Origin of the sequence: Conexibacter arvalis, assembly GCF_014199525.1 — a bacterium.
GTDB classification, from domain to species: domain Bacteria; phylum Actinomycetota; class Thermoleophilia; order Solirubrobacterales; family Solirubrobacteraceae; genus Conexibacter; species Conexibacter arvalis.
The window spans coordinates 1,515,415-1,742,091 of record NZ_JACHNU010000001.1; the positions used below are offsets into that span (position 1 = coordinate 1,515,415).

Here is a 226,677-nt window from a genome sequence, read left to right on the forward strand (position 1 = left end):
GATCGCGCGGGCGCTCGCCTACCAGCCGAAGGTGCTGCTGATGGACGAGCCGTTCGCCTCCGTCGACGCGCAGACGCGCGCCGAGCTGGAGGACCTCGTGCTGCGCGTCCGCGAGCAGTTCGGCGTCACGATCGTGCTCGTCACGCACGACATCGACGAGGCCGTCTACATGTCGGACCGCGTCGTGATCCTCAGCCGCCCGCCCTCGACCGTGCAGGAGATCCTGCCGATCGACCTGCCGCGTCCGCGCGACCAGGTCGATACGAAGGCGCTGCCCGAGTTCGCCTCGCTGCGCGCGCGCATCTACGAGGCGATCATGCAGCCGGCCGCGGCGGCGGGCGTGTGAGCGCGTTCGCGGAGTACCGCGCGGCGGTTCGCGGCGGCGCCTGGAGCGGGCCGACGCGCGACGCCGCGCCCGGCCACGTCCAGTGCAACCTGGTCGTGCTGCCGGGCGAGTGGGCCGAGGGGTTCGCCGCCTGGTGCGCGGCCAACCCCGCGGTCGCGCCGGTGCTGGCGCGCTCGGAGCCGGGCGACCCGCGGCTGCCGGCGCTCGGGGAGGGCGTCGACGTCCGCACCGACCTGCCGCGCTACCGCCTCTTCCGCGACGGCCGACCCGACGGCGAGGTCGGCGACCTGCTCGACCTGTGGGCCGACGACCTGGTCGCGTTCGCCTTCGGCTGCTCCTTCTCGCTGGAGGAGGCGCTGCGGCGGGACGGGATCTCGCTCGGCTACGAGGCGCGCGGCTTCGGCGGCGCGATCTACCGCACCGACCGCGAGACGGTCGCCGCGGGCGGCTTCGCCGCGCCGCTGGTCGTCTCGATGCGGCCGCTGGCGCCGGCCGAGGCGGAGCGCGCGGTGGAGGTCAGCCGGCGCTACCCGCAGCTGCACGGGGCGCCGGTCCACGTCGGCGACCCGGCGGAGCTCGGGATCGTGCTGGAGGAGCCGCTCGACGCGATCGGCGACGTCTCGGTCGCCGACGGCGAGGTGCCGGTCTTCTGGGCCTGCGGCGTGACCCCGCAGCTGTCGCTGGAGGCGGCTCGCCCGCCGCTGGCGATCACCCACCTGTCGGCGCACATGCTCGTCTCGGAGCTGCGGCTGGAGGAGCTGTGACCGTGGCGTGCGGGTCACGGGCTCGCGCGCTGCTGGTCGAGGTCGAGGGGTCGGCGCCGTTCGCGGCGGGAGCGGCGATGCTGGTCGGCGCCGACGGCTCGGTCGAGGGCTCGATCACCGCCGGCTGTGTCGAGAGCGCGGTCGTGCAGGAGGCCGAGCGCGTGCTCGCCGGCGCGCCGCCGCAGCTGCTCACCTACGGCGTCTCGGACGAGCTGGCCGGGACCGCCGGGCTGATGTGCGGCGGAACCGTCCACGTCTTCGTCCACGCGCTCGACGCCCGCTCGGCGGCCGCGCTCGACGCCGCCGAGGCGGCCGTCCGCGACGGCCGGCCCGCGGTCGTCGCGACCGTCCTCGACGGCCCCTGCGCCGGCTCGGTCGTGGCGCTCGCCGGCGGGGAGCCGACGGGCGACGGAGCGGTCGCCGGGGGTGGCGATGCGGCCGGCGAGGGCACGTCGATCGGCGACGCGCTCGTCGGCTCGCTCGGCGCCTCGACCGGGCTGGCGCGGGCGGTCGCGCGCGACGCCGCGGGGATGCTGGAGCAGGGCGCGAGCCGGATCCGCCGCTACGGCGACGACGGCGCGACGCTCGGCGCCGAGATCCGCGTCCACCTGCGCTCGTTCGCGACCGCGCCGACGATGCTGCTGTTCGGCGCCGTCGACTTCTCGGCCGCCCTTGCGCCGCTCGCGCGCCAGCTCGGCTACGCGGTGACGATCAGCGATCCGCGCGCCCGCTTCGCCGCCGCGCCGCGCTTCTCGCGCCACGCCGAGGTCCACGTCGGCTGGCCCGACGAGGCGTTCGCCGGCCGTCCGCTCGGCCCGCGCGACGCGGTGCTCGTCTTCAGCCACGACCCGCGCCTCGACGTGCCCGCGCTGCGCGGCGCACTCGCGACCGACGCCGGCTACATCGGCGCGCTCGGCAGCCGCCGCACGACCGTCGAGCGGGAGGAGCGCCTGCGCGCCGCCGGCGTCGGCGACGCGCAGCTCGCGCGCATCCACGCGCCGGCCGGACTCGACATCGGCGGCGGCACGCCGGAGGAGACCGCCGTCTCGATCCTCGCCGAGGCGATCGCCGTCCGCTCCGGCCGCGCCGGCGGCCCCCTCCGCCGCGCCGCAGGCCACATCCGCCCGCGCGGCTGACCCCGCGCGGGCGCGCCGCTCCCGCCCGGCCGCCGCAACGCTCCACGCCTGTCCGCGGGGACCTTTGTCATCCAGCTGCTGCTCAGCAACAGCTGGATGACAAAGGTCCCTTCGCGGCGCGTCACGGCGGGGCGCGGCGCGGCGCGGCGGCGCGGCGGCGCGGCGGCGCGGCGGCGCGGCGCGGCTCGGCGCGGCGCGGCCGTGGGCGGCGGGGCGGGTGGGCGGCTCAGCGGGCGCGGAGGCCGGCGAGCGCGGTCTCGACGACCGCGTCGGCGAAGGCGGGGGTCAGCTCGGCCCGCTCCAGCCAGCGACGCATCAGCGGGCTCCACAGCAGGTCGACCGCGAGGTCGAGGTCGGCCTCCGACGGCAGCTGGCCGGCCTCCTGCGCGCTGCGCAGCCGCGCCCGCTTGAGCGCGCGCATCGGCGCGTCGAGCCGCTGCTCGTACTCGGCCGCCAGCGCGGGGTCGTTGAGCATCGCGGCGGTCAGCGCGCGCATCGGCGCGTCGTAGCGCGGGTCGCTCAGCTCCGCGACCGTCGCGCGCAGGACCAGCTTCAGATCGGCCTCGAGGTCGCCGGTGTCCGGCAGCGCGGGGTCGCCCTGCGGATCCTCGGAGAGCGCGAGGAAGGCGTCGAACAGCACCGCCCCCTTCGACGGCCACCAGCGGTAGATCGTCTGCTTGCCGACGCCGGCCCGCGCCGCGATCCCCTCGATCGTCAGCTTCGCGTATCCGACCTCGCCGACCAGCTCGAAGGCGGCCAGCAGGATCGCTCTCCGCGACGCGTCGCTGCGCCGCACCGCCCTCCCGCCGCGCCCCGCGCCCGCGCTTGCGCCGTGCCCTGCGCCCGCGCTTGCGCCGCGCCCCGCGCCCGCGCTTGCGCCGCGCCCTGCGCCCGCGCCCGCGCCCGCGCCCGCGCTTGCGCCGCGCCCTGCGCCCGCGCTTGCGCCGCGCCCTGCGCCCGCGCTTGCGCCGCGCCCTGCGCCTGCGCCGCGCCCCGCGCCGGCCCTCCCGCCGCGCCCCGCGCCCGCGCTTGCGCCGCGCCCCGCGCCCTCTCGCGCCGCCGCGCCTCTTCTCATCCGCCCGTTCGCCACTTCCGCCATCTCCGCACCCTACCACCGAAGCGAGACGAGACGGTCCGTCTTGACAAGGAGCAGTGCGCGTGTCACGGTGCATGAGCGAGACGGTCCGTCTCGTCTCGTCAACCGAATGAATAGGACGCCATGACCCGCACATCCGACGACACGCCCGGCCGCGTCTGGCTGATCACCGGCGCCAGCCGCGGGCTCGGCCGCGCCTTCGCCGAGGCGGCGCTCGCCGCCGGCGACCGCGTCGTCGCGATCGCCCGCAGCGCCGAGCAGCTCGACCGGCTCGCCGCCGAGCACTGCGCCGATCGCGTCCTGCCGCTGCCCGCCGACGTCACCGACCGCGCCGCCGTCTTCGCCGCCGTCGAACGGGCGGTCGCGCGGTTCGGCCGGCTCGACGTCGTCGTCAACAACGCCGGCACGATGTGGCTCGGCGCCGTCGAGGAGTTCGGCGAGCAGGAGGCGCGCGCGGCGATGGAGGTCAACTTCTTCGGCGCGCTCTGGGTGACCCAGGCGGTCGCGCCGCACCTGCGGGCGCAGGGCGACGGGCGCCTGCTGCAGATCTCCAGCGTCGGCGGCGTCGCGAGCGGGCCGACCGCCGGCCTCTACAGCGCCGGCAAGTTCGCCCTCGAGGGGATGAGCGAGGCGCTCGCCCAGGAGCTGGCGCCGTTCGGCGTCCGCGTGACGATCGTCGAGCCGGGCGGCTACTGGACCGACCTCTACCGGAGCGGCCTCCGCTACGCCCGGCCGCTCGACGCGTACGCCCCGCTGCGCGAAGCGCCCGCGGACGGCGTCCCCGAGTCGAAGGACAGCGAGCCCGAGGTCGCGGCGGAGGCGGTGATGACGCTCGTCGACAGCGACGACCCGCCGCTCCGTCTCGTCCTCGGCAGCGCCGTGCTCGACGCGATGATCGACGTGACCCGCAGACGGATCGAGACGTGGGAGCGGTGGGAGGAGGTCAGCCGCGCAGCCGAGCGCGCGGTCCCGATGCCCGACGGCTACCTCGACGTCTGAGCGCGCCCGGCCGCCGCCGGATCGGCCGGATGGGGCCGCTCAGCCGCCCGCGCCCCGCTGAGCCGGTCGCCGCTGCCCGCTCAGCGGGCCGCCGCGGCGGCGTCCTGCTCGACCTGCGCCTTCCAGGCGGCCTTGTCCTCGCGCCACTCCTCGTCGGTGCGGGTCAGCTTCCAGTAGCCGGAGACGGACATCTGCTCGACCGGGACGCCGCGCTCGACGACGAGATGTCTGCGCACGTTGCGCACCGCGCTCGCCTCGCCGTGGACGAAGGCGTGGAGGCGGCCGGCGGGGAAGTCGAGCGCGCGGACGGCGTCGACCAGCACGCGGTCGTCGTGGGTCGGGTCGTGCAGCCAGGTGAGCCGGAGGTCGCCGGGGGTGGAGAGCGGCTGCTCCTCCTTGGGGCCGTCGACCTGGACGAGCACGTGGACGGGCACGCCGGCCGGGATCCGCTCCAGCGAGGCGGCGATCGCCGGCAGGACGCTCATGTCGCCGACCAGCAGGTGCCAGTCCGCCGTCGCGTCGGGCGCGTAGCCGCCGCCCGGGCCGAGCAGCTGGACGGGATCGCCCGGCCGCAGGCCCAGCGCCCATGGCCCCGCGATCCCCTCGTCGCCGTGGCAGACGAAGTCGAGCGTCAGCCGCCGCGCGGCCTCGTCCCACGCGCGCACGGTGTAGCTGCGCAGTCTCGGCCACTGCGCCCGCGGCAGCTCCGCCTTGACCGCCTCGGCGTCGAACGGGAGCGCGTACGGCGCGCCGGCCGGCGGCAGCTGGAGCTTGACGTAGTGGTCGGTGAACTCGCCCGCGCCGAAGCCTGCGAGCGCGTCGCCGCCGACGACGACCCGGATCATGCTCGGCGTGAGTCGTTCGACCGTCTCCACGTGCGCGAGCAGCGCGCGGCGGGCGGGGCGTGGGGCAGCGGGAGTGTCGGCCATGGAGATCCTTGGGCGGTCGGGGCGAAGCGGTGCCCGGTCAGGGATATCAGGTCACCCTAACGTCCACTGCGCGGAGCCGGCCGGCGCCCGCGCGATACCAGTTCATGCGAAACCCTGCTTGACCTGAGGTGTTCGCCTGCTAACGTCCGAGCACTCGATCGGGTCATGAGACCCGGTGAAAGCAGTGTCAGCGCTCGTAGTCGTTGCATCCCAGCACCTCCACGTTCGCAGCACACAACACCCCGTGGAGGACACGGACATGGCTACAGGAACCGTGAAGTGGTTCAGCGACGAGAAGGGCTTCGGCTTCATCACGCCCGATGACCAGTCGAAGGACCTCTTCGTCCATCACACCGGCATCGTCGCCGACGGCTACCGCTCGCTGGCGGAGGGCTCCAAGGTCGAGTACGAGTCGGAGCCCGGCCCGAAGGGCCCGAAGGCCGTCAACGTCCGGCAGATCTGAGCGCCGACCGCGCTTCCAGGCTTGTCACCGAGGCCCGCCGACCGGCGGGCCTCGGCCGTTCCAGGGGCGGTGAGCGGGCGCGCGATCCCGTCGCTGCGCATTTCTCACATCTCCCCGCGTGCGGCATCATGAGGGGATGACCACTCCTCCGCCCACGCGCAGCGTCAAGTTCTCCGACGACGAACGAGGCGGATGGTCCTCCGACCGGCCCCGCAGAGAGGGGGCGCCGCGTCCCGTCGACGTCTCCGTCCGCGGTCGGGTCCTGAGCCCGACCGATCGCCTGCGCTACTCGCCCGGCAGCCTCGTGATGATCGTCTCGCCCGCGAAGGCCGAGCGCGACCGCTTCACGAGACGGACGCTGATCGAAGACCAGGCGGCCGTGCTGTCGCTCGACAAGGTCCGCGCGCTGCTGAGAGGCCGCGTCCCGGACGAGCAGGCGGAGGAGCGGGCCGCGCAGCTGCTCGACGCCGCCGCGACGAAGCGCTTCGAGGCCGGCGAGTCGGTCGTGATCGCCGCCGACGGGCTCGGGCCCAATGAGCGCGACCACTGGGTCCGGCTCGCCCACCGCTTCCGCCGGCCGCGCCACCTGATCCTGATCGAGGTCGGCCGCGACCAGGTCGCCGACGACGACCGCGCGCCGCTGAACGAGCTCCGCAAGGCACTCGACGGCGGCGAGCTCGGAGAGGCTGGCTTCCACACGGCCCTGCGGCTCAGCGGCCCGACGGTCGCCGAGCTGAAGCGGATCGTCTTCCGCCAGGCGCCACGCGACGAGTAAGCCCAGCGCAGGGCGCCGCCGCGGGCGGCGGTGGGGACGGGCGCGTGCGGCGCACGCTTCGGCCGGTGACGATGCGGCGCTGTCGGCGGTCGCCTGGGCTCGCGCGCCGGGAGCGGATTGCGCGCTCAGACGGAGCGGGCGCGGGCTTGGAGGGCGGCGACGTGGGCTGTCGCCAGCTCGCGGCCGCGCGGCGTCAGCGACAGCCAGCGGCGGGGGCGCAGCCGGCCGCGGCGTTCGCGCTCGACGAGGCCGGCGCGGGTCAGCGCGGCGAGCCGGTCGGCGAGCACGACGCGGTCGAGCGGGATCGCGGCCGCGAGCATCTCCTCCCGCGCCGCGCGCGCCGGCAGCAGCAGCGCGGCGATCGAGAAGTCGGCCAGGTCGGCCAGCTGCGGCGCCGGCGACGGCGCGTCGACGGCGCGCAGCTCGGCGGCGGCGACCTCGCGCGCGGCGCGCTCCAGCGCGGCTTCCGAGGTGCGCCGCGCCCGCGCGGCCGCGAGGCGGGAGAGCAGCAGCACGAGGCAGTCGGCGATCCAGAGCATGCGGACGCCGCGGGCGCGGAGGCGGGCGATCGCGATCCGGCTGAGGGCGACGACCGCCAACAGCGCGCCGACCGACCCGCACGACGTGCGCATGAGGCCGAGCACCGGCGCCGCCTCGGCTCGCTTCCACGCCTGCTCGTCGCCGAAGGCCGCCGGGTCGCCGAGCCACAGGTCGGCGCCGGCGGCGCCGCTCCACGGCAGCCCCGCGACGACGCTCGCCCCGCCGATCGCGTACCGCAGCCGCCGCTGGTGGCGCCATCCGTCGAGGCTTCGCGCGCCGATGCTCGTGAGCGCGAGCGCCGTGCCGAGCGCGGTCGCCCAGCGCGGATCGCGCCGGCGCCGCTCGGCCAGCACCTGCGCCTGACGGAGGCGCAGCTCGCCGAGCGCGCGGCGCGCTTCGGCGGGGGAGGGAGCGGCGGATGCGGTCTCTGGCGCCATCGCGCCAGTATGCCGACCGACGCGGGCCGCGCGGTGCGGCTGGCACGAGCATGGCGCGGCGAGGCGGCGCGCGCGGGCAGAGTGGGCGGGCGGCGGGGGCGAGCGGCGGCGCCGGCCCGCGCGGCACACGGGCGCCGGCGGCGCCGAGCGCGCGCGTTCGCTCAGAGCGCGTGGCGCTCGCGCAGGGCGCGGGCGCGGGCGAGCGTCTCGGCGTCGAGCGGGACCTCGGCGACGACGCCGCGGGCGGCCAGCTCGTCGCGCAGCGCGGCGGCGACGTCGGCGACCTCGATCCCCGGGACGAGGTCGTCGAGCGCGCCGACGGTCGCCGGGTCGAGCGGCAGGCCGAGGTCGGCGTGGACGGCCTCCAGCACCCCGCGCGCGCGCCAGCCGTCGCGCACGATCAGCAGGCCCTCGGTCCAGGTCGCGTGGCGCTTGACGCGCTGGGAGAGCCCGGCCAGCTTCACGCCGCCGGCGTGCAGGCTCCAGTCGCCGGGGCAGTACTCGTCCGGCAGCTGGCCGCGCTCGGCGCGCACCCCGACGCGCGCGAAGGCGCCGAGCACCGCATCGGCCAGCGCCGCGAACCGCTCGCCGGTCGTCGAGTCGTCGGCCGGCTGCGCGATCCCGATCGACAGCGCCCCCTCGTGGATCGCCGCGGCGCGGCCGCCGCCGACCCGCAGCGTCGGCGTGAAGCCGCGGGCCCGCGCCGTCTCGACCGCGGCGTCGAAGCCGGGCAGGATCCGGTCGAGGCGGCCGAAGGAGAGCGTCGGCGCGGGGCGGCCGATGCGGAAGGCGGCGGGGGCGCCGTCGGCGACGCGGTCGAGCAGCGCCTCGCCGAGCGCGACGTCGAGGACCGGGTCGTCGGCGAGCGAGGCGGTGATCAGCCGCAACGGCTCGGCCGCGCCCGCTGCGATCGCGTCGCGGGGACGCGCGTCTGCCGCGGCCGCGCCCGCGATCGGCCGCGCGCCGGAACCGGTGGGCGCGTCGAGACGCGGGGCGCTCGGCTCAGGCGGCGCCACGCCGCGCGCGCACCGCGGCGGCGAAGCCGTCGAGGACGCCGACCGTCGTCTCCCAGTCCATGCACTTGTCCGTGATCGACTGGCCGTAGGTCAGGTTCGCGCCGTCGCCGAGGCTCTGGTTGCCGCCGACGAGGAACGACTCCAGCATCACGCCGACGATCGCGCGGTTGCCGGCGGCGACCTGGTCGGCGATCTCCTGCGAGACGACCGCCTGACGCTCGTGGTCCTTGGCGCTGTTGTCGTGGGAGGCGTCGACGATCACCCGCTCCTGCAGCCCGGCCTGCGCCATCTGCGCGAGCGCGGCGGCGACCTGCTCGGGACCGTGGTTCGGCATCCCGCGGCCGCCGCGGAGGATGATGTGACAGTCGGCGTTGCCGCGCGTGGTGAAGACGGCCGGCGTGCCCGACTCCTCGACGCCGGCGAAGGTGTGCGGCGCGGCGGCGGCGCGGACGGCGTCGACGGCGACGCCGACGTCGCCGTCGGTGCGGTTCTTGAAGCCGATCGGCATCGACAGGCCGGAGGCGAGCTGACGGTGGGTCTGGCTCTCGGTCGTGCGCGCGCCGATCGCGCCCCAGGCGACGGTGTCGGCGATGTACTGCGGGATGATCGGGTCGAGGAACTCGCAGCCGACCGGCAGCCCCAGCTCCAGCACCTCCAGCAGCAGTCTGCGCGCCACCCGCAGGCCGCTGTTGACGTCGAACGAGCCGTCGAGGTGGGGGTCGTTGATCAGCCCCTTCCAGCCGGTCGTCGTGCGCGGCTTCTCGAAGTAGACGCGCATCACGACCTGCAGCTCCTGCGCGTGCTCGGCGGCGACGGCGGCGAGCCGTCTGGCGTAGTCGAGCGCCGCGTCGGGGTCGTGGACGCTGCACGGGCCGACGACGACGAGCAGCCGGTCGTCGGCGCGGTCGAGGATGCGGGCCGCCTCGGCGCGCCCCTTGAGGACGACCTCGGCCTGGGCGTCGCTGAGCGGCAGCTGGTGCAGCATCAGCGCGGGGGTGACCAGCGGGACGATGCGGCCGATGCGCTGGTCGCGCAGCTCTTCGAGATGTCGCGTGATGCTCACGGGAGCCAGAATAGCCGCAGCGTGCCGGCCGATGCCGGCAGAACCCCTACGTGGCCGCGTGCGTGCGCGCGGGCGGGCGCCGCTTGGAGTCGAGCCGGTCGGGGTCGACGCGCACCACGTCCCACGCCAGGCCCGCCTGCTCCAGCAGCGCGATCACGCCCGCCGAGATGTCGAGCTGCCAGCGGTCGACGCCATGACGGGCCGAGGTGGGGAAGGCGTGGTGGGCGTTGTGCCACGCCTCGCCGAGCGAGAAGGGCGCCAGCCACGCGAGGTTGCGCGACTGGTCGCCGGTCTCGAACGGGCGCCGGCCGAAGAAGTGGCAGAGCGAGTTGATCGAGTAGGTGACGTGGTGCAGCAGCAGGATCCGCACCAGCCCGCCCCACAGCAGCGCGGTCAGCGCCGCCTCCCACGACAGCCCGCCGAGCAGGAAGCCGAGCGCGCCCGCGAGCAGGAAGCCGCCGACCGCCCAGAAGATGAACGTGCGGTCGAACCACGCGACGACCGGATCTCTCATCAGGTCGGGCGCGTAGCGGGTCTTGCGGCCGCGGTGGGTGTGGACGAACAGCCAGCCGACGTGCGCGTGGGCAAGGCCGCGCAGCGCGCCTCTCCAGCCGTGCCCGTGCTCGACGTGCGGGCTGTGCGGGTCGCCGAAGCGGTCGGAGAAGGCGTGGTGCTTGCGATGGTCGGCGACCCACGAGATCACCGGCCCCTCGATCGCGATCGACCCCCACGCCGCGAAGAAGGCGCGGACGGCCGGGGTCGTCTTGAAGGCGCGGTGGGTGAACAGCCGGTGGAAGCCGACGGTGATCCCGAGGCCGCTGAAGAAGTACATGATCGCCAGCACGGCGAGGTCGCTCCAGCCGAGCGCGACCGCCCACAACTGCCAGGCGACAAGGCCGAGCGCGAGCACCGGGACGATCGTCACCAGGCCGGTGATGATGCGGTCGCGCCGTTCGTTGGCGACCGGTTCGACGTCGTCCGGCGTCGGTCCGTCGGCCCGGCCCGTCCCGGCCTCGGTGCTGTCCACGGCAAGGTCTCCTGCGGCGGTCGTTCGGCGGAAAAGTCACGGCATCCTAGCGATGGCGCGGGCATGCCACGCCGCTTTCCGTGCCGCTGCCGCGCCAGGCGGCGGTGCGGTGCGCGCTCAGCCGCCGCGAGCGTCGTCGAGCTCGCGGGCGCTGACGCTGCGTGCGAGCTCGACGAAGGCGTCGACGAGCGGCTCTGCCGTCTCGCTGCGGCGGCGGACCACCGCGAGCGTCGCCGGCTCGGCCTCGGCGAGCGGGACGAAGCGGATCCCCGGCCACGGGTAGTAGCGGCTGATCAGCGTCGGCGCGGTGTCGATCCCCTTGCCCTGCGCGATCAGGTGGAGCCACTCCTCGAGCGTGTCGGCGGTGTGCGGGTGGACGCGCGGGCGGCGGCCCAGCTCCTCGGTCAGCAGCCAGAAGTCGCGCCACTGCTGCGGGACGGCGGTCGAGTGGCTGATGAAGGTCTCCTCGGCGAGGTCGGCCGGCGTCAGCCGCGCGCGGGCGGCGAGCGGATGGGTGCTCGCGAGCAGCACGACGCGCGGCTCCTCGACCAGCGAGATCACCTCGACCTCGCCGCGCCCGTCCTCCTCGTAGGGGAGGTAGAGGAAGGCGACGTCGGCGCGCGCCTCGGTGAGGCTGTCCTGGATCTGGGCGAAGTCGAAGGCGTGGACCTCGACCTGCGCGGTCGGGCGCTCCTGCTTCAGCTCGCCGAGCACCGCCGACAGCAGCTCGCCCGGCACCGCGCCGAGGCAGCCGACCGCGAGCGTGTCGGCCTCGCGCTGCGCGTGGGCGCGCGCCTCCGCGAGCACGCGGTCGGCGGCGGCGAGCAGCTCGCGCGCCTGCGGCAGCAGCGCCGCCCCGACCGCCGTCAGCGCGACGCGACGGTTGGAGCGGGTGAACAGCGGAGCGCCGATCTCGCGCTCGAGCGCGACGACCTGGGCGCTCAGAGCCGACTGCGCGAGATGCAGCCGCGACGCGGCGCGGGTGAAGTGCAGCTCCTCGGCGACGGCGACGAAATAGCGCAGCTGACGCAGATCCATCGCGCGTGATCATCGCATGAGGCGATCAGTCGATCGCAAAACCCTGTTGCCCGGTCGCGCCGCGCCCCCGAGCATGGCGGCTGTCCCGAGCCGCGGAGGTTGAGGAGCGTCCGCGGCGCCGATCGAGGAGTGGTGGATGCAGACCGGATTCGTGTGGCACGAGCGGTACATGTGGCACAACACCGGCCGCGCGAGCGGCCCGTTCCTGTCGGACGCCTCGGGCTGGCTGGAGCCCGACTGGCGCCACACGGAGAACTCCGACACGAAGCGCCGGCTGCGCAACCTGCTCGACGTCAGCGGCCTGCTCGACCGGCTGGTGCGGATCGACCCGCGCCCGGCGACGGTCGAGGAGCTCTGCCGCTTCCATGCTCCGGAGTACGTCGAGCGGGTCCGCGAGCTGTCGGCCGGCGCCGGCGGCGAGGGGGTCGACGGCACGACGGTGATCGGCAAGGGCTCCTACGAGGTCGCGCTGCTCGCGGCCGGCGGGGTGATCGCAGCCGTCGACGCCGTCCTCGACGGCACCGTCGACAACGCGTACGCGCTCGTGCGCCCGGCCGGCCACCACGCCCTCGCCGACGCGGCGATGGGCTTCTGCCTGTTCGGCAACGTCGCCGTCGCCGCGCACCACGCCCGTGTCGCGCGCGGGCTGGAGCGGGTCGCGGTCGTCGACTGGGACGTCCATCACGGCAACGGCACGCAGGCCGCCTTCTACGACGACCCGAGCGTGCTGACGATCTCGCTCCACCAGGACAACTGCTTCCCGCCCGGCTCGGGGCTGGTCGAGGAGACCGGCGCGGGCGCCGGCGAGGGCTTCAACATCAACGTCCCGCTGCCGCCCGGCTCCGGCGACGGCGCCTACGAGGCGGCGTTCGAGCGGATCGTCGTGCCCGCGCTGGAGCGGTTCGAGCCGCAGCTGATCCTCGTCGCCTCGGGGCTGGACGCGAGCGCGATGGACCCGCTCGGGCGGATGATGCTGTCGCCGAGGGGCTACGGGCGGATCGCCGAGCAGCTGCTCGACGCGGCCGCGCGCCTCTGCGACGGTCGCGTCGCGATGGCGCACGAGGGCGGCTACTCCGCCGAGCTGGTGCCGTTCTGCGGCCTCGCGGTGATCGAGAGAATGGCCGGGGTCGAGACCAAGGTGCGCGGAACGATCCTGCAGGAGTTCCCCGCGGGGATGGGGCAGCAGCAGCTGCAGCCGCACGAGGCGGCGCTGATCGACCGCGTCGCCGAGGCGGCGGGGCTGGCGGAGCGGGCGGTCGGGTGAGGACGGGGGTGCGCGTGACGGCCGCCGCCGACCGGCGCGGCTCAGGCGTCGGCCTTGGCGGCCCAGTGGTCGAGGGCGCTGGCGACGTGCTCGCGCATCAGCTGCTCGGCGAGGTCGCCCTGGCCGCCGGCGATCGCGGCGGCGATCGCCTTGTGCTCGGCGATGTCTCTGCCCTGCCAGTCGGGTCTGGCGGTGCGGCGCGCGAGCAGCCGGCGGCCGATCTCGACGATCCACTGCGCGGCGAGCGTCGCGACGATGTCGGGGTTGCCGGTCGCGCGGGCGACGGCGAGGTGGAAGTCGCGGCTGGCGTCATGGGTCTCGGCGGCGTCGCGCGCCCGCTCCTCGCGGGCGATCGTCGCGTCGATGGCGGCGAGGTGGTCGGCGGTGGCGCGCTCGGCGGCGAGGCGGGCGACGCCCGGCTCCAGCAGCAGGCGGATCTCCAGCCGCCGCATCACCTCCTCGATGCCGATCTCGGCGACGCGGAAGCCGTGGTTGGTGCGCGCGGTCACGAGGCCCTCGCCGGCGAGCCGGCGCAGCGCCTCGCGCACCGGCGTGCGCGAGATGCCGAGCTGCTCGGCCAGCTCGACCTGCCCGAGCCGCTCGCCCGGCGCGATCGCGCCGGTCAGGATCAGCTCGCGGATCTGCTCGTAGGCGAGGCCGACGACCGAGGAGGACTCGATCGGCCGCAGCGGTCTGGCGGCCGCGGCTCCCGCGAGCCCGGCCGGACGGCGCGTGGGCTTCGCGGCGGCGTCTGCGGGCGGATGGCCGCCGACGAGCCGGGGCGGGGTGATGTCGGAATCGCGTGCCACGGCGGGGAAGCGTACTCGTCGAAGGACTTGTGTCGGCAGTGGAACTTCGGATGTCGACATGCGCGATTCGCATGTCGACTTACGAATGGATACAATATGGCGAGACTGGAGAACGGCCGACGGTCGCGCGGGGCGCGGCGGCTCGGCCTGGAGGGCGTCGCCGCGCTGTCGGGCGAGGCGCGCTCGGCGTCGGTCGCTCGCGCGGTCGGCGCGACGAGATTCGAGAGGTGAGACGAGGCATGGCAAGAGTCCGGATCGCCGTCGGCCCGCGGAGCGCGGAGGCGGCTGACGGCGCGGAGGCGCGCTGGGGGAGAGTCGAGGGCGACGTCGTCGTGCTCGACGACGGCACGCGGCTGCCCGAGGCGGAGGTCGCCTACCTGGCTCCGGTGGAGCCGTCGAAGATCATCGCGGTGCATCTCACCTATCGCAGCCGGATCGAGGAGTACCAGGCGCGCACGCCCGCCTACCCCTCGTACTTCATGAAGCCGCCGACGGCGCTCAACGGCCATCGCGGCGTGCTGAGACGGCCGGCCGGCGCCCGCTTCCTCAACTACGAGGGCGAGCTGGCGGTCGTCGTCGGCAGACGGATGCACGGCGTCTCGGTCGACGACGCGCTCGCATACGTCGAGGGCTACGCCGTCGCCAACGACGTCGGGCTGCACGACTTCCGCCACGCCGACCGCGGCTCGATGCTGCGCGTCAAGGGCCAGGACGGCTTCCTGCCGATCTCCCCGACCGTCGTGCCGGCGAGCGAGTTCGACCCGACCAGCTACGAGCTGCGCACGCTGCTCAACGGCGAGGTCGTCCAGCGCGCGACGGCCGACGACCTGATCTGGGGCGTCGCGTACCAGCTCGCCGACCTCTCCCGCCTGATCACGCTGGAGCCGGGCGACGTGGTCCTCACCGGCACGCCCGCCAACTCCCGCCCGATGGAGGTCGGGGACGTCGTCGCCGTCGAGATCGACGGCCTCGGCCGCGTCGAGAGCACCGTCGTCGACTGGGAGGTCGACCTCGGCGAGGCCGGCGACCAGCTCGCGGTCTCGCCCAACACCCTGCACGTCGCGCTCGCCGTCCCCGAGGACGAGGCCGAGCGCATGGCCGCCGCCGAAGGGAGCGCGTCATGAAGGTCCACGTCGACATGAACCTCTGCCAGGCGCACGGCGAGTGCGTCTTCGCGGCGCCGGACGTCTTCGAGCTGCACGACGACGACTCGCTCACGTGGGTCGAGGAGGTCGGCGAGGACAGACGGGCCGCGGTCGAGCAGGCCGCGCAGGTCTGCCCGATGATGGCGATCAGGCTCGAGGGCTGAGGGCGCGACGATGCGGATCGTCGTCGTCGGCGCCTCGCTGGCCGGGCTGCGCGCCGCGCAGGCGCTGCGCTCGGCCGGCCACGCGGGCGAGCTGTTCGTCGTCGGCGACGAGCAGCGCCTCCCCTACACCCGCCCTCCGCTCTCCAAGGAGCTGCTGGCCGGCGCCCACACCGTCGAGCAGTGCGACTTCCCCTGCGACGAGCTGGACGTCACGTGGCGCCTCGGCGCCGCCGCGGCCGCGCTCGACCGCGACGCGAAGGCGGTCGTGCTGGCCGACGGCGAGCGGATCGCCTACGACCGCCTGATCGTCGCGACCGGCTGCCGCGCGCGCACGTGGACCGGCCCCGGCGCCGAGCTGGCCGGACTGCACACGCTGCGCGACATCGACGACACGCTGGCGCTGCGGCGCGAGCTGGAAGCGGGCAGCAGGAAGGTCGCCGTCGTCGGCGCCGGCTTCGTCGGCGCCGAGGTCGCCGCGACCGCGCGCGGGCTCGGCCTCGACGTCACGTTGATCGACGTCGCGCCGCACCCGCTGCTGCCGCTCGGCCCGCTGCTCGGCGAGCGCTGCGCGCAGCTGCACCGCGATCGCGGCGTCGAGCTGAAGCTCGCGACCGGGGTGAAGGGCTTCCGGGGGAAGGGCGCGCAGGGCGGGGCCGCGGGCGCGCGCGGCCCCGCCGGCGGCAGCGCTGCCGCGGCCGCCGGCGCTGCCTCCGCGACCGCAGACGGCGCGCCGGCCGCCGCGACGCCCGGCGCCGCGGACGCCGGATCTGGCGCGCGGCCGACCGCTGACCGCGTCGCCGCCGTCGTGCTCGACGACGGGAGCGAGGTGGCGGCCGACGTGGTCGTCGTCGCGCTCGGCGCGCTGCCGAACACCGAGTGGCTTGCCGGCTCCGGTCTGACGCTCGATCCCGGCCTCGTCTGCGACGCGACGCTGACCTCGGTCGACGACCCCGACGTCCTCTGCGCCGGCGACGCGACCAGCTGGCCGCATCCGCTCGCCGACGGCGCGACGATCCGGGTCGAGCACTGGACCAACGCCGCCGAGCAGGGCGCGGCGGCCGCGCGCAACGCGCTCGCGCCGGCCGCCGAGCGCACCCCGTACGCCGCCGCGCCGTACTTCTGGAGCGACCAGTACGACGTCAAGATCCAGGCCGTCGGGCTGCCGGGCAGAGCCGAGCGGATCGAGCTGCTGGAGGAGTCGCCGGAGGGCGACCGGCTCGTCGCGGTCGGCGTGCGCGACGGGAAGGTGATCGCCGCGGTCGCCTTCAACGCCGTGCGGCGGCTCGCCTGGTACCGGCGCCAGCTCGCCGACCCGCCGAGCTTCGAGCAGGTCGCGGCCGCCGTCGCCGCCGACGACAGAGCGCTGGGCGCGCCGAGCGGGGTGGGGCGATGAGCGAGCGGGCCGCGCATGGGAACGACGCGGCGCCGGCCGGGCGCGCCGCGGCGGTGAGCGAGCGGGCCGCGCATGGGAACGGCGCAGCGCCCGTCGAGCGCGACGCGCCCGCGCCCGCCGACCGCGCGGCGTGGAATGGCGCTCCCGCGCTGATCCTCCAGCACGGCGACTGGGGACCGCCCGGGCTGCTCGCCGACTGGCTGCGGCAGCGGGCGATCCCGTTCGAGATCCACAGGACGTGGCTCGGCAAGCCGTGGCCGGAGGTCGCGGGGCGTGCCTTCGTCGCCTCGCTCGGCTCGCCGCACAGCCCCGCCGACGCCGACGAGGAGCCCGAGGTCGCGCGGGAGCTGGAGCTGCTGCGCGCGGCGGTCGACGCCGACACGCCGGTGCTCGGCCTCTGCTTCGGCGGCCAGATGCTGGCGGCCGCGCTCGGCGGCGGGATCGAGGCGGCCGAAGCGCCGGAGCTGGGCTGGCACGTCGTCGATACGACCGTCCCCGACGAGATCCCGCCCGGCCCGTGGCTGCAGTGGCACTACCACCGCTTCACGGTGCCGCCGGGCGCGCAGCTGCTGGCGAGCAGTCCGACCGGGCCGCAGGCGTTCCGCCACGGCCGCCACCTCGGCGTCCAGTTCCATCCCGAGTCGACGATCGAGATCGTGCGCGACTGGGCGCACACCGACCAGCCGCGGCTCGACCGCCTCGGCCTCGGCGACGGCGACGCGCTGCTCGACGCGGGCAGCGGGTACGCCGCGGCCGCGGTCGACGCGGCCTTCCAGCTGTTCGACGCCTTCTGGCGCAACGCACACGACGACGACGCGATCCGCGAGCGCCCGGGCGATTCCGACCGACGGGCGCCGGCGTGGAACGCGCAAGGCGAAGCCCGAGACGTCCCATGACACAGGAGAGAGTGATGCAGACCGAGCAGCGCGCGGCGCCCTTCGCCGCGCCGAGCACCGGCGAGACGCCGATCACGACGATCCGCGTGCTCTACTCGGACCTCCACGGCGTCGCGCGCGGCAAGGACGTGCCCGTCTCGGAGTTCGAGCGCGTGCGCGAGAGCGGTCTGGGCTTCTGCGCCGCCGTGATGGGCACCGACCTGCGCCACACGCCGGTCGTCGGCGGCGAGGAGGGCTATCCCGACCTGATCGCAAAGCCCGACCTCGCGACGCTCGTCCCGCTGCCGTGGGAGCCCGGCGTCGCCTGCTGCCTGGCGAACCTCGAGCCGGTCCACGGCGGGCCGCCGCCGGCCGACCCGCGCGGCGCCGTCCGCCGCGCCGCCGCCGCGCTGGAGCAGCTCGGCTACGGCGCCGTCGTCGCACCGGAGCTGGAGTTCTTCCTCTGCGCCCGCGACGACAGCGCCCCCGGCGGGCTCAGACGGATCGTCGACCGCCTGTCGATGGTCTACACGGTCGGCCCGCAGGTCGACCCGGGCGGCGTCGTGCGCAGATTGACCGAGGACCTCGCGCAGATCGGGCTCGGGGCGTTCGCCTTCAACCACGAGTTCATGAACTCGCAGTACGAGATCAACCAGCACCACGCCGACGCGCTGACCGCCGCCGACAACGCCTTCCGGCTCAAGAGCGCGGTCAAGGACGTCGCGGCGCTGCACGGCCTCGTCGCGACCTTCATGGGTAGACCGTTCAACGACCAGGGCGGCTCGGGCACCCACGTCCACCTGTCGCTGGAGCGCGACGGCGCCAACGCCTTCGACGCGCCCGGCGCGCCGGACGAGGTCTCCGACGAGCTGCGCTGGTTCACCGCCGGCGTGCTCGCCCACGCGCCGGCGCTGATGGCCTTCCTCAACCCGACGATCAACGCCTACCGCCGGCTCGTCCCCGACTCGCTCGCGCCGACGCACGCCAACTGGGGCCACGACAACCGCTCGACCTTCGTCCGCATCCCGGCCGAGCGCGGCGCCGCGACCCGCGTCGAGGTGCGCGTCGGCGACGGCGCCGCCAACCCCTACCTCGCCGTCGCCGCGCTCCTGTTCGCCGGCGCCCACGGCCTGCGCGAGCGGATCGAGCCGCCGGCCGCCGTCGCCGGCGACGCCTACCACGCCGCCGAGGAGATCGCCGGCGCGCCGCTGCCGCGGACGCTGGAGGAGTCGCTCGACGCGCTGGAGGCCGACGCCGTCCTGCGCGAGGCGGTCGGCGAGCAGATCGTCACGACCTTCCTCGCGATGAAGCGCTTCGAGGTCGAGCGCCACCGGAGCCACGTCTCCGAGTGGGAGCTCGAGGAGTACGCGCACCACGTCTGACCGGGAGACCGAACCGATGCCGACCACCGAACGAATCGACCTCTCAAACCACGACCTGTTCGTCGACCGCGTCCCGTACGAGGCGTTCGCGGCGCTGCGCCGCCAGGAGGGGATCCACTGGAACCCGGAGGCGGAGGGGACCGGCTTCTGGGCCGTCACCCGCTACGACGACATCCGCGAGGTCCACCGCGATCCGGCGACCTACTCCTCGGAGATCGGCGGGACCTCGCTGGAGGATCTCGAGCCCGAGCACGTCGAGTCGCGCAAGTCGATGATCGACATGGACCCGCCGCGCCACGACGTGCTGCGCGGGCTGATCAACCGGCGCTTCACGCCGCGGGCGGTGCAGGTGTGGGCCGACCAGGTCCGGCGCGTCACCAACGAGGTGATAGACGCCGCCTTCGCGAAGGGCCCCGAGTTCGACTTCGTCAGAGAGATCTCCTCCGAGGTCCCGATGCAGGTCTTCGCCGAGATCCTCGGCGTGCCGCAGTCGGAGCGGCGCGAGATCATCGAGATCGGCGACCGCCTGCTCGGCAACGCCGACCCCGAGTACGCCGCCGAGGTCCCCGACGACGACTCCCACCGCCACCTGCCGTTCTCCTCGCCGGCGGCGCTGGAGATGTTCGCCTTCGGCCGGCGGCTGGCCGACGCGCGCCGCAGGGAGCCGCGCGACGACATCATCACCCAGCTGGTCGAGGCCGACCTGACCCAGCAGGAGTTCGACGTCTACTTCGTGCTGCTGGCGACGGCCGGCAACGAGACGACGCGCCACACGATCTCGCACGGCCTCGACGCGCTGCTCGCCAACCCCGAGCAGATGGAGCTGCTGAGACGCGAGCCGTCGCCGGAGCTGTTCAGATCGATGGCCGACGAGATGCTGCGGTGGGCGACGCCGGTCCACCACTTCCGCCGCACCGCGACGGTCGACGCCGAGCTGGCCGGCACCGAGATCAAGGCCGGCGACAAGGTCACGACCTGGTTCGTCTCCGGCAACCGCGACGAGGCGGTCTTCGACGACCCGGAGACCTTCGACGTCACGCGCACGCCCAACCGCCACATGGCGTTCGGTCCCGGCGGCGTCCACCACTGCCTCGGCTCGCACCTGGCGAAGATGGAGATCGGGATCGTCTACGAGCAGCTGCTGCCGCGCGTCGCCGAGATCGAGCTGGCCGGGCCGGTCGAGCGGCTGCGCTCGAACTTCTTCAACGGCATCAAGCGGATGCCGGTGCGGGTGACGCCGGCATGATCGCCCTGCACCGCATCGACCACGCCGCCCTGCGCGTCGCCGACCTCGACGAGGCCGCCCGCCGCTGGGCGCTCCAGTTCGGGCTGACCGAGCGGATGCGCGCCGACGGCCGCGTCGCGCTCTCCTGCGACGACGAGCCGCTGGCGCTCGAGCTGGTGGAATCGGCCGGCGGCGAGCCCGCGAACCGGGCCGCCTTCGACGCCGGCGGCCCCGGCTTCGACCACGTCGGCTGGGAGCTGGCGCGCGACTGCACGCTCGACGACGCCGCCGCCCACCTCGACGGGCTCGGGATCGCCTTCGAGCGCGTCGCGGGGATCGGCGACCGCGCCGGTGGCGAGGCGCTGCGGCTGCGCGACCTGGAGGGCAACGGCCACGAGCTGCTGCCCTACCGCGCGCCGGAGAGCCGGCTGACGCCGTACGCGCGTCCGGCCGGGACGCTGCCGGTCGGCCATCCGCGCAAGCTCGGCCACGTCAACTTCCTGACCGGGTCGATCAAGGCGCAGCTCGCCTTCTACGTCGACGCGCTCGGGATGCGGCTGACCGACTGGCTCGGCGACGGCGGCGCGTGGCTGCACGTCAACCCCGACCACCACGTGATGGCGCTGGTCGACAAGGGCTACAGCCACTTCCACCACCTCGCCCTCGACGTCGTCGACATCGGTCAGATGCGCGCCGCGCTCGACCACCTCGGCCGTCACGGCCGCTGGCTCGGCTGGGGGCCGACGCGCCACGGCGTCGGCGGCAACATCGCCTCCTACGTGCGGATCGTCGAGGAGGAGTGCTTCGTCGAGCTCTACTGCGACATGGAGATCCTGCGCGCCGACCACGAGCCGCGCGAGTGGCCCGACGACCGCTACTCCTCCAACACCTGGGGCCCGCTGCCGCCGCGCTCCTACTTCCGCTTCGACGCGGTCGCGATCGCCTCCGAGCGCGAGTCGCTGGAGTCGCTCGGCACGCCGCTGCCGCCGGCCGACGCCGCGCCGGTCCCGACCACCGCCACCGCACCCTCCTGACCCGAAGGACCGTCATGTCGCTGAACGGCTACTCACTGCCCCGCTCGCCGCTCGGCGAGGCCAACCTCGTCCCCGCGCCGCCGTGGCACTACGTCGGCGACTTCCTCGTGATCGACTACTGGGCCGATCCCGAGGCGGTCGCCGCGGTCCTGCCGCCCGGCCTGGAGCCGCTGCCCGACGACCCGGGCGCCTGCGCGGCGCTGTTCGTCGACTGGCAGTCGTGCAGCGACGGCGGCGAGGAGCTGACCGACCCGTCGCGCTCGCAGTACAAGGAGTTCTTCGTCGTCGTCAACGCGCTGCTCGACGGCGAGCAGGTGACGACCTGCCCCTACATCTGGGTCGACCAGGACTTCGCGCTCGCGCGCGGCTGGGTGCAGGGCTTCCCGAAGAAGCTCGGCGACATCTGGATCACGCGCGCCTTCGACCTGAACGTCACCGCCGCGCCGGGCCTCGCCGCCGGCTCGCGGATCGGCGGGACCTGCTCGGCCCGCGGCCGCCGGCTCGCGGAGGGCTGCGTCACGCTGACCGGGCCGAGCGACGGCGGGCCGGTCCACAACGACGCTCCGCTCGTCAACGTGCGCTACTTCCCGCGGCTGGCCGCCGGCCGGCACGAGAGCCCGGCCGTCCACGAGCTGGTGCGGGCAAAGTCGTACGACCGCTCGATCTCGCAGGTGTGGGAGGGCGACGCCGAGCTGGAGCTGTTCGCCGCGCCCGGCGAGGAGCACGCGGCGCTCGCGCCGACGCGCGTCGGGAAGGGCTATCGCTTCACCTTCGCGTACACGATCGACGACCTCGAATCGGTGCGTTCGTACGCCGCCGAGGAGGTGTCGTCGTGAGCGCGGCGGCGGAGCGGCAGGCGGGGGCCGGCCCGGCGGGCGGGACGGGCACGGGCGGGACCCGCGCCGTGGTCGCCGGCGTCGAGGTTCCGACCGACCACTTCATCGGCGGCGAGTGGGTCGCCAGCGCCGAGCGCTTCGACGACATCTCGCCGATCGACGAGACCGTGATCGCGCGGGTGTCGCGCGCCGGCGAGGCCGAGGTCGACCGCGCGGTCCGCGCCGCGCACGACGCCTTCCCGGCCTGGGCGGCGCTCGGCCCGGCCGGTCGCGCCGCGCACCTGCACCGGCTGGCCGACGCGATCGAGGCCAACGTCGGGCGGCTCGCCGCCGTCGAGTGCGCCGACATGGCGATGCTGCTGGAGTCGCTGCGGCTGCGCGTGATCGCGCGCGGGGCGGCCAACTACCGCTCCTACGCCGACCTCGCCGTCTCCTACGAGGAGCGCGACTGGCGCTCGAAGGGGACGTGGAACCGCGTCCAGCGGATGCCGGCCGGCCCGGCCGCGGTGATCACGCCGTGGAACGCGCCGTTCATGCTGTCGACCTGGAAGACCGCGCCGGCGCTGGCGGCCGGCTGCACGGTCGTGCTGAAGCCGGCCGAGTGGTCGCCGCTCGCCTGCGCGCTGCTGGCCGAGCTGGCCTCCGAGGCCGGCCTGCCGCCCGGCGTCTTCAACGTCGTGCAGGGGATCGGCGAGGAGGCCGGGGCGGCGCTCGTCCGCCACCCGCTGATCCGCCGCGTCTCCTTCACCGGCTCGCCCGACGCCGCCCGCCACATCGGCGTCTCCGCGGCCCGGAACCTCGTCCCGTTCACCGGCGAGCTGGGCGGCAAGGGGCCGCTGATCGTCTTCGACGACGCCGACCTCGACGCCGCCGCGAAGAAGGCCGCCGGCCAGTACGACGACTCCGGCCAGGTCTGCCTCGCCGGCACGCGGCTGCTCGTGCAGGCGTCGATCCGGGACGAGTTCCTGAAGCGCTTCCACGCGCACGCCGACGCGCACGTGCTCGGCGACCCGCGCGACCCCGCGACGACGATCTCGCCGCTGATCCACCCCGACCACCTCGCGCGCGTCGAGGCGTTCGTCGCGCGGGCGCGCGAGGCCGGCGACACGGTCGTGCGCGGCGGCAGATGGGTCGGCGACGGCCTCCACTACGAGCCGACGCTGATCGAGCCGAAGTCCAACGACTCCGAGATCGTCCAGCGCGAGGTCTTCGGGCCGGTGCTGACCTTCCAGACCTTCGCCGACGAGGAGGAGGCGGTCGCGCTCGCCAACAGCACCGAGTACGGGCTGAGCGGGATCGTCTACACCTCCTCGATGGGGCGCGCCGACCGGATCGGGCGGCGGATCCGCGCCGGGATCGTGTGGGTCAACACCTTCCTCGTGCGCGACCTGACGGCGCCGTTCGGCGGCGTCGGCATCTCCGGCATCGGCCGCGAGGGCGGCGACTACGCGCTCGACTTCTACAGCGACCTGAAGACGCTCCAGATCCTCGACGGAAGCGTGGGATGAGCCTGGGCGCGAGCGACATCCCACGCGGCGGCGCGGCACCTTCGCCGGCGCAGATCGACGCCGCCGTCGCGGCCGAGCGGGAGTGGATGGAGGCGCTGCTCGTGCGGCTGGTCGAGGCGCCCACGACCCTGGGCGCCGAGGAGGCCGGGCAGGCGGTCATGGAGGCCGCATTCGCCGACTGCGGCCTCACGCCCCGCTCGGTCGCGCTCGATGCCGACGCGCTGCGCGCCGACCCGCACTCCTCGCCGTTCTCGTGGAGCGTCGAGGGGAAGCGGAACGTGGTCGCGGCGTGGGACGGCGCGGGCGGCGCGCCGGTCGCGGGCGGCGCGCTTGCGGCCGACGGCACCCGCCGTGCCCGCTCGCTGATCCTCAACGGCCACGTCGACGTCGTCCCGCCGGCGAGCGCGAGCCTGTGGACCGGCGACCCGTTCAGAGCCCGCCGCGACGGCGACTGGCTCTACGGCCGCGGCGCCGGCGACATGAAGGCCGGGCTGGTCGCGATGACCGGCGCGATCCGCGCGCTGCGAAGACTCGGCGTCGAGCTGGCCGGGCGCGTCGAGCTGCAGTCGGTGGTGGAGGAGGAGTGCACCGGCAACGGCGCGCTCCAGTGCCTGCTCGACGGCTCTCGCGCCGACGCCTGCGTCATCACCGAGCCCCATCCCGACCACTTCACCGTCGCGCAGGTCGGCGTGCTGTGGTTCCACGTCGACGTCCGCGGCGTGCCGGCCCATGCCGCGCGCGCGTCGACCCTTGGCTTCAACGCGATCGAGGCCGCGTACGGGCTGCTCGGCGCGCTGCGCGAGCTGGAGGCCGAGCTGAACGCCGACCCGCCGGCCCCCTACGACGGCTTCGCGCACCCGATCAACCTCAACCCGGGGATCGTCGCCGGCGGCGACTGGACCTCCACCGTCGCCGCCGAGTGCACGCTGTCGTGCCGCCTTGGGCTCTACCCGGGCGAGACGCCCGAGCGGGCGAGAGCGCGGGTCGAGGAGACGATCGCCCGCGCGGCCGCCGCCGACCCGGTCCTGCGCGACCATCCGCCGATCGTCCGCTACGACGGCTTCGCCTGCGAGGGCGCGGTCGTCTCGCGCGAGGAGCCGGTCGTGCGCGAGCTGGCCGCCGCCTACGAGCGCGTCCGCGGCGCGCCGCCCCGCCTGGAGGCGACGACCGCGACGACCGACGCGCGGCACTTCGTCCGTCACGGCATCCCAGCCATCTGCTTCGGCCCCCGCGCGGAGGAGATCCACGGCATCGACGAGCGCGTCTCGCTCTCGTCGCTCGCCGAGGTCGCGCGGGTGCTGGCGTCATTCGTCCCGATGTGGTGCGGGACGGTCAACGAGGAGGTGCGGCCCGCGCTCGCGCGTGCCGCCCACGGAGAGGAGAGCGATGTCTGTCGCTGACACAGCCGCCGTCCCGACGGGGCCGGCGAGCGAGGGGCGCCTGCACCGGCGGGCCCTTGGCACGTGGGACCTGGTCTTCTTCATCGTCGCCGCGTCGGCGCCGCTGACCGCCGTCGCCGGCGGCCAGGCGGCGACCTACCTGGTGACCGGGAACATGGGCATCCCGTTCCTGTTCATCCCGCTCGCCGCCGTGCTCGGCGTCTTCGCCGTCGGCTACGCGGCGATGAGCCGCTACGTCGCCGACGCCGGCGCCTTCTACACCTACGTCGCGCGTGGTCTCGGCAAGATCCCGGCGGTCGGCGCGGCATTCGTCGCGCTGATCTCCTACAACGCGATGCAGATGGGGATCTACGGCCTCTTCGGCGTCGCGTTCGGCGCGTTCATGGCCGACAGAGTCGGGATCACGCTCGAGTGGTACTGGTGGTGCCTGATCGGCGGGGCGATCGTCGCCACGCTCGGCGTCCTGCAGGTCGACCTCAACGCGCGCGTGCTGGCGCTCGTGCTGATCCTCGAGGTCATCATCGTCGCGATCTTCGACTTCGCGGTGCTCGCCGATCCCGGCCCGGAGGGGATCACCTTCCTCGGCTTCGACCCGAGCGAGGCGACCGGCGCCGCGCTCGGCGCCGCGCTGACCTTCTGCGTCGCGTCGTTCGTCGGCTTCGAGTCGGCGGCGATCTACTCGGAGGAGTGCAAGGACCCGAAGCGGACGGTCGCGCGCGCGACGCTGATCGGCGTCGCGATCATCGGCGGCTTCTACGCGATCTCGTCGTGGCTGCTGGCCAACTCGGTCGGCCCGCACACGATGGTCGACCCCGAGGCGCTGATGAGAGCGGGCTTCACGACCCCCGACGGGGCCGCGCCCGACCCGACGACGGTGCTGATAGGCGCCGGCGGCGACCGGCTCGGCGCCTTCTGGGCCGACTCCGCCTCGCTGCTGTTCGCGACCTCGCTGTTCGCGGCGGTGCTCGCCTTCCACAACGCCGTCGCGCGCTACTTCTTCGCGCTCGGCCGCGAGGGCGTCTTCCCGTCGGCCTTCGCGAAGGTCAGCTCCCGCACCGGCTCGCCGTTCGTCGGCTCGATCGTCCAGTCGACGCTCGCGCTGATCGTCGTCGGCGCCTTCGCGATCGCCGGCAAGGACCCGGTCCTGCACCTGTTCACGTGGCTGACCAACCTCGGCGCGCTCGGCGTGCTGCTGCTGATGGCGATCACCTCGTTCGCGGTCGTCGCCTTCTTCCGCAAGCGGCCCGGGCTCGACGTCACGCCGTGGCGCGGCCGGATCGCGCCTGCGATCGCCGGCGTCTTCCTGACCGCGATCCTCGTGATCGGGCTGCTCAACTACAACGTCCTGATCACCAGCGCGATCGACGCGCCGATGGACGACATGACGATCATCCTGCCGCTGATCCTGTTCGGCGGCGGCATCCTTGGCCTCCTCGTCGGCGCCTGGACGAAGTCCGCGCGCCCGGCGGTCTACGCCCACATCGGCGAGGCGAGCCCCGAGGAGATCATCGAGGCGAAGGAGGGCTGACGGGATGGCGGTGACGGTGCGGGAGACGGCGGCGCGCGGTGACTCGGAGGGCGAGCGGCGGGCGCGGGCGTTCGCGGCGCGCGAGCACGGCGCGCTGATCGACGGCCGGCTCGACCCCCTGGAGGGAGCCGAGCGGCCGGCCGTCGAGGATCCGGCGACGGAGGCGGCGCTCGGCGCCGTCCCGCTCGCCGACGGCGCCGCCGTCGACCGCGCCGTCGCGGCGGCGCGGCGGGCGTGGGAGGACGGCCGCTGGTCGGGGCTCAACCCGGCCGAGCAGGAGACGGTCCTGCGCCGCGCCGCCGCGCTCGTGCGCGAGCACGGCGACGAGCTGGCGTGGCTGGAGACGCTCGACAACGGCAAGACGCTGACCGAGGCGCGCGGCGACGTCGGCGGCGTCGCCGCGGTGCTCGACTACTACGCCGGCTGGCCGTCGAAGCTGGCCGGCGCCGTCCACGCGACCGACCGCCGCTTCCTGGCGCTGTCGGTCGGCGAGCCGGTCGGCGTCTGCGCCCAGATCGTGCCGTGGAACTACCCGTTGCTGATGGCGTCGTGGAAGCTCGGACCGGCGCTGGCGGCCGGCTGTACGGTCGTGCTGAAGCCGGCCGAGCAGACGCCGCTGAGCGCGCTGCGGCTCGGCGAGCTGCTGCTCGAGGCCGGGCTGCCGGAGGGCGTCGTCAACGTGCTGCCCGGCGACGGGCGGGCCGGGGCGGCGCTGTCGGCCCATCCCGGCGTCCACAAGGTCGCGTTCACCGGCTCGACGGCGGTCGGTCGCGCGGTGATGGCCGCCGGCGCGCCGACCGTCAAGCGGGTGACGCTCGAGCTGGGCGGCAAGAACCCGAACGTCGTCTTCGCCGACGCCGACCTCGACGCGGCGCTGGAGGGCGCGCTCGGCGGCGCCTTCGAGAACCAGGGCCAGGCATGCATCGCCGGCTCGCGGCTGCTGGTCGAGCGCGCCGCGCACGACGAGCTGGTCGCGCGGCTGGCCGAGCGGGCGGCGGCGCTGAAGGTCGCGCCCGGCTGGGAGGAGGGCGCCGAGATGGGGCCGCTCGTCTCCGCCGGCCAGCTCTCGCGCGTGCTCGGCTACGTCCGCGGCGCGGCGGAGGAGGGGGCGCGGATCGCGACAGCGGCCGATCCGCGCGCGGCGTTCGCGGACGGCCCCGGCCACTTCATGGCGCCGACCGTCGTCGGCGGCGTGACGCCGGCGATGACGATCTTCCGCGAGGAGGTCTTCGGCCCGGTCGTGACGGTCACCCCGTTCGACTCCGAGGCCGAGGCGATCGCGCTCGCCAACGACACCGACTACGGCCTCTCGGCCGGCGTCTGGACCCGCGACGTCTCGCGCGCCGTGCGCGCCGCCAGAGCGATCCGCGCCGGCACCGTCTGGGTCAACGCCTACGGCTCGATCCGCCCCGAGGTCCCGTTCGGCGGCATCGGCCAGTCGGGCCTCGGCCGCGAGCTCGGCGCCGCCGCCCTCGGCGCCTACCGCGAGACGAAGTCGATCTTCATCGCGGAGTAGGGAGGGCCGCGCCGGGCCGCGCGCTGAGCTGCGTCGATCTGCACTCCTCAGAGGGGTACGGACCGACGCAGGTCGCGGCGCGGCGCCGCGTGAACGCGTCATTGGCAGTTAGGCTGCTCACGGCCATGGCCGTTCCCGATTTCCAAACGATCATGCGCCCACTGCTTGTCGCCTTGGATGATGGGGATGAGCATGCGGTCGCATCGATCCGCGCGCGGCTCGCGCGCGAGTTCAACCTCACGGAGCATGATCTTGCGGAAGAACTCCCGAGCGGTCGTGCCAAGACATTCGCGAATCGGGTCGGCTGGGCCACGACCTATCTTTATCGCTGCAGATTGATCGAACGACCGCGTCGCTCCGTGTATCGCATCGCCGATCGCGGGCGCGAGGTGCTGATCGCCGAACCCGTTCGAATCGACCTCAGAGTTCTCAGCCAGTTCCCTGAGTTTCACGACTTTCGACGACCGAGGACGGACTCGACCAAGCCGCTCGGTGATGGCAAGGTAGAGGCGGCGGATCTCGACGCGACTCCCGAGGAGCGGGTGTCAGGAGCGTATCGCGAGCTGCGTTCTGCGCTTGCCGAGGACCTTCTCGACCGGATTCTCGATCAAACGCCCGTCTTCTTCGAGCAGCTTGTCCTTGATGTCCTCCACGCGATGGGATACGGCGGCAGTCGCGCTGACGCTGCGGAACGACTCGGGGGAACCGGCGATGAGGGCGTCGACGGCGTGATCAGAGAGGACCGCCTCGGCCTCGACGTCATCTACGTGCAAGCCAAGCGGTGGTCCCGCGAGCGGACGGTGAAGCGGCCGGACATCCAGCAGTTCGTCGGAGCGCTGCATGGAAAACACGCGGCGAAGGGCGTCTTCATCACGACTTCTTCCTTTTCGAGAGGGGCGACGGATTACGCGGCAAGCGTCAATTCGCGCGTGATCCTCATTGACGGGAAGGAGCTGGCTCAGCTGATGATCGACTACGACGTTGGTGTCTTTGTCGCTGAGCGTTTCGAGTTGAAGAAGGTCGACTCCGACTACTTCTCGCCTGACGACGACGGCGCCGCCTGAGAACGACGAAGGGCCGGGAGCGGCGTCGCTCCCGGCCCTGTCCGGCGCGGCAGGGTCGCGGCCGGCGGATCGCCGCCGGCCGCGCGCTCGAGCCGTCCGTCTAGCCGACCTTCTCCTTCTCGGCCTCGCGGGCGATCTTCGCCTCCAGCTCGGCCTCGGTGCCGGCGTCGACCTCGTGGCCGTCGAGCGAGATGTTCGGGATCACCTTGTCGAGCCAGTCCGGCATCCACCAGGCCTTGTCGCCGAGCAGCTGGACGACCGCCGGGGCGATCACGAGCCGCACGACGAGCACGTCTATGAGGATCGCCAGGCCGAGGCCGAGGCCCATCATCTTCGCGATCACGTCGGGCTGCGAGACGAAGGCGAGGAAGACCGACGCCATGATCAGGCCGGCGAAGAGGATGACCTTGCCGATCCGCGAGACGCCGTGGACCACCGACTCGCGCGGGCCGTCGCCCTCGTGGTACGCCTCGCGGACCCGGGAGAGCAGGAAGACGTTGTAGTCCATGCTCAGGCCGAACAGGATCGCGAACAGCATCACGGGGATGAACGACACGATCGGGACGCCCGAGTCGGCGCCGATCAGGCTCGCGCCCCAACCCTGCTGGAAGACGAGCGTGATGATGCCGTAGGCCGCGCCGATCGACAGCAGGTTGAAGGCGGCCGAGACGAGCGGCACCCAGATCGAGCGGAAGGCCGCCATCAGCAGCAGGACCGAGAGGCCGATCACGACCGCGATGAAGACCGGCAGGCGCGAGGAGACCTTCGCGGAGAAGTCCTTGAAGCCCGGGGTCGCGCCGCCGACGAAGACCTCCAGGTCGCTGCCTGCGATCGCGCCGGGGATCACGTCCTCGCGCAGCGTGTCGACGAGCTCGTCGGTGCGCTCGTCCTGCGGCGCCGTTCTCGGGATCAGGAAGATCGTCGCCATCTCGCCGTCTCTCGACGGGGCCGCGGGCATCACGGCGGCGACGCCGTCGGTGCCTCTCAGCGCCTCCTCGAGTCTCGTCAGCTCCGCTCTCTGGTCGGTCCCTCTCTGGAGGTCGACCGCGATGAAGAACGGGCCGTTCGAGCCCGGCCCGAAGGCGGTCGCGAGCTGGTCGTAGGCCTTGCGCTGGGTCTTGGAGGTCGGCTGGTTGCCGTCGTCGGGCTGGCCGAGGCGCATGCTCGTGACCGGGATCGCGAGCGCGAGCAGCACGAGGCCGCCGAGCACGATCGAGAGCCACGGCCGCGCGGTGATGATCTCCGCCCAGCGGCTGAACGCCTTCGAGGGCAGCACGTGCTCGGCCTTCTTCGGTCTCAGCCGCTTCTTCAGCGCGCCGACCATGATCGGCAGGATCGTCAGCGACGAGACGACGACCGACGCGATGCCGATCGCCGAGCCGACGCCGAGCTTGCCGATCAGCGGGATGCCGATCACGAGCAGGCCGGCGATCGCGACCATCACGATCAGGCCGGCGGCGACGACGGAGGCGCCCGCTGTCGCGGCGGCCTTCGCCGACGCTCTCTCGGGCGAGTCGCCGGCGGCGACCTGCTCGCGGTAGCGGCCGATGATCAGGAGCGCGTAGTCGATGCCGGCGCCGAGGCCGAGCATCACGGCGATCGTCGTCGCGAACTCGGGCAGGCCGAGCGGCTTGGCGACGATCTGCAGCACGATCTGGCCGAACATGACGCCGAGCAGCGCGCCGACCAGCGTCGCGGCCATCGCGGCGCCGGAGCGGAAGAGGAGCGTCAGCAGCACGATCGCGATCGCGACGCCGATCAGCTCGCCGACCGGGACCTCCTGCTCGGAGGCGAGGTCGACGACGACGCCGCGCATCTCGACGTTGACGTCGCTGCCCTGGAGCGCCTCGTCGACCGTTCTCTCCAGCTCTCTGCCGTTCTCCGGCTCGACCTCGTCGAACCCAAGGTCGTAGCGGACGTCGGTCGACGCGATCGTCTCGTCTCTGGAGATCTGCCCGAACGGGTCGCCGACCTCGGCGACGCCGTGGAGCCCTCTCACCTCGGTCAGCGTTCTCTCGATCGCCGCTCTGTTCTCGGCGCTCGTGAGCGTCCCGTCTCTGACCGAGAAGACGAGCGTCGCGTCGACGCCCGCGAGCGCCGGGGCATGGGCTCTGAAGAGGTCGGTCGCCTGCTGGGACTCGGTGCCCGGGATCTCGAAGTCGTCGGCCGGCATGCCGCCGACCGAGCCGGCGATCCCCCCGAGCACGAAGACGGTCAGAAGCGCGAACGCGAGGCTGCGCTTCCAGTGGGCTGTCAAGGCGCGGGCTATTCGCGCGAGGAACGACGACATCCGGGCTCCTGATCGGTGTCGGGGGTGGAGAGGGCGCAAAAAGCGCCGGCGCACGGTATCACAGACGATGTAAACTTGCAGGAGATGCAACTTTGCGTCGGTGGAACGGATGCAGCCTGTGCGAAACGGCTAGGCTCCTGACATGAACGAGGCGACCGGTGGTGCGACGGGCAAGGAGGCGCTCTCGGCCGGCGCGCTGGGCGCCGCCGCCTACTCCGCCGGCGTGCGTCCCGGGCTGCGCGAGCGCAAGAAGCTGCGCACCTACGAGACGATCGCGGCCTGCGCGCTGGAGCTGTTCGACCGGCAGGGCTTCCGAGCGACCACGATCGCGCAGATCGCCGACGCCGCCGACGTCTCGCCCCGCACCGTCTCGGCCTACTTCCCGGCCAAGGAGGATCTGCTCTTCCCCCATCAGGAGCAGGCCTTCCGGCAGCTCGAGCAGCGCCTCGTCGACCGTCCTCCCGGGCAGTGGGCGACCGACGCGCTGCGCGCCTGGATCGAGGAGCTGTTCGAGGAGGTCGACGCCAAGCACGAGCACGAGCGCGAGCTGGCTCGCCGCCGCGTGATCGACGCCGACGAGTCGCTGCGCGCCTACGAGCGCCACCAGATGGAGCGCGCCGAGCAGGTCTTCGCGACGGCGGTCGCCAAGGACCTCGGCGCCGAGCCGGGCGACGTCGCCGCGCAGCTCGCCGCCGCGGCGGCCGTCGGTGCGCTGGCGGCGATCGGCAGGTTCCACGACGAGCACGAGATGGCCGACCCGGCCGCCCATCGCGACGCCGCGCTCGCGCTCGTCGACCAGGCGATCGTCTTCCTCAGCGGCGGCATCCGTGAGCTGCGCGCCCACCGCGGCGAGCCGCCGCTGACCGCGCAGGGGTAGAGCGGGCGCGCCGGACGGCGCGGCGGCGCGGGCCGTTCGGGGGCCGGCGGGCGATGTGGGCGCGGCGGCGCGGGCCGGTCAGGCGGAGCGGCGCACGGTCGGCGTGACGGTGTGGGCCGGTCAGGCGGAGCGGCGGCGCGCGGGCGGCTGCGCGGCGGCTTGCTCGGCGTCGGCGGCTCGGCGGGCGCGGCGGCCGCGGGCGACCTCGGTCTCCAGCGCGTCGAGCGGCTGGGCGAACGGCGCGAGCGGGTCGGCGAGCCGGGCGAGCCAGTCGCGCGCGGCGGCGAGGCCGGCCGCGTCGAGCGCGTAGATGCGCCGGGTTCCCTCGGCGCGCACGCGCACCAGCCCGGCGTCCCGCAGCGCCCTGAGGTGCTGCGAGACGGCCGGCTGCGAGATCGCCGTCCGCGCCTGCAGCTCCGCGACGACCTCGCCCGCCGTCCGCTCGCCGGCCGACAGCAGCTCGACGATCCGCCGCCGGTTCGGCTCGCCGAGCGCGTCGAAGAGCGCCTCCGGCGAGGGCTGCCCGGGCGCCGGGGCCGCCGCCGCGCTCATCGGCGCGCCCGCCGACCGCTTCGGCGCCTCCCTCGATCGCCTCGCCGCGTCTGGCGCGCTCATCACCGCGTCCGCCGGTCGGATCGCCGCGCCCGCCGTGCGCCGACAGCCTCCACCGCCGCGCTCCTACTCGGCGCCCGTGTAGAAGGCGACGGTGCGCTCGGCGGCCGCGTGCGCCGCGGTCGGGTCGTCGCCGTCGCCGATCGCGGCGTCGGCCCAGCCGGCGGCCGCCTCCTGGACGAACGCGACGCCCGCGGGCGTGGTGGGGAAGGCGAGGCCCGCCTCGCGGTCGACCGGCGCGCCGCTGTCGACGTGGAGACCGAGCCCCATCAGCCCGAGGTCCCAGCCGACGCCGACGGCGCCGGGGCCGAACTGGTCCCACATCTCGGGCGGGACGTGGGCCTCGTGGAGCAGCTCCAGCGTCGTGCCGTCGTCGGCCTCGGTCAGCCGGACCTCGAGCCACGACACCTGGCCGCCGTACTCCCATGTGACGGCGAACGACTCGGGCTCGTCGCAGCGCTCGACGACGCCGCCGGCGTTGCCCTCCAGCTGGTATCTGCCGCCGATCTCCAGCTCGCCGCTGATCGGCAGGAACCAGCGCGGGATCCGCTCGGCGTCGGTGATCGCGCTCCAGAGGTCGGCCTGGTCGGTGCGGTACGTGCGGCGGGCGATCGCGATGCGGGTCGGCGCGCCGTCGCGCGAGCCGGTGCGGACCTCGCGCGCCACCAGGCCCGCCGTCGCGACTGGGTCGTCGATCATCTCGCTCCTTCTATAAGCATGGACTTATATTAACGTAGCGTTCCGGGTCGGCGGGCGCAAGCGAGCGCTCACCGGCCGAGCGCCGCGGCGGTCTCGCGCGCGACCACCAGCTCCTCGCGCGCGCGGAGGACGAGCACGCGGATCCTCGCCCCCGCAGCGCCGATCTCGCCGTCGGCGCCGCGCGTCGCCGCGCGGTTGCGCGCGTCGTCGAGCGCGACGCCGAGGTGGGCGAGGCGGTCGGCGACGGCGGCGCGCAGCGGCGGCGAGTGCTCGCCGATCCCGGCGGTGAAGACGAGCGCGTCGAGCCCGCCGAGCGTCGTCGTCAGCGCCGCGACGGCGCCGGCGATGCCGCGCACGAATACGTCGACCGCCAGCCGCGCGTCGCGCGAGCCGCCGTCGGCCGCCGCCAGCAGCTCGCGCAGGTCGGCCGAGCCGGCGATGCCGAGCAGGCCGGAGCGGTGGTTGAGCGCGTCGTCGAGCTGCGCGGCGCCCAGCCCGGCGGCCTGTTGCAGGTACAGGAGGATGCCGGGATCCAGGGCGCCGGAGCGGGTCGCCATCGGCATCCCGTCGAGCGGCGTGAAGCCCATCGTCGTGTCGCACGAGCGGCCGTCGCGCACCGCCGTCGCCGAGCAGCCGCTGCCGAGGTGGCAGACGACCAGCCGCCGCGCCGCGGCCTCCCCGAGCAGCTCGCGCGCCCGCCCGGCGCACCACGCGACGCTCAATCCGTGGAAGCCGAACCGCCGGATCCCGTGGCGCTCGCGCCACTCGCGCGGAAGCGCGTAGGTCGCGGCGGCCGGGTCGAGCGTGCGATGGAAGGCGGTGTCGAAGCAGGCGACCTGCGGGACGTCCGGGAAGGCCTCGACCGCGGCGTCGATCCCCTCCAGCGCGGCGCGGTTGTGCAGCGGCGCCAGCCGCGCCGCCCGCTCGATCCCGGCGCGCACGTCGCCGTCGACGACGGCCGGCGCATCGAAGCGGCCGCCGCCGTGGACGACGCGATGGCCGACCGCGTCCGGCGCGCCGCCGGCGGCGTCGCGCAGCGCCCGTCGCAGCGCCTCGCCGTGGCGGCCGGGGCTGGCGCCGGGATCCCAGCGCTCCTCGCCGGCGTGCAGCAGCGCGCCGTCGGGGTCGTCGCCGATCCGCCGGCTGTCGACCAGCGCGTGCTTGAGGCTGCTCGACCCGGCGTTGACGACCAGCACGCGCATCGCAGCCCGCCGCGTCCGCGCCGCCGCCGGGCGGGCGGTCAGTCGCTCCAGACCCAGTCGCGGATCTCCGGCATGTCCTCGAGGTGCTCGCGCACGTAGGCGCGGTGCCGCGTCAGCTGCGTCGCGCACAGCCGCTCCAGCGCCGCGGCGCCGGCCGGCACCCGGCGGGCGCGGCGCAGCGCGTCGAGCACGAGGTGGTAGCGGCTCATCTCGTTCAGCACGACCATGTCGAACGGGGTCGTCGTCGTGCCCTGCTCGTTGAAGCCGTGGACGTGGAAGCGCGCCGCGTTCGGGCGCCCGTGGAGGACCTGGTGGAGCGCGCGGGCGTAGCCGTGGAAGGCGGTGACGACGTCGACCTCCGTGCCGAACAGCTCGACGAACCGCTCGTCGCTCATCGAGTGGGGGTGGAGCGGCGGGGGCGTCAGCGCCAGCAGATCGACGACGTTGACGACCCGCACGCGCAGCTCCGGCACGTGGCGCCGCAGCAGCCACGCCGCCGCGACGGTCTCCAGCGACGGCACGTCGCCGATGCAGGCGAGCACGACGTCGGGCTCGCGCGCGCCGTCGGCGGCGCCGCCTTCGGTCCCCGCCCAGCCCCAGGTCCCGGCGCCGGCGGCGCAGTGGGCGCGGGCGGCGTCGAGGCCGAGGTACTGCAGCTGCGGCTGCTTGTCGATCACGATCAGGTTGACGTAGTCGCGGCTGCGCAGGCAGTGGTCGGCGACCGACAGCAGGCAGTTGGCGTCGGGCGGCAGGTAGACGCGAACGACGTCGCCGCTCATCGAGATCATCGTGTCGATCAGGCCCGGCCCCTGGTGGCTGAAGCCGTTGTGGTCGTTGCGCCAGCAGGTCGAGGTCAGCAGCACGTTGAGCGAGGAGACCGGCGCGCGCCATGCCAGCCTGCGCGCCCCCTCGAGCCACTTCGTGTGCTGGATCGCCATCGAAGCCGAGACCATCGCGAACGCCTCGTAGGTCGCGAACATGCCGTGGCGGCCGGTCAGCAGGTAGCCCTCCAGCCAGCCCTGGCAGAGGTGCTCGGAGAGCACCTCCATCACGCGCCCGCCGGGACCGATCTTCTCGTCCTCGGGGCGGGCCTCCTCCAGCTCCCGCTCGGAGACCTCGAAGACGGCGCCGAGCCGGTTGGAGTTGGTCTCGTCGGGACAGAAGAGGCGGAAGTCGCGGGTCGTCTCGGTGCGGGCGTAGAGGTCGCGCAGCAGCTCGCCGAGCCGGCGCGTCGACTCCGCTCTCGTCGCCGCCGGCCCCGGCACGTCGACGGCGTAGCGGCCGTAGTCGGGCAGGTCGAGGTCGCGCAGCAGCCGGCCGCCGTTGGCGTACGGCGTCGAGCCGAGCCGTCTGTCGCCGCGCGGCGACAGCGCCGCCAGCTCCGGGATCAGCCGGCCGTGCTCGTCGAAGCGCGCCTGCGGGCGGTAGCCGCGCATCCACGCCTCCAGCTGGGCGAGGTGCTCGGGGTTCTCGCGCACGTTCGGGAGCGGGACCTGGTGGGCGCGGAAGGTCCCCTCGACCGGCTTGCCGTCGACGACCTTCGGGCCGCTCCAGCCCTTCGGCGTGCGCAGGACGATCGCCGGCCAGCGCGGCAGGCCCGAGCCGCTGCGGCCGCCGGCGTGCGCGCCGGCGCGGGCGACCTGCTGGATCGCGCGGATCTCGTCGTAGGCGGCGTCGAGCGCCGAGGCGAAGAGGGCGTGGACCTCGCGCGGGTCGTCGCCGGCGACCTCGGCCGGCGCCCAGCCGTGGGCGCGCAGCAGCGCGTGGACCTCCTCGTCGGGGACGCGGCCGAGCACGGTCGGGCCGGAGATCTTGTTCTCGTTGAGGTGGAGGATCGGCAGCACGGCGCCGTCGCGGCGCGGGTCGAGGAAGCGGACGCCCTTCCACGAGCCCTCCAGCGGGCCGGTCTCGGCCTCGCCGTCGCCGACGGTGCACGCGACGATCAGGTCGGGGTTGTCGAAGGCGGCGCCGAAGGCGTGGACGAGCGCGTAGCCGAGCTCGCCGCCCTCGTGGATCGAGCCGGGGACGGGGACGCTGACGTGGCTGGGGATCCCGCCGGGCGTCGAGAACTGCCGCACCAGGCGCCGCAGCCCGTCGAGGTCCCGGCCGACCTCCGGGTAGACCTCCGACCACGTCCCCTCCATGTAGGTGTTGGCGACGATCGCGGGGCCGCCGTGGCCCGGGCCGGTGATGTTGAGGACGGCGGCGTCGGTGCGGCGGATCAGCCGGTTGAGCTGCGCGTAGACGAGGTTGAGGCCCGGGGAGGTGCCCCAGTGGCCGAGCAGCCGCGGCTTGATGTGGGCCGGGGCGAGCGGCTCGCGCAGGAGCGGGTTCTCCTGCAGGTAGATCTGCGCGACCGTCAGGTAGTTCGCCGTCTCCCACCAGGCGACGAGGTCGTCCAGCTCGCTCGCGTCCACGCCCCCGAGCCTTCCCACCGCGCGCCCCCTTGACGCCCCGCCGCTCCGCGCCCCGCCCGCGCGAAGCCGGGACCTTTGTCATCCAATGCCTGCTCAGCATGCACTGGATGACAAAGGTCCCCGGGGATGGGGGATGGATGTGGGATCTCGGATGGGAACGAGTCCTGTTCTGCGCTTCTCCGTGACATCTTGAGATTTGCGCATATGTGCTTACAGTGGACCCATGAGCACCACGACGGTCGAGCTGGAGCTGGGGCGGGACGTCGCGCCGGAAGGCTGCGGCGATTGCGCGCAACGGCTGCGCGGCGCGCTCGGCGAGCACGACGGCGTGCGCGACGTCGCCGCCGTCGGCGACCGCCTCGTGGTCGAGCTCGACGCGGAGCGCTGCTCGCGCGACTGCCTGATGCGCGCGTGGGCCGACGCCCGCGGCGACCTCGGCGAGCGCTTCGACCACACGGTGCTCACCGTCGACGGGATGGACTGCGCCTCCTGCGCCCGGACCGTCACCGCCGCGATCGGACGGCTGCCGTCGGTCAGCGGCGTCGAGGTCAGCTTCACGACCGGCCGGATGCTGGTCGAGCACCCGCCCGCGGCGTTCGACCGCCCCGCCGTCGAGAAGCGCGTCGCCCAGCTGGGCTACCGGGTGCGCCGCGAGAGCGGCGCGCTCGGCGTCGCGGGGGCGGGCGGCATGGGCGCGCTCGGCGTCGGCGTCGGTGGCGCGGGCGCGGCCGGTGCGAACGCGGGCGCGGCTGGTGCGGATGCGAGCGGAGCGGGCGTGGCCGGTGCGAACGCGGGCGCGGCTGGTGCGGATGCGAGCGGAGCAGGCGTGGCCGGTGCGGGCGCTGGCGCGGATGCGAGCGGAGCGGACGCGATCGGCGCGGGTCGGCCGCTTGCGCGCCTCGCCGCCCGCCTGCGCGCGCTCCGCCTCCCCGACCTGCTGACCCTCACAGCGACCGCCCTGCTGCTCGTCGCGGTCGTGCTCGACCTCGCCACCACCTTCCCTGCGGCCTGGCTGTATGGCGCCGCCGTCGCGGTCGGGATCGGGCCGATCGCCCGCTCCGGCCTCGTCGCGCTGTGGACGACCCGGCGGCCCGAGATCAAGTTCCTGATGACGATCGCCGCCGTCGGCGCGATCGCGATCGGCGCGTGGATGGAGGCGGCGCTCGTCGTCGTCCTGTTCGCGATCGGCGAGTGGCTGGAGGGCCGCGCCGTCGCGCGCGCCCGTCGCGAGCTGGAGAGCCTCGTCACGCTCGCCCCGCAGACCGCCCGCCTGCGCGCGGCGGACGGCGAGGAGCGCGAGGTCGCGGTCGCGGCGCTGGCGATCGGCGACCTCGTCGTCGTGCGGCCCGGCGAGCGGCTGCCGGCCGACGGGACCGTAGCGGAGGGCCGCTCGGCGGTCGACCAGGCGGCGATCACCGGCGAGTCGGTGCCGGTCGACAAGGAGCCGGGCGACCACGTCTTCGCCGGCACGCTGAACGCGCAGGGTCTGCTGGTCGTGCGCGTCGAGTCGGCGCCGGGCGATACGACGCTGGCGCGGATCGGCCGGCTGGTCGCCGAGGCGCAGGCCCGCCGGGCGCCGTCGGAGCGGTGGGTCGACGCTTTCGCCCGCGTCTACACGCCGGCCGTGATCGCGGTCGCCGCGCTCGTCGCGGTCGTGCCGCCGCTGGCCTGGGGCGCGACCTGGGACGGCTCGTTCTACTCGGCGCTGGCGCTGCTGATCCTCGCCTGCCCGTGCGCGCTGGTGCTGTCGACCCCGGTCACGATCGTCTCCGCGCTCGGCCGCGCCTCGGCCGCCGGCGTGCTGGTGAAGGGCGGCGAGCACCTCGAGCGCGCCGCCGCGATCCGCACCGTCGCCTTCGACAAGACCGGCACGCTGACCGCCGGACGCCCGCGCGTGGTCGCGGTCGCGCCGGCGGCGGACGCCGGGCCGGCCGCCCGGGCCGACGGCGAGCCGTCCGGCGCGACCGACGGCGCGCACCGCTCCGCGAGCGCTGCCGCCGCGCTGCCGCTCGCCGCCGCCGAGCCGGCCTCGGCCTGCGCCGACGGCTGCTGCGCGAGCGAGTCGGCGGCCGGCGCCGAGCCGTCGACCGCAGCCGACGACCTGCTCGCGACCGCCGCGGCGCTGGAGCAGGGCTCCGAGCATCCGCTCGCGGCGGCGATCGTCGCGGCGGCGCGGGAGCGCGGGCTGGCGCTGGCGCCGGTCGAGGAGTTCACGGCGCGGCCGGGCTTCGGCGCGAGCGCGCGGGTCGGCGGCGCCGACGTCGTCGTCGGCAAGCCGGGGCTGTTCTCCGACACGGTCCGCGACGCGCTGGCGGCGCCGCTGGAGGCGGCCGCGGCCGCCGGGCAGACGGCCGTCGTCGTCACCCGCGACGGCGCGCCGCTCGGCGTGATCGGGCTTGCCGACCCGCCGCGGCCCGAGGCGGCCGAGGCGACCGCGCAGCTGGCGCGGCTCGGGGTCCGCACGGCGATGATCAGCGGCGACAACGCCGCCGCCGCGCGGACGGTCGCGGCGTCGGTCGGGATCGACGACGTGCGCGCCGACGCGCTGCCGGCCGACAAGGCGCGGGTCGTCGGCGAGCTGGGCGACGAGGTCGCGATGGTCGGCGACGGCGTCAACGACGCGCCCGCCTTGGCCGCCGCCGCGCTCGGCGTCGCGATGGGCAGCGCCGGCAGCGACACCGCGATCGAGGTCTCCGACGTCGCGCTGATGGGCGACGACCCCCGCAAGGTCGCCGGCCTGATCGGCCTCGCCCGCTGGACGCGCGCGACGGTCCGGGCCAACATCGCCTTCTCGCTCGGCACGAAGCTGATCGCGGCGCTCTTCCTCGCCGCCGGCATGCTGCCGCTGTGGGCGGCGGTCGCCAGCGACGTCGGCGCCTCGCTCGTCGTCGTCGCGTGGGGCCTGCGCGTGCTGGTCGCCTCGCCGCGCGGCCGGATGGCCGGTGCACCGCTGCTGGAGCGCCCGCGCCGGGCGGTCGCGGCGCGGACCGCCGTCGCGCCGGCCGCCGGCGCCGCTCACGCCCACGGCGACTCCGCCCACGACCTCTCGGCCACCGCCAGCCACCGTCACGACGACTCCTGCTGCGGGGCGTAGGATCGAGGCATGAGCGAGTCCGCCTCCACCGACCCGATCCCGCTCGACACGTGCGCGGTGCGGCTGGTCGATCCCGACCGGGTCGCCGCGGTGCGGGAGCGGATGCCCGGCGCCGAGGAGGCGCAGCGGCTGGCGCGCGTCTTCCACGTGCTCGGCGAGCCGGCGCGCGTGCGGATCGTTACGGCGCTGCTGGAGGCCGGCGAGCTGTGCGTCTGCGACCTCGCCGCGACCGTGGGGATGACCGAGGCGCAGACCTCGCAGCACCTGCGCGTGCTGCGCGCCGAGCGGACCGTCCGCAACCGGCGCGACGGCCGGATGGTCTACTACTCGCTCGACGACGCGCACGTGCGGCTGCTGATGGACCTCGCGCTCCAGCACGTCGCGCACGGGGAGGGGTGAGGCGATGGCGACCGCCGACCTGACCGTGATCGCGCTCGGCCGCCCCGACGCCAGCGCGAGCGCCTACGTCGCCGAGATCCAGCGCCGCCTCGCCGCACAGGACCGCGTCCGCTACAAGATGCACGCGATGGGCACGTCGCTGGAGGGCGAGACCGCCGACATCCTGGCGATCGTCGGCGAGCTGCACGCGGTCCCGTTCGAGCAGGGCGTCCCGCGCGTCTACACCGTCCTCAAGCTCGACGACCGCCGCGACAAGCCCGGCCAGACGCTCGACGACAAGGTCCGCTCGGTCGAGCAGCGCCTGAGCGGCGGCGCGGACGCCTGACACCGCCGCTGCGCCCGAGCCGACCCGCCGGCGCGCTAGCCTGGCGCGTCGATGTCGGGGAACGATGAGGGCCGGGTCCGTGCCGTCGGCGGCGCCGCCGTGCGCCGTCTCGCGCTCGGCTTCGCGCTGCTGGGGATCGCGGTCGGGGCGATCGTCGTCGTGCTGAGCGGAAGTCGCGACGGCGGCCCGCCGGCCGCGCGCGCCGCCGCGCCGTCACCGCCGAAGCCGCGGCCGGCGCCGCCCAACGACGCGGTCCGCACGCAGGGTGTCGCGGCGGTCGCCGCGAGCAGCGACGGCCACGTCTTCCCGATCCGCGGCAGGCACGACCGCGGCCGCTACGAGACCAACGACTTCGGCGGCGGGCGCGGCCATCGGGGGCAGGACCTGTTCGCCGACTGCGGGACGCCGCTCGTCGCCGCGCTCGGCGGAACGGTCCTGAGAGCCGGAACCGAGGGCGCCGGCGGCAACTACGTCGTGATCGCCGGCCGCGACCGGCGCCACTACGTCTACATGCACCTGCAGGCGCCGCCGCGGCTGCGCGCCGGCGACCGCGTCGAGACCGGCCAGCGGATCGGCCGCGTCGGCGACTCCGGCAACGCCGACGGCTGCCATCTGCACTTCGAGCTGTGGACGGCGCCGGGCTGGTACGCCGGCGGCCGCCCGCTCGACACGGCGAAGCTGCTCGCCGCCTGGGACGCGGCGACGTAGCCGCGCCCGGTCGCGTCGCCGGCCGGCGACGGCGCGCGCCCGTCCTTCCGGCGCGCGCCGCCCTCGCCCGCCGTCCGTCTAGGCCGCCGCGGCCGCCGGCATCCCGAGCATCGCGCGGAACGACGCGGTGTCGTTGAGGCGCGGGAAGGGCACGTCGGGGACCGGCACCTCGAGGAACTCGCAGAGCGGCTCCCAGCCCTGCTTGACCTCGAAGACGAGCAGCTGGTCGGCCGGGACCTTCTCCGTCACGTCGGCGACGTGCGCGTCGAAGACGGAGAAGGCGTACTCCTTGTCGAGGAATCTGCCGTGGAAGGTGCCGTTCCAGATGATGTCGTTGATCATCCGCATCACCTCCGGCTCGGGCGCGTTCTCGGTGTTGCCTCTCAGCTCGCCGCGGGCCGCCATCTCCTTCGCCTCGAAGATCGTCGTGAGGCAGGAGCGGTACCAGCCCTCCTTGTCGCGCACGTTCAGCAGCACCTTCGCGTCGGGCCACGTCTCGAAGTGCTGCTCCCAGTAGGTGCAGCCGGGCCAGTCGACCGACGAGCCCCAGCCCTCCAGGGCGCTCTGCCAGTCGATCCGCTCGCCGGCGGCGGCGCGCGCCCACGGCGGCAGCAGCGACGGGTCGCGCAGCAGGTCGATCATGTGGAAGCTCGGGCCGTAGCCGATCAGCTCCAGCGCCGCCTTCAGCGACATCGTCCCGGTGCGGCCGTAGCCGGCTCCGATCAATCTCATCGCGTCTCCTCTCTCACCATTCCAACAGCGCCAGGCCGACCGTCACGCCCGGCCCGATCGTCACCATCAGCCCGCGCTCGCCCGGCTGCGGGCGCCGACGCTCCACCAGCTCGCGCAGCACGAAGAAGGCCGACGGCGTGCCGACGTTGCCGTACTCGGCCAGGACCGCGGCGCTCGCGGCCGTCTCCTCCGGCGTGAGGCCGAGTCCCGCGTGGATCCCCTCGAGGATCCCGCGGCCGCCGGGATGGACCGGCCAGTGGTCGATCTCAGCTCGCGTCAGCCCGTGGCGGGCGAGGAAGTCGTCGACCAGCCCGCCGAGCCTCGTCGCCGCGTGGACGGGAAGCGCCTTGCTCATCTGGATCTGGCTGTCGAGCGCCGTCATCGCGCTGCGGACGTCGCCGAGCGTGCCGGGCAGCTGGTGGACGGCGCTGGCGGCGAAGGTCGGCAGCGTGGCCGGAGCGCCGCCCGTCTCGCCCTCCGCTTCGTCGCCGTCGAGCGCCAGCAGCGCGGCGGCGGCGCCGTCCCCGAACAGCGACGAGCCGATCGTCTTGACCTTCTCGTCGCCGGGGCCGACCGGGGTCAGGATCCCCGACATGCACTCGGCCGCGACGACGAGCGCCTGCTCGCCGGGGCGGTCGCGCAGCGCCTGGCCGGCGAGGCGCAGCAGCGGCACGGCGCTCGCGCAGCCGACGCCGAGCACGTGGTACTTGTCGACGTCGGAGGGCAGCCCGAGACGGTCGACGAGCCGGTGGGCGAGCGTCGGGGCGCCGAGCGAGACGATGCTCGCGGTCACGACGACGCCGATCCGGTCGGCGTCGAGGTCGAGCTGCGAGATCGCCTCCTCGGCCAGCTCCAGCAGCCGCAGCTCGCTCGCGGGGGAGCGCTCCTGCAGCGTCGTGGCGACGGTCTCGCGGGTCAGGTCGAGGTGGCGGCGCCTGACGCCGCAGCGGTCGAAGATCGCGGTCGCGAACGGGTCGCCGGCGAGGCCGAGCAGGTCGAGCATCTCGTCCTGGTCGAGCACGCGCGCCGGAGCGGCCGTCGCGAGGCCGGCGAGCCGCGGCGGCGCGGTCGCCGAGCGGTGGTCGGCGGGGGCGGGGGCGGAGAGGGTCATCGCCCGGAACGTTGAAGCGGCCCGGGGCGCCCCACAAGACGCACGAGACCGCACGTTTGCGTTGCGTTCGCGCTACGCAATCGCGTTCAGCGGAAACTACGGAACGCCGGTCGCCCGGCGCGGCTCTGGAAGACTGGGCGGGGTGGAGCCGACGCCGCCGTTCACCGTGGTGCTCGCCGACGACCACGTCGTCGTGCGCAGCGGCCTGCGGCTGCTGTTGGAGGCCGAGGAGGCGATCGAGGTCGTCGCCGAGGCCGGCGACGTGACCGCCGCGATCGAGGCGGTCGAGCGGCTGCGCCCCGACGTGCTCGTGCTCGACCTGCACATGCCGGGCGAGCCGAGCCTGCCGGCGATCCCGCGGCTGCGCGCGAGCTGCCCGCGGACCTCGGTCGTCGTCCTCACGGCGCAGCGCGACCCCAGCTACGCGGGCGAGGCGCTGCGGCTCGGCGCGACCGGCTACGTGCCGAAGGAGGCGGCCGGCGGCCACCTGCTGGCGGCGATCCTGACCGCGGTCAGAGGCGAGACCTACCTCGAGCCCCAGCTCGGCGCCCGCCTCGCCGCGACCGCCGCGGCCGCCGCCGGCGCCGCTCCGGAGCTGAGCGCCCGCGAGCTGGAGGTGCTGCGCCTGATCGCCCGCGGCCTGACCAACCGCGAGATCGCCGAGCGGCTCTACCTGAGCGTCCGCACCGTCGAATCCCACCGCGCCCGCATCCAGCGCAAGCTCGGCCGCTCCCGCCGCTCCGACCTCGTCGACTACGCGCTCGAGCGCGGGCTGATCGAGGCCTCCGACCTGTCGGGCTGAGCGGCCGGGGCGGGGGTCAGCGCTGGTCGCCGGCGCCGGCGACCGGGAGGGAGGCGGTGATCTCGGTGCCGGTGGGGGCGGAGCGGACGAGCAGCTCGCCCTCCAGCAGCTCGACGCGCTCGCGCATCGAGCGCAGCCCGTAGCCGGCGCTCTCGCCGGCGGCGTCGAAGCCGCAGCCGTCGTCGCGGACGCGCACGCGCAGCGCGCCGCCGGCGGCCTCGGGGTGGGTCAGCTCGACGGCGATGCGGGTCGCGCCGGCGTGGCGGGCGGCGTTGGAGAGGCCCTCCTGGACGATCCGGTAGGCGGCCGTCTCGACCTCGGACGGGAGCCGGCCGGCCGCGCCGTCGGCCGCGGGGGTGGCGCCCGCCGCGCCGCGGCTCGCGCCGTCGCCGGCCGCGGAGGTGCCGTCCGCCGCGCCGCGGCCCGCGCCGCCGCCGGCCGCACCGGTCTCGACCTCGACCGCGATGCCGTAGACGGTCTCCATCCGCTGTGCGAGGTCGCGCACCGACGCCTCCAGGCCGAGTTCGTCGAGCGCCGCGGGGCGCAGGTCGTTGATGAGGCCGCGCAGGCTCTCCATCGCCGTCTCGATCTGCTCCTGCGCCAGCTCGATCCGCTCGCGCATCGCCTCCACGCCGGGCGCGCGCAGGCCGGAGGAGAGCAGCACGTGGAGGCCCGCGAGCCCCTGCAGCGTCTCGTCGTGCAGCTCGCGCGCCCACCGCGCCCGCTCGGCCTCGGCCGCCTGCATGCGGGCGCGCGCGGCCCGCTCGCTCGCTCTCAGCATCACGCCGAGGCCGTGCAGCGGGCGGCCGTCCTCGTCGCGGATCAGCGAGACGGTCAGCTGGATCCAGATCGTCTCGCCGCTCTTGCGCACATAGCGCTTGTCGATCCCGAAGCCGGGGATCTCGCCGGCGAACATCCGGTTCACCAGCCGCTCGCCGACCGCGACGTCGTCGCGGTGGGTGATCTCGCTGAAGGTCCGCTCGCGCAGCTCCTCGGCGGCGTAGCCGGTCAGGCGGCAGTAGGCGTCGTTGACCTCCGAGAGCCGCATGTCCTCGCCGATCAGCGCCATCGCGACCGGCCCGTCCTCGAACAGCCGCCGGAAGCGCTCGCCGGCCTCGCGCAGCGCCGCCGCTCTGCGCCGCCGCAGCGTCACGTCGCGCAGCGCGACCGCGAGCGCCGGACCGGCGATGCCCTCGAGCCCCTCGACGACCCGCACCGAGATCTCGACCGGCAGCTCGCGCCCGTCTGGCCGCCGCAGCGACAGTCTCATGTCGGGGTCGAGCACGCCCTGGGGGATCAGCGCGTCGAACCGCTCGCCGACCAGCTCGGCCGCCGGGCGTCCCGCCAGCTCCTCCAACCGCGGATCGGCCGCCGCGACGACGCCGTCGCGGTCGAGCACGAGCAGCGGGTCGGGCGCGAGCGCCATCAGCGCGTCGAGCGAGGGGGCGACCATCGCGCGTCAGTCTACGGAGAGTCGCCGCAGGGCCGACGAGCTGCTCGGGCTGCGCTGACCGCTCCCTACCGCGGCCCCGTCCACGAGCCGGTCAGCACCGGGCGGACGCCGTCGATGCGGGCGCGCTGGAAGCGGGTGCGCTCGACGCCGCGTGCGGAGAGGTCGAGATGGAGGATGCCGGTGCGGACCGTGCTCGCGCGGAACGAGGCGAAGACGAAGTTGCCGAGGCTCCACGCGACGACGCGGTTCCCGCTCACCCTCCGCAGCGGCTGCAGCACGTGCGGGTGGCCGCCGATCACGGCGGTCGCGCCGGCGTCGAAGGCGGCCGCGGCGAAGGCCTGCTGGTCGCCGTTCTCGGAGAGGTCGAGCTCGACGCCCCAGTGGAAGGTGGCGATCACGACGTCGGCGACCCGCTTGGCGGCGCCGACGCTCGCGCGGATCTGGGCGATCGTCGCCGGCTGCGTGCCAGGCCGCGAGGCGGTCGCGAAGAACTCGCTCGGGAGGATGTTGGAGAAGCCGACGAAGGCGATCTTCAGCCCCAGCCGCTCGACGACCTGCGGTCTCGCGGCGGCGGCCAGCGAGCCGCCGGCGCCGACCGTCGTCAGCCCCAGCCTGCGCGACCACGCGATCGTGTCGAGCATCGCCGCCGTGCCGTAGTCGCCGACGTGGTTGTTGGCGAGGTTGACGACGTCGATCCCGGCCGTGTCGCGCATCGCCTTCAGCGCCGCCGGGCTGCCGCGGAACGTGTACTGCTTGGAGACCGGGGCGCCGCGCGTCGAGATCGCGCACTCGAGGTTGACGAAGGCGACGTCGGCGCCGCGCAGCGCCGGCCCGACGCTCGTCCACGGGTACGACAGCCCGCGACTCGCCATCGCGGAGGCGGTCGCGTCGCCGAGGTTGACGTCGCCGGCGGCGGCGAGCGTCACGTGGCGGCTCCTGACCACCACCGCCCGTGACGCGCGGCCGTCGCGCGTCGTCACGCGCAGCCGGTAGCCGCGGCGCGGCGTCCGCGGCCGCAGCTCGCGCTCGAAGCGGCCGTCGGCGCCGGCGCGCACGGCGGCCAGCTCGCGCCAGCGGCCGTCGCGCCCGAGCTCGATCGCGACCCGGCCGCGGGCAGGCGCGCCGCGGCCGCTGACGGTGAAGCCGACGCCGGTCGCGACGAGCTTCGGCGCGCGCACGACGAGGGCGGGCGGCGGCGCCGGCTGCGGCGGCTCGACCGGCGGCGGGGGAGGGATGGCCATGCCTCAAGCCTCTCATGCCGGGTCCGATCACCGTGGGCGATACCACCGAGGAGCCAGCTTGCCGATCCGCCCGCCACACCCCGCCCGCCGTTCCCCCGCCGCCCGCCGTCCGGCCGCGGCCGTCCGCGCGGCGTGCATCGCCGCCGTCGCGGCGGCGGCGCTCGGCGCCGGCGCCGCACCGGCGGGCGCGCTGAACGTCGTCGACGACGACCAGGCGGTGATCGGCCGTCAGTGCGTCGGCACCGCCTGCTCGAGAACCGGGCTTCCGGCGCTGGAGCTCCAGGTGCACGACGACGACACGCCCGCGATGCGGCTGCAGCAGACCGGCACGGTGTTCGGCGACTACACCTGGGACGTCGGCGGCAACGAGGCGAACTTCTTCGTTCGCGACATCACCGGCGGCGGCACCCTGCCGTTCCGGATCTTCCCGGGCGCCGCCGGGAATGCGCTGACGGTCAAACCGGCCGGGATCGGGATCGGGACCGACGCGCCGGCAAGCGCGCTCGACCTGCGCAGGGACGGCGCTCGGATCTCCGTCAGGGACACGACGGCCGAGCGCGGCGCTCGCGTGCTGGCCGAGCTGGTCGCCAGCGGCGCGCCGCTGCTGCGCTTCGACGACGCCGCGGAAGGTGGGCAGGACTGGATCGTCGGTGCCGGCAGCGGCGGCGCCTTCGCCCTCCGCGACGGCGCCGACGGCGCGCCGGAGGCCTTCCTCGTGACTCCGGCCGGCACGGCGACCGCGCGCGGCGTCCTGCAGCAGAGCGCCGACCCGGAGTTGCGGGTCGATGAGCGACCGGTCGACGGCGGCGCGCTGCTGGCGAGCCTGCGGGCGCTGGAGCTGAACAGCTGGCAGACGCGCGGCGACGCGAGCGGCGGCCGCCATCTCGGCCCGAGCGGCGCCACCTTCCGCGCCGCCTTCGGGATCGGCGGCAGCGACGCGACGATCGCGCCGGCCGACCTCGCCGGCGTCGCGCTCGTAGCCGCCCAGCAGCTGGCCGGCGAGAGCGACGCGCTCGCCGGCCGCGCCGACGCGCTCGCGCGGCGGCTCGACGCGATCGAGGCGGCACTCGGCGCACCCCCGGCCGACGGCGACCTGCAGCGCGCCGTCGCGCGGCTGGTCGGCGAGAACGCGGCGCTGCGCAGACGGGTCGCCGCGCTGGAGCGGGCGCGCCGCGCTCAGAGCCGCAGACTGCGCTCGGTCGCCAAGCGCGAGCGCGCCACCGCCCGCCGGGTGGCGCGGCTGGGCAAGGCGGTCGACCGCCTCGCCGGCGCCCGCTGAGCCCGCGGCATGCTGAGCCGGCGCGGCGCTCGGCCACCGCCGGCCGCGTCGCGCTGAGCCGGCGCGGCGCTCAGCCGCCGCCGGCCGGGTCGTCGACGCGGCGAACCGTGACGCCGGTCGCGCGCAGCGCGTCGATCTCGCTGTCGCCGAGACCTTCGGCGAGCACGCAGCCGAGCTCGTTGACGCTGGCGATCGCGTTCTGACCGCGGGCGCTCAGCTTCGAGCCGTCGACCAGCAGCACCGACTCCTGCGACTGGGCGAGCATCGTCCGCTTCAGCTCGGCCTCCAGCTCGTCGGCGTCGGTCATGATCCCGTTCGGCGTCAGCCCCTTGACGCTCATGAACATGCGGTCGGCGAAGTGGCCGCGGACCGTCTCGACGGCGTACGGGCCGACGAACGAGCCGGTCAGCCGGCGCAGCGTCCCGCCGACCGCGACGAGGTTGATCGGCGGGCTCTCGACCCCCGCGATCAGGTCCATGATCGGCAGGCTGTTGGTGATGATCGTGACGGCGAGGCCGCGGTCGACGATCCGCTGTGCGAGGAAGTAGGTGGTCGAGGAGGAGTCGAGCACGATCGTCTCCTCCGGCGCGATCATCGCGACGGCGGCGTCGGCGAGCCTGCCCTTCGCCTCGGCGGCGAGGTTGACCCGCTTGGCGAACGAGTCCTCCTTCGCCGACATCGACGGCAGCACGGCGCCGCCGTGGGTGCGCCGCGCGACACCCTGCTTCTCGAGCGCCATCAGGTCGCGTCGCGCCGTCATCGGGGAGACGCCGAAGCGGTTCTCGACCTCGGTGACGCTCACGGCGCCGGCGGCGCGCAGCAGCTCGGCGATCGCGAAGCGGCGCGCTTCGGCGAGCAGCGGACGACCGGACGACCCTTCAGCAGCGATGACGCACCGTCCCTCCAAGGGAGCGAACACGAACGAACGAATCCGACCGGTCACGCTATCAAGCGCGCCAGGGCGCATGCTGCGCACCGCCGGCGACCGCGCGACAGGCGGAGTGCGCCGCCTCGCCGCCCCGAAACCCCGCCGCCGGCGGCGGGATCGACTACGGTTGCGGCGCCCATGACCGGACAACGCTCCGACTTCGCGCGCAACGAGCGGCGGATCGTCGACGCCGCGGCGAGACTGCTGGCCGACTCGCCCGGCGCGGGGATGAGCGAGATAGCAGCCGCCGCCGGCCTCGGCCGCGCCACGCTCTACCGCCACTTTCCGACGCGCGAGGCGCTGATCGCCGGCATGCGCGAGGAGGCATACGACGGCGTCGCCGCGGTGATCGAGCGCCACCGCGCCGCCGGCCCGGCCGAGGGCGGATTCGCGCGGCTCGTGGAGGAGCTGGTCGACGTCGGCGAGCGCTACAGGATCGTGCTCGCGGGCACCTTCGACCAGCAGCGCCGCGACGAGACGCGCCGCCGCTTCGAGCTGCCGCTGCGCGAGCTGATCGAGCGCGCCCAGGAGGCCGGCGAGCTCGACCGCGACGTGCCGGCGCAGTGGATCGGGATCGCGCTCGGCGGGCTGCTCGAAGCCGCCTTCAGAGCCCACGCCGAGGGGCGCGTGACGGTGTCGGAGGCGAAGCTGATCGCGGTCCGCGGGCTGCGCTCCGGCTTCGGCGCCGGACGCTCCTGACGAGCGCCGCGCGCGCCCGTCCGCCGCCGCCGTCCGCCGCGCCCCGCCGGGCGCCGGTTCACGCCCTGACAGCGCCGCCGCGCGCCTCCCACCGAGGCGTACCATCGGAGGGAGAGGTAGCTCACGGTGGTGCTCATCGGCCTGGTGTCGATCGTCTGCGGAGTCGCCCTGCTGGTCGCGGAGGCGCACCTCCCCGCTGGCGCGCTCGGCGTCGCCGGCGCCGTCGCGCTCGCCGTCGGCGCGGGCCTCGCGATCGGCGGGGCGGGCGGCGGACTGGCGCTCGCGCTCGCCGGCGTCGCGGCCGCCGGACTCGTCGCGGCCGCGTGGGGCGGGGTGATCGCGCGCACGGCGCTGGTCACGCGCCGCCGCCGCGTCGTCTCCGGCCGCGAGGCGCTCAGCGGCCGGCTCGGCGAGGTGCGCGCGTGGAACGGCGACCGGCGCGGCCAGGTGCTCGTCGACGGCGCGCTGTGGCAGGCGCGCGCGAGCGTGCTGGAGGCGGCGCCGGCCGAGATCCACCGCGGCGACCTCGTCGTCGTCGAGCGGGTGAGCGGCCTGACGCTGACCGTGCGCCGGGCCGAGGAGTGGGAGGAGGAGCCATGATCGCCGCGGTGCTGGTGGGAGTGGCGGTGCTGCTCTGCGCGGCGCTCGCGCTGGCGGCGGCGTCGGTGCGGGTCCTGCGCGAGTACGAGCGCGGGGTCGTCTTCCGGCTCGGCCGCGTGATCGACCAGCAGGGCCCCGGGGTCGTGCTGCTGATCCCGGCCGTCGACCGGCTCGTGCGCACGACGCTGCGGACCGTGACGATGAAGGTGCCGGCGCAGGAGGTGATCACGCGCGACAACGTCCCGGTGCGCGTCACCGCGGTCACCTGGTTCCGTGTGATCGACCCGATCCGCTCGGTCGTCGAGGTCGAGGACGTCTTCGCCGCCACCTCGCAGGTCGCCCAGACGACGCTGCGCTCGGTGCTCGGCAAGGCCGACCTCGACGCGCTGCTGTCCGAGCGCGAGCGGCTCAACGAGAGCCTCCAGCAGATCATCGACGAGCAGACCGAGCCGTGGGGCGTGAAGGTGACGATCGTCGAGATCAAGGACGTCGAGATCCCAGAGCGGATGCAGCACGCGCTCGCGCGCCAGGCCGAGGCCGAGCGCACCCGCCGCGCGAAGGTGATCAACGCCGAGGGCGAGTTCCAGGCCGCCGCGCGGCTGGCCGACGCGGCCGAGGTGATCGAGTCCAACCCGGTGACGATCCAGCTGCGCACGCTCCAGGCGCTGACCGAGATGAGCGGCAACCAGGGCTCGACGATCGTCTTCCCGCTGCCGCTGGAGCTGCTGCAGGGGCTCAGATCGCCGGCGGTCCCCGCCACTTCCGCTCGAACGGAAGCCGCCACCGATGCGGCGCGATCAGCTGGTGCTGGGTCTCGGGTCCCCACGATCCCGGCTGGTAGATCTGGAGGGGCGGTGGCAGCTCCAGCAGCGGCGCCGAGACCTCCCACAGCCGCTCGATCCCGTCGGCGGTCGTGAAGAGCGTGTGGTCGCCCATCAGGGCGTCGTGGATCAGGCGCTCGTAGGCCTCCAGCACGTCGCGGCCGTAGGCGGTCTCGTCGAGCGAGAACTGCATGCTCGCCTTCTCCAGCCGCATGCCTGGCCCCGGCCGCTTGCCGTAGAAGGAGAGCGACAGGCGTGAGGCCTCGTCGAGGTCGAAGGTCATGTGGTCGGGGCCGTACGCGCCGACGCCGGAGCCGCGCGGGAACATCCCCTGCGGCGGCTCGTGGTACGCGATCGAGATGATCCGGCCGCTCTCCGCCAGCCGCTTGCCGGTGCGCAGGTAGAACGGAACGCCCGACCAGCGCCAGTTGTCGACCTCGGCCTTCAGCGCGACGAAGGTCTCGGTCTCGGAGTCCGGCGCGACGCCCGGCTCGTCGCGGTAGCCGGCGTACTGGCCGCGCACGACCTCGCGCGGGTCGAGCGGCTTCATCGAGCGGAAGACCTTGTTCTTCTCCTCGGTGATCGCGCGCGGCTCCAGCGACGTCGGCGGCTCCATCGCGACGAAGGCGAGCACCTGCATCAGGTGGGTGACGACCATGTCGCGGAAGGCGCCGGTCGCCTCGTAGAAGCTGCCGCGCATCCCGATCGAGAGCGTCTCGGGGACCTCGATCAGCACATGGTCGATGTGCAGCCGGTTCCAGATCGGCTCGAACAGGCCGTTGGCGAAGCGCAGCGCGAGGATGTTCTGCGCCGCCTCCTTGCCGAGGAAGTGGTCGATGCGGAAGACCTGCGGCTCCTCGAAGACTTCGTGGACCGCGGCGTTCAGCTCCCGCGCGCTCGCGAGGTCGGTGCCGAACGGCTTCTCCATCACGATCCGGGCGCCTTCGGCGAGGCCGGCCTCGCCGAGCTCGGCGACGACCGACTGCGCCGCCCGCGGCGGCACGCTCAGATAGTGGAGCACGCGCGCCCCGGGCGGCAGCTCCGCGCGCGCGGACCGCACCCGCTCGGCGAGCGCCCGCGGCCCGCCGCTTCCCGGCACGAACGACAGCCGTCTCGCGAACGCCTCCCACGAGCGCTCGTAGACGTGCGAGCGCGAGAACTCGGCGACCGCGTCGCGCGCCAGCCTGCGGAAGCGCTCGTCGTCGAGCTCGTCGAGCGAGGTGCCGACGATGCGGAAGTCGATCGGCAGCAGGCCGGCCTGGAACAGCCGCAGCAGGCCCGGCAGCAGCTTGCGTCTGGCGAGATCCCCGGAGGCACCGAAGAGGACGATGACGTGGGGATCGGGGTTCACGAGGACGAAGTGTGCACGGCTGGCCGGTCGTCTGGCGTGCGCCTCCGCGGCCGAGCCTCCCCCGATCGCGGCGCGCGCAAGCGTGGTCCGGGCCCTGACCTTCGTGAGAGCGCGAACTCACGTCCGGGCGATGCCGCACGCCCGGCCGCGACCTAGTTTCGGCCGATGTCCGCGACGGCCGCGAGCCCGCCGCCGGCCGCGCCGTGAGCGGCAGGCTCTCCCCGGCCCGCCGGATCGATCTCGCGATCGCCGGCGGGCTGCTCCTGGTCGGGCAGCTCGAGAACGGCCTGCGCGGGGCGATCGGCCCGCAGGCGGCCTCCCACGCGCTGTGGGCGCTCGCCGCGGTCGCGGTGCTGTGGCGGCGCCGGCCGCTGCTGTTCTTCGCGTGGGCGATGGTCGTCCACGTGCTGACGGTGACGTGGGACCTGCTGCCCGAGGGCGGGGCCGCCTACGCGCTCTACACGCCGCTGGCGCTGTTCGGGCTCGGCGCCTACGCCCGCGATCCGCGCCGCGCCGTCGCGGCCGCCGCCGCCGGCCTCGTGACGGTCATGGTCGTGCGTGTCGGGCTCGACCTCGCCGGCGTGCTGTCGAACCGCAGCGACGACCAGTGGCTGCGCGAGCTCGGGATCTTCGCGCCGGCCGCCGCCGGCGGGCTGCTGCTGCGCGACCGGGCCGAGGCGCTGCAGCGCGCCCGCCGCCGCGCGGCCGCCGCCGGCGACGACGACGCCGTCGACCTCGCGCTGGTCGCCGAGCGGACGCGGATCGCGCGCGAGCTCCACGCCGTCGTGCGCGGCTGCGTGCGCGCGGTGCTCGACGAGGTCGCCGCCGCCCGCTCGACGCTCGCGGCCCGCACCGGCGTTTCGCGCGCGGCGCTGCGGCGGGCGCGCGACGCCAGCCAGCAGGCGATGGGCGAGATGCGGCGGATGCTCCTGCTGCTGCGCAGCGAGGCCGGCGACGGCGCCGCGCCGGCGGCCGCGCTCGCCGGCGGCGAGGTCGGCGGCGTCGGCACCGGCCGGCCCGACGCCGCCGACGTGCCGGCGACGCTCGACGACCTCGCCGCGCGGCTCGCGGACGGGCCGATCGCGGTGCGGCGCGCCCGCGCCGCGACCTCCGCTCCCGAGGCGCCGCTGCCGGCGGTCGCGATGCGCGTGCTCGTCGCGCTCGCCGAGCTGCCCGGCTGCACGCGGATCGCGATCGAGCGCGGCGACGGGGTGGTGCGCGCGGCGGCGCGCCTGACCGGCGCCGCCGACCCGCTCCGCGTCGAGGCGCTGGCGGAGCGGGCCCGGCTCGCGGGCGGGCGGCTGCGGCGCGGCTGGCCGCGCCGCAGCCGGATCGTGCTGCTGCTGCCGGCGGCACCGCACGCCGCGCCGCATCCGGTCGACCGCAACCCGTGGCTGCGCCTGCCCGCCTGCGTGCGCGCGCAGGGGGTCCCGCTGCTGTTGTGCGCGCTGGAGGTGTGCGAGGCGCTGATGGCCGCCGACGGCGACGCCGCCTCCTACGGCCCGGCGTCGACGCCGGTGCGCGTCGCGGGCGCGGTCGTGCTCGCGGCCGCCTTCCTGCCGCGGCGGCGGTGGCCGCTGCTGACGGTCGCGCTCGTCGTCGCGATCGCCTGGCTGCGGACCGACCTGCTCGGCGACTGGTTCGGCCTCAACCCGCCGCTCTACCTCGCGGCCTTCGTCGCCGCGGCGTACGCGAAGTCGCTGTGGGCGGCGGCGCTGGGCGGGCTGCTGGCGGCCGGCGGCGGCGTCGCCGTCGTCGTCTCGGCCTTCGGCTGGGCCGGCTATCCGTCGAGCGTCTTCCTCTTCTTCGTGACGATGGTCGGCGCGGTCTGGGTGACCGGCGTCGGCGGCCGGCGCCGGCTCGCGCAGGCGGAGGAGCTGCGCGTGCTGTCGGCCGCCGAGGAGCGCCGCCAGGCGCGCGCGATCGCCCGCGCCGTCAACGCCGAGCGTCTGCGCGTCGCACGCGAGCTGCACGACCTCGTCGGACACGGCCTCACCTCGATCACGCTCCAGTGCGCCGTCGCCGACCAGCTGCTCGACGCCCGCCCGGCCGCCGCCGCGTCTGCGATCGGCGCCGTCGAGGAGGTCGGCGAGGAGGTGCTGCGGGAGCTGCACCAGCTGCTCGCCGCGCTCGACGGCGGCGACGAGCACGAGGCGCCCGAGCTGGCGCGGCTGCCGGAGCTTGCGCGGCGCGCCGAGGCGCAGGGGCTGCGCGTGCGGCTGGAGCTGGTGGGGGACGTCGCGACGGTCGCCGCGGGCCCGGCCGGCGCCGCCTACCGGATCGTCCAGGAGGCGCTCACGAACGCCCGCAAGCACGGCGGGCCGGTGCCGGTGCGGGCGCGCGTCGCGGTCGACCGCGGCCGGCTGACGGTCGCGGTCCGCAACCCGCTCGCGGCCGCGCCGGCGACCGTCGGAGCCATGCCGGCCGCGCCCGCCTCGGCGCCGGCCCCCGACCGGCCGCTCGGCAGCGGTCTCGGCCTCGCCGGGATGCGTGAGCGGGTGCGCGTCTACGACGGCTGGCTGCTGGCCGGCCGCGAGCCGGACGGCGACTGGGTCGTGCGCGCGGAGCTGCCGCTGGCGCGGTGAGGCGGGTGGCGGGGCCGCGGTCAGCTGCCGCGCAGCTCGCCGCTGCCGAGCTCGACGAGGCCGCTCTCGTAGGCGGCGACGACGATCTGGGTCCGGTTGCGCAGGCCGAGCTTCGACAAGATGCTCGTGACGTGGGTCTTGACCGTGCCCTCGCCGAGGAACAGCTCGCCGGCGATCTCGGCGTTGGTCATCCCGCGCGCGACGAGGCGGGCGACGTCGAGCTCGCGCGGGGTCAGCTCGGCGAGGCGGCCGGTCAGCTGCTCGTCGGGGGTCGGGCGGCGCACGTAGTGCTCGATCAGCTGGCGGGTGACGGCAGGGGAGAGGAGCGCGTCGCCGGCCGCGACGGTGCGGACGGCGCCGACGAGCGAGTCGGGCGCGGTGTCCTTCAGCAGGAAGCCGGCCGCGCCCGCGCGCAGCGCGGCGAGCACGTACTCGTCGAGGTGGAAGGTCGTCACGACCAGCACCCGCACGCCCGGCATCCGCTGCTGCAGGCGGCGGGTCGCCTCGATCCCGTCGACGCCCGGCATGCGGATGTCCATCACGGCGACGTCGGGGCTCGATCTGATGATCTCCTCGACCGCGGCGGCGCCGTCGGCGGCCTCGCCGACGACGCGGATCCCCGGGTCGGCCTCGAGGATCATCTTCATGCCGCCGCGGACGAGGGCCATGTCGTCGGCGACCACCACGCGGATCATCCCCGCATCCTCGCCGCTGCGCGAGCGGCGCGCAACGCCGCATCCGCGAGGCCTCCTCCGACGAAGGTCGCGGCGCGCCTCTGCCGATCGGCAGAGGCGTGGCCGGTCAGGCGGCGACCGGGTGGCGCAGGTCGCGCAGCGTCGCCTCGACGCGGACCAGCTCGTCGAGCAGACCGTCCGCGGCATCGGTCATCGTCTCGTTCGCCTGCACGACGCCGTCGTCGCCGACGAATCTGGCGACGAACGGGATCGGCAGCTCGCCGGCGACGGTCAGCTTCAGCGCCGCGAGCACCGGCTTGATCGCGGTGGCCGCGCGCGTGCCGGCCGACACGCCGCCGTAGCTCACTATGCCGATCGGCTTGTGCTGCCACTCGTGGTGGAGGTAGTCGAGCGCGTTCTTGACCGGCGCGGTGAAGGTGTGGTTGTACTCGGGCATGACGAGCACGACGGCGTCGGCGGCGGCGACCCGCGCGCTCCATGCCTTCGTGTGGTCGTGCTCGTAGCGCTGCAGGCGGGGGTGGTTGGGCTCGTCCATCAGCGGCAGGTCGAGCTCGGCGAGGTCGGCGACGTCGACGTCGAAGCCGCCGTGCGCCTCGGCCCGGGCGCCGAACCAGCGCGCGACCGGAAGGCCGACGCGGCCGGGACGGGTCGAGCCGACGATGATCAGGAGTCGTGGCATCGTTCGAATGTAGTCAAACGATGTTTCGCGGGCGGCGCGCCCCCTCGCTTGGCCGACCGTCGAAGGCTCCGCGGCGCCGGGCGGGAAGCGAGGCGGTGGCGCCTATGCGCTCGGCGCGGCGCGCAGCGCCCTTGGCGGGCGCTCGCCGTCCTCGGGCGCGGCGGCCGCCTCGACGCGGTCGCGGCCGGCCCGCTTGGCGGCGTAGAGCGCGCGGTCGGCGGCGCGCATCAGGCCGTCGGCCTCGAGCGCATGCAGCGGCAGCACCGCGACGCCGAACGAGGCGGTCAGCGTCACGCCGGGGAAGGGGAGGTCGATCGCGGCGATCGCTCTGCGCAGCTGCTCGGCGACGGCGAGCGCGCCCTCCAGCGGCGTGTCGGGGAGCAGCACCGCGAACTCCTCGCCGCCGCTGCGGGCCGGCAGGTCCGACTCGCGCAGCTCGCTCAGCAGCGCGTGGCCGACCGCGGCGAGCGCCTGGTCGCCGGCGTCGTGGCCGTGCGTGTCGTTGAGCTGCTTGAAGTGGTCGAGGTCGAGCAGCACGAGCCCGAGCGAGCTGCGCGAGCGCGCGGTCTGGGCGAGCATCCGCTTGAGCGCGTCCTGCAGCGCCCAGCGGTTCGGCAGGCCGGTGAGCGCGTCGGTCATCGCGCGTGACTGGGCGAGCGCGAGCGTCCGCAGGCCCGACAGGATCGGCGCGGCCTGCGCGAGGCTGTCGGCGATCACCCGCTCGTCGCGTTCGCGCACGCGCGGCACCTCGGCGTCGTCGTGCTCGACGAGCACGGAGCCGATCACGCGGTCGGCGACCAGCAGCGGACGGCAGCTGGTCGCGCGGCAGTCGCCGCAGACGGCGCAGGCGACGAGCGGCTCGCCGGCTCTGCGGACGTGGGTGCTGCCGCGGCGGATCGCGAGGCAGTCGCGCGGTCTCGCGTCGACGATCCCAGGCGCCAGCGGCGAGTCGGGCGGCAGCGGCGTGCCGGCCTCGAGCCTGTCGTCGGCGTCGCTGCGGCGCAGCACCGTGACGGTCGTGCCCGCGAGCGAACGCTCGAGGTGGCGCTTCAGCAGCGCGTCGGCCTCGCTGGAGTCGACCGCGGACTGCATCGCGCTCGCGAACTCGGCCTGGGCCTCGGCGTAGCGGCGGCGGCGGTTGGCGCGGCGGCGGGTGATCGCGAGCCCGGTGCCGCCGAGCGCGACGGTGAGGACCAGCAGGGCGGCGAGCACGCGGAGCAGGATCGCCTCGTCGCGCGCGGCGCGGGCGTCGTCGAGCGCCTCGCGGTAGGCGGCGTTCTGCGCGCGGAAGCGGTCGACCTGGGCGGTGCGCGCTCTCAGCGTGCGCCGGTAGACCGCCGGGTCGACGGTGAAGGTGCTGGCGTCGCGCTCGGCCAGCCGCCGCCAGGCGAGCGCCGTCGTCTGCTGGGCGAGCAGCGCGGCGCGCAGCTCCTCGTCGTCGGTCTGGGACAGCTCGGCCTCGATCAGCGTGTCGAAGCGCGAGCGGGTCGCGCTGTACGCCTGCAGCAGGTCCTCGTCGGCGGTGCTGAGGTACGCCCGCAGACCGGCCTCCTGGTCGAGCATCCCGGTCAGCAGCCGCTGAGAGGCGTCGACCCGCGCGAGCTGCCGGGCGGTCGAGCCGTCGAGTGCCGAGAACAGCACCAGCAGCGCGGCGATCGCGCCGCCGAGCAAGGCGGCGAAAACGGCGTACGGCACGAGGCGACGGACCGACATCCTCCCTGCCATCGGCCAAGATCGCGGGCGGCTTGAGCGGGTTGGCGGCTCGGCGTCGCACGCTGACCGCGGCGGGGCGGGCGGGCGGCGCGGGTGCGGTGGCGGGCACGGGCGCGGCGGGAGGAGCGGGCGGCACGGAGCGCGGCGGGGCCCCGGGCGGCACGGGGCGCGGCGGGGCCCCGGGCGGCACGGGGCGCGCCGGGGCAGGGGCGGCGGGTGGTGCGGGCAATGCGGGGCCGGCCCGCGCCGCCTACCATGGTCGGCCGTGACCGAGCCGACGCGCACCGTCGAGCAGTTCATGGCCGCGCTGGCGCCCGAGCGGCGGGCGGCGGCCGAGGCGCTGCGCGCGACGGTCCTCGCCAACCTTCCCGCCGGGTTCGACGAGACGCTCGACTACGGGATGCTCGCCTACGGCACCGCGCGCGAGCCGGGCGGGGGCGGCGGCCGCCTGTCGCTGCTGTCGATCGCCGACCACGCGCCGTACATGGCGCTCTACGTCAACTGCGTCGAGCCCGGCGGGGAGGAGGCGCTCTACGCCCGCTGGCGCGCGACCGGCACGCCGCTGGAGACGGGCAGCCGCGCGATCCGCTTCCGCCGCCTCGACGAGCTCGCGCTGGGGGTCGTCGCCGAATGGATCGCCGCCCAGTCGCCCGACGCCCTCCGCGCCGCCTTCGCCCGCGCCCGCCGCTGACGCGCGCCGCCCGACCCCTCCGCCGCCCCAGCGCCCCGAGCCCGGACCTCTGTCATCCAGCTGTTGCTCACCAACAGCTCGATGACAGAGGTCCGTCGCTGCCGCGCTAGGGTCGGGGTGATGATCTGGCTTCTGCGTCATGGGGACGCGGCGGCGGCCGCGGAGGGGCAGACCGACGCCGAGCGGCCGCTGACCGAGAAGGGGCGGCGCCAGTCGCGGGCGGCCGGCGCGGCGCTGGCGCGGCTCGGCGTGACGTTCGACGCCTGCCTCGCGAGCCCGCGGGTGCGCGCCGCGGACACGGCGAAGCTGGCGTGCGACGCGCTCGGTGTGACGGTCGAGCTGGAGCCGGCGTTGAGCGGCGGCCGCTTCGACGCCGCGGCGCTGGCGGCGGGACGGGGCGAGCAGGTGCTGCTCGTCGGCCACGAGCCCGACTTCTCGGAGGCGGTCCGAGAGCTGACCGGCGCGGTCGTGAAGCTGCGCAAGGGCGGCCTCGCCGCCGCCGAGCCGGGGACGCTGCACCTGCTGCTGCGCCCCGCCGAGCTGCGCGCGATTGCCGGCGGTTGAGCGGGCGCTGTCGGCCGTCCTCCCGCGCTGTCCGATCGCGGGACGGCGCTCCCCGCCTGCCGGCGCCGATCGCCGGCGTGGGCTACTGCGCCGGGCGATCGCCGGGGCGGCTACTCCGCGGGGCGACGGTCGCTGCGGACGATCCTGCCGGCGAGCGGCCGGTGGCCGGGGTCGGCGGTGCGCAGCGGCGTCATGCTCCGCGGCGTCGGCAGCTCGGTGCCGCAGTTGCCGCAATGCTCGCGGTTCGACCAGTACGCGGCGGTGAAGGTGCGCACGCCGCAACGTGGGCACGCGATGTAGGGCATGACGCCCTCCTCTCGTCCTGAGTCCCCGCTCCCTGGGCGGAGGTGGACGTTATGTACCCGGTCGGAAAATGGGAGGAAACCACCACGGGCGCACACGCGCTCGCGCGCGGAACGGTGCGTTCGCGCTCGGGACCGCAGCCGTCCGGTGGCACGTCCACGCTCGGAAACCCCGGACCGGGTGGCACGTCCGCGCTCCGCAGGCGACGCGGTCGCGCGGCGGCCGCCGGTGTCCTGACTCCGTTCTCTGCCCAACCCTCACCATCACCACCGACGGCGTTGACGGTGCGTCGAGGCGGCTGGTAGACCTGGCATTCAGTCTGATTGCTTCCGGTTGTCTATGTGCGTTTGTGCGCCAGGACTGATGGGTAGCGACCAGCAATGACCGCCGTGGGTCTGCGCGGCGGCGGGGATACGAGCAGGAGGAGAGATGGCGAGGAGCCTTCGCGGCGCCGCGGTCACCGCTGCGCTGATGGGCGCCGCCGCGCTCGCGGCACCGGCCGCGGCGACGGCGCATGGGCAGGGCGACGGCGGCCGATCCCACCACGGCCCGCCGGGACACGACCGCGACCACGTCCGCGGCGGCGCGCATGGCGCCGGCGGCGACCATGGGCGCGGCGGGCCCGGCATCCGTCCCGAGCGGCTCGAGGCCGAGCACGCCCGCGAGCCGCTGGGGCTCGGCAGCGCGCGGCCGCGACTGGGCTGGCAGCTCGACGCCGGCGGCCGGCGCGGCGCCGCGCAGAGCGGCTTCCGGATCGTCGTCGAGCGCGTCGACGCGCGCGGCGGTCGCGCGGCCGCCGCCGGGACCCGCGCGCCCGAGGCGAGCGGTGCGGCGCAGCGGCTCGGCGCCGACGCGCGCGGCGGTCACCGCGTCGTGTGGGACAGCGGGATCGTGCGGTCGCGGGCGCAGGAGGTTCGCTACGGCGGACCGGCGCTCGACTCGCGAACCCGCTACCGCTGGCGCGTCCAGGCGCTCGACGAGCGCGGGCGCCGCGGGCCGTGGAGCCGCGCGGCGACGTTCGAGACCGGGCTGCTCTCGGCCGCCGACTGGCGCGGCAGCTGGATCGGGGCGCCGGGCGCCGACGAGGACCCGGCGGCCGTCGACCTCGCCGGCACGAACTGGATCTGGGAGGACGCCGGCGACCCGCTCTCCGAGGCGCCCGCCGGCAGCCGCTGGTTCCGCCGCGAGCTGACGCTTCCCGCCGGCGCGCGGGTCGCGAGCGCGAAGCTGGTCGTCGACGCCGACGACGGCTTCACCGCCTGGGTCAACGGCAGCGAGGTCTCCGCGACCGATCCCGACCCGGCGAAGGAGAGCTGGCGCAATCCGCAGCTCGCCGACGTGACCGCGCTGCTGCGCGCGGGCGCCAACGCGATCGCGGTCAGAGCGACCAACGGCAGGCCGAGCCCGGCCGGGATGTTCGCCCGCCTCGTCGTCGAGACGGTTGACGGGCAGCGGACGACGGTCGACTCCGACAGCGCGTGGAAGGTCGCCGCGACCGCGCCGGCCGACGGCGACGCCTGGACCCGGCCCGGGTACGACGACACCGCTTGGAGATCGGCGCGCGAGCTGGTCGCCTGGGGCGGCGCGCCGTGGGGCGAGGTCCGCCCGCAGGTCCGCGCTCGCCCCGAGCCGCTGCTGCGCCGGAGCTTCACGCTCGGCGGCGGCCGCGGGAGAGGCGCGAATGCGGCCGCCGGCAAGCGCAGTGCCGCGAGCGCGACCCGCGGCGCCGATCCGGTCGGCCGCGGCCGGCTGCCGGTACGCGCCCGCCTCTACGCCAGCGGCGTCGCGTACGCCGACTTCACGCTGAACGGCCGGCGCGTCACCGACGCCGTGCTCGACCCGGCCTTCGCCCGCTACGACAGACGGGTCTTCGCCGTCACCCACGACGTCACGAAGCTCCTGCGCAGGGGCGAGAACGTGCTCGGTGCGCGGCTCGGGCGCGGCTTCTTCGGCATGCGCCAGGGCAACGCGTGGAACTGGGACAGAGCGCCGTGGACGAGCGAGCCGCGCGTGCGCGCGCAGCTGGAGCTGACCTGGCCCGACGGCCGCGTCGAGACGATCGCGACCGACGGCGCCTGGAAGACCCACGACGGCCCGACCCGCACCGACTCGCTCTACGCCGGCGAGCACTACGACGCCCGCGAGCAGCGGCCCGGCTGGGACGAGCCGGGCTTCGACGACCGCGCGTGGGCGAGCGCCGCCGAGGTGAGAGCGCCGGCCGGCAGGGTCGAGCCGCAGGCGATCGAGCCGATCGTCGTCTCCGGCACGCTCTCGCCGACGGACGTCACCAACCCGAGAGCCGGCACCTACGTCTTCGAGCTGCCGCGCGTGATGGCCGGCTGGGCGCGGATCCACGTCCGCGGCGAGGCCGGCAGAACGGTGACGCTGCGCTACGGCGAGAAGCTGAAGGCCGACGGCACGGTGCAGCACGAGAGCGGCTTCGTGACCGGCGAGTCGCAGGTCGACCGCTACACGCTGAACGGCGATCGACGGGGCGAGAGCTGGGAGCCCCGCTACAGCTACAAGGGGTTCAGATACGTCCAGCTCGACGGCTGGCCGGGGAGCGAGCCGCCGACCGTCGACAACCTCGACGGCCGCGTCGTCCACACCGACCTGACCAGCGTCGGCGATTTCGACAGCGACGATCCGCTGCTGAACCGGATGCGCGAGATCACGCGCACGACCGTGGTCAACAACTACCACGGCATCCCCACCGACACCCCGATGTACGAGAAGAACGGCTGGACCGGCGACGCGATGCTGATGGCCGAGACGCTGCAGCTCGAGTACGACATGCGGCGGCTGCTGCCGAAGTGGGTCGACGACATCGCCGACAGCCAGGGGCCGCAGGGCAACCTGCCGGGGCTCGCGCCCGACAACGGCTGGGGCCTTGGCCCCTACGGCCAGGCGCCGCCGTGGAACGCGGCCTTCCTGCACGTGCCGTGGATCCTCTACGAGCGCTACGGCGACCGTGACGTGCTGGTCGAGCACTACGACGCGATGAAGCGCTACGTCGAGCACGAGCTGACCCGCGCCCGTCCCGACGGCACCCATCCGTCGTTCCTGAACGACTACCTCGCGCCGAGATACGGCAGCGGCAACAGCCCGGAGGACCCGGCGCTCGCCGGCACCGCGTACGCCTTCCGCAACGTCGCGCAGTTCGCGCGGATCGCGAAGGTGCTCGGCAGGGACGACGACGCGGCCCGCTACGAGGCGGCGGCCGCCCGCATCAGGGAGGCGTTCAACGGCGCGTTCCTGAACGGCGCGCGCGACGCCTACGTGACCGCGAGCGATCCCGGCTACCGCCAGACCTCCAACCTGCTGGCGCTCGCCTTCGGGCTCGTGCCGGCCGACGCGGAGCAGGCGGTCGAGCGGCGGCTGCTCGACGAGATCGCCGCGAAGGGCGACCACCTCGACACCGGCGCGCTCGGCACGCGCGAGCTGCTGAGCGAGCTGACCAGACGCGGCCACGGCGAGCTGGCGTACAAGCTCGTCGCGCAGCCGACCTATCCCAGCTTCCGCTTCATCGTCGACCAGGGCGCGACCGCCTGGTGGGAGGGGTGGGAGCCGACCGTCCGCTCCTACGACCACACCTTCGTGCAGGGGACGGTCAACCAGTGGCTGATCGAGCGGGTCGCCGGCATCCGGCCGCTCGCGCCCGGCTACGAGCGGGTCCTGCTGCAGCCCGGCCCGGTCGGCGAGGTCGATCGCGCCCGCGCCGCGACCGCGACGCCGCGCGGAGAGGTCGCGCTCGACTGGAAGCGCTCGCGCGGCGGCCGCTTCGAGCTGCGCGCCGAGGTGCCGGTCGGCGCGACCGCGGTCGTCGACGTGCCGGCCGCCCGCGCGGCCGACGTGCGCGAGAGCGGGCGGCCGGCGGCGCGCGCCGACGGCGTGCGGCAGATCGCGGGAGCCCCGAGCGGCTCCGTCCGATTCGAGGTCGTGAGCGGCTCCTACCGCTTCACGACGGGGAGATGACCATGTCACGCACGATCACGTGCGGCGGCCGCGCGGGCGCGGGTGCGCTCGCGCTGGCCGCCGCGGCGGCGCTCGCGACCGCGGGCGCCGCCGCCCCGGTCGCGCTCGCGGCCGGAAAGCAGGGTGGGGGCGCGGCCGGGAAGCAGGGCGCGGCCGGGAAGCAGGGCGCGGCCGGGAAGCAGGGCGCGGCCGGGAAGCAGGGCGCGGCAGGGAGGTCCGGCAAGCAGCCGCGCGGCGGCCCGGCGCCGTCCGACCCGGCCCGCGCGCTCGGGCTGCCGCCGCTCGACCGCGCCCAGCGCTACAACCTCTCGCCGCCGTCGCGGACGGTGCGGCCGGTCGAGCTGGAGGACGCGACCCCGCTCAACGCCGACTTCGTCACCGCCGCCTCGCCGGCCTCCGAGGAGGCCGGCCACGACCTCGACGCCGACCCGACCAGCAGACGGGCGAAGGTCGGTGGCTCGTGGGTCCGGATCGCCGGCGCCGAGGAGCCGCAGGCCGAGTTCTCCTACCGTCTGCTGCGACCGCAGGGCGGCGGCGACCTGCGGCTGCGGATCGAGGAGGCCGGCGCGGAGCGAGCGCAGTACGACGTGCTCGTCAACGGCGTGAAGGTCCACCGCCGCGGGATCACCCCACGCGAGCGCGGCGTCTACGGCGGCCAGGTCGGGCTCGTCCACTACGAGATCGACGTGCCGCGCAGCGCGCTGCGCCGCAGCGGCGGACGAGACACCTTCAAGCTGACCTTCCGCAACGCCGACGACCCCGGACCGGGCGCGCGGATCGCGCAGGTGTGGGCGATCGCCCGCGGCGGCCGCGACGCGCCGGCGCCGTACGGCGGCACCGTCAAGAACCCGCGCGCGCTGGTCGACGGCCGCGGCAGCGCGACGCTGCGCGGCGACGTGCTGAGCCGCCCGTACGTGCTGCTCGACTTCGGCCGCGAGGTCGGCGGCGACGTGACCGTCCGCGCCAAGAAGCTCTCCGGCTCGCCGAAGGTCTCCTTCGCGTTCTCCGAGTCGAAGCAGTTCATGACGAGCGCCTCCGACTACTCGGCCGACCCGGTCGGGGTGATCACGGAGACGGAGACGGTCAAGGTCCCGAACGGCACGAGCACGATCTCGCCGCCCGACGGCCGCGGCGGCTTCCGCTACCTGATGGTGTGGCTGAGCGGCCCGGGCGCCGTCGAGCTGTCGGACCTGAAGCTGAGCTTCGACGCGGCGCCGCTGCAGAGAGACCTGCGCGACTACGCCGGCGCCTTCCTCTCCTCCGACGACCAGCTCAACCGCTTCTGGTACTCGGGCGCATACACCGTCCAGCTGTCGACGATCGACCCGCAGACCGGCCGCCGCTACCCGGCCGAGCCCGGCCCGCCGCGCAACGACGCGAGAGTCGGCGACGGCCCGTCTGTGATCGTCGACGCCCCCAAGCGCGACCGCTTCATCTGGGGCGGCGACCTCGTGATCGCCAACCCGGTCGCCTACCTCACCACCCACGACACGACGAGCGCCCGGCTCGCCTTCGACTGGCTGGCGCAGAAGCCGCGCGGCAACGGCCAGCCGTCGGGCGTCTACCTCCCGCTGCCCGGCGATCAGGGCTGGTCGTACAACTGGGGCGAGTACGCGCTCTGGTGGATCGTCAACTACGAGACCCACTGGCGCTACAGCGGCGACCGCGCGTTCCTCGACCGATGGTTCGACCAGCTCGTCGGCGCGGTCGGCTGGGCGCAGGCGAACGTCGATCCCGCCGACGGCCTGCTGGTCACGCCCGGCGACGCGGCCGGCCACTGGGGCTACAGCCTTGGCGGCAAGGAGGCCTACAACAACGCGCTGCTCGTCCACGCGCTGAGAGCCGGCGCGCGCACCGCCGAGGCGAAGGGCCGCGGCGACCTCGCGCAGCAGTGGCTGGCGCTCGCCGACAGGACGGCCGCGGCCGTCAACGGGAAGCTGTGGGACGAGGCGGCCGGCGCCTACGTCGTCCAGCCCGGCTCGACCGCCCATCCGCAGGACGCCAACGCGATGACGGTGCTCGCCGGCGTCGCGACGGGCGACAGGGCGCAGCGGGTGCTGTCGCACCTGAAGTCCGGCTGGACGGCGATCGGCTCGCCGAGCGTCGACCGGGAGGGGACCGCGGTGCCGCGCTACGTCAGCCCGTTCGTCTCCTCGTTCGAGCTCGACGCGCTCGCCGGCAACGGCCGGATCGACGACGCCGTCGAGCTGCTGCGGCGCACGTGGGGCCACATGCTGCGCGGCGACCAGACCGGCACCTTCTGGGAGAACATCTCGCTGACGGGCGGACCGCAGCTCGGCTCGTACACGTCGTACGCGCACGGCTGGGGCGCCCACCCGACGGCCTTCCTGACCGGCACCGTGCTCGGCGTGCAGCCCAGCGGGCCCGGCTACTCGTCGTTCACCGTCGCGCCGAACCCGCCGCGCGGACTGAGCTGGGCCCAGGGCCGCGTCCCGACGCCGCGAGGCGACATCGACGTCGCCTGGAAGCGCGGGCGCGACGGGCGGCTGGCGCTCGTCGTCGAGGCGCCGGCCGGCACGACCTACGACGTGCGGCTGCCGGGCGGCGAGCGCCGCACCGGCCTGAGCGGCACGACCACGACCAAGGAGGCGACGCGATGAGCGCCCGCAGCAGGACGGCCGCCGCGGCGGCCGGGACGATCGCACTCGCGCTCGGCGTGGGCGCGGTGGCCGTGGCCGGCGCCGGCGTCGCGGGCGCGGCGCCGGGCGGTTCCGGCAAGCCCGGCAGCGACGCCGCTGCGGTGGGCGGCAAGAGCGCCGGCGGCAAGGCGGCTCAGGCGCAGGGCGTCGTGGCGACGCCGGGCGGCGGAAGATCCGCCCAGGGCGGCAACGGCCGCGGGCCGGGCAGAGGCGCCGCCGCCCGCACCGCCCCCGCCGCCGACCCGCGCGGACCGTGGCGCGACGCCGACCACCGGCCGCGCAGAGGCCGCTGGCGCGACTATGTGCTCGCGCCGTCGAGCCGCCTGCTCGCGCCCGAGTCGGTGATCCAGGCGGCGCCGCGGGCCGGCGCGATCGACGGCGACCCGGACGCGGCGCTGCGCGCCGACGGCCGCGCGGTGACGCTGACGAACGTCGGCGACCGCACCGGATCGCCGCTGCTGGCGGTCGACTTCGGGCAGGAGGTCGGCGGCCACCTGCGCGTGACGGTGACCGGCGCGACCGGGGAGACGAGACTGCGCGCGTGCTTCAGCGAGTCGCGCCGGTACCGCGCGCTCGGCAGCCGCAACGACGGTCAGGCGAGATTCGCGCCGGGCTGCGACACCGCGAACATCTGGGTCGGCTTCCCCGGCCAGGCCTACACCTACGACGTCGACAGCCATGGGCTCGAGCTGCCGTCCTCCCTGCCGGGCGAGGCGCGCGACGGGATCCTGCGCGGCGGCTTCCGCTACGCGACGCTGTTCCTCGACGGCCCCGGCTCGGTCTCGGTCGACGCGATCTCGCTCGACTACACGCCCGAGCCGTCGCGCAGGGACCCGTCGAGGCTGGCCGGCTGGTTCAACAGCTCCGACGCGCAGCTGAACAAGATCTGGCATGCCGGCGTCTACACGGTGCAGACGAACACCGACCGTGCGGACACCGCCAAGTCGTGGCCGTACAGAGCGGGGGAGACCGACCACGCCGACGGGCAGCTCGCGGGCCTCAGACCCGACGACGAGGTGATCTACGACGGCGCCAAGCGCGACCGGCTCGTCTGGCAGGGCGACCTCGCCGTCCAGAACCCGGTCGCGTACGTGTCGACGTGGAACGTGCGGGCGGCCGAGAACTCGCTGACCCACCTCGCCGGCCAGCAGCTGGAGGACGGCTTCGTGCCGGGCTCGTCGCAGATGGGCCAGCACAACGCCAACGAGCGGCGCACCTACGGCGAGTACGTCACCTGGTTCGTCTTCAACATGCACGAGCACTGGCGCTACACCGCCGACCGCGCCTACCTGCGACGGGTCTGGCCGGCGCTGGAGCGGGCGACCGCGTGGCTGGAGAGCGTCCGCAGACAGGACGACGGCGGCCTGATCGGCTTCGGCCGCGTCGGCTCCTGCGGCCACTACGGCTACTCCGACTGCGGCCACGAGACCTACGTCAACGCGCTCTACGCCCGCAACCTCGACCAGATGGCGGCGATGGCGAGGGCGCTCGGCGACGGCGCGGCGGCGAGAGCGTACGCCGCTCGCGCCGGAGTCGTGCGCAGAGCGATCGAGTCGCAGCTGTGGGACGAGCAGGCCGGCGCCTACCGGCTCAGCCGCGAGCTGCCGGACGTCCATCCGCAGGACGGCAACGCGATCGCGATCCTCGCCGGCGTCGCGCGCGGCGACAGAGCGAGCCGGGCGCTCGCCTTCCTGCGCGCGAGCTCGTGGGGTCGCTACGGCGCGCTGACGGTCGGCCCGGACGAGCCGAACCCGTCGCTGCCGCCGTTCTACGCGCCGCTGCCGAGCGGCTTCGAGGCGGAGGCGCGCTTCGGCGTCGCGGGCGACGCCCGCGGCCTGGAGGACGCGACGGCGCTGCAGCTGATCCGCCGCTTCTGGGGCCACCAGCTGCGGCAGGACCCGGGCAGCACCTTCTGGGAGCACATGCAGCCGAGCGGCTATCCGAACCTGTCGCAGTTCTCGAGCCTCGCGCACGGCTGGGCGAGCGCGCCGACCGTCGTGCTGACGCAGAGAGTGCTCGGCGTGACGCCGACGGCGGCCGGCTACGAGCGGTTCGACGTCGCGCCCTACCCGGCCGACGTCGACTGGGCCGAGGGCAGCGTGCCGACCCCGCACGGGGCGATCGCGGCCGACTGGCGCCGCAGCGGCGACGGGCTCACGCTGTCGCTGCGCGTGCCGGGCGGCACGACCGGCCGCGCCTCGCTGCCGACCTTCGGCCGCACGATCGAGGTGCGGCTCGGCGGGCGGCTCGTGTGGGACGGCAGACGGGCGCGGGTGCCCGGCGTCGCGCGGGAGGGCGACCGGATCGTCGTCGCCGGCCTGGAGCGCGGCTCGCACACGCTGCGCAGCCGCGCGATCGGCGCGCCCGCGCGCGACGAGGTCCGCCTCGTCGTCACGCCGCGGGCCAAGACGGTCGAGCCGGGCGACCTCGTCGCGGTCAGAGTCGGCTTCTCCGGCATCGCCTCCGGCAGGCTCGCCGGCGAGCTGACGACCTCGGTCTCCGACCCCGAATGGGAGGTCAGCCCGCGCAGCACGAGCTTCGCGGTCAAGAGCGACGGCCGCCCGGTCGTGACCGAGAAGACGGTCTGGGTCGTCGTCCCCGACGATGCCGGCTCCGGCAGACGAACGGTGACGGTGCGGGTTCGCACGCGCGGCGGCGCGACCGCGACCGGCACCGTCGCGCTGTCGCTGACGGAGTCGAGAACGCTCTACGGCTTCGAGGAGGGGACCGACGGCTGGGCGCCCGGCGAGAACGTCGCCAGGGTCGCGCGCGTCGCGTCGTTCCCGAACGGTCCGGGCCGGCCGTTCGAGGGCGGCGGCGCGCTGGAGGCGGCGTCGAGAACGGTCGCCGCCTCGGAGTGGAAGCGCGTCTTCGTCACGCCGGAGAGACCGCTCGACCTGACCGCGGCGAGCGAGCTGCACGCGATGGTGAACGGCTACGGCGGCGCGCCGGGCGCGAGCGGCTACGAGGCGGTCGTGACGGTGACCGGCGCCGGCGGCGAGACGAGGACGACGACCGCCGACGTCCAGGCCGACGCCTGGAACCGCGTCGCCGTCGACCTCACCGGCTGGGCCGGCCGCTCCGCCGTCTCGCGCATCGAGGTCGGCTTCCGCGCGAAGGGCTCGACGACCGGCTGGTCGATGAGCTTCCAGGTCGACGCCGTGGGGGTGACGAGCGGGTAGCGCGCGGCGCGCCCTTCGCTCGCGCCGCGCGCTGGCGCGGGCGGTGCGCGGTGCGGGCGCCGGGCGGTGCGGGCGGTGCGCGGCGCGGGCGGTGCGCGGCGGTGCGTGGTGCGGGCGGTGCGCGGCGGTGCGCGGTGCGGGCGGTGCGCGGCGGTGCGCGGTGCGGGCGGTGCGCGGCGGTGCGCGGTGCGGGCGGCGAGGCCGCCGCGCGGCCTGTCCGTCCGCGGGGTGGGGCGCGCGGCGCGCCCGTCGCGCAGCGCGGCGCGGCGCGGTGGCGCCGGCAGGGCGCTGCGCCGTCGCGCCCGCCGTGCCGACTGCGGTGGCGCCGGCACGGCTCGCGCCGGCGACGTACGATGCGCGCGTGAGCGCCACCGACCCGCAGCCGACGTCCGTCGCCACCGCGGTCGGCGCGGCGCTCGCCGCCGCCGGCGTGCGGGTCGTCTTCGGGGTGCTCGGCAGCGGCAACCTCGTCGCGACCAACGCGCTGGTCGACGGCGGGGCCCGCTTCGTCGCCGCCCGCCACGAGGGCGGCGCCGCGACGATGGCCGACGGCTACGCGCGCGTCAGCGGCGAGGTCGGCGTCGTCTCGGTCCACCAGGGACCGGGCCTGACGAACGCAATGACAGGGATCGCCGAGGCGGTCAAGAGCCGCACGCCGCTGCTCGTCCTCGCCGCCGACACCCCGGCCGCCGCGCTCACCTCCAACTTCCGCATCGACCAGGGCGGGATGGTCGCGGCCGTCGGCGCGGTCGCCGAGCGCGTCCATGGCCCGGCGGCCGCGGTCGCCGACGCCCTCCGCGCGCTGGGCCGCGCCGCCGCCGAGCGCCGCCCGGTCGTCCTCAACCTCCCCCTCGACGTCCAGGCCGCCCCGCTGCCCGAGCCCCCACCCGCCCCCGCGGGGAGGAGTGGCGTTCTGGGGGGCCATATCACCCCCAGAACGCCACTGGTCGGCGCGGGCGCGAGCGGCGCGGCACTGGTGGGCGGGAGCGGCTCGGCGCGGGCGGGCGCGAGGGGCGCGGCGCGGGCGGTGGCCGGGGCGGCCGCGCGCGGGGCGGCGCCGGTCGCGGTGCCGTCGGCCGACGCGGTCGCGCGGGCGGCGGCGCTGCTGGCGGGTGCGGAGCGGCCGGTCGTCGTCGCCGGGCGCGGCGCGGTGCTGGCCGACGCGGGCCCGGCGCTGCAGGCGCTCGCCGAGCGGGCCGGCGCGCTGCTGGCGACCTCGGCGCCGGCGAACGGGCTGTTCGCGGGCGATCCGTTCGCGCTCGGGATCGCGGGCGGCTTCGCCTCGCCGCTGGCGCAGGAGCTGCTGCCGCAGTGCGACCTCGTGCTCGCGGTCGGCGCGACGCTCAACCACTGGACGACCCGTCACGGCACCCTCTTCGGCGACGCGCCGGTCGTCCAGGTCGACGTCGATCCGGCTGCCGGCCAAGAGCCCCACGGCCCCCGCGCGCTCGTCCTCCCCGGCGACGCCCGCGCCACCGCCGAGCTGCTCGCCGCGGCGCTCCCGCACGCGGAGCCGCCTGCGCCGCGCGTGGCCGCGCCCACCCCGGCCGCGCACGCCGAGCCGCCCGGGTCCGCGCCGCCCGTGCACGCCGCACCGTCCTCCTCGCCCGCGCCCGCGCCGCCCGCCGGCCCCGCCACCGGCTGGCGCACGCCGGAGACCGCCGCGCTGATCGCCTCGCGCCGCTGGCGCGACGAGCCGGCGGAGACCGCGATCGCGGCCGAGGCGACCGCCGTCGCGCGGGCGGCCCGCGACGCCGCGCTCGCGACCACCGGGGGCGGCGCCGCGCTCGATCCCGGCCCCTTCGCCGACCCGGCCGCGCTCACGAAGCGGCTCGACGAGCTGCTCCCGGCCGACCGCGTCGTCGCCGTCGACTCCGGGCACTTCCTCGGCTGGCCGGCGATGTTCCTCGGCGTCGCGGAGGCGCGCGCGTGGGTCTTCCCGAACGGCTTCCAGGCGGTCGGCCTCGGCCTCGGCTGCGCGATCGGCGCGGCGCTCGCGCGGCCGGAGCGCGTCACGGTCGCCGCGCTCGGCGACGGCGGCTGCTTCATGGCGCTGCCGGAGCTGGAGACGGCCGCCCGCCTGCGCCTCAAGCTGCTGGTCGTCGTCTACGACGACGCCGCGTACGGCGCCGAGGTCCACCACTTCGGGCCGTCCGGCCACGCGGTCGCGGGTGCGCAGTTCCCGGCTGCCGACCTCGCCGCGCTCGGCCGTGCCGCCGGGGCCGAGGCGGTCACGGTCCGCGACGCCGCCGACCTCGTCGCCGTCGAGCGGTGGCTCGCCGCCGGCGCCGACGGCCCGCTCGTCGTCGACGCGAAGGTCGACCCGACGCTCTGCGCCGCCTGGCTCGAGGACGCCTTCAAGGGCGGCGGATGAGCGGCGCACCACCGACCGCAACCAGGAGAGAGAAAGCGATGTCCCATCCCGTCACCGCGCTGATCGACGCCCTTGGGGACGCCTCGGCGCAGGTCGTCGACCTGACGCAGCCGCTGAGCGAGCGGACGCCCGTGATCCAGCTGCCGCCGCCGTTCGAGAACACGCCGCCGCTGCGCCGCCGCGAGCTGAGCAGATACGACGACAGAGGCCCGATGTGGGCGTGGTCGGTGCTGGAGATCGGCGAGCACACCGGCACCCACTTCGACGCCCCGATCCACTGGGTCAGCGGCAGGGAGGGCGAGGACGTCGCGTCGGTTGCGCCGAGCAGGCTGATCGCCCCGGCGGTCGTCGTCGACCGCCGCGCCGAGGTCGAGCGCGACCCCGGCTATCTCCTGACCGTCGACGAGCTGCAGCGCCACGAGCGCGAGCACGGCCGCATCCCCGACGGCTCGTGGCTGCTGTTCCGCACCGGCTGGGAGTCGCGCGCGCAGGACGCCGAGGCGTTCCTCAACGCCGGCCCCGACGGCCCGGTCACGCCCGGCCCCGACGCGGCCGCGGCCCGCTGGCTCGCCGAGGAGCGGGCGATCGTCGGCTTCGGCGTCGAGACCGTCGGCACCGACGCGGGCGCCGCCGGCGGCTTCGACCCGCCCTTCCCGGCCCACAACTACCTGCTCGGCGCGGGGATCTACGGCCTCACGCAGCTCGCCAACCTCGGCGAGCTGCCGGTGACCGGCGCGCTGCTCGTCGTCGCGCCGCTGAAGCTCGTCGACGGCACCGGCAGTCCCGCGCGCGTGCTTGCGATCGTGCCGTCGTAGCGGGCGACCCAGCGGCTCGCGGCAGCCCGCGCGGCCGGCTCGGTCAGCCGCGCGCGGCGCGCTCGGAACGTCCGCGCATCCCGTTCGGGAGGCCGCGCGCGGCGCGCTCGGAAAGCCCGCGCATCCCGCTCGGCTGGTCGCGTTCGGCGCCCGGCCCCCCGCTCCGTCCGCCCGCTGACCCGGCGGTGGTCGCGCCGACCGCCGCCGGGCATCCATCCGGTGGCGCCTCGGGCGCCCCACCCGCCACGCGACTCCACCGGAGCGAAAGAGATGTACGCCACGACCGACCACCTGCCGCCGTTCTGGGGCGGCCCGGGGACTTCGAGCTTCGCGCGCCCGCGCGACGCGCGCGTGCTGGCGTTCACGCGCGAGCAGGCCGCCGACGCGCTCGCGGGCCGCACCGTCTGGTGCATCGCGGCGCTGCCGTCGGGGATCGCCGCCGCCGAGGCGGTCGAGGCATGCCTCTGCCGACCGCAGGAGGAGCGGGTGACGACGGGCTGGCGCGGGGTGGAGGCGGGCGCCGAGCTGCGGCGGCTCGCTGGACGCATCGACGCGATGCTCGCCGGCGCCGTCTCCGCAGCCGCCGAGCTCGGCGAGCGCGAGCGGGCAGAGTACGCCGAGGCGGTCGCCGACGGCGAGGAGCTGCTCGGCGACGAGGTCGCCGCCGACGACGTCGTCGTCCTCCACGACGCGCTCGCCGCGGTCGTCGCCGAGGCGGCGCGTGCCCGCGGCGCCCACGTCGTCCGCCATCTGCACGGCCACGGACCGCATCGCGCCGGCGCCGCCGCCGCGCGCGGCTTCCTCGGCGGCTTCGACCGCGGCGTCGACGCGTGGGTGGCGACCGGCCGCGAGGAGGTCGTCGCCGCGATGCCGTCGCCCGGCCACGTCGATCGCAAGCACGCGGCCGAGCGCGGGGAGGAGGCGCCCGGCCTCTGCTGGCGCGCCGTCCTCGGCGACGTCGTCTCCGAGGACCGCGAGGAGCACGTCGGCGGCACGATCGGCGTCCGCCCGCGCGTCGCCGCCCGCTGAGCAGGGGAGCATTGGCTTTCCGCACGTGCTGAGCACGTGCGGAAAGCCAATGCTCGGCCGGGACCGGCGTCACAACCGCGTGGGGCTGCTCGTATTGGGGATGTGGACACGGGGCGACAGGGGGTCGAGGAGAGCGACGGCGAGCTGCTGCGCGACTGCGCCGAGCGGCCCGAGGCGTTCGCGCGCCTCTACCGCCGCCATGTCGACGCGCTGCTGCGCTATCTCGTCGCACGGACCGGTCGGCCGGAGCTGGCCGCCGACGTCTGCGCCGAGACCTTCGCCCGCGCGCTGGAGCGGGCCGACCGCTACGACCCGGCGCGCGGGCCGGGTCGCGCGTGGCTGTTCACGATCGCCGGCTCGGTGCTGGTCGACGGCGCGCGGCGCGGCCGGGTCGAGGCCCGCGCCCGCCGGCGGCTCGGGATGCCGCCGCGCGAGCTGACCGACGCCGACATCGAGCGGATCGAGGAGCTGGTCGACGCCGGCCGCGGCCTCGACCCGGCGGCGCTCGTCGCCGACCTGCCGGCCGACCAGCGCGACGCGGTGCTGGCGCGGATCGTCGAGGAGCGCCCGTACGCGGAGATCGCCGCCGATCTGGAGGTCTCCGAGGCGGTCGTGCGCCAGCGCGTGAGCCGCGGACTCGCGACGCTGCGCGCGCGGATCGGGGAGGGACGATGAGCTTCCTCGACGAGCTGGAGCGCGACCTGCTCGACGCGGCCGAGCGCCGCCGCCGCGCGCGGCGGGCCGCCGCCGGCGTGCGCGCGCGGCGCCGCTTCGGCCTCCACGCCCTGCGCCGCGTCGCCCTCGCGACGGCGCTGTTCGCGCTGATCGGCGCCGCGACGGCCGGCGCCGGGCTGCTGCTCCTGCGCGGCTCGGTGATCCCCGGCCCCGCGACGCGCGACGTGCCGCCTGATCAGCTGCCGCTGCCGGGCACGGCGAGAGCGACCGGCCTGACCGCCGACGATCCGGAGCCGGGCCGGCCGCCGTGGACGCTGCGGCTGGCGCGCTCCTCGACCGGCCTTCTCTGCTCGACGGTCGGTCAGCTCGACGACGGCCGCTTCGGCCTCGTCGGGCTGGACGGTCGCTTCCGCGCCTACTCCGAGCGGATCGTCGACAGCTGCGGCGAGCAGCTCAGCGGCGAGCGCGCCTCGCTCGTCGGCGCCCGCGTCTTCGACGCCGACGACCCGCAAGAGGTCCGCACGGTCGTCAACGGCGTCGCCGGCCCGGCGCTCAGAGCGGTGTCGCTCGAGGCCCGCGGCAGAGCCCGTGAGCTCCCGATCGGCCCCGGCGGCACCTTCCTCGCCGCCCTCGCCGGCTATCCGGAGGACAGCGGCGTCGAGGTCGAGCTGCGCTTTGCGAGCGGCCACGTCGAGCGTCATGCGTTCGGGCGCTCGGATCGAGTCGTGCTCGACCCGGACGGCGGCCAGGCGTGGAAGACGTGGGCGCTCGGGATCGGCAACGACCGGCGCACCTGCGTCAGCTTCTCGCTCGCCCGGATCAGCGACGAGAACATCATCAGTCCGCGCGCCTGCGGGGTGCTGCGGCGCGAGGGCCGCGAGCGCCGCGGCCATTTCTTCGCCGTCCGCCGGCTGGTTCCCGGAACGCCGGCGGAGCCGCCCGGTCAGGGCTGGCGCGACCATCCGCCGCGGACGGCCGTCTGGGGAGCGGTCGGCGATGAGGTCGACGCCGTCGAGGTCTCCGGCCCCGGCGGGCTCGAAGCGCGACCGGCGATCGGCGACTCGCGCGCCTTCCTCGCCGTCTTCGGCGGCGACGTCGACCCGGCGTCGCTGGCCGTCACGCTCCGCTACGACGACGGGCGCGTCGTCCGCAGCAGAGGGAGCGTCAACCTCGTCGACAGAAGGATGCCGTTGAGATGACCCGCCGCCCGCTGCTCGTGCTGTCGTTCGTCGCCGCGCTCGCCGGCCTGCTCGTCGCGATCGCGCTGGCGCTGGCGATCCCGTCGACGCGCGACGCCGCCGCGGTCGCGGCCGGGCAAGGCGATCCGCTGGCGCCCATTCCCCCGCGGTCCGTCGCCGCGGCCGACCCGGCCGACCCTGTCGTCGCGCCGGCGTTGCGCGAGCCGCCCGAGCTCGACCTCGTGGTCCTGAGACCGGTCGCGCCGCCGCGCGTCGAGGCGACAGCGGCCGATCCGCTCGGCGGGCCGCGCTGGGCGGTGCGGACCTTCACCGCCGACCGCTTCTCGCGGCGGCCGAACGGGCGCGGGCTGTATCGGATCGGCAAGCCGACGCTGTGTGCGCAGCTCGGCCGCGTGCTCGGCGGCAGATTCGGCTGGGTCGACGCCGCCAACCGCTGGCGGCCGGTCGCCTTCAGCTTCATCGCGGCTCCGATCGCCTGCATGCGCAGGGGCCAGGATCCGAGAGTCGAGCTGACGACCCGCATCAGCGATCCTGCCGCGGGCTCCGCACGTCCGCTCAACACGGTCGTCTGGGGGATGGCGGGCGAGCCGGCGCGCGCCGTCGCGACGATCGGCGGCCGCCGTCTCCAGGCGGCCGAGACGGCGCACGGCGTCGTGCTGGCGGTCTCGCCGGCGAGCGAGCGCCATCCGGAAGGAGAGATCGAGCTGCGCTACCGCGACGGCCGCCGCAAGCTCGTCGGCGTCTCGCCGTTCGCGGAGGCCGTGCGGCACTACCGCCGCTCGACCGGCCGCGACGACGGCGGCGCGCGGCTGCTCGCCGATCCGAGCGACCCGTTCGCGGTCGACTACCGCATGCCCGACCCCGACGGCGGGCTGCCGTGGGGGATCGCCGTCGCGCGCAGACGCGACGGCGGCTGGTGCCGCGTCGGGATGGGCCGGATCGTCGGCGGCCGCGTCGGCGTCGTCGACCTGCGGCTCGGCACCTTCGGCGACACCTGGCCGGAGGCCGACTGCATCCGCTACCCGCACCCGCTGCCGGTTCCGACGGAGCGCAGGCCGCTGCGGGTCATGTACGGCGCCGGCTGGGGCGGCGGCCCTGCCGAGCCGGTGGAGGAGCGCATGTCGGCGTCGGAGGATCCGGCGCGGGTCGCGCGCCGGACGCTCGAGGGCCGCACGGTCGTCTCCGGCGTCGCCCATCCCGACGTCGTCTCGGTGACGATCGCGACGCCGCGCGACGTCCGCACGATCACGCCGTCGAGACGGGCGCGCCTCTTCGCCGTGATCTACGACGGCGACTTCCCGACCGGCGAGATAGCGGTCAGCGCGCGGATGCGCGACGGCAGCGTCCACAGAGAGCCGCCGCTCCGAAGCTGGTTCTGAGCGAGCGTTCCGGCCGCGCCGAAGCGCGCGCCTCACCGCCGCCCCGGCGGATGCCCGACCGGCGCGCGGGGTAGCGTCGGCGACATGGGAGCGTTCAGGAGAGTGGTGCGCGCTCGCGCCGGGGCGCCGCGGCCGCCTCACGCCGGCGGGACGGCCGGAGTCGAGGCGGAGGTGCAGCAGCGCAGAGAGGCCGGGCTGAAGAAGGCGATCGGCCGCAACATGCTGCTGTTCTTCGTCGTCGGCGACGTGCTCGGCGCCGGCATCTACGCGCTGGTCGGCGAGGTCGGCGGCCGCGTCGGCGGCGCGATCTGGACCGCCTTCGGCGTCGCGCTCCTGCTCGCCTTCCTGACCGCCTTCGCCTACGCGGAGCTGGTGACGAAGTACCCGCGCGCGGCCGGCGCGGCGCTGTACGTCAACAAGGCCTTCCGGATGCCGTTCCTGACCTTCCTCGTCGCCTTCGCGGTGATGGCGTCGGGGATCACCTCGGCGGCGACGCTGTCGACCGCGTTCGGCGGCGACTACCTGAAGGAGTTCGTCTCGCTGCCCGGGGTGCTCGCCTCGCTGATCTTCATCGTCGTCGTCGCGCTCGTGAACTTCCGCGGCATCTCGGAGTCGGTCAAGGTCAACATCGCGCTGACGTGCATCGAGCTGGCCGGCCTGCTGCTGATCGCCGTGATCGCCGCCGCGGCGGTCTTCAACGGCGACGGCGACACCGGGCGCGCGTTCGAGTTCAAGTCGGGCGAGACGGTCCCGATCGCGATCCTCGCCGGCGCCGCGCTCGCCTTCTACGCGCTGATCGGCTTCGAGGACTCGGTCAACGTCGCCGAGGAGACCGAGCATCCGCAGCGCGACTACCCGCGCGCGCTGTTCGGCGGCCTGCTCGCGGCCGGCGCGATCTACCTCGTCGTGACGGTGCTCGCCTCGATGGCGGTGCCGACCGACCGGCTCGCCGGCTCCAGCGGCCCGCTGCTGGAGGTGGCGCAGGTCGGGCCGCTGTCGATCGACACGAAGATCTTCGCGCTGATCGCGCTGTTCGCGGTCGCCAACGGCGCGCTGATCAACATGATCATGGCCTCGCGGCTCGTCTATGGGATGAGCCGGGAGGGGATCGTGCCGCGCTTCTTCGGCGGGGTCCACAGCGAGCGCCGGACGCCCCTGGCGGCAATCGTCTTCACGACCGCGCTCTGCATGGTCCTGATCGCGATCGGGACGCTCGAGAAGCTCGCCGACACGACCGTGACGCTCCTGCTGTGCGTCTTCATCCTCGTCAACGTCTCCGTGCTCGTCCTGCGCAGAGACCGCGTCGAGCACGACCACTTCCACGCGCCCGCCGTCATCCCGGTGGTCGGCGCGATCATCTGCGCGACGCTGCTGACCCAGCAGCCGACCTCGACCTTCCCCTTCGCCGGCGGGCTGATGCTGCTCGGCGTCGTCCTCTACTTCGTCAGCCGCGCCGCGACCGGCCCGGTCTCCGTCGACACCGCAGTGCTGGAGAAGGTCGAGGCGCCGGGGGAGGAGCGGTAGCGGGGGCGCCGCCGCTCAGCGTCCCCGCGCCAGCTCCCCGCGCCGCGCGGCGAGATGGGCGCGCACCGCCTCGTTGCGGGAGAGCGCGAGCGCGCGGTCGTAGGCGGCGAGCGCCTCCTCCTCGCGCGCCAGCGCGCGCAGCAGCTCGGCGCGCGCGAGGTGAGGCTGAGGGCTGTGCGGCAGCGCCTGCTCGACCCCGTCGAGCAGCGGCAGCGCGGCGGCGGGCCCGTCGGCCTCGCTGACCGCGACCGCGCGCGCCAGCCGCACCGCCGGCGTCGGCTTGACCGCCTCCAGCTGCCCGTACAGCGCCGCGATCGCCGGCCAGTCGGTCGCCGCCGCGGTCGCGGCGCGGTCGTGCTCGGCCGCGATCCGCGCCTCCAGCAGGTAGGGGCCGGGAGCGGCCGCATCCGCCGCCGCGCCGGCGCCGCGTGCCGCCGCACGCGCGCCGCGTGCCGCCGCGCCCGCGCCGCGTGCCGCCGCGCCCGCGCCGCGTGCCGCCGCGCCCGCGCCGCGTGCCGCCGCGCCCGCGATGCTCGCTGCCGCGACCGCTTCCAGCTCCGCCGCGCGCAGCAGCGCGAGGCCCTCCGCGATCTCGTCGCGCCGCCACCGCGTCCGGTCCTGGTCGGGCAGGCGCACGAGCCGGCCGCGGGCGTCGACGCGGGCGTCGCGGCGGGCGTGCTGGAGGACGGTCAGCGCGAGCAGCGCGGTCGCCTCCGGCTCGCCGGGGAGCAGCTCGCGCAGCAGCCGCGCCAGTCCGATCGCCTCGGCGCACAGCTCCGCCCGCACGACGCGCGGACCGCTCGACGGCAGATGCCCCTCGGTGAACAGCAGGTAGACGACGGCGAGGACGCTGCCGAGGCGCGCCGGCAGCTCGTCGCCGACCGGGACGCGGTAGGGGATCCCGCTGGCGGCGATCTTGCGCTTGGCGCGCGTGAGGCGGGCGGCCATCGTCGCCTCGGAGACGAGCAGCAGCCGGGCGACGGCGCGTGTCGGCAGGCCGGCGACGTAGCGCAGTGTCAGCGCGAGGCGGGCCTCCGGGGCGAGCGCCGGGTGGCAGCTGGTGAAGATCAGCCGCAGCCGCTCGTCGGGAATCGCCTCCTGCTCCTCCTCGACCTGTTCGCCGAGCCCGCTCACGCCAGGTGGCGGCGCGCCGGCGGCGCCCGCGACACCTGGCGCGGAGCCGGCAGCCGCTGCGGCCGCCGCGCCGCCGTCCTCGTCGACGATCAGCAACGGCAGCGTCCGCGCCTCGGTCCCGGCCCGCCGCAGCCGGTCGCGCGCACGCCGGCGCGCGACCGTCAGCAGCCAGCCGGCCGGGTTGGCCGGGCGGCCGTCGCGCGGCCACTGCCGCAACGCCGCCTCCCACGCCTCCTGCAGCGCCTCCTCGGCGAGCCCGAAGTCGCGCAGCTCGCGCACGAGCAGCGCCAGCAGCCGCGCCGCGTGCTCGCGGTAGAGCGCGTCGAGCGGCGGCGACGGAGCCGCGCCCGCGCCACCGCCCGCGCTCGCGCCGCGGCCCGCGCTCGCGCCGCGGCCCGCGCCCGCGCCGCGGCCCGCGCCCGCGCCCGCGCCGCCGCCGGCGCCCGCGCTCGCGCCGCCCCCGCGCTCGCGGCCGTCACCGGAGCCGCGGCTGCCGGTGTCGGCCGCCGGGCTCACTCCGCGCGCTGGTCGTCGGTGATGATCGCCCGCACCTCGACCGTTCTCACCGGCAGCGCCTTGGCGTACTCGAGCGCCTCGTCGAGGTCGCGCGCCTCGACGATGTAGAAGCCGCCGAGATGCTCGGCCAGCTCGGCGAACGGCCCGTCGGTGACGACCCCGTCGGCGGCGGTGTCGTCGGCCTTGCGCACGGTCGTCGCGGTCGCCGCCAGCGCGAGCTCGTGCCCGCCGCGCTCGGCACCGCGCGACTCGAGCAGCGTGCTGAAGTCGCCGTGCTGGCGGTAGACCGCGGCTCTCTCGGCGTCGCTCGCCCGCTCCCACTGCGTGTCGAAGTCGGCGTCCTGGTACATCAGCAGCGCGTACAGCATGGTGCTCCTCTCGAACCGTCTCGTCGTCGCTCGTGCGACGACCGTACGCGATGGTGTCGCGCGAGCGGGCGGGAAATCGACAGCGCGACCGAGCGCAGACGCGCCAGGTTCGCACCGTGGCCCCTGCGCCGGCCGGCCCCGTCGCCTACGCGTAGACGTCGGGCAGGTCGTTCTCGAACAGGATCACGTCGCCGGCGCGGGTCAGCTCGGCGAGCTTCGCGTGGGCGGCGGGGCCGTCGGGGAGGGTGAGGATCCGCTCGTCGGGGGCGCCGGCGGCGCGCATCCCGGCGGCGACGTCGGCGCCGCGCGGGCCGATCAGGATCGCGACGTCGGCGACCTCGGCGGCGAGCGCGCCGAGTCGGCGGTTCTCCTCCTGCTCGCGCTCGCCCAGCTCGACCATGCCCGGGGTGACGAGCAGCCGCCGCGCGGCGGGGTGGTCGCGCAGGACGCCGAGCGCGGCGGCGGCGCCCTCGGGGTTGGCGTTGTAGGAGTCGTCGATCACGACGACGCCGGCCGCTCTGTTGACGATCGGCGCGAGGCGGTGGTCGGGCGGCGCGACGCGGCCGAGCGCGCGGGCGACGTCGTTCAGCGCCAGCCCCTCGCCGACGCCGACCGCCGCGGCCGCGAGCAGGTTGGCGACGTTGTGCTCGCCGAGCAGTCTCGCGCGCACCTCGGCGCGCCCCTCCTCCGAGCCGGCGACGCCCGCTCTGACGACGAGCGCAAAGCGGGTGCGGCCCTCCTCCATCCGCACGTCCTCGGCCCACAGGTCGGCCTCGGGGTGGGGGGCGGGGGCGAACAGCAGCACGCGGCCGGCGGCGCGGGTGCGGGCGACCCGCAGCGTCCGCTCGTCGTCGGCGCGCGTGACGAACAGCCCGCCGTCGGCGGGGATCGCGTCGGCCAGCTCGCCCTTCGCCTGCTCGGTCACGTCGAGCGAGCCGAACCGCTCCAGGTGGGCGGGGCCGATCGCCGTCAGCACGCCGACGCGCGGGTGGACCAGCTCGCACAGCTCGCGCACGTCGCCGGTGCGGTAGGCGCCCATCTCGACGACGAACGACTGGTGCTGCGGCAGCAGCCCCTCGTTGATCGCGCGGACGACGCCGAGCGTGCTGTTGAACGACGCCGGCGTCGGGTACGACGGGCCGAGCAGGTCGAGCACGGCCGTGACGCACGCCTTCGTCGTCGTCTTGCCGTAGGAGCCGGTGATGCCGACGACCAGCGGTCTGACGTCGCGCAGCCGCTGCTGCGCTCTGTTGAGGAAGCGCTGGTTGTCGGCCTTCTGGACCGGTCTCAGCAGCGTGTTCGCGACGCCGGCGAGCAGCCACGGCGCCAGCAGCAGCTCGAGCGCCCCGACCGCGCCGACGACGCCCGGCGCCCAGATCCCGTCGCCGCCGAGCGCGACGACGAGCGCGAGCGGGATCGCGGCGAGCGCCAGCTGCAGGCCGAACAGCCGTCTCGCGCGCGGCGTGAAGACGAGCGGCTTGATCTGCTCGCGGCTCCACACCATCCGCGCGGCGCGGGCGGCGAGCGCGAGCAGCGTGACGGCGAGCACGACGCCGAGCGCGCCGTTGGCGTCGGCGGCCAGCGCGCTCGCGATGCTGGCGACGAGCACGAGGCCGGCCTCCGGCAGCGCGAGCCGCACGCCGTATGCCTGCGACACCCACAGGTAGAGCCGTCTCGGCTCGTAGTGCTCCTGCTGGAAGACGTGCAGCAGCACGTGGCTGGCGCCGGCCATCGCGACGAGCGCCGCGACCGCGACGATCGCGGAGGTGAGCACGGTCACGGCCGCGCGCCCGCTCTCGCGTCCGCGTCAGCGCCGCCGACGGCTGCGCCGCCGCGTCTGCCGCCCTGCGTCAGGAAGTGCGCCGCGACGACGTTGAACTGGCCGGCCTGCTCGGCGTAGGCGTAGTGGCCGCCGCCTCTCAGCACGACGAGGCCGGCGCCCGGGATCTCGCGCTCCATCTTCTCCGCCATCCACATCGGCGTGTCGTCGTCTCTGTCGCCCCACATCAGCAGCGTCGGCGCCGAGACCTGCGGCAGGCGGGGCGAGAGGTCCTCGGCGAGCACGTTGCGCAGCGTGCCGCGCAGCGCCTCGGGGGCGGCGAGCCAGTCGGCCGAGGCGACTCTGCCGCGGATGCTCTCCTGCAGCTTCCTGCCGGGCGCGCCGCCGACCTTGGCCGCGGCCTTGCCGACCTTCGCCATCCCGACCTTGCCGTAGTAGGCGGCTCTCCGTCTCGGCTTGATGCCGGCGGCGCCGGTGAAGACCATCCGCTCGACGCGGTCGCGGCTGTCGGGCTCGGTCGCGAGCACGAGCGCGATCGCGGCGCCGCGCGAATGGCCGATCAGCGCGAAGCGGCCGATCCCCAGCGCGTCGGCCAGCTTGACGACGAAGCGGGCGTAGTCGGCGTTGGTCCACGCGCCCGGGACCATGTCCGATCTGCCGTGGCCGGGGAGATCGGGCGCGATCAGCTCGACCTGGTCGCGGAGGCCGGCGAGGATCGAACCGAGCGCCTCGATGTGCGCGCCCCAGCCGTGCAGCACGATCACGACCGGGGGATCGGCGATCCCGGCCGGTCTGGTGCGCGCGACGCGCACGCGGAGGCCGTCGACGGTGACGGTGGAGGTCGTCTCGGAGGGTGCCGGCACGACGGCCAAATGTAACCAACCCAACTGGTAGGCAACATTTTCCGACGCGACGGCGCAGCCGACGGGCCGCGTGCCGGCGGGGCCACCGACTACCCTTCCGCCCCATGCCACTCCCCTCCGGACAGACCGTCGGCGTCGTCTTCGGCGGCCCCTCGGTCGAGCACGACGTCTCGATCATCACCGCGCAGCAGGCGATGGCGGTGCTCTCCGAGCGCCACGCCGTGATCCCGCTGTACGTCGGCAAGGACGGCCGCTGGTGGACGGGGGCGGAGCTGCGCGAGGTGTCGGCGTTCACCCAGTCGCCGCCGCGCGGTGGCCGTCCGGTCCAGCTGCGGCTCGGCTCCCCGGACGCTCCGTTCGTCGAGCCGTCGACGTCGCGCCTGCGCGGCGACAGAGCGCTGCCGATCGGCGTCGTGCTGAACGCGATCCACGGCACCGGCGGCGAGGACGGCGCGCTGCTCGGCGCGCTGGAGCTGTCGGGGCTCCCGCACGCCGGGCGCGGCGTCGCGGCGTTCGCGGTCGGGATGGACAAGCACCTCGCCAAGACGGTGCTGAAGGAGGCCGGGATCGACGTGCTGCCGCACCGCCGCGTCGAGCGCGGCGAGTGGGAGGGCGACCGCGCCGCCGTGCTGAGCGCGCTCGCGAGCGACTTCCCGCCGCCGGTCGTCGTCAAGCCGGCGACGCTCGGCTCGTCGATCGGCGTCGCCCGCTGCGACAGCGCCGCCGAGGTCGAGGAGGCGCTGGAGCTGGCCTTCGAGCTCGACCGCCAGGCGGTCGTCGAGCCGTTCGCGACCGGCGCGATCGAGCTCAACTGCGCCGTGCTGGGCCGCCCCGGCGGCGAGCTGCGGGTCTCGGAGGTCGAGCGGCCGCTCGGCAGCGCCGACGGGCTGACCTTCGAGGACAAGTACCTCAGCGCCGGCGGCGCGAAGGGCGGCTCCGGCGGGGCGAAGGGCGTCGAGGGCGCCGCGTCCGGCACGAAGGGCACGACCGCCGGCGGGACGAAGGGCGGCGGCGCCGGCTCGGGCATGGCCTCGGCAGACCGGATCATCCCCGCCGACGTCGCGCCGGAGCTGCGCGAGCGGGTGCGCGAGGAGGCCGCGAAGGCCCACCGCGCGCTGCGGGTCGCGGGCGTCGTCCGCTACGACTTCTTCGTGATGGGCGCCGACGACCCGGCCAGCGCGCGGATCGTCGTCAACGAGCCGAACACCGTTCCCGGCTCGTTCGCCTTCTACCTGTTCGAGCCGACCGGCCTGCCGTTCGCCGACCTGCTCGACGAGCTGCTCGCGATCGGGCTGGCGGAGGCGCGCGAGGAGCGCTCGACGACGCGCACCTTCGCCTCCGCGCTGATCGACCGCCACGCGAGATCGGCGGCCTGATGGGCGGCCTGCGCCCAGAGGGCTTGGTCGCCTTGCGAGCGCTCGCCAGAGGCTCGCTCTCGCGCGGGCTGGAGGGATCGCGGTGAGCAAGGCGCTCGTCGCCTACGGCGGACGGTCGCTGGAGCGCGAGGTCAGCACCCGCTCCGGCCAGCAGGCGGCGAAGGCGCTCAAGCAGCTGGGGCACGCGGTCGAGCTGGTCGACGTCGGCGCCGACTTCGTCGACGTCGTGCAGCGGGCCGAGCCCGACTTCGTCTTCATCGCCCTGCACGGCGTCGGCGGCGAGGACGGCACCGTCCAGGACCTGCTGGAGATCCTCCGGGTCCCGTACACCGGCTCCGACGCGCTCGCCTCGGCGATCTGCCTCGACAAGCACACCTTCAAGAGCCTCTGCGAGCTGCGCGGCGTGCCGACGCCGCCGTGGCACTCGTTCACGAAGCAGGCGTTCGCCGACTACGGCGCCGGCAAGACGCTCGACGCGCTGTGGGAGCAGTTCGACGGCCGCATGGTCGTCAAGCCGGCGCGTCAGGGCTCGTCGTTCGGGTTGAGCGTCGTGCAGGAGCGCGCCCAGCTCGGCGGTGCGGTGCTCGGCGCGATGAGCTACGACGACCGCGTCCTGCTGGAGCGGTTCGTCCCCGGCCGCGAGCTGGCGGTGACGGTGCTCGGCCCGGCCGCCGCGCCCGAGCCGCTGCCGGTCGTCGAGATCGTGATGCACGAGGAGTACTACTCCTTCCAGGCCCACTACGAGATCGGCCAGTCGACCGTTCGGCTCGCCGGCCTGCCAGATGAGGTCGACGCCCGCGTCAGACGGGTCGCCGCCGACGCCTACGCGGCCGCCGGCTGCCGCGACTTCGCGCGCGTCGACATCCGCCTGGAGGATGACACCCCCTACGTGCTGGAGATCAACACGATCCCCGGCCTGACCGAGACCGGCCCGACCCCGCTCGCCGCCGAGCACGCCGGCCTCACCTTCGCCCAGCTGATCGAGCGCATCGCCAGCCGCGTCGCGAACGGCGGCTGAGCTCGTCGGGCAGCGCGTCCGGTGCCGACGATCAGTCGGCCGGCGGCTGCGTGGGGTCGGGGTGCTCCGCGGCCTTCTCGGCGGCCTTCTCCTCCGGCGTGAGGGGCCGGTGGATCGACAGCACGGGGACGTGGCTGCAGCGCAGCAGCCGGCGCTGGACGCTCTCGATCGCGGCGGCGATCGGCCCGTGCTCGTGGGCGGCGAGCACGACCAGGTCGTGGTTGCCCTCGTCGGCCCGTCTCGCGATCAGGTGGGCGGCGTCGCCGTGCAGCAGCTGCGTCGTGACCGGGATGTCGGGCGGGATCGCGTCGGCCAGCTCGCGCAGCCACTCCTCGGCGACGCGCTCCGCGCTGCCGTCGACGGGCGTCGCGAACAAACCGACCTGCGTCCACGCCGGGGCGGGCACGACGACCGTCAGCAGCGTGAGCCGACCCCTCGTCTGCTGGACGATCTGGACCGCCATCCCGACCGCGTCCCACGCCTCCGGCGTCCCGTCGACGGCGACGAGCACGTTGCGGGCGGAGAAGGTCCGCAGCCGCGGACGCGGGTCCTCGGCCTCGGCGGCCGTACGGGCCGCGTCGCTGCGCGCGAGCTGCTCGTCTGCTGCTCCTCGCTCCACGTCAACACCCTCCATCTCCACATTCTGCCGCGGTGAAGGGCGGCTCAATCGGCACGATCGGCGACAGACAGGAAACGCCGGTCGCGGGACCATGGACGGGTCGGGTTCATCGCCTTCCGGGAGTCGTGAGCACGGGGTCGACTGGCGACTCCCATACGAGGAAGGGGGTGGGATGAGCCGAGAGATCGGAATCATCCTGGCGTTCGCGCTGCTGCTGATGGTCATCGACCGGACGCGCAGCTCATAGCCAACCCAGTAGCACCCCTGGCGGGGGTCGACCCCGATACCCGCCAGGGGCTGGCCAGGTGGACCAGATCTCTCGGCTCGCTGCCGAGGCTAGCCGCCTCCCCGCCACCGCGCAACCGCACGGATGTGGCGTGCGTGCGGTGGCACCGCATCGGCCGGCTGCGGCGCATAGGGTCCAGGCTGATGCCGCACCGCCGCCGCTCCACCCACGGGCCGACCGCGATCCGCCGGAGGCAGATCGCGCTGGTGCTCGTCGCGCTGCTCGCGCTCGCCGCCGGCATCGCGATCGGAGCCGGCTCGGGCGGAGACGGCGACGGCCGCGCCGGCGGCTCCGCGGCGACGAGCGCGGGCGCGCCGGGCGCCTCCGGCGGCGGCCAAGGCGCAGGCGGCAGCCGCGACGAGGGCGCTCCGACCGGCGGCGACGACGCCGCGGGGACCGGCGAAGGCGGCGCGCCTGCCGACGACGAATCGGCCGGCGGCGGCGAAGGCGGCGCGCCGGCCGGCGAGGACGCTGCCGGCGGCGACGCAGCCGCCGCGGAGCGCGCGCGGGGGCGGGTCGAGCGGATGTCGCTCGAGCGCCAGGTCGGCGAGCTGCTGGTGATCTCCTTCTCGGGCACGACCCCGCCGCAGTACGTGCTCGACGCGCTGCGCGGGAGACGGGCCGCCGGCGTGATCCTGTTCGGCCCCAACGCACCCTCCGCGGCGAGCGTCCGCGCGCTCAGCGCCCGCGTCCAGCGTGCGGCCGGCGGCGACGCGATCGTCTCGCTCGACCAGGAGGGCGGCGACATCCGCACGCTGAAGTTCGCCCCGCCGCAGCGGGGCCAGGCGTCGCAGCCGGGGCCCGCCGCCGCGGCGGCCTCCGCCCGCGCCGCCGCCCGGGCGCTGCGCCAGGTCGGCGTCAACGTGACGCTCGGGCCGGTCGCCGACGTCGCGCTCGCCCCCGGCTCGTTCATGGCGTCGCGCGTCTACCGGGGCGGTCCCGAGGAGGTCGGGAGATCGGTCGCCGCGGCGGTCGGCGCCTATCGCCGGGCGGGGATCGAGACGACGCCAAAGCACTTCCCCGGCGTCGGCGCCGCCACGCAGAACACCGACTTCGGCAGCGCGGCGATCGACCGCACGCGCGCCCAGCTCCTCGCCGAGGAGCTGGTCCCGTTCCGCGCCGCGATCGACGCCGGCGCGCGGCTGGTGATGGTCGGACACGCGCGGATGACGGGGATCGACCCCGGCCGCATCGCGTCGCAGTCGCGCGCCGTCGTGCGCGGGCTGCTGCGCGACGAGCTCGGCTTCGACGGCGTCGTGATGACCGACTCGCTCGAGGCCGAGGCGGTCGACGCGGCGACGCCCGGAGACCGCGACGTCGGCGCCGCCGCCGTCCGCTCGCTCGCCGCCGGCTGCGACCTCCTGCTGCTGACCGGCGCCGGCTCCTTCCCGCTCGCGCGCGAGGCGCTGATCGCGGCCGCCCGCGCCGATCGCCGCATCCGCGCCCGCGTCGCCGAGTCGGCCGCGCGCGTCCTGCTGCTGCGCGAACGGCTCGCGCAGCGCGAAGGCTGATCGCCCGCCGGCCGCCACCAGCTGCGCGGCGCGGCTGAGCGTTCGCCGTCGCCGGCCGTTCGCTGCCGCCGGCCGAACGGCGCGGCCGACCGCCGGTCGCGCCGGCCAGCCGCCGCCAGCCCCGCCGGCCCGCTCGCCCCGCACCTCCACGCGCCCGACCCGGTGCGTCGACACCGCATCGATTCCGCATCAAACTTGTTATGCCGACCAGAATGGTGCGGAATGTGTAATATGCCGAATCCCTATCCGATTTCGTCCTTTTCTGGGAGGAAACCTGTGACATCACGCACGTCCGTCGTCCTCGCATTGGCCGCCGCGATCGTCGCCCTCGTGGTCGCCGGCTGCGGCGGATCGAGCGATGAAGCGGGTGGCGGCGACTCCGCCAACGACGACGCCGGCACGAAGCTGTCGCTCGTCGCGTACGCGGTTCCGAAGGTCGGCTTCGACAAGGTGATCCCGGCGTTCCAGGCGACGCCCAAGGGCAGAGGGATCGGCTTCAGCCAGTCCTACGGCGCCTCCGGCGATCAGTCGCGCAAGGTCGAGGCGGGCCTCTCGACCGACGTCGTCAACTTCTCGGTCGAGCCCGACATCACCCGCCTCGTCGACGCCGGGCTCGTCGACGACGACTGGAACGCCGGCGAGCACAGAGGGATCCCGTTCGGCTCGGTCGTCACGATCGTCGTTCGCAGAGGCAACCCGCTCGGCATCAGAGACTGGGACGACCTGTTGAGAGACGGCGTCGAGGTCGTCACTCCGAACCCGTTCAGCTCCGGCTCGGCGAAGTGGAACCTGCTCGCGCCGTACGCCGACAAGAGCGAGGGCGGCAGAGACCCGCAGGCCGGCCTCGACTACCTGCAGAAGCTGATCGGCGAGCACATCAGAGTCCAGCCGAGATCGGGCCGCGAGGCGACCGAGACCTTCCTCCAGGGCACCGGCGACGTCCTGCTCAGCTACGAGAACGAGGCCTACTTCATCGAGGAGCAGGGCGAGGAGGTCGAGCACATAAACCCGGCCGTCACGTTCAAGATCGAGAACCCGGTCGCGGTCGTCAACAGAACGAAGTTCCCCGACGAGACGCAGGCGTTCGTCGACTACCTCTACACGCCCGAGGCGCAGAGACTGTGGGCCGAGGCCGGCTTCCGCCCCGTCGACGCGACCGTCGCCGCCGAGTTCAGAGACAAGTTCCCGGAGCCTGCGACGCTGTGGACGATCGCCGACCTCGGCGGCTGGGGCAGAGTGAACGACGAGCTGTTCGACGAGGAGAACGGCTCGGTCGCGAAGATCTACGACGAGGCGACCAGCTAGGCGCATGTCGACCGTCGTGCAGGCAAGACCGGAGGGCGGCGCTCGCAGGCGCGGGCGCCGCTCCCGTTCCTACGGCGGCGGCGTCGGTCCCCTCGGGATCGGCGTCGCCACGCTGTGGCTGAGCATCATCGTCCTGCTGCCGCTCGCGGCCGTCCTCGCGAAGTCGCTCGAGGGCGGCCCGGCCGGCCTGTGGGACGCGATCAACGCCCCGTCGGCGCGCGCCGCGCTGATCCTGACCGTCGCGATCTCCGCGGTCGTCGCGTTGATCAACGTCGTCGTCGGCACCCTGATCGCGTGGGTGCTGGTGCGCGACGAGTTCCCCGGCAAGGGCTTCGTCAACGCGCTGATCGACCTCCCGTTCGCGCTGCCGACGATCGTCGCCTCGATCGTGCTGCTGTCGCTCTACGGGCCCAACAGCCCGATCGACCTCGACCTCTACGCGACCAAGCCGGCGGTCGCGATCGCGCTGCTGTTCGTCACGCTTCCGTTCGTCGTCCGCTCGGTCCAGCCGGTGCTGATGGAGGTCGACAGAGAGGCCGAGCAGGCCGCGGCGTCGCTCGGCGCCGGCAACCTCACGATCTTCCGCCGCATCGTGCTGCCGGCGCTCGTGCCGGCGCTGCTCGGCGGCGCCGGCCTCGCCTTCGCCCGCGCGATCGGCGAGTTCGGCTCGGTCGTGCTGATCGGCGGCGGCATCCCGCGCGAGACCGAGGTCGCCTCGCAGTACATCGCCAAGCAGATCGAGATCGACCGGCCCGAGAGCGCCGCGGCCGTCTCGGTCGCGCTGCTCGTGATCGCGTTCCTCGTCCTGTTCGTCCTGCGGCTCGCCGCGGCGCGGACCCAACGCCACGAGAGAGGCTGACGATGGTGATCTCACGCGCAACGCGCCTGTCGCTGCGGACGCTCGCGCTCGGCTACCTGTTCGTGCTCGTGATGGTGCCGCTGGGGCTGATCCTCTTCCGCACCTTCGAGAACGGCCTCGGCGCCTTCTGGGACCAGGTCACGACGCCGGCGTCGATCTCGGCGATCCAGATGTCGCTGCTGATCGTCGCGATCGTCGTGCCGCTCAACGTCGTCTTCGGCCTCGTCACGGCGATCGCGCTCGCGCGCGGGCGGTTCCCGGGGCGCGGCCTGCTGCAGGCGGTCGTCGACCTGCCGTTCGCGGTCTCGCCGGTCGTCGTCGGCGTCTCGCTGATCCTCCTGTGGGGCGTCAGAGGGTGGTTCGGCGGCCTCGCCGAGGCCGGCATCCAGATCATCTTCTCGCTGCCGGGGATGGTGCTGGCGACGATCTTCGTGACGCTGCCGTTCGTCGTGCGCGAGGTCGAGCCGGTCCTGCACGAGATCGGCGACGACCAGGAGGAGGCGGCCGCGACGCTCGGCGCGAAGCGGTGGCAGACCTTCTGGCGCATCACGCTCCCGTCGATCCGCTGGGGGCTCGCGTACGGCGTCGTGCTGACGGTGGCGCGCGCGCTCGGCGAGTTCGGCGCCGTGCTGGTCGTCTCCGGCAACGTGCCGGGCGAGTCGCAGACGCTGACGCTGCTCGTCCACGCGCGCTACATCGACGACCACAACGTCTTCGGCGCCTACGCGGCCTCGACCGTCCTGATGTTCCTGGCGCTCGTGGCGCTGTTCCTGATGACCATCCTCAACCGCAAGCGGGAGGACGCATGATCTCCGTGCAGGGCGTGTCCAAGCAGTTCGGCGACTACGTCGCGCTCGACGACGTCTCGCTGGAGATCAGGGACGGCTCGCTGACCGCGCTGCTGGGCCCGAGCGGCTCCGGCAAGTCGACGCTGCTGCGCATCATCGGCGGGCTCGAGACGCCCGACAGCGGCCGCATCGTGATCCACGGCGACGACGCGACGAACGTCCCGCCGCAGAAGCGCGAGATCGGCTTCGTCTTCCAGCACTACGCGGCGTTCAAGCACATGACGGTGCGCGACAACGTGGCGTTCGGCCTGACGATCCGCAGACAGCCGAAGGAGAAGGTCGCCGAGCGGGTCGACGAGCTGCTGAAGATCGTCGGCCTCGCCGGCTACCAGAAGCGCTACCCGAGCCAGCTCTCCGGCGGCCAGCGCCAGCGGATGGCGCTCGCCCGCGCGCTCGCGGTCGAGCCAAGGGTGCTGCTGCTCGACGAGCCGTTCGGCGCGCTCGACGCGAAGGTCCGCACCGAGCTGCGCGAGTGGCTGCGGCGGCTCCACGACGAGGTCCACGTGACGACCCTGCTCGTCACGCACGACCAGGAGGAGGCGATGTCGATCGCCGACGACATCGCCGTGATGGACAACGCGAGGATCGAGCAGGTCGGCCACCCGCGCGAGCTGTACGACAACCCGTCGAACCCGTTCGTGATGGGCTTCCTGGGAGAGGTCTCGCAGCTCGCCGGCAGGCTCGTGCGCCCGCACGACATCGCGATCGCCGCCGAGTCGGTCGCGGGCGCGCACGAGGCGATGGTCTCGCGCGTGATCCACCTCGGCTTCGAGGTCCGCGTCGAGCTGATGCTGACCAGCGGCGAGGCGGTCTCGGCGCAGATCACCCGGACCGAGGCCGACGAGCTGGAGATCGGCTCGGGCGACATCGTCTGGCTGCGCGCCGCGGGCAACAGCACGCTGGAGGCGATCTGACGTAGCGTTCGCCGCATGCCCGAGACGCTCTTCCTGCTGCACTACGACTACGTGCCCGACATCCTCGAGAAGCGGGGGCCGCACCGCGAGGGCCACCTCGCCGCGATCGCCCGCTTCCACGAGGCCGGCAAGATCGTGCTCGCCGGCGCCGCCGGCGATCCCGTCCACGGCGGCCTGCTCGTCTTCCGCGACGCGGCCGACATCGAGGGCTACCTCGCCGAGGACCCCTACGTCGACGCCGGCCTCGTCACCGCCCACCGCGTCGAGCCGTGGACGGTCGTGACGCCGCTGCCGGGCGGCTAGAGGTCGTCGTCGGGTCGCTCGACGAGCAGCCGCTCGAGCGCGGCCCGCATCCGCTGCGGGATCTCGGTCGGGCGGCGCTGCTCGCGGTCGACGAAGACGTGGACGAACTCGCCGAGCGCGGCCGGGTGGTCCATCCCCGCCTTGAACAGCCCGATCTCGTAGCGGACGCTCGATCTGCCGAGATGGCCGACCCGCAGCGCCCCTTCGACGACCTCCGGGAAGGAGAAGGAGGCGTAGTAGCGGCAGCTCGACTCGGCGCAGACGCCGATCGTCTCCCCGCCGTGGATGTCGAGCCCGCCCTCGGCGATCAGCCACGTGTTGATGAGCGTGTCGAAGTAGGCGTAGTACTCGACGTTGTTGACGTGGCCGTAGATGTCGTTGTCGGCCCAGCGCGTCGGGATCGGCAGCAGCTGGGCGTAGTCGCCGCGGCGTTCGTCGCTCATCGCGCGGCACGCTAGCAGCGGGCTGCGGTGATCGAGCCGTCACCGGGGGGACGCCGCTCTCATCCGACGAGCCGCGTGGCGCGAAGCATGACCGCGTGCGGCGCGCGGAGCGGCTGGCCGGCCGCCTACGGCAGCCGGCCGCTGGTGCGGACGGAGGCGGCGCCGGCGGCGAGCAGCAGCAGGAGGCCGCCGACGGCGAAGGCGGCGGTCACCTCGCGCTGCTCGTCTCTCGTGCCCAGGCGCGAGCCGAGCGCCTCGTAGATCTCCGACAGCTGCTGGTCGTCCTGCGCCTGGAAGGCGCGGCCGCCGGAGGCGTCGGCGATCGCCTGGAGCGTCTCCGGGTCGGGCGCGACCGACAGCAGCGGCGGGCCGAAGCCCGGGTTCGGCACGGTCGCGTCTCTCGTCCCGAGCGCGACGGTGTAGACCGGGACTCTCGCCTCGCCGGCGGCATGGGCGACGCCGACGGGATCGCGGCCCGTCGTCGTCGCGCCGTCGGAGAGCAGCACGATCGCGGCGGGGATCCGCAGGCCGTCCTGCTGCTCGCGCTGGAGCGTGTCGAGCGCGACCTGCAGCGCGTCGCCGGTCGCCGTGCCGCCGTCGGCGACCTGGCGCTCGATCGTCCGCCGCACCAGCTCGTGGTCGGTGCTCGGGGTCTGCGTCCCGTCGGGCACGTCGGAGTAGGTCGTGACGCCGACGCGGATGGTCCTCGGCAGCCTGTCGAGGAAGCGGCCGGCCGCTCTCTTCGCCGCCGTCAGCCGATCGGGCTCGACGTCCTCGGCCATCATCGAGCGCGAGTGGTCGGTGACGAGCATGATCGACGCCCGCTCGATCGGCACCGCGACCGTCCGCTGCGGCTTGGCGAGCGCCAGCGCGAGCGCGGCCAGCGCCGCCAGCAGCAGCGCCGCCGGCAGATGGCGCCGCCACGCCGGCACGGTCGCGGCCGCCTCCTTCAGCGCCGCGACGCCGGTGAAGCGGACGGCGTATCTGCGCCCGCGCCGCCGGCTCGCCGCCATCACGGCGATCATCGCCGGGACGGCCAGCAGCGCCAAAAGCCAGATCGGCGACGCGAAGCTGAGCGCAAGGACCGTCATGACAGCCGCCGTCCGAGGTCGGCGAGCCAGTCGCCGTCGGTGCTCAGCACGACGTGCTCGACCGCCAGCCGGCGCAGCTCGCGCCCGACTCTCTCGCGCCGCTCGCGCTCGATCTGCGCGAAGCGCTCGCGGACCGACGCGCGCGAGGTGTCGACCTCGATCCGCTCGCCGGTCTCGGGGTCGACCAGCGCCAGCCGGCCGACCGCCGGCACCTCGGCCTCGCGCGGGTCGCGGATCTCGATCGCGAGCACCGAGTGGCGCTGGGCGAGCGCGCCGAGCGCACGCGTCCAGTCGTCCTCGTCGCGCCAGTCGGAGATCACGACGACGAGGCCGGGCTGCGTCGCGACGCGGCCGATCCGCCGCAGCGCGTTGCGCAGCGCGCCGGGCTCGTGGTGGCCGTCGGGCGCGACGCCCTCCGCCAGCGCCCGCTGGAGCGCGACGACGCCGGGCTTGGAGGCGCGCGGCGGCAGCAGCCGCGGGGTCCCGGCGCCGAAGGTCATCAGCGCGACGCGCCCGGCGCGCCGCACCGCGAGGCGGCCGATCACCATCGTCGCGCCCTCGGCGACGTCGGACTTCAGCCGCCGCGTCGTGCCGAACGCCATCGACGGCGACAGGTCGAGCGCGATCCAGGTCGTCAGCGTCCGCTCCGGCACGTGCAGCCGCACGTGCGGCGTGCCGGTGCGGGCGGTCGCGGCGGCGTCGATCTGGCGTACGTCGTCGCCGACCTCGTACGGCCGCAGCTGCGCCAGCTCGGTGCCGGAGCCGAGGCCGGCGGCGCGGCGGTCGCCCGGCAGCGCGCCGGAGGCCCTGCGCGCGACGATCAGGTCGAGCGACTCCAGCAGCCCGTGCGGTATGCGGCCCGGGCCCTGGCGTCCGACCGGTCGTGTGAGGCGCGGCGGGGTCATCGAAGCGACCTCGGGAGGAGGCCCGCGAGTTCCCGCTGACGCGGAGAGTGGCTGCGCGCCGCCGTGGAACTCGCAAGCGTAGGCACTACGCCGCCGCCTCCGGGCGGCGGAGGTGGTCGGCCGGCGGCTCGTCGACGACGGTGAAGACGCGCGCGAGCACGTCGTCGGCGGAGACGTTCTCGGTCAGCGCGTCGTAGGAGAGGACGATCCGGTGGCGCAGCACGTCGGGCGCCAGGTCGCGCACGTCGGCGACGGCGACGTAGCCGCGGCCGCGCAGCATCGCCAGCGCCCGCGCCGCCTGCACCAGCCCGATCGGCCCGCGCGGCGAGGCGCCGTACTCGATGAACGGGGCGACGTCGTCGAGGCCGTACCTCTCCGGCCGGCGGGTCGCGTCGGCGAGCGTGACGGCGTACTGGATCACCTCGCGGTCGACGAGCACTCTCTCCTTCGCCGCCGCGAAGCGGTCGAGCGCCTCGATCGTCAGTCGCTCGCGCGGCTGCGCGGGGGCGCCGAGCGAGCGGTCGACGACCGCCGCCTCCTCGCCGAGCGTCGGGTAGTCGACCAGCACCTTCATCAGGAAGCGGTCGACCTGCGCCTCGGGGAGGGGATAGGTGCCCTCCGACTCGATCGGGTTCTGCGTCGCGAGGACGAGGAACGGCCGCGGCATCTGGAAGCTCTCGCCGCCGATCGTCACCTGCTGCTCCTGCATGACCTCCAGCAGCGCCGACTGGACCTTCGCGGGGGCGCGGTTGATCTCGTCGGCGAGCAGGAAGTTGCCGAAGACGGGGCCGAGCTCGGTCTCGAATCTGCCGGTGTCGGGCCTGTAGACGCGCGTGCCGACGAGGTCGGCCGGCACGAGGTCGGGCGTGAACTGGATGCGGCTGAAGGAGCCGCCGAGCACCTGGGCGAGCGTCTTGACCGTGAGCGTCTTCGCGAGGCCGGGGACGCCCTCCAGCAGCACGTGGCCGCCGGCGAGCAGGGCGACGAGCAGCCGCTCCAGCATCGCGTCCTGCCCGACGATCACGCGCTTGATCTCGTGCAGCGCCTCCTCGAGCGCGTCGCGCGGCTCATCCCTGCGCGGGAAGCGGTCCTCTGGCGGTTGGGGATGGTCGAACGTCACGGTCGGGTTGCTCCTTGGTGTCGGGGTGGGAAGCGGGTCAGACGGGGCGGCCGAACCAGCGCAGCGAGAGCCCGGCGCCGAGCAGCAGCAGCACGATCCCGCCGGCCGCGAAGGCGGAGGTGATCTGGCGCTCCTCGTCTCTGCTGCCGAGCTGCGAGCCGAGTCTCTCGTAGACGGACTTGAGCCCTTCGGCGGTCTCGGCGGTGAACGACTCGCCGCCGGTCGCTCTGGCGATCTGCTGCAGGGAGGCGGCGTCGGGCGGCACGCGCTCGACTCTCGACTCGCCGGTTCTGGGGTCGGGGGTGGTGATCGTCCCGTGGTCGGTGCCGAACGCGACCGTGTAGATCGGGATCTCGGCTCTCGCCGCCTCGGCGGCGGCGGCGAGCGGGTCGCGGCCGTTGGTCGAGGCGCCGTCGGAGATCAGCACGATCGCCGAGGGCGGCCGTCTGCCGCCCTCGCCCGGCTGCGCCTTCAGCGCGTCGACGGCGGTCGCGATCGCCTCGCCGGTGGCGGTGCCGCCGCTGACCGAGAGGCGGTCGATCGCGAGGTAGGCGGCGTCGCGGTCGCGGGTCGGGCTCTGCAGGACGGTCGCGGTGTTGTTGAACGCCATCACGCCGACGTTGACGCCTCTGGGCACCTCCTCGACGAAGCGGCGGGCGGCGCGCTTGATCGCGATCATGCGGTTGGGCTGCACGTCGGTCGCGAGCATCGAGCCGGAGACGTCGGTCGCGAGCATGATCGAGGCGCGCTCGACGGGGACGGCGACCGTCCGCTGCGGCCGCGCCGCCGCCAGCACGAGCGCCGCGAGCGCCAGCAGGAAGACGAGCATCGGGACGTGGCGGCGCCAGCCCGGCCGCCGCGGCGCGACCGCCGGCTGCATGACGGGTGCCGCGAAGGCGGTGGCGGCGGCTCGCCGCTGGCGCTGCTGGAGCAGGTACCAGACGGCCAGCAGCGGCAGCGCGAGCAGCGCCAGCAGGACGAGCGGCGCCGCGAAGCTCACGGCATTCTGGCCGGGCGCGTGCCCAGCTCGACGGTGATGGTCCGCTCTCTGCCGCCGCGCTCGACCTCCACCTCCACCTCGTCGCCCGGCTGGCGTCTGGAGACCGCCTCGACGACGTCCTCGGGGGTGTCGACGGTGCGCCCGTCGATCGCGGTGATGACGTCGTCGACGCGCAGGCCGGCTCGCGCGGCCGGGCCGCCGTCGTACAGTCTCGTGACTCTCGCGCCGGTCGACGAGGTGACGGCGGTCGGCGAGGTCTGCACGCCGAGATAGGGTCGCGCGATCGTTCTGCCCTGCGCCAGCTGCGGCACGATCTCGCGCGCGGTGTTGGAGGGGACGGCGAAGCCGATGCCGACGTTGCCCTGCGACAGGCCGCCGGTCACGATCTGCGAGTTGACGCCGATCACGCGGCCGCCGCTGTCGAGCAGCGGCCCGCCGGAGTTGCCCGGGTTGATCGGCGCGTCGGTCTGGATCACCTCGTCGATCTGGAAGCCGTTGGGGGCGCTGATCGAGCGGCCGAGGCCGGAGACGATGCCCTCGGTGGCGGTGCGGTCGAGGCCGAACGGGTTGCCGATCGCGATCGCGAAGTCGCCGACCTGGACGTTGCGCGAGTCGGCGAATCTGAGCGGTCTGACCCCTCTCGGGATGCGGTCGGGCTCGATGCTGACGACGGCGAGGTCGGTCGACTCGTCGGTGCCGAGCACGTCGCCGTCGATCGAGACGCCGTCCTGCCCGAACTTCACGACCACGTGCGAGGAGCTGCCGACGACGTGCTGGTTGGAGACGATCGTGCCGTCGTCGTCGATCAGGAAGCCGGTGCCCTGGCCGGTGCTCGTGCGGACCGAGACGACCGCGGGGCTCGCGGCGGCGTAGATCGCGCCGGCGCGCGTCTGTCCCGCGGACGGTCTGATCGGTCTGCTGGAGACGGCCGGCAGCGGGTCGGTGCCGCCGCCGTCGCCGCCGTCGAGCAGCATGCCCGCGGCGAAGGCGCCGGCCGCGATCGCGAGCGCCACGACGAGGAGGCCGACGACCAGCCCGGCGCGGCGGCGCGGTGGGCCGGAGGGCGGGGGAGGCGCCTGCGCGTCGTCGGCAGGGCGCGGAGGTGGCGTGCGGTCGAAGGCGCTGGCGCCCTCGTCACGTGCCTGGTCGGACTCGGCGCGCCACTCGCCGGTCCACAGATGTCTCGGTGACCCCATCGGTAGAGACGAGGCTACCCAGCGACCCAAAGGGCTGATTAAGAGTTTCCGAGCGGACGCTGAGGGCGTTTTCGGGCGCTGCGGCGGCGTCCGGAGCCGAGCGCGGCCGAGGCGTCGCGACCGCTGCGGGTACGATCGCCGCATGTCCTGGCATGTCTACCTCTCCGGCGAGATCCACACCGGTTGGCGCGCGCGCATCGCCAACGGCCTGATGGAGGAGGAGCTCGACGTCGAGCTCAGCGCCCCCGTCATCGACCACGGCGCCAGCGACGACGTCGGCGTCGCGATCCTTGGCGCCGAGCAGCGCGACTTCTGGAAGGACCACAAGGGCGCGGGGATCAACGCGATCCGCACGCGCACGCTGATCGAGCAGTCCGACGTGGTCGTCGTGCGCTTCGGCGACGAGTACCGGCAGTGGAACGCCGCCTTCGACGCCGGCTACGCCGCCGCGCTCGGAAAGCCGCTGATCACGCTCCATCCCGAGCAGCACGATCACGCGCTGAAGGAGGTCGATCGCGCCGCACTCGCCGTCGCGCGCGAGCCCGAGCAGGTGGTCGACATCCTCCGCTACGTGCTCAACGGGCGCCTGCCCCGTCGCTGAGGGGGAATCGGGGCCGGCCGGACCGCCGGCCCCGCCGACGCGCCACTCTGTGACGGTGCGCACATGTCTCCGCAATTGAGAGTTTTTTCAGGTTACGTCCGGCCGCTCGACGGCTAGGCCGCAGGCTTCACCCCGATACGAGGGTCGCGCCGCTTGCGCCTGCCGGAGCGCGCCGCGGCCCGCTTCGCCGCCGCCCGCCGCCGTCGCCGTCGTGCCCCTCGCGACGACGGCACCCGGGCGCGCCGGCGTCGCGGATGCGCCTCGTCCGCATCCGACTGTCCCGACGCATCGCCTGCGAAGGAGGTCCCGTTGCGGCTCGACATCGTCATCCCCGCGTACAACGAGGAGCGCCGGATCGAACGGACGCTGAGGAGCTATCGCCGCGTCCTCGACGATCCGGGCGTGCGCTTCCTCGTCGCGCTCGACCAGTGCACGGACCGCACGTGCGAGATCGTCGCCCGGCATGCCCGGCGCGACGGGCGGGTGCGGTTGTTCGAGTATCCGAAGCTGGGCAAGGGCGGCGTCATCATCGAGACGTTCGACCGCTCCGACGCCGAGCTGGTCGGCTTCGTCGACGCCGACTGCGCGACGCCGCCGCGCGAGCTGCTGCGGCTGGCGGAGGTCGCCCGCCGTACCGGCGGGGCGATCGCGACCCGCCGCCACGCCGCCTCGGTGCTGCCGGTGCGGCGGCCGCTGCGCCGCCGGATCGCGAGCGCCGGCTTCTCCGGCGGCGTGCGGACGCTGATGCGGCTGCCGTACGCCGACACGCAGTGCGGCGCGAAGGTGCTGCGCGGCGAGCTCGCGCGCGCCGCGCTGCCGCGCCTGACCGCCCGCGGCCTGCTGTTCGACGTCGACCTGCTGCTGGCCGTCCGGGACCTCGGCGTCGAGCTGACCGAGGTGCCGACCGTCTGGGTCGACCGCGACGGATCGCGCGTCGACGCGGTCGCCGACAGCCGCCGCATGGGCGGCGCGCTGCTGGCCCTGTGGCTGCGGCGGCGTCGTGGGGGCGGGGCGGCGGCCGACGCCGCCGTGGAGGTCGCGGCCGCGCCGTCGGCGCGTGGCGCGTCCACGCGTGCGGCTCGCGGCGCTCGGGCCGGCGGTGCGGCGAGCGACGCGTCCCCCGGCGCCGCGCCCGGCGGTCGCGGCGGAGCGGGCGCGCTCGTGCTGCGGCCGCTGACCGGCGTCGGCGGACGCGGTCGCGCGCCCGACCCGCTCACGCTCGCCGGCGCCCGCAAGTCGGCGCGCACCGGGGCGGTGCTGCATGCCTGACGTCGCGCTGATCAGCCCGTACCCGTCGCCGCGCGAGCGGCACGGCGGCCGCAGCGGCGTCGCCGCCTACGGCGCCGCGCTCGCGCAGGCGCTCAGCCGCCGCGGCGCGGAGGTGACCGTGATCGCGCCGCAGGAGACGGACGCGCCCGAGCGCGCTCGCGACGGCGCCGTGACGGTCGTGCGCCCGTATCGGCGCGGGCCCGGCGCGCTGCTGCGTGCGGCGCGGGCGGCGCGCGCGACCGGGGCGCCGGTCACCCATGTCCAGCACGAGCTGTTCCTCTACGGCGGCCCGTCGTCGGTGCCGGCGCTGCCGGCCGCGCTGCACGCGCTCGGCGACCCCGTCGTGACGATGCACCACGTCGTCGACCCCGCGTCGGTCGACGACGACTTCGTCCGCCTCCACCGTGTGCGCGCACCGCGGCTGGTCGCGCGCGGCGGGCTCGCGGCCGTCCAGCGCGCGATCCGCCGGCGCGCCGGCGCGGTGATCGTCCACGAGCCGGCCTTCGCCGAGATCGTCCCCGACGCCGCCGTGGTGCCGCACGGGATGCCGCCGCAGCGCCCGGCGACCGGGACCGAGCGGGCCGCCGCGCGCGCCGAGCTGAGCCTCGACGACCGCCTCGTCGTGCTCTGCTTCGGCTTCCTCGCGCCGTACAAGGGGCTCGAGCTGGCGCTGGAGGCGGCGGCGCTCGCCGGCCCGGAGGTGCAGCTGGTCGTCGCCGGCGGCGAGCATCCGCGCCTCGCCGAGGCCGGCGACGGCTACGCCCGCGAGCTGCGCGCCCGCGGCCCGCACGCCCGCTTCACCGGCCGCGTGCCGGAGGCGCAGGTGGCGAGCTGGTTCGCCGCCGCCGACGTGGCGATGTTCCCCTATCCGCGCCCGTTCGCCTCCAGCGGGCCGCTCGCGCTGGCGCTCGGCCACGGGACGCCGGTGCTGCTGTCGCAGGCGCTCGCGCGCTGCACGGCCGCGCCGCTGGCGCTGACCGCCCCGCCGACCGCGCCGGAGCTGGCCGAGCGGCTGCGCGCGCTCGCCGCCGACCGCGACGGGCTCGAGCCGCTGCGCGCGCGGGCCGCCGACTTCGCCGCCGGCCGCGCCTGGCCGGCGGTCGCCGACCGACATCTCGAGCTCTACGAGGAGGTGCGACGTGCCGAGCGTCCTGCTCGCCGGCGCCTTCGGGCAGCGTAATCCGGGCGACGACGCCCTGCTCGACGCCTTCGTGCGCGAGCTGAGCGGCTGGCGCTGCGTCGCGACCAGCCGCGAGCCGGCCCGGACGGCGGCGCGCCACGGCGTCGCGGCCGTCCAGGCGCGCGACCCCCGTCGGGTCGCCGGCGCGCTGCGCGGTGCCGACGCGCTCGTCCTCGCCGGCGGGACCGTCTTCAAGACGCTCGGGGGCGGAGCACCCGCCGAGCCGCCCGGCGGGCGCCATCCGCACGCCCTGCTGCGCAACGCGCTCGTGCTGGCCGCGACGGCGCGGCTGCTCGGCCGCCGCGTCGCGCTGCTCGGCGTCGGCGCCGGGCGGTTGGACGACCCGATCGCGCGGCGGCTGGCGCGCCTGCTCGTGCGGACCGCCGACCTGCTCGTGCTGCGCGACGAGGAGTCGGCGGCGACGCTCGCCGAGATCGGCGCGCCGACGCCGTTCCGCATCGGCGCCGACGCCGCCTGGCCGCTGCTCGGCGCGCCGCTGACGCCGATCCCCGCCGCCGCCCGCCGCGACGGCGCGATCGTCGTCGCGCTCGGTCGGCACGGGGGCGAGGCGGCGCTCGCCGGCCGGCTGGCCGAGGCGATCGCGGGCGCCGTCGGCGGCGGTGACGCCGGGGCCGCGCCCCGTCCTGGCGCGCTCGGGCCGTCGGCGGGTGGCGATGCCGGCGCGGTTGGCGCTGCCGGGGCCGGAGCGGCGAGGGGTGCGCCGACGCTCGTGCGCATTCAGCCGTGGCAGGTCGGCGACACGCTCGAGGATGCCGCCGGGCTCGACGACGAGAGCCACGCCCACCTGCTCGCGACGGCGCTGCGACGCCGCGGCGTCGGGGCGGAGGTCGTCCCGCCGCCGGCGACGCTGCGCGACGCGCGCGATCTCGTCGCGGGCGCGCGGCTGGTCGTCGCGACCCGCTTCCACGCGACGGTCGCGGCGGCCGCCGCCGGGACGCCGTTCCTCGCGATCGCCCACGAGCAGAAGCTGGCGGGACTGGCGCGGCGGCTCGGGCAGCCGTCGGTCGCCGCCGACGCGCCGGCGCCCACGCTCGCCGCGGCGCTCGCCGGCGCGCTTGCGCATCCGCCGGCGCCGCGGGCGGCGGTCGAGGAGCAGGTCGCCGCCGCGCGCGACGGCTTCCGCCTGCTGCGGCTGCTGCTGACCGGCGGGGCCGCCGACGAGGGCGACGACATCGGCGCCCTCCCGCTCGCGCCCGCGAGGTGGGCGGCATGAGCGCCACGACGACGCGCGCCCCGGCCGAAGAGAGCAGGTCTCGGGGCGCTGAGCGACCTCAGACCTGCACAGCTGCCGGCGCACGCCGCTCGGCGGTCCGCGCGCTGGCGGGCGAGCAGCTCGGCGTCGCCGCCGGGCAGCTCGCCGCGGGCGCGGGCAACCTCGCCTTCTCGCTGCTTGCTGCGCGGCTGCTGGCGCCCGGCGCCTTCGCGGAGCTGGCCGCCTTCCTCGCGCTCTATCTGCTGCTGCACATGCCGCTCGCGAGCCTCAGCGCCGGCGGCGCGCTCGCACCCGACGCCGCGGCCGCCGCACGCCGGCGGCTGTGGAGGATCGGCGCGCTCGCCGGGCTGGCGATCGCGATTGCGTCGCCGCTGCTGAGCGCGGCGCTGAAGCTGCCGCCAGCGATCGTGCTCGCGCTCGCCGCCGCGGCGCCGGCCGCAGGCCCGATCGCGCTCGAGCGCGGCCGGCTGTACGGGCTGGGTCGCGGCCGCGGCGTCGTCGCGAGCCTGCTCGCCGAGCCGGCGGTGCGGCTGACGCTCGGCGTCGTCCTCGCCGCCCCGCTCGGCGCGACCGGCGGCGCCCTCGGCGTCGCCGCCGCCGGCTGGGCCGGCCTGCTCGTCGCGTGGTGGACCGGCCGCGCCGGCAGCGCGCCGAGCGCTCCAGCCCCCGCGCCGCCTGCCGCCGCGCCGCACGCCGGGGCCGCGCCGGCCACGCGCGCGTCGGGGGCGGGGGCGCCGGCCGACGCGCGGCGGGCGTGGTCGGCCGTCTCCGCGTTTCTGCTGCTCGCCGTGGTGCAGAGCCAGGACGTGCTGTTCGCGCAGGCGCTGCTGCCAGGTGGGGAGGCCGGACGGTTCGCGGTCGTCTCCGCGCTCGGCGGGATCGCGGCGTTCGCGACGACGACCGTGCCGCTGATGCTGCTGCCACGCGCCGCCGCCGGCGACCGCCGGGCGCTGCCGGTCGCGCTCGGAGTCGCAGCGCTGCTCGGCGCCGGCGCGACCGCAGTCGCCGCGCTCGCGCCGCCAGCTCTGCTCGACGCCGCCTTCGGCGACGACTACATCGGCATCGACGCGCTCGTCGGCCCGTACGTCGGGGCGATGGCGCTGCTGGGCGTCGCGCGCGTGCTCGTCGCCGACGCCTGCGCGCGCGGCCGCGGCCGAACGCTGCTCGCGCCGATCGGCGCTGCGGTCGCGCTGCAGGCGCTGCTGCTGGCGACGACCGCCGACGACGCCGCCGGGATCGCGCGGGCGACCGTCACGACCGCCGCGCTGCTGACCGCCGCCCTGGCCGCCTCCGCGCTGCCGGGAGCCCGCCGCCGCACGCCCGCGACGGCGGCGGCCGCCGGGCCCACGGCGACGGTGGCGGCCGCCGCCGCGGGCGCGGTCACGCGGCTGCCGGGCGTCGCGGGCGCCGGCGCGGCCGCGGGCGCGCGCGGCGCCGGTCGCCGTGTCGCCTCCCGCGCCCGCGATCCGATCGTGCTGGCGCTTGCGACCGCGACGGCGGTCGCGCTGGGGCTGCGGCTGCTGGCGCTGCGCGGCATCTGGCTCGACGAGGCGACCTCGATCCATCAGGCCCAGATGGGCCTCGGCGAGATGCTCGCCCAGCTCCGCGCGACCGACGTCCACCCGCCGCTGCACCACGTCACGCTGTGGGCGACGGTGCGCGTGATCGGCACCGGCGAGCTGGCGGTGCGGGTCCCGTCGCTGCTCGCCGGCACCGCGCTCGTGCCGCTGCTCTACCTGACCGCGCGCGACCTCTGGGATCGCCGCGCCGGCCTCGCCGCCGCGGCGCTGGGCGCGGTCGCGCCGTTCGCCGTCTGGTACTCGGCCGAGGCGCGGATGTACGCCTTCTTCATGCTGCTCGCGCTGCTCGCCGTGTGGGCGCAGGCGCGAATCCTGCGCGACCGCGACGCTCACGCTGCAGCCGCGGGCGACCGCGATGCACACGCCGCAGCCCGGGGCGACCGCGACCGCGGCGACGCCGCCGGCGCGCCCGGCCGCCTGCGCGACTGGGCGCTCTACGCGCTCGCGACGATCCTGCTCCTGTACGACCAGTACTTCGCGGCGCTCGTCGTCGGCGTCCAGCAGGCCGCCTTCGCGCTCGCGCTGTGGAGCCGGCGCCGCGATCGCGCCGCCGCGCGCGCCTTCGCGATCCGCTGGCTCGGCAGCGCCGCGCTGATCGTCGTCGCGCTGATCCCGCTGATCGGCTTCGCCCACGCCCAGTTCGCCGCCAACGAGGCGGCCGGCCGCGGCTTCGACTCGCCGGCGCAGGCCGGCGCCGGGGTCGCGCAGGGCGGGGCGGCGCAGCAGCCGTCGGTCTACGGCGCGATCACGAACCTGGTGTGGGCGATCTGGGGCTACCACTCCGACTCGGCGATGGCCGCGCTGTCGGCGCTGTGGCCGTTCGGGATGCTGCTGGCGCTGCTGCTGCTCGGTCGCGGCCGCGCGCCGCGCACGCTGCTGATCGCCGCGGTCGCGGTCGTCCCGGCCGCCGCGCTGTTCGCGATCGGCATGCTGAAGCCGGCGCTGTTCGAGGTGCGCTACTTCATCGCCGCCGTCCCGATGCTGCTGCTGCTCGTCGCGCGTGCGCTGACGAGCTGGGCGACCGGCCGCGCCGCGACCGTCCTGCTCGTCGGCGCCTTCGCGGCGACGCTCGGCGCCGGCCTGCTCGACCAGCAGGTCAACGGCGCCAACCCGCGCCTCTACGACTTCCGCGGCGCGCTCGAAGCGGTCGAGCGCCGCGCGGGGCCGCACGACGTGTTGATCTACAACCCCGACTACCTGACGGACGTGATCGGCTACTACGCGCCCGAGCTGAACGCGCAGCCGATGGGTCGCGACCTGCCGCAGCGCAGGGACGCGACCGTCTTCGTCCTCGGCAGCTTCCTCGACAAGCCGACGTTCGCCGCCTCCACCGGCGGCCTCGTCGCGAGCTTGAGACGGACGCGCAGACTGGTGCGCACGTGGGAGCTGGCGCAGGTGCGGGTGTGGGAGTTCCGCCGCAGATGACGAGCAAGCCGACGAGACCCGCCGCGCCCGCCGGTCGCGCGGCGCCGCCCGCGGCGCCCGCCGCCGACCCGCGCCTGAACCCGCCGCCGTGGGAGGCCGCGCCGCCGCGCGCCCGCCATCGCCTGCGCGTGCGGCTGCTGATCGCGCTCGCGATCCCGCTGACGCTCTTCTACTTCACGTGGCTGCTGGCGCCGGAGCGGATCGGCAGCCCCGTGCTGTACGCGATCCTCGTCGCCGCGGAGCTGTTCAACGTCGCGCAGGCGGTCGGCTTCTGGTGGACCTGCTCGCGTGAGCGAGACCGGCAGCCGTGCGCCTGGAGCGGCCCGGCGAGACCGCAGGTCGACCTGCTCGTGCCGGTCTACGGCGAGCCGGTCGCGGTCGTCGAGCCGACGATCGCCGCCGCGGTCTCCCTGCCCGGCGCCGAGGTGCGCGTCCACCTGCTCGACGACGGCGGCGACGACGAGATGCGCGCGCTGGCGCAGCGCCACGGCGCCCGCTACGTGCGCCGCCCCCGCTCGACCGGCGCGAAGGCCGGCAACGTCAACGACGCGCTGCGCGACCTCGACGCGCCGTTCGTCGTCGTGCTCGACTGCGACCACGTTCCGCGGCGCGACTTCCTGACCGCGACGCTCGGCCACCTCCAGCGCGACCGACGCCTGGCCTTCGTGCAGACGCCGCAGCACTACGCCAACGCCGGCCGCGGCGGCGTCGCGGCCGCGGCGTGGAGCCAGCAGGCGCTCTTCTTCGGCGCGATCGCGCGCGGCAAGGACGGCCACGACGCGATGTTCTGCTGCGGCACCAACGTCGTCTTCCGCCGCGCCGCGCTCGACGACGCCGGCGGCTTCCCCGAGGAGTCGCTGACGGAGGACTTCGAGCTGTCGGTCCACCTGCACGAGCGCGGGTGGAGAACGGCCTACCTGCCGCGCGTGCTCGCCGACGGCCTCGGCCCCGAGGACATGGCCGCCTACGTCGGCCAGCAGTACCGCTGGGCGCGCGGCTGCCTCGGCGGGATCGCGACGGCGCTGCGGGCGAAGCTGCCGTGGCGACAGCGCGCCCACTACCTGCTGTCGGGGATGTACTTCCTGTCGGGCTGGACGCTGCTGGCGTACATGGCCTTCCCGGTCGTGCGGATCGCGACCGGCGCGCAGCCGCTCGCCGGCGCGACCGCCGACCTCTTCCTGCTCCACTTCGGCCCGTACTTCGGCCTGGCGCTGTGGATGGTCGCGCTCGCCGGCGGCGGCTCGTACCGCTTCTCGGCGTATGCGCTGCAGGCGGCGAGCGCGTGGATCCACGTCCACGCCTCGCTGGCCGCGCTGACGCGCCGGCGCGGCAGCTTCAAGGTGACGCCGAAGGAGGGCGACGGCGGCCGCCAGCCGCGCGCGGTCGCGATCCCGCTCGCGGTCGTCGCCGTCCTGCTCGGCGCCGCGCTGCTCGGCCTCGCGCGCGACCAGGGCCCGGCGACGCTCAACAACGTCGCGTTCGCGCTGCTGCACGTCTGCGTGCTGATGAGCGGCGTCTGGCCGGCGCTGCGCGGCAGCGCCGCCGTCGCAGCGCGCGACGAGCGGCGCTCCGCCCCCGTCGCCGGCCACGCCGAGGAGGAAGCGAGGGCGGCGGCGTGAGGCGCGCGCTGCTCGCGATCGTCGCCGGGCTCGCCTTCGCGGCCGGCGTCGACGTCGGCGCCGGCGGCGGCCGTGAGCCGGGCGCGACGGGACCGCCTGTCCCGCCGCAGGTCCGCACCGCGGTCGAGCGCTTCTTCGACGGCTACGTGCGCGACGACGGCCGGGTCGTCCGCCGCGACCAGGGCGGCGACACCGTCAGCGAGGGGCAGGCGTACGCGCTGCTGCTCGCCGTCGCGGTCGGCGACGAGGAGCGTTTCGCGCGCGTCTGGCGCTGGACCCGCGACCACCTCCAGCGCTCCGACGGCACGCTCGCGTGGCGCTGGGAGCCGCCCGCGCGGCGGAGCGGCGCGGACGGCAGGAGAGACGCGGCCGGCGGGAGCGGCGCGGCGGGCGGGAGCGGCGCGGCCGACGGGAGCGGTGCCGCCGGCAGGAGCGGCGCGGCCGGCGGGAGCGGCGTGGCCGGCGAGAGCGGTGCCGCCGGCAGGAGCGGCGCGGCGGGCGGGAGCAGCGCGGCCGCCGCGCAGCGGGACCGCGAGCTGCCCGGCCCGGCCGCCGACGCCGACCTCGACGCGGCGCGGGCGCTCGCGCTCGCCGCGCGGCGCTTCGACGAGCCCGCGTACGGCCGCGCCGCCCGCGCGATCGGCCGGGCCGTGCTCACGCGCCAGACGGCGCGCGCGGTCGGCACGCGCGTGCTGGTCGCCGGCCCGTGGGCGCGGCGCGACGTCGTCGTCAACCCCTCCTACTTCTCCCCGCGCGCCTACTCCGCGCTCTTCGCGCTCGACGGCGACCGGCGCTGGAAGGCGCTGCGCGACTCCAGCGCGCGGATCGCTCGGCGCGTCCTCGACGGCCCCGCCGGCCTGCCGCCCGACTGGGCGAAGGTGCTGCCGTGGGGCGTCGTCCCGGTCGCTGCGCCGGCGACCGCCGCGGCCGCCGGCGCCGACTCCGCCGCCGCCGTGCCCTCCTACGGCTACGACGCGGTCCGCCTCCCGGTCCGCTACGCCGAGGCGTGCACCCCCGACCAGCGCGCGCTCGCGGCGCGGCCGTGGCCGGCGCTGCACGCCCACGCGGTCGCGACCGGCGGCGCCGTCCCTGCCGTCCAGGGCCTGGACGCGACGCCGCGCGCCGCCGGCTCCCACCCGGCCGCGCTCGTCGGCGCCGCGGCCGCCGCGCGCGCCGCCGGCGACGTCGGCGCCGGCGACCGCCTGCTCGACCGCGCCGACGCCGTCGCCGCCCGCGAGCCGACCTACTACGGCGCCGCGTGGGCGGCGCTCGGCCGCGTGATGCTCGCGACGAGACTGCTCGGCCGCTGCGCCGGCTCCGGCTGACGCGCCGCCGTCGCGGCGCGCCCGCCCGCGGCCGCCCTCCGCGACTGCGCCGTCCCGACTCGCCCGCCCGCGGCCGCCCTCCGCGACTGCGCCGTCCCGACTCGCCCGCCCGCGGCCGCCCGCCGCGGCAGCGCCGCCCCGCCGCCGCCCGGCCGGCTCCGGCGCTGGGTTGACCGCTCGGCTCGCGGGTACACCTCGCATGAACGAGGAGGAGGTCCCCATGTACGCAGGAACGCGGAGCCGGTGGCTGCTGGCCGTCGGCGTGAGCGCGGTCGTCCTCGGCGTCGCCGGCTGCGGCAGCGACGACGATGAGGGGGGAGGGGGCGGGACCGCGACGACGGGCACGGGCGCCGCGGCCGAGGCACCGGCCGACACGTCTTTCGACCAGACGATCGGCGTGCTGCTCCCGCTCACCGGCGACCTGTCGCCGTTCGGCGCGCCCGGCAGAAAGGCGGCCGATCTCGCGGTCGCGCAGGTCGAGCAGGCGACGAGAGCCGGCGGTGTCGAGACGACCGTCTCGACCACGTCGGCCGACACCGAGTCGAGCCCGCAGGCGGCGGTCCAGGCGGCGCGGCAGCTGATCTCCGGCGGCGCGACCTGCCTCGCCGGCCCGTGGGCGTCGTCGGAGACGCTCGCGGTCGCCGAGTCGGTCGCCTCGCGGCAGAGAACGCCGATCGTGTCGCCGTCGTCGACCGACGCGGCGATCACCGACCTCGACGACGACGGCTTCGTCTGGCGCACGGCCCCGTCGGACAACCTGCAGTCGAGAGCGCTCGCCGACACGGTCGAGCAGGAGCTGGGCGGCACCGACTTCACGATCTCGCTCGCCGCCCGCAACGACGCCTACGGCCAGGGCTTCATCGAGAAGTTCAGAGAGGCGTGGGAGGCGAAGGGCGGCAGAACGACCGGCCCGGTCCTCTACGACCCGGAGCAGCCGAACTACAACTCCGAGGCGGCCGAGATCGTCCAGGGCAGACCGGACGCCTACGTCATCATCGACTTCTTCGAGACGTACGGGAAGATGGGAGCCTCGCTGGTCCGCACCGGCGAGTTCGACGCCGGCAGACTGTTCACCGCCGACGGCCTGGCGTCGGACAGAATCCCCGACACGATCCCGGCGAGAGCGCTGATCGGCGCCCGCGGCACGCGGCCGGGCACGCCCGAGTCCGGCGCCGTCGTCGAGGAGTTCGCGCGGATCTACAGAGAGGCCGGCGGCGCGCCACGCCAGACCTTCGACGCGCAGAACTTCGACGCGACGATGCTCTGCTACCTGGCGGCGCTGGCGGCCGGCTCGACCGACGGCACCGACATCTCCGAGCAGCTGCAGGCGGTCTCCGCGCCGCCCGGCAGAAAGTTCACCTTCATGGAGCTGGCCGACGGGATCAGAATGATCGCCGCCGGCGAGGAGGTCGACTTCGACGGCGTCACCGGCCCGATCGACTTCGACGCGAACGGCGACCCGACCGCCGCGACCTACGAGGTCTACAGATACGGCCCCGACGGCGTCCTCAGAGTCGAGCGCCAGTTCGAGGCGAGAGCGGCGGAGTAGCGGCGGTGGCCGGAGCGGCCGACACCGCGGTCGAGCCGGCGCCCCGGGACGAGCCCCGGGGCGCCGCGCCGGCCCTCGCCGGCCTCTCCGGCGGGCGCGGCCCGCTGCTGGTGACGGTCGCGATCGTCGCGGCGATCGCGCTCGTCCTGATCGTCGCCTACGGCATCCACGACGTCGCCCAGCGCGGCGTCAACGGGCTGGTCTCCGGCAGCTACTTCGCGCTCGGGGCGGTCGGGCTGACGCTCGTCTACGGGACGCTGCGGCTCGTCAACTTCGCCCACGGCGACCTGCTCACCTTCGGCGCCTACATGGCGTTCCTCGCGAACGTCACGTGGGGCGTGCCGATCGTGCTCGCCACGCTGTTCGCGGTCGTCGCGACGGCCGCGCTCGGCGTCCTGAGCGAGCGCGTGATGTGGCGGCCGATGCGCGGCAGAGGCGCCGGGATGCTGCAGCTGCTGCTGATGACGCTCGGGCTGGCGTTCGTGATCCGCTACGGGATCCAGATGATCTGGGGGACCTTCCCCCGCCGGCTCGAGGTCGACGTGACCGATTCGATCTCGTTCCTCGGCCTGCGGATCGGCCGCACCGAGCTGATCGTCGTGATCGTCGGCTTCGTCGTGCTGCTGGCGGTCGGGCTGATGCTCCGGCGCACCTCGCTGGGCCGCCAGATGCGCGCGCTCTCCGACGACATGGGCCTGGCCGAGGTGACCGGGATCGACACCGACCGCGTCGTGATCGCGACGTGGATCTTCGCCGCCGGGCTGGCCGGCCTCGCCGGCGTCCTCTACACCGCGGCGATCGGCACGATGACGCCCAACCTCGGCTTCTTCCTGCTGCTGAGCCTGTTCGCGGCGGTGATCCTTGGCGGCATCGGCAACGCCTTCGGCGCACTCGCCGGCGGGCTGCTGCTCGGCCTCGCGCAGGAGTGGTCGACGTTGGTGATCGACCCGCGCTGGAAGGTCGCGGTCGGCTTCGGGATCCTGATCCTGGTGCTGTTCGTGCGGCCGCAGGGACTGTTCGGACGCAAGGAGCGCACGCTGTGACCCCCGTCTTCGCCGTCAGCCTCGACGCGCTCACCTCGGCCGACTTCTGGATCGGCGTCGGCGTGCTCGCCGGCACGTACACGATCTTCACGCTCGGCCTCCAGCTGAACGTCGGCTTCACCGGCATCATCAACTTCGGCCAGGCCGGCTTCATGGCGATCGGCGCCTACTCGATGGGCATCCTCGTGGTCAGAGCCGGGTGGTCGCTGTGGGCGGCGCTGCCGGCGGCGACCGCGATCGCGATGGCAGCCGGCGTGCTGATCGGGCTGCCGTCGCTGCGATTGCGCGCCGACTACTTCGCGATCGTGACGATCGCCTTCGCCGAGATCGTCCGCTACGTGGCGCAGAACGCGCGCGGGCTGACCGGCGGCAACCAGGGCCTGCTCGGCTTCGACGACCAGTGGCTCGACGTCTCCGACACGATCCTTGGCTGGCTGCCGGCGTCGATGCAGGACCAGTTCCTGCTGCCGCTGCTGATCGTCGTGTGGGTCACCGTCGCGATCCTCACCGGCCTGCTCATGCTGCTGCAGCGCAGCCCGTGGGGCCGGGTCCTGCGCGCGATCCGCGAGGACGAGGACGCCGCCCGCGCGCTCGGCAAGAACGTGCTCGCGTACAAGCTCCAGTCGATCGCGCTGGCGGCGGCGCTGGGCGCGATCGCCGGCTACTTCCTCGCGCTCAACCTCAGCTTCCTCAGCCCCGAGTCGTTCGAGCCGCAGTTCACCTTCATCGGCTTCACGATCCTGATCCTTGGCGGCCTGGCCAACTACGTCGGCGTCGCGCTCGGCTCGCTGATCATGTGGACCCTGCTGGAGGCGACCCGCTTCATCGACCTGCCGCTGGCGGCGGAGAAGGTCGCGGCGCTGCGGTTCGTGATCGTCGGCGTGGCGTTGATCCTGCTGGTCGCCTTCCGGCCGCAGGGACTGCTCGGCAAGCGACAGGAGATGGTGCTGCGTGACTGACGAGCTGCTGCGCGTCGAGGAGGTCGTCAAGCGCTTCGGCGGCGTCCACGCCGTCGACGGCGCGACCTTCGCGGTCAGAGGCGGGTCGATCACGGCGCTGATCGGCCCCAACGGCGCCGGCAAGACGACGCTCTTCAACGTCGTCACGGGCTTCCAGCGGGCCGACCGCGGCGAGGTCGTCTACGACGGCCGCACCGTCGGCGGCAGACCGGCCCACGCGATCGCGCGCTGCGGGATGGTGCGGACCTTCCAGATCACGAAGGCGCTCGCGGCGATGCCGGTGATCGACAACATGACGCTCGCCGCCCCGCGCCAGCCGGGCGAGCACCTCGCCGGCGTGATCGCGCGCCCGTACGCCGCGCGCAAGCGCGAGAAGGCGGTGCGCGAGCGGGCGCGGGAGCTGCTGGCGAGATACGGCCTGGAGCAGAAGGCCGACGACTACGCCGGGACGCTGTCGGGCGGCCAGCGCAAGCTGCTGGAGCTGGCGCGCGTGCTGATGGTCGAGCCGCGGATGGTGCTGCTCGACGAGCCGATGGCCGGCGTCAACCCGACGCTCGGCGGCAAGCTGCTCGAGCACGTCCACGCGCTGCGCGAGCAGGAGGGGACGACCTTCCTGCTGATCGAGCACGACATGGAGGTCGTGATGGGCCACTCCGACCGCGTCATCTGCATGGCGCAGGGGCGGGTGATCGCCGACGGCGAGCCGGAGGCGGTCCGCAGCGATCCGCGCGTGATCGACGCCTACCTCGGCGGGGCGGCGAGATGAGCGCCGCGGGCTCGCCCGGCGGCTCGCCGGCGGTCGGGAGAGCCCGACCGGGGGAAGGCGCTCCCGGCGGCGGGGCAGCGCCCGCCGAGATCCTGCTGCGGACCGAGGGGCTGGTCGCCGGCTACGTGCCGGAGGTCGACATCCTTGGCGGCGTCGACGTCGAGCTGCGCGCGGGGGAGGTGGTGACGATCGTCGGCCCCAACGGCGCCGGCAAGTCGACGCTGCTGAAGGCCGTGTTCGGGCTGTTGAAGCCGCGCGGCGGCCGCGTCCTGCTGCGCGGGGAGGACATCGCCGGCCGGCGCACGCACGACGTCTCGCGCGCGGGCGTCAGCTACGTGCCGCAGCTCGGCAACGTCTTCCCGAGCCTGACGGTCGAGGAGAACCTCGAGCTCGGCGCGCTCGCCCGCAAGGGCGCCGACGTCGGCGAGCGGACCGCGGCGATGTACGCGATGTTCCCGCGCCTCGGCGAGCGCCGCCGCCAGATCGCCGGGACGATGTCCGGCGGCGAGCGGCAGATGGTCGCGATGGCGCGTGCGCTGATGCCGAGCCCGCAGATCCTGCTGCTCGACGAGCCCTCCGCCGGCCTCTCGCCGACGATGGTCGCGGTGATCTTCGAGAAGGTCGCGGAGATCAACGGCCACGGCGTGACGGTCCTGATGGTCGAGCAGAACGCCCGCCGCGCGCTCGCGATGTCGACGCGCGGGTACGTGCTCGACCTCGGCCGCAACCGCTTCGAGGGGCCGGGCGACGCGCTGCTCGACGACCCGAGAGTCGCCGAGCTGTACCTTGGCGGCGGGCGGACCGGCGGCGGCCCCGGGCGGCCGGGGAAACGGGTGACGTAGCATCGGGCGATGGCGTTGCGACGTGTCTGCGTCTACTCCGGGTCGAGCCCCGGCGGCGACCCCGCCTACGCGGCGGCGGCCGCCCGGCTGGGGAGCGAGCTGGCCGAACGCGGCATCGGGATCGTCTACGGCGGCGGCCGCGCCGGGCTGATGGGCGCCGTCGCCGACGCGGCGCTGGCCGCCGGCGGCGAGGTGATCGGCGTGCTGCCGCGACTGCTGGAGGAGCGCGAGATCGGCCATCGCGGCCTGACGGAGCTGCGGGTCGTCGACTCGATGCACGCGCGCAAGGCCGAGATGGCGACGCTCGCCGACGCCTTCGTCGCGCTCCCCGGCGGCCTCGGCACGCTCGAGGAGCTGGTCGAGGCGGCGACGTGGACGCAGCTGCGGATCCACGCCAAGCCGGTCGGCCTGCTCGACGTCGCGCGCTACTGGCAGGAGCTGGAGGCGCTGCTCGACCACGCCGTTCGCGAAGGCTTCCTGCGGCCGCAGAACCGCGGCCTGATCGTCCGCAGCGGCGACCCCGGACTGCTGCTCGACGAGCTGGCGACGTGGCGGCCGCCCCCGCCGGCGCCGCTGTCCGATCGCGCCGACGCCGCCGTCGGCCCCGCCGCGACGCTCGGCGCCGACGCGCCGGCGGTCGCCGCGCCGAGCGCCGGGGACGCCGCCTTGGGCGCCGCGGAGCCGCGCGCCGGCGACCGGCTGAGCGACGGCCGCCGGCTGCGCGCCGTCGAGGAGTCCGTCGACCCACCGGCCGAGCGGCGGACGGCCGACATCGGCGACCCGGCGAGCGCGGCGGCGGCCGGGCCGCCCCATCCGCCGGCGCGGCCGCTCGCGCGCGGGGCGCCTGCCGCGGCGGGCGGCGCCCCGATCCCGACGATCCGCCCGCCCGCGGTCGGCGTCAGCGCGCTCGTCGTGCGCGACGGCACGATCCTGCTCGGCCTCCGCCAAGGCGCCCACGGCGCCGGCACCTGGGCGCCGCCGGGCGGCGCCGTCGACGGCGGCGAGGAGCCGGCCGCGACGGCGCTGCGCGAGCTGGAGGAGGAGACCGGCCTGCGCGGCGCCGCCGCCCGTCCGCTGGTTTTCACCAGCGACCTCTTCCCGGCCGACCGCCAGCAGTGGGTGACGCTCCACCACCTCGTCGACGGCGCGGCCGGCGAGCCCGAGCTGCGCGAGCCGCGCAGCTGCGCGCGGTGGGAGTGGTTCCCGCTCGACGCGCTCCCGTCGCCGCTGTTCGGCCCGATGGCCTCCCTCGTCGCCTCCGACGCCTGGCCGCCCCGCGCCTGAGCGGCCTGAGCGGTGGGCCCCGGACATGCCCGGGGGAGGCCCGGACCGCCGCTGGTCACCCGCTCGACGCCGCGCTGCCGAGGTAGGCCTCCAGCAGCGCGACCGTCTCGGCGGCCCAGCGGTCGGGGGAGCGGTCGGGGTCGGCGTGGATGACGAGGTTGTGGGTGACCGACTCGGTCACCTGCACGACCAGCCGGGCGGCCAGCTTGGGATCGGCGACGCGGACCTCCGGCACGGCGCGCAGCCAGTCGGCGACCGCGGCCGTCGCGGCCGTCGCCAGCGCGTCGAGCCTGCGGCGCAGCGCCGGCGGCCGCGGCGCCTCCTCGAACAGCACGCGGTGGAGCGCCGGGCGCTCGGCGTGGAGCGCGACCATCGCGGCGACGATCCGCTCCAGCCCCGCGCGCAGCGGCGGCCGCTCGTCGCGCAGCGCGGCGAGGAGCGGCCCCAGCCGCTCCGCTCCCTCGGCGACGTGACGCTCGACGATCGCGAGCAGCAGCGCGTCCTTGTTCGGGAAGTACTGGTAGAGCGAGCCGATCGAGACGCCGGCGCGCTCGGCGATGCGGTTGGTCGTGCCGGCGGCGTAGCCGTGGCGCTCGAAGACCTGAGCAGCGGCCTCGAGCAGCGCCTCGACCGTCTCGCGCGAACGCGCCTGGCGCGGGTGCTTGCGGGCTCTCAGGCTGGTTCTCGGCACGGAAGCGAAATGCGAGTGGCAGAACGCGAGTGATTGCTCACAATACTCCCCATGCCCGTCGTCAGCGTCTCGACCGACCTCCCGCTCCCCGCCGAGCGGGCCTGCGAGCTGGCCGCCAGGCCGGCGCTGTTCGCCTTCGTCGTCCGCCCGTTCCTGCGCGTCGGCGGCCTGCCGGAGCGGTTCCCCGAACCGCCGGCCGCCGCGCCCGACGCGCCTGCCGCCGCCGAGGCCGCCGCGCCGCCCGCCGCCGCCGCGCTGGCGCGCAGCGGCGAGGCGGTCGGCGGCCGGCTGTGGTGGTTGGGCGTCGTGCCGGCGTGGACCCACCGGCTCCGCGTCGTCTCCGCGACGGCGACCGAGCTGCGCACCGAGGAGGGCGGCGGGCCGGTGCGCCGCTGGGCTCACACGCTCGTCTTCGAGCCCCGCGGCGCGTCAGCCTGCCGCTACACCGACCGGGTCGAGCTCGACGCCGGCCTGCTGACGCCGCTGGTCTGGTGCTTCGCGCAGCTGCTGTTCCGCTGGCGCCAGGCGCGCTGGCGGGCGCTCGCGCGCGTCATCGCCTGATCTCCTCGCGCTCGATCGCGACGTGCGGCAGCAGGCGGTCGAGCCAGCGCGGCAACCACCACGCGGCGCGGCCGAGCAGCGACATGATCGCCGGCACGAGCAGGCAGCGGATCACGACCGCGTCGATCAGGATCGCGACCGCCAGGCCGAGGCCGAACGTCTTGATCATGCGGTCGTCCATCGCGATGAACGAGGCGAAGACGACGACCATGATCGCCGCCGCGGCGGTGATGACGCGGCCGGTGCTCGCCAGCCCGCGCCGCACCGCCGCCTGCTCGTCGCCGCTGCGCGTCCACTCCTCGTGCACGCGCGAGAGCAGGAAGACCTCGTAGTCCATCGAGAGCCCGAAGACGATCGCGAACATCATCACCGGGATGAACGCCTCGATCGGGCCCTCGCCGGCGCCGATCAGGTCGCCGCCGACGCCCTCCTGGATCACGAGTGTGACGATCCCGAGCGCGGCGCCGATGCTGAGCAGGTTGAGCGCCGCGGCCTTCAGCGGGATCAGCACCGAGCGGAAGACCGTCATCAGCAGCAGCGCCGACAGCCCGACGACGATCGCGACGAACAGCGGCATCTTCGCCGCGATCTCGTCGGCGAAGTCGGCGCCGGCCGCCTCGCGACCGCCGACGTCGACGCGCGTGCCGGCCTCGGCGGCCAGCGGCGGCACGACCTCCTCCCGCACCCGCTCCAGCAGCTCGGCGGTCTCGGCGTCCTGCGGCGCCGATCTGGGGATCACGATCAGCGTCGCGACCGCGCCGTCGTCGGAGACGGTCGCCGGCGCGACGGTCGCCACGCCCTCCGTCCCCGCGAGCCGGTCGGCGAGCCCGTCGGTCAGCTCGCGCGCGGCGGCCTCCCCGGAGGGCAGCTCGGCGACGACGAGCAGCGGCCCCGCCGTGCCCGGGCCGAAGCCCTTGGCGAGCAGGTCGTACGCCTGGCGCGTCGTCTTGCCCTCCGACTGCGTGCCGGCGTCGGCGCAGCCGAGCCGCATGTCGAGCGCGGGCACGGCCAGCGCGAGCAGCAGCGCGACGGTCGCGATCGCGACCGGCCACGGCCGGCGCTGGACGAAGGCGGCCCATGCCTCCCAGCGGTGGCCCTCGTGCCGCACGGGGGCGGCTGACCCGGCGCCGTCGCCGGCCGCCGCGGCGCGCCGGGCGCGGCGCGGTTCGATCCGTCTGCCGGCCCACGCCAGCAGCGACGGCAGCAGCGTGAGGCTGGCGACCATCGTGACGAGCACCGCCGCGGCCGAGGCGACCGCCGGGCCGGTCATCGAGCCCATGTCGAGCGCGAGCAGGCCGAGCAGCGCGATGATCACGGTGCAGCCGGCGAAGAAGACGGTGCGGCCGGCGGTGTCGAGCGCCGTCTCGACCGCATCCTCGCGCGCGGCGCCGGCGTGCAGCTCGGAGCGGTAGCGCGACAGCACGAGCAGCGCGTAGTCGATCCCGACGCCGAGGCCGATCAGCGTCGCGATGATCGGCGAATAGTCGGCGACGTCGAGCACGTGCGAGAGCAGCGTCACGATCCCGGTCGAGATCCCGATCGCGAGCACGGCGGTGACGATCGGCGTCGCGGCGGCGAGCAGCGAGCCGAAGACCGCGAACAGCACGATCAGTGCCATCAGCACGCCGATGCCCTCGGCGAAGCCGCCCTCCGACTCGGTCACGAGATCGGCCGGCGCGCCGCCGGCCTCGACGCGCAGCCCGTCGCCGTCGGCGTCGAGCGCGGTGTCGACGATCGTCTCGATCTGCTCGCGCGGCATGTCCTCGGCGGTGCCGTCGAGCGCGACGGTCGCGTACGCGATCGTGCCCTCCTCCGAGACCGCTTCGGCGTGGTCGTAGGGCGAGCGCACGTCGGCGACGCCGTCGAGCCCGGAGAGCTCCTCCAGCAGCCCGTCGACGCGTGCGCGGACCGGCGGCGACTCGACGCCGTCAGGTGCCTCGAAGACGACCTGGACGGTGTCGCCGGCCTGCTGCGGGAAGTGCCGCTCGAGCGTGTCTGCGGCGCGCTGGGACTCGGTGCCCGGCAGCGCGAAGTCGTTGACCCAGCCGGAGCCGGCGGCGCTCGACAGCGCCGTCACGGCGACGAGCGCGACGACCCACAGGGCGAGCGCGCGGCCGCGGTGGCGAAACGACCAGCGCGCGACCCGTGCGAACGGGCCGCGGCGTCGCGGTGGGCTTGCGGTCGATGGGTTCATGGCGGGTCCTCTCGGAGCGTGGATCGGTCGCTCCCAAGCCTCCGGCGGGCGCGTGCTCGCGACAACGCCCGCTGGTGGTGTCGGGCGGTCCTCCGCCGGCGGGAGAGCTCCTCCCCCCGCGGGAGGAGGCCGAGCGGGCGCCCCGTACGGGGCGCCCCCGAGGTCCCCCCGCGGGAGGATGCGGCGCTCCGGTGCGGTCGCTACGTTCAGGCGCATGCCGTCCGCCGCCGCTCAGCTCTCCGCCTGGCTGCGCGCCCGTCCGCTGCTCGTCGACGTCGCGCTCGCGCTGCTCTCGTTCGGCGTCACGGTCGGGCTGATGGCCTCCGACGGCCTCGGAGCGCCCGACCCCGACAGCCGCTCGCTCGACGCGCTCGGCGTGCTGCTCGCGGCGCTCTCGTCGCTGCCGCTGCTCGCCCGCCGGCGCGCGCCGTACGCGGTCGTCGCGGTGACGGCCGCGGCGACGCTGGCGGCGTACGGGTTCGGCTACACCGCCGACGTCCAGATCGGCACGATGATCGCCCTCTACGGCATCGGCGTCTCGGCGCGCGACGCGACCGCGGTGCGCCACGGGCAGATCGCGCTCGCGCTCGTGATCGTGCTCGGCCTCGTCGGCGGGACGATCGCGCTCCACGGGATGGCGGTGCCCGAGCTCTCCGCGCTCGCCGTCTTCTGGGGCGGCGCGTGGCTGCTCGGCGACCGCTCGCGCTTGCGGCGCGTCCAGATCGCCGAGCTGCGCGAGCGCGCGCAGCGGGCCGAGCGCGAGGCCGAGCGCGAGCGGCGGCTGGCGGCGGCCGAGGAGCGCACGCGGATCGCACGCGAGCTGCACGACTCGGCCGGGCACGCGATCAACGTGATCCTCGTGCAGGCCGGCGCGGCGCGGCTGCTGCGCGAGCGCGATCCGGAGGGCGCGGCGGCGGCGCTCGACACGGTCGAGCAGGTCGCGCGCACGACGATCGGCGAGATCGACCGGCTCGTCCACGCGCTGCGCGAGGGCGAGGGGGAGGCGCCGCTCGTCGTCGCCGGCCGCGGCCTCGACGCGCTCGAACGGCTCGCCGCCCACCACCGCGACGGCGGCCTCCCCGTCGCACTCGACGCGTGCGGCGAGCCGCGGGCGCTGCCGGGCGAGGTCGACCGCGCGCTCTACCGGATCGTGCAGGAGGCGCTGACGAACGCCGCCCGTCACGGCGCCGGTCCCGCGACGGTCGCGCTCGACTACGCGCCCGACGCGCTGCGGGTGACGGTCGAGAACCCCGTCGCGCCGGAGGCGGACGGCGGCGGCGCCGACGGGCGCGGCGCGGACGGATCGGCGCCGGCGCGCCACGGCGGCGGCCACGGCCTCGTCGGGATGCGCGAGCGCGCCGCGCTGCTCGGCGGCGAGCTGGACGTCGAGCGCGCCGGCGGCGCGTTCCGGGTGCGGGCGCGGCTGCCGCTGTGATCACCGTCCTGCTGGTCGACGACGACGCGCTGATGCGCGCCGGGCTGCGGGCGGTGATCTCCAGCGACGACGGGCTGGAGGTCGTCGGCGAGGCGGCGGACGGGCGCGAGGCGGTGGCGCGCGCGCCGAGGCTGGCGCCCGACGTCGTGCTGATGGACGTGCGGATGCCCGAGCTCGACGGGATCGCCGCGACACGCGAGCTGCTCGCGGTCGCCCCCCACGCGAAGGTGCTGGTGCTGACGACCTTCGAGGAGGACGAGTACGTCTTCGGCGCGCTCGCCGCCGGCGCCGCCGGCTTCGTGCTGAAGCGGACGCGGCCGGAGGACCTGCTCGCCGCGATCCGCACGGTCGCCGACGGCGACGCGCTGCTGTCGCCGGCGGTGACGCGGCGGGTCGTCGAGCGCGTCGTCGACCGCTCCGCCGGCGCGCCGCGCGACGACGGCGAGCGGCTCGCGCAGCTGACCCCGCGCGAGCGCGACGTGCTCGACCTCGTCGCCCGCGGCCTCACCAACAGGGAGGTCGCCGCCGCGCTCGTCGTCGAGGAGTCGACCGTCAAGACCCACGTCAAGCGCGTCCTCGCCAAGCTCGGCCTGCGCGACCGCGTGCAGGCGGTGATCTACGCCTACGAGCACGGCCTGGTGCGGCCGGGGGAGTAGCGGTGCCGACGAACGACAGACAGACCGCCGCCGTCTTCGCCGCAGGGTCCGAGATCCTCCGCGACGCGACGAGCGAGATGCGGGCGATCGAGCCGCCAGCCGACGTGGCGGAGTCCTACGACCGCTTCGTCGTGCTGCTCGATCGGCAGGGCGACGGCATGGTCGCCATCCGCAGAACGACGCTGGCGGGCGATCAAGCCGGCGTGAGAGCCGCGCATGCGCGCATCGCCAGAGCCAACGAGGAGCAGGACCGGATCGCGCTCGACATCGGGCTCGAGGGATGCGCGGCGAGCGCGGAGGAGGAAGCGGAGGAGGCGCCGCCGCCGAGCGTCGCACCCGGTGGCGAGGCGCCCTTCGACATCGGCTGAGGGAACCGGGGCGCCGTCGCGGCCGACGCCCCGGGCGGCGAGCGCGAGATCCGCCGAGCCGCGGCCCCTACCGCTCCAGCTCCCGCTGGCGCAGCTCGATGCGGCGGATCTTGCCGGTGAGGGTCTTCGGCAGGTCGGCGACGAACTCGAGCTTGCGCGGGTAGGCGTAGGCGGAGAGGCGGCCGCGGACGTGGGCTCTGATCGACGCCGCCAGCTCGTCGCTCGGCTCGTGGCCGTCGGCGAGCACGACGAACGCCTTCACGACGTTGCCCTTGACCGGGTCCGGCGAGGCGACCGCGGCGGCCTCGCGCACGGCCGGGTGCTCGAGGCAGACCGATTCGACCTCGAACGGGCCGATGCGGTAGCCGGCGGCGATGATGACGTCGTCGGCGCGGCCCTCGTACCAGTAGTAGCCGTCTTCGTCCTGGGAGGCGGCGTCCTTGGTGTGGAACCACTCGCCGCCGAACGCCTCTTCGCTCTCGCCAGGCCGGCGCCAGTAGCCGAGCGGGTAGTGCGGGTTGGAACGGGCGCGCAGGCAGATTTCGCCGCGCTCGCCCTGCGCCACCGGCCGCTCGTCCTCGTCGAGGATCGCGACCTCCCAGCCGGGCATCGGCTTGCCCATCGACCCCTCGCGGACCTCCATCCACGGGAAGTTGCCGACGAGCGGATACGACTCGGTGAGGCCGTAGTAGTCGAGCACGGTGACGCCGTACTGCTCGCGGAACCAGCGGATCGCCTCCGGGTTGAGCGGCTCGCCGGCGCTGCAGACCCGCCGGAACCGCTGCGGGAAGCGACGGCCGGCGTCGCGCAGCGTCATCATCGCCCGCATCGCCGTCGGCGTCGTGAAGACGTTCGTGACCTCGTGGCGGGAGAGGAAGTCGAGCTGCTCGGCCGGGTCGAAGCCGCCGGCGCGCTGGTAGACGCACTGGGTCGCCCCGAGCCGCCATGGCCCGAGCAGCGGCGCGATCCCGGCCGCCCAGGCCCACTCGCCCATGCCGTGGAAGCGCTCGCCGGGCTGGACCTCGTGGCAGTAGCGGAACTCCTCGTGGCCGAGGATGTAGCGGTGGGCGTGGACGATCCCCTTCGCCAGCCCGGTCGTGCCGGAGGTGTAGTAGAGCTGCGCCGGGTCATCGCACGAGGTGTCGGCGAGGACGGGAGCGGTCGGAGCGCCGGCGAGCAGGCCGTCGCCCTCGTCGACCACCAGCACCCGCCCGACGAGGCCGGCGTCGAAGCGGCCGACGTTGGCGGCGTCGGTGACGAGCACCGCCGGCTCGCTGTCGGCGAGGCGGTGGCGGATCCCCTCGTCGCCGTAGAGGACCGACATCGACAGCAGCACCGCGCCGAGCTTCCAGGTGCCGAGGAAGATCGCCGCGGTCTCCGGCGTCGGCGGCAGCACGACGGCGACGCGGTCGCCGCGGCCGACGCCGGCCGCGCGCAGCACGTGCGCCGCCTGGTTGGCGAGGTCCTGCAGCTCCCCCCAGGTCAAGTTGCGGCGCGCGCCGTCGTGGCGCTCCCAGAGCATCGCGAGGCCGTCGCGCGGATGCTTGTCGCAGACGTCCCAGGCGATGTTGTAGCGCTCCGGCACCTCCCAGCGGTGCTCGGCGCGGACCTGCTCGTACGTCGGTGCGGCGGTGGTGGCCATCGTCACTCCTTCGGCGGCGCTCGCGCGGATCACAGCGCCAGGTCGGTCAGCACGATCGCGGTCGTCATCAGCGCGATCGCGATCGCGGGCGGGTCGATGTGCGTGTCGCCGTGGATCAGGAAGACCCGCGCGCAGGCCTCGCCCAGCAGCGCGCCGAGCACGCCGCACAGCGCCCCGACGGCGATCGCCGCCAGCGCGGTGCCGCCGGCCGCGATCACGAAGCCGGCGGCGACGGCGGCCGGCAGCGTCATGTGGTGGGTGACCGGCACGCTCGCGCCGACGACCAGCAGCGCGAGCAGGCTGGCCGAGACGCCGAAGCCGACGAGCGTGCCGGCGCCGGCGTACGCCGCGTCGACCTCGGCGACCGTCGCCAGCGCCCACGCGGCGGCGACGCCGGAGACCAGGCCGAGCAGCGCCGCCTGGCTCCACGCTCTCTGCCACGGCACCCACTCTGCTGGTGCCTCGGCGCGACCGCGGACTCCGTCCACGGCGCCCCCGGCGTCGTCGATCGCTCGCGGGCTGGCGCCCGCCACGCGCTCTGCCTCCTCGGCAGCCACCCCGCTGCTCTCGTCAGCGAACGCGAGGTCGGCCTCCTGCGAGCCGCCGGCCATCGGCGGCCGCGCGCGGCGGGTTGGGCGGGCCCCGAGCAGGCCGGTCGAGCCGAACGCGAAGCGGGCGGCGAGCGCCGAGACGACGACCGCCAGCGCGACCGTGTCGGTGTAGGCGCCGGTGCCGTCGCTCTTGGCGAGCAGCTCGGCGAGCAGCTGCTGCACGGCGTAGCCGCCGACGCCGAAGAGGCCGCCGACGACGATCGGGTCGGGACGGCCGAGGCTCGCCAGCGGCGTCGCGATGTCGCGTCCGCTCTCGACGTATCCGCGGCGGGCGGCGTAGGCGACCGCGGCCACCGCGCCGGCGAAGGCGACGTGCGGCCCGAAGACCGGCCCGAACGCGACCGTCCCGAGCACGTCGACGTCGCCGCCCGCGAGCGCCACCCCGACGCCGAGCAGGACGATCGCGCCGGTCAGCGCGAAGGCGATCAGCGCGCCGCAGAGCGCGCCCAGGCAGCCGCCCGCGAACGCGGCGAGCAGCACGGCAAGGCTGAAGTCCATCGTTCACTCTCCTCTTTGACGGTGAGACCGCCTCTCCGGAAAGCGACGCTACGACGCGCTGCGTTGCAGGACGGCTGCCCCGCCGAAACGTTGCGGCTTCGTTGCAATGACGCTTGCCGCCCGCAGATTCCTCGGCAAGGATCGCAGCCAGTCGGTTTGGAGTGAATTTTCCAGGCGGCCGAGGAGAGAGAGTGAGATGAGCCTGATCGTCGGTGTCGACATCGGGAACTCGACGACGGAGGCGTGCGTCGCGGAGGTGGAGGGAAGCGGGCGCGCCTACCTTGGGTCCGGGCTGGCCGCGACCACCGGCGTCAAGGGGACGGTCCCGAACGTGACCGGCGCCGCGCGGGCGATCGAGCGCGCGCTGCTGCGGGCCGGGCGGGCGCTCGAGGAGGTCGACGCGATCCTCCTCAACGAGGCGACCCCGGTGATCAGCGGCCTCGCGATGGAGACGATCACCGAGACGATCATCACCGAGTCGACGATGATCGGCCACAACCCGCAGACCCCCGGCGGCGAGGGGCTCGGGGTCGGCGTGACGGTCGCGTTCGAGCGGCTCGCCGCGCGGGCGCCCGGCGACGGGCCGGCGATCGTCGTGATCGCGGCGAGCGTCGACTTCGAGGAGGCCGCGGCGGCGCTGAACGCGGCCGCCGCGCGCGGCGTCGAGGTCGCCGGCGCGGTCGTCCAGCGCGACGACGCGCGGCTGATCGCCAACCGCCTCGACCGCCCGGTCCCGATCGTCGACGAGGTCACGCACGTCGAGCGCGTCCCGCTCGGGATGGCGGCCGCCGTCGAGGTCGCCGGCCCCGGCCGCGCCGTCCGCACGCTGTCGAACTCCTACGGCCTGGCGACCGTCTTCGACCTCACTCCGGAGGAGACGCGCGTCGTCGCGCCGGTCGCCCGCGCGCTGACCGGGACCCGCTCGGCGGTCGTCGTGCGCACCCCCGGCGGCGACGTGACCGACCGCCGCATCCCGGCCGGCACGCTCGAGCTGCACGGCGAGCGCGCCAAGCGGACGGTCGACGTCAACGGCGGCGCGGAGGAGATCATGGCGGCGCTGCGGCGCGTCCAGCCGCTGGCCGACGTCGTCGGCGAGGCCGGCTCGCACGTCGGCGGCATGCTCGCCGGGGTGCGAGAGACGATGGCCGACCTCACCGGCGACGCGATCGGCGACGTGCGGATCCGCGACGTGCTCGCCGCCGACACGTTCGTCCCGCGCGAGGTGCGCGGCGGCCTCGCCGGCGAGTTCGCGCTCGAGAACGCGGTCGCGCTGGCGGCGATGGTGCGCACCAGCCGCGGTCCGATCGAGCAGGTCGCGCGAGCGCTGGCGCAGGAGTCCGGCGTCGAGGTCGTCGTCGGCGGGGTCGAGGCCGAGATGGCCGTCCGCGGCGCGCTCACGACGCCCGGCACCGCGGCGCCCGTCGCCGTGCTCGACCTCGGCGGCGGCTCGACCGACGCCGCGCTCGCGCGCGGCGAGGAGCAGGTCGCGACCTACCACGCCGCCGGCGCCGGAGACCTCGTCACCAAGCTGATCGGCTCCGAGCTGGGGATCGACGACCGCGAGCTGGCCGAGCACGTCAAGACCTGCCCGCTGGCGAAGGTCGAATCGCTCTTCCACGTGCGGCTGGAGGACGGCACCGTCCAGTACTTCGACGCGCCGCTGCCGGCCGAGACGTTCGCCCGCGTCGTCGCGCTGACCGAGGAGGGCGGGATGGTGCCGATCCCGACCCGCCACGGGCTCGACCGGATCCGCCGCGTCCGCCGCGACGCGAAGCGGCGGGTCTTCGCCGTCAACGCCCTGCGCGCGCTGCGCGAGGTCGCCGAGCACGGCACCGTGCGGGGGATCGACTTCGTCGTGCTGATCGGCGGCTCGGCGCTCGACTTCGAGATCCCCGAGCTGGTCGCCGAGGCGCTCGCCGACCACGGCGTCGTCTGCGGCACCGGCAACGTCCGCGCCGTCGAGGGGCCGCGCAACGCGGTCGCGACCGGCCTGGTGGAGGCGTGGGGCCGCGAGCGCGGTCCCGCCGCCGCCGGCCGCTCGGCCGCGCCGGCCGCGGAGGCGCGCTCGTGAGCGGCCCCGCCGTCTTCCTGCGCCTCGCCCCCGGCGAGGTCCCCGCCGCCGCCCTGCGCGAGCTGCGCGCCGGCCTGGAGGAGGAGGGCGTGCCCTGCCGCGTGCTCCCCTCCGGACCACCAGCGCCGGTCGCGGCGCCCGGCGCCGCCTCGCCCGTCTGCGAGGCGCCGGCGTCCGCACCGGCCGACGCCGCCCTGCTCGCCCACGCCGCCGCGTGCGCCTCGCCGGTCTCAGTCGGCCTCGGCCTCTCCGCCGACGGCGCCTGCCTGCACCTCCCGCAGCTGCCGCCGGGCGCGCCGCTGCTGTCCGTCTCCCTCCACGACCCCGACCCGGAGCGCCTCCGCGCGCTCGGCCACAACGCCGCCCGCCTCGTCGCGGGCGTGCCGCTGAAGGAGCTGCCATGAGCGCCACACGATCCCGCACGAAGCCGACCACGGTCTCGCTCGCCGCCGCCGAGGCGGTGATCGCCGCCGCGAAGGAGAAGGCCGAGGAGATCGGCCAGCCGATGAACATCGCCGTCGTCGACGCCGGCGCCCGCCTCGTCGCCTTCGCCCGCATGGACGGCGCGATCATGGCCTCGATCGACATCAGCCAGCGCAAGGCGTTCACGGCGATGATGCTGAAGCTGCCGACCCACGCGCTCGCCGAGGTCACCCAGCCGGGCCAGCCGCTCTACGGCCTGGAGCACACCAACGGCGGCCTCGTCACCTTCGCCGGCGGCGTGCCGCTGATCGGGCGCGGCGGCGAGCCGGTCGGCGCGATCGGCGTCTCCGCCGGCAGCGTCGAGCAGGACCAGGAGGTCGCGGAGGCCGGCGCGGCCGCCTTCGGCTGATCCCGAGGCCGCCTGACCCGCTCCCGCGAACGCACGAGAGGAACGATCCCGATGAGCCCCACGCACGACGGCGCCGCGACGGTCGCGGTCGCCGACTATCCGCTCTCCAGCCGCCGGCCGGAGCTGCTGCGGACCCCGAGCGGCAAGACGCTCGACGACATCACCCTGGAGGCGGTGCTGGAGAAGCGCGTCACCGCCGAGGACCTGCGCATCACACCCGAGACGCTGGAGCTGCAGGCGCAGATCGCCGAGCAGACCGAGCGGCCGCAGATGGCGGCCAACCTCCGCCGCGCCGGCGAGCTGACGCGGGTGCCCGACGAGCGGCTGCTGGAGATCTACGCCGCGCTGCGGCCGGGCGCCTCGACCAAGGACCAGCTGCTGGCGATCGCGCGCGAGCTGGAGGAACGGCACGCCGCGCCGGTCAACGCCGCGCTCGTGCGCGAGGCCGCCGACGTCTACGAGCGCCGCGACTGCCTCGCGGCCGACGACTGACCACCGGGAGAAGATGCGATGACCGCCCTGCGAGCACCCGATCCGCAGACCAAGGCCTCCAAGCGCACCGAGGCGCTGGAGGCGCGCCCGGTCAACCTCGACGGCTTCGTCGACGAGTGGCCCGAGGTCGGCCTCGTCGCGATGGACAGCCCCAACGACCCGGAGCCGAGCATCGGCGTCGAGGACGGCCGCGTCGTCGAGATGGACGGCCGCACGCGCGACCAGTTCGACTTCCTCGACCAGTTCATCGCCGACACCGCGATCGACGCCGCGACCGCCGAGGCCTCGATGGCGATCGACGCCGGCGAGATCGCCCACATGCTGGTCGACCCGCGCACCCCGCGCACCGACGTGCTGCGGGTCGTCCGCGGCCTCACGCCGGCGAAGATCCTCGCCGTCGTCAAGACGATGAACGTCGTCGAGATGATGATGGCGATGCAGAAGATGCGGGCCCGGCGCACCCCCTCCAACCAGGCCCACTGCACGAGCGCGCGCGACAACCCGCTGCAGGTCGCCGCCGACGCCGCCGAGGGCGCGCTGCGCGGCTTCGACGAGGTCGAGACGACGCTCGGCATCGTCCGCTATGCGCCGCTGGTCGCGCTCGGCCTCCAGGTCGGCGCCCAGGTCGGCCGCGGCGGCGTGCTGACGCAGTGCGCGCTGGAGGAGGCGACCGAGCTGCGGCTCGGCCTGCGCGGCCTCACCACCTACGCCGAGACGATCTCCGTCTACGGCACCGAGAAGGTCTTCATCGACGGCGACGACACGCCCTGGTCGAAGGCGTTCCTCGCCTCCGCCTACGCCAGCCGCGGCATCAAGATGCGCTTCACCTCGGGCACCGGCTCGGAGGTGCAGATGGGCAACGCCGAGGGCAAGTCGATGCTGTACCTGGAGATCCGCTGCATCCTGATGGCGAAGGGCGCCGGGGTGCAGGGGCTGCAGAACGGCTCGATCTCCTGCATCGGCGTGCCGGGCGCGGTGCCGGCCGGGATCCGCGCGGTGCTGGCCGAGAACCTCGTCGCGAGCATGGTCGACCTGGAGGTCGCCTCCGGCAACGACCAGACCTTCTCGCACTCCGACATGCGCCGGACGGCGCGGCTGCTGATGCAGTTCCTGCCGGGCACCGACCTGATCTGCTCCGGCTACTCGGCCTGCCCCAACTACGACAACATGTTCGCCGGCTCCAACGTCGACTGCGAGGACTACGACGACTGGAACACGATCCAGCGCGACCTCCAGGTCGACGGCGGCCTGCGCCACGTCGACGAGCGCGAGATCCTCGCCGTCCGCGACAAGGCCGCCCGCGCGATGCAGGCCGTCTTCGAGCAGCTCGGGCTGCCGGCGATCACCGACGCCGAGGTCGAGGCCGTCACCTACGCCCACGGCTCCAACGACCTGCCGCCGCGCGACGTGCTGGAGGACCTCAAGGGCGCGCAGATGCTGATGGACGAGGGGATCACCGGCCTCGACGTCGTGCGCGCGCTGGAGGCCGGCGGCTTCCGCGACGTCGCCGAGTCGCTGCTGGCGCTGCTGCGCCAGCGGGTCGGCGGCGACCTGCTGCACACGGCCGCGATCGTCGGCCACGACGGCGAGGCGGTCAGCGCCGTCAACGCGCCCAACGACTACGCCGGGCCGGGGACGGGCTACCGCCCCGAGGGCGCGCGCTGGGAAGAGATGAAGCGGCTGCGGCACACCGTCAGCCCGAGCAACCCCGAAGCCTGACCCGGGTCCAGGAGGAGATCGATGACGATGACGACCACCGCACCGCCGCCGGCGCACGCGCTCGACGTGAGCGAGCGCGGTCCGGCCGCGCAGGGCTCGCGCCACGACGAGGTCGTCGTGGCGCTGTCGCCGGCCTTCGGCGGCTTCTTCACGAGAACGATCGTCGACGTGCCGCACGGCAGCGTGCTGCGCGAGCTGTTCGCCGGGATCGAGGAGGAGGGCGCGTCGCTGCGCGTGATCCGCGTGACGCACAGCGCCGATCTCGCGATCGTCGCGTTCGCCGGCGCCAAGCTGAGCGGCTCCGGGATCGGCGTCGGCGTGCTGTCGCGCGGCACGACGGTGATCCACCAGCGCGACCTGCCGCGGCTGTCGAACCTCGAGCTGTTCCCGCAGGCGCCGCTGCTCGACCTGGAGACCTTCCGGGCGATCGGGCGCAACGCGGCGCGCTACGCGAAGGGCGAGACGCCGCAGCCGGTCCCGGTCCGCAACGACTTCATGGCACGGCCCCGCTGGCAGGCGAAGGCGGCGTTGCTGCACAATAAGGAGATGGAGTTCGTACGGAGCGGGAAGCCCGTCGAGCTCGAGGTGGCGATCGGCCGGTAGGAGGATCCTGCCGGCCGTGCACGAGTCGAGGAGAGAGACGAGCCCATCCCGATGCGGAACCCCTGGGTCGCGATCGAGTCGTCGGTCGAGCCGCACTCGCAGGCGCGCCTGATCGCCCGTGCGCGCGAGCACGTGCTGGAGGGCAACCCGCCGCCGCGGGTGCTGCGCCCGGTCGTGCTGGAGTCGTGGCAGCGCTCGGCGAAGGCCGGTGTCTACGCCGAGCGCGACGAGCTCCCGCCGCTGCTGACCACGGAGGAGCTGGAGGACCGCCGGGCGCGCCACCCGCTCGCGGCGGCGATGCCGCTGATCCGCTCGCTGCTCGTCGACGTCGCCGAGGACGCCCGCCACGTCGTCGCCGTCTGCGACGTCACCGGCCACCTGCTGTGGGTCGAGGGCAGCCGCGCGACGCAGCGGGCGGCCGAGGGGATCGGCTTCGTGCCCGGCTCGGACTGGAGCGAGGGGACGACCGGGACCAACGCCCCCGGCACGTCGCTGGAAGCCGACCACCCGATCCAGGTCTTCGCCGCCGAGCACTACAGCGCGACGCACGCGACGTGGATGTGCGCGGCGGCGCCGATCCACGACCCCGAGGACGGCTCGCTGCTGGGCGCCGTCGACCTGACCGGCTCGTTCGACACGGCGCATCCGTCGACGCTCGCGCTCGCGAACGCGACCGCCAGAGCGGTCGAGGCCCATCTCGCGGCGCTGTCGGCGTGGAGAGACGCGGCGGCGCTGGAGGCGGCGCGCGGGCACGTCGGCTCGGGCGCCGCCGTGACGGTCGTCTCGCCGGGCGGGCGGCTGCTCGGCGACGACCTCGGCCGCCGCCGCGTGCCGCCGCCGACCGAGGCCGGCCGCCTGCGGATCGGCCGGACGGTCGTCGAGGCCGAGCGGCTGCCGGGCGCGCCGGGCTACTGGGTGCTGCACCCGCACAGCCGCCGGCGGGCGGCGCCGTCGATGCTGGAGGCCGGCGCGGGCGGCCGGCCGCAGGCGGCGAGCGCGACGCTCGACCTGCGCCTGCTCGGCACCCCCGCCGACGCGCTCGTCGCCGACGGCCGGCGGATGGCGGTGACGCCGCGCCAGCTGGAGATCTGCGCGCTGCTCGCGCTCCATCCGGACGGGCTCGGCAGCGGCGAGCTGCGCGAGCTGCTCTACGGCGAGCAGGACGTCGCCGACGTCACGATCCGCTCGGAGCTGTCGCGCCTGCGCCGCACGCTCGGCCCGGCGCTCGCCGCCCGCCCGTACCGCTTCGCCGCCCCGGTCTCGACCGACGTCGAGCACGTCGAGCGGCTGCTGCACGACGGCGACCTGCGCGCCGCCGTCCAGGCCTATGCCGGCCCGGTCCTGCCGGCCTCCCAGTCGCCCCGGATCGTCGACCTGCGCGACCAGCTCCACTACGAGCTGCGCGCCGCCCTGCTCGCCAGCGACGACGCCGACGCCCTCTTCCAGTGGATCCGCGCCCCCCACGGCGCCCGCGACGCCGCCGTCGCCCGCCGCCTCACCACCCTCATCTCCGCCCGCGACCCCCGCCGCGCGACCGCCGTCGCGGTCGTCGAGGCCGAGCTGTTCGCGCGGCGCTGAGCGTGGCTGGTCGGGCGTCACCGCGCGAGAAGACGCGTGACCGGGATGGCGTCCGGCGTGGCGAGGCGTTCGAGCTGCAGCTCCGCTCGAGCGGCGAGGCGGAGCGGGCGATCGCCGTCGACGAACCATGCGTGGGCGATGCGGTCCATCCCAGCGCCGACGAGCGGCGCAGCCGTTCGCAACGTGCTGCGAAGCGCGACGGCCTCCGTGCGTCCCGAGTGGAGCACCAGATTGCGCTGACGGTACAGACGGCGAAGCGCGTCATCCGCACCGGCGCGCACCGTTTCGAGGCTTCGCGACGGATCTTCGAGGATCTTGCGCATCCGCTCGGCACCGGCGACATCCCGCGGATCGGTCACACCGCTCTGACCGGCCTGCACGAGACATGCCATGCGCTCGGTGCGCTCGAAGTTGGTTCGGAGGGCCTTCAGTTCAGCCGAGATCTCGTCTCTCACACCGCGGATCCGCCGCCACGTGAGGTCCGTGAGCTCGGAACGGCAGAACGAACCGGCGACGATCCGTGAGAGGCGCGGTGCGACATGATGGGCTCCGCCATCTCCAGGCGCTTTGAGCATGCTCTCGAGACCGGCCCATGCTCCGGCGGCTGCCGCTGCCGGGGTGCCGGCATCGAGCAAGGACACGAGTTGAAGGCCTGAGTCGACTTGCTCGTCGCGCTCGTCGGCGAACAGTTGCTGCTCGCGCGCGAGCACAGGGACGTCGACTCGTCGGCTGCTCGGCATCCGGATGGGACGGGTGGTGCCGCCGACCCATGCCTGGTCCATCGGGCTCCACGCTGAGGCGCGGTTGGCGACCGCGAGCCGCGCCGCATAGATGTCGAGCAAATCGAGCGCGCGCTGCGCGGCGGCCCCCGCGTCACGCGCGCGAAACGACAGGCGCAGACCGCCGTCATATTGAGGCGGTGGCCGAAACCTGTGCGAATCGAACCATGCGCTGACGCCCTCGGCATCGAGCCAGCCGGGTGGACGGGAATCGAGCGCCGGAGACTCGTTGAACAGGATGACGACGTCGAAGTCGTCGTCGCGCGAGACGATGCTGGCTTCGGCCAGCTCGAGGAGGTCTGCCAAGGTGTGCGTCTCGTCCTCGTTGTACCTCGTGTGTCGCTCCCACCAGCGATACAAGTGCCCAGGGCTGCTGCCGCTGTCGAGCAGGTGAGACGCGATCAGACGGGCGATGCTCTCGGCGCCGAGACCGGTCTGCTCGCTGCGAAGCGCGACGCTCCACCGTGTCAGGTATCCGTCGTCGGACAACTTCACGAGCTCCTGGAGCTGCTCGTGCGCTGAGCCGTGAGCCGTGAGCGGAGCCGAGAGCAGTCCCGCGATGCGGCCGCGCTCCGGCGCCGCCGCGATGCCGGGATCCACCTTCGCGAGGTCACGTGCCGAGGCCTTGCACTCCTCCAGGCTGTGCTGGGCTGCGGGGACGGGGTCGAGCAGCTCGATCGCCTCGGCGGTCTCCTTGAGCCGCATCACCGTTCCCACGCTCCAGAGCCGCCGCTGCCAGGAGGTACGATCGCCGAAGAAGTCGAGCAGCCGGGCGGTCACGGCCTCGCCGAGGCAGTCGTTGTGATCGAGCATCGCGCTCGCTAAGCTACTTGCAGGCCGGTTCGCCGGTCGCGATCTAACAGAGGGGAGTTGTCCTCACGGACACTCCCCTCTTTCATTTGGGCCTCGGGTGGAGCCTCACGCCGGTTCGTGATCGATGCGCTCACGTCCTCGGTCGTCCTTCGATCACCGGTTGTCGCAGCGTCGCACCGCAACGTTGCGACGCAACGGTTCTGCAACCTGGCGCTGCGTATCGTCGCCTGCATGTCCGGGGGAGCGCTTCGCGCGGCTCGGCCGGACGCGAGGAGACCATCGTCGAAGGAGGCCGTCATGGCTGTTGCCGTCCCCATGGGAGAGGCGACCCGTCGTTTCACGTCCGCTCCGCGGAAGCTGCTCATCGACGGCGAGTGGCGCGAGTCCGCGAGCGGGAAGACGTTCGACACCTACGACCCGGCGACCGGCACCGTGCTGGCGAGCGTCGCGGAGGGCGACGCGCAGGACGTCGACCTGGCGGTCGGGGCGGCGCGCCGCGCGCTGGAGGACGGACCGTGGGCGCGGCTGACGCCGTCGGAGCGCGGCCGGATCGTCCATCGGGTCGGCGACCTGATCATGGAGCACGCCGACGAGCTGGCCGAGCTGGAGACGCTCGACAACGGCAAGCCGAAGGCCGTCGCGCTCGCCGCCGACGTGCCGCTCGCCGCCGACCTCTTCTGGTACATGGCCGGCTGGGCGACGAAGCTCAACGGCGGCACGATCAGCCCGTCGGTGCCGTACATGCCGGGCGCCGAGTTCCACGCCTACACGCTGCGCGAGCCGGTCGGCGTCGTCGGCCAGATCATCCCGTGGAACTTCCCGCTGCTGATGGCGGCGTGGAAGCTCGGGCCGGCGCTCGCGACCGGCTGCACGGTCGTGCTGAAGCCGGCCGAGCAGACGCCGCTCTCCGCGCTCCGCCTCGGCGAGCTGCTGCTGGAGGCCGGCGTCCCGGCCGGCGTCGTCAACATCGTCCCCGGCTTCGGCGAGACGGCCGGCGCCGCGCTCGCCGGCCACGAGCGCGTCGACAAGGTCGCCTTCACCGGCTCGACCGAGGTCGGCAAGCTGATCGCCCGCACCGCGACCGGGAACCTCAAGCGCGTCAGCCTCGAGCTCGGCGGCAAGTCGCCGAACATCGTCTTCTCCGACGCCGACGTCGACGCGGCGATCGCCGGCGCGGCGCAGGGGATCTTCTTCAACCAGGGCGAGGTCTGCTCGGCCGGCTCGCGCCTGTACGTGCAGGAGGACCAGTTCGACCGGGTGGTCGAAGGTCTCTCGGACGCGGCGAAGTCGATCAGGGTCGGCCACGGCCTCGATCCCGAGACCGAGATGGGACCGCTCGTCTCCCAGGAGCAGTTCGACCGCGTCACGAGATACCTCGCGATCGGCGAGCAGGAGGGCAACCGCGCGACCGTCGGCGGCGCGGCGGTCGACGGCGACGGCTGGTTCGTCCAGCCGACCGTGCTCGTCGACGCCGAGCCCGACCACACGATCGTGCGCGAGGAGATCTTCGGCCCGGTGATCGCGGCGATGCCGTTCAGCGACCTCGACGACCTCGCCCGTCAGGCCAACGACTCCCACTACGGCCTCGCCGCCGGCGTCTGGACGCGCGACATCTCCAAGGCGCACAAGCTCGCGAAGAAGATCAAGGCCGGCACCGTCCACGTCAACGCCTACCACGTCTTCAGCGCCGAGCTGCCGTTCGGCGGCTACAAGCAGTCCGGCTGGGGCCGCGAGATGGGCGAGGAGGTGCTCAGCAACTACCTCGAGACGAAGTCGGTGATCGTGGGGCTGTAGCCGCGCCCGCGGCCGCCGGCGCCGAGCCGCGTTCCTCCTCCTCCGCCCGCTCGCCGAGCCAGCGCCAGAAGCGCTCGGCGGGGCGGGGGAGGCGGCGGCGCGGGTCGCGGACGGCGCGCAGCGCGCGCCGCAGCGGCAGGTCGCGCAGCGGGACGGTGCGCAGCGTGCCGCCGCGCTCCTCGGTCTCGACGGCGAGTCTCGACAGCAGGCCGAAGCCGCCGGAGCCGAGCGCGCGCTTGACGCTCTCGGTGCTGGCCAGCTCCAGCCCCGGCCTCACCTCGACGCCGACGGCGGCGAGCGCCGCCGCCGCGACGATCCGCGTGCCCGAGCCGGCCTCGCGCGCGACGTACGGCTCGCGCAGCAGCTCCGCGGCGCGCAGCGAGCGCCGTCTCGCCCAGCGGTGGCCGGCGGCGACGACGACGGCGACCTCGTCGTGGCGGACGGTGACGACGTCGAGCCCGTCGAGCGGGTCGAGCCCCTCGACGAAGCCGATCTCGGCTCTGCGCGCCCGCAGCGCCGCCAGCACCCCGGCCGAGTTGACGATCGCGACCTGCGCGTGGACGGTCGGCGCGGTCGCGCGGAAGCCGGCGAGCCAGCCGGGCAGCAGGTACTCGCCGATCGTGTGGCTCGCCGCCAGCGCCAGCGACTCGCCGGCGTGGAGGCGATGGTCGGCGAGCGCCTCCTCGGCCTCGCGCAGCGCGGCGAGCGCCTGCTTCGCCTCCGGGTAGAGGACCCGGCCGGCCTCGGTCGGGCGCACGCCGAAGCGGCCGCGCTCGAGCAGCGCCACGCCCAGCCGCCGCTCCAGCGCCAGCACCCGCTTGGTGACCGCCGACTGCGTCAGGTCGAGCACGTCGGCGGCGCCGCGCATGCTCGACGCCTCGAAGGCCGCGACGAAGGCCGCGAGGTCGGAGCCGGAGAGGGGATTGGACTGCTGCACCCGCACATCCTCGCGGATCGCGCGCCAGATCGATTCCAGACCGGAATCGATCACGGCCGGATCCGACTGGTTCGGGCGCCCATGAGGGGTGACGCTTTCCGGCGATGCGGGTCGCGCCGAACTGGTTCACCGTCACGATGGGGACGGGCATCGTCGCCAACGCGGCGGCGCTGCTGCCGGTCGACCTCCCCGGCCTGCGGGCGCTCGCGCTCGCGGCATGGGTCGCCGCGGCGCTGCTGCTCGTGAGACTGGCGGCGGCGGCCGCGGAGCAGTGGCGGCGCGACCGCCGCGACGGCCGCGTCCGCGTGCCGCACGGCCTCGCGATGGTCCCCTTCTGGGGTGCGCCGCCGGCGGCGGTGCTGACGGTCGGCGCCGGCGCGCTGCTGGCCGGCAGGCACCTGCTCGGCGAGACGCCGGCGCTCGTCGTGGCGCTGACGCTGTGGGCGGTCGGGACGGCCGGCGGCCTCGCGTCGCTGGCAGCGATCCCGCTGCGGCTGATCTTCCATCCCGAGCGGCGGCTGGAGGCGATATTCGCCACCTGGCTGCTGCCGGTGATCCCGCCGATGGTGTCGGCGATGACCGGCGCGGCGATGCTGCTGGAGATGCCGGCCGGGGCGCCGCGGGTCGCGCTGCTGATCGCCTGCTGCGCGCAGTTCGCGCTCAGCCTCGCCGCCGTCATAGCGACGAAGGTCGCGCTCGGCCGCCGGCTGCTGGCGCACGGCGCCGGCCCGTCCCGGATGCTGCCGACGCTGTTCATCGTGCTCGGCCCGCTCGGCACCTCGATCGGCGCCGCTTGCCTGCTCGCCGCCGCCGCGCCGACGACCGTCGGCGGCCCGTTCGCGCACGGGCTGGAGACGCTGTCGCTCGCCTACGGGCTGCCGGTGTGGACGGCGGCGATGGCGTGGCTGGCGGTCGCCGCGACGCTCGTGCTGCGCGCCGCCGCCCGCGGCGAGCTGCCGTTCGCGGCGACATGGTGGAGCTTCATCTTCCCGATCGGCACCTGCGTGATCGGGACCTCCGAGCTGGCGCTGCGGACCGGCGCCGCGCCGTTCCAGTGGGCCTCGGTCGCGCTGTTCGCGCTGCTGCTGACCGCCTTCGCGATCGTCTCGGGCGCGACCGCCCGCCACGCCGTCTGGCCGCGCGTGAGCGCCCGCCGCGCGCAGCGGGCGCTCGCCTGAGCCGCGGTCAGACCGCCTCTGAGGCGGCGGTCAGCTTCGCCAGCTCGTCCTCGGCCAGCCTCAGGCTGGCGACCGGCAGCAGGTCGGCGAGCTGCTCGGGCGTGCGCGCGCTGGCGATCGGCGCGGCGATGCCGGGCTGCGCCAGCGTCCAGGCGAGCGCGACGGCGGCGACGGTCGTGTCGTGGGCGGCGGCGACCTCGTCGAGCGCGGCGAGGACGGCCTGGCCTCTCGCTGTCTGGAGGTAGGCGCCGGCGCTCTGGGCCCGCTGGCTCTCGACCTGCGCGCCGGGCCGGTACTTGCCGGCGAGGAAGCCCATCGCGAGGCTGAAGAAGGGGAAGACGGCGATCCCGCGCTCGACCGCGACCCGCTGCAGCGCGCCCTCGTACGGGATGTCGCCGTCGGTCGCCTTCGCCCGCTCCAGCAGGTTGTAGTAGGGCTGCAGCGCGACGTACGGAGCGAAGCCCTCGCGCTCCTGGATCGCGAGCGCCTCGGTCAGCCGCTCGGCGCCGTAGTTGGAGGCGGCGAGCGCGCGCACCTTGCCGGCGCGGACGAGCGCGTCGAGCGCCTCCAGTTGCTCCTCCAGCGGCACGTCGGGGTCGTCGTGGTGAGCGTAGTAGAGGTCGATGCGGTCGACCTGGAGGCGCCGCAGCGAGTCGTCCGCCCACTTCGCGATGTTGGCGGCGGTCAGTCTCCCGAATCTGCCGGCCTTCGTCGCGACGAGGATCCGGTCGCGGTTGCCGCGCGCCTTCATCCAGTCGCCGATGATCGTCTCCGACTCGCCGCCGCTGTTGCCCGGCACCCACGCCGAGTAGGAGTCGGCGGTGTCGACGTGGTTGCCGCCGGCCTCCGCGTAGGCGTCGAGCACGGCGAACGACTGCGCCGCGTCAGCCGTCCAGCCGAAGACGTTGCCGCCGAGCGCGAGCGGGAAGAGGTCCAGGTTCGTCCAAGGTGTGTTCGCCATCGATCGAACCTAGCATCGGTGGCGGGCGCGGCAGGGCGCGGCAGCGGCAGGCGCGGCTGCGTCGCGTCCTGACGGCCGCGCCGCACGGCCGCCGCGCCCTCAGCGGGACCGCAGCGCCGCGATCGCCCACTCGAACGCGGGCACCGTCGCGGGGACCGGCGGCCAGCCGTTGACGATCGCGAGCAGCTGCCAATAGCGCTCCGCGCGGCGGTCGGTCCCGACCGCGAGGCGGTCGGCGAGGAGCGCGCCGACGGCGCCGTCGCCGACCTGCGACCAGGCCGCCTCGATCGCCGCCACGTGCGCGGCCGCCTCTGGCGCGTCGGGGGCGACGCCGGCCGCGAGCGCCTTGCCGCCCTCCGTCGCGACGACCTCCGCGGCGACGCGCATCGCCGCCGCGTCGGGCGCCGGCACCGCCCTCGCCGCCGCGCGCTGGGCGGCGCCGGCCTCGGCCATCTCGCGCGTGCGGCGGCGGAAGCCGTCGTCGCGCACGAGCTGCGCCAACTCGATCCAGGCGTCGACCTGCTCGGGGCTCGGGTCGTCGGGGAGGTCGGGGCGGGCGGCGCGCATCCGCTGCTCGATCGCCGGGTCGGCGTCGAGGTCGGCGAAGGTCGCGTCGAGGAAGTCGTCGATGATGCGGCGGCGCTCCTCGGCGCTCAGCGTGGCCAGCTCGTGCATGGTGCGGATCTCCTTCTCGTCGGGGTCGCGTCTCGCCGCCATCCGCATCACCGTGCGCTGCAGCCGCAGCGCGCGGATCTGCGCGTCGAGCGCGTCGGCGTGGGCGGCCGCGACCTCGGCCAGCGTCAGCTCGCGCGCCAGCACGCGCGCGATCGTGGCGAGGTCGACGTCCAGCTCGCGCAGCGTGCGCACGAGCTGGAGCCGCGCCAGCGCCGTCTCGTCGTAGAGGCGATAGCCGGCGGACGTGCGGTCGGTCGGCGGCACGATCCCGCGGTCGGAGTAGAAGCGGATCGCCTTGACCGTCAGGCCGGTACGGCGGGCGAGCTCGCCGATCGTGAGGAGGGTGTCGCCGTCCATGCGCTCCATGCTGCGGTCTCCCGTCGGGGGAGAGTCAAGCGCACTTCGATGCGCTCGCGACGCTCGCGCGCGCGACCGGCGGCGCCCCGCTCGGCGGCCCCCGGCCGCTGCCGAGGCGGCCGAGGGGCCGAGCGCGGCGACGCGCTACGCCTGCGCGACGAGCGCCAGCTCGTTGCCGAACGGGTCGGTCGCGACGAGCGCGCCGTCGCGCTCGACGGCCGGCCTCTCGTCGGCGGCGAGCCGCTCGGCGACGGCGCGCACGGCGGCGGCGTCCGGGAGCGCGATCGTGTACCGGGCGAGGCCGCGGGTGCCGGGCGCGTTGTCGACGCCGCCGAGGCTCGCCCACGTGTTGAGGCCGAGGTGGTGGTGGTAGCCGCCGGCCGAGACGAACAGCGCGCCCGGATAGCCGCGCACGACCACGTCGAACCCGAGCACGCCGTGGTAGAAGGCCTCCGCCGCGTCGAGGTCGGAGACCTGCAGGTGGACGTGGCCCATCGCCGTGTCGTCGGGGATGCCGGGGTCGGGCGCGTCGTCGGCGAGGTCGCGCGGCAGCTCGGCGACGATCGCGTCGAGGTCGAGTGGGAGCGTCGCCATTCTGATCTGGCCGTCGGGCTCGAAGCCCCACTCCGAGCGCGGGCGGTCGCGGTAGAGCTCGATCCCGTTGCCCTCCGGGTCGGCGAGGTAGAGCGCCTCGGAGACGAGGTGGTCGGAGGCGCCCTGGAGCGGATGGCGGGCGAGCGCGATCCGCCGCAGCGCGAGCGCCAGGTCGGTCCGCGTCGGCAGCAGCAGCGCGAGGTGGAAGAGGCCGCTGGAGCGGCGCGGCCGCGGCGCGGCGTCGGCCCGCTCGACCAGCTCGACGAGCGGCCGGCCGGCGGCGGTCCCGAGCGTCGCCGTGTCGCCGTCGCGCACGAGCGGACGCAGGCCGAGGACGCGCTCGTAGAAGGCGGCGGTCGTCGCGAGGTCGGCGACCGTCAGCCGGACCGGCCCGAGCGACGTCGCGGCGGGGAGGGAGGGGGCGGAGGGGGAGGGTGTCATCGGCTGCGGCTCATCGGTTGATTGCGCACACAACAGTAGCAGCGCTCCGTCTCCCAGGGCCGGCGTCGGCGAGGCCATCTCCCCCTCTGTGTGCCAGCTCACACCGAAAACAGCCCTCCATGGGCGGACGCTCGGATTGCGTTAAGCCCCCTCTAATCGAGCCCGGGAACGGTCGAATACATGGCTTTCCCGTCGAGCCCGCCACACCGGTCGCGATGAGCAGCGAGTTCATCGCCGCCTACGCCGGCAGCTCCGTCGCGCAGGCGGCGCTGGTCGCCGGCGCGACCGCGACGGCGGCGCCGATGTGGACGCGCGCGCTGCGTCATCGCGCCTTCGCGCTGATCCCGCCGTTCTCGCTGATCGGCGTCGTCGTGCTGCTGCGCCTCTACCCCGACGGCGCGTCGGCCTTCGCGAAGGCGGCGCTCGTGCTCGTGCCGCTGCTCGCGCTCCTCTCCGCGGCGCGCCTCGGGCCGGCCGCGGTGCTGCTGACGCTCGCGGCGATCGGCGCCGTCCTGCACGACGGCCACTCGCTCGTCGGCCAGCTCGCGGCGCTGCTCCTGATCGGCGGCTCGTGCCTGCTGCTCGGCGCCCTGCTGGTCGAGCTGACCCCGACGCGCTGGCTCGGCGCCGGGATAGCCGCGATGGCCGCCGCCGATCTCGTGCTGGTCGCCAGCGGTGTGCTCGGCCCGGCCAGCGACGTGCTCAACGCCGCCGGCGTCGGCGAGCACCTGCCGCAGCTCCAGCGCGTCGAGCTGGGCCCGCTGGAGATGGGCTACGGCGACGTCTTCCTGCCGGCGCTCGTCGGCGCGCTGCTCGCCTCGCGCGCCCGTCCGCGCACGTGGGCGGCCGGTCTGACGCTGCTGTTCGCGCTCGCCGCGGGGCTCGTCTTCCTCGCCTTCGACCGGCTGCCGGCGACCGTCCCGGTCGCGCTCGCGCTGCTCGTCGTCGAGGCGGCCGGCGCGGGTCGGGTCTGGTGGCGTCGGCGCGCTAGCCTCGGTGCATGGCTCTCGACATCGCGATCGCGGGCGGACACGGGCAGATCGCCCTCCGCCTCGGCAAGCTGCTCGCCGCGCGCGGAGACCGCGTCCGCGGCCTGATCCGCAACCCCGACCACGCCGAGGACCTGCGCGCCGCCGGCGTCGAGCCGGTCGTCTGCGACCTCGAGCAGGCCGCCGCCGAGCAGGTCGCCGACGCGATCGCGGGCGCCGACGCGGTCGTCTTCGCCGCCGGCGCCGGTCCCGGCAGCGGCGAGGCGCGCAAGGCGACGATGGACCGCGGCGGCGCGGTGCTGCTGATCGAGGCGGCGAAGCGCGCAGGCGTCGACCGCTACGTGATCGTCTCCTCGCGCGGCGCCGACGCGAACGCCGAGGGCGACGGCTTCGCCGCCTACCTGCGCGCGAAGGGCGAGGCCGACGAGGCGCTGAGAGCGAGCGGGCTCGCGTACACGATCGTGCGCCCCGGGGCGCTCACGAACGAGCCCGGCACCGGCCGCGTCACGACCGCCACCGGCGACGGCGCGATCCCGCGCGACGACGTCGCCGCGACGCTGGCCGCCGTGCTCGACCGCCCGGAGACGGCCGGCAAGGCCTTCCTGCTCGTCTCCGGCGAGACGCCGATCGCCGAGGCGCTCGCCGCGCTGCCCTCCGACTGACGCGCGCCGGTCGTCCCGCGCGCGGCGGTCGCTTCCCCGCCTTCGCGCTCGCGATCGCCTTCGTCGGCCGCGTCGCGGAGGTCGCCGCGGCGGCCCCTCGGCTTCACGTGCCCGCGCTTCGGCGGGCGCACCGTCTCGCGGTAGATTGGCGCGGTGACCGAACCGCCGCGCAGCCCCGGCGTCCCGCCGGGGCTCCTGTTCGTCGTCGCCGGCCTGATCGCGGTGGCGATCGGCGTCGCGCTGCCGATGGGCATCCCCGAGGACCCGGCCTTCACGCTGTCGGGCAACACGCTGCTCGCCGACTTCGGCGACGGCTGGATCTTCCTCTGCGGCGTGCTCGCGGTCGCCGTCTGCCTCTGGTGCTGGTGGCGGCTCGGCGCGTCGTGGCTGTGGATAGCGCTGCCCGGCGTCGTCGGCCTGCTGGCGGCCGGGGTGGAGGCCGCCGCCGTCGCCGCCGACGAGGTGTGGGCCGACGAGCACGGCCTCCCGCTCGCGACGCGCCCGGGCGCCGGCATCTGGACGGTCGCGATCGGCTCGCTGCTCGTCGCCGTCGGCGGCAGCGCGCTGCGCGGCGCCGAGCGTCCCGCGCGCGCCCCCGCCTCCCCGTCTCCGGGCGACGGCGCTTCCGCAGGCGACCGCGCCCCCGCGGGCGACCGCGCACCCGCGGGCGGCCGCGCCTCTCCCGCGCGCGACCGTCCCGCCGCCGGCCGGCCCGCGCCGCCGCCCGCCGTGCGCCCCCGCTCGCGCGACGACGACACGCCGGCGCCGCCGCTGTGGCGGCGCCCGGAGAAAGACCCGCCGCTCGACGACCGCTGACGAGCTTCCGCTTCGGGCGCCGAGCGGCGGCTGCCCGTCGCGGACCTCGCTGGCCCTACGTGCCGTCGGCGCTCGGTCCGACGAGGTCGCCGCTGGCGCCGCGATCGTCCAGCACCAGCTTCGACCGCCCGGCGACGGCGTAGCGGATGTGGGTGACCGTGGGCGCCTCGACGACCCGCGTCGGGACCAGCTCGATGCCGTCGTCGGCGCCGAGGCCGAGGCTCGGGCCGAACAGGCGCTGACCGTCGCCGAGCAGCACCGGGGCGATGTGCAGCTCGAGCTGGTCGAGCAGCCCGGCGGCCAGCACCTGGCGCAGGAGCTCCCCGCCGCCGGCCATCGCCACGTCCTTGCCGGCGGCGGCCTCCCGGGCCAGCTCGATCGCCCGCTCGACTCCCTCGGTGACGAAGGTGAAGGAGGTGCCGCCCTGGCGTTCGAGCACCTCCCGGGAACGGTGGGTGACGACGAACACCGGCGCGCGGAACGGCGGCTCCTCGCCCCAGGGGACCTCGCCGGCGTCGAACATGCGGCGGCCCATGACGTAGGCGCCGGCCGCCGCGAACGTCTCCTCGATGATCTCCGAGTCGATCGACTGCTCGCCGCCGGCGTAGCCCTGCCGCTCGCGCCAGGCCATCGCGTCGACCGCCCAGCGGGTGATCCGGAAGAAACCGGGCGCTTCCGGACCCCGCATCCAGCCGCTCATGTCGTTGGGGTCCCGGGTGTCCCGCGGCCCGGTGTAGAAGCCGTCGAGGGAGATCGACATCTGGGCGGTCACCTTGGTCATCGTTCGTTCCTCTCGTGTCGGGCGGCCCCGTTCGGCCGCCGGTGCCCATGAGTCGGGGCCGGTCGCCGGTCCTCGACATGCGCCGGCGCGAAGACCGCTGAGCGGGACCGGTCTCCCCGCGCCGCTCAGCCCGACCGTCTGCGCGCGCGATAGGACCTGGCGCGGTTGCGGTCGCCGCAGCGCTCGGTGCTGCACCATCTGCGCCGGCCCGGCCGGGAGGCGTCGTAGAAGACGATCCCGCAGTCGTCGCTGGCGCAGATCCGCAGCCGCTCCCACTGCGCGCGGTCGGCGATCAGCTCGAGCGCGTCGCGCGCGACGTCGGAGAGGGCGGCGCGCGCGGTCGGCCGCGCCCAGCCGCGCGCGCCGGTGCGCGGGTCGACGTGGGGGACGAGTGGCGCGACCGCGGCGGCGGCGTCGATCGCCTCGATCGCGCCGCGCTGCGGCAGGCGCTCGCCGAGCAGCGCGTCGACGGCGGCGGTCACCGCCCGCCGCAGCGCTCTCGCCGCGCGCAGGTCGTCGGCGTCGGCGCGCGTTCCGGGGACCGCGAGCGCCCCCTCGGCCAGCCAGCGGTCGAGGTCGGCCGGCGCGTGCAGCACCTCCCAGACCGACAGCCAGTCGTCGCCGCCGGTCATCGCGAGGTCGACGGCGGGCCGCCCGGTGAAGACGAAGGCCGTCCGTCTCGGCAGCGCGGCGCGCTGCTCGGCCGTCATCGCGATGACGGCGCGGGCGGGCTTCGAGTCGGCGAGCGAGCGCGTCATGGGTATGACCCATGATATCGGGTAGGGTGGCGGACATGACCACATCGGCAATCGAGAACTGGGACTGGTCACGGCCGGTCTTCGACCATCTCCACCTGCGCGTCGCCGACCTCGCGGCGAGCCGCGCCTTCTACCTCGCTGCGCTGAGACCGCTCGGCATCCCGCTGCTGATCGACACGCCCGAGACGGTCCAGTTCCCCAACCTCGCTCTCAGCGCCGACGGGGAGCCGAGCGCGCGCGTCCACGTCGCGTTCGTCGCCGCCGACGAGGACGCGGTCGCGGCCTTCCACGCCGCCGGCGTCGCGGCCGGCGGGCGCGACAACGGCGCGCCCGGCCCGCGCAGATACGGCCCGCCCGGAAGCACCTACCACGCCGCCTACGTGCTCGACCCGGACGGCAACAACGTCGAGGCGGTCTTTCGCTCCTTCGGCGGCTGAGCGGCGGCGGCCGGTCGCGGCGCCGCTGCGGCGGGTAGGTTCCCGTGCGAGATGGGGCGCCTCGACGACGTCGACCTGAGCCGGTCGCTCGACAAGGACGAAGGTGCGCGGCTGCTGGCCGAGCAGCAGCGGCGCCTGCTCGCGCTGCGGCTGCAGCTCGGCGGCCTGCTCGGCGACCACGACCGCCTTGGGCCGCCGCTGTGCGTCCTGTTCGAGGGCTGGGACGCCTCCGGCAAGGGCGGCGCGATCAGACGCCTCGTCGCCCCGCTCGACCCGCGGCACGTGCGCGTCGTGCAGTTCGCGGCGCCGACCCCCGACGAGAAGCGCCACCACTTCCTCCAGCGCTTCTGGCCCGTGCTGCCCGGCTGGGGCGGCATGGCCGTGCTCGACCGCTCCTGGTACGGCCGCGTGCTGGTCGAGCGCGTCGAGGGCTTCGCGACCGAGGGGGAGTGGCGGCGCGCCCATGACGAGATCGCCGGTTTCGAGCAGTCGCTCCACGGCGAGGGGATGGTGCTGGTGAAGATCTTCCTGCACCTCTCCGACGCGGAGCAGAAGAAGCGGTTCGAGCAGCGTGCGAAGGACCCGCTCAAGCAGTGGAAGCTGACCGACGAGGACTGGCGCAACCGGGAGAAGCGCCCGGCCTATCTGGAGGCGCTGGAGGAGATGTTCGCCCGCACCGACCGTCCCGCCGCGCCGTGGACCGTGATCTCCGCCGAGTCGAAGCCGTTCGCGCGCGTGCGCGTGCTCGAGGCCGTCTGCGAGGCGATCGAGGAGGGCATGCGCGCCAACGGAATGGAGCCGATATCTTTCCCGCCACGAGAAGGGAAGTAGCCCTGCGACACGGCGCGTTCGTCAGTACGGCTCCGAGCACGGAGCCCGGCGCGTCGGCCGCACCATCGCGGCGGGCCAAACCTTCGAGACCACCGACAGATCTCGAAGGAGCCCCCAAGACATGACGTTCGCCTGGATCGGCCTTGCCGTCTTCATCGTCGCAGCGCTCGCGCTCGACCTCCGAGGGCACGGCGGCAGAGCGATGAGACCCAAGCAGGCGCTGTTCTGGTCGATCACGTGGACGGTGATCGGCGTCGCCTTCGCCGCCGTCGTGGTCGTGATCGAGGACGGCACCGCCGCGAGCGAGTACCTCGCCGGCTTCCTGATCGAGAAGTCGCTGTCGCTCGACAACCTGTTCGTCTTCGCGATCCTCTTCTCGTTCTTCCAGGTGCCCGACGAGCAGCGCCTGAAGGTGCTGATCTTCGGCATCGCCGGCGCGATCGTCCTGCGCACGATCTTCATCCTCGTCGGCGCGGCCGCGCTCGACGCCTTCCACGCGACGACCTACGTGCTCGGCGCGCTGCTGCTCTTCACCGCGATCAGAATCGCCAGATCGGGCGGGGAGGAGATGGACCCGGAGAGAACGCTGCTGATGCGCTGGATGCGCAAGCTGCTGCCGATCTCCAAGGAGTACGACGGCGACAAGCTGTTCACCGTCGAGAACGGCCGCAGACTGGCCACCCCGCTGTTCGCCGCGCTGGCGCTCGTCGCGGCCTTCGACGTGATGTTCGCGATCGACTCGATCCCGGCGATCTTCGCGATCACGCGTGACACGTTCGTCGTCTTCGCCGCGAACGCCTTCTCGCTGCTGGGCATGGTCTCGCTCTACTTCCTGCTCGACGGCCTGCTCGACCGCTTCCGCTTCCTCCACTACGGCCTCGCGGTGATCCTCGCCTTCGTCGCGGCGAAGCTGCTGCTGGTCGACACCTCGTTCCACCCGTCGATCGGCGTCTCGATGGCGGTGATCGTCGTCTCGCTCGCCGGCGCCGCGCTCGCCTCGGTGATCGTCGAGCGCAGAGAGGCGCGCCTCGCCGCCGAGCGCGCCGCCGCCGGCCACGGCCCGCTGCCGGCCGAGCCGCCGGCGGAGGAGAAGGACGAGACCCCCGCGCCGCGCGCGTAGCGCCCGCTTCCGGCCCGCGCGACCCCGCGTCGGGCGGGCCGCTCTCGACGCTCGCTGCCGCCCCGCGCGACTGCGCGCCGGGCGGGCGGCCCGCTCCGGCGCTCGCGCCCGCCCCGCGCCGTCCCCACCGCTCAGTAGCGGCCGAACGCCAGCGCGCGGTGGATCTGCTCGATCTGCGGCGCCAGCTCCATCAGGCCCTCGACGCCGCGGGTGCGGACGTGCTCGGCGGTCAGCTCCCAGACGGCGGCGGCGGCCGCCTGGGGGATGTGGTCGGGCAGCGGCCCGAGCGCCGGATCCTCGGCGCGGGCGGCGCGGTAGCCGTCGGCTATGACGGCCGCGAAGCGGCCGTGGAGGACGGCGCGGCGCGCGAGCGCGTCCTCGCCGGCGCCGAGCACCTCGATCAGGAACGAGCGCGCGAAGGCCGGCTCGGCCGCGAGCACCTCGAGGTAGACGCGCGCGCCGACGCGCAGCTGCTCCTCCCAGCCGTCGGCCTCCGCGACCGCCTGCACGACGAGCCCGAGCAGCAGCTCGAAGCCCGACTCCCACGCCGCCAGGAAGCAGGCGTGCTTGTCGGCGAAGTGCTCGTAGAAGGTCTTGCGCGAGACGCCGGCGCGGGCGATCACGTCGGCGACCGTCGTCGCGGCGTAGCCCTGCTCGGCGACGCAGGCGGCCATCGCCTCCAGCAGCCGGCCGCGCTGCGAGGCGAGCACGACGTCGCGCGCCGCCGCGTGGCGCCCGCGCGGCAGCGACCGCGGGATCGCCGGTTCGCCGCTCACGCCGCCGCCCGCCCGCGCCGCTCCGCCCGCCCGCGCCGCTCCGCCCGCCCGCCCGCGATGAGGTGCGAGTTCTGGTCGCTGTGCGACCGCAGATCGCACCTCATCGGCGGCGCGCCAGACTCGCCTCCGGCGTATGTGCCATCGATCGGTGTAGTATGCGCTTGCATCGTGGAAACACGATGGTACAGTAGGAAACAGGCTGTTTCTACGAGGCGGCGCACGGCCGCGCACCACTCGACCGGAAGCGAGACGCAGCGATGAGCGAGCAGACCGAGATCCCCGCGCACGTCGACGTCGCGATCGTCGGCACCGGCTTCGCCGGGCTCGGGATGGCGATCAAGCTCAAGCAGGCCGGGCGCGACGACTTCGTGCTGCTGGAGCGCGCCGGGGACGTCGGCGGCACTTGGCGCGACAACACCTACCCGGGCTGCCAGTGCGACGTGCCGTCCAACGTCTACTCGTTCTCCTTCGCCCCCAACCCCGGCTGGACGCGCACCTTCGCGCCCCAGCAGGAGATCTGGGCGTACCTCAGGGACGTCACCGAGCGCTACGGCCTGCGCCCGCACATCCGCTTCGGCGCCGAGCTGACGGGCGCCGAGTGGGACGAGGCGGCGCAGCGGTGGACGGTGGAGACCGCGCGCGGGACGTTGACCGCGCGCGTGCTCGTCGGCGCGATGGGGCCGCTCAGCGAGCCGGCGATCCCGCGCATCCCCGGCCTCGACCGCTTCGAGGGGACGAGCTTCCATTCCGCCACGTGGGACCACGGCCACGACCTGCGCGGCCGCAGGGTCGCCGTCATCGGCACCGGCGCCTCGGCGATCCAGTTCGTGCCGGCGATCCAGCCGCAGGTCGGTCGGCTGACCGTCTTCCAGCGCACGCCGCCGTGGATCATGCCGCGCCGCGACCGCCGCGTCCGCCCGCGCGAGCGCGCCCTCTTCAGGCTGCTGCCGGCGGCGCAGAAGCTCGTGCGCGACACCGTCTACGTCGGCCGCGAGCTGACCGTCCTCCCGTTCATGAAGCCGGGGCTGCTCGGCAAGGTCCCGGAGCGGATGGCGCGCGCCCACCTCGCCCGCTCGGTGCGGGACCCGGAGCTGCGCGCGAAGCTGACGCCCAGCTACGGCGTCGGCTGCAAGCGGATCCTGCTGTCGAACGAGTGGTATCCGGCGCTCCAGCAGCCCAACGTCGACGTCGTCACCGACGGCATCGCGGAGATCCGGCCGAACGCGGTCGTGACCGCCGACGGCCGCGAGCACGAGGTCGACACGATCATCTTCGGCACCGGCTTCCACGTCACCGACATGCCGTTCGTCGACAAGCTGCGCGGACGCGGCGGGAAGCTGCTCGGCGACCTCTGGCGCGAGCAGGGGATGCAGGCGCTGCGCGGCACGACCGTCCACGGCTTCCCGAACCTCTTCCTGATGGTCGGGCCGAACACCGGCCTCGGCCACAACTCGATCGTCTACATGATCGAGTCCCAGCTCGCCTACGCGATCGACGCGCTGGAGACGACGGCGCGCGAGGGCGCGGCCGTCTTCGATCCGACCGCCGCGGCGCAGACCGCCTTCAACGAGCTGGTCGCGAAGCGGATGAAGGGGACGGTCTGGACCTCGGGCGGCTGCGCCAGCTGGTATCTCGACGCCCACGGCCGCAACACGACGCTGTGGCCGGGCGCCTCGTGGCGCTTCCGGCTCCAGACGCGGCGGTTCGATCCGGCCGAGTACCGCCTCGACGCGCCGGTGCCCCAGCCGCGGCCCGAGCCGGTCGCCGTCGCCTGAACCGCGCGGCGCTCCCCCGAAGCGAGACGCGCGTGACGCGGAACTGCGTCACGCGCCCCCTCAGGGGGGAGAGAATGGCTCGCGAGGGCGACATCGCCGCTTGACGCGGACGGAGCGCCCGGCATATAACAGGCTCTGGCGCCGCGCACTGCGGCGTCGGGGGAACGAAAACGAGGAGCAGCTCGTGGTAGGCGTTCACCGAGTCCGCACGCATCTGGGGCCGGTCGTCGCGGGCTGCGATGAACTGATGTCGAGGGGACCGCGCGGTTGCGGGCGCTCTGCGCCGCCGCTCCGCGCTGCCCGAAGGGCGAGGTGAGGAGCCGATGGCCGACGTCGAACCGTTGCTGCGGACCGAATCCGGGGATGCGATAGGCGGCGACGCGGCCGCGCGACGTCCGGTCTTCGAGCTGTTCGAGGGGTTCGCGCTCACGAGCGTGCTCGCCTCGCTCGAGCGCGCCGGCCTGCTCGCCCGCCTCGAGGGCGGCAGCGTGCCCGCCGACCCGAGCGAGGGCAGAGACGGCTTGCCGCTCGCGACGCTCCGCTATCTTGCTCAACGAGGAGTGGTCGAAGAGGTCAACGGGATGTTCACCCTTTCCCAGCGCGGTCGCGAAATCTGCAAGGACAAGGGCTACCTGGTCTGGCTCCAGGGCGGCTACGGCCACGTCCTCGCGTCGCTCGGCGACTTCTCGACCGGCGCGCGGCGCTACGGCGACGACGTCATACGCGACGGCCGCTGGGTCGCCGACGGCTCGGCGCTGATCGGCCGCGACGACGTCTCGCCGCACGCGACCGAGGTCCTCACCGGGATCGACTTCAGCCACGTCGTCGACCTCGGCTGCGGCAACGCCCGCTTCCTGATCGCGGCCGCCAACCGCTTCGGCGTCACCGGCGTCGGCGTCGACCTCGCGCCCGAGGCGTGCGAGGACGCCGGGCACGCGATCGCCGCCGCGGGGCTCGAGGACAAGATCAAGGTCCGCTGCGGCGACGCCGGCGACCTCGACGCGATCCCGGAGCTGGCCGAGGCCGACCTCGCGGTCGCCTTCTTCCTGCTGCACGAGATCTTCGAGCACGGGCGCGAGGCGCTGATGGCCTACCTGCGCAAGCTCGGCTCGATCATGCCGAGAGGGGCGTACATGCTCGTCGCGGAGGTGCAGCCGGCCAGCGGCGCGCCGGACGAGAAGTGGCGGCCGGAGTTCACGCTGCTGCACGCGATCATGCGCCAGCAGCTGCTGACCGCCGAGGGCTGGCACGACGCCTTCGTCGAGGCCGGCTGGTCGCGCCACGAGGTGCGCGACCTCGGCCTCCCGGGCGCCGTCCTGCTGCTGTACCAGAACACCGCGCCCGCGGGCGCCGAGGGAGGTGAGTGACCGATGCAGATCGCGCAACGGTCGGGCGTGACGATCACCGACGGGCTGCCGGTCTTCGTCGAGGTCGAGGGCCATCACGCGCCGACGCCGTTCATGGTCACTCCGGAGACGCTGCCGGGCACGCCGTTCAGCATCGCCGTCGTCGACGCGGCGAGACTGGTCGGCGCCCCGCACGCCGACCTCCACGTCCACGACGACCATGACGAGCTCTACCTCGTCGCGACGCCGGGACTGCGGTTCACCGTCGAGACCGAGGACGACGCGATCGAGCTGCGCTCGCCGGCGACGATCTCGATCCCGGCAGGGGTCAAGCACCGGCTGATCTGCCACGAGGTCGAGGGCGACCACTGCCCGTTCCTCGGGATCCTGGTGGAGAAGGGGACGCTGCCCGCCTAAGGGCGGTGAGAGGGGGAGACAGGAAAGCGATGGAAGCGTCAGCCGCAACGAGAACGAGCCCGCCGCCGCGACCGCATCTGCGGCTCGCCGCGCAGGGCGGTGGCGGCGCCCTGCGCGTCGGCATCATCGGCACCGGCAACATCGGCACCGACCTGCTGCTCAAGGTGCAGCGGTCGCCGCTGCTCGAATGCGAGCTGTTCGCCGGCCGCAACAGCAGATCGGCCGGCATAGGCAAGGCCCGCGAGCTGGGCGTCGAGACCTCCGATCGCAGCATCGCGCCGTTCGTCGAGGAGCCCGGCCGCTTCGACCTGATCTTCGACGCGACCTCGGCGGCCGACGCCGCGCGCCACTACGAGCTGCTGAAGCCGCTCGGGATACCGGTGATCGACCTGACCCCGGCGAAGCTCGGCAAGCTCTGCATCCCGGCGCTCAACCTCGCCGACTGCGTCGGCCAGCCCAACCTCTGCATGGTCACGTGCGGCGGCCAGGCGGCGGTGCCGCTGGCGCGCTGCGTGATCGAGACCCAGCCGGAGGTCGAGTACGTCGAGATCGTCTCGACGAGCGCGTCGGCGAGCGTCGGGCCCGCGACGCGGATCAACATAGACGAGTACCTGGCGACGACCGAGGCGGCGCTGCGCCACTTCAGCAAGGCCGAGCGGGTCAAGTCGATCCTGCTCGTCAACCCGTCGAAGCCGCCGATCATGATGCAGAACACGGTCTTCGCGAAGGCCGACGAGGCCGACCTGCCGGCGCTGACGGCGGCGGTCGAGCAGATGGTCGAGCGGATACGGGCCTACGTCCCCGGCTACCGGCTGGTCGTCGCGCCGCTGCACGAGAACGGGCGCATCGCGATGACCGTCCAGGTCGCGGGCGCCGGCGACTACCTGCCGGCCTACGCCGGCAACCTGGACATCATCACCTGCGCCGCGGTCGCCGCGGCGGAGGAGAACGCGCGAGTCCTCCTTGGGGGCTCCGCCGCGACGGGACACTGAGGCGTGAGATGACTGAGGGGGAACCAGTCGCATGGCACAGATCCTGATCAGCGATCCGACGCTGCGGGACGGCAACCACGCCGTGCAGCACCGACTCAACGAGGAGCAGATCCGCCGCTACGCCGCCGCGGCCAACGCCGCGAGAGTCGCGATAGTCGAGGTCGGGCACGGCAACGGCCTCGGCGCCTCCTCGCTGCAGGTCGGCGAGGCGCTGCTGAGCGACGCCGACATGCTGCGGATCGCCCGCGAGGAGCTCTCCGACGTGAAGCTGGGCGTCTTCGGCATCCCCGGCTTCGCGACGATGACGCGCGACCTCGACGTCGCGATCGACGCCGGCGCCGACGTCTTCCGCGTCGGCGCCCATTGCACCGAGGCCGACCTGACAGAGCGCCACATCACCTACCTGCGCGAGCAGGAGAAGGACGTCTACGGCGTCCTGATGATGTGCCACATGGCCACGCCCGAGCGGCTCTGCGAGGAGGCGCTCAAGATGAAGGCATACGGGGCGAGAGGCGTGATCGTGATGGACTCGGCCGGCGCCTTCCTGACCGCCGACCTGCAGGACCGCATAGCCCGGCTGGTCGACGCGACCTCGTTCGCGATCGGCTTCCACGGCCACAACAACCTCTGCCTCGCGGTCGCCAACTCGGTCGCGGCGGTCGACGCCGGCGCGACGATCGTCGACGGCACGGCGCGTGGCTTCGGGGCCGGCGCCGGCAACACCGAGCTGGAGGTGCTCGTCGCGGTGCTGGCCGAGCTCGGCCACGACACCGGCATAGACCTCTACAAGGTGCTCGACGCCGCCGACCTCGCCGAGCGCGAGCTGGTGCAGCAGCTGCCGAGCACCGACTCGGTCGGCATCGTCAGCGGCCTCGCCGGCGTCTTCTCCGGCTACTCGAAGCCGGTCCGCCGGATCGCCAGAGACTTCGGCGTCGACCCGCGCGACGTCTTCTTCGCGCTCGGCAGACGCGAGGTGATCGCCGGCCAGGAGGACGTGATCCTCGAGGTCGCGATGGCGCTGCGCGACGCGGTCGAGGAGCAGAGGCTGGAGCAGCAGGACGAAGAGATACGCACGACCGAGGGGGAACGGTCATGACGCCGCGCACGATCACGGGGACCTTCGACGGCGCCCGCCCGGCGATGCTGGAGGCGAGCGAGCTGACGCCGCACCACGAGGCGCTCGCGCGCCTGCTCTGGCACGCCGAGCTGCAGGGCGAGCCGATCGAGCCGCTGAGCGGCACCTTCCCGGACCTGACGCTGTGGGACGCCTACCGGATACAGGCGATCGGGCGCGGCCTGCGCAGCGCCGAGGGGGAGGAGCTGCGCGGCTGGAAGGTCGGGCTCACCTCCCGCGCGATGCAGGAGATGATGAACGTCGACCAGCCCGACTCCGGCTACCTGCTCGAGTCGATGGTCGTCCACAGCGGCGCGCAGCTGCGCGCCTCGCGCTTCATCCAGCCGCGCGTCGAGGCCGAGATCGCCTTCCTGCTGAAGTCGCCGCTGGAGGGGCCGGGCGTCACCCGCGAGGAGGTGCTGGAGGCGACCCACGCCTTCGCGCCGGCGCTCGAGGTGATCGACAGCCGCATCACCGACTGGCGGATCGGGATCGTCGACACGGTCGCCGACAACGCCTCCTCGGGCATGTGCGTGATCGGCGACTGGGAGTCGGCCGAGGACATCCGCTCCGAGCAGATCGGCGTCAGCCTCGCGGTCGGCCCCGAGCTGGTCCGCGGCCGCGGCGACGCCGTCCTCGGCCACCCCGCCGAGCCGGTCGCGTGGCTGGCGCGGACGCTCGCCGAGCAGGGCCTGCGGCTGGAGCCGGGCGACATCGTGATGCCGGGCTCGGTCGCGCGCGCCGTGCCGATCGCCGCCGGCCAGACGGCCTACGCGACCTACGACCGCCTCGGCGAGGTGAGCGTCAGCCTTGTCTGAGACCAGCGGCCGCTCAGGAGCCGAACGCGAGTTCCCGGCTGATCCCGCGGCACGGGCGCCGGCCGACGCGCCGCCCTACCAGGTCGACGCCTACCAGCGCACCTTCTCCGCGCGCGTCGTGCGCGCGGAGGGGACCGCCGTCCAGCTCGAGGGCAGCGCGCTCTACCCGGGCGGCGGCGGCCAGCCGGCCGACCACGGGACGCTGAGCGCGGGCGACCGCAGCTGGCGGGTCACCGGCGCCAAGCTGGCGCGCGACGACAGCGATCCCGCCTTCCCGGCGCCGGGGTGCTGGCATCTGCTCGACGGCGAGGCGCCCGAGGCGGGGACCGAGCTGGCCGGCGAGCTCGACTGGGAGCGCCGCTACGCGCTGATGCGCACCCACACCGCGCTCCACGTCCTCTGCGCCGTCGTCTGGCGCGACTACGGGGCGAAGGTCACCGGTGCCAACATGGAGCCGCTGCGCGGGCGGATGGACTTCGAGTTCGAGCACCTCTCGGGCGAGTTCGTGCGCGAGCTGGAGGAGAAGGTCAACGCCGAGGTCGCCGCCGCGCGTCCGACCCGCGTCGACTTCCTGCCGCGCGCCGAGGCCGACGCCGACCCCGAGCTGATCCGCAACAAGGTCAGCCTGCTGCCGCCGTCGATCACGGTCGTGCGCGTGGTGGGGATCGAAGGGCTGGACCTGCAGGCCGACGGCGGCACCCACGTCGCCAACACGAGCGAGGTCGGGACGATCTCGCTCCCGTCGTACAAGAGCAAGGGCAAGATCAACAAGCGAGTTGAACTCACGCTGACGGGAGGCTGAGCATGCGCGAGCCGCATCGACCGGTGGACAAGCGACCGGACTTCCCGCAGATAGAGGAGCGGGTGCTGGAGCGCTGGCGCGAGGAGCGGACCTTCGAGCAGGCGCTCGCGCAGCGGGAGGACGGGCCGGTCTTCAGCTTCATCGAAGGGCCGCCGACGGCGAACGGGAACCCGGGCTCGCACCACGTCCTGCTGCGGTCGTTCAAGGACTTCTACATGCGCTACCGCACGATGTGCGGCTACCGCGTGCCACGCAAGGCCGGCTGGGACTGCCACGGCCTGCCGGTCGAGCTCGAGGTCGAGAAGCAGCTCGGGCTCAACTCCAAGCGCGAGATCGAGGACTACGGCGTCGGCGAGTTCAACGAGCGCTGCCGCGCCTCCAACCAGCACTACATCAGAGCGTGGGAGCGGCTGACCGAGCGGGTCGGCTTCTGGATCGACCTCGAGAACGCCTTCCAGACCGGCACGCCGGAGTACATCGAGTCGGTCTGGTGGTCGTTGCATGAGCTGTGGGACAGAGGCCTGATCTACGAAGGCCACAAGGTCGTGCCGTACTGCCCGCGCTGCGGCACCGCGCTCTCCTCGCACGAGGTCGCGATGGGCTACGCCGAGGCCGAGGACCTGACCGCGACGGTCAAGTTGCCCGTCGTCGAGCGGCGCGGGCCGCTGCAGGTCGGCGACGCGCTGCTGATCTGGACGACGCAGCCGTGGACGCTGTTCGCCAACTGCGCCGTCGCGATCGACCCCGACGTCCGCTACGTGCGCGCGCGCCGCGACGGCGAGGTGCTCGTGCTGGCCGAGGAGCGGATCGCCGACGTGCTCGGCGAGGAGGGCGTCGAGGTGCTCGACCGCTTCCCCGGCCGCACGATCGTCGACGCCCGCTACGAGCCGCCGTTCGACCACCTGCCCGACCACGGGCCGAAGGGCCACACGGTGCTCGCCGCCGACCACGTCACGCTCGACAAGGGCACCGGCCTCGTCCACACCGCGATGGCGTTCGGCGAGGAGGACTTCGTCCTCTGCGAGCGCCACGCGATCCCGCTCGTCAACCCGGTCCGCGAGGACGGCACCTACGACGCCCGGATCGACGGCTGGGAGGGGATCTTCGTCGGCGACGCGACGCCGAGAGTGATCGAGGAGCTGCGCGCCGCCGGCAAGCTGCTGGAGGCGGCGCCGTACTCGCACTCCTATCCGCACTGCTGGCGCTGCGACTCGAAGCTCCTCTACTACGCGAAGGAGAGCTGGTACATCGCGACGCGCGACCAGCGCCACGCGATGCTGAGACAGAACCAGCGGATCGACTGGCGGCCCGAGCACGTCCGCGACGGCCGCTTCGGCAACTGGCTCCAGGGCAACGTCGACTGGGCGCTGTCGCGCGACCGCTACTGGGGGACGCCGCTGCCGATCTGGCTGTGCGACGACCCGGGCTGCGACGCGCGCCACTGCGTCGGCTCGATGGAGGAGCTGAGAGCGCTCGCCGGCGAACTGCCGAGAGACCTCCACCGGCCCTACATCGACGAGGTCACGTGGGCCTGCTCGGTCGAGGGCTGCGGCGGGACGATGAGACGGGTCAGAGCGACGATCGACACCTGGTACGACTCGGCCTGCATGCCGTTCGCGCAGTTCCACTACCCGTTCGAGGGTGTGGAGGAGTTCAGAGCGCAGTTCCCGCCGTCGTTCATATGCGAGGGGATCGACCAGACGCGCGGCTGGTTCTACACCTCGCTGGCGGTCTCGACGCTGCTGTTCGACGACATCCCGTTCCAGACGGCCGTCTGCGTCGGCCACGTGCAGGACAGAAACGGCCACAAGATGTCGAAGAGCCGCGGCAACGCGGTCGACCCGTGGGACGTGCTGGAGCGCCACGGCGCCGACGCCTTCCGCTGGTACTACCTCGCCTCCCAGCAGCCGTGGGCCGGCTACCGCTTCTCCAGAGAGGCGGTGCAGGAGGCGGTCAAGCAGGTGCTGATGCCGCTGTGGTCGGTCTACTCGTTCTACGTGATGTACGCGAACATCGAGCGCTTCGACGCGCGCGCCGCGGCCGCCGCGCCGAAGCCGGCGCGCCGCTCCGAGCTCGACCGCTGGGCGCTGTCGCGGCTGCAGGGCGTGACCGCGCGGATGCGCGAGCGGGTCGACGCCTTCGACGCCCACGGCGCGACGCAGGTCGTGCTCGAGTGGCTCGACGACCTCTCCAACTGGTACGTGCGGCTGTCGCGCCGCCAGTTCTGGAACGGCGACGCCGGCTCGCTCGCGACGCTGCGCGAGTGCCTGCTGACGACCGTCAAGCTGATCGCGCCGGCGCTGCCGTTCGTCGCCGAGGAGCTGTACGAGAACCTCGTCGGCGGCACGACCGGCGTCTTCCGCGCGGAGCCGCGCTCGGTCCACCTCTGCGACTACCCGGTCGCCGACGGGGCGCTGGTCGACGAGCGGCTGGAGCGCGACATGCGCTTCGCGCGCGAGACGATCGAGCTCGGCCGCGACGCGCGCGACAAGGCGAAGGTGAAGGTCCGCCAGCCGCTCGGCCGCGTGATCGTCTGCACCTCCGCGAGAGACGGCCGCGAGGCGGTCGCGCGGATGGGCGAGCTGATCTGCCGCGAGCTGAACGTCAAGCGGGTCGAGGTCGTCGCCGACGAGCTGGCGCTGGAGCGGCCGCTGGTGCTGCCCAACCTGCAGCGGCTCGGCCCGCGCGTCGGCCGCGACATGCCGGCGATCGTCGCCTCGCTGCGGGCGCGCGACGGCGACGAGGCGCTGCAGGCGCTGCGCGAGCATGGCGTGCTGACCGTCCACGTCGGCGACCCCGGCGACCTGTTCGACCCGCCGCGCACCTATGCGCTGGCCGAGAACGACCTGGTCGTCCGCCGCGAGCCGCGCGACGGGCTCGTGCTGTCGTCGCGGCCGGGCGCCGCCGGGCTCGGCCTCGTCGTCGCGATCGACACGACGATCGACCCCGCGCTGAGGCGCGAGGGGCTCGCGCGCGAGATCGTGCGAGCGGTGCAGGCGGCGCGCAGAGAGGCCGGCGTCGCCGTCACCGACCGGATCGAGCTGCGGCTCGGCGGCAGCGACGAGCTGCTTGGCGCCGCGCGCGAGCACGAGGGCTACGTCGCGCAGGAGACGCTCGCGACCTCGGTCCTGTACGTCGGCGCCGTCGTCGAGGGCGCCGTCGACGTCGACGGCCACCCGCTCTCGGTCGCCGTCGCCGTCCAGGTCCCGACGCCGGCGTAGGCGGGGCGGGGCGGCGGGCGCGGCGGCGGCGCGGCGGCGCTCGGCGCGGCCGCCCCGCCGCCCGCCGCGCCGGCGCCCCGGCGGCGCCCCCCCCGGAGGAGTGGCGTTCTGGGGGTCGATATCACCCCCAAGCCGCCACTCCTCGCGCCGCAGGAGGCGAAGTCAGCACGGACATGGCGTGGTGTAACACTGATCGATGTAGCATGTACATCAGTCATGTTCGCCGCGATCGATGAACCCGCCGGCGGCGCCGCGATCGGCGAGGTGATCCTCGCCTCCTCCGCCGCGCTCACGCTGACCGTCGCCCTGCTCGTCCTCGGGCTCGGCCACCGTGCCGGCCGCGTCAAGCTGCTCGGCCGCGTCTCGGACTTCGCCGAGCGCCGCACGGGCCTGCCGGGCTGGGTCGGCTTTCCCGCCGCGATCGCCGCCGGCTCGCTGCTGTGCGCCGTGGTCGGCATGTACTGGGACATCGCGCTCCACATCGACGTGGGACGCGACGAGGGGCCGCTTGCCAACCCGGCCCACTACTTCATCCTGATCGGGCTGTTCGGCATCTTCACGGCGGGCTTCGTCGCGATGGTGCTGCCGTTCGGCAAGCCGAGCCGCTCGGCGGTCCGCCTCGGCGTCGAGTGGTACGCGCCGCTCGGCGGCCTGCTCGTCTGCTCGAGCGCCGCCTTCGCGCTGCTCGGCTTCCCGCTCGACGACGTCTGGCACCGGCTCTTCGGCCAGGACGTCACACTCTGGGGCCCGACGCACCTGATGCTGATCGGCGGCGCCTCGATGACGGTGCTCGGCCTCGCGGTGCTGCTCGTCGAGGGCCAGCGGGCCAAGGAGGCCGCCGCCGACGGCGCGGGCGGGCCGGGCGCCTCGGCTCCGGCGGGCACGGGCGGGACGCGCGCGGCCTCGGGACGACGCGGCGCGGTCGACGAGCCGGGCTGGGTCGGGCTGACCCGGCGCGTCGCGCTCTGCGGCGCCTTCCTGCTCGGCCTCTCGACCTTCCAGGCCGAGTTCGACTTCGGCGTCCCGCAGTTCCGCTTCGTCTTCCAGCCGCTGCTGATCATGCTCGCCGCCGGCGTCGGCCTCGTCGCCGTGCGCGTCTGGGCCGGGCGCGGCGCGGCGATCGGCGCGGTCCTCTTCTTCCTGCTGATCCGCGGGCTGCTGGCGCTGCTCGTCGGCCCCGTGATCGGCGAGACGACGCCGCACTTCCCGCTCTACGTCGTGCCGGCGCTGATCGTCGAGGCGATCGCGCTGAAGCCCGGGATCGTGCGCAGGCCGTTCCGGTTCGGGCTGCTGACCGGCATCGGGATCGGCACGCTCGGGCTCGCGGCCGAGTGGGGCTGGACCCACCTGTGGATGCCGATCCCGTGGCCGTCGACGCTGCTGCCGGAGGCGATCGTCTTCGGGCTGCCGACCGCGCTCGGCGCCGCCTTCGTCGGCGCCTGGATCGGCGACCGGCTGGCGCTCGGCGCCAAGGACCACGACCGGCGGCTCGACGTCGCCGCGCTGGCCGGCTCGCTCGCGATCTTCGCGCTGATCGGCGTCGCGCTCTACAAGCCGGCGGTCGAGGACGTCCGCGCGACGGTGACGCTCGCCGACGTCCAGGGCCCGCCGAACCGCGAGGTCGAGGCCGTCGTCAGGTTCGACCCGGTCGACGCCGCCGAGGGCAGCGAGTGGCTGACCGCGACCGCGTGGCAGGGCGACGGCTTCGTCGTCGACCGGCTCGAGCGGGTCGCGGACGGCGTCTACCGCACCACCCAGCCGATCCCCGTCCACGGCAACTGGAAGGCGCTGGTGCGGATGCAGCGCGGCAACACGCTCAGCGGCATCCCGATCTTCATGCCCAAGGACCGTGCGATCCCGGCGCCCGAGGTGCCGGCGCCCGCGAGCTTCACGCGCACCTTCGAGGCCGACCACAGAATCCTCCAGCGCGAGCAGAAGGCGGCCGCGGGCTGGCTGTGGGCGGTCGCCTACACGGTCGTCGGCCTGATCGCGCTGTCGCTGCTGGCGCTGATGGCGTGGGCGCTGCGACGGCTGTCGACGGCCGCCGAGGGCACGCCGCCGTCGACGCCGTCGGCGCGGGCGACCGCTGCCCCGACACCGTCGCCGCCGCTGAGCGGCGCCGCGAGCGGGGCGGGCGCGTGAACGAGTTGAAGGCTGCCGCGGTCCCTGGCCGCGAGCGGAGCGCCGGTCGCGCCGCGGCCGCGAGCGCCACGAGCGCTCGCAGCCGCGGCGGCGCGCGGCGCTGGGTGGAGGCCGGCGCGCTGCTCGGCGTCGGCGCGGCCGCCGCGGCGTGGGAGTCGGCGCGGCGCCGCGACCTGCGGCGGATCGAGGCCGACCCGGCCGGCGTCGCCCTCTTCGAGCGCCCGCGCGGCGAGGAGCGCGACGTCGTCGCCCCCGACGGGACGCGGCTGCGGGCCGAGCTGTTCGGCCCCGACGACGCGCCGCCGCTCGTCCTCGTCCACGGCTGGACCTGCGCGCGGCGGTTCTGGGCCGAGCAGCTGCACGCGCTCGCCGACCGCTACCGGATCGTCACGTTCGACCTGCGCGGCCACGGCGACAGCGAGGCGCCGGCCGGCGGCGACTTCTCGATCGACGCGCTCGCCGACGACCTGCAGGCGGTGCTCGACGCGACCGTCCCCGACGGGCGCCGCGCGCTGCTCGTCGGCCACTCGCTCGGCGCGATGTCGATCGTCGCCTGGGCCGGACGCTTCCCGGACGAGGTCGAGCGGCGGGCGGCCGGCGCGGCGCTGCTCAACACCGGCGTCGGCGACCTGATCGACCAGTCGCTGATCGTGAAGCTGCCGCGTGGGATGAGAGTGGCGAAGGCGGTCGTCGGCGGGATCTTCCTCAGCGCCAGCGGACCGTTGCCGCCGGCCTCGCCGATCAGCCTGCGGGCGGTCCGGTACGTCGCGCTGGCGCCGTCGGCGACGCCGGCGCAGATCGCCTTCTGCCAGGAGATGGTGCTCGCCTGCCGCCGCGACGTTCGCGCCGGCTGCGGCCGCACGCTGTCGCGGCTCGACCTCGCCGACGCGATCGCGTCGCTGACGGTGCCGACGACGGTGCTCGGCGGCGGCCGCGACCGTCTCACGCCGCCGCCGCACGTCGAGCGGATGGCAGCCGCGCTTCCCCGACTGGCCGAGCGGGTCGAGCTGCCCCGCTCGGGCCACATGGGTCCGATCGAGGACCCGCATGCAGTGAACGCCGCGCTCGAGCGGCTCGCCGTGACGGCAGGGGTCGCGCCCGCCGTCGCGGTCGTCTCGTAGTGCCCGCGTCCCCGCGGCCGGCCGCCGCGCCCGCGGCGGCCGGAGCCGCACGGGACACAAGCCGAACCGGATCGATCTGGTTCTATGTTCTGCGATTCTCCTGAGTAATGGCGACGAAAGCTGCCGGACGAGCAAGATCTTCCACGAGCGGTAAAGGGCTTTTCGATGGGTTCGAGGGGTACCGCACCCCAAGCCAGGACGCCTATAGACGCGTTCTGACACAAGGCATCGTCGCGGTCGACGCCAACGTTCTCCTGAACCTCTATCGCTACACAGAGCAGGCCAAGAACGACCTGCTCGCAGTCCTGGCGAGTCTGGGTTCCCAGCTCTGGGTTCCAAATCAGGTTGTTGTCGAGTTCTGGAGGAACCGCGAGGGTGTCCTGCGCGATCCACGAGGCACCGAGAGAGCCGCCCGGGAGTTGGTCGATGCTCGTGATCGAGCAACCGCGACAATCCGGGCATGGGCGAACCGAGTCTCGCTTCCGCCGGCGGAGGAGAGAAGACTCATAGACACCCTTCTCGGCGCGTACTCCACGGTCATTGATGGCGTGGACGCGTTCAGTGACAGATCAGGCGAGAGAGCCGCACGCGACACTGGTTCAGACGTCGTTTTGGGACGGCTCGAAGCCGTACTCGACAGCCGGGTCGGTCCGCCGTTGGAGTCGGACGCTCACGCCGTCGCCGTTGCGGAAGCGCGCCGTCGCATCGAGGAGCTGGTTCCGCCCGGCTTCAAGGACAAATCAAAGGACGGCGACGGTGCTGCCGGTGACTACCTCGTATGGGAGCAGTTGCTGATCGAAGCGAGTCGTCGCAGAAGCGATGTCCTCTTTGTCACGGGCGATGTCAAAGAGGACTGGTGGCGTCGAGAGCGTGGTGAACTGCGAGGGCCTCGGCTCGAACTGGTCGCAGAGATGCGCTCCCGCTCGGAAGGGAATTTGCTCATGCTGACTCCTTCGATGCTTCTCAGCATCGCCCGGTCAGTCCTTGACGTCGAGGTGCATGAGGAATCGGTCGAGAACGCTGAACGTGTTGACCGCCTTCTGGCAGGGGAAGAACGCGCTTCATCTGGTGACGGGTGGACCATCGATGCACTGGATGAGCTCTTCGACCGGCTCGCTGCCGAAGGTGGACCGCACGTCGAAGTGGTCGCCCGTGCCGCGGCTTCTGACGGGTTCGTTTCCCGAGACGAGGTGTACGAGATTGCGGGATTCGACCGGAGCCGTAGCCTCCGAGGCTTTACGCGCCCCTTGAATCGCTTGCGTCAATGTTTGGTTGAAGAGCGCGCGATTCCCGCGAGCAGCTGCGATCTGTTGCGCGCCGAGTATGACCCACTGTCGAACAATCCGAGCTTGGCGACTGGTTTTCGCGTTGCTGAGGCGGTGCTGCCGCTCGTCGTCGAGATACTCGATGACGGCTCCTAGCTGACGTTCCGGCTCGGGAGAGGGACCGTTCAGGTCCCCGCCGCCGGCTCCGTCACCGACTTCAGGTGGCGGAAGGGGCGGCCGTCGCGGAGCTCGCGGACGACCTCCTCGACGAGGGTGTCGCCGTCGAGGCGGCGGCCGTCGGTGACGGCGGCGACGATGCCGCGCTTGCGCTGGATCAGGCGGGCCATCGTCTCGTCGATCGTTCTGGCCGCCAGCAGGTACCAGGCGGTGACGGCGTCGCGCTGGCCGATGCGGTGGCAGCGGTCCTCGGCCTGGTCGTGCATCGCCGGGGTCCACTCGAGCTCGAGGAAGGCGACGTTGGAGGCGCGCGTGAGCGTGATGCCCTGGGCGGCGACGCGGGTGGCGCAGACGATCAGCGGCGGGCCGTTCGGGTCCTGGAACTCGGCGACGGCGATCTCGCGGGCCTCGACCGAGTCGCTGCCGAGCAGGTGGAGCGCGTCGGGGAAGCGCTCCAGCAGCGCCTCCTGCACCTCGCGGTGGTGGGCGAAGACGACGAGCGGCTCGCCGGAGGCGAGGAAGTCGTCGATCCAGGCCAGCGCCGCCTTCAGCTTCCCGCGCGCCGCGATCCGCTGCAGCGCGCCGAGCTGCGCCAGGCGCTTCGCCCGCAGCGTCGCGGCGATTCTCGCTCTCAGCTCCCTGAGGTCGAGCGGCTGCTCGCGCAGCCATGCGATCACGTCTCTCTCGGCCAGCGCGTACTCGCGCTTGTTGTCGAGCGCGACCGGGACGACGACCTGGCGCTTGGCCGGCAGCTGCGGCAGCACCTCCGCCTTCAGCCGCCGCACGAAGCAGCGGCGCCGCAGATGCCAGTGGAGCCGCTCCTCGGTCAGCGGGCCGCGGAACTGCTGTCTGAAGCGCGCGCCCGAGCCGAAGTCCTCCAGCCGGCCGAGCACGCGCAGCTGGCTGATCAGCTCGTCGGGGTGGTTCAGCACCGGCGTGCCGGTCAGCGCCAGCCGCAGCTTCTCGCGCGGCATCGACTCGGCCAGGCGGCGCACCGCGCGCGTGCGCTTCGCCGCCGGGTTCTTGCAGTAGTGGGCCTCGTCGAGCACGAGCGCGCCCGGTCGCAGCCGCGTCAGCGCCTCGCGGTGGTGGTCGACGATCTCGTAGTTGAGGATCGTGATCTCCGCCACCCTTGGCACCACCTGGCGGCCGTCGACGACCGACACCGTACGGTGCGGCAGCCATCTCATCGCCTCGCGCTCCCAGTTCAGCTTCAGCGACGCCGGGCAGACGACGACCGCCGGATAGGCGCCGTCGGCCTCGATCGCGGCCAGCGCCTCGACCGTCTTGCCGAGCCCCTGCTCGTCGGCGACGAAGGCGCGGCGGGCGTCGAGCACGTAGCGCACGCCGGCCCACTGGAACGGCTCCAGCTCGCCGCCGAGCCGCTCGGCGACCGCGGCGATCGGCTCGGCCTCCGTCGCCCGCGAGGCGCGGATCGCCGCCGCGGCCGCCGCCGCCTCCTCGCGCAGCCTGCCCAGCACGACGCTCGCGCTGTAGGTCACCTCGACCTCGTGCAGCGCGACGAAGCGGTCGAGCGGCTCCAGCAGCCACGGGTCGACCGGGACGGTCCGCTCGCCCTCGCAGCCCGGCAGGTCGTCGAAGGCGGCGCCGGCGGCCGGGTCCCACAGCACCTCCAGCCGCAGGCGGGCGCCCTCGACGCCGTGGGTCGCGACCAGGCGGGCCGGCGGCGGCCGGTCGCCCAGCTCCAGCGAGCTGACGCAGCGGTCGGCGGCGGCGTCGAGCTTCGCCGACTCCTGCTCGCGCAGCAGATGGGCGTTCGCCTCCGTCAGCGGCACCAGCAGCGCGCCATCCTCCTCGCGCCTGACCGACCCCTCCAGCAGCGGCTCCGGCACCTGGCCGGCGAGCGTCTGCAGCGCCCACCAGCCGCGGCCATCGTGGCGGGCCGTGCGGACGTGCCCGATCCAGCGCTTCTCGATGCTCTCGATCCAGGCGCCGACCTGCTCGGACGGGGTCAGCTCCGGGAACCGTCTGAGGATGTCGGCGACGTGGAGCGCGACCCAGTCGTCGGCCGGCGCCCACCACTCGTAGGTGTCCCAATCGAAGCGCCGGTGGGGGATCGCGCGGACCGCCTCGACGAGGTGGCGGTCGTAGGGGAAGGCGAGCGCGACGATCCTGCCCCGCTCCTCCTCGGTGCGCAGCTCGACGTTCGGTCGGTCGGGGACGAGCTGCACCACGACCCCTTACGGTAGCGGCGCGACGGCTCTGCGACACTGTCTCGATGACAGACGGCTACGCCATCACCCAACAGGGCCTCGATGCGCTGCGCGCCGAGCTGCGCCACCTCGAGACGGTCGCCCGTCGCGAGGTGGCGGAGCGGATTCGGACCGCGCGCGAGTGGGGCGACCTCAAGGAGAACGCCGAGTATCACGCGGCGAAGGAAGACCAGGCTCACCTGGAGACGCGCATCCTCAAGCTGCAGGATCGGGAGCGCAACGCGACCGTCGTCTCCAGCCCATCGGCCGCGCACGGCGTCGTCGCGTTCGGCTCGACCGTCGAGGTGCGCGACGAGAAGAGCGGCAAGGTCGCGACGTACACGCTCGTCGGCGCCGCCGAGGCGAGCGCCAGGGACGGCAAGCTCTCGATCGAGTCGCCGGTCGCCAGAGCGCTGATCGGGGCGACCGCGGGCGAGGAGGTCCAGGTCGACACGCCGGCCGGTCCACGCCAGATGCACGTCCTCAGAGTCGGCGGCTGACGCCCGCGTCGCGATGCCGAAGGCCGACCTGACGCTCTCGCCGGGCGCCCTGCCCGCCGACGCGATCGGCCCGCTGACCGACGCGCTGACCGGCCTGCTGCTGCGCCACCGCGGCGTCGAGGACACGCCGCGGGCGCGCGCCAACGTCTGGTGGTTCGTCGACGAGCGGCAGGCATTCGTCGCCGGCGCCGCGCCGGCGCTGCCGCTCGTCGTCGTCAGATTCGCCGTGATCGCGGGCGGGATCGACGACGCCGCGGTCGCGGCGCTCGTCGCCGACGGCACCGCCGCCGTCAAGGCGATCAACCCCGACGCGCGCGTCTGGCTGATCGTCGACGAGGTCGCCGACGGCCGCTGGGGCGTCGAGGGCAGGCTCGCGAAGCCGACCCCGAAGGCGCCGGCGGCCACCTAGCGCCACCAGCTGCGTCGATCTGCCTACCGCTCCGGTAGGCAGATCGACGCAGATCGCGAACGAGCGGCGTCAGCCGACGACGAGGACGTCAAGGGTGCGGGGGCCGTGGACGCCCTCGACGCGGTTGAACTCGATGTCGGAGGTCGCGGAGGGGCCGGCGATCCACGTCATCGGCCGGCCCTCGACCGCTGCCGCGTGGAGGGCGGCGACCGCCTCGGGGACGAGCTCGACGATCCGCTCGCGCGCGACGACGCAGAGGTGGTAGTCGGGCAGCAGCGTCAGCGAGCGGCGACCCTGCGCCGGGCCGCCGTCGAGCACGATCACGCCGGTCTCGGCGATCGCGACCGCGCAGCCGGTCAGCACGCCGTCGGTCGCGCTGATCTGCGCGTGGGAGAGCTGCGCCGCGCCGGCCTGCGCGCCCGCGCCGGCCCGCGCACCCGCGCCGGCCTGCGCGCCGGCGGACGCCGCGCCGTCGCCGGGGATCGCGTCCTCGACCCACTCGACGCCGTCGACGCGCCATTCGGCCGGCAGGTCGGCGGGGATCGCCAGCCGTCTGGCGCCGCGACGCTCCAGCGCGGCGGCGATCGCCGCGGGCAGCTCGTCGGCGGCGACGAGGCGGACGTCGGCGCGGTAGTCGGCGCAGCGCTCGGCGAACAGCTCGGCGAGCGCGTCGCCGGCCAGCGAGCCGCTGACGCGGTAGTCGCGCGCGACGGCGACGTCCGCGGCCGTCTCGGCCTCCGGCACGTCCTTCAGCGCGCCGCGGATGCGGGCGAGGATCGCCTCCTTGGCGGGATCGGTCACGCCGCTCATCTGGCAGCCTCCGGGCTCGCGCCGCCGGCCGCCGCGTCGCCGGCTGCACCACCGCCGGCCGCCGCGTCGCCGGCTGCAGCGCCGCCGGCCGCCGCGTCGCCGGCCGCCTCCCGCTCGATCCACCATTCGCGGAAGGTCTGCGGCGGGATCGGCATCAGGTCGCGCGCCGCCGTCCAGCCGCCCAGCTCGCCGGGCAGCCGCTCGATCTTGCCCTTGCGCGCGAGCGGCCACTGGCCGCGGCGGCCGAGCTTCTGCAGCCGCTCGTAGCGGCCGCGCGTCGCGAAGCCGCGGGCGACCGCCTGCAGCGCGAGGCGCTCGGGGTCGAGCTTCCCGCGAAGCGATTCGGCCGCTCTCTCCCTGTTGGAGCGGTCGCGCAGGTGGACGAGCACGGTCGGTATGTCGATCTTGACCGGGCAGACCTCGTAGCAGGCGCCGCACAGCGAGGAGGCGAACGGCAGCGAGCCGGCCGCTCTCATCCCCGCCAGCTGCGGCGAGAGGATCGCGCCGATCGGGCCGGGGTAGACGGAGCCGTAGGCGTGGCCGCCGGTGCGCTCGTAGACGGGGCAGACGTTGAGGCAGGCCGAGCAGCGGATGCACGCCAGCGTCTGGCGCGCCAGCTCGTCGCCGAGCGAGCCGGTGCGGCCGTTGTCGAGCAGCACGAGGTGGAACTCCCTCGGCCCGTCGCCGTCGCGCGCGCCCGCCCACAGCGTCGTGTACGGGTTCATCCGCTCGGCCGTGGAGGAGCGGGGGAGGAGCTGGAGGAAGACCTCGAGGTCCTGCCACGTCGGCACGAGCTTCTCGATCCCGCAGACGGTGATCAGCGTCTCGGGCAGCGTCGTGCACATGCGGCCGTTGCCCTCCGACTCCAGCACCGCGATCGCGCCGGTCTCGGCGACGGCGAAGTTGGCGCCGCTGATCCCGACCCTCGCCGACAGGAACCGCTCGCGCAGGAAGCGGCGGGCCGCCTCGGCCAGCACGGTCGGCTCGTCGGTCAGGTCCGCGGGCCCGATCGTGCGGCGGAAGAGGTCGCGGATCTCGGCGCGGTTGCGGTGGATCGCCGGCACGAGGATGTGCGACGGGCGATCTCTGCCGAGCTGGACGATCAGCTCCGCGAGGTCGGTCTCCAGCGCCTCGATCCCGGCCGCCTCGAGCGCCTCGTTGAGCTCGATCTCGACGGTCGCCATCGACTTGACCTTGACGACGTCGCTGACGCCCTTCGCCTGCACCAGCCGGGTGACGATCGCGTTCGCCTCGGCGCCGTCGCGGGCCCAGTGGACGTGGCCGCCGCGCGCCGTCACCGCCGCCTCGAGCGCGAGCAGGTGCTCGTCGAGGTGGCGCAGCGTCCGCTCCTTCAGCGCCCGGCCGGCCTCGCGCAGCTGCTCCCAGTCGGGCATCTCGGCGACGACGTCGGCGCGCTTGCCGCGGATCGTCGAGGTCGCGCGGCCGAGGTTGCGGCGCAGCTGCGCGTCGGCGAGCGCCGGCTTGGCGGCGAGCGGGAAGGCCGGCACCTCCGGCCAGGCGGCGCCGCTCATCCCCCTGCTCCAGCCTGGGCGCGAGCGGGAGCCCCCGGCGAGCTCTCGCCCCGAACCCGAGGCCGCAGGCCGAGCGGTTCTGCCGCTTCGTAGCCGGGCGGCGGCGCCGGCTCGGCCTCGGTCGAGGCGAGGATCTCGGCGAGGTGGACTGCGCCGACGCCCGCGCGCTGGCGCGAGAGGCCGCCGCCGATGTGCATCAGGCAGGAGTTGTCGGCGGCGGTGCAGACCTCGGCGCCGGTGTCGCGCACGGCGCGCAGCTTGTCGCCGAGCATCGCGATCGAGGTGTCGGCGTTCTTGATCGCGAAGGTGCCGCCGAAGCCGCAGCACTGCTCGGCGTCCGGCAGCTCGACGAGGTCGATCCCGCGCACGGCGCGCAGCAGCCTGAGCGGCTTGTCGCCGACGTGGAGCATCCGCAGCGCGTGGCAGCTGGGGTGGTAGGTGACGCGATGGGGGTAGTAGGCGCCGACGTCCTCGAGGCCCAGCACGTCGACGAGCAGCTCGCTCAGCTCGTAGGTCCGTCTCGAGAGCGCGTCGACCTGGGCGACGAGCGACGCGTCGCCGGTTTCGCGCGCGACGCGCGGATAGTGGTCGCGGACCATCGCGACGCAGGAGCCCGACGGGGAGACGATCAGCTCCTCCTCGGCGAAGACGCGCGCGAAGCGGCCGATCAGCGGCAGCGCCTCGTCGTGATAGCCCGAGTTGAAGTGCATCTGCCCGCAGCAGGTCTGCTCCAGCGGGAAGACCACCTCGTGGCCGAGCCGTTCCAGCAGCGTGACGACCGCCTGGCCGGTGCGGGGAAAGAGCGTGTCGTTGAAGCAGGTGATGAACAGCGCGATGCGCACGAGCGGCTCCTCGGGGGAATTGGTCGGACCATATCGCGGGCGCCGGTCGCGGTGTCGGAACGATGCCCCGCGCAGCCCCCGCGGCAACCCGCCCGATCGCCTCGCGGGCCGCTCGCGACGTGGTGTGTCAGGTCTCGAACTGTGACGCACCTTACTCGACTTGACGTGCGGATATGTTCTGTGCTCTGATCGCTATTGTCCATTTGGACAGAGAGATGGCAGCAAACGAACAAACAAGCACACGGCCTGTGATGGCGGTCACACGGCGGCGGGAGATCCTCGATCTGCTCCACCGCGACGGCGAGGTGACCGTCTCGGCGCTGGAGGAGCAGTTCGGCGTCTCCTCGATGACGGCCCGCCGCGACCTCGCCGAGCTGGAGCGCCAGGGCCTGCTCCGCCGCACCCACGGCGGCGCCGTGCTGCCGTCGGTCGCCGCCCACGAGGACTCCTTCCAGCACCGCCTCGGGATCGACGCGGCGCTGAAGATCCGCCTCGGCCAGGCCGCCGCCGCGATGGTCGCGCCGCACGAGACGATCTACGTCGACTCCTCCTCGACCTGCTGGCACGCCGCGCAGGCGATCGTCGCCTCGCGCATCCCGGTCACGCTCGTGACCAACTCCGTCCCCGTGATGGAGCTGGTCGGCCAGTCCGACCAGGCCAACGTCGAGCTGATCGGGATCGGCGGCTCGATGCGCAGACTGACGCGCTCGTTCGTCGGCCCGCACGCCGTCCGCACCGTGCTGGAGCACTTCGCCGACAAGGTCTTCCTGTCCGTCAAGGGGCTCTCCCGCGACGGCACGCTGACCGACGCCGACCCGCTGGAGGCGGAGGTCAAGCGGGCGATGATCGGCCGGGCCGAGGAGCCGGTCCTGCTGATCGACGGCAGCAAGCTGCACACGCGCGGCCTGGCCGCGATCACCGGCGTCGACCAGCTCGCGAGCGTGCTGGTCGCCGAGGCTTCGAACGACGACCTCGCCGCGCTGCGCGCCAGCGCCAACGGGGTCGACGTGCGGCGGATCTCCGATCGCGCGGCACGCAACGGGAGCGAGGTATGAGCAAGGAAACGGAAACCGCGGTGCCGCGGCTGGCGCTGCGGAACGCCAGCAAGTCGTTCGGCGCCGTCCACGCGCTGCGCGACGCGTCGCTGGAGCTGTACGGCGGCCACGTGCGCGCCCTGCTCGGCGAGAACGGCGCCGGCAAGTCGACGCTGGTCAAGACGCTCGCCGGCGTCTACCGGCCCGACGCCGGGACGGTCCTGGTCGACGGCGAGCCCGTGAGCTTCCACGGGCCGATCGACGCGCGCGACGCCGGCATCGCGATCATCTACCAGGAGCCGACGCTCTTCCCCGACCTGTCGGTCGCCGAGAACGTCTTCATGGGCCGCCAGCCGCTGTCGGCCGGCAAGCGGATCGACAAGAAGGACCTGCACGACAAGACCGCCGAGCTGTTCAGACAGCTGGGCGTCGCGATCGAGCCCGAGCGGCCCGTCCGCGGCCTCTCGATCGCCGACCAGCAGCTGGTCGAGATCGCCAAGGCGCTGTCGTTCGAGGCGCGCGTGCTGATCATGGACGAGCCGACCGCCGCCCTCTCGGGCACCGAGGTCGAGCGCCTCTTCCGCGTCACGCGCACGCTCAGAGAGCAGGGCGCGGCGGTCATGTTCATCTCCCACCGCCTCGAGGAGATCTTCGCGATCTGCGACCACGTGACGGTCATGCGCGACGGCGCCGTCACCTACAACGGCGACCTCGAGGGCAAGACCAACGACGACCTCGTGCGCTGGATGGTCGGCCGCGACATCGACCAGCTCTTCCCGAAGGTCGAGTCGGAGATCGGCAAGCCGGTCCTGAGGGTCGAGCGGCTGACGCGCGAGGGCGTCTTCTTCGACGTCTCCTTCGAGGTGAAGGCCGGCGAGATCGTCGCGCTGGCCGGCCTCGTCGGCGCCGGCCGCTCCGAGGTCGCGCGCACGATCTTCGGGATCGACAGAGCCGACGGCGGCCACGCCGAGATCAACGGCAGACGGCTGCCCAACCACAAGCCGACCGCGGCGATGCGCGCCGGCATCGGCTTCGTCCCCGAGGACCGCCGCCAGCAGGGCCTCGTGATGGACCTCTCGATCGCGCGCAACGCGACGATGACGCGGATGCGCTCGCTGGCCCCCGCCGGCATCATCCGCGCCGCGAGGGAGAAGGCGCTCGCGAGCGAGTGGGCGACCCGCCTGCAGCTCAAGTACCACCGCCTCGACGACCACGTCGGCACGCTCTCGGGCGGCAACCAGCAGAAGGTCGTGCTGGCGAAGTGGCTGGCGACCCAGCCGAGACTGCTGATCATCGACGAGCCGACCCGCGGCATCGACGTCGGCACCAAGGCCGAGGTCCACCGCCTCATCTCCGAGCTGGCCTCCAGAGGGCTGGCGGTGCTGATGATCTCCTCCGAGCTGCCGGAGGTGCTCGGCATGGCCGACCGCGTCCTGGTCATGCACGAGGGCCGCCTGACCGGCGAGTTCTCGCGCGAGGAGGCGGACGAGGAGCGCGTCATGCGCGCCGCAACCGGACAGACGAAGGAGGGCCTGGCGGCATGAGCACCGCCGACGTCGCCATAGACAGAACCGCTCAGGGGGAGCGCGCGCGGCGCCTCACCGAGATGGTCTTCCGCATGCGCGAGCTGGGCATCGTGATGGCCCTGCTCCTGCTGATCGCCGTCACGGCGATCCTCGAGCCGCGCTTCATCGAGTTCGACTCGCTCAAGGACCTCGCCCGCAACGCGTCGATCATCGCGATCATCGCGGCCGGCCAGACGATGGTCATCCTGACCAGAAACATCGACCTCTCGGTCGGCTCGGTCCTCGGCCTCACCGCCTTCTTCTGCGGAGACCTGCTCTCCAACCACAACACGCCGATCGTGGTCGCGATCGTGCTGTGCGTGCTGATGGGCGCCGCCTGCGGCGTCGTCAACGGCGTCCTGACGACCTTCGGCAGAGTGCCGGCGCTCGTCGTGACGCTCGGCACGATGTACGTCTTCCGCGGGATCGCGTTCGTCTACACCGACGGCCGCCAGATCAACGCCGAGACGCTGCCGGACTCGTTCCTGAACATCGGCACCGGCACCGTCGCCGGGATCCCGACGATCTTCCTGATCGCCTTCGTGGTCGTCCTGATCGTCGGCCTCTACCTCGCCAACTACCGCAGCGGCCGCGAGCTGTACGCGATCGGCTCCAACGATGCCGCCGCGAAGCTCGCCGGCATCCGCGTCGACCGCCGCGTCGTCGCCGCCTTCGTCGCCTGCGGCGCGCTCGCCGGCCTCGGCGGCGCGCTCTACGCGGCGCGCTTCGGCACCGTCGACGCGACCGCCGGCACCGGCTACGAGCTGACCGTGATCTCGGCGGCCGTCGTCGGCGGCGTCGCGATCACCGGCGGCGTCGGCTCGGTCTACGGCGCCGCGATCGGCGCGGTCCTGCTCGGCTGCATCACCTCGTCCCTGATCGTGCTGCGAATCGACTCGTTCTGGCAGCAGGCCGCCGTCGGCGCGCTGCTGATCGCCGCGATCGCCTTCGACCGGCTCGTCGGGCTGCGGCTCGACGCGGCCCTGCGACAGCGGAGCGCCCGCCGTGCCTGAGCTCGCCACCACCACCCCCAACGCCGGCGGCACGCCGCCGGCCCCCGGAGCCCGCGGCGCCGACGGCGCCAAGCTCGGCGCCGGCGCGCTCGTGCGCTGGGAGACGCTGATCGTCGCCCTGCTCGTCGTCGTGCTGATCGTCGGCTCGGGCCTGTCGGACAAGTTCCTCACGTCCGCGTCGTTCACGACGGGCTCGTTCGACATGATCGAGGTCGCGCTGATCGCGCTGCCGATGACGCTCGTGATCGTCACCGGCGAGATCGACCTCTCGGTCGCCTCGGTGCTCGGCCTCTCCAGCGCCTTCATGGGCGAGCTGTGGAACGCCGGCCTCCCGCTGGAGATCATCATGCCGCTCTGCCTCGTGCTCGGCGCGGTCTGCGGCTTCGTCAACGGCTTCCTCGTGACGCAGGTCGGGCTGCCGTCGCTGGCGGTCACGATCGGAACGCTCGGCCTCTACCGCGGCCTCGCGCTCGTGATCCTCGGCGACGAGTCGGTCACCTCGTTCCCGTCGTCGTGGACCGAGAGAGCGTTCGGCACGATCGGCGGCGGCTGGTTCCCGAACGTGATGGTCATCTTCGTGATCCTCGCGATCGCCTTCGCCGTGGCGCTCCACGGCACCCCGTACGGCCGCTCGATCTACGCGATCGGCGCCAACGAGGAGGCCGCCCGCTTCACCGGCATCCGCGTCAAGCGCGTGAAGATGAGCCTGTTCGTGCTGGCCGGCGCCGTCGCCGCGCTGGCCGGCATCGTGATGACGCTGCGCAACTCGACGGCGGCCGCGAACGTCGGCGTCGGCCTCGAGCTGACGGTCGTCGCGGCGGTGCTGCTCGGCGGCGTCTCGATCTTCGGCGGCAAGGGCTCGCTGTTCGGCGTGATCCTCGCCGTGATCCTGCTCGGAGCGATCCAGAAGGCGCTGCTGCTCGCGGACGGCGTCTCGTCGTACTGGATCCAGATCGTCACCGGAACCCTGCTGGTGGGCTCGGTGCTCGGTCCCAACCTCGTCGTGCGCGCACGGGAGGCCCGTGCCCGCGCAACGCGCGCTCGCGCCCCCGGGGCGGCGCGAGCGGCGACCACGACCACGCCCCGCAAGGAGGAGGATCGATGAATTCGTTCCATCGATCGCGTGCGCTGTGGGCTGCCCTGCTGGCAGTCGTGCTCGCGATGGTCGTCGCCGCGTGCGGCGACACCAAGGACGACACCGAGACGAACGCGAGCGGCGGCGGAGCCGCCGCGACGACCAGCGGTGGTGAGGCAGCGAACCCCGACGGCGAGTACAGAAGCGGCCTGACGGCGATCGTCATGCCCAAGCAGCTCGGCAACCCGTACGAGGAGCTCGAGGACAGCGGCACCGTCGAGGCCTTCGAGGAGCTCGGCGGCAAGGCGACGATCGAGGGTCCGACCGACGCCGGCGCCTCCTCGCAGGTCCCGCTGCTGCAGTCGGCGATCCAGAAGCAGCCCGACGCGATCATCCTGGCGGCCAACGACCCGAACGCGGTCGCGCCGGTCCTGAAGCAGGCGATGGCGAGAGACATCAGAGTCGTCACGCAGGACTCCGACGCGGCCTCCGACGCGCGCCAGGTCTTCATCAACCAGGCGACGACCGAGGGCATCGGCGAGGTGCTCGCGAGAATGGCCAAGCAGGTCGTCCCGGGCGGCAGAGGCGAGATAGCGGTCCTGTCGGCCACCGCCAACGCGACCAACCAGAACGCCTGGATCAGAGTCCTCAGAGAGAGACTGCAGACGCCTGAGTACGCCGACCTGAGACTGGTCAAGGTCGCCTACGGCGACGACGACGACCAGAAGTCGTTCCAGGAGACGCAGGGCCTGCTGTCGGCCTACCCGAACCTGAGAGCGATCGTCGCCCCGACGACCGTCGGCATCGCGGCCGCCGCCCGCTACCTGTCGAGCTCGCCGAAGAAGGGCAGAGTCGCGGTCACCGGCCTCGGCACCCCGAACCAGATGCGCAAGTTCGTCAAGGACGGCACCTCCCCGGTCTTCGCGCTGTGGAACCCGAAGGACGTCGGCTACCTTGGCGGCTACGCCGCGGCCGCGCTCGCCTCGGGCATCATCACCGGCGCGGAGGGCGAGACCTTCAGAGCCGGCCGTCTCGGCGAGAGAACGATCGAGGCGAACGGCGAGATCGTGCTCGGCCCGCCGACCGAGTTCACCAGAGAGAACATCGACGACTTCGACTTCTGATGTCGTCCACGACCGTCGACAGCACCACGGTCGTGACGGAGTCCCGGCCCGCGCCGCGCGCGCGGGTCGGGGTCTTCGGCATCGGCCTCGAGGCGTACTGGCCGCAGTTCGCCGGACTGAAGGAGCGTTGCGAGGGCTACCAGGCGCGCGTCGAGGAGCGTGTGCGCGAGCTCGGCGCCGAGGTGGTCAGCGCGGGCCTGGTGGACACCGCGCAGCGCGCCCGCGCGGCGGGCGACCTGTTCGCGCAGAGCCAGGTCGACCTCGTCCTCTGCCACGCCGTCACGTACGCGACCTCCAGCGTCGTCATCCCCGCCCTCCAGGAGGCCGGCGTCCCGGTCGTCCTGCTCGGCCTGCAGCCGACGAGAACGCTCGACTACGCCGAGACCGACACCGGCGAGTGGCTGGCCAACTGCGCCTCCTGCTGCGTGCCGGAGATCGCCGGCGTCTGCGTCCGCGCGGGGATCCCGTACGACACCGTCGCCGGCACGATCGACGACGACGAGCGCGCCTGGGCGAAGATCGCCGCGTGGGTCCGCGCCGCCGGCGCCGCCCGCGCGCTGCGCCGCTCGCGGATCGGCTTCATGGGGCACGCCTACGCCGGCATGCTCGACATGTACACCGACTTCACGATGGTCCACGGCCAGCTCGGCGCCCACGTCGAGGTGCTGGAGATCGACGACCTCGGCGCCCGCGTCGCGGCCGTCAGCGACGAGGAGCGGGCCGCCAAGGAGGCGGAGATCCGCGCGATGTTCTCGTTCGCCGATCCCTCCTCGGACCCGATCGCGGCGCCGATCGAGCAGGAGCAGGTCGACTGGTCGGCGCGCGTCGCCGTCGGGCTCGACAAGCTCGCCGCCGACTTCGAGCTCGACGCGCTCACCTACTACTACCGCGGCGTCGACGGCAACGAGGCCGAGCGGCTCGGCGCCGGCGTGATCGTCGGAAACTCTCTGCTCACCGCCCGCGGAATCCCCACGGCGGGTGAGGCCGACATCAAGACGAACATCGCGCAGCTGGTGCTCGACCGCCTCGGCGCGGGCGGCTCCTACACCGAGTTCTACGCGCTCGACTTCGACGAGGAGTTCATCCTGATGGGCCACGACGGCCCCGGCCATCTGACGATCGCGCAGGAGCAGCCGACGCTGCGCAACCTGAAGGTCTTCCACGGCAAGCGCGGGGCGGGCCTGTCGGTCGAGCAGAAGGTCCGCTTCGGCCCGATCACGATCGTCGGCTGCACGCAGACGGCCGACGGCAGGCTGAAGCTGATCGTCGGCGAGGGCGAGTCGGTCCCCGGCCCGACCTTCCGCATCGGCAACACCAACTCGCGGCTGGTCTTCGCAAGCAAGCCGGCGGAGTTCTTCGAGCGCTGGTGCGAGGAGGGCCCGACCCACCACGTCGCGCTCGGCGTCGGCCACGTCGCCGCCGAGGTCCGCAACACCGCCAAGCTGCTCGGGCTCGAGTACGCCGAGGTGAAGTGAGGATGGCGCGCGTCTGCTTCACGTTCTCCGTCGGCGTCGAGCACCTCGACGCGTACAAGCAGGCCCACCGCGAGGTGTGGCCCGAGATGCGCGAGGCGCTCAGCGCCGCCGGCTGGAGCGACTACTCGCTGTTCCTGCGCGAGTCGGACGGCCTCGTCGTCGGCTATCTGGAGACCGACGACTTCGAGGCCGCGCAGGCGCGCATGTCCGCAACCGACGTCAACGCCCGCTGGCAGCAGGAGATGGCCAAGCTCGCCGGCGGGCGGCCCGACGACTCGTTCGTCGTGCTCGAAGAGGTGTTCCATCTTGACTGAGCGGCGCTCACCCTCCTCCCGTCACGCCGTGGGCGGGCGGGTTTCCCGTTTCATCGCCGTCGACCTCGGCGCCGAGTCCGGCCGGGTCCAGCTCGGCACGCTCGCCGGCGGGCGCGTCACGCTGGAGGAGATCCACCGCTTCGTCAACGGCCCGGTGCGGCTCCCCAGCGGGCTGCACTGGGACGTGCTCGGCATCCACCGGGAGGTCCTGAGCGGGATCGCGCTGGCGGCCAGACGGGCCGACGGGCCGATCGACGGGATCGCCGTCGACGCGTGGGGCTGCGACTACGCGCTGCTCGACCGCGACGGCGAGCTGCTCGGCAACCCCTTCCACTACCGCGACCACCGCACCGACGGCGTGATGGAGCGGGTGCTGGAGGAGATCCCCGCCGCGGAGATCTACGACGCGACCGGCATCCAGTTCATGCCGTTCAACACGCTCTTCCAGCTCGCCGCGCACAGGGGCTCGGCGCAGCTCGACGCGGCGAGAGCGCTGGCGACGATCCCCGACCTGCTCGCCTACTGGCTGAGCGGCCGCCTCGCCGGCGAGAAGACCGCCGCCTCGACCACGCAGCTGCTCGACGTCCGCACCGGCGACTGGGCGCGCGAGCTGGCGATCCAGGCCGGGATCCCGGCGCAGGTGCTGCCGCCGCTGGTCGACGCCGGCACGGTGCTCGCCCCGCTGCGCGAGGAGATCGCGCGCGAGGCCGGTCTCGACCCGGCGCCGGACGTGATCGCCGTCGGCGGCCACGACACCGCCTCGGCCGTCGTCTCGGTGCCGGCGCGGGGCAGGGACTTCGCCTACCTCTCCAGCGGCACCTGGTCGCTGCTGGGAATGGAGCTCGACGAGCCTGTGACCTCCGAGGCGGCGCGCGGCTACAACCTCACCAACGAGGGCGGGGTCGCCGGCACGATCCGCCTGCTGCGCAACGTGATGGGCCTCTGGCTCGTGCAGGAGTGCCGCCGCCAGTGGGCGCGCGAGGGCGTCGACCACGACTACGACGCGCTCCACCGGATGGCCCAGGCGGCGCCGGCCGGCGGCCCGCTGATCGACCCCGACGCGCCCGAGCTGCTGCACCCCGGCGACATGCCGGCGCGGATCGCGGAGCTGTGCGAGCGCTCGGGCCAGCCGCGCCCGGCCGACGCCGGCGCGACGATCCGCTGCGCGCTCGAATCGCTCGCCTGCAAGTACCGGCTCGTGCTGGAGCGGATCGAGCGGGTCGCCGGCCGCCGCGCCGAGGTCGTCCACGTCGTCGGCGGCGGCTCGCGCAACGCGACCCTCTGCCAGCTCGCCGCCGACGTGCTCGACCGCCCGGTCCACGCCGGGCCGGTCGAGGCGACCGCGCTGGGCAACGTGATGACGCAGGCGCTGGCCCACGGCCGGGTCGACTCGCTGGAGGAGATCCGCGAGATCGTCGCGGCGTCGTTCTCCTCCGACGTCTACGAGCCCTCCGCGGACCGCGCCGCCTGCGAGGAGCTGTACGCCCGCTTCCTCTCCGTGACCGGCCTGAGCGCCACCGGCAAGGGCCGCGAGTTCCCGGTCCGCGGCGCAGCACGGGAGCCGTCGTGGAACTCGCAATGCGAAGCACTCGCACCGACCCAAGGAACCAACTCCTGATGGATGACACCACCCGCACCGACTACGAGCGGCTCGCCGAGCGCCTGACGGCGCGCGGCGCGGACGTCTCGGCGATCGAGCGGCGGCTCGCCGACCATCGCGTCGAGACCCCGTCGTGGGGCTACGCGAACGCCGGCACCCGCTTCGGCTCCTACCCGCCGGAGGGGCTGCCGAGCGACCCGTTCGAGAAGCTCGACGACGCCGCCGAGGTCCACCGCCTCACCGGCAGCGCGCCGCTCGTCGCGATCCACATCCCGTGGGACCAGCTCGACGACTACGGGCCGCTGAAGGAGCACGCCGCCTCGCTCGGCCTGGAGATCGGGACCGTCAACCCGAACCTCTTCGGCGACCGGCGCTACAAGCTCGGCTCACTCGTCAACCCCGACGCGGCCGTCCGCCGGCTGGCGATCGACCACTGCCTCGAGTGCATCGAGATCGCGCAGGCGGTCGGCTCGACGGGGATCTCGCTGTGGCTGCCCGACGGCACCAACTACGCCGGCCAGGACGCGTTCGTCGCGCGCCGCCGCCGGCTGCACGAGGCGCTCGCCGAGGTCTACGCGGCGATGCCGGCGGGGATGGAGCTGCTGGTCGAGTACAAGCTCTACGAGCCGGCCTTCTACGCGACCGACCTCGCCGACTGGGGCAGCTCGCTGCTGACCTGCCAGAAGCTCGGCCCGAACGCGAGAGTGCTGGTCGACCTCGGCCACCACGCCCAGGGCGTCAACATCGAGCAGATCGTCGCGGTGCTCGACGACGAGGACCGCCTCGGCGGCTTCCACTTCAACAACCGCAAGTACGGCGACGACGACCTGATCGTCGGCTCGGTCAACCCCTTCGAGCTGTTCCTGATCTACGTCGAGCTGGCCGCCGCGCAGCAGCTGCCGCGCCTGACGATCGACCAGGCGCACATCGTCGAGAACAAGATCGAGGGGATGATCCTCTCGGTCGTCAACCTGCAGGAGGCCTTCGCGAAGGCGCTGCTCGTCGATCGCGACGCCCTGGCCGAGCGCCAGGCGGCCGGCGACGTGCTCGGCGCCCACGAGCTGCTGCTCGACGCGTTCCGCACCGACGTGCGGCCGCTGACCGCGAAGGTGCGAGAGGACAAGGGCGCGGCGGCAGACCCCGTCGCCGCGTTCCGCGACGGCGACTGGTGGGAGCGAGTCGGCTCCAAGCGAAGCGCCGGCGCCATTACGGGAGGACTTGGCGCATGAGCCAGACCACTGACACGACCACGGCGGCGGCCGTCGCGCCGCGCGCCGAGAGCCTGTACGACTCCGCGAGGGCGCCGAAGGGCGGCCTGGAGGAGCTCGTCTACCGCTCGAACCTGCTCGGCGCCAACCGCGCGGTCTCCAACTACGGCGGCGGCAACACGTCGTCCAAGAGCCGGGAGACCGACCACACCGGCCGCGAGATCGACGTCCTCTGGGTCAAGGGCTCGGGCTCGGATCTCGCGACGATGGGCGCGAAGAACTTCACCGGCATCCGCCTCGACGAGGTCCTGCCGCTGATCGAGCGCGACGAGATGAGCGACGAGGAGATGGTCGCCTTCCTGTCGCGCTCCCAGCTCGGCCCCGAGATGCCGCGCTCCTCGATCGAGACGCTGCTGCACGCCTTCGTGCCGGCGCCCGAGGTCGACCACACCCATCCCGACGCGATCAACATGCTCGCCGGGGCGGAGAACGGCGAGCGGTTCGTGAAGGAGGTCTTCGGCGACGAGGCCGTCTGGGTCCCGTACATCCGCCCGGGCTTCACGCTCGCCAAGCAGGTCGGCCTCGCCGCCCGCGGCGAGGGCGTCCGCTTCGTGATCCTCGCCAAGCACGGCCTCGTCACCTGGGGCGAGACCGGCGAGGAGTCGTACGCCAACACGATCGAGGCGATCAACCGCGCCGCCGACTTCGTCTCCGCGCGCGCGAAGGCCCGCTTCGGCGGCCCGGCGCGTCCGCCGCTGAGCGCCGAGCGGCGCGACGAGCTGCTGGCGCAGGTGCTGCCGGCGATCCGCGGCGCGGTCTCCAGCGAGCGCTCGAAGATCCTGCAGGTCGACGCCTCGCCCTCGACGCTCGAGTTCGTCTCCTCGCGCGACGCGGCGACGCTGTCGCAGGTCGGCGCCGCCTGCCCGGACCACCTCGTGCACACCAAGCGCGTGCCGCTGTGGGTCGCCTACGACCCGGCGAGCGACGACGCCGACGCGCTCGCCGCGCGCGTCGCCGAGGGCGCCGCGCGGTACCGCGAGGAGTACCGCGCCTACTTCGAGCAGAACGCCAGAGCGGGGGAGACGATCGGCGACCCCGACCCGCGCGTCGTCCTGATCGAGGGCGTCGGAATGGTCTCGGTCGGCACGAACCTGAAGGGCGCCCGCCTGGCGCGCGACCTCTACCACCGCGCGATCGAGGTGATGGGCGGCGCGTCGGCGATCGACTCGTTCGTCTCGCTGACGGCGCCGGAGTCGTTCGCCGTCGAGTACTGGCCGCTGGAGCTGTACAAGCTCTCGCTGGCGCCGCCGCCGCGCGAGCTGGCCGGCAAGGTCGCGCTCGTGACCGGCGCAGCCGGCGGGATCGGCAGCTCGATCCTCGACGCGCTGGCGGCCGAGGGCGCGACGGTCGTCGCGACCGACATCGACGCCGACGGCGCGTCGCGGGTCGCCGAGCCGTTCGGCGACGAGGGCCTCGGCGTCGCGATGGACGTCACCAGCGAGCAGGCGGTCGAGGCCGCCTACCGCGAGGCGGTCCTCGCCTACGGCGGCGTCGACGTCGTCGTCTCCAACGCCGGCATCGCCTCCAGCGCGCCGATCGAGGAGACGACCGTCGCCGAGTGGGACCGCAACCACGCGATCCTCACGCGCGGCTACTTCCTCGTCGCCCGCGAGGCGTTCAAGCTGCTGCGCCGTCAGGCGACCGGCGGCTCGGTCGTCTTCGTCGCGTCGAAGAACTCGCTCGTCGCCGGCAAGAACGCCTCGGCCTACTCGTCGGCGAAGGCGGCGGAGCTGCACCTCGCCCGCTGCCTGGCCGAGGAGGGCGGCGCCGCCGGCATCCGCGTCAACACGGTCAATCCCGACGCCGTCCTGCAGGGGTCGAGAATCTGGGGCTCGTCGTGGCGCGAGGAGCGCGCGGCCGCCTACGACATCGACCCCGACGAGCTGGAGGCGCACTACCGCGCCCGCACGACGCTGAAGGTGAACATCCTGCCCGAGGACATCGCCCAGGCGGTCCTGCACTTCGCCTCCGGCGTGCGCTCGGGCAAGTCGACCGGCAACGTGCTCAACGTCGACGGAGGCGTCCCCGCCGCCTACTCCCGCTAGGCAGGCTGTCTGGAGTCGCGCGTGCGGTCCGCCGCGCGGCTCCGACGGGTGCGCGGCGCCCACACGACGACCCGCTCGCATGAGCGGGTCGTCGTCGTTGCAGGGGCGGCGCCGAGGCCGGCGCGCACGGCGCGATGGACAGACTTACTAACGTCCGTTAGTCTGCCGGCATGCCCGTACCGAGATCCGTCATCTCGCTGCCACTGGCTGACCAGCTGCACGAGCGCGCAGTTCGCAGCCTGCCCGGCGGCAACACCCGGACGACGCTGTTCGTCCCGCCGCATCCGCCCTACGCCGCGAAGGGCTCCGGCTGCCGCCTCGTCGACGTCGACGGCAACGTGCTCGTCGACCTGCAGAACAACTACACCGCGCTGATCCACGGCCACGCCAACCGCGAGATCGCGGCGGCGGCGAACGCGGCGATCGCCGAGGGCGCCTCCTTCGGCATGCCGACGCGCCACGAGATCGAGCTCGCCGAGCTGCTCTGCGAGCGGGTCGCGATCGCCGACCGCTGGCGCTTCGCCAACTCCGGCACCGAGGCCGTCATGGTCGCGATCCGGCTCGCGCGCGCCGTCACCGGCAGAGCGGCCGTGCTGCGCTTCGCCGGTGCCTACCACGGCAGCGCAGACGTCGTGCTCGCCGCCGGCGCGCCGGGCGTCCCGGCCGGCGTCTCGGCCGACGTCGTCGAGGTGCCGGTCGGCGACCTGCCGGCGCTGCTCGCCGCGCTCGACGAGCACGGCGAGCGCCTCGCCTGCGTCCTCTTCGACGCGATGCCCAACCGCGCCGGCCTGCGCCCGGCCGAGCGCGAGTACGTCCGCACGCTGCGCGCCGAGACCGCCAGACGCGGGATCCTGCTGCTGCAGGACGAGGTGCTGACCTTCCGCGTCGCTCACGGCGGGCTGCAGTCGCTGTACGACTGCGAGCCCGACATCACGACGCTCGGCAAGGTGATCGGCGGCGGCTTCCCGATCGGCGCGATCGGCGGGCGCGCCGAGATCATGGAGGCCTTCGACCCCGCGCGCGACGGCGCCGTCGGCCACGGCGGCACCTTCTCGGCCAATCCGGTGTCGATGCGCGCCGGCCGCGTCGCGATGGAGCTGCTCACGCGTGCGGAGATCGAGCGCCTCAACGCGCTCGGCGAGCAGCTGCGCAAGGCGCTCGCCGAGCAGGGCTGGACGGTGACCGGCCTCGGCTCGCTGGCGCGCGTCCACGTCGACGACCCGGCGCAGCTGTGGTGGCGCCTCTATCGCGAGGGCGTGCTGATCGCGGCCAACGGGCTGCTCTGCCTCTCCACCCCGATGGACGAGGCCGTCGTCGACCATGTCGCGGGTGCATTCGAGCGCGTCGCGGGGCAGGTTGGAACATCGAGCGCCGCGTTGGCGCAGACCCAGGAGTGAATGACATGTCGCAGCAGCCTTCCGTGTGCATCGTCGGGGCCGGGGCCGTCGGCCTCGCCACCGCGGTCCATCTCACGCGGCGGGGCGTCACCGACGTGACCGTGCTGGAGGCCGACCACATCGCGGCCGGCTCCTCCGGCCTCTCGGTCGGCATCATCGAGACGCAGTACGTCACCCCGCTCGACATCGAGCTGCGCGTCCGCGCGATGGGCTTCTTCGCCGACCTGGAGCGCGACCACGGCCTGCACGTCACGCGCAACGGCTACCTGCGCCTCGCCCACAGCGCCGAGCAGCTCGAGAGCTTCGAGCGCAGCGTCGAGATCCAGCGCTCGCTCGGCGTCGCCGACGCGCGCGTGCTCGACGCCGCCGGGGTCGGCAGGCTCGTCCCGGAGATGCGGGTCGACGACGTCGACGGCGGCCTCTTCGGCCCCGGCGACGGCTTCATCGACGGCCATCTCTACTGCGCCCTGCTCGGCGAGCTGCTGGAGGCCCAGGGCGTCAGGCTGCTCGCGCGCCACAAGGTCGAGGAGATCGAGTCGCCGCCCGGCGGCGGCCACCTCGTGCGCACCTCGCGCGGCGAGTTCCGCTGCGACTACGTCGTCAACGCCGCCGGCGCATGGGGCGACCACGTCGCGCGCGCGGCGGGCATGGAGATGCCGCTCGCGCCGCAGCGCCACGAGGCGATCGTCGTCCACCTCGAGCAGGCGCTGCCGTACGTCGTGCCGTCGGTGATGGACTACACGCCGCACTCCGGCGAGACCGGCCTCTACTTCCGCCACGAGCGCGCCGGCCAGATGATCGCCGGCCTCCACAGCGAGGAGGCGACCGAGGGCGTCGCCGACCCCGACGACTACGCCCGCTCGGCGAGACCGGACTTCATCGAGGAGGTCGCCGAGAAGATCGCCTCGCGCCTGCCCGGCGTCGGCGACCCGGGGCTCGCCCACGGCTGGGCCGGCCTCTACCCGGTCAGCCCCGACGGCGTGCCGCAGGTCGGCCCGAGCCCGGGCAGCGACACGATCATCGTCGCCGGCGGCGCCGGCGGGTCGGGGATCCAGCTGTCGCCGGTGATGGGCGAGCTGGCGGCCGACTGGATCCTGCACGGCGAGCCGCGCTCGATCGGCGACGGCGGACGCCTCTCGCCGCGGCGCGCGTCGCTGCGGACGGCGGCGGAGACGGCGTAGCGGCGGCGCGGCGCCGCGTCGGGCAAGCTGTCGCGATGCGCTGCGCCGTCTACTGCGCCAACCACGGCCGCCTCGGCGATCCGCGGACGCTCGTCGACCTCGCGCTGCTGGCTGAGGAGGCGGGCTGGGACGGCTTCTTCCTCTACGACCACATCGTGGTCGTGCCCGGGCGCGCCTACCCGAGCGTCGACCCGTGGAGCGTGCTCGCCGTCGTCGCCGACCGGACGCGCCTGGTCCTGGGGCCGCTCGTCACGCCGCTGGCGCGACGGCGGCCCTGGGAGCTGGCGCACCAGGCGATCGCGCTCGACCGGCTCGCCGAGGGCCGCCTGGTGCTCGGCGCCGGGCTGGGGGAGCCGACCGACTTCGTCGCGTTCGGCGACCGCGCCGACCCGCGCGAGCGGGCGCGGCGCCTCGACGAGGCGCTCGAGCTGCTCGCGGCGCTGTGGGGCGGGGAGCCGGTCGACCACGACGGCAGCTGGACGCTCGACGGCGTCGCGCTGCGACCGGGCCCGGTGCGCGGGCGGATCCCCGTCTGGATCGCCGGCCGCTATCCCCATCGCGCGCCGCTGCGCCGCGCGGCGCGCTGGGACGGGATCTTCCCGATCAACACGCGCTGGGAGCTCGACGACCCGCTGCGCCCGGCGCAGCTGGAGGAGCTGCTGGCCGTCGTGCGCGCCGAGCGCGGGGGCCTCGACGGCTTCGAGGTCGTCACCGCGGGGGTGACCCCGGCCGACCGGAGGGCGGCCGCCGCGATCGCCGCCCCGTACGCGCGCGCCGGCGCGACGTGGTGGCTGGAGATCGTCGAGGGGCGGCGGGGCACCGTCGAGGAGCTGCGGCGCCGCGTCGCGGCCGGCCCGCCGCGGGTCGCGCCGCCCGACCGCTGAGGGCGGGCCGCGAGCGCTTGACGGCGACCGGCCTCGTCCAGTAGAACTAACAAACGTTAGTTCTATCGTCACCCCGGGCGGCGCGGGAGGCCGCCCGGGAGAAAGGAACGCCTGATGGCCACCCGATTCACGTACACCAGCGGCTCGTTCGGAACGGAGGTGGACGGCGAGTTCGAGCGGCAGCTGCTGGCCGCGCGGAGCGCCGCGCCGGCTCCGCTCCCGCACGTGATCGCCGGTCGCGAGGTGGCCAAGGGCCCCGTCTTCGCGCGCGTCGACCCCGCCAACGTCGAGCAGGTCGCCAGCCGCGCGCACGCCGCCGGACCGGAGCTCGTCGACGCCGCCGTCGCGGCCGCCAACGCCGCCCGCGCGCAGTGGCGCCGGACGCCCTACGCCGAGCGCTGCCGCCGCCTGCGGGCGATCGCCGAGGCGATCGGCGCGCGCCATCTCGAGACTGCCGCGCGCGTCAGCCTCGAGACCGGGAAGAACCGCGCCGAGGCGGTCGCGGAGGTGCAGGAGGCGATCGACCTGATCACCACCTACTGCGACCACATGGAGGAGAACGCCGGCTACGAGGCGCCGCTGCTGAGCTTCGTCGAGGGCGAGCGCAACACCGAGACGCTGCGCCCCTACGGCAGCTTCGGCGTCATCTGCCCGTTCAACTTCCCCTTCGCGCTCACGATCGGCATGTCGGTCGCGGCGCTCGTAGCGGGCAACACCGTCGTCGTGAAGCCCTCCGAGGACGCGCCCTGGACGGGAGCCCTGTTCGCCGAGCTGGCGCTGCCGCACCTGCCGGAGGGCGTGCTCAACCTCGTCCACGGCGGCGTCGAGACCGGCAGAGCGCTCGCCGACGCCGCCGTCGACGGCATCGCCTTCACGGGCTCGGCCGCCGTCGGCCGCGAGATCGTCGCCAAGCTCCAGGGCGGCCGCTGGGCGCGCCCGGCGCTGACCGAGATGGGCGGCAAGAACCCCGCGATCGTCACCGCCAGCGCCGACGTGCGCAAGGCGGCCGAGGGCGTCGCGCGCGCCGGCTTCGGCCTCTCGGGCCAGAAGTGCAGCGCCTGCTCGCGCGCGATCGTGCTCGACGCCGTCTACGACGAGTTCGTCGAGCAGCTGGCGGAGGTGACCGCCTCCTTCGCGGTCGGCGACCCCGCCGACGCGGCCTCCTCGCTCGGCCCGGTCATCAACGAGCGCGCCTACGAGCGATTCGCGCGCGCGGTCGCCGACGCGGAGGCCGACGGCCGGATCGTCGCCGGCGGCCGCCGCCCCGACCTGCCCGGCTTCTACGTCGAGCCGACCGTCGTCGCCGACCTCCCGCGCGGCCACCGCCTCACGCGCGAGGAGCTGTTCCTGCCGTTCGTCACCGTCACCCGCGTCGCGACGCTGGAGGAGGCGATCGAGGAGGCGAACGCGATCGACTACGGCCTCACGGCCGGCATCTTCGCCGAGGACCAGGGTGAGGTCGACCGCTTCCTCGACGAGATCGAGGCCGGCGTCCTGTACGTCAACCGCGGCGCCGGCGCGACGACCGGCGCCTGGCCCGGCACGCAGTCGTTCTGCGGCTGGAAGTCGAGCGGCACGACCGGCAAGGGCGGCCTCGGCCCCTGGTATGTCCCCCAGTTCATGCGCGAGCAGTCGCGCACCGTCGTCGCATGATGAGCGCCACGGCCTCCAACCCCACCCAGTCCACGAGAGGAACAGAGATGACCGAAGTGACCTCGCTGCCGAAGGGCGCCCGCATCGCGCCGCGGATGGCCGTCGGGATCGAGGAGTACCAGCAGCGCCTCGCCAAGACCCGCGACTGGATGCGCGAGAACGGCGTCGACCTGCTGATCCTGACGCAGCCCGAGCACTACAACTGGCTGTCGGGCTACGACCCGACCAGCGTCTTCTACCACCAGTCGCTGATCGTCGGCGTCGACGACGAGCCGCCGACGCTGCTCTGCAACAAGGCCGAGGTCGCGCTCTACGAGGAGACCTGCTGGGTCGAGGACATGCGCGTCGTGTGGACCCACGAGGACCAGGTCGCGCGCACGATGGAGGTGCTGCGCGAGCGCGGGCTCGACAGAGCCGCGCGCGTCGGCCTCAACCTGATGAGCTACCACCTGCGGCCGCGCTTCGCCTTCGAGCTGCGCGACGCGCTCGCCGGCGCGGAGGTCGTCGACGTGACGCAGGCGATCGACGACCTGCGCCTCGTCAAGAGCCCGGCCGAGATCGACTACCTGCGCCGCGCCGCGCACGTCGCCGACCTCGGCGTCACCGCCGGCATCAACGCGATCCGCGAGGGCGTCACCGACCGCGAGGTGATGGCCGCGATCCAGCACGCGACCGCGCTCAACGGCGGCGAGTTCCCCGCCTATCCGTTCCTCGTCGACGCCCGCGGCACGCTCCACGGCACCCCGATCGGCAAGATCCTGCGCGCCGGCGACACCGTCTACATGGAGGTCAGCGGCGTCGTCCGCCGCTACCACTGCAACATCTCGCGCACCGTCCTCGTCGGCGAGCCGACGCAGAAACTGCGCGAGCTGTACAAGATCGTCAAGGGCGCGCTCGACGAGGCGACCGACGCGATGCGCCCCGGCGCGACCGTCGGCGAGATCGTCGACCTCGTCGCGCGGCTGCACAGCGGCTACGAGGAGAACACCTGGGGCCGCTTCGGCTTCAGCATGGAGATCGCCTATCCGCCGATCTGGATCGGCGGCCTCTCGCTGATGAAGGGCGACGACCACGTGCTCGAGCCCGGCATGGTGATCACGATGGAGCCCGGCCTCTCCTACGCTGACGGCGCGACGATGATGCTCGGCAACAACGTGCTGATCACCGAGCACGGGCCGGAGATCCTCAACAACGTCCCCTCCGACCTCGTCTGGAAGTAGACGATGCCCCAACGCGACACCGTCCACTGGTACGCCGGCCCGACGACCTTCTACCGGGCACCGTCGATCGGCGCCGAGGAGCTGCCGGAGGGCTCTACGGCCGTGCTCGGCGTGCCGCTCGACTCCTGGACGCTCGGCCGCAACGGCCAGCGCTACGCGCCGCGCGCGATCCGCGACGCCTCGCTCTACCTCGCCGGCTACTACGGCCTGCAGACCGAGCCGGTCGGCTACGTCAACGTCAACACCGGCGACGTCTGGACCGTGCCCGACAGGCCGCGCCTGTTCGACGTCGGCGACGTCCGCCTCCACCAGGGCGACGTCCACGCGCAGACCGAGGCGATCGCCGCGCACGTCGCGACGATCGTCTCGCGCGGCTCGTTCCCGGTCGTGCTCGGCGGCGACCACTACGTCCCGTACCCCTCGTTCCTCGGCTTCGTCCGCGGCCTGCAGGAGCGCAAGCCCGGCGCCAAGGTCGGCTTCGTCAACCTCGACGGCCACTTCGACCTGTGGGACGAGTTCAGAGACATGGGCCGCTACAACCACGGCACGTTCGCGCGCCGGATCGCCGACCACGAGGCGGTCGGGAAGATGGTCTGGTGGGGCCTCAACGGGGCCAACATCGCCGAGCCCGACCAGATCGAGCTCTGCCGCGACCGCGGCTTCGCCGCCTACACGACCGACTCGATCCGGCGCCGCGGCCCGCGCGAGACGCTGCGCGAGGCGCTCGAGATCGCCAGCGAGGGCGCCGACGCCGTCTACGTCACCTTCGACATCGACTGCACCGACGGCGCGTTCGCGCCCGGCACCCACAGCATCGTCGACGACGGCCTGACCGCCGGCGAGGTGCTGTCGGCGCTGGAGGCGCTGCCCGAGTGCGACCTGCTCGGCGCCTTCGACGTCTGCGAGATGCTGCCGCAGTACGACGTCGGCGGCGGGCGCACGGCGCGCTACGCGGCGCACGCGATCCTGTCGGTCGTCGGCGACCGGATCCTCGACCGCAGACCGGTATTCGGCCGCAAGGACCTCGACGCGGTCTTCCGCTGATCCGATGACGCTCACGGGCACCCCCGTCGCGTCTCCCTGGCGGGAGGCGCGGCGTCAGCTCGAGCGGGCGGCGGAGACGCTCGCGCTCGACGACGGCCTGCACCGGATGCTGGCCGTCCCGCGCCGCACGATCGAGGTCGCCGTGCCGATCCGCTGCGACGACGGGACCGTTCGCACCTTCCTCGGCGTCCGCGTGCAGCACAGCACGACGCGCGGCCCGGCGAAGGGCGGCCTGCGGTACCACCCCGACGTCACGGTCGAGGAGGTCAAGGCGCTGGCGATGTGGATGACCTGGAAGTGCGCGGTCGTCGACATCCCCTACGGCGGCGGGAAGGGCGCGATCGTCTGCGACCCGGCCGAGCTGTCGCTCGGGGAGCGGGAGCGGATGACGCGCCGCTACGCCAGCGAGATCGCGCCGCTGATCGGTCCCGACAGGGACATCCTCGCGCCCGACATGAACACCGGCGAGCGCGAGATGGCGTGGATCATGGACACGTACTCGAGCGTCGCCGGCCACCCGGTCGGCGCGTCGGTGACCGGCAAGCCGGTGATCGTCGGCGGCTCCGGGCCGCGGCGGGCGGCGACCGCCTCCGGGGTCGTCGTCTGCCTGCGCGAGGCCGTCCGCATCGCCGGGCTGCGCGGGCCGGTGCGGGTCGCCGTCAGCGGGTACGGCAACGTCGGGCGGCTGGTCGCCGAGCTGCTCGCCGACGACCCGGAGATCGCGGTCGTCGGGATCGCCGACGTGGCCGGCGCCCGCTACGCCGCCGACGGCCTGCCGATCGCGGCGATCGGCGCCGAGCTCGACGCCGGGACGCCGCTCGCGGAGGTCCCGTTCGGCGAGCCGATGCCGCGCGACGCGCTGCTGGAGGCCGATTGCGACGTGCTCGTCCCGTGCGCGGTCAGCGGCGTGCTCGACGAGCACAACGCCGAGCGCGTGCGGGCGCGGATCGTCGTCGAGGGCGCCAACGGCCCGACGACCGAGCTGGCCGACGAGCTGCTCGCGGCGTCGGGCGTGACGGTCGTGCCCGACATCCTCGCCAACGCCGGCGGCGTCGTCGTCAGCTACTACGAGTGGGTGCAGGCGCTGCAGGCGATGCCGTGGAGCGACGAGGAGGTCGCGACGCGGCTGGAGGGACGCATGGCGGCCGCCTTCGGTCAGGTGCGCGCGCTCGCGCTCGAATACGACGTCTCGCTGCGGCGGGCGGCGCTCTGCCTCGCGGTGCGGCGCGTCGCCGACGCCCACCTCGCGCGCGGCCTCTACCCCTGAGGGGACCGTCCGCGGCGCGGCGCCCGGGTCACGACCACGGCCCGGGCGCCGCCTCCTCGGCGGCGATGCCGCGCACGATGCCGTCGACCATCGCGGCGAAGCAGCGCTCGCCGACCGCGGCCGTCACCGCGCGCGCGTCGAGCACGACGCCGGTCGCCGGGACGGCGTCCTCCGGCGTCGGCAGCACGTCGTAGCCGTCGCGCGGCGCGAACGGGACCGGCGCCGGCGGCTCGCCGACCAGCTCCGGCGCGACGTGGCGCATGACGGCGGTCTCGAGCCGCCCCGCGTGGTCGGAGGCCCACGCCGGCTCCTCGCCCGGGAAGAGCGCCTCGACGTCGGCCGGCGCGAGGTAGTCCCACGGCGCGTCGAACAGCAGGGCGCGAGCGGCGGTCCCGCACAGCGCCGCGTCGAGCGCGTCCCACAGCACGGCCGCGTTCTCCCAGTGCCACGACAGCACGACGAGCGCCCGCGCGCCGGCGGCGACCGCGCCGGCGGCGAGCTGCTCGACGCTGTCGAGCAGCGTTCCCAGCCGCAGCGCCGGCGCGGCGAAGCGCGGCCCGCCGCCGGAGCGCGGGCGCGACGGCGCCCCGTAGGGCAGCGTCGGCAGCACGATCCCGCCGGTCCGCGCGGCGACCGCGCGCGCGAGCGCCTCGACGACGATCGCGTCGGTCGCCAGCGGCAGGTGCGGCCCGTGCTGCTCGAACGAGCCGACCGAGAGGATCAGCGGCGCGCCGGTGCGCAGCCGCTCGTCGAGCTCGAACCATGACAGCAGCGCGCCGTCGTCGCCTCTCTCCATCTCGCGTCCTTTCGATTCGTTCCTGTTCGGCGCCCGGCGGTCAGGCCGGGGCAGGGGCGGCGCCGTCGCGGCGGTCGCGCTCCCATGGTGCAGTGAGGGTGACGGACGAGGCGACCGCGCGGGCGTCGGGCCCGTCGCCGAGCAGCGCGACCTCGAAGGCGTGGACGCGCGGCTGCTCGAACGCGAGCCGCGCCAGCGCCGTCAGCGCGTCGGCGAGCGGCCCGCGGGCGGACCGCTGCAGCCCGGCGTCGAGCAGCGCCTCCTGCGCCGCGAGGCGGTCGAGCGGCGCCAGCACGTGGAGCGGCGCGGCGGTCGCGCCGCAGGCGCGCAGCGCGAGCACCGGCCCGTAGGCGCGGTCGGGCAGCAGCGCGACGTGGACGCCGTCGCGGCCCTCGCGCGCGTCGGCGGCGCGGAGGCCGTAGCGGGCGAGCAGCGCCTGCCCCTCCTCGGTCGTCAGCGCGCCGGCGAGCGCCGCGAGCTCCCCCAGCGGCGGAGCGGCGGCGGTCGCGGGCGCGCGGGAGGCGCCGGGGCCGGGCGCGCGCGGCGGCGACCAGCCGCCGACGGCGGCGAGCGCGCGCAGGCCGCTGACGCCGTTGCGCAGCACCGGGACGTCGGCGGCGTCGAGCACCGCGGCGACCGCCGGCGGCGGCGCCTCGCCCTGCTGGGAGAGGACGACCGGCAGCGGGCCGTCGGGCGGCGTCGCGGCCAGCAGCGCCCGCACGATCGTCAGCGCGTTGTCCTGCTCGAGCGCGCCGATGTGGGGCGTCATGTCGAGCTGGGCGAGCAGCACGTCGAACTGGCCGGAGGCCGCCATCGTCGCGAAGATGCGGCGGTAGGTCGCCTCCGTCTCGGCGACGACCCAGCCGTCGAGCGGGTTGGGCGAGTGCGCCGCCGACGGCGCGACGGCGGCGAGCGCCTCGGCCAGCTCGGGCGGCGTCGGCGGGAAGGGGATGCCGGCGGCCTGCGCGCCGTCGGCGAGCAGCGCCGCCTCGCCGCCCGACAGCGTCACCGCCCCGATCCGGTAACCGCGCGGGCGCCGTCTGCGCGACAGCAGGTCGAGCATCTCGACGAAGTCGCCGTAGGAGTCGGCGAGCAGCGTGCCGGTCGCGCGCGCGAGCGCGGCGAAGCCGCCGTCGGAGCCGACGTCGGCGCCGGTGTGCGCGCGGGCGGCGCGGGCGGCGGCCGGCGAGCGGCCGACCTTCAGGCAGACGACCGGCTTGCCGGAGGCGGCGAGCAGCTCGAGCCCGGCGCGCAGCTCGGCCGGGCGGCGGACGGTCTCGAGGAAGAGGCCGACGGCGCGCGTCTCCTCCTCGGCGGCGAAGTGGCGGCAGAGGTCGGCCGTGTCGAGCCCGCTCTCGTAGCCGAGCGAGACGACGCAGCGCAGCGGCAGGCGCGGGCCGAGGCCGGTCAGCGCCTCGCCGATCGCGCCCGACTGCGTGGCGACCGCGACCGTCCCGCGCTGCAGGCTCGGCGGCAGCGTCCCGACCCACGGCGAGCAGCCGCCCGGGACGGCGGCGCCCATGCAGTTGGGGCCCAGCAGCGTGCCGCCGGCGCCGCGGACGGCGGCGCCGAGGCGCTCGGCGAGCGCCGGGCCGTCGGGGCCGGCGTCGTTGCCGAGGCCGGGGACGACGAAGGCGCGGATGCCGGCGCCGAGCGCGTCGGCGAGCGTCGGCTCCAGCGCGCCGTCGCCGACGAGCAGGACGGCGAGGTCGGGCGCGAACGGCAGCGCGCCGGCGGAGGGCACGCAGGGGACGCCGAGCGCCTCGCGGCGGTTGGGGTTGACGCCGACGACCGTCGTCTCCCCGGCGCTCACGTTCGCGAGCGTCACCCGGTGCAGCTCGGTGCGGTCGGAGGCGCCGAAGACGGCGACCGAGCGCGGCGCCAGCAGCGCGTCGAGCGCACGCTCGGACGCCACGGCCTCAGCGGCGGGCGAGAGGTCGGTTTCCATGGCGACAGACTAACGTTTGTTAGTAGTGCGAGGCAAGCGGAAGCGGGTTCGCCGGACCTCTCGGTCGCGCGGCGGCAGATCGGCTGCCGCGGCGGATGGACGCGCGCCGCCCGGCCGGACGGCGGCGGCTCAGACGCGCTGCGCGCAGGCGACCGCCGAGGCGACGCCGCCGAACCGCTCGCGCAGCTCGCGCTTGAGCACCTTGCCGGACGGGTTGCGCGGCAGCCGCTCGACGAAGTGGACGGCCTTCGGCGCCTTCTGCGGCGAGAGGCGGGCGCGCACGTGCTCGATCAGCTCGTGCGCAGAGGCCTCGCCGCGCGCGACGACGACGGCCGTGACCGCCTCGACCCAGCGCGGGTGCGGCGTCGCGATCACCGCCGCCTCCGCGACGGCCGGATGCGAGTAGAGCGCCTCCTCGACCTCGCGCGAGGCGATCAGCACGCCGCCGCTGTTGATGACGTCCTTGATGCGGTCGACGACGTAGAGGTAGCCCTCCTCGTCGCGGTAGGCGAGGTCGCCCGAGTGGAACCAGCCGCCGGCGAACGCAGCCTCGGTCTCGTCGGGCATCCGCCAGTAGCCGGAGCAGAGCTGCGAGGAGCGGTAGACGACCTCGCCCCGCTCGCCGGCGGCGACGTCGTTCATCTGCGCGTCGACGACCCGCAGCTGGACGCGCGGGACCGGCAGGCCGACCGACGCCGGCCGCTCGCGGTGCTCCTCGGGTCGCAGCACGGCGGTCAGCGGGCCGGCCTCGGTCTGGCCGAAGATGTTGTAGAAGCCGACGCGCGGCAGCGTCTCGCGCAGCCGCGCCAGCACCGCGACGGGCATCGCCGCCGCGCCGTAGTAGGCCTTGCGCAGCGTCGACAGGTCGCGGCGCGCGAAGTCGGGGTGGCGCTCGATGTCGATCCACACCGTCGGCGGCGCGAAGAAGCTCGTCGCGCCGTCGGCCTCGACGCGCCGCAGCAGGTCGCCCGCGTCGGCGCCGTCGACGAGGTGGTTGGTCGCGCCGACCGCCAGGTACGGCAGCAGGAAGACGTGCATCTGCGCGGAGTGGTAGAGCGGCAGCGCGTGGAGCGGCACGTCGTCGCGGGCGAGGTCGAGCGTGTCGACGCAGGTCGCGTACTCGTCGAGCAGCGCGCGGTGGCTGAGCATCGCCCCCTTCGGCGCCGAGGTCGTGCCCGAGGTGTACAGCAGCTGCGCGAGCCCGTCCGGCTCGGCGGCGCTGCGCAGCGGCTCGACGGGGCCGCTCGCCGCCCATGCCAGCACGTCGTCGCCGGCGCCCTCGCGCAGCGTCCCGCGCACGCCGGGGCCGGGGCCGGCACCGGGGCCGCGGCCGCCGCCGCCGTCGAGCCCGGCGGCGGCGAGGCACGACGGGTCGGCGAACAGCGCGCCGCTGCCCGACTGCGACAGCATGTGGCCGACCTCGGCGGCGCGCGCGTTGTAGTTGACCGGCACGTGCACCAGCCCGGCGCGCGAGCAGGCGAGGAACAGCACGAGGTAGGCGTCGGAGTTGCGCCCGAAGGCGGCGACCCGGTCGCCGGGCCGCAGCCCGCGCTCGCGCAGCCGCGCCGCGACGCGGTCGACGGCGAGGTCGAGCTCGCGGTAGGACCAGCGGCGCTCCCGGAAGCGGAGGGCGGTGCGGTCCGGATCGCGCTGCGCGCTGATGCGCAGCACCTCGTCGACGGTGCGCGGTGTGGCGGTGGGCAAGGCGGCTCTCCTGCGCGGGGCTCTCGGTCCTCCAGGATCGAGTCGCCACCGTACGCCGGCCATCGCCCGTTGTCCAGAGACCCGCCCCGCCGCTACGCCGGAGGGCGAGCGGGGCCCGACCGCGTCAGCAGCAGCAGCGAGCCGACGACGATCGCGGCGCCGAGCGCCTGCAGCGCGCCGATCGGCTCGCCGAGCGCGACCGCCGCCAGCGCGATCGCGGCGACCGGCTCGGTCAGCATCAGCATCGAGGCGGTCGGCGCCGGCAGCCGGCGCAGGCCGAGCAGGACGAGCACCGCGGAGGCGATCGTGCCGACGACCACGGTCACGCCGACCGCGCTCCAGCCGGCGGCGCCGTGGGGGATCGCGGCGCCGCCGCCGAGCGCCATCGCGAGGTAGGCGACGGCCGTCCCGGCGTAGACGGCCGTCGTCATCCGCAGCGGCTCGCCGCCGCGGTCGAGCACCGCCTTGGAGAGCAGGAAGAAGACGGCGTAGAAGAGCGCCGAGGCGAGCCCGAAGGCGACGCCGTCGGCGGTGACCCGCCCCGTCACGCCGACGCTCAGCGCGACGCCGAGCAGCGTGACCGGCAGCAGCAGCGCCTGCCGGCGCGTCAGCGGCCGGCGCAGCACCAGCGCGCTGCCGGCGGCGACGAACAGGGGGTAGAGGTAGAGCACGAGGATCGTCGGCGCGGCGTCCATCCGCGCGAGCGACTCGAAGAACGTGTAGGACTGGCCGACGTAGACGACGGTCGCGAGCGCGACGAGCCCGGCGCCGCCGCGCGGCAGCAGCCGCTCGCGGCGCAGCAGCGACGGCGCGAGCGCCGCCAGCAGCAGCAGCGCGGCGGCGCCGAAGCGGACCGTCAGCAGGCCGACCGTGTCGGCGCCGTGGTCGTAGGCGATCTTCCCGAGCGTCGGCTGCGATGCGTACGCCGCCGCGCCGGCGACGAGCAGGAGCGCGCCCCACGGCGCCGCCTCGCGGGTGCGCGCGACGGCGCCGGCCGGGAGCCGCGACGGTGTCGTGCTCACCTCGTCGCGGCCGTCAGCCGGGGATGCCGCCGAGCTGCCGCAGCAGCCCGAGCGCGTCCCAGTTGTGCCACTCCTCCGCGACGCGGCCGTCGTCGAGGCGGATGATCATGATGCCGGTCACGTCGCGCCGGTTGCCGGTCGCCTCCAACCCGAACGCCGGGCCCTGGTGGGTGCCGGTCGACGACCAGCGCGTCGCGACGAGGTCGCCCTCGGCGATCTGCTCGTGGATCGTGTTGACGAGGTCGGGGAAGGCCCGGCGGTAGTTCGCGACCGTCTCCTTGAGCATCTCGCGGCCCCGCACCGGCTCGCTGTCGACGGGGTCGTGGGCGGCGTAGTCCTCGGCGACGAGCTCGTCGACGGCGGCGAGCTCGCCGCCGTTCCAGACGCGCTCGACGTACTCGCGCACCAGCTGCTTGGCGTCCATCGGTCTCTCCTCTGAGATGGCGCCGTCGCGCAATTCGCTTGACGGCGGACGACAGGAAGCGCAAGACTAACAATCGTTAGTTCGTAGCGCGCAACCCCTTGCGGAAGGAGCGACGATGGGTCACACGAGGCGGCGGGGCCGCATGGTCTCGGCATGGCTGGCGACGGTGGCGGCGGCCGGCGCCGTCGTGGGATGCGGCGGCGGCGGCGCGGCCGGCGGCACCGGCGGCGGGGCCGCCGACGGCGCCGCGGGCGAGCGCAAGACCCTCCGCGTCGCGTTCAACTACGGGATCTCGACGATCGACCCGGCCTTCTCGTGCGAGCCGTTCGGCTACACGCTGATCCGGGCGACCTACGACCAGCTCGTCGCGATGCCGGCCGGCGGCTCGACCGGCGACGACGCCGGCGCCGAGCCGATGCTGGCCGAGCGCTGGAGATCGAACGCCGACAAGACGGTGTGGACCTTCCACCTGCGCGACGACGCGACCTTCGCGAGCGGCAACCCGGTCACGGCGAGGGACGTCGTCTTCAGCCTCCGCCGCGCGATCGACAAGAGAGCGTGCGCCGAGTACGTCGTGACGGCGGGGCTGTCGGGCAACATCACCGACGTCGCCGCGCTCGACGGAAGAACCGTCCGCGTGACGCTGGCGAGATCGGATCCGATCTTCCTCCAGAGCATCGGCTCGCGCGCCGCCTCGGTGATCGACAGCAGACTGCTGGGCGAGCACGGCGGGCTCGGCAGAAGGGGCGACGCCTGGCTCGCTTCGCACGCCGCCGGCTCGGGCCCGTACACGATCTCGACCTATCGCCCCGACTCGGAGGTGACGCTGGAGGCGCGCGACGACTACTGGGGCGGGGCGCCGAGAAACGCCGGGGTCTCGATCCGCATCGTCACCGATCCCTCGTCGCTGGAGCTGCTCGTGCGCTCGGGCGAGGTCGACATGGCCAGCGGGGTGCCGCTGAAGGTGCTCAGATCGCTGGAGGCGACCAATCAGATCCTCTCCCATCCGAGCCAGTTCGTGACGTTCGTCGGCCTCAACAACGACGTGCCGCCGCTCGACGACGCGCGCGTCCGCCAGGCGCTCTCGCTCGCCTTCCCGGCCGACGAGGTGCTGCAGGCGTTCGGCTACGGCCAGGCCGAGCTGTTCGCCGGGCCGATCCCGCCGGCGATGCCGTTCTACCCCGACCTCGACGGGCTCGGCCACGACCCGGAGCGGGCGAGAGCGCTGCTCGCGGAGGCCGGCGCGCAGGGGGCGACGCTGACGCTCGACGTGCAGAGCGGCCAGTCGATCCACCAGGAGGTCGCGACGGTAATGCAGGACGCCTTCAGAGAGGTCGGCGTGACGCTGCGGATCTCGACGCTCGGCGCGGCCGCGTACACCGATCGCGTCTACAACCACAAGTCGCAGCTGTTCATCGCCGACGACGGCCCGACGATCAACGACCCCGGCTACCTGCTCGGCTACCAGGCGACCTGCGGCGACTCCTTCAACTGGGTCCGCTACTGCGACAGAGCGGTCGACAGGCTGCTGGAGCGGGCGCGCGGCGAGGTCGACACGGAGCGGCGCGCGGCGCTCTACCGCGAGATCGACCAGAAGCTGATCGAGGATGCGCCCTACATCCAGGTGTTCGCGAAGAACCACATCGTCGTCGCGAGCAGATCGCTGCAGGGGTGGGAGTACTACGACGACCAGGTCTCGCGCCTGGCCGCGATCACGCCGTGAGTTGTAACTACCTAACGTTTGTTAGTAAGGTCTGCGCATGGAGAAGATGGTCACCGAACCGGTCGTGATGGTGACCGGGGGCCGCGGGTACGTCGGCGGGCGGGTGCTCGACCGGCTGGCCGCCCGCGGCATCCCCGTCGTCAGCTACGACCGCGACCCCTGGGAGGGGCGCGACGGCGTCGTCGCCGAGCACGGCGAGCTCACCGACGTCCCGCGCCTGCTCGACGTGATCCGCGCGCACGGCGTGGGCCGGATCGTCCACACCGCGGCGATCTCCCATCCGGGCGTGTCGCTGTACATGCCGCTGGGGACCTTCGAGGCGAACGTCGCCGGCACCGTCGCGCTACTGGAGGCGGCGCGGATCGCGCAGGTGCCGCGCGTCGTCAACTTCTCCAGCTCGTCGGTCTACGGCCACGTCGACGGCGACGTGACCGAGGACCTGCCGCTGCGGCCGATCTCGCCCTACGGCGTGACGAAGGTCGCGACCGACCTGCTCGGCCCCGTCTACAGGGACCTCTACGGCGTCGAGGTCTACTCGCTGCGCGTCACGTGGGTCTACGGGCCCGGCAACCGGATGCAGGAGTACGTGCGCGACATGCTGCGGGCGGCGCTGCGCGGGGAGCGGTACGCGCTCCCCAGCGGCGCCGACCACCCGCTGCCGCTCGTGCACGTCGAGGACGTCGCCGACGCGACCGTGCTCGCGACGCTGGCGGCGGAGGCGCGCCAGCCGGCCTACAACGTCACCGGTCCCGAGCTGCCGACGCTCGGCGAGGTCGCCGAGCAGGTGCGGGCGCTCGTCCCGGGCGCGCGGATCGAGATCGGCCCCGGCGACCTCGACCTCCACCGCCTCGGCCGCTTCGACATGACCGGCGCCGCGCGCGACTTCGGCTACGCGCCGACGCGCACGCTCGCCGACGGGCTGCCGGGCTACCTCGACTGGCTGCGCGAGCACGACTGCTGAGACGGACGACATGAACGACGAACGGAGAGCGATGTCCACGCCCAATTCCCTCGACGACGAGCTGGCCGGCCGCGTCGCGGTCGTGACCGGCGCCGGCCGCGGGATCGGGGCCGTCACGGCCGCGCTGCTGGCCCGTCGCGGCGCCGCGGTCGCGCTGCTCGACCGCGACGAGCCCGGCGCCAAGCGGGTCGCCGCCGAGATCGAGCAGGCCGGCGGGCGCGCGCTGGCGATCGGCGCCGACCTGCTCGACCCGGCCGCGATCGAGGCGGCCTTCGCGCGGGTGCGAGACGAGCTCGGCGGCGTCGACGCGCTCGTGCTCAACCACACCGTCCATCCCTGCGGCTCGGTGCTGGAGACCGACGCGGGAGAGTGGGACCTGTCGCTGGAGATCAACCTGCGCGGCACCTTCCTGTGCGCGAAGGCGGCGCTGCCGTCGATGATCGAGCGCGGCGGCGGCTCGGTCGTCGGGCTCGCCTCCGACTGCGTCATCCGCAGCTGCCGCAACGCGGCCGCGTACGTCGCCTCGAAGGCCGGGATCGTCGCGCTGATGAGATCGATCGCGATCGACTACGCCGCCGACAACGTCCGCGCCAACGCGGTCACGCCCGGCGCGACCGACACGCCGGGCCTGCGCGGCGCCTTCTCGGTCGAGGGCCGCGACCTGGAGGAGAGCATCGCCCGCGCCGCCGGCCAGAGCCCGCTCGGCCGCCTCGGCGCGCCCAAGGACGTCGCGGAGATGATCGCCTTCGTCTGCAGCGACCGCGCCGCCTTCGTGACCGGCGCGGAGCTGCTCGTCGACGGCGGCATGACGATCGGCTACGCGGCGGACTGACCGATGGCGCCCGCGTTCACCGACCGCCTGCAGGCCGCCGCCGAGCGGCTCGGCTTCCCGCTGCGCGACGGCGAGGTCGACGTGATGGCCGAGGTCGCGCGGGCGCTGCTCGACGACCTCGAGCGGATCGACGCGTTGCCCGACGAGCTGCTGCCGGCGCCGGCGCCCGGCGCGCGCGACGGCGGCGCGCCGCCGCGGCCGGAGGAGAACCCGGTCCACGGCTGGGTCTGGCGCTGCCGCGTCGAGGGTGCGGCGGACGGCCCCTTGGCCGGCTGGACCGTCGGCCTCAAGGACACGATCGCGCTCGCCGGCGCGCCGCTGCTGAACGGCTCGACCGTGATGGAGGGGTTCGTCCCGACGCAGGACGCGACCGTCGTCACGCGCCTGCTCGACGCCGGCGCGACGATCGTCGGCAAGACGGCCGTCCCGGCCTTCTGCTTCGAGGGCGCCGGCCTGATCGGCCATCCCCACCCGCTGCCGGTCAACCCGTTCGACCGCGAGCGGCTCCCCGGCGCGTCGTCGAGCGGCAGCGCCGCGGTCGTCGCCGCCGGCGAGGTCGACCTCGCGCTCGGCGGCGACCAGGGCGGCTCGATCCGCATCCCGGCGTCGTGGTGCGGCTGCGTCGGCCACAAGCCGACGTTCGGGCTCGTGCCGTACACCGGCGTCTTCCCGGTCGAGGTGACGCTCGACCACGTCGGCCCGATGGCGCGGACGGTCGCCGCCTGCGCGCAGGCGCTCGACGCGCTCGCGGGCGCCGACGGGCTCGACCCGCGCCAGGCGGGGGTCGAGCCGGCCGCGCCGGCCGCCGCGCGGCTGCGCGACGGCGTCGCCGGCCTGCGCGTCGGCGTGCTCGCCGAGGGCTTCGGCTGCCCCGGCGCCGAGCCGGAGGTCGAGCGCGCCGTCCGCGACGCGATCGCGCGCCTGGAGCGCGACGGCGCGCGCGTCGAGCCGGTCTCCGTGCCGGCCCATCGCGACGGCATGGCGCTGTGGAACGCGATCTGCCTGCAGGGCGCGACGGCGATGCTCCTCGACGGCGAGGCGGTCGGCACCAACTCGCGCGGCCACCACTGGACCGAGCTGGGCGACTTCTACCGCGAGGCGCGCCGGCGGCGCGCGGCCCAGCTGCCCGACACGCTGAAGGTGACGCTGCTGGCAGGGACGCTGCTGGCCGAGCGCCGCGGCGTCCACTACTACGCCAAGGCGCAGAACCTCGGCCGGGCGCTGCGGCGCGACTACGACGCGGCGCTGGAGCGCTGCGACGTGCTGGTGATGCCGACGACGCCGATGCGGGCGCCGCGGCTGCCGGAGGGCGGAAGCCCGGGCGAGCTGCTGCTGCAGACGATCGGCCTGGAGAGCGCCGCCAACGTCGCGCCGTTCGACGTGACCGGCCATCCGGCGCTCTCGGTGCCGTGCCAGCGGGAGGGGGAGCTGCCCTGCGGCCTGATGGTCGTCGGGCGGCATGGCGACGACGCGACCGTGCTGCGCTGCGGCCAGGCGGTCGAGGACGGCCTCCGCGCCGTCGCAGGGACAACCAACTAACTGACGTACGTTCGTGACCGGACAGGAAGGCATTTCTCCCATGACTGCTCCCCGTCGCCGGCACGCCGGACTGCGCGTCCGGACCGGCGCGATCCTCCTCGCAACCGGCGCCGCCCTGACCGTCGCCGCCTGCGGCAGCAGCGGCGGCTCCGCGGGCGGCGGCGCGTCGGACCGGACGCTCGACGTCGTCTTCGCGAGCGGCATCTCGTCGATCGACCCGGCGATCGCCTGCTCGCAGCACGACTACGCGATCGTCAAGAACAGCTACGACACGCTCGTCCGCTACGGGACGCCGAGCGCCGAGGACCCGCTCGGCGAGCTGCAGCCCGGGCTGGCCGAGTCGTGGGAGGTCAGCCCCGACAGACGGACCTACACCTTCCACCTGCGCAGAGGGGTCAGATTCTCAAGCGGCAACCCGCTGACGGCCACCGACGTCGTCAAGAGCTTCGAGCGGATCCGCGACCGCCAGGGCTGCCAGGACTACGTCCTCACGCTCGGCAATCCGAAGAGCATCCAGCGGATCGAAGCGGTCGACGAGTCGACGGTCCGCTTCCGCATCGCCCGCCCCGACCCGCTCTTCCTCGGCGTCCTGGCCCAGACCGGCAACAGCCCGGTCGACTGGAGAGAGCTGGAGAGACATGGCGGCGACTCGAGAGCCGGCGACGACTGGCTGGCGCGCAACAGCGCCGGCACCGGCGCCTACGCCGTCACCTCCTACGACCCCGACAACCAGATAACGCTCGCCGCGAACAGATCGTGGTGGGGCGGGGCGCCGAGAAACGACGAGGTCGCCGTGAAGATCGTGGGCGACACGACGACGCTCGAGACGCTCGTCCGCTCCGGCGAGAGCGACATGGCGTGGGGCGTCCCGTTCCGTGACCTCTCCTCGATGGAGCAGCAGGGCTTCCAGCTGCTGGAGAACCCGAGCCAGTTCTACATCTACCTCGGGCTGAACACGGCGAAGGCGCCGCTCGACGACACGCGCGTGCGCCAGGCGCTGGCGGCGGCGCTGCCGCGCGAGGAGATCGCCGAGCGCTTCGGCTACGGCCACGTCGAGCTGTTCGACGGCCCGCTGCCGCCGGCGATGCCGCATTCGCCGAGGCTGTCGCCGCCCGCGCCGGACGTCGCGAGGGCGAAGGCGCTGCTGGCAGAGGCCGGCGTCGGCGACTTCGGCGTCGAGCTCGCCGTCAAGAGCGGCGAGAGCGTGCAGGCCGAGATCGCGACGGTGCTGCAGGCGGCGTGGGCGCCGCTCGGCGTCGACGTCCGGATCGAGAAGCTCGGGCCGTCGGCCTTCACCGACAGAGTCAGCAACTTCAAGGCGCAGGCCTACCTGATCAGCGACGGCGCGCCGCTCAGCGACCCGGCCTACTTCCTCGGCTTCCTCGTCAAGTGCGGCAACGCCTTCAACTGGACGAAGTACTGCAACAGAGAGGTCGACGGGCTGCTCGCCAAGGGCCGCTTCGACTTCGACCCCGGCAACCGCGACCGCGTCTACGCGCAGCTGTCGGATCTCGTCGTCGACGACGCGGCGGTCGTGCCGATCTTCGCGCCCAACAACGTCGTCGTCGCGCGCAGAGCGGTCACCGGCTACCAGCCGACCGGCGACCAGCAGCCGCTCTTCTCCACGATCAGCGCCGGCTGAGGGCGAGACGATGACGAGCGAGCAACCGGAGCGCAGGGACGGCGACGAGGCGGCGCCCGCCGTCGGGCGGACGCTCCTGAGCGTCGACGACCTGCGCGTCGAGTTCGGTTCGCCGCAGCGGCCGATCCACGCGGTGCGCGGCGTCAGCTTCGACGTGCGCGCCGGCGAGGTCGTCGCGCTCGTCGGCGAGTCCGGCTCGGGCAAGACCGTGAGCGCGCTGGCGCTGCTCGGCCTGCTGCCGAGAGGGGCGCGCACGACGATGGCGAGCGGGACGCTCGAGGGGATCGACCTCACCGGCGTCGGCGACGACGAGCTGCGCCACCTGCGCGGCGCGACCGCGGGGATGATCTTCCAGGACCCGCTGTCGAGCCTCAACCCGGTCAAGCGGGTCGGCGACCAGATCGTCGAGGCGATCGCGCTGCACGAGAAGGGCGCCGGCAGGAAGGCGGCGCGGGCGCGGGCGCTCGAGCTGCTGGAGCAGGTCGGGATCCCCGACGCGGGCCGGCGGATCGACGAGTACCCGCACCAGTTCAGCGGCGGCATGCGCCAGCGGGCGATGATCGCGATGGCGCTCGCCGCCGCGCCGACGCTGCTGATCGCCGACGAGCCGACGACCGCGCTCGACGTGACCGTCCAGGCGCAGATCCTCGAGCTGATCCAGCGGCTCCAGCGCGACCTCGAGATGGGCGTGCTGCTGATCACCCACGACCTCGGCGTCGTCAGCCGCGTCGCCGACCGCGTGATCGTCATGTACGCGGGGCGGATCGTCGAGGCCGGCGCGACCGAGGAGGTGCTGCGCCAGCCGCGCCACCACTACACGGCCGGCCTGCTGCGCTCGCTGCCCCGGCTCGACCTGCCGCGCGGCGGCGCGCCGGTACCGATCAGCGGCTCGGCGCCGCAGCCGGAGGACGTCGTCCCCGGGTGCGCCTTCGCGCCGCGCTGCCCGAGCGCCGTCGAGCGCTGCGCGGAGCGGCCGCCGCTGGAGCCGAGCGGCGAGCGCTGGCTGGCCTGCTGGGAGCCCGCGACCGGCACGGCGCTCGACGCCGTCGCCGGCGGCGAGGCGGACGCGGCCGGCGCGGCGGTGGTCCCCGCCGCGCCGGCGCCCGCCGCCGCCTCCGCGCCGCCGGCGCTCGCGGTCGAGCGGCTGCAGGTGATCTACGGCGGCGGCCGCAGAGGCCTGCGGCGGCGGCCGAGCGCCGGCGTGCGCGCCGTCGACGGCGTCGACCTCTCGATCGCGCCGGGCACGACGCTCGGCCTCGTCGGCGAGTCCGGCTGCGGCAAGACGACGCTCGGCTCGGCGATCCTGCAGCTCGTGCGGCCGACGGCCGGCACCGTCGCGGTCGGCGGCGAGCAGCTGGTCGGCCGCGGCGACAAGCAGCTGCGGCCGCTGCGCCGCCGCTTCCAGATCGTCTTCCAGGACCCGGCGGCCAGCCTCACGCCGCGCCACCGGATCGAGCGGGTGCTGTCGGAGCCGCTCGAGCTCCACGGCCTCGTGAGATCGGAGGCCGAGCGGCGGGCGCGCGTGATCGAGCTGCTCGAGCTGGTCGGCCTCGGCGAGCGCTTCGCCGACCGCCTCCCGCACGAGCTCAGCGGCGGGCAGCGGCAGCGCGTCGGCATCGCCCGCGCGCTCGCAGTCGAGCCGGAGCTGATCGTGCTCGACGAGTCGGTCAGCGCGCTCGACGTCTCGGTCCAGGCGCAGGTGCTGGCGCTGCTGGAGCGGCTGCAGGACGAGCTCGGGCTCGCCTACCTGTTCATCTCCCACGACCTCGCGGTCATCCGCCACATCGCCGACGAGGTCGCCGTGATGTACCTCGGCCGGATCGTCGAGCGCGGGCCCTCCGAGCAGATCTACCGCGCGCCGCGCCATCCCTACACCGCGGCGCTGCTGTCGGCGGTGCCGGTGCCCGACGTCGAGCGCGAGCGGGAGCGCGAGCGGATCGTGCTGCTGGGCGATCCGCCCAGCCCGGCGAGCCCGCCGGGCGGCTGCGCCTTCCACACGCGCTGCTGGCTGCGCGAGCGGCTCGGCAACCCCGAGCGCTGCGTCGCCGAGCGGCCGGAGCTGGCGCACCTCGGCGGCGAGGCGGACCACCGCGCCGCCTGCCACTTCAGCGACGAGCAGGCGGCGCACCTGCCGCGAACCGACGCGGTGACCGCGCGAGAGGGGAGGGCCGCATGAGCGGCGTCACGATCGATCCGCGCGCCGCGGCGCGCGCGCGGGGGCGGCGCGGCGGCCGCGCCCGCGCCTGGTGGAGAGCCGCCGGCGACGCGGGGCTGCGCAAGGTGCTGATCGGCCTCGCGCTGTTCGTCGCCGTCGCGCTGCTCGGACCGCTGCTGTGGGGCAGGGACCCCGACCAGGTGCAGCTGAGAGCGGCGCTGCTGGCGCCCGACCTGTCGCACCCGTTCGGGACCGACGAGTACGGGCGCGACGTGCTCGCGCGCTTCCTCTCGGGCGCCCGCGTCTCGCTGCTGCTGGGCGTCTCCGCGGTGCTCGGCGCGGCCGTCGTCGGCCTCGTGCTCGGCGCCGTCAGCGGCTTCTACGGCGGCTTCCTCGACGGGCTGCTCAACCGCTTCCTCGACGGCCTGCTCGCCTTCCCCGCGCTCGTGATGGGCATGTCGCTCGCGCTCGCGATGGGGCCGGGCGCGCTGCCGGCCGGCCTCGCCGTCGCGATCACCGGCGTGCCGTGGTACGCACGCGTCGTCCGCAGCGAGGTGCTGTCGCTGAAGTCGCGCGACTTCGTCGCGGCGCAGCGGGCGCTCGGCGCCTCGCGCCGGCACATCCTCACGCGGCACATCGTGCCGTCGGTGCTCGGCGGCGTCAGCGTGCAGGCTTCGCTCGGCGTCGCCTACGCGGTGCTGGCGATCGCCGGGCTCGGCTTCCTCGGCCTCGGCGTGCAGCCCCCGACCGCCGAGTGGGGGTCGATGATCACCGAGGGGCGCAGCTACCTGACCTCCGGCCAATGGTGGATCTCGATCATCCCCGGCTTCGGGATCCTCATCCTCGTATCCCTCAGTGTGGCTCTCGGCGAGGGCCTCCGCGACCACCTGGATCCGTATGGCAAAGCTCGTTATTAGCCGTCTGCTGGCGGCGCTCTCGGTCCTCTTCTTCGCGTCGCTGATCGCCTTCGTGCTGCTGCGGGTGTCGCCCGGCGACCCCGCGCGGCAGGTGCTCGGCCCGCAGGCGAGCGCGCAGGCGGTCGCCGAGCTGCGCTCGGAGATGGGCCTCGACCAGTCGCTGCCGCAGCAGTACGTCACCTACGTCTCCGACCTCGTCCGGGGCGACCTCGGCACCTCGTGGCGGACGCGCGTGCCGGTCGCCGAGGAGCTGTCCAACCGCATCCCGGCGACGATCGAGCTGGCGGTCACCGCGATGCTGCTGTCGATCGCGCTCGCGATCCCGATCGGCGTGCTGTCGGCCGGGCGGCGACGATCGATCGACCGCATCTCGCGCGCCGGCGCGATCATCGGGCTCGGGACGCCGCCGTTCTGGCTGGGGCTCGTGCTGATCCTCGTCTTCTTCACGTGGCTGGGGATCGCGCCGGCGCCGTTCGGCCGCCTCGACGAGGGGCTCGCCCCGCCGAGCGAGGTGACCGGCTTCCTGCTGGTCGACTCGCTGCTGGCCGGCGACTTCGCCGTCTTCTCCAACGCGCTCGCGCACCTGGCGCTGCCGGCGATCACGCTCGCGCTGCCGCTCGCCGCCTACCTGTCGCGGATCGTCCGGCGCAGCACGATCGACGTCTACCGGCTCGACTACATCCGCACGGCGCGCGCGAAGGGCGCCGGCGAGCGGCGGGTGCTGTTCCGGCACGCGCTGCCGAACGCGCTGCTGCCCGTCCTGACGCTCTCGACGCTCTACTTCGGCGAGCTGCTCGCCGGCTCGCTGCTGGTCGAGGCGGTCTTCAACTGGCCGGGGATCGGCGGCTGGGTCGCCCAGTCGATCGTCGCGCAGGACTTCGCGCCGGTGCAGGCGGTGATCCTGATGGGCGCGCTCGTCTACACGACGCTCAGCGCGATGACCGACGTGCTCTACGGCGTCGCCGACCCGCGGATCCGGACGGCGCGCACGTGACGGTGCGTCGCGCCGTCCGCGCCTCGACTAACGTACGTTCGCCATGTCCGCCGACGCCCTCATCGAGGAGACGACCGAGCAGCGCATCCGCCGGGTCGCGACGCAGATGTTCTACGAGCGCGGCTACCACGGCACGTCGATGCGCGACATCGCCGCGGGCGCGGGGATCAAGGCCGGCAGCATGTACAACCACTACGCCGGCAAGCAGGAGATCCTCTTCCGCATCTGCCACGACACGGCGCGCGACCTGCAGGTCGGGGCGGCGCGCCGGCTGGAGGGGGTCGACGAGCCGGCCGAGCAGCTGGAGCGGTTCGTCCACTGGCACGTCCAGTTCCACGCGCGCAACCGCTTCGCCGCGCGCGTCGCCGACGACCAGCTGGAGGCGCTGACGCCGGAGCACCGCGCCGCCGTCGTGGAGGCGCGCGACCGCCACGAGGCGCTGCTGAAGGAGATCCTCGAGCGGGGCGAGCGCGACGCCGGCTGGACGGTCGAGAACCGCTCGGTGATCTCGTTCGCGATCGGCACGATGTGCACCGAGGTCGACTCCTGGTACCGCGAGGACGGCCCGTTGACGCCCGAGCAGATCGGCGACGTCTACGCGCAGTTCATCCTGCGCGGGCTGCGCGCCGTGCCGGGCGAGGCCCCGGCGCCGCGCAGAGCGCGTCCGGCGAGGGCGAGAGCGGTCCGCAGAGCCGCGGGCAGGGCCGCGAGGGCCGCCCGCGACGGCGCGCCCGGCCGTGCGGCGAGAAGCAGCCGCGCCGCCGCGAGACGCGGCCGCAGAAGCGGCGCCTGATCCGCGGCCGGCGCGGCGGCGATCGCTGTCGCGCCGCCGCCGTTGACGCATGACGGCACAGTCATTACTGTGCTGAACGATCGTTAGTTAGTTGGGAGGTTCGCAGTGAGAGGGCGTGACGATGCCGCCGCGAGCGCTGGCGCGATCGAGCAGATCGGCGTCGAGCCGATCCCGGTGGAGCAGCAGACGGCGACCGCCGGAGCGTTCTTCCGCATCGCGCTCGGCGCCGTCATGACGACGACGACGATCGTGCTCGGGACGATCCCGATCGCGCTGGGCCTGAGCTTCCGCGCCGCGGCCGCGGCGGTCGTCGCCGGGGTCGTGCTCGGGTCGCTGCTGGTGATGCCGCTCGCGCTGCTCGGGCCGCGCACGCGCACCAACAACGCGGTCAGCTCCGGCGCGCAGCTCGGCGTCACCGGCCGCGTCGTCGGCTCGTTCCTGTCGCTCCTGATCGCGATCAGCTTCTTCACCGTCTCGGTCTGGGTCGGCGGCGACGCGCTGGTCGCGGGCGTCGCGCACGTGGCGCCCGGTCTCGGCGGCGACGGGGCCTCGGCCGCGGCCTACGCGCTGGTCGCGGCGGTGATCTTCGTCATCTGCATCGTCGGCTACCGCTGGCTGCTGGCCGCCAACACGCTGATCGCGCCGATGATCGTCGTCCTGCTGCTGCTCGGCCTCGTCGCCTTCGGCGGCCGGCTCGACCTGTCCGCGCCGGCCGACCCGTCCGGCTACGCGCTCGGCGGCTTCTGGGCGACGTGGACCGCGGCGCTGCTGATCGTGATGGCCAACCCGGTCTCCTACGGCCCGTTCCTCGGCGACTGGTCGCGCTACGTGCCGGCGTCGACGCCGGCGCGGAGGCTGATGGGGGCGGTGCTCGCGGCGCAGCTGCTGTCGATCCTGCCGTTCCTGTTCGGCGCGGCGACCGCGACGCTCGTCGTCGACGCGGGCGACTACATCAGCGGCCTCGTCGCGACCGCGCCCGGCTGGTACGTCGCCGCGCTGGTCGCCGTCGCCGTGTCGGGCGGGATCGCCGGCGGCGTCGCGTCGCTGTACGGCACCGGGCTCGACTTCTCGTCGGTCGTGCCGGCGCTCGACCGCGTGCGCGCGACGGCGGCGATCGGCCTCGTCTCGATCGCGCTCGTCTTCGTCGGCCGCTTCGCGATCAGCATGGTCGACACGGTCAACGCCTTCATGACGCTGATCCTCGTCTTCTCCGCGCCGTGGGCCGCCGTGATGCTGATCGGCCTCTTCACGCGCCGCGGCCACGTGCTCGTCGACGACCTGCAGGTCTTCAACCGCGGCGAGCGCGGCGGCGCGTACTGGTTCGCGAACGGCTGGAACCCGCGCGGCGTCGGCGCGTGGGCGACCGGCAGCGTCGCGGGCCTGCTGCTCGCCAACACGACGCTCGTCGCGGGGCCGCTGCACGGCGTCGCCGGCGGGGTCGACGTCAGCTTCTTCGCGGCGCTGCTGGTCGGCGGCGCCGTCTACCTCGCGCTGCTGTTCGCCTTCCCGGAGCCGTCCTACGTCTTCGGGCCGCGCGGGCCGCGGCTGGTCCCGGCGCGCGACGCCAGGCCCGCTCCGATCGTGCCCGTCGGCGGTCCCGGCGCGACCGCGCCCGAGCCGCTGCGGCAGCCGGCATGAGCGGCGCGACGGCACGCCGTGCCGGGCAGACGGATCCGGTCGCCGCTGGCGAGCGAGGTCGCCTCGCGGGGCGGACGGTGCCGGTCGCCGCTGGCGAGCGCGGGCGCCTCGAAGGGCGGACGGTGCTCGTCACGGGCGCGGCGCAGGGGATCGGCGAACGGGTCGCGCGGACGCTGCGCGGCGAGGGCGCGCGGCTCGTGCTCGCCGACGTCCAGGCGGCGAAGGTGCGTGCCGTCGCCGCCGAGCTCGACGCGGTCGGGCTGACGGTCGACCTCGCCGAGGAGGCGCTCGTCGCCGCGATGGCGCGCGAGGCGGTCGCCGCGACCGGCGGGATCGACGCGCTCGTCAACGTCGCCGGCATCGACGCCCCGTTCCGCGCGCCGTCGGAGGTCGACGCCGCGCACTGGGACCGGCTGATCGACGTGAACCTGACGGGGACGTGGCGCTGCATCGCGGCGCTGCTGCCGCACCTGCGCGAGCGCGGCGGCGGCCGGATCGTCAACATCGCGTCGATCTGCGGCCTCGTGCCGACGCCGGGCGTCTCGGTCGCCTACTGCGCGTCGAAGGCCGGCGTGGTCGGCCTGACGCTCGCGCTCGCGACCGAGCTGGAGCGCGACGGCATCCTCGTCAACGCGATCGCCCCCGGCAGCACCGGCGACACCGGCGAGCCGATCCCCGCCCGCGAGCGCGCCGAGTACCGCGCCCGGCAGCCGCTCGGCTTCGGCGGCGCCCAGCCGATCGCCGACGCGGTCCTCCACCTGCTCGCGAGCAGCGGCGACTGGCTGAGCGGGACCGTGATGAACGTCAGCGGCGGCTACTGGCGCGGCCGCTGAGCGGCGCCGCCACGACGATCGGGGGCGCGCCGCTCGGCGAGCAGATCGGCCTGCTGCCCTCGACCGCCGGGAGGCGGCGGCGCCGGAGGCGAACCGCGCCGCGTCCGACCTCGACTGACCCTGCCGCCGGTTCCGCGCGGTCGCGTTCAGCTTGCTGGCGCGGCGGGGCGGTGGGTGGCGAGGCGGCCGGGAAGGGCGATCGCGAGGAGCGCGGTGGTGAGGACCGTTGCGACGATCGTGGCGGTTGTGGCGGCGGCGGGCGAGTAGTGGGTTGGGAAGCCGGTGATGGTCTCGAGGGCGCGGGTGAGGAGCTGCTGGCCAAGGAGGCCGGCGGTGGCGCCGGCGAGGCAGCCGCTGCTGAGGAGGACGGTGGCCTCGAGGAGGAGCGCGCGCCACAGTTGGGCTGGGGTGAGGCCGTCGAGTTGGAGGCGGTGGAGGGAGGGGCGGCGTTGCCAGATGACGCCGGTCATGGCGGCGGTCATGCTGAGGATCGCGGCGGCGATGACGAGGGTGCTGATCTGGGTGAGGCGGACGAGGCCCTGTCTGGTCGCGGTGTGGTGGCGATCGATGCGTTGCTGGCGGGTCTCGATCTGAGCGGGGAGCTGGTCGCCCAATCGGGCGCGGAGGATCGTGGCGACCGCGGTGGGGTCGGCGTGCGGAGACAGGTGCAGTTGGAGGGCGCTGGGGGTCGGGTCGTGCCAGGCGCGGGCGTAGTCGTCGGCGTTGATGACGATCGCTCCGGAGGGCCAGCCGAGGTTGTTGGAGATCCCGACGACGCGCAGCCGCAGCGGCCGCGGCGTGGGCAGGGTGACCTTGTCGTTGAGATCGGCGTGGAGCTCGTCGGCGACGGCTTGGGAGAGGATGGCGGCGCCGCCGGCGCGGAGTGCGGCGGTCGCTTGGTCGTGGTCGCCGTGGAGCAGCTGACCTGGTGGAGCCGGTGAGGGAGCGTCGGCGGGTGGGGCTTGGACCCAGGTGCGCCGGTCGCCGATGTCGAGCCAGCTGCCGCGGTAGATGCCGACCTTGGCGACGCCGGGCGTGCGGCGGACCGTGGCGAGGTCGGCACGGCTGATGTTGAGCGGGGTGATCGCGAAGGCGCTCGTGTCGCCGCGCATCGTGATCCAGATGTCGGCGTTGTCGTCGACGGCGCGGGCGGAACCGTCGAGGCCGCGCGTGAGATCGCCGCGGGCGCCGCCGATCGCAACGAGGGCGAAGACGGCGATCGCGCCCGTCGCGGTCAACGCGAGCGTGACCGGGTTGGTGCCGGCGCTGCGCAGCGACCAGGCGGCGAAGGTCGCAGAGCCCGAGCGGGTGTGCTCGGCGGCGGCCGCGAACGCGCGAGCCGCGACGGTGAGGAGGGCGGGGAGGAGGAGCAGGAGTCCGCCGGTCAGCGCGATCAGGCCGGCCAGCGCCCAGCTCGGACGCGCGCTCGTGATCGTGATCGCGGCCGCGACGGAGGCCGCGCCGGTGGTCGTCGCGGTTCTGAGCGGGCCGCGCGCTGGTCGGGTGGGGGTGGGCTGACGGTTGCGGAGGAGGTCGAGCGCGGGGAGCAGGACGGCGGCGCAGGCGACGACGATCCCGCCGGCGGCCGCGATCGCGATCGCGCTCGCGGGGACGGTTCGGCCGGCTCCGATCGGGAAGCCGGTGGCGAGGTATCCGGGCGGCGCATCGAAGAGGCCGCGCGCGAGCTGGTCGCCGAGCAGCAGCCCGAGCCCGGTGCCGGCGACGCCGAGCACGAGCGCGTCGACGAGCACGATCGCGACGATCGAGCGGCGCTGGAACCCTTCGCGCCGCAGCATCGTGACGAGCGCGCGCCGCTGGTTCGCGGTCAGCAGGACCGCGCAGGCGGCGAAGAGGCCGCCGACGACCGCGGCGAGTACGGCGAACATCGTCGTCGACTGCGCGGTCGGGTATGCGGCGACGTCGAACACGGTCGCGTCCGCGTCGGCGTCGCGGACGTTCGCGTCGGTGCCGGCGAGCTGTTGCAGCTGGTGACGCACTTGGTCGTCGCGGCCTGGGGCCGGGAGCACGTAGATGCGCGAGACCCGGTCGGTCATGCCGGTGGCCTGCTGGGCGGCGGCCAGCGGCATGATCGCGATCGGGCTGTCGGCGAGCGTGCCGATCTCGGCGGGCCGCAGCGCGGCGCCGAGCGGCAGCCGGCTGATCCCGGCCCCGGTCTCGATCGTCACAGGGGAGAAGACGCCGAGCTGGAGCCGGTCGGCGAGCGGCGCCGGCAGCGCGAGCGCGCGCAGGCTGGCGAGCTCCTTCGGCGCGAAGCGCTTCACCAGCGTTCCGCCCATCTCCGTGAAGCTCGGATCGCCGCCGACGAGCAGCACCGAGGCGCGGCCGGCGGGACCGGCGACGTTGGCGCGCTGCTCGATGATCGCCGCGGCCGCGCGCACGCCGTCGACACGACGGACGTCGTGGAGGAGCTGCTCGCTCATTCCGGCAGGCCCGCGGGCGATCAGCTGCAGGCGCGCCTCGCCGACGATGCCGTCGGTCAGCGCCCGCACCGTGCTCGACAGGCTGGCGTTGGCGACAAGCGCGGCGAAGACGAGCGCGACCCCGGCGGCGATCCCGACGAGCGCGAGCAGCTCGCCGACGATCCGAGACCGCAGCCGGATGCGGTAGAAGGCCAGCAGCGCCGAGCCGGTCACGCCCGTCGCTCCTCAGCTGCCGCTCGCGCTCGGCGCGCGCGCCGAGCCGGTGTCGAAGGCGTGGAGGGCGCCGTCGCGCAGGGTGTGTGCCGTGTCGGCGTAGTCGGCGGCGAGCGGGTCATGGGTGACGAGGACCATCGCGACCTGTTGCTCGTCGCAGAGCTCGCGCAGCAGCTGCAGGACCTCGCGGCTGCGGCCGGCGTCGAGCGCGCCGGTCGGCTCGTCGGCGAGGACCAGCCGGGGCGCGGTCGCGAGCGCGCGTGCGATCGCGACCCGCTGGCGCTCGCCGCCGGACAGCTGCTCGGGGCGATGCCTGAGCCGCTTGTCGAGCCCGAGGCGCTCCAAGAGCGGCCGAACGGCGGCGCGGGCCTCGCGCGGCCGGCGGCCGCGACCGTAGAGCTTGGTCGCGGCCTGCTCGAGCGCGCTGACGCCAGGCATCAGATCGGGCGTCTGGGTGATGTAGCCGATCTCGCGCAGCCGGTAGTCCGCCGCGTCGGCGGCATCGAGGGCGGTGATGTCGCGGCCGGCGACGAGCACCTCGCCGTAGTCGGGCGCGAGCAGGCCGGCGATGATCTGCAGCAGGCTCGTCTTGCCCGATCCGCTCGGTCCGTGCACCGCGGCCAGCTCTCCGCGCGAGACGCTGAGCGAGATCCCGTCGAGCGCACGAATCGTGCCGCCGTCTCCGTCGGGGTAGTGCTTGACGACGTCGACGAGCGTCAGCATCTGGCGTCAGCCGCTGCGGTGCGTGCGGAGCTCGACGACCGTCGCCTGGGGGTCCTCGGGCCGGTCGGCGACCGCGCGCAGGAGCCGGCCGCGGTTGAGGAGGTAGCTCTCGTGCAGGTGCGGGCTCAGGCCGCCGGCCTCGTTGGCGGCGACGAGCACCACGCACTGCTCCTCCTCGGCGACTGAGCGCATCAGGCCGCCCACGAGCTCGCGGTGCCAGGTGTCGAGCGTGGCGACCGGATCGTCGACGACCATCACCTGCGGTCTGCGCGCGATCGCGTGCGCGAAGGCGACGAGCGTGCGCTCGGCGTCAGAGAGTTCGGCCCACGTCATGTCGCCAACGTCTGGAACGCCGGCCCGCTCGAGCGCCGCGGCGGCGAGCGCGTCGGTCTCGCGTCTGGATCGCCCCTTGGCGAGCGCGAGGCCAACGTAGGCGCGCATCGGCAGCGGCGGGATCTCCGGCGCCATGCGGTTCACGGTGACGATTCGGCGACGCAGCTCCGCCGGGTCGCGGCGCGGCCGGCCGAAGCGGCGGGTTCGCTGGCCGATCGTCGCGACGTCGACCCCGTCGAGCAGCACCCGGCCGCTGTCGGGCGGCTCGATGCCGGCGGCAATGCTCAGCAGCGTCGACTTGCCGGCGCCGCGGTCGCCGAACACCGCGGCGAGCGTCCCAGGTCTCAGCGCCATCGACACGTCGCGAAGCGTGCGCAGTTGCCGCGTGCCGCGCTGGTGGGACTTCGCGACGGTCTGCAGCTCCAGCAGCGGGCGCACGTGCGTCACCCTCTCATCCTTTTGGGGCGTTGTCGAGCAGCAGCTGCTCGAGGTCGACGGTCGCTCTGCCCAACCATTTGATCTGCAGCAGCAGCACGTCGTTGAGCAGCTGCTCGGCGAGCAGGTCGGCCACCTCTCGGGCGGTCGGCCGCTGGTTGCGCAGCGGTCGCGTGCGCTGCTCGCGGCGGCGCTGCTGCGCGGCCTGTGCCGCTGCGAGTCGCGCGTGCAGGTCGTTCAGCGCGGCCTCTGCGACGTTGAGCAGCGAAGGCAGGTCCTCGGGCCGGGCGAACCGCATCCGCGTCGTCAGCTCGGTCCCTGCCTCCAGGTCGGGCAGCGGCGAGCGCATCCAGCTTGCGTGCCGTCGGGCGCCGGCGTCGGTGACCGCGTAGACGACCTGCGCGGTCCTGCCACCAGAGCCGGCGCGGACGTCTATCTCCTCGACGAGCCCGGTCTGCTCCATGCGCCCGATGACCTTGTACGCCGAGATCGCGTCCCCACCGAGGCGCTCTCTCACGCGCTTGTTCACCTCATAGCAGTGGCTCGGGCCCTCCAGCAGCGCCGCCAACACGACGTTCTGTGGTGATGCCACCCCCGATCCCGCTCCCCAGGTCCGACCGCACGACGACAGTAGACGTCACCGTACATCAAGGAGGGGGCCACATGCCACCAGTAACCGGAGTTGGTGTTGTCGGGTGCTCGGCGTCGAACCGGCGGGGGAGCGGGCGTGCGCGGACAGGGCTGTCGCGCGCGCAGTGGGTGGCGCTCGCGGCCGCGGTCGGCCGCGAGCTCACGTGGGCGCTGCCGCTGACCGCGCGCACGATGCGCCAGTGGCGTGCACGGGCCGAGGCGATTCCCAGCGACGAGTTGCGCGCCGATGCGCTGCACTCGCTCGACCACAAGCGCGGCTACGCCGATGGTGCGGCGCTGTTCGGGATCCTCACGCGTCGCCACCGCGGGCTGCTGGCCGTGCTGACGAGCTGGGAGACGATCGTCGACTACCTCGACAACGTCTCGGAGCGCTGGCCGACCCACGAGAACGGCCGACGGCTTCACATCGCGCTCGTCGACGCGCTCGACCTCACCCGACTGCCCGCCGGCGACTACTACCGCCACCAGCCCTGGCGCGACGACGGCGGCTACCTCGAAGCGCTCGTCGCCAACTGCCGGCAAGCGTGCCGGCAGCTGCCCTCCTACGGAATGCTGCGACCACACCTCGTGCGCAGCGCGGCGCGCAGACGTGTGCTCGGCCTCAACCACGAGCCCGACCCGGTCCGCCGCGACGCCGGCTTGCGCGCCTGGGCAGCCGACGAGTTCCCGCACGCTCCGCTGCCGTGGTGGGAGCTGACCGGCGCCGCCAGCGCGACCCTGCACACGCACGCGCTGCTGGCGCTCGCTGCCGATCCGAACACGGACTCGGCCGAGATCGCGGCCGTCGACACCGCCTACCTCTACATCGACCTCTGCACGACGCTGCTGGACTCGCTCGTCGACTGGCACGACGACCGCGAGAACGGCGCCCACTGCTACCTCGACCACTACGACGATCCGACCGCCGCGGTTGCCCGCACGCGCGAGAGCGCGGCGCTGGCGGTCCGACACGCCGCGGCGCTCCCGCGCGGCGAGCGCCACAGCGTGATCGTCGCGTGCATGATCGGCCTCTACCTCTCCGCGCCCGCATGCGACACGCCGCAGCTGCGGCCCGCCACCGAGGCGATCGCGGCCGCCGCGGGGCCGTTGGCGCGGCTGCTGATCCCCGTCCTGCGCGCCTGGCGCGCGGCATATCACCAGCGCGAATAGCGCGCAATGCCTCCCGGGGCAGTAGTGCCCCGGGAGGCATTTCCGCCGCGGCCGAGCGGCTCTATGGTCCTCATCGCGTCGAGCCGAGCCGCCTCTTCGCGGGCAGGCGATTCGCCATCGGCCAACGATCCGCGGTCCTCCCCCGAACCGCCGATCGCGACGCACGACGAACGGGAGATCTCCCCCTTGCCCCGTTCGCGGTGCGGCGCGCCCTCGCTGGGATGGACGCGAGGGTGCGCCGCACGCCCCCTTCAACCGCGTCAACGACCATGCTGCCGAATTCGACATCAGTCTCCGCGCCGATCCTGCCACTGCGACCCGCCGCACCCCCGGCCACGCCGCGGCGCGAGTGCATGCTCGAGCTAGAGGCCGTCTACCAGCTGCTCAGTCAGGTCAAGGCGGCCGCGGCGCTCGCTGGGCGGCCCGAGCATCCGACCACGCTCGCAACGGTTCCGCCCCAGGCGTGGACCGCGGCGACGCTCGACCTGATGGCCGCCGGCGAGTCGCTGCGCGACCTGCTCCATGCGATCGACCCCGACCGCGCCGACGACCTGGTCCGTGCGGCGATCGGGCTTGCGGCCGCTGCGACCCAGCGCTGATGCCGAGCCCCATGACCGCCAGGAGCCCGCGGTGACGGGCCCGCGCATGCCAGGCCGGCGCGGAGGGCTGGCATCGCCGGCCGACGCGACCACCCGCCTCGCCGAGCGGACCTACCGCCGCACCCGCACGCCGCCCTTCGGCCTGCCCTATTCGGCGCTGCTGAAGCTCGCGCGTCGCGCCCGCGGCCTCCCTGCATCCGACGCCGTCGCCCGCGCGCTCGCGGCCCATTTCGACGCGATCGGGTTCCCCGCGACCCACGTGCACGCCGCGCTTCAGCGCCCCGCCGTGCGCACCGCGCTCGCGCAGACCGGCGCCGCGACCGTCCCGCTTCGGCTCGGTGATCTCACCGCGGTCACCCTCACCGTCCACCTGACCCGCCACGTCGTGCGGCGCGACCGCCTAGCCGTCCAGGTCACACGCCGCTGAAGCTGTCGCGCCGGCCGTCCGCCGACCGCACCCCGGGATCCGGCGGGCACGAGCCAAGGCGCGGCAGACGCCGCCCCCGATCGGGTGGCGGCCGCCGCGCCCCTGGACGTCGCCCCATCCCCCTTGCGGCGGCGTCCGGGGTGCGGCCTGCATGGACCCGGCCGAGGACGGCAACGACCTGCCTGGCCGACTCACACCCGCTGCTTGCCAGCTTCTAGTGCCGGCACCACTAGCGCCCGGCGCCGCCTGGCAGCTCGGCGAGGTCGACGGCATCGGCGGGAGCGGTCAGCTCGACCGGCTCGTTCCAGTCGCTGAAGGCGACCTCGCCGGGTCTCGCGGCGCTGCCGACGAGCTTGAGCGGGAGCGGCTCGCCGGTCGTCGCGACGAACAGCGTCGCGTTGCTGCCGCTGACGCCGACCGCCTCGCGGCCGTCGACCGTCTCGACGGCGCCGACGCGCAGCGGGCCATCGCCGGGGTGGGTCGCCGCTCTCAGCAGCCGCTCCATCTCGGCGAGCTGCCCGACCAGCTCGAATCTCGGATCGTCGGCCGGCACACGCAGCCATCTGCCGCCCAGCCTCGCCGCCGACGTCCGGTCGACGACCTGCGCGAAGAACTCCTCGCCGCCGCGCAGGTGGATCGCGCCGTCGACGACGACGAGCTCGAAGTCGATGCCCTCGCGCGACATGCGGCCGGTCGCGCCTCTCCCTCTGAGGAGGCGCAGCTCCATCGCGACCTCCCCGAGGTCGCCGTCAACGCGGACGGAGTCGGCGGCGCGCGCGGCCCCGCGGGCGGCGTCGAGGATCCGCTCGGCGCTCTGGCCGGCGATCCCGTGGTCGCCGTCCGGCGCCGGCGGGGTCGTCTGCCCGCCGGTCGTCGGCGTCGTGGTCGGCGCCGCCGCGCCGCTCCCGCCGGCGGTCGTTCCGCTGCCGCCATCGTCGCCGCCGCAGCCGGCGGCGGCGAGCGCGATCGCGACGGCGGCCGCCGCGGCGCCGCGGTGCGCCCGCCGGGCGCCGAGCGGCCGCTGTCGCCCGCCGCCGGGCATCGCGGGCGTCTCGGTCTGCTGCTCGATCGGTGACATGGGCCTCCTCGCGGCCGGAGGGTTGCTCGGGATCAGGGCGCCGTCAGCATGGCGCGTCCGCACTGATACCCGCCGGCCGCCGAGCGTGCACGCGCCCGAGGGGGAGGGGAGGGCTAACGGCGCGAGCCCTGCAGCTCGGCGACGTCGATCGCGTCGGCGGGGGCGGTCAGCTCGACCGGCTCGTTCCAGCCGCTGAAGGTGACTCGGCCCGGTCTCGTTCTGTCGCCGACCAGCGCGACCGGCAGCGGCTCGCCCTCGGTCGCGACGTAGAGCGTGCCTCTGTCGGCGGTGATGCCGATCGCCTGCTGGCCGTCGACCTCCTCGACCTCGCCCTTGGTCAGCCTGTCGGCGTCGGGATCGAGCGCCTGTCCCAGCAGCTCCTCCATGTCGGCGATCTCGGCGATGCTGCCGAAGTCGTCGTCGTCCTTCGGGACCTGGAGCCACTTGCCGCTCAGCAGGGCGGCGGCCGCTCTGCCGGCGATCTGCTCGTAGAAGGCGTCGCTGCCCTTGAGGAAGACCTCGTCGCCGACGACGATCAGCTCGAACTCCATGCCGCCCTGGGCCATCGTGCCGGTGGCGCCCTCGCCTCTGACCACGCTCAGGTCCAGTCTGAGGTCCTCCATCTCGCCGCTGACGCGCACGGCGGTCGCCGCTCTGGCGGCCTCCTGCGCCGAGGCGAGGATCTCGTCGGCGCTCTGCTCCTCGACGCCGTTGCCCGCAGCGGTCGCCGGCTCGGTCGCGGCCGTCTGCGCCGCCGTCGCGCCGCCGCCGGCGGCGGTCGTCGCGCCGCCCTCGTCGTCGCCCCCGCAGCCGGCCGCGGCGAGCGCGAGCGCGACGGCGCCGACGCCGAGCGCCGCGCGTCCGCGCGCGAGCAGGCGACGCGGCGGGAGGGCGTCGGACGGGTCGGGCAGCAGGTCGGTCGGGGCCATGGAACTCCTCGGCGGCGGATCGGGGGTGAGACGGGAGCGCCGCACTGTAGCGCGGCCTGCGGCGCGCCACCCGTGCCGCCGCTCAGGGCATCCGCGCGGAGACGATGTCGAAGAAGGTTCTGCGCGTGACGACGCCTATGACGCGGCGCTCGGCGTCGACGACCGGGACGATCAGGACGCGGTGGTGGAGGAAGGTCTCGGCCAGCTCGGCGTCGGAGAAGCCTTCGGTGACGGCGATCGGCTCGCGGTTGGTGTAGTCGCCGACCGGCTTGTCCAGGCAGCCGGAGCGGCGCTCGATCGCGACGTCGAGCGAGTGCGGAACGAACCCGGCGTATCTCAGTTCCTTGATGTAGCCGGGGAAGATCGCCTCGATGAACTCGCGCTCGCCGAAGATGCCGTACAGGCTGCCGCGCGCGTCCTCGACCGGAAGCGCGGGGACGTCGACCTCCTGCAGCGTCTCGACCGCCTCGCGCAGCGGGCGGTCGGAGCGGAGCGTGGGGACGTGGCTGAGGATGCCCATGGTGCTCAGGTGTAGCGCAAGAGGAGGTAGATCGTCGCCAGCACCGTGGAGAAGACGGTCACGGGGACGCCGATCTTGAGGAACTGCACGAAGCCGATCGGCTGGCCGGCGCGCGAAGCCATGCCGGCGGCGGCGACGTTCGCGGCGGCCGAGATGATCGTCAGGTTGCCGCCGAAGCAGGCGCCGAGCGACAGCGCCCACCAGTAGGCGTTGTCGCCGGAGTCGCCGGCGATCGAGTCGACGACGGGGATCATCGTCGCCGTCAGCGGGATGTTGTCGACGATGCCGCCGATGATCGACGAGGACCACGTGATCGCGAGCAGCTCGGCGGTGCGGTCGCCGTCGGTGATCGAGACGATCGCGCCCGTCAGCTCGTCGATCGCGCCGGTGTGCTCGAGCGCGCCGACCATCACGAACAGGCCGACGAAGAAGAACAGCGTCGGCCACTCGATCCCGCCGAGCGTCTCCTGCAGCGACTGGCGGCTGAAGGCGAGCATCGCGGTCGCGCCGCAGAGCGCCACCGTCGCCGGCTCCAGATTGAGCGGCTTGTGGACGAAGAAGGCGACGATCGTGAGGATCAGCAGCGGAGCGAGCCGCTTCAGCTCTCTCGGGTCCTCGATCGAGCGGGACGCGTCGAGCTCGAGCACCTTGTCGCGCATCTCGGGCGCGATGCGGATCCGTCGCCGGAAGGCGAGGTACAGGAGGCAGACGACGACCGCGGTCGAGAAGTAGGCGATCGGCGCCACGTTGATGATGAAGTCCATGAACGAGAGGCCGGTCGCGCTCGCGATCATGATGTTCGGCGGGTCGCCGATCAGCGTCGCGGCGCCGCCGATGTTGCACGCCATCACCTCGATCAGGATCAGCGGGATCGGGTCGATGTCGAACGCGTCCGCCAGCAGGAACGTGATCGGGACCATCAGCAGGATGGTCGTGAGGTTGTCGAGGAAAGCCGACAGGATCGCGGTCGGCACGGCGAGCGCGACGACCAGCAGGAACGGCCGTCCTCTCGACAGCTGCCCGGCGCGGATCGCGATGAAGGTGTAGAGGCCGGTCGCCTCGGTCAGCCGGACGATGATCATCATCCCGGCGAGCAGGCCGAGCGTGTCGAAGTGGATCGCCTCGAGGGCGAGCTCCTGATCGATCGTCTGCGTGAGGAGCAGCAGCGCCGCGCCCACGAGCGCGATCTTGGTGCGGTCGAAGCGCTCGGAGACGATCAGCGCGAGCGCGCCGGCGAAGATGCATATTGAGAGGGCCACGGCCCCACAAGACGGTACGTGCGGAAAGGCACGCAGAACATGGGGGACGCCGTGCATCCCGAATGGGGTCCAGCATGTAGTTAGTTCGACGTTCAGGTCAGCTGCGTCACACTGGAGTCGTGGGCCGCTCCTCTCTGCTGAAGCGCATCTTCGCCCTCAACGTCGCGGCGTTCGTCCTCGCCGGCCTCGTGCTCGCGTTCACGCCCGCGACCGTCAGCGCCGAGATCGCCCGCCTGGAGGCGGCCGTGCTCGTGCTCGTGCTGGCCGCGACCGCCGCGATCGACTTCCTCCTGCTGCGGCGCGCGCTCGCCCCACTGCGGCGGCTGTCGGGGCTGATGGAGACGGTCGAGCCGCTCCACCCCGGCCAGCGGCTGCCGGAGGAGGACTCCTCGCCCGAGGAGATCCGCCGCCTGGCGGTCGCGTTCAACGGCATGCTCGCACGGCTGGAGGAGGAGCGCCGCCGCAGCGTCGAGCGGTCGCTCGGCGCGCAGGAGGCCGAGCGGCTGCGGGTCGCGCAGGAGCTGCACGACGGCATCGGCCAGAGCCTCACGGCGCTGATGCTGCAGATCGACCGCGCGGCGAGAAGAGTGCCGCAGGAGAACCCGCTCCAGGGCGAGCTGTGCGGCGCGCGCGAGGCGGCGCGGACGCTGCTCGGGGAGGTGCGCGAGGTCGCGACGCGGCTGCGGCCGGAGGCGCTCGACGACCTTGGGCTGGCCAACGCGCTGGAGGCGCTCTGCGCCCGCGTCGGCGACCAGAGCGGGATCCCGGTGCGGCTGTCGGTCGACCCGGGCCTCCCGCCGCTGTCGCCGGAGGCCGAGCTGGTCGTCTTCCGCATCGCGCAGGAGGCGCTGTCGAACACGCTCCGCCACGCCGACGCCTCGGCGGCCGAGCTGACGCTGGCGGTCGGCGATGACGGCACGGTGACGCTGCGCGCCGCCGACGACGGCCGCGGGCTCGGCGACAGCGTCCCCGGCGCCGGGATCCAGGGAATGCACGAGCGGGCGCTGCTGCTCGGCGGCACCTGCCAGCTGCGGACGCTGCCGGCCGGCGGGACCGAGGTGGCGCTGAGGCTGCGGACGGCGGAGGTGGTCGCGTGAGCGCGGGCAAGACGACGCGGATCCTGCTCGCCGACGACCACGCCGTCGTCCGTCACGGGCTGCGGCTGGTGCTGGAGGCCGAGCCCGATCTGGAGGTCGTCGCCGAGGCCGGCGACGGCCACGAGGCGATCGAGCTGGGGATGCGCGCCGACATCGACCTCGCCGTGCTCGACGTCACGATGCCGCGGCTGACGGGGATCCAGGTCGCACGCGAGCTGTCGAGACGGCGGCCGGAGCTGCGCGTGCTGATCCTCTCGATGCACGACAACGAGCGCTACCTGTTCGAGGCGCTGCGGGCCGGCGCCGCCGGCTACGTGCTGAAGTCGGTCGTCGACAGAGACCTCGTCGAGGCCTGCCGCGCGGTGATGCGCGACGAGCCGTTCCTGCACCCGCAGGCGGTCAGCGCGCTGATCAAGGACCACGTCCAGCGCGCCGCCGACGGCGAGGCGATACCGGACGACCCGCTGACGCCGCGCGAATCGGAGATCGTCAAGCTCGTCGCGGAGGGCAACACCAGCCGCGAGATCGCCGATCTGCTCGTGATCAGCGAGAAGACGGTCGACCGTCATCGCGCGAACATCCTCGAGAAGCTCGGAATGCGCGATCGCGTCGATCTCACCCGCTACGCGATCCGCCGCGGCCTGGTGGAGCCGTAGGGCGCTTCGGCGTCGCGCAGGCCGCGACGAGGGCGAAGCCCCACACGATCAGCATCCAGCCGATGCCGGGGTTGTGCTCGGCGAAGGCGAGCCAGGCGCCGACTGCCATCAGCCCGAGCGCCGCGACGAGGAAGAGCAGATGTCGTCTGATCCACGCCATGCCATCACCATGGCAGCGACGCACCGGGAACTGAATGCATCCACGGGTGCATTTCGCCGCGGGCGACGGTGCAGGCGCCGCGCTGCGCGGGTGCACGAGCGCACCGCGGGGCCGCGCCTCGCGGCCCCGCGGAGCGGCGGCGCTACGCGCTCTGCTGCTGGGCGGCGTACTCCTCCGGGCCCTGCTCGGCGGCCTGCGGGTCCATCCACATGACCTCCCAGTGGTGGCCGTCGAGGTCATGGAAGCTGCGGCCGTACATGAAGCCGAAGTCCTGCGGCTCCTTCGCGGGGGTCCCGCCGGCGGCGAGGGCGGCGTCGGCGAACGAGTCGACCTCCTCGCGGCTGGCGGCGGAGACGCAGTAGAGCGCCTCGGTCGACTTCGCCGGGTCGGCGATCGGCTTCGTCGTGAAGTCGGCGAAGCGCGGCTCGACCAGCAGCATCACGTACGCCTGCTCGCTGACGATCATGCAGGTCGCCGACTCGTCGGTGAACTTCGGGTTGAACTCGAAGCCGAGCGCTCTGAAGAATCTGATCGAGGCGTCGAGGTCTCTGACGGCGAGGTTGACGAAGAGCATGCGGGACATTCGGGGCTCCTTGGCCGGGGGTTGAACTGCTTCTGCCGGTGTAGACCGGGAGCCGCGCGAAAACTCATCGACCGGTTGGCGCCGCGGCGCTCAGATGCCGAGGCGGCGGTACTCGATCGCCGGGCAGCGATCCATCACGACGGTGAGGCCGCGGGCGCGGGCGCGCGCGGCGGCCGCCTCGTCGACGACGCCGAGCTGGAGCCACGCCGCCCTCGCGCCGATCGCGACCGCCTCGTCGACGTGGACGCCGGCCTCCTCCGAGCGGCGGAAGACGTCGACGACGTCGATCTCGACCTGATCGCGGGCGTCGGCCAGCGTCGGGTAGGCCGGCTCGCCGAGGATCGACAGCGCGGCCGGGTTGATCGGCACGATCCGGTTCCCGCGGGACTGCAGCAGCGCGGCGATCCGGTGGCTGTCGCGGTCGGCGCGCGGCGAGCAGCCGACGACCGCCCACGTGCGCGGGACGGAGAGCAGCTCGCGGATCGCCTCGTCGGAGGCGTTGCCGTCGGTCGTCATGCGGTCCTCCAGCGCCGGCGCGGCGGGCGCGGCTCACGTTCGCCGCGCCGCCGGACCGGCTCGATCTCGTTCATCTGGCGCCCGTCCGTCCGCCGCCGGGCAGCCGGCGCCTCACGTCGCGAACGCCGGCGCCGACCCGCTCCGCGCCGCCGCGGGCGGTCCCGGCCTGGTGGGCGAGCCACCTGCGCGCCCGCCGGGTCGGAAGGTCGTGAGGGCGCGTCAGGTCTCTGCGCGCGTGGGCTCTCAGCTTCTTCGCGAGATCGCCGGCGACGGGCGGGTAGGCGGAGATCGGCTCGCCGTCCTTCCACACGATCACGTGGCGCTGGCCGTCGACGATCGCGGCGCTGAACATCCCGTCGATCTGATCGGCCTCGCCGATCGCGATCTGCCGGTTGCGGACCCGCTCCACGTAGAGCAGGAACAGCGCCAACGCTCTCGGCCCGGCGGTCGCCAGCAGCCAGGAGCGGAAGCGCTTGTTGCGCAGCAGCCGCCAGAGCCAGACGGACCAAGGACCCATGCGCGCAAGGTACCCGGTTCGCGGGCCTGACCGACCTGCCCTCGTCCTCCGCCGCCGCGACGCCGCGCGCCGGATCAATGGCGGTCTGTACAGGCATGTCCTGTACAGACCGCCATCGATCGCGGCTCAGTGGCCGTGCGGGAGGAGCGAGGCGGCCGATCTCGTGGCGATCTGGAGCGCGACCTCCGGCGATCTCGCCTCGCCGCGGACGGCGTAGTTGCCGCCGGCGTACGCGATGAAGTACGTCGCGGTGTGGAGGTCGTCGCTGGAGGCGGTCCGCAGCGCGACGTCGCCGAAGCCGGCGATCGTCGTCGGCACGACGGTCCCGCCGGCGGTCTCCTTCGCGTACTGCCGCTCGCCGCGCCGCTGCCAGCTGCGGCCGCGCGGTCGCCGTGGTCCATCGCCGGGAAGGCGACCGTCGCGTCGTCAGGGTCCGGTGCTGCGGGGCCGGTCGCGACGCTGCGATCTGCGGCCTCCGGCTCGCGGCCGTCGGCGAGCGCGGCCGCGGCCCGCGCCAGGCCGCCGGCGGAGGCGAAGCGGTCGGCGGGCGCCTTCGCGAGCGCGCTTGCGAACAGGTCGTCCCAGCGTGCGTCGAGCGTCGGCACCAGCTCGCGCGGAGACGGGACGGGCGCGTTGACATGCGCCCACAGCTTCGCCGCGTCGTTGTCGCGGCGGTACGGCACCGAGCCGGTCAGCAGCTGGAACAGCAGGCAGCCGAGCGCGTAGACGTCGGTGCGGGCATCGACGCGCCGCCCCTCGATCTGCTCCGGCGTGCAGGAGCCGTCGCAGGTCGCCGCCAGGCAGCCAGCGCATGACGATGTACAGCTCGCCGTCGCGCTCGCCGGCGTCGTGGATCGGCACGACGTGCGGATGGTCGAGGGAAGCGGCGGTCCGCGCCTCCTCCTGGAAGCGCTCGCGGAAGCCGGGATCGCCGGCCAGCTCGGGCGAGAGCAGCTTGAGCGCGACGCGGCGGCCGAGCGCCTCCTGCTCGGCGAGATAGACGACGCCCATGCCGCCGCGACCGATTGCCCGGACGATCCGGCAGCCGGCGACGACGGTGCCGCTGGTCGCGTCCTCGCGCATGCGAGTGGGCATGCTAACCGCGGTGAGCGCGCCGTCGCGCCGGATCGGTCGGGCCCGTCAGCCCCGGTGGACGGCGCACCCGTCGCGCGCCATCACTGTTGATCGGGGCACGGCATGCGTGCCCGAATCAGCAGTGATCGCCCGGGCGGCCTCGTCGCGCCGCCGCGGCTCACGCCGGCGGGCCGGCGGCGATTCGCTCGCGCATCGCGCCGAGCGGGCCGCGGAACCAGCCGAGCTTCTCGATCCACCAGGTGAGGCCGGCCTCGGCGTACGGGGCCAGCAGCGCGGCGCCGGGGCCGTCGGAGAGGCCCTCGACGACGAGGTCGTAGGGGGCGGTCGCGTCGATCCCGGCCGCCGCCCGCTGCTCGCGCACGAAGGCGAGCGCCTCGGCGAGCTGCTCGGGCGCGGGCGTCGCGTCGCGGGGCAGGTCGGCGAAGGTCGGGAAGGCGCCGTCCCAGCGGGCGGCGCGGCGGAACGGCGGCTTCGCCGGCCAGCGGCCCGCGATCCAGACCGGCGGGCGCGGCCGCTGGACGGGGCGGGGGAGGAAGGGCTGGCGCACGTCGACCGTCGCGTGCTCGCCGTCGAACCGGAACGGCTCGCCGCGCCAGAGGCCGTCGACGACCGCGAGCCCCTCGTCGAGCTTGCGCGCCCGCACGCGGGGATCCGGGTCCTCGCCGAAGGCGGCGAACTCCTCCTCGCCCTGGGAGCCGAGGCCGGCGCCGACGACCAGCCGGCCGCCCGACAGCACGTCGAGGCTCGCCAGCTCGCGCGCCAGCTTCGACGGCCGCCGCCGCGCGACCGCGGAGACCAGCACGCCGAGCCGGATCCGCTCGGTCCGGGCCGCGATCGCCGCGACCGTCACGTACGGGTCGGCGACCGGCCAGCCCGGCTCGCGGTAGGCGACGTGGTCCCAGACGAAGGCGCCGGCCCAGCCGGCCGCCTCCGCTTCCCCCGCGAGCTCTACCAGCAGCGGCGGGTCGCCGTACTCGCCGACGTTCGGCAGGCCGACGGCGCAGCGGACGGGGGCCATCGGCGGGTCAGTTGCGGCTCGCGCCGAACAACTGCAGGAAGAAGAGGAAGAGGTTGAAGACGTCGAGGAAGATCGACGCCGCCAGCGGGACCGTCTCGCGCTGGCCGGCGCGGCGCAGCCGGTTGAAGTCGACGAGCGTGTAGCCGGCGAAGACGGCGATGCCGCCGAGCGCGTATATCGTCGTCGCGCCCTCGATCCCGAACAGCACGATCACGAGGCCGAAGGCGAGCAGCGCGAGCAGGCACCAGAACAGCGTGCGGTAGAGGTAGGAGAGGTCGCGCCGTGTCGCGTAGCCCCACGTGCCCATGCCGGCGACGGTCAGGCCGGTCGCGCCGGCCGCCTGCCAGACGACCGTCGGCTCGTTCTCCGCGTACCAGACGACCGTCACGCCGACCGCCAGCCCGAGCAGGAAGCCGAGCCCGAACAGCAGCGCCACCGCGAGGCCCGGCGCGCGCTGGGCGGCGACGTTCAGCCCGACGATGCAGACGAGCGCGCCGATCCACGGCACGACCCACCAGAGGCCGGTCAGGTCGCGGCCGGCCCACGCGCCGAGCGCCGCGAAGCCGCAGGTGACCGCGACGAGGCCCATCACGCGCCCGAACAGCGCGCGCGCCTCGCTCCCCTCGACGATCGGCCGTGCGCCGGGAACGCCGCTGACGTCGTAGCTCATGCGGCCAGTCTTCCCGATCGGCTGGATCTCGGCAAGGTGCGCTGGACGCGGGTCGGCGAGGGGAGGCCGCGCCCGCTCAGGCGCCGGTCGGCCGTATCGCGCGCGAGGTCCGCAGCGGTCTGCCGTCGCGGCCGATCGCGCGCACGGCGACGAGGCGGGCGTCGGTCCGCACGCGCACCGCGGTCTCGAACCCGCTGCGGCGCACCGGTCTGCCGATCGGCCGCAGCTCGTCGCGCTCGTCGCCGGCGAGCACCCGCCAGCGGCGCACGTGGGTCGCGCCGTTCCAGCTCGCCCACACGGTCGTGCGGCGCTCCGCGCGGCGGTGGGCGGCGACCGCCGGCCGCGTCGTCGGCCGGCCGCGCCACGGGAAGCGGAACGCCTGGTAGGTGTCGGCGCCCTCCGGCAGCGCGAGATCGAACAGCAGCCTGCCGTCGCGCGAGAACTCCGAGACCCGCTCCTTGGGCCCCCAGCTGACGAAGACGTTGCCGTTGGGGAGGACCTGCAGGTTGCACTCGGCGCCGGCCAGCAGCCTCTCGGGATGTCTCCACTCGCGCACGAGCGTCGCTCTCATCGCAGCGGTGTCGAGCCGCAGCTGCAGCCCGCGCGACTCGTCGGCCTTCGCCGGCGTCGCCTGGTTGTCGAACAGCGTCAGCGTCCCGTCGGGTTGCAGGCGCGCGTCGTGCTGGAAGGCGAACCTCGTCCCCGGCCCCATCTCGAAGTCGCTCGCCTTGCCGCCGAGCTTCCACGCGATCCTCCCGCTGGGGCGGTCGATCTTGTAGATCGCGTGCATGTTGCGG

General features: G+C 74.4%; 201 protein-coding genes and 2 pseudogenes (2 of these 203 cut by a window edge). 131 read left to right on the forward strand and 72 right to left on the reverse strand.

All coding sequences use genetic code 11. The features are described 5' to 3' along the window. The 3 genes in view from BDZ31_RS07125 to BDZ31_RS07135 are tightly spaced (at most 2 nt apart) and all read left to right on the forward strand, a layout consistent with a single transcriptional unit that may run on beyond the window. A protein-coding gene (locus tag BDZ31_RS07125) for an ATP-binding cassette domain-containing protein (RefSeq protein WP_183340357.1) crosses the window boundary here: on the forward strand, positions 1-346 show its 3' portion. Its footprint begins 428 nt before the window's first position; the window shows 346 of its 774 coding nt (coding positions 429-774); its start codon lies off the left edge, out of view; the stop codon is at positions 344-346. Then, positions 343-1,110, forward strand: coding sequence for a D-glutamate cyclase family protein (locus BDZ31_RS25895; RefSeq protein ID WP_183340359.1), 768 nt, complete (start codon positions 343-345; stop codon positions 1,108-1,110). Before BDZ31_RS07125 ends, BDZ31_RS25895 begins: the two co-directional genes overlap by 4 nt. Positions 1,111-1,112: 2 nt before the next feature. Next, on the forward strand, positions 1,113-2,246 hold the full coding sequence (locus tag BDZ31_RS07135; protein ID WP_343075533.1) for an XdhC family protein: 1,134 nt from the start codon (positions 1,113-1,115) through the stop codon (positions 2,244-2,246). A gap of 226 nt (positions 2,247-2,472) precedes the next feature. On the opposite strand, the gene BDZ31_RS07140 is transcribed toward BDZ31_RS07135, so the two are convergent. Further along, positions 2,473-3,042: a TetR/AcrR family transcriptional regulator C-terminal ligand-binding domain-containing protein gene (locus BDZ31_RS07140; protein ID WP_221242840.1), complete on the reverse strand. Its 570-nt coding sequence runs from the start codon at positions 3,040-3,042 to the stop codon at positions 2,473-2,475. 423 nt (positions 3,043-3,465) lie between these two features. On the opposite strand from BDZ31_RS07140, the gene BDZ31_RS07145 reads away from it, so the two are divergent. After that, positions 3,466-4,341, forward strand: a complete 876-nt coding sequence (locus tag BDZ31_RS07145) for an SDR family NAD(P)-dependent oxidoreductase (RefSeq protein WP_183340361.1) — start codon at positions 3,466-3,468, stop codon at positions 4,339-4,341. An 80-nt stretch (positions 4,342-4,421) separates the two neighbouring features. Here BDZ31_RS07145 and BDZ31_RS07150 read toward each other — a convergent pair whose 3' ends face one another. After that, the gene (locus BDZ31_RS07150; protein WP_183340363.1) at positions 4,422-5,270 is read right to left on the reverse strand and encodes a siderophore-interacting protein; all 849 of its coding nucleotides are present in this window, start codon (positions 5,268-5,270) and stop codon (positions 4,422-4,424) included. 259 nt (positions 5,271-5,529) lie between these two features. On the opposite strand from BDZ31_RS07150, the gene BDZ31_RS07155 reads away from it, so the two are divergent. Together BDZ31_RS07155 and BDZ31_RS07160 are read left to right on the forward strand one after the other, a co-directional pair. After that, positions 5,530-5,733 carry a cold-shock protein gene (locus BDZ31_RS07155; protein WP_183340365.1) on the forward strand — a complete coding sequence of 68 codons (204 nt, stop codon included), beginning with the start codon at positions 5,530-5,532 and terminating at the stop codon, positions 5,731-5,733. Positions 5,734-5,869: 136 nt separating this feature from the next. Further along, on the forward strand, positions 5,870-6,508 hold the full coding sequence (locus BDZ31_RS07160) for an AAA family ATPase (RefSeq protein WP_183340367.1): 639 nt from the start codon (positions 5,870-5,872) through the stop codon (positions 6,506-6,508). Positions 6,509-6,633: 125 nt separating this feature from the next. Here the strand turns inward: BDZ31_RS07160 and BDZ31_RS07165 are convergent, their stop codons facing one another. From BDZ31_RS07165 to BDZ31_RS07185, 5 genes are all read right to left on the reverse strand, one after another. Further along, entirely contained in the window at positions 6,634-7,485 is an 852-nt protein-coding gene (locus BDZ31_RS07165) for a hypothetical protein (RefSeq protein WP_183340369.1), read from the reverse strand. A 161-nt stretch (positions 7,486-7,646) separates the two neighbouring features. After that, positions 7,647-8,372, reverse strand: a complete 726-nt coding sequence (locus BDZ31_RS07170) for a lipoate--protein ligase family protein (RefSeq protein ID WP_183340371.1) — start codon at positions 8,370-8,372, stop codon at positions 7,647-7,649. Between the two features lie 115 nt (positions 8,373-8,487). Continuing rightward, positions 8,488-9,564, reverse strand: coding sequence for a 3-deoxy-7-phosphoheptulonate synthase (locus BDZ31_RS07175; RefSeq protein WP_183340373.1), 1,077 nt, complete (start codon positions 9,562-9,564; stop codon positions 8,488-8,490). Positions 9,565-9,610: 46 nt separating this feature from the next. Beyond that, on the reverse strand, positions 9,611-10,591 hold the full coding sequence (locus BDZ31_RS07180) for a fatty acid desaturase (RefSeq protein ID WP_183340375.1): 981 nt from the start codon (positions 10,589-10,591) through the stop codon (positions 9,611-9,613). Positions 10,592-10,708: 117 nt separating this feature from the next. Continuing rightward, positions 10,709-11,629, reverse strand: a complete 921-nt coding sequence (locus BDZ31_RS07185; RefSeq protein ID WP_183340376.1) for a LysR family transcriptional regulator — start codon at positions 11,627-11,629, stop codon at positions 10,709-10,711. Positions 11,630-11,765: 136 nt separating this feature from the next. On the opposite strand from BDZ31_RS07185, the gene BDZ31_RS07190 reads away from it, so the two are divergent. Further along, positions 11,766-12,893: a class II histone deacetylase gene (locus BDZ31_RS07190; RefSeq protein ID WP_183340378.1), complete on the forward strand. Its 1,128-nt coding sequence runs from the start codon at positions 11,766-11,768 to the stop codon at positions 12,891-12,893. Positions 12,894-12,934: 41 nt separating this feature from the next. Here BDZ31_RS07190 and BDZ31_RS07195 read toward each other — a convergent pair whose 3' ends face one another. Next, positions 12,935-13,702 carry an FCD domain-containing protein gene (locus BDZ31_RS07195; RefSeq protein WP_183340380.1) on the reverse strand — a complete coding sequence of 256 codons (768 nt, stop codon included), beginning with the start codon at positions 13,700-13,702 and terminating at the stop codon, positions 12,935-12,937. 96 nt (positions 13,703-13,798) lie between these two features. On the opposite strand from BDZ31_RS07195, the gene BDZ31_RS25455 reads away from it, so the two are divergent. The 14 genes from BDZ31_RS25455 to BDZ31_RS07260 all read left to right on the forward strand — a co-directional run bounded on the left by BDZ31_RS25455 (position 13,799) and on the right by BDZ31_RS07260 (position 28,772). After that, on the forward strand, positions 13,799-13,933 hold the full coding sequence (locus BDZ31_RS25455; RefSeq protein WP_281381482.1) for a hypothetical protein: 135 nt from the start codon (positions 13,799-13,801) through the stop codon (positions 13,931-13,933). Between the two features lie 8 nt (positions 13,934-13,941). Further along, positions 13,942-14,826, forward strand: a complete 885-nt coding sequence (locus tag BDZ31_RS07200; RefSeq protein ID WP_183340388.1) for a fumarylacetoacetate hydrolase family protein — start codon at positions 13,942-13,944, stop codon at positions 14,824-14,826. Continuing rightward, on the forward strand, positions 14,823-15,011 hold the full coding sequence (locus BDZ31_RS07205; RefSeq protein WP_183340390.1) for a ferredoxin: 189 nt from the start codon (positions 14,823-14,825) through the stop codon (positions 15,009-15,011). The genes BDZ31_RS07200 and BDZ31_RS07205 overlap by 4 nt, the downstream gene beginning before the upstream one ends. A gap of 10 nt (positions 15,012-15,021) precedes the next feature. Continuing rightward, positions 15,022-16,404 (forward strand): NAD(P)/FAD-dependent oxidoreductase, encoded by a 1,383-nt coding sequence (locus tag BDZ31_RS07210; RefSeq protein ID WP_183340392.1) that lies wholly within the window; start codon positions 15,022-15,024, stop codon positions 16,402-16,404. Further along, positions 16,401-17,300: a type 1 glutamine amidotransferase gene (locus BDZ31_RS07215; protein WP_183340395.1), complete on the forward strand. Its 900-nt coding sequence runs from the start codon at positions 16,401-16,403 to the stop codon at positions 17,298-17,300. Before BDZ31_RS07210 ends, BDZ31_RS07215 begins: the two co-directional genes overlap by 4 nt. A gap of 14 nt (positions 17,301-17,314) precedes the next feature. Continuing rightward, positions 17,315-18,661, forward strand: coding sequence for a glutamine synthetase family protein (locus BDZ31_RS07220; RefSeq protein WP_183340397.1), 1,347 nt, complete (start codon positions 17,315-17,317; stop codon positions 18,659-18,661). Between the two features lie 16 nt (positions 18,662-18,677). After that, positions 18,678-19,907: a cytochrome P450 gene (locus BDZ31_RS07225; RefSeq protein WP_183340399.1), complete on the forward strand. Its 1,230-nt coding sequence runs from the start codon at positions 18,678-18,680 to the stop codon at positions 19,905-19,907. Next, positions 19,904-20,920 (forward strand): VOC family protein, encoded by a 1,017-nt coding sequence (locus tag BDZ31_RS07230; RefSeq protein WP_183340401.1) that lies wholly within the window; start codon positions 19,904-19,906, stop codon positions 20,918-20,920. Before BDZ31_RS07225 ends, BDZ31_RS07230 begins: the two co-directional genes overlap by 4 nt. 14 nt (positions 20,921-20,934) lie before the next feature. Then, positions 20,935-21,756 carry an acetoacetate decarboxylase family protein gene (locus tag BDZ31_RS07235; protein ID WP_183340402.1) on the forward strand — a complete coding sequence of 274 codons (822 nt, stop codon included), beginning with the start codon at positions 20,935-20,937 and terminating at the stop codon, positions 21,754-21,756. 68 nt (positions 21,757-21,824) lie between these two features. Then, a complete protein-coding gene (locus BDZ31_RS07240; protein ID WP_183341063.1) occupies positions 21,825-23,264 on the forward strand; it encodes an aldehyde dehydrogenase family protein in 1,440 nt (479 codons plus the stop codon). After that, positions 23,261-24,664: an ArgE/DapE family deacylase gene (locus BDZ31_RS07245; RefSeq protein ID WP_183340405.1), complete on the forward strand. Its 1,404-nt coding sequence runs from the start codon at positions 23,261-23,263 to the stop codon at positions 24,662-24,664. Before BDZ31_RS07240 ends, BDZ31_RS07245 begins: the two co-directional genes overlap by 4 nt. Further along, positions 24,651-26,192 (forward strand): APC family permease, encoded by a 1,542-nt coding sequence (locus tag BDZ31_RS07250; RefSeq protein WP_183340407.1) that lies wholly within the window; start codon positions 24,651-24,653, stop codon positions 26,190-26,192. Before BDZ31_RS07245 ends, BDZ31_RS07250 begins: the two co-directional genes overlap by 14 nt. Positions 26,193-26,196: 4 nt before the next feature. Next, entirely contained in the window at positions 26,197-27,708 is a 1,512-nt protein-coding gene (locus BDZ31_RS07255) for an aldehyde dehydrogenase family protein (RefSeq protein ID WP_183340409.1), read from the forward strand. 125 nt (positions 27,709-27,833) lie between these two features. Then, positions 27,834-28,772: a restriction endonuclease gene (locus BDZ31_RS07260; protein ID WP_183340412.1), complete on the forward strand. Its 939-nt coding sequence runs from the start codon at positions 27,834-27,836 to the stop codon at positions 28,770-28,772. 100 nt (positions 28,773-28,872) lie between these two features. Here the strand turns inward: BDZ31_RS07260 and BDZ31_RS07265 are convergent, their stop codons facing one another. Further along, on the reverse strand, positions 28,873-31,062 hold the full coding sequence (locus BDZ31_RS07265; protein ID WP_183340414.1) for an MMPL family transporter: 2,190 nt from the start codon (positions 31,060-31,062) through the stop codon (positions 28,873-28,875). A gap of 142 nt (positions 31,063-31,204) precedes the next feature. Here BDZ31_RS07265 and BDZ31_RS07270 point away from each other — a divergent pair, with 142 nt between their 5' ends. Next, positions 31,205-31,939, forward strand: a complete 735-nt coding sequence (locus BDZ31_RS07270; protein WP_183340416.1) for a TetR/AcrR family transcriptional regulator — start codon at positions 31,205-31,207, stop codon at positions 31,937-31,939. Between the two features lie 120 nt (positions 31,940-32,059). Here the strand turns inward: BDZ31_RS07270 and BDZ31_RS07275 are convergent, their stop codons facing one another. The 4 genes from BDZ31_RS07275 to BDZ31_RS07290 form a co-directional block, all read right to left on the reverse strand. Continuing rightward, entirely contained in the window at positions 32,060-32,491 is a 432-nt protein-coding gene (locus BDZ31_RS07275) for an ArsR/SmtB family transcription factor (RefSeq protein WP_183340418.1), read from the reverse strand. Positions 32,492-32,617: 126 nt separating this feature from the next. Next, the gene (locus tag BDZ31_RS07280) at positions 32,618-33,250 is read right to left on the reverse strand and encodes an SRPBCC family protein (protein WP_183340420.1); all 633 of its coding nucleotides are present in this window, start codon (positions 33,248-33,250) and stop codon (positions 32,618-32,620) included. A 68-nt stretch (positions 33,251-33,318) separates the two neighbouring features. After that, entirely contained in the window at positions 33,319-34,452 is a 1,134-nt protein-coding gene (locus BDZ31_RS07285) for an acetate/propionate family kinase (RefSeq protein WP_183340422.1), read from the reverse strand. A 38-nt stretch (positions 34,453-34,490) separates the two neighbouring features. Further along, the gene (locus BDZ31_RS07290; protein ID WP_343075534.1) at positions 34,491-36,869 is read right to left on the reverse strand and encodes a phosphoketolase family protein; all 2,379 of its coding nucleotides are present in this window, start codon (positions 36,867-36,869) and stop codon (positions 34,491-34,493) included. 223 nt (positions 36,870-37,092) lie between these two features. Here BDZ31_RS07290 and BDZ31_RS07295 point away from each other — a divergent pair, with 223 nt between their 5' ends. The 4 genes from BDZ31_RS07295 to BDZ31_RS07310 are packed head-to-tail and all read left to right on the forward strand — an operon-like array spanning position 37,093 to position 41,395. Further along, on the forward strand, positions 37,093-39,963 hold the full coding sequence (locus BDZ31_RS07295) for a heavy metal translocating P-type ATPase (RefSeq protein WP_183340426.1): 2,871 nt from the start codon (positions 37,093-37,095) through the stop codon (positions 39,961-39,963). Between the two features lie 9 nt (positions 39,964-39,972). Continuing rightward, positions 39,973-40,362, forward strand: a complete 390-nt coding sequence (locus BDZ31_RS07300; protein WP_183340428.1) for an ArsR/SmtB family transcription factor — start codon at positions 39,973-39,975, stop codon at positions 40,360-40,362. 4 nt (positions 40,363-40,366) lie between these two features. Beyond that, a complete protein-coding gene (locus tag BDZ31_RS07305; protein WP_183340429.1) occupies positions 40,367-40,687 on the forward strand; it encodes an MTH1187 family thiamine-binding protein in 321 nt (106 codons plus the stop codon). Positions 40,688-40,738: 51 nt separating this feature from the next. Continuing rightward, positions 40,739-41,395, forward strand: a complete 657-nt coding sequence (locus BDZ31_RS07310; protein ID WP_183340431.1) for a M23 family metallopeptidase — start codon at positions 40,739-40,741, stop codon at positions 41,393-41,395. Positions 41,396-41,473: 78 nt separating this feature from the next. Here the strand turns inward: BDZ31_RS07310 and BDZ31_RS07315 are convergent, their stop codons facing one another. Together BDZ31_RS07315 and BDZ31_RS07320 are read right to left on the reverse strand one after the other, a co-directional pair. Then, complete coding sequence (locus BDZ31_RS07315; RefSeq protein ID WP_183340434.1) at positions 41,474-42,127, reverse strand: sulfotransferase family protein; 654 nt, start codon at positions 42,125-42,127, stop codon at positions 41,474-41,476. A gap of 13 nt (positions 42,128-42,140) precedes the next feature. Next, a complete protein-coding gene (locus BDZ31_RS07320; protein ID WP_183340436.1) occupies positions 42,141-43,238 on the reverse strand; it encodes a 3-oxoacyl-[acyl-carrier-protein] synthase III C-terminal domain-containing protein in 1,098 nt (365 codons plus the stop codon). A gap of 142 nt (positions 43,239-43,380) precedes the next feature. Between BDZ31_RS07320 and BDZ31_RS07325 the strand changes: the two genes are divergently transcribed. Continuing rightward, the gene (locus BDZ31_RS07325; RefSeq protein ID WP_183340438.1) at positions 43,381-44,040 is read left to right on the forward strand and encodes a response regulator; all 660 of its coding nucleotides are present in this window, start codon (positions 43,381-43,383) and stop codon (positions 44,038-44,040) included. 16 nt (positions 44,041-44,056) lie between these two features. Here BDZ31_RS07325 and BDZ31_RS07330 read toward each other — a convergent pair whose 3' ends face one another. Together BDZ31_RS07330 and BDZ31_RS07335 are read right to left on the reverse strand one after the other, a co-directional pair. Next, complete coding sequence (locus BDZ31_RS07330) at positions 44,057-45,493, reverse strand: PAS domain-containing sensor histidine kinase (protein WP_183340440.1); 1,437 nt, start codon at positions 45,491-45,493, stop codon at positions 44,057-44,059. A gap of 65 nt (positions 45,494-45,558) precedes the next feature. Continuing rightward, positions 45,559-46,734, reverse strand: a complete 1,176-nt coding sequence (locus tag BDZ31_RS07335; RefSeq protein WP_183340442.1) for a CapA family protein — start codon at positions 46,732-46,734, stop codon at positions 45,559-45,561. A gap of 58 nt (positions 46,735-46,792) precedes the next feature. Between BDZ31_RS07335 and BDZ31_RS07340 the strand changes: the two genes are divergently transcribed. After that, the gene (locus BDZ31_RS07340) at positions 46,793-48,013 is read left to right on the forward strand and encodes a serine/threonine-protein kinase (RefSeq protein WP_183340443.1); all 1,221 of its coding nucleotides are present in this window, start codon (positions 46,793-46,795) and stop codon (positions 48,011-48,013) included. Between the two features lie 70 nt (positions 48,014-48,083). Here BDZ31_RS07340 and BDZ31_RS07345 read toward each other — a convergent pair whose 3' ends face one another. Beyond that, on the reverse strand, positions 48,084-48,932 hold the full coding sequence (locus tag BDZ31_RS07345; protein ID WP_343075535.1) for a DeoR/GlpR family DNA-binding transcription regulator: 849 nt from the start codon (positions 48,930-48,932) through the stop codon (positions 48,084-48,086). Positions 48,933-49,079: 147 nt separating this feature from the next. Between BDZ31_RS07345 and BDZ31_RS07350 the strand changes: the two genes are divergently transcribed. The 3 genes and pseudogenes from BDZ31_RS07350 to BDZ31_RS26190 form a co-directional block, all read left to right on the forward strand. Then, on the forward strand, positions 49,080-49,640 hold the full coding sequence (locus BDZ31_RS07350; RefSeq protein WP_183340445.1) for a TetR/AcrR family transcriptional regulator: 561 nt from the start codon (positions 49,080-49,082) through the stop codon (positions 49,638-49,640). A 126-nt stretch (positions 49,641-49,766) separates the two neighbouring features. After that, the gene (locus BDZ31_RS24815) at positions 49,767-50,240 is read left to right on the forward strand and encodes an NfeD family protein (protein ID WP_183340447.1); all 474 of its coding nucleotides are present in this window, start codon (positions 49,767-49,769) and stop codon (positions 50,238-50,240) included. After that, positions 50,237-50,761 (forward strand): annotated as a pseudogene (locus BDZ31_RS26190) (SPFH domain-containing protein); the annotation flags it as partial. The gene BDZ31_RS24815 and the pseudogene BDZ31_RS26190, both read left to right, overlap by 4 nt. A 214-nt stretch (positions 50,762-50,975) precedes the next feature. Here BDZ31_RS26190 and zwf read toward each other — a convergent pair. Beyond that, positions 50,976-52,412, reverse strand: a complete 1,437-nt coding sequence (zwf, locus tag BDZ31_RS07365) for a glucose-6-phosphate dehydrogenase (RefSeq protein ID WP_183340448.1) — start codon at positions 52,410-52,412, stop codon at positions 50,976-50,978. A 203-nt stretch (positions 52,413-52,615) separates the two neighbouring features. On the opposite strand from zwf, the gene BDZ31_RS07370 reads away from it, so the two are divergent. After that, the gene (locus BDZ31_RS07370) at positions 52,616-54,997 is read left to right on the forward strand and encodes a histidine kinase (RefSeq protein WP_183340450.1); all 2,382 of its coding nucleotides are present in this window, start codon (positions 52,616-52,618) and stop codon (positions 54,995-54,997) included. A 20-nt stretch (positions 54,998-55,017) separates the two neighbouring features. Here the strand turns inward: BDZ31_RS07370 and BDZ31_RS07375 are convergent, their stop codons facing one another. The 3 genes from BDZ31_RS07375 to BDZ31_RS07385 form a co-directional block, all read right to left on the reverse strand. Next, positions 55,018-55,692: a response regulator transcription factor gene (locus BDZ31_RS07375; protein ID WP_183340452.1), complete on the reverse strand. Its 675-nt coding sequence runs from the start codon at positions 55,690-55,692 to the stop codon at positions 55,018-55,020. Between the two features lie 106 nt (positions 55,693-55,798). Next, a complete protein-coding gene (locus tag BDZ31_RS07380; protein ID WP_183340454.1) occupies positions 55,799-56,371 on the reverse strand; it encodes an NADPH-dependent FMN reductase in 573 nt (190 codons plus the stop codon). Between the two features lie 102 nt (positions 56,372-56,473). Continuing rightward, the gene (locus tag BDZ31_RS07385; protein WP_183340456.1) at positions 56,474-58,084 is read right to left on the reverse strand and encodes a diguanylate cyclase; all 1,611 of its coding nucleotides are present in this window, start codon (positions 58,082-58,084) and stop codon (positions 56,474-56,476) included. 265 nt (positions 58,085-58,349) lie between these two features. On the opposite strand from BDZ31_RS07385, the gene BDZ31_RS07390 reads away from it, so the two are divergent. Together BDZ31_RS07390 and BDZ31_RS07395 are read left to right on the forward strand one after the other, a co-directional pair. Then, positions 58,350-58,775: a DUF1801 domain-containing protein gene (locus BDZ31_RS07390; RefSeq protein WP_183340458.1), complete on the forward strand. Its 426-nt coding sequence runs from the start codon at positions 58,350-58,352 to the stop codon at positions 58,773-58,775. A gap of 120 nt (positions 58,776-58,895) precedes the next feature. Then, the gene (locus BDZ31_RS07395; protein WP_183340459.1) at positions 58,896-59,339 is read left to right on the forward strand and encodes a SixA phosphatase family protein; all 444 of its coding nucleotides are present in this window, start codon (positions 58,896-58,898) and stop codon (positions 59,337-59,339) included. A 110-nt stretch (positions 59,340-59,449) separates the two neighbouring features. On the opposite strand, the gene BDZ31_RS07400 is transcribed toward BDZ31_RS07395, so the two are convergent. After that, positions 59,450-59,644, reverse strand: a complete 195-nt coding sequence (locus tag BDZ31_RS07400; protein ID WP_183340461.1) for a hypothetical protein — start codon at positions 59,642-59,644, stop codon at positions 59,450-59,452. Positions 59,645-60,071: 427 nt separating this feature from the next. On the opposite strand from BDZ31_RS07400, the gene BDZ31_RS07405 reads away from it, so the two are divergent. The 10 genes from BDZ31_RS07405 (at position 60,072) to BDZ31_RS07450 (ending at position 78,454) form a co-directional block, all read left to right on the forward strand. Continuing rightward, positions 60,072-63,617 (forward strand): family 78 glycoside hydrolase catalytic domain, encoded by a 3,546-nt coding sequence (locus BDZ31_RS07405; protein WP_183340463.1) that lies wholly within the window; start codon positions 60,072-60,074, stop codon positions 63,615-63,617. A 2-nt stretch (positions 63,618-63,619) separates the two neighbouring features. After that, positions 63,620-66,238 (forward strand): alpha-L-rhamnosidase C-terminal domain-containing protein, encoded by a 2,619-nt coding sequence (locus BDZ31_RS07410; protein WP_183340465.1) that lies wholly within the window; start codon positions 63,620-63,622, stop codon positions 66,236-66,238. Next, a complete protein-coding gene (locus BDZ31_RS07415) occupies positions 66,235-69,459 on the forward strand; it encodes an alpha-L-rhamnosidase-related protein (RefSeq protein WP_183340467.1) in 3,225 nt (1,074 codons plus the stop codon). The genes BDZ31_RS07410 and BDZ31_RS07415 overlap by 4 nt, the downstream gene beginning before the upstream one ends. A 361-nt stretch (positions 69,460-69,820) precedes the next feature. Beyond that, positions 69,821-71,833 (forward strand): thiamine pyrophosphate-binding protein, encoded by a 2,013-nt coding sequence (locus BDZ31_RS07420; RefSeq protein WP_183340469.1) that lies wholly within the window; start codon positions 69,821-69,823, stop codon positions 71,831-71,833. A 38-nt stretch (positions 71,834-71,871) separates the two neighbouring features. Further along, positions 71,872-72,648, forward strand: a complete 777-nt coding sequence (locus tag BDZ31_RS07425; RefSeq protein WP_183340470.1) for a cyclase family protein — start codon at positions 71,872-71,874, stop codon at positions 72,646-72,648. Positions 72,649-72,918: 270 nt separating this feature from the next. Continuing rightward, on the forward strand, positions 72,919-73,677 hold the full coding sequence (locus BDZ31_RS07430) for a hypothetical protein (RefSeq protein ID WP_183340472.1): 759 nt from the start codon (positions 72,919-72,921) through the stop codon (positions 73,675-73,677). A gap of 102 nt (positions 73,678-73,779) precedes the next feature. Beyond that, a complete protein-coding gene (locus tag BDZ31_RS07435) occupies positions 73,780-74,352 on the forward strand; it encodes a sigma-70 family RNA polymerase sigma factor (RefSeq protein WP_183340474.1) in 573 nt (190 codons plus the stop codon). After that, entirely contained in the window at positions 74,349-75,551 is a 1,203-nt protein-coding gene (locus BDZ31_RS07440) for a hypothetical protein (RefSeq protein WP_183340476.1), read from the forward strand. The genes BDZ31_RS07435 and BDZ31_RS07440 overlap by 4 nt, the downstream gene beginning before the upstream one ends. After that, positions 75,548-76,930, forward strand: a complete 1,383-nt coding sequence (locus BDZ31_RS07445) for a hypothetical protein (RefSeq protein ID WP_183340478.1) — start codon at positions 75,548-75,550, stop codon at positions 76,928-76,930. Before BDZ31_RS07440 ends, BDZ31_RS07445 begins: the two co-directional genes overlap by 4 nt. Positions 76,931-77,014: 84 nt before the next feature. Next, positions 77,015-78,454, forward strand: coding sequence for an APC family permease (locus BDZ31_RS07450; RefSeq protein ID WP_183340480.1), 1,440 nt, complete (start codon positions 77,015-77,017; stop codon positions 78,452-78,454). A 15-nt stretch (positions 78,455-78,469) separates the two neighbouring features. Here the strand turns inward: BDZ31_RS07450 and BDZ31_RS07455 are convergent, their stop codons facing one another. The 4 genes from BDZ31_RS07455 to BDZ31_RS07470 form a co-directional block, all read right to left on the reverse strand. Next, complete coding sequence (locus BDZ31_RS07455; protein ID WP_183340482.1) at positions 78,470-80,104, reverse strand: sigma-70 family RNA polymerase sigma factor; 1,635 nt, start codon at positions 80,102-80,104, stop codon at positions 78,470-78,472. Beyond that, positions 80,101-80,472, reverse strand: a complete 372-nt coding sequence (locus BDZ31_RS07460; RefSeq protein ID WP_183340484.1) for a YciI family protein — start codon at positions 80,470-80,472, stop codon at positions 80,101-80,103. The genes BDZ31_RS07455 and BDZ31_RS07460 overlap by 4 nt, the downstream gene beginning before the upstream one ends. 145 nt (positions 80,473-80,617) lie before the next feature. Further along, positions 80,618-82,252, reverse strand: a complete 1,635-nt coding sequence (locus BDZ31_RS07465; RefSeq protein ID WP_183340486.1) for a Mur ligase family protein — start codon at positions 82,250-82,252, stop codon at positions 80,618-80,620. Next, the gene (locus tag BDZ31_RS07470) at positions 82,249-83,115 is read right to left on the reverse strand and encodes an alpha/beta fold hydrolase (protein WP_183340488.1); all 867 of its coding nucleotides are present in this window, start codon (positions 83,113-83,115) and stop codon (positions 82,249-82,251) included. Before BDZ31_RS07470 ends, BDZ31_RS07465 begins: the two co-directional genes overlap by 4 nt. 104 nt (positions 83,116-83,219) lie before the next feature. On the opposite strand from BDZ31_RS07470, the gene BDZ31_RS07475 reads away from it, so the two are divergent. Both BDZ31_RS07475 and BDZ31_RS07480 read left to right on the forward strand, forming a co-directional pair. Continuing rightward, positions 83,220-84,491, forward strand: a complete 1,272-nt coding sequence (locus BDZ31_RS07475) for a D-alanine--D-alanine ligase (RefSeq protein WP_183340490.1) — start codon at positions 83,220-83,222, stop codon at positions 84,489-84,491. A gap of 82 nt (positions 84,492-84,573) precedes the next feature. Continuing rightward, positions 84,574-85,509 carry a D-alanine--D-alanine ligase gene (locus tag BDZ31_RS07480; RefSeq protein ID WP_183340492.1) on the forward strand — a complete coding sequence of 312 codons (936 nt, stop codon included), beginning with the start codon at positions 84,574-84,576 and terminating at the stop codon, positions 85,507-85,509. Between the two features lie 31 nt (positions 85,510-85,540). On the opposite strand, the gene BDZ31_RS07485 is transcribed toward BDZ31_RS07480, so the two are convergent. Continuing rightward, positions 85,541-86,128 (reverse strand): universal stress protein, encoded by a 588-nt coding sequence (locus BDZ31_RS07485; protein ID WP_183340494.1) that lies wholly within the window; start codon positions 86,126-86,128, stop codon positions 85,541-85,543. 429 nt (positions 86,129-86,557) lie between these two features. Here BDZ31_RS07485 and BDZ31_RS07490 point away from each other — a divergent pair, with 429 nt between their 5' ends. The 6 genes from BDZ31_RS07490 to BDZ31_RS07515 all read left to right on the forward strand — a co-directional run bounded on the left by BDZ31_RS07490 (position 86,558) and on the right by BDZ31_RS07515 (position 92,154). Further along, positions 86,558-87,925 carry a glycoside hydrolase family 3 N-terminal domain-containing protein gene (locus BDZ31_RS07490; protein WP_183340496.1) on the forward strand — a complete coding sequence of 456 codons (1,368 nt, stop codon included), beginning with the start codon at positions 86,558-86,560 and terminating at the stop codon, positions 87,923-87,925. Positions 87,926-88,201: 276 nt separating this feature from the next. Further along, positions 88,202-89,230, forward strand: coding sequence for a sulfate ABC transporter substrate-binding protein (locus BDZ31_RS07495; protein ID WP_425492719.1), 1,029 nt, complete (start codon positions 88,202-88,204; stop codon positions 89,228-89,230). Positions 89,231-89,234: 4 nt separating this feature from the next. Beyond that, on the forward strand, positions 89,235-90,089 hold the full coding sequence (cysT, locus tag BDZ31_RS07500) for a sulfate ABC transporter permease subunit CysT (RefSeq protein ID WP_183340500.1): 855 nt from the start codon (positions 89,235-89,237) through the stop codon (positions 90,087-90,089). Between the two features lie 2 nt (positions 90,090-90,091). Then, positions 90,092-90,898: a sulfate ABC transporter permease subunit CysW gene (gene cysW / locus BDZ31_RS07505; RefSeq protein WP_183340502.1), complete on the forward strand. Its 807-nt coding sequence runs from the start codon at positions 90,092-90,094 to the stop codon at positions 90,896-90,898. After that, positions 90,895-91,851 (forward strand): sulfate/molybdate ABC transporter ATP-binding protein, encoded by a 957-nt coding sequence (locus tag BDZ31_RS07510; protein ID WP_183340504.1) that lies wholly within the window; start codon positions 90,895-90,897, stop codon positions 91,849-91,851. Before cysW ends, BDZ31_RS07510 begins: the two co-directional genes overlap by 4 nt. A 15-nt stretch (positions 91,852-91,866) precedes the next feature. Then, positions 91,867-92,154: a YciI family protein gene (locus BDZ31_RS07515; protein WP_183340506.1), complete on the forward strand. Its 288-nt coding sequence runs from the start codon at positions 91,867-91,869 to the stop codon at positions 92,152-92,154. On the opposite strand, the gene BDZ31_RS07520 is transcribed toward BDZ31_RS07515, so the two are convergent. The 6 genes from BDZ31_RS07520 to BDZ31_RS07545 form a co-directional block, all read right to left on the reverse strand. Beyond that, entirely contained in the window at positions 92,151-92,597 is a 447-nt protein-coding gene (locus BDZ31_RS07520) for an acyl-CoA thioesterase (RefSeq protein ID WP_183340508.1), read from the reverse strand. The genes BDZ31_RS07515 and BDZ31_RS07520 overlap by 4 nt on opposite strands. Before the next feature lie 125 nt (positions 92,598-92,722). Then, positions 92,723-93,688 carry a VWA domain-containing protein gene (locus tag BDZ31_RS07525; RefSeq protein ID WP_183340510.1) on the reverse strand — a complete coding sequence of 322 codons (966 nt, stop codon included), beginning with the start codon at positions 93,686-93,688 and terminating at the stop codon, positions 92,723-92,725. Then, positions 93,685-94,593 carry a DUF58 domain-containing protein gene (locus BDZ31_RS07530; protein ID WP_183340512.1) on the reverse strand — a complete coding sequence of 303 codons (909 nt, stop codon included), beginning with the start codon at positions 94,591-94,593 and terminating at the stop codon, positions 93,685-93,687. Before BDZ31_RS07530 ends, BDZ31_RS07525 begins: the two co-directional genes overlap by 4 nt. Before the next feature lie 85 nt (positions 94,594-94,678). After that, positions 94,679-95,713 carry an AAA family ATPase gene (locus BDZ31_RS25900; protein WP_343075536.1) on the reverse strand — a complete coding sequence of 345 codons (1,035 nt, stop codon included), beginning with the start codon at positions 95,711-95,713 and terminating at the stop codon, positions 94,679-94,681. A gap of 37 nt (positions 95,714-95,750) precedes the next feature. After that, entirely contained in the window at positions 95,751-96,713 is a 963-nt protein-coding gene (locus BDZ31_RS07540; RefSeq protein WP_183340514.1) for a VWA domain-containing protein, read from the reverse strand. Next, entirely contained in the window at positions 96,710-97,909 is a 1,200-nt protein-coding gene (locus tag BDZ31_RS07545; protein WP_183340516.1) for a S1C family serine protease, read from the reverse strand. Before BDZ31_RS07545 ends, BDZ31_RS07540 begins: the two co-directional genes overlap by 4 nt. A gap of 142 nt (positions 97,910-98,051) precedes the next feature. Here BDZ31_RS07545 and BDZ31_RS07550 point away from each other — a divergent pair, with 142 nt between their 5' ends. The 14 genes and pseudogenes from BDZ31_RS07550 (at position 98,052) to BDZ31_RS25910 (ending at position 114,585) form a co-directional block, all read left to right on the forward strand. Then, complete coding sequence (locus BDZ31_RS07550; RefSeq protein WP_183340518.1) at positions 98,052-98,510, forward strand: YtoQ family protein; 459 nt, start codon at positions 98,052-98,054, stop codon at positions 98,508-98,510. 309 nt (positions 98,511-98,819) lie between these two features. Then, positions 98,820-99,779: a glycosyltransferase gene (locus BDZ31_RS07555; protein ID WP_183340520.1), complete on the forward strand. Its 960-nt coding sequence runs from the start codon at positions 98,820-98,822 to the stop codon at positions 99,777-99,779. Beyond that, positions 99,772-100,959 carry a glycosyltransferase gene (locus BDZ31_RS07560; protein ID WP_183340522.1) on the forward strand — a complete coding sequence of 396 codons (1,188 nt, stop codon included), beginning with the start codon at positions 99,772-99,774 and terminating at the stop codon, positions 100,957-100,959. The genes BDZ31_RS07555 and BDZ31_RS07560 overlap by 8 nt, the downstream gene beginning before the upstream one ends. Further along, positions 100,919-102,193: a polysaccharide pyruvyl transferase family protein gene (locus BDZ31_RS07565; protein ID WP_183340524.1), complete on the forward strand. Its 1,275-nt coding sequence runs from the start codon at positions 100,919-100,921 to the stop codon at positions 102,191-102,193. The genes BDZ31_RS07560 and BDZ31_RS07565 overlap by 41 nt, the downstream gene beginning before the upstream one ends. Further along, positions 102,190-105,198, forward strand: a complete 3,009-nt coding sequence (locus BDZ31_RS07570) for a glycosyltransferase family 39 protein (RefSeq protein ID WP_183340527.1) — start codon at positions 102,190-102,192, stop codon at positions 105,196-105,198. Before BDZ31_RS07565 ends, BDZ31_RS07570 begins: the two co-directional genes overlap by 4 nt. Next, positions 105,195-106,817 (forward strand): glycosyltransferase family 2 protein, encoded by a 1,623-nt coding sequence (locus tag BDZ31_RS07575; RefSeq protein ID WP_183340529.1) that lies wholly within the window; start codon positions 105,195-105,197, stop codon positions 106,815-106,817. Before BDZ31_RS07570 ends, BDZ31_RS07575 begins: the two co-directional genes overlap by 4 nt. Continuing rightward, positions 106,814-108,142 carry a glycosyl hydrolase family 8 gene (locus tag BDZ31_RS07580; RefSeq protein WP_183340531.1) on the forward strand — a complete coding sequence of 443 codons (1,329 nt, stop codon included), beginning with the start codon at positions 106,814-106,816 and terminating at the stop codon, positions 108,140-108,142. Before BDZ31_RS07575 ends, BDZ31_RS07580 begins: the two co-directional genes overlap by 4 nt. A 220-nt stretch (positions 108,143-108,362) precedes the next feature. Then, entirely contained in the window at positions 108,363-109,691 is a 1,329-nt protein-coding gene (locus BDZ31_RS07585; RefSeq protein WP_183340533.1) for an ABC transporter substrate-binding protein, read from the forward strand. A 5-nt stretch (positions 109,692-109,696) separates the two neighbouring features. After that, positions 109,697-110,734 (forward strand): ABC transporter permease subunit, encoded by a 1,038-nt coding sequence (locus tag BDZ31_RS07590; RefSeq protein ID WP_183340535.1) that lies wholly within the window; start codon positions 109,697-109,699, stop codon positions 110,732-110,734. After that, positions 110,731-111,693, forward strand: a complete 963-nt coding sequence (locus BDZ31_RS07595) for an ABC transporter permease subunit (protein WP_183340537.1) — start codon at positions 110,731-110,733, stop codon at positions 111,691-111,693. Before BDZ31_RS07590 ends, BDZ31_RS07595 begins: the two co-directional genes overlap by 4 nt. Next, a complete protein-coding gene (locus BDZ31_RS07600; protein ID WP_183340539.1) occupies positions 111,686-112,459 on the forward strand; it encodes an ATP-binding cassette domain-containing protein in 774 nt (257 codons plus the stop codon). The genes BDZ31_RS07595 and BDZ31_RS07600 overlap by 8 nt, the downstream gene beginning before the upstream one ends. Continuing rightward, positions 112,456-113,301: an ABC transporter ATP-binding protein gene (locus BDZ31_RS07605; RefSeq protein ID WP_183340541.1), complete on the forward strand. Its 846-nt coding sequence runs from the start codon at positions 112,456-112,458 to the stop codon at positions 113,299-113,301. Before BDZ31_RS07600 ends, BDZ31_RS07605 begins: the two co-directional genes overlap by 4 nt. A gap of 9 nt (positions 113,302-113,310) precedes the next feature. Continuing rightward, positions 113,311-113,886: pseudogene (locus tag BDZ31_RS25905) on the forward strand (LOG family protein); the annotation flags it as partial. 81 nt (positions 113,887-113,967) lie between these two features. After that, positions 113,968-114,585 (forward strand): NUDIX domain-containing protein, encoded by a 618-nt coding sequence (locus BDZ31_RS25910; protein WP_183341069.1) that lies wholly within the window; start codon positions 113,968-113,970, stop codon positions 114,583-114,585. Positions 114,586-114,640: 55 nt separating this feature from the next. Here BDZ31_RS25910 and BDZ31_RS07620 read toward each other — a convergent pair whose 3' ends face one another. Further along, complete coding sequence (locus tag BDZ31_RS07620; RefSeq protein WP_183340544.1) at positions 114,641-115,276, reverse strand: TetR family transcriptional regulator; 636 nt, start codon at positions 115,274-115,276, stop codon at positions 114,641-114,643. 51 nt (positions 115,277-115,327) lie between these two features. Here BDZ31_RS07620 and BDZ31_RS07625 point away from each other — a divergent pair, with 51 nt between their 5' ends. Next, positions 115,328-115,837, forward strand: coding sequence for a hypothetical protein (locus BDZ31_RS07625; RefSeq protein ID WP_183340546.1), 510 nt, complete (start codon positions 115,328-115,330; stop codon positions 115,835-115,837). Here BDZ31_RS07625 and BDZ31_RS07630 read toward each other — a convergent pair. Next, entirely contained in the window at positions 115,827-118,031 is a 2,205-nt protein-coding gene (locus tag BDZ31_RS07630) for an MMPL family transporter (protein WP_183340547.1), read from the reverse strand. The genes BDZ31_RS07625 and BDZ31_RS07630 overlap by 11 nt on opposite strands. Positions 118,032-118,245: 214 nt before the next feature. Here BDZ31_RS07630 and BDZ31_RS07635 point away from each other — a divergent pair, with 214 nt between their 5' ends. The 3 genes from BDZ31_RS07635 to BDZ31_RS07645 are packed head-to-tail and all read left to right on the forward strand — an operon-like array spanning position 118,246 to position 120,490. Continuing rightward, positions 118,246-119,466, forward strand: coding sequence for a sensor histidine kinase (locus tag BDZ31_RS07635; protein WP_183340549.1), 1,221 nt, complete (start codon positions 118,246-118,248; stop codon positions 119,464-119,466). After that, positions 119,463-120,122: a response regulator gene (locus BDZ31_RS07640; protein ID WP_183340551.1), complete on the forward strand. Its 660-nt coding sequence runs from the start codon at positions 119,463-119,465 to the stop codon at positions 120,120-120,122. Before BDZ31_RS07635 ends, BDZ31_RS07640 begins: the two co-directional genes overlap by 4 nt. Before the next feature lie 2 nt (positions 120,123-120,124). Continuing rightward, complete coding sequence (locus BDZ31_RS07645) at positions 120,125-120,490, forward strand: hypothetical protein (protein WP_183340553.1); 366 nt, start codon at positions 120,125-120,127, stop codon at positions 120,488-120,490. 67 nt (positions 120,491-120,557) lie between these two features. Here the strand turns inward: BDZ31_RS07645 and BDZ31_RS07650 are convergent, their stop codons facing one another. Together BDZ31_RS07650 and BDZ31_RS07655 are read right to left on the reverse strand one after the other, a co-directional pair. Beyond that, the gene (locus BDZ31_RS07650; RefSeq protein ID WP_183340555.1) at positions 120,558-122,132 is read right to left on the reverse strand and encodes an acetate--CoA ligase; all 1,575 of its coding nucleotides are present in this window, start codon (positions 122,130-122,132) and stop codon (positions 120,558-120,560) included. Positions 122,133-122,161: 29 nt separating this feature from the next. After that, positions 122,162-123,241, reverse strand: a complete 1,080-nt coding sequence (locus BDZ31_RS07655; RefSeq protein ID WP_183340557.1) for a DUF7973 family transport facilitator — start codon at positions 123,239-123,241, stop codon at positions 122,162-122,164. 196 nt (positions 123,242-123,437) lie between these two features. On the opposite strand from BDZ31_RS07655, the gene BDZ31_RS07660 reads away from it, so the two are divergent. Genes BDZ31_RS07660 through BDZ31_RS07690 form a run of 7 tightly spaced genes read left to right on the forward strand, consistent with a single transcriptional unit; the run spans position 123,438 to position 130,536 of the window. Continuing rightward, positions 123,438-125,312, forward strand: coding sequence for a diol dehydratase reactivase subunit alpha (locus BDZ31_RS07660; RefSeq protein ID WP_183340559.1), 1,875 nt, complete (start codon positions 123,438-123,440; stop codon positions 125,310-125,312). Further along, entirely contained in the window at positions 125,309-125,716 is a 408-nt protein-coding gene (locus BDZ31_RS25475) for a glycerol dehydratase reactivase beta/small subunit family protein (RefSeq protein ID WP_221242843.1), read from the forward strand. Before BDZ31_RS07660 ends, BDZ31_RS25475 begins: the two co-directional genes overlap by 4 nt. Next, a complete protein-coding gene (locus tag BDZ31_RS07670) occupies positions 125,713-126,144 on the forward strand; it encodes a GlcG/HbpS family heme-binding protein (protein ID WP_183340561.1) in 432 nt (143 codons plus the stop codon). The genes BDZ31_RS25475 and BDZ31_RS07670 overlap by 4 nt, the downstream gene beginning before the upstream one ends. Before the next feature lie 51 nt (positions 126,145-126,195). Then, entirely contained in the window at positions 126,196-126,636 is a 441-nt protein-coding gene (locus tag BDZ31_RS07675; RefSeq protein WP_183340562.1) for a diol dehydratase small subunit, read from the forward strand. A gap of 18 nt (positions 126,637-126,654) precedes the next feature. Then, positions 126,655-128,355 (forward strand): propanediol/glycerol family dehydratase large subunit, encoded by a 1,701-nt coding sequence (locus BDZ31_RS07680; protein ID WP_183340564.1) that lies wholly within the window; start codon positions 126,655-126,657, stop codon positions 128,353-128,355. 21 nt (positions 128,356-128,376) lie between these two features. Then, the gene (locus BDZ31_RS07685) at positions 128,377-128,958 is read left to right on the forward strand and encodes a propanediol/glycerol family dehydratase medium subunit (RefSeq protein ID WP_183340566.1); all 582 of its coding nucleotides are present in this window, start codon (positions 128,377-128,379) and stop codon (positions 128,956-128,958) included. Between the two features lie 51 nt (positions 128,959-129,009). Beyond that, positions 129,010-130,536 (forward strand): GAF domain-containing protein, encoded by a 1,527-nt coding sequence (locus BDZ31_RS07690; RefSeq protein WP_183340569.1) that lies wholly within the window; start codon positions 129,010-129,012, stop codon positions 130,534-130,536. A 17-nt stretch (positions 130,537-130,553) separates the two neighbouring features. Here the strand turns inward: BDZ31_RS07690 and BDZ31_RS07695 are convergent, their stop codons facing one another. Further along, complete coding sequence (locus tag BDZ31_RS07695) at positions 130,554-132,128, reverse strand: hypothetical protein (protein ID WP_183340571.1); 1,575 nt, start codon at positions 132,126-132,128, stop codon at positions 130,554-130,556. Between the two features lie 297 nt (positions 132,129-132,425). Here BDZ31_RS07695 and BDZ31_RS07700 point away from each other — a divergent pair, with 297 nt between their 5' ends. After that, positions 132,426-133,922, forward strand: coding sequence for an aldehyde dehydrogenase family protein (locus BDZ31_RS07700; protein ID WP_183340573.1), 1,497 nt, complete (start codon positions 132,426-132,428; stop codon positions 133,920-133,922). On the opposite strand, the gene BDZ31_RS07705 is transcribed toward BDZ31_RS07700, so the two are convergent. Beyond that, entirely contained in the window at positions 133,879-134,913 is a 1,035-nt protein-coding gene (locus tag BDZ31_RS07705) for a LysR substrate-binding domain-containing protein (protein WP_183340575.1), read from the reverse strand. The two genes, BDZ31_RS07700 and BDZ31_RS07705, sit on opposite strands and share 44 nt — an antisense overlap. Before the next feature lie 50 nt (positions 134,914-134,963). Between BDZ31_RS07705 and BDZ31_RS07710 the strand changes: the two genes are divergently transcribed. After that, positions 134,964-136,037, forward strand: coding sequence for an SLAC1 family transporter (locus tag BDZ31_RS07710; protein ID WP_183340577.1), 1,074 nt, complete (start codon positions 134,964-134,966; stop codon positions 136,035-136,037). Between the two features lie 7 nt (positions 136,038-136,044). Here the strand turns inward: BDZ31_RS07710 and BDZ31_RS07715 are convergent, their stop codons facing one another. The 3 genes from BDZ31_RS07715 to BDZ31_RS07725 form a co-directional block, all read right to left on the reverse strand. Continuing rightward, positions 136,045-136,998 (reverse strand): aldo/keto reductase, encoded by a 954-nt coding sequence (locus BDZ31_RS07715; protein ID WP_183340578.1) that lies wholly within the window; start codon positions 136,996-136,998, stop codon positions 136,045-136,047. A gap of 99 nt (positions 136,999-137,097) precedes the next feature. Next, positions 137,098-138,030, reverse strand: coding sequence for a MerR family transcriptional regulator (locus tag BDZ31_RS07720; RefSeq protein ID WP_183340580.1), 933 nt, complete (start codon positions 138,028-138,030; stop codon positions 137,098-137,100). 144 nt (positions 138,031-138,174) lie between these two features. Next, entirely contained in the window at positions 138,175-139,065 is an 891-nt protein-coding gene (locus BDZ31_RS07725) for a VOC family protein (protein WP_183340582.1), read from the reverse strand. Between the two features lie 215 nt (positions 139,066-139,280). On the opposite strand from BDZ31_RS07725, the gene BDZ31_RS07730 reads away from it, so the two are divergent. The 3 genes from BDZ31_RS07730 (at position 139,281) to BDZ31_RS07740 (ending at position 141,532) form a co-directional block, all read left to right on the forward strand. Then, positions 139,281-140,162 (forward strand): hypothetical protein, encoded by an 882-nt coding sequence (locus BDZ31_RS07730; protein ID WP_183340584.1) that lies wholly within the window; start codon positions 139,281-139,283, stop codon positions 140,160-140,162. Further along, entirely contained in the window at positions 140,066-140,716 is a 651-nt protein-coding gene (locus BDZ31_RS07735) for an SDR family oxidoreductase (RefSeq protein ID WP_183340586.1), read from the forward strand. Before BDZ31_RS07730 ends, BDZ31_RS07735 begins: the two co-directional genes overlap by 97 nt. Before the next feature lie 153 nt (positions 140,717-140,869). Then, positions 140,870-141,532 (forward strand): hypothetical protein, encoded by a 663-nt coding sequence (locus BDZ31_RS07740; protein ID WP_183340589.1) that lies wholly within the window; start codon positions 140,870-140,872, stop codon positions 141,530-141,532. Positions 141,533-141,587: 55 nt separating this feature from the next. Here BDZ31_RS07740 and BDZ31_RS07745 read toward each other — a convergent pair whose 3' ends face one another. Together BDZ31_RS07745 and BDZ31_RS07750 are read right to left on the reverse strand one after the other, a co-directional pair. Next, positions 141,588-142,313: a dihydrofolate reductase family protein gene (locus tag BDZ31_RS07745; RefSeq protein ID WP_183340591.1), complete on the reverse strand. Its 726-nt coding sequence runs from the start codon at positions 142,311-142,313 to the stop codon at positions 141,588-141,590. A 125-nt stretch (positions 142,314-142,438) separates the two neighbouring features. Then, positions 142,439-143,071, reverse strand: a complete 633-nt coding sequence (locus BDZ31_RS07750) for an ABATE domain-containing protein (RefSeq protein ID WP_183340593.1) — start codon at positions 143,069-143,071, stop codon at positions 142,439-142,441. 35 nt (positions 143,072-143,106) lie between these two features. On the opposite strand from BDZ31_RS07750, the gene BDZ31_RS07755 reads away from it, so the two are divergent. From BDZ31_RS07755 to BDZ31_RS07765, 3 genes are all read left to right on the forward strand, one after another. Then, on the forward strand, positions 143,107-143,508 hold the full coding sequence (locus tag BDZ31_RS07755; RefSeq protein WP_183340595.1) for a VOC family protein: 402 nt from the start codon (positions 143,107-143,109) through the stop codon (positions 143,506-143,508). A 51-nt stretch (positions 143,509-143,559) separates the two neighbouring features. Next, positions 143,560-144,339, forward strand: coding sequence for a polyphosphate kinase 2 family protein (locus tag BDZ31_RS07760; protein ID WP_183340597.1), 780 nt, complete (start codon positions 143,560-143,562; stop codon positions 144,337-144,339). A 121-nt stretch (positions 144,340-144,460) separates the two neighbouring features. Further along, the gene (locus BDZ31_RS07765; protein ID WP_183340599.1) at positions 144,461-145,459 is read left to right on the forward strand and encodes a TerC/Alx family metal homeostasis membrane protein; all 999 of its coding nucleotides are present in this window, start codon (positions 144,461-144,463) and stop codon (positions 145,457-145,459) included. Between the two features lie 131 nt (positions 145,460-145,590). Here the strand turns inward: BDZ31_RS07765 and BDZ31_RS07770 are convergent, their stop codons facing one another. After that, entirely contained in the window at positions 145,591-146,235 is a 645-nt protein-coding gene (locus BDZ31_RS07770; RefSeq protein WP_183340601.1) for a TetR family transcriptional regulator, read from the reverse strand. A gap of 257 nt (positions 146,236-146,492) precedes the next feature. Between BDZ31_RS07770 and BDZ31_RS07775 the strand changes: the two genes are divergently transcribed. The 11 genes from BDZ31_RS07775 to BDZ31_RS07825 all read left to right on the forward strand — a co-directional run bounded on the left by BDZ31_RS07775 (position 146,493) and on the right by BDZ31_RS07825 (position 161,404). Further along, complete coding sequence (locus tag BDZ31_RS07775; protein WP_183340603.1) at positions 146,493-148,010, forward strand: flavin-containing monooxygenase; 1,518 nt, start codon at positions 146,493-146,495, stop codon at positions 148,008-148,010. A gap of 323 nt (positions 148,011-148,333) precedes the next feature. Beyond that, entirely contained in the window at positions 148,334-149,377 is a 1,044-nt protein-coding gene (locus tag BDZ31_RS07780) for an SAM-dependent methyltransferase (RefSeq protein ID WP_183340604.1), read from the forward strand. Between the two features lie 3 nt (positions 149,378-149,380). Further along, positions 149,381-149,773 (forward strand): cupin domain-containing protein, encoded by a 393-nt coding sequence (locus BDZ31_RS07785; RefSeq protein WP_183340606.1) that lies wholly within the window; start codon positions 149,381-149,383, stop codon positions 149,771-149,773. Between the two features lie 29 nt (positions 149,774-149,802). After that, the gene (locus BDZ31_RS07790) at positions 149,803-150,765 is read left to right on the forward strand and encodes an acetaldehyde dehydrogenase (acetylating) (protein WP_183340608.1); all 963 of its coding nucleotides are present in this window, start codon (positions 149,803-149,805) and stop codon (positions 150,763-150,765) included. Positions 150,766-150,796: 31 nt separating this feature from the next. Then, positions 150,797-151,861: a 4-hydroxy-2-oxovalerate aldolase gene (dmpG, locus tag BDZ31_RS07795; protein WP_183340610.1), complete on the forward strand. Its 1,065-nt coding sequence runs from the start codon at positions 150,797-150,799 to the stop codon at positions 151,859-151,861. Beyond that, positions 151,858-152,697, forward strand: coding sequence for a 2-keto-4-pentenoate hydratase (locus BDZ31_RS07800; RefSeq protein WP_221242844.1), 840 nt, complete (start codon positions 151,858-151,860; stop codon positions 152,695-152,697). Before dmpG ends, BDZ31_RS07800 begins: the two co-directional genes overlap by 4 nt. Beyond that, positions 152,690-153,499 (forward strand): alanyl-tRNA editing protein, encoded by an 810-nt coding sequence (locus tag BDZ31_RS07805; protein WP_183340612.1) that lies wholly within the window; start codon positions 152,690-152,692, stop codon positions 153,497-153,499. Before BDZ31_RS07800 ends, BDZ31_RS07805 begins: the two co-directional genes overlap by 8 nt. A gap of 2 nt (positions 153,500-153,501) precedes the next feature. Then, the gene (gene ileS, locus BDZ31_RS07810) at positions 153,502-156,720 is read left to right on the forward strand and encodes an isoleucine--tRNA ligase (RefSeq protein ID WP_183340614.1); all 3,219 of its coding nucleotides are present in this window, start codon (positions 153,502-153,504) and stop codon (positions 156,718-156,720) included. 216 nt (positions 156,721-156,936) lie between these two features. After that, a complete protein-coding gene (locus BDZ31_RS07815) occupies positions 156,937-158,862 on the forward strand; it encodes a hypothetical protein (protein WP_183340616.1) in 1,926 nt (641 codons plus the stop codon). Then, positions 158,859-159,983 carry an alpha/beta fold hydrolase gene (locus tag BDZ31_RS07820; protein ID WP_183340617.1) on the forward strand — a complete coding sequence of 375 codons (1,125 nt, stop codon included), beginning with the start codon at positions 158,859-158,861 and terminating at the stop codon, positions 159,981-159,983. The genes BDZ31_RS07815 and BDZ31_RS07820 overlap by 4 nt, the downstream gene beginning before the upstream one ends. 107 nt (positions 159,984-160,090) lie before the next feature. Continuing rightward, on the forward strand, positions 160,091-161,404 hold the full coding sequence (locus BDZ31_RS07825) for a PIN-like domain-containing protein (RefSeq protein ID WP_183340619.1): 1,314 nt from the start codon (positions 160,091-160,093) through the stop codon (positions 161,402-161,404). Positions 161,405-161,433: 29 nt separating this feature from the next. Here BDZ31_RS07825 and BDZ31_RS25915 read toward each other — a convergent pair whose 3' ends face one another. Then, positions 161,434-163,617, reverse strand: coding sequence for an SNF2-related protein (locus BDZ31_RS25915; protein WP_183340621.1), 2,184 nt, complete (start codon positions 163,615-163,617; stop codon positions 161,434-161,436). A gap of 47 nt (positions 163,618-163,664) precedes the next feature. On the opposite strand from BDZ31_RS25915, the gene greA reads away from it, so the two are divergent. Together greA and BDZ31_RS07840 are read left to right on the forward strand one after the other, a co-directional pair. Further along, positions 163,665-164,138 carry a transcription elongation factor GreA gene (gene greA / locus BDZ31_RS07835; protein WP_183340623.1) on the forward strand — a complete coding sequence of 158 codons (474 nt, stop codon included), beginning with the start codon at positions 163,665-163,667 and terminating at the stop codon, positions 164,136-164,138. 13 nt (positions 164,139-164,151) lie between these two features. After that, complete coding sequence (locus tag BDZ31_RS07840; RefSeq protein WP_183340625.1) at positions 164,152-164,547, forward strand: hypothetical protein; 396 nt, start codon at positions 164,152-164,154, stop codon at positions 164,545-164,547. A 69-nt stretch (positions 164,548-164,616) separates the two neighbouring features. On the opposite strand, the gene BDZ31_RS07845 is transcribed toward BDZ31_RS07840, so the two are convergent. The 3 genes from BDZ31_RS07845 to BDZ31_RS07855 are packed head-to-tail and all read right to left on the reverse strand — an operon-like array spanning position 164,617 to position 167,731. After that, positions 164,617-165,357, reverse strand: a complete 741-nt coding sequence (locus tag BDZ31_RS07845; RefSeq protein WP_183340627.1) for a LutC/YkgG family protein — start codon at positions 165,355-165,357, stop codon at positions 164,617-164,619. After that, complete coding sequence (locus BDZ31_RS07850) at positions 165,354-166,889, reverse strand: LutB/LldF family L-lactate oxidation iron-sulfur protein (protein WP_183340629.1); 1,536 nt, start codon at positions 166,887-166,889, stop codon at positions 165,354-165,356. The genes BDZ31_RS07845 and BDZ31_RS07850 overlap by 4 nt, the downstream gene beginning before the upstream one ends. Further along, on the reverse strand, positions 166,886-167,731 hold the full coding sequence (locus BDZ31_RS07855) for a heterodisulfide reductase-related iron-sulfur binding cluster (RefSeq protein ID WP_183340631.1): 846 nt from the start codon (positions 167,729-167,731) through the stop codon (positions 166,886-166,888). The genes BDZ31_RS07850 and BDZ31_RS07855 overlap by 4 nt, the downstream gene beginning before the upstream one ends. Positions 167,732-167,982: 251 nt before the next feature. Between BDZ31_RS07855 and BDZ31_RS07860 the strand changes: the two genes are divergently transcribed. The 17 genes from BDZ31_RS07860 (at position 167,983) to BDZ31_RS07940 (ending at position 188,890) form a co-directional block, all read left to right on the forward strand. Continuing rightward, a complete protein-coding gene (locus BDZ31_RS07860) occupies positions 167,983-168,786 on the forward strand; it encodes a DeoR/GlpR family DNA-binding transcription regulator (protein ID WP_183340633.1) in 804 nt (267 codons plus the stop codon). Then, positions 168,783-170,309 (forward strand): sugar ABC transporter ATP-binding protein, encoded by a 1,527-nt coding sequence (locus BDZ31_RS07865; protein WP_183340635.1) that lies wholly within the window; start codon positions 168,783-168,785, stop codon positions 170,307-170,309. Before BDZ31_RS07860 ends, BDZ31_RS07865 begins: the two co-directional genes overlap by 4 nt. Beyond that, positions 170,306-171,343 carry an ABC transporter permease gene (locus BDZ31_RS07870; protein WP_183340637.1) on the forward strand — a complete coding sequence of 346 codons (1,038 nt, stop codon included), beginning with the start codon at positions 170,306-170,308 and terminating at the stop codon, positions 171,341-171,343. The genes BDZ31_RS07865 and BDZ31_RS07870 overlap by 4 nt, the downstream gene beginning before the upstream one ends. 91 nt (positions 171,344-171,434) lie before the next feature. After that, positions 171,435-172,448 (forward strand): ABC transporter permease subunit, encoded by a 1,014-nt coding sequence (locus BDZ31_RS07875; protein WP_183341075.1) that lies wholly within the window; start codon positions 171,435-171,437, stop codon positions 172,446-172,448. Then, positions 172,445-173,542, forward strand: a complete 1,098-nt coding sequence (gene rhaS, locus BDZ31_RS07880; RefSeq protein WP_183340639.1) for a rhamnose ABC transporter substrate-binding protein — start codon at positions 172,445-172,447, stop codon at positions 173,540-173,542. The genes BDZ31_RS07875 and rhaS overlap by 4 nt, the downstream gene beginning before the upstream one ends. Then, the gene (locus tag BDZ31_RS07885; protein WP_183340641.1) at positions 173,542-175,017 is read left to right on the forward strand and encodes an L-fucose/L-arabinose isomerase family protein; all 1,476 of its coding nucleotides are present in this window, start codon (positions 173,542-173,544) and stop codon (positions 175,015-175,017) included. Before rhaS ends, BDZ31_RS07885 begins: the two co-directional genes overlap by 1 nt. A 2-nt stretch (positions 175,018-175,019) precedes the next feature. Beyond that, complete coding sequence (locus tag BDZ31_RS07890; protein ID WP_183340643.1) at positions 175,020-175,331, forward strand: L-rhamnose mutarotase; 312 nt, start codon at positions 175,020-175,022, stop codon at positions 175,329-175,331. 28 nt (positions 175,332-175,359) lie between these two features. Continuing rightward, the gene (locus BDZ31_RS07895; RefSeq protein WP_183340645.1) at positions 175,360-176,949 is read left to right on the forward strand and encodes an FGGY-family carbohydrate kinase; all 1,590 of its coding nucleotides are present in this window, start codon (positions 175,360-175,362) and stop codon (positions 176,947-176,949) included. Further along, on the forward strand, positions 176,949-178,160 hold the full coding sequence (locus BDZ31_RS07900; RefSeq protein ID WP_183340647.1) for a sugar isomerase: 1,212 nt from the start codon (positions 176,949-176,951) through the stop codon (positions 178,158-178,160). The genes BDZ31_RS07895 and BDZ31_RS07900 overlap by 1 nt, the downstream gene beginning before the upstream one ends. After that, entirely contained in the window at positions 178,157-180,244 is a 2,088-nt protein-coding gene (locus BDZ31_RS07905) for a bifunctional aldolase/short-chain dehydrogenase (RefSeq protein WP_183340648.1), read from the forward strand. Before BDZ31_RS07900 ends, BDZ31_RS07905 begins: the two co-directional genes overlap by 4 nt. A 170-nt stretch (positions 180,245-180,414) precedes the next feature. Then, complete coding sequence (locus BDZ31_RS07910; RefSeq protein WP_183340650.1) at positions 180,415-181,641, forward strand: aspartate aminotransferase family protein; 1,227 nt, start codon at positions 180,415-180,417, stop codon at positions 181,639-181,641. Positions 181,642-181,646: 5 nt separating this feature from the next. After that, positions 181,647-182,822, forward strand: coding sequence for an NAD(P)/FAD-dependent oxidoreductase (locus BDZ31_RS07915; protein ID WP_183340652.1), 1,176 nt, complete (start codon positions 181,647-181,649; stop codon positions 182,820-182,822). Positions 182,823-182,857: 35 nt separating this feature from the next. Then, a complete protein-coding gene (locus BDZ31_RS07920; protein ID WP_183340654.1) occupies positions 182,858-183,706 on the forward strand; it encodes an LLM class flavin-dependent oxidoreductase in 849 nt (282 codons plus the stop codon). Positions 183,707-183,820: 114 nt separating this feature from the next. Beyond that, the gene (locus tag BDZ31_RS07925; RefSeq protein ID WP_183340656.1) at positions 183,821-185,359 is read left to right on the forward strand and encodes an aldehyde dehydrogenase family protein; all 1,539 of its coding nucleotides are present in this window, start codon (positions 183,821-183,823) and stop codon (positions 185,357-185,359) included. A 47-nt stretch (positions 185,360-185,406) separates the two neighbouring features. Next, the gene (locus BDZ31_RS07930) at positions 185,407-186,579 is read left to right on the forward strand and encodes a M24 family metallopeptidase (protein WP_183340658.1); all 1,173 of its coding nucleotides are present in this window, start codon (positions 185,407-185,409) and stop codon (positions 186,577-186,579) included. Between the two features lie 3 nt (positions 186,580-186,582). Next, positions 186,583-187,623 carry an agmatinase family protein gene (locus tag BDZ31_RS07935; protein ID WP_183340660.1) on the forward strand — a complete coding sequence of 347 codons (1,041 nt, stop codon included), beginning with the start codon at positions 186,583-186,585 and terminating at the stop codon, positions 187,621-187,623. A gap of 4 nt (positions 187,624-187,627) precedes the next feature. Continuing rightward, entirely contained in the window at positions 187,628-188,890 is a 1,263-nt protein-coding gene (locus BDZ31_RS07940) for a Glu/Leu/Phe/Val family dehydrogenase (RefSeq protein ID WP_183340662.1), read from the forward strand. A gap of 28 nt (positions 188,891-188,918) precedes the next feature. Here BDZ31_RS07940 and BDZ31_RS07945 read toward each other — a convergent pair whose 3' ends face one another. The 5 genes from BDZ31_RS07945 to BDZ31_RS07965 all read right to left on the reverse strand — a co-directional run bounded on the left by BDZ31_RS07945 (position 188,919) and on the right by BDZ31_RS07965 (position 194,784). After that, on the reverse strand, positions 188,919-189,686 hold the full coding sequence (locus BDZ31_RS07945; RefSeq protein WP_183340664.1) for a creatininase family protein: 768 nt from the start codon (positions 189,684-189,686) through the stop codon (positions 188,919-188,921). Between the two features lie 40 nt (positions 189,687-189,726). Further along, positions 189,727-191,634, reverse strand: a complete 1,908-nt coding sequence (locus BDZ31_RS07950) for a CoA-binding protein (RefSeq protein ID WP_183340666.1) — start codon at positions 191,632-191,634, stop codon at positions 189,727-189,729. 129 nt (positions 191,635-191,763) lie between these two features. Then, positions 191,764-193,338 carry a fatty acyl-CoA synthetase gene (locus tag BDZ31_RS07955; protein WP_221242846.1) on the reverse strand — a complete coding sequence of 525 codons (1,575 nt, stop codon included), beginning with the start codon at positions 193,336-193,338 and terminating at the stop codon, positions 191,764-191,766. Between the two features lie 92 nt (positions 193,339-193,430). Next, a complete protein-coding gene (locus tag BDZ31_RS07960) occupies positions 193,431-194,360 on the reverse strand; it encodes an EamA family transporter (protein WP_183340670.1) in 930 nt (309 codons plus the stop codon). A 13-nt stretch (positions 194,361-194,373) separates the two neighbouring features. Continuing rightward, on the reverse strand, positions 194,374-194,784 hold the full coding sequence (locus tag BDZ31_RS07965; protein ID WP_183340672.1) for an ester cyclase: 411 nt from the start codon (positions 194,782-194,784) through the stop codon (positions 194,374-194,376). A gap of 115 nt (positions 194,785-194,899) precedes the next feature. Between BDZ31_RS07965 and BDZ31_RS07970 the strand changes: the two genes are divergently transcribed. The 11 genes from BDZ31_RS07970 (at position 194,900) to BDZ31_RS08020 (ending at position 208,811) form a co-directional block, all read left to right on the forward strand. After that, on the forward strand, positions 194,900-196,507 hold the full coding sequence (locus tag BDZ31_RS07970) for an ABC transporter substrate-binding protein (RefSeq protein ID WP_183340674.1): 1,608 nt from the start codon (positions 194,900-194,902) through the stop codon (positions 196,505-196,507). A 37-nt stretch (positions 196,508-196,544) separates the two neighbouring features. Beyond that, the gene (locus tag BDZ31_RS07975) at positions 196,545-197,468 is read left to right on the forward strand and encodes an NAD-dependent epimerase/dehydratase family protein (protein ID WP_183340676.1); all 924 of its coding nucleotides are present in this window, start codon (positions 196,545-196,547) and stop codon (positions 197,466-197,468) included. A gap of 31 nt (positions 197,469-197,499) precedes the next feature. After that, the gene (locus BDZ31_RS07980) at positions 197,500-198,300 is read left to right on the forward strand and encodes an SDR family NAD(P)-dependent oxidoreductase (protein ID WP_183340678.1); all 801 of its coding nucleotides are present in this window, start codon (positions 197,500-197,502) and stop codon (positions 198,298-198,300) included. Positions 198,301-198,303: 3 nt separating this feature from the next. After that, positions 198,304-199,839 (forward strand): amidase, encoded by a 1,536-nt coding sequence (locus BDZ31_RS07985; protein ID WP_183340680.1) that lies wholly within the window; start codon positions 198,304-198,306, stop codon positions 199,837-199,839. Between the two features lie 40 nt (positions 199,840-199,879). Next, positions 199,880-201,481, forward strand: coding sequence for an ABC transporter substrate-binding protein (locus BDZ31_RS07990; protein ID WP_183340682.1), 1,602 nt, complete (start codon positions 199,880-199,882; stop codon positions 201,479-201,481). Positions 201,482-201,491: 10 nt separating this feature from the next. Beyond that, entirely contained in the window at positions 201,492-203,657 is a 2,166-nt protein-coding gene (locus tag BDZ31_RS24840) for a dipeptide ABC transporter ATP-binding protein (RefSeq protein WP_183340685.1), read from the forward strand. Beyond that, positions 203,654-204,553 carry an ABC transporter permease gene (locus tag BDZ31_RS08000; RefSeq protein ID WP_183340687.1) on the forward strand — a complete coding sequence of 300 codons (900 nt, stop codon included), beginning with the start codon at positions 203,654-203,656 and terminating at the stop codon, positions 204,551-204,553. The genes BDZ31_RS24840 and BDZ31_RS08000 overlap by 4 nt, the downstream gene beginning before the upstream one ends. Continuing rightward, positions 204,534-205,547, forward strand: a complete 1,014-nt coding sequence (locus tag BDZ31_RS08005; protein WP_183340689.1) for an ABC transporter permease — start codon at positions 204,534-204,536, stop codon at positions 205,545-205,547. The genes BDZ31_RS08000 and BDZ31_RS08005 overlap by 20 nt, the downstream gene beginning before the upstream one ends. 43 nt (positions 205,548-205,590) lie before the next feature. Then, positions 205,591-206,340, forward strand: coding sequence for a TetR/AcrR family transcriptional regulator (locus BDZ31_RS08010; RefSeq protein WP_183340691.1), 750 nt, complete (start codon positions 205,591-205,593; stop codon positions 206,338-206,340). Between the two features lie 105 nt (positions 206,341-206,445). Further along, positions 206,446-207,978 (forward strand): cytosine permease, encoded by a 1,533-nt coding sequence (locus BDZ31_RS08015; RefSeq protein WP_183340694.1) that lies wholly within the window; start codon positions 206,446-206,448, stop codon positions 207,976-207,978. Between the two features lie 77 nt (positions 207,979-208,055). Continuing rightward, on the forward strand, positions 208,056-208,811 hold the full coding sequence (locus BDZ31_RS08020) for an SDR family NAD(P)-dependent oxidoreductase (RefSeq protein WP_183340696.1): 756 nt from the start codon (positions 208,056-208,058) through the stop codon (positions 208,809-208,811). Between the two features lie 146 nt (positions 208,812-208,957). Here the strand turns inward: BDZ31_RS08020 and BDZ31_RS08025 are convergent, their stop codons facing one another. The 4 genes from BDZ31_RS08025 to BDZ31_RS08040 are packed head-to-tail and all read right to left on the reverse strand — an operon-like array spanning position 208,958 to position 213,548. Next, positions 208,958-211,465, reverse strand: a complete 2,508-nt coding sequence (locus BDZ31_RS08025; protein ID WP_183340698.1) for an ABC transporter permease — start codon at positions 211,463-211,465, stop codon at positions 208,958-208,960. A 12-nt stretch (positions 211,466-211,477) separates the two neighbouring features. Further along, positions 211,478-212,188: an ABC transporter ATP-binding protein gene (locus BDZ31_RS08030; RefSeq protein WP_183340700.1), complete on the reverse strand. Its 711-nt coding sequence runs from the start codon at positions 212,186-212,188 to the stop codon at positions 211,478-211,480. A gap of 6 nt (positions 212,189-212,194) precedes the next feature. After that, positions 212,195-212,968 (reverse strand): ATP-binding cassette domain-containing protein, encoded by a 774-nt coding sequence (locus BDZ31_RS08035; RefSeq protein ID WP_183340702.1) that lies wholly within the window; start codon positions 212,966-212,968, stop codon positions 212,195-212,197. 4 nt (positions 212,969-212,972) lie between these two features. After that, on the reverse strand, positions 212,973-213,548 hold the full coding sequence (locus BDZ31_RS08040; RefSeq protein ID WP_183340704.1) for a helix-turn-helix transcriptional regulator: 576 nt from the start codon (positions 213,546-213,548) through the stop codon (positions 212,973-212,975). A gap of 167 nt (positions 213,549-213,715) precedes the next feature. Here BDZ31_RS08040 and BDZ31_RS08045 point away from each other — a divergent pair, with 167 nt between their 5' ends. The 3 genes from BDZ31_RS08045 to BDZ31_RS08055 all read left to right on the forward strand — a co-directional run bounded on the left by BDZ31_RS08045 (position 213,716) and on the right by BDZ31_RS08055 (position 215,782). Then, positions 213,716-214,756 carry a DUF2600 family protein gene (locus tag BDZ31_RS08045; RefSeq protein ID WP_183340706.1) on the forward strand — a complete coding sequence of 347 codons (1,041 nt, stop codon included), beginning with the start codon at positions 213,716-213,718 and terminating at the stop codon, positions 214,754-214,756. A 353-nt stretch (positions 214,757-215,109) separates the two neighbouring features. Continuing rightward, a complete protein-coding gene (locus tag BDZ31_RS08050; RefSeq protein ID WP_183340708.1) occupies positions 215,110-215,355 on the forward strand; it encodes a hypothetical protein in 246 nt (81 codons plus the stop codon). 46 nt (positions 215,356-215,401) lie between these two features. Beyond that, positions 215,402-215,782 (forward strand): hypothetical protein, encoded by a 381-nt coding sequence (locus BDZ31_RS08055; protein WP_183340710.1) that lies wholly within the window; start codon positions 215,402-215,404, stop codon positions 215,780-215,782. 229 nt (positions 215,783-216,011) lie between these two features. On the opposite strand, the gene BDZ31_RS08060 is transcribed toward BDZ31_RS08055, so the two are convergent. The 4 genes from BDZ31_RS08060 to BDZ31_RS08075 all read right to left on the reverse strand — a co-directional run bounded on the left by BDZ31_RS08060 (position 216,012) and on the right by BDZ31_RS08075 (position 219,568). Continuing rightward, positions 216,012-216,860, reverse strand: coding sequence for a hypothetical protein (locus tag BDZ31_RS08060; RefSeq protein ID WP_183340712.1), 849 nt, complete (start codon positions 216,858-216,860; stop codon positions 216,012-216,014). Between the two features lie 113 nt (positions 216,861-216,973). Continuing rightward, positions 216,974-217,789, reverse strand: coding sequence for a hypothetical protein (locus BDZ31_RS08065; RefSeq protein ID WP_183340714.1), 816 nt, complete (start codon positions 217,787-217,789; stop codon positions 216,974-216,976). A gap of 82 nt (positions 217,790-217,871) precedes the next feature. Next, entirely contained in the window at positions 217,872-218,309 is a 438-nt protein-coding gene (locus BDZ31_RS08070; protein ID WP_183340715.1) for a CBS domain-containing protein, read from the reverse strand. A 5-nt stretch (positions 218,310-218,314) separates the two neighbouring features. After that, positions 218,315-219,568, reverse strand: a complete 1,254-nt coding sequence (locus BDZ31_RS08075) for an SLC13 family permease (protein ID WP_183340717.1) — start codon at positions 219,566-219,568, stop codon at positions 218,315-218,317. A gap of 119 nt (positions 219,569-219,687) precedes the next feature. Here BDZ31_RS08075 and BDZ31_RS08080 point away from each other — a divergent pair, with 119 nt between their 5' ends. Both BDZ31_RS08080 and BDZ31_RS08085 read left to right on the forward strand, forming a co-directional pair. Continuing rightward, positions 219,688-220,665 carry a histidine kinase gene (locus tag BDZ31_RS08080; RefSeq protein WP_183340719.1) on the forward strand — a complete coding sequence of 326 codons (978 nt, stop codon included), beginning with the start codon at positions 219,688-219,690 and terminating at the stop codon, positions 220,663-220,665. Beyond that, on the forward strand, positions 220,662-221,321 hold the full coding sequence (locus BDZ31_RS08085) for a response regulator (RefSeq protein ID WP_183340721.1): 660 nt from the start codon (positions 220,662-220,664) through the stop codon (positions 221,319-221,321). The genes BDZ31_RS08080 and BDZ31_RS08085 overlap by 4 nt, the downstream gene beginning before the upstream one ends. Here the strand turns inward: BDZ31_RS08085 and BDZ31_RS08090 are convergent. From BDZ31_RS08090 to BDZ31_RS08130, 9 genes are all read right to left on the reverse strand, one after another. Further along, entirely contained in the window at positions 221,281-221,481 is a 201-nt protein-coding gene (locus BDZ31_RS08090) for a hypothetical protein (protein ID WP_183340723.1), read from the reverse strand. The genes BDZ31_RS08085 and BDZ31_RS08090 overlap by 41 nt on opposite strands. 142 nt (positions 221,482-221,623) lie before the next feature. Then, complete coding sequence (locus BDZ31_RS08095) at positions 221,624-222,055, reverse strand: VOC family protein (protein ID WP_183341077.1); 432 nt, start codon at positions 222,053-222,055, stop codon at positions 221,624-221,626. 99 nt (positions 222,056-222,154) lie between these two features. Next, positions 222,155-222,580 (reverse strand): CoA-binding protein, encoded by a 426-nt coding sequence (locus BDZ31_RS08100; protein ID WP_183340724.1) that lies wholly within the window; start codon positions 222,578-222,580, stop codon positions 222,155-222,157. A 70-nt stretch (positions 222,581-222,650) separates the two neighbouring features. After that, entirely contained in the window at positions 222,651-223,097 is a 447-nt protein-coding gene (locus BDZ31_RS08105; RefSeq protein WP_183340726.1) for a hypothetical protein, read from the reverse strand. A 126-nt stretch (positions 223,098-223,223) separates the two neighbouring features. Further along, positions 223,224-223,415, reverse strand: coding sequence for a hypothetical protein (locus BDZ31_RS08110; RefSeq protein WP_183340728.1), 192 nt, complete (start codon positions 223,413-223,415; stop codon positions 223,224-223,226). A gap of 108 nt (positions 223,416-223,523) precedes the next feature. Beyond that, positions 223,524-224,192, reverse strand: coding sequence for a protein kinase domain-containing protein (locus tag BDZ31_RS26195; RefSeq protein ID WP_425492721.1), 669 nt, complete (start codon positions 224,190-224,192; stop codon positions 223,524-223,526). A 157-nt stretch (positions 224,193-224,349) separates the two neighbouring features. Further along, positions 224,350-225,210 carry an LLM class flavin-dependent oxidoreductase gene (locus BDZ31_RS08120; RefSeq protein ID WP_183340731.1) on the reverse strand — a complete coding sequence of 287 codons (861 nt, stop codon included), beginning with the start codon at positions 225,208-225,210 and terminating at the stop codon, positions 224,350-224,352. Positions 225,211-225,217: 7 nt separating this feature from the next. Continuing rightward, complete coding sequence (locus tag BDZ31_RS08125) at positions 225,218-225,880, reverse strand: Bax inhibitor-1/YccA family protein (RefSeq protein ID WP_183340733.1); 663 nt, start codon at positions 225,878-225,880, stop codon at positions 225,218-225,220. Positions 225,881-225,956: 76 nt separating this feature from the next. Then, positions 225,957-226,677: the final stretch of an arylsulfotransferase family protein gene (locus BDZ31_RS08130; protein ID WP_183340735.1), read on the reverse strand. 803 nt of this gene lie beyond the right edge of the window; only the last 721 of its 1,524 coding nucleotides appear in the window; its start codon lies beyond the right edge, outside the window — the gene reads right to left on this strand; the stop codon is at positions 225,957-225,959.

Bases quoted from the DNA above. Each gene is read 5' to 3' on its own strand.
- BDZ31_RS07385 (WP_183340456.1), bottom strand. From the start codon at position 58,084: ATGTCGGTCCGTCGCCTCGTGCCGTACGCCGTTTTCGCCGCCTTGCTC.
- BDZ31_RS07550 (WP_183340518.1), top strand. From the start codon at position 98,052: ATGTCCTGGCATGTCTACCTCTCCGGCGAGATCCACACCGGTTGGCGC.
- BDZ31_RS07945 (WP_183340664.1), bottom strand. From the start codon at position 189,686: ATGGAGAGAGGCGACGACGGCGCGCTGCTGTCATGGTTCGAGCTCGAC.
- greA (WP_183340623.1), top strand. From the start codon at position 163,665: ATGACAGACGGCTACGCCATCACCCAACAGGGCCTCGATGCGCTGCGC.
- BDZ31_RS07515 (WP_183340506.1), top strand. From the start codon at position 91,867: ATGCCCGAGACGCTCTTCCTGCTGCACTACGACTACGTGCCCGACATC.
- BDZ31_RS08000 (WP_183340687.1), top strand. From the start codon at position 203,654: ATGAGCGGCGTCACGATCGATCCGCGCGCCGCGGCGCGCGCGCGGGGG.
- BDZ31_RS07800 (WP_221242844.1), top strand. From the start codon at position 151,858: ATGACGCCGCGCACGATCACGGGGACCTTCGACGGCGCCCGCCCGGCG.
- BDZ31_RS07790 (WP_183340608.1), top strand. From the start codon at position 149,803: ATGGAAGCGTCAGCCGCAACGAGAACGAGCCCGCCGCCGCGACCGCAT.
- BDZ31_RS07145 (WP_183340361.1), top strand. From the start codon at position 3,466: ATGACCCGCACATCCGACGACACGCCCGGCCGCGTCTGGCTGATCACC.
- BDZ31_RS07860 (WP_183340633.1), top strand. From the start codon at position 167,983: ATGGCGGTCACACGGCGGCGGGAGATCCTCGATCTGCTCCACCGCGAC.
- BDZ31_RS07525 (WP_183340510.1), bottom strand. From the start codon at position 93,688: ATGACGGTCCTTGCGCTCAGCTTCGCGTCGCCGATCTGGCTTTTGGCG.
- BDZ31_RS07985 (WP_183340680.1), top strand. From the start codon at position 198,304: ATGGCGCCCGCGTTCACCGACCGCCTGCAGGCCGCCGCCGAGCGGCTC.
- BDZ31_RS08060 (WP_183340712.1), bottom strand. From the start codon at position 216,860: ATGTCACCGATCGAGCAGCAGACCGAGACGCCCGCGATGCCCGGCGGC.
- BDZ31_RS07970 (WP_183340674.1), top strand. From the start codon at position 194,900: ATGGGTCACACGAGGCGGCGGGGCCGCATGGTCTCGGCATGGCTGGCG.
- BDZ31_RS07925 (WP_183340656.1), top strand. From the start codon at position 183,821: ATGGCCACCCGATTCACGTACACCAGCGGCTCGTTCGGAACGGAGGTG.
- BDZ31_RS07220 (WP_183340397.1), top strand. From the start codon at position 17,315: ATGCAGACCGAGCAGCGCGCGGCGCCCTTCGCCGCGCCGAGCACCGGC.
- BDZ31_RS08105 (WP_183340726.1), bottom strand. From the start codon at position 223,097: ATGGGTCCTTGGTCCGTCTGGCTCTGGCGGCTGCTGCGCAACAAGCGC.
- BDZ31_RS07375 (WP_183340452.1), bottom strand. From the start codon at position 55,692: ATGATCCGCGTGGTGGTCGCCGACGACATGGCCCTCGTCCGCGGCGGC.
- BDZ31_RS07225 (WP_183340399.1), top strand. From the start codon at position 18,678: ATGCCGACCACCGAACGAATCGACCTCTCAAACCACGACCTGTTCGTC.
- BDZ31_RS07160 (WP_183340367.1), top strand. From the start codon at position 5,870: ATGACCACTCCTCCGCCCACGCGCAGCGTCAAGTTCTCCGACGACGAA.
- BDZ31_RS07725 (WP_183340582.1), bottom strand. From the start codon at position 139,065: ATGACACCCTCCCCCTCCGCCCCCTCCCTCCCCGCCGCGACGTCGCTC.
- BDZ31_RS07440 (WP_183340476.1), top strand. From the start codon at position 74,349: ATGAGCTTCCTCGACGAGCTGGAGCGCGACCTGCTCGACGCGGCCGAG.
- BDZ31_RS07950 (WP_183340666.1), bottom strand. From the start codon at position 191,634: ATGGAAACCGACCTCTCGCCCGCCGCTGAGGCCGTGGCGTCCGAGCGT.
- BDZ31_RS07305 (WP_183340429.1), top strand. From the start codon at position 40,367: ATGGCGACCGCCGACCTGACCGTGATCGCGCTCGGCCGCCCCGACGCC.
- ileS (WP_183340614.1), top strand. From the start codon at position 153,502: ATGCGCGAGCCGCATCGACCGGTGGACAAGCGACCGGACTTCCCGCAG.
- BDZ31_RS07350 (WP_183340445.1), top strand. From the start codon at position 49,080: ATGACCGGACAACGCTCCGACTTCGCGCGCAACGAGCGGCGGATCGTC.
- BDZ31_RS07965 (WP_183340672.1), bottom strand. From the start codon at position 194,784: ATGGACGCCAAGCAGCTGGTGCGCGAGTACGTCGAGCGCGTCTGGAAC.
- BDZ31_RS07655 (WP_183340557.1), bottom strand. From the start codon at position 123,241: ATGGACTTCAGCCTTGCCGTGCTGCTCGCCGCGTTCGCGGGCGGCTGC.
- BDZ31_RS07630 (WP_183340547.1), bottom strand. From the start codon at position 118,031: ATGAACCCATCGACCGCAAGCCCACCGCGACGCCGCGGCCCGTTCGCA.
- BDZ31_RS26195 (WP_425492721.1), bottom strand. From the start codon at position 224,192: ATGCCCACTCGCATGCGCGAGGACGCGACCAGCGGCACCGTCGTCGCC.
- BDZ31_RS07730 (WP_183340584.1), top strand. From the start codon at position 139,281: ATGAGCAGCGAGTTCATCGCCGCCTACGCCGGCAGCTCCGTCGCGCAG.
- BDZ31_RS07720 (WP_183340580.1), bottom strand. From the start codon at position 138,030: ATGGACGGCGACACCCTCCTCACGATCGGCGAGCTCGCCCGCCGTACC.
- BDZ31_RS07680 (WP_183340564.1), top strand. From the start codon at position 126,655: ATGACCGCCCTGCGAGCACCCGATCCGCAGACCAAGGCCTCCAAGCGC.
- BDZ31_RS07300 (WP_183340428.1), top strand. From the start codon at position 39,973: ATGAGCGAGTCCGCCTCCACCGACCCGATCCCGCTCGACACGTGCGCG.
- BDZ31_RS07520 (WP_183340508.1), bottom strand. From the start codon at position 92,597: ATGAGCGACGAACGCCGCGGCGACTACGCCCAGCTGCTGCCGATCCCG.
- BDZ31_RS07270 (WP_183340416.1), top strand. From the start codon at position 31,205: ATGAACGAGGCGACCGGTGGTGCGACGGGCAAGGAGGCGCTCTCGGCC.
- BDZ31_RS07850 (WP_183340629.1), bottom strand. From the start codon at position 166,889: ATGAGCGGCGCCGCCTGGCCGGAGGTGCCGGCCTTCCCGCTCGCCGCC.
- BDZ31_RS07190 (WP_183340378.1), top strand. From the start codon at position 11,766: ATGCAGACCGGATTCGTGTGGCACGAGCGGTACATGTGGCACAACACC.
- BDZ31_RS08095 (WP_183341077.1), bottom strand. From the start codon at position 222,055: ATGCTCTTCGTCAACCTCGCCGTCAGAGACCTCGACGCCTCGATCAGA.
- BDZ31_RS07460 (WP_183340484.1), bottom strand. From the start codon at position 80,472: ATGCTGTACGCGCTGCTGATGTACCAGGACGCCGACTTCGACACGCAG.
- BDZ31_RS07510 (WP_183340504.1), top strand. From the start codon at position 90,895: ATGATCTCCGTGCAGGGCGTGTCCAAGCAGTTCGGCGACTACGTCGCG.
- BDZ31_RS07940 (WP_183340662.1), top strand. From the start codon at position 187,628: ATGACGCTCACGGGCACCCCCGTCGCGTCTCCCTGGCGGGAGGCGCGG.
- BDZ31_RS07185 (WP_183340376.1), bottom strand. From the start codon at position 11,629: ATGGATCTGCGTCAGCTGCGCTATTTCGTCGCCGTCGCCGAGGAGCTG.
- BDZ31_RS07490 (WP_183340496.1), top strand. From the start codon at position 86,558: ATGCCGCACCGCCGCCGCTCCACCCACGGGCCGACCGCGATCCGCCGG.
- BDZ31_RS07280 (WP_183340420.1), bottom strand. From the start codon at position 33,250: ATGATCGACGACCCAGTCGCGACGGCGGGCCTGGTGGCGCGCGAGGTC.
- BDZ31_RS07915 (WP_183340652.1), top strand. From the start codon at position 181,647: ATGTCGCAGCAGCCTTCCGTGTGCATCGTCGGGGCCGGGGCCGTCGGC.
- BDZ31_RS07260 (WP_183340412.1), top strand. From the start codon at position 27,834: ATGGCCGTTCCCGATTTCCAAACGATCATGCGCCCACTGCTTGTCGCC.
- BDZ31_RS07445 (WP_183340478.1), top strand. From the start codon at position 75,548: ATGACCCGCCGCCCGCTGCTCGTGCTGTCGTTCGTCGCCGCGCTCGCC.
- BDZ31_RS07320 (WP_183340436.1), bottom strand. From the start codon at position 43,238: ATGACCCTCTCCGCCCCCGCCCCCGCCGACCACCGCTCGGCGACCGCG.
- BDZ31_RS07690 (WP_183340569.1), top strand. From the start codon at position 129,010: ATGCGGAACCCCTGGGTCGCGATCGAGTCGTCGGTCGAGCCGCACTCG.
- BDZ31_RS07530 (WP_183340512.1), bottom strand. From the start codon at position 94,593: ATGACCCCGCCGCGCCTCACACGACCGGTCGGACGCCAGGGCCCGGGC.
- BDZ31_RS07735 (WP_183340586.1), top strand. From the start codon at position 140,066: ATGGCTCTCGACATCGCGATCGCGGGCGGACACGGGCAGATCGCCCTC.
- BDZ31_RS07785 (WP_183340606.1), top strand. From the start codon at position 149,381: ATGCAGATCGCGCAACGGTCGGGCGTGACGATCACCGACGGGCTGCCG.
- BDZ31_RS07745 (WP_183340591.1), bottom strand. From the start codon at position 142,313: ATGACCAAGGTGACCGCCCAGATGTCGATCTCCCTCGACGGCTTCTAC.
- BDZ31_RS07575 (WP_183340529.1), top strand. From the start codon at position 105,195: ATGACGAGCAAGCCGACGAGACCCGCCGCGCCCGCCGGTCGCGCGGCG.
- BDZ31_RS07815 (WP_183340616.1), top strand. From the start codon at position 156,937: ATGTTCGCCGCGATCGATGAACCCGCCGGCGGCGCCGCGATCGGCGAG.
- BDZ31_RS07425 (WP_183340470.1), top strand. From the start codon at position 71,872: ATGTCCCATCCCGTCACCGCGCTGATCGACGCCCTTGGGGACGCCTCG.
- BDZ31_RS07245 (WP_183340405.1), top strand. From the start codon at position 23,261: ATGAGCCTGGGCGCGAGCGACATCCCACGCGGCGGCGCGGCACCTTCG.
- BDZ31_RS07775 (WP_183340603.1), top strand. From the start codon at position 146,493: ATGAGCGAGCAGACCGAGATCCCCGCGCACGTCGACGTCGCGATCGTC.
- BDZ31_RS07165 (WP_183340369.1), bottom strand. From the start codon at position 7,485: ATGGCGCCAGAGACCGCATCCGCCGCTCCCTCCCCCGCCGAAGCGCGC.
- BDZ31_RS07935 (WP_183340660.1), top strand. From the start codon at position 186,583: ATGCCCCAACGCGACACCGTCCACTGGTACGCCGGCCCGACGACCTTC.
- BDZ31_RS07400 (WP_183340461.1), bottom strand. From the start codon at position 59,644: ATGCCCTACATCGCGTGCCCACGTTGCGGCGTGCGCACCTTCACCGCC.
- BDZ31_RS07380 (WP_183340454.1), bottom strand. From the start codon at position 56,371: ATGCCACGACTCCTGATCATCGTCGGCTCGACCCGTCCCGGCCGCGTC.
- BDZ31_RS07330 (WP_183340440.1), bottom strand. From the start codon at position 45,493: ATGGTCGCCCCCTCGCTCGACGCGCTGATGGCGCTCGCGCCCGACCCG.
- rhaS (WP_183340639.1), top strand. From the start codon at position 172,445: ATGAATTCGTTCCATCGATCGCGTGCGCTGTGGGCTGCCCTGCTGGCA.
- BDZ31_RS07765 (WP_183340599.1), top strand. From the start codon at position 144,461: ATGACGTTCGCCTGGATCGGCCTTGCCGTCTTCATCGTCGCAGCGCTC.
- BDZ31_RS07295 (WP_183340426.1), top strand. From the start codon at position 37,093: ATGAGCACCACGACGGTCGAGCTGGAGCTGGGGCGGGACGTCGCGCCG.
- BDZ31_RS07825 (WP_183340619.1), top strand. From the start codon at position 160,091: ATGGCGACGAAAGCTGCCGGACGAGCAAGATCTTCCACGAGCGGTAAA.
- BDZ31_RS07450 (WP_183340480.1), top strand. From the start codon at position 77,015: ATGGGAGCGTTCAGGAGAGTGGTGCGCGCTCGCGCCGGGGCGCCGCGG.
- BDZ31_RS08090 (WP_183340723.1), bottom strand. From the start codon at position 221,481: ATGGCGTGGATCAGACGACATCTGCTCTTCCTCGTCGCGGCGCTCGGG.
- BDZ31_RS07285 (WP_183340422.1), bottom strand. From the start codon at position 34,452: ATGCGCGTGCTGGTCGTCAACGCCGGGTCGAGCAGCCTCAAGCACGCG.
- BDZ31_RS07870 (WP_183340637.1), top strand. From the start codon at position 170,306: ATGAGCACCGCCGACGTCGCCATAGACAGAACCGCTCAGGGGGAGCGC.
- BDZ31_RS07210 (WP_183340392.1), top strand. From the start codon at position 15,022: ATGCGGATCGTCGTCGTCGGCGCCTCGCTGGCCGGGCTGCGCGCCGCG.
- BDZ31_RS07685 (WP_183340566.1), top strand. From the start codon at position 128,377: ATGACGATGACGACCACCGCACCGCCGCCGGCGCACGCGCTCGACGTG.
- BDZ31_RS08010 (WP_183340691.1), top strand. From the start codon at position 205,591: ATGTCCGCCGACGCCCTCATCGAGGAGACGACCGAGCAGCGCATCCGC.
- BDZ31_RS07840 (WP_183340625.1), top strand. From the start codon at position 164,152: ATGCCGAAGGCCGACCTGACGCTCTCGCCGGGCGCCCTGCCCGCCGAC.
- BDZ31_RS07990 (WP_183340682.1), top strand. From the start codon at position 199,880: ATGACTGCTCCCCGTCGCCGGCACGCCGGACTGCGCGTCCGGACCGGC.
- BDZ31_RS07410 (WP_183340465.1), top strand. From the start codon at position 63,620: ATGTCACGCACGATCACGTGCGGCGGCCGCGCGGGCGCGGGTGCGCTC.
- BDZ31_RS07545 (WP_183340516.1), bottom strand. From the start codon at position 97,909: ATGGGGTCACCGAGACATCTGTGGACCGGCGAGTGGCGCGCCGAGTCC.
- BDZ31_RS07235 (WP_183340402.1), top strand. From the start codon at position 20,935: ATGTCGCTGAACGGCTACTCACTGCCCCGCTCGCCGCTCGGCGAGGCC.
- BDZ31_RS07585 (WP_183340533.1), top strand. From the start codon at position 108,363: ATGTACGCAGGAACGCGGAGCCGGTGGCTGCTGGCCGTCGGCGTGAGC.
- BDZ31_RS07975 (WP_183340676.1), top strand. From the start codon at position 196,545: ATGGAGAAGATGGTCACCGAACCGGTCGTGATGGTGACCGGGGGCCGC.
- dmpG (WP_183340610.1), top strand. From the start codon at position 150,797: ATGGCACAGATCCTGATCAGCGATCCGACGCTGCGGGACGGCAACCAC.
- BDZ31_RS07275 (WP_183340418.1), bottom strand. From the start codon at position 32,491: ATGAGCGCGGCGGCGGCCCCGGCGCCCGGGCAGCCCTCGCCGGAGGCG.
- BDZ31_RS07650 (WP_183340555.1), bottom strand. From the start codon at position 122,132: ATGGCCACCACCGCCGCACCGACGTACGAGCAGGTCCGCGCCGAGCAC.
- cysW (WP_183340502.1), top strand. From the start codon at position 90,092: ATGGTGATCTCACGCGCAACGCGCCTGTCGCTGCGGACGCTCGCGCTC.
- BDZ31_RS08120 (WP_183340731.1), bottom strand. From the start codon at position 225,210: ATGGCCCCCGTCCGCTGCGCCGTCGGCCTGCCGAACGTCGGCGAGTAC.
- BDZ31_RS07910 (WP_183340650.1), top strand. From the start codon at position 180,415: ATGCCCGTACCGAGATCCGTCATCTCGCTGCCACTGGCTGACCAGCTG.
- BDZ31_RS07760 (WP_183340597.1), top strand. From the start codon at position 143,560: ATGGGGCGCCTCGACGACGTCGACCTGAGCCGGTCGCTCGACAAGGAC.
- BDZ31_RS07670 (WP_183340561.1), top strand. From the start codon at position 125,713: ATGAGCGCCACACGATCCCGCACGAAGCCGACCACGGTCTCGCTCGCC.
- BDZ31_RS07415 (WP_183340467.1), top strand. From the start codon at position 66,235: ATGAGCGCCCGCAGCAGGACGGCCGCCGCGGCGGCCGGGACGATCGCA.
- BDZ31_RS07920 (WP_183340654.1), top strand. From the start codon at position 182,858: ATGCGCTGCGCCGTCTACTGCGCCAACCACGGCCGCCTCGGCGATCCG.
- BDZ31_RS07900 (WP_183340647.1), top strand. From the start codon at position 176,949: ATGGATGACACCACCCGCACCGACTACGAGCGGCTCGCCGAGCGCCTG.
- BDZ31_RS07605 (WP_183340541.1), top strand. From the start codon at position 112,456: ATGAGCGCCGCGGGCTCGCCCGGCGGCTCGCCGGCGGTCGGGAGAGCC.
- BDZ31_RS07395 (WP_183340459.1), top strand. From the start codon at position 58,896: ATGATCTGGCTTCTGCGTCATGGGGACGCGGCGGCGGCCGCGGAGGGG.
- BDZ31_RS07255 (WP_183340409.1), top strand. From the start codon at position 26,197: ATGGCGGTGACGGTGCGGGAGACGGCGGCGCGCGGTGACTCGGAGGGC.
- BDZ31_RS08005 (WP_183340689.1), top strand. From the start codon at position 204,534: ATGGCAAAGCTCGTTATTAGCCGTCTGCTGGCGGCGCTCTCGGTCCTC.
- BDZ31_RS07250 (WP_183340407.1), top strand. From the start codon at position 24,651: ATGTCTGTCGCTGACACAGCCGCCGTCCCGACGGGGCCGGCGAGCGAG.
- BDZ31_RS07675 (WP_183340562.1), top strand. From the start codon at position 126,196: ATGAGCCCCACGCACGACGGCGCCGCGACGGTCGCGGTCGCCGACTAT.
- BDZ31_RS08070 (WP_183340715.1), bottom strand. From the start codon at position 218,309: ATGGGCATCCTCAGCCACGTCCCCACGCTCCGCTCCGACCGCCCGCTG.
- BDZ31_RS07635 (WP_183340549.1), top strand. From the start codon at position 118,246: ATGCCGTCCGCCGCCGCTCAGCTCTCCGCCTGGCTGCGCGCCCGTCCG.
- BDZ31_RS07560 (WP_183340522.1), top strand. From the start codon at position 99,772: ATGCCTGACGTCGCGCTGATCAGCCCGTACCCGTCGCCGCGCGAGCGG.
- BDZ31_RS07890 (WP_183340643.1), top strand. From the start codon at position 175,020: ATGGCGCGCGTCTGCTTCACGTTCTCCGTCGGCGTCGAGCACCTCGAC.
- BDZ31_RS07205 (WP_183340390.1), top strand. From the start codon at position 14,823: ATGAAGGTCCACGTCGACATGAACCTCTGCCAGGCGCACGGCGAGTGC.
- BDZ31_RS08050 (WP_183340708.1), top strand. From the start codon at position 215,110: ATGCTCGAGCTAGAGGCCGTCTACCAGCTGCTCAGTCAGGTCAAGGCG.
- BDZ31_RS07660 (WP_183340559.1), top strand. From the start codon at position 123,438: ATGAGCCTGATCGTCGGTGTCGACATCGGGAACTCGACGACGGAGGCG.
- BDZ31_RS07625 (WP_183340546.1), top strand. From the start codon at position 115,328: ATGCCCGTCGTCAGCGTCTCGACCGACCTCCCGCTCCCCGCCGAGCGG.
- BDZ31_RS07475 (WP_183340490.1), top strand. From the start codon at position 83,220: ATGCCACTCCCCTCCGGACAGACCGTCGGCGTCGTCTTCGGCGGCCCC.
- BDZ31_RS07215 (WP_183340395.1), top strand. From the start codon at position 16,401: ATGAGCGAGCGGGCCGCGCATGGGAACGACGCGGCGCCGGCCGGGCGC.
- BDZ31_RS07430 (WP_183340472.1), top strand. From the start codon at position 72,919: ATGTACGCCACGACCGACCACCTGCCGCCGTTCTGGGGCGGCCCGGGG.
- BDZ31_RS07905 (WP_183340648.1), top strand. From the start codon at position 178,157: ATGAGCCAGACCACTGACACGACCACGGCGGCGGCCGTCGCGCCGCGC.
- BDZ31_RS07695 (WP_183340571.1), bottom strand. From the start codon at position 132,128: ATGCTCGATCACAACGACTGCCTCGGCGAGGCCGTGACCGCCCGGCTG.
- BDZ31_RS07310 (WP_183340431.1), top strand. From the start codon at position 40,739: ATGTCGGGGAACGATGAGGGCCGGGTCCGTGCCGTCGGCGGCGCCGCC.
- BDZ31_RS07885 (WP_183340641.1), top strand. From the start codon at position 173,542: ATGTCGTCCACGACCGTCGACAGCACCACGGTCGTGACGGAGTCCCGG.
- BDZ31_RS07150 (WP_183340363.1), bottom strand. From the start codon at position 5,270: ATGGCCGACACTCCCGCTGCCCCACGCCCCGCCCGCCGCGCGCTGCTC.
- BDZ31_RS07200 (WP_183340388.1), top strand. From the start codon at position 13,942: ATGGCAAGAGTCCGGATCGCCGTCGGCCCGCGGAGCGCGGAGGCGGCT.
- BDZ31_RS07865 (WP_183340635.1), top strand. From the start codon at position 168,783: ATGAGCAAGGAAACGGAAACCGCGGTGCCGCGGCTGGCGCTGCGGAAC.
- BDZ31_RS07405 (WP_183340463.1), top strand. From the start codon at position 60,072: ATGGCGAGGAGCCTTCGCGGCGCCGCGGTCACCGCTGCGCTGATGGGC.
- BDZ31_RS07755 (WP_183340595.1), top strand. From the start codon at position 143,107: ATGACCACATCGGCAATCGAGAACTGGGACTGGTCACGGCCGGTCTTC.
- BDZ31_RS08065 (WP_183340714.1), bottom strand. From the start codon at position 217,789: ATGGCCCCGACCGACCTGCTGCCCGACCCGTCCGACGCCCTCCCGCCG.
- BDZ31_RS07315 (WP_183340434.1), bottom strand. From the start codon at position 42,127: ATGAGATTGATCGGAGCCGGCTACGGCCGCACCGGGACGATGTCGCTG.
- BDZ31_RS07155 (WP_183340365.1), top strand. From the start codon at position 5,530: ATGGCTACAGGAACCGTGAAGTGGTTCAGCGACGAGAAGGGCTTCGGC.
- BDZ31_RS07335 (WP_183340442.1), bottom strand. From the start codon at position 46,734: ATGGCCATCCCTCCCCCGCCGCCGGTCGAGCCGCCGCAGCCGGCGCCG.
- BDZ31_RS25455 (WP_281381482.1), top strand. From the start codon at position 13,799: ATGGCGAGACTGGAGAACGGCCGACGGTCGCGCGGGGCGCGGCGGCTC.
- cysT (WP_183340500.1), top strand. From the start codon at position 89,235: ATGTCGACCGTCGTGCAGGCAAGACCGGAGGGCGGCGCTCGCAGGCGC.
- BDZ31_RS08030 (WP_183340700.1), bottom strand. From the start codon at position 212,188: ATGCTGACGCTCGTCGACGTCGTCAAGCACTACCCCGACGGAGACGGC.
- BDZ31_RS08125 (WP_183340733.1), bottom strand. From the start codon at position 225,880: ATGAGCTACGACGTCAGCGGCGTTCCCGGCGCACGGCCGATCGTCGAG.
- BDZ31_RS07930 (WP_183340658.1), top strand. From the start codon at position 185,407: ATGACCGAAGTGACCTCGCTGCCGAAGGGCGCCCGCATCGCGCCGCGG.
- BDZ31_RS07715 (WP_183340578.1), bottom strand. From the start codon at position 136,998: ATGGCGAACACACCTTGGACGAACCTGGACCTCTTCCCGCTCGCGCTC.
- BDZ31_RS08055 (WP_183340710.1), top strand. From the start codon at position 215,402: ATGCCAGGCCGGCGCGGAGGGCTGGCATCGCCGGCCGACGCGACCACC.
- BDZ31_RS07570 (WP_183340527.1), top strand. From the start codon at position 102,190: ATGAGCGCCACGACGACGCGCGCCCCGGCCGAAGAGAGCAGGTCTCGG.
- BDZ31_RS07845 (WP_183340627.1), bottom strand. From the start codon at position 165,357: ATGAGCGGCGTGACCGATCCCGCCAAGGAGGCGATCCTCGCCCGCATC.
- BDZ31_RS24840 (WP_183340685.1), top strand. From the start codon at position 201,492: ATGACGAGCGAGCAACCGGAGCGCAGGGACGGCGACGAGGCGGCGCCC.
- BDZ31_RS07700 (WP_183340573.1), top strand. From the start codon at position 132,426: ATGGCTGTTGCCGTCCCCATGGGAGAGGCGACCCGTCGTTTCACGTCC.
- BDZ31_RS07980 (WP_183340678.1), top strand. From the start codon at position 197,500: ATGTCCACGCCCAATTCCCTCGACGACGAGCTGGCCGGCCGCGTCGCG.
- BDZ31_RS07750 (WP_183340593.1), bottom strand. From the start codon at position 143,071: ATGACGCGCTCGCTCGCCGACTCGAAGCCCGCCCGCGCCGTCATCGCG.
- BDZ31_RS07780 (WP_183340604.1), top strand. From the start codon at position 148,334: ATGGCCGACGTCGAACCGTTGCTGCGGACCGAATCCGGGGATGCGATA.
- BDZ31_RS07265 (WP_183340414.1), bottom strand. From the start codon at position 31,062: ATGTCGTCGTTCCTCGCGCGAATAGCCCGCGCCTTGACAGCCCACTGG.
- BDZ31_RS07710 (WP_183340577.1), top strand. From the start codon at position 134,964: ATGCGGGTCGCGCCGAACTGGTTCACCGTCACGATGGGGACGGGCATC.
- BDZ31_RS08100 (WP_183340724.1), bottom strand. From the start codon at position 222,580: ATGACGACCGACGGCAACGCCTCCGACGAGGCGATCCGCGAGCTGCTC.
- BDZ31_RS07230 (WP_183340401.1), top strand. From the start codon at position 19,904: ATGATCGCCCTGCACCGCATCGACCACGCCGCCCTGCGCGTCGCCGAC.